Origin of the sequence: Neomegalonema sp. (genome assembly GCF_028688855.1) — a bacterium.
GTDB lineage: Bacteria > Pseudomonadota > Alphaproteobacteria > Rhodobacterales > Rhodobacteraceae > Neomegalonema.
On the sequence record NZ_JAQTXI010000001.1, the window covers coordinates 1 to 219,757 of the forward strand.

Annotated in this window: 216 protein-coding genes, 5 tRNA genes and 1 pseudogene (1 of these 222 cut by a window edge); 103 read left to right on the plus strand and 119 right to left on the minus strand. The window is 69.4% G+C overall.

Features of this window, described 5'->3' with window-relative positions:
- The 3 genes from PHN62_RS00005 to polA all read right to left on the minus strand — a co-directional run.
- Positions 1-910 (minus strand): DUF4175 family protein (locus PHN62_RS00005; protein WP_300144516.1); only part of this gene is annotated, 910 nt, incomplete at its 3' end.
- Between the two features lie 49 nt (positions 911-959).
- On the minus strand, positions 960-2,243 hold the full coding sequence (gene lysA, locus PHN62_RS00010; protein WP_300144518.1) for a diaminopimelate decarboxylase: 1,284 nt from the start codon (positions 2,241-2,243) through the stop codon (positions 960-962).
- A gap of 156 nt (positions 2,244-2,399) precedes the next feature.
- Positions 2,400-5,246, minus strand: a complete 2,847-nt coding sequence (polA, locus tag PHN62_RS00015) for a DNA polymerase I (protein ID WP_300144521.1) — start codon at positions 5,244-5,246, stop codon at positions 2,400-2,402.
- Positions 5,247-5,383: 137 nt separating this feature from the next.
- On the opposite strand from polA, the gene PHN62_RS00020 reads away from it, so the two are divergent.
- Complete coding sequence (locus PHN62_RS00020) at positions 5,384-6,034, plus strand: DUF5671 domain-containing protein (RefSeq protein ID WP_300144523.1); 651 nt, start codon at positions 5,384-5,386, stop codon at positions 6,032-6,034.
- A complete protein-coding gene (locus PHN62_RS00025; protein WP_300144526.1) occupies positions 6,031-6,441 on the plus strand; it encodes a hypothetical protein in 411 nt (136 codons plus the stop codon). Before PHN62_RS00020 ends, PHN62_RS00025 begins: the two co-directional genes overlap by 4 nt.
- Before the next feature lie 3 nt (positions 6,442-6,444).
- On the opposite strand, the gene PHN62_RS00030 is transcribed toward PHN62_RS00025, so the two are convergent.
- The 3 genes from PHN62_RS00030 to PHN62_RS00040 form a co-directional block, all read right to left on the minus strand.
- Positions 6,445-6,948 carry a hypothetical protein gene (locus tag PHN62_RS00030; RefSeq protein WP_300144528.1) on the minus strand — a complete coding sequence of 168 codons (504 nt, stop codon included), beginning with the start codon at positions 6,946-6,948 and terminating at the stop codon, positions 6,445-6,447.
- A gap of 284 nt (positions 6,949-7,232) precedes the next feature.
- Positions 7,233-9,224: a hypothetical protein gene (locus tag PHN62_RS00035; protein WP_300144531.1), complete on the minus strand. Its 1,992-nt coding sequence runs from the start codon at positions 9,222-9,224 to the stop codon at positions 7,233-7,235.
- On the minus strand, positions 9,202-9,384 hold the full coding sequence (locus tag PHN62_RS00040) for a hypothetical protein (RefSeq protein ID WP_018631615.1): 183 nt from the start codon (positions 9,382-9,384) through the stop codon (positions 9,202-9,204). The genes PHN62_RS00035 and PHN62_RS00040 overlap by 23 nt, the downstream gene beginning before the upstream one ends.
- Positions 9,385-9,488: 104 nt before the next feature.
- On the opposite strand from PHN62_RS00040, the gene PHN62_RS00045 reads away from it, so the two are divergent.
- The 7 genes from PHN62_RS00045 (at position 9,489) to PHN62_RS00075 (ending at position 16,848) form a co-directional block, all read left to right on the plus strand.
- Positions 9,489-10,124, plus strand: coding sequence for a shikimate kinase (locus PHN62_RS00045; RefSeq protein ID WP_300144535.1), 636 nt, complete (start codon positions 9,489-9,491; stop codon positions 10,122-10,124).
- Positions 10,121-11,287: a 3-dehydroquinate synthase gene (gene aroB / locus PHN62_RS00050; protein ID WP_300144538.1), complete on the plus strand. Its 1,167-nt coding sequence runs from the start codon at positions 10,121-10,123 to the stop codon at positions 11,285-11,287. The genes PHN62_RS00045 and aroB overlap by 4 nt, the downstream gene beginning before the upstream one ends.
- Positions 11,284-11,637 carry a hypothetical protein gene (locus PHN62_RS00055; protein WP_300144541.1) on the plus strand — a complete coding sequence of 118 codons (354 nt, stop codon included), beginning with the start codon at positions 11,284-11,286 and terminating at the stop codon, positions 11,635-11,637. The genes aroB and PHN62_RS00055 overlap by 4 nt, the downstream gene beginning before the upstream one ends.
- Positions 11,638-11,929: 292 nt before the next feature.
- The gene (locus PHN62_RS00060; protein WP_300144544.1) at positions 11,930-13,225 is read left to right on the plus strand and encodes an NAD(P)/FAD-dependent oxidoreductase; all 1,296 of its coding nucleotides are present in this window, start codon (positions 11,930-11,932) and stop codon (positions 13,223-13,225) included.
- Between the two features lie 454 nt (positions 13,226-13,679).
- Positions 13,680-14,582 (plus strand): hypothetical protein, encoded by a 903-nt coding sequence (locus PHN62_RS00065; RefSeq protein WP_300144547.1) that lies wholly within the window; start codon positions 13,680-13,682, stop codon positions 14,580-14,582.
- Between the two features lie 340 nt (positions 14,583-14,922).
- Positions 14,923-15,462 (plus strand): hypothetical protein, encoded by a 540-nt coding sequence (locus tag PHN62_RS00070; RefSeq protein WP_300144550.1) that lies wholly within the window; start codon positions 14,923-14,925, stop codon positions 15,460-15,462.
- Between the two features lie 282 nt (positions 15,463-15,744).
- Positions 15,745-16,848, plus strand: a complete 1,104-nt coding sequence (locus tag PHN62_RS00075) for a hypothetical protein (RefSeq protein ID WP_300144553.1) — start codon at positions 15,745-15,747, stop codon at positions 16,846-16,848.
- Positions 16,849-16,856: 8 nt separating this feature from the next.
- On the opposite strand, the gene PHN62_RS00080 is transcribed toward PHN62_RS00075, so the two are convergent.
- On the minus strand, positions 16,857-17,822 hold the full coding sequence (locus tag PHN62_RS00080) for a LysR substrate-binding domain-containing protein (RefSeq protein ID WP_300144556.1): 966 nt from the start codon (positions 17,820-17,822) through the stop codon (positions 16,857-16,859).
- A gap of 97 nt (positions 17,823-17,919) precedes the next feature.
- Between PHN62_RS00080 and PHN62_RS00085 the strand changes: the two genes are divergently transcribed.
- The 5 genes from PHN62_RS00085 (at position 17,920) to PHN62_RS00105 (ending at position 21,489) form a co-directional block, all read left to right on the plus strand.
- Entirely contained in the window at positions 17,920-18,708 is a 789-nt protein-coding gene (locus tag PHN62_RS00085) for a phosphoadenylyl-sulfate reductase (protein ID WP_300144559.1), read from the plus strand.
- 142 nt (positions 18,709-18,850) lie between these two features.
- Entirely contained in the window at positions 18,851-19,738 is an 888-nt protein-coding gene (gene dapA / locus PHN62_RS00090) for a 4-hydroxy-tetrahydrodipicolinate synthase (RefSeq protein ID WP_300145309.1), read from the plus strand.
- Positions 19,739-19,749: 11 nt separating this feature from the next.
- On the plus strand, positions 19,750-20,223 hold the full coding sequence (gene smpB / locus PHN62_RS00095; RefSeq protein WP_300144562.1) for an SsrA-binding protein SmpB: 474 nt from the start codon (positions 19,750-19,752) through the stop codon (positions 20,221-20,223).
- A gap of 42 nt (positions 20,224-20,265) precedes the next feature.
- The gene (locus tag PHN62_RS00100; RefSeq protein ID WP_300144565.1) at positions 20,266-21,051 is read left to right on the plus strand and encodes an inositol monophosphatase family protein; all 786 of its coding nucleotides are present in this window, start codon (positions 20,266-20,268) and stop codon (positions 21,049-21,051) included.
- A 120-nt stretch (positions 21,052-21,171) separates the two neighbouring features.
- Complete coding sequence (locus PHN62_RS00105) at positions 21,172-21,489, plus strand: hypothetical protein (RefSeq protein ID WP_300144568.1); 318 nt, start codon at positions 21,172-21,174, stop codon at positions 21,487-21,489.
- Positions 21,490-21,523: 34 nt separating this feature from the next.
- On the opposite strand, the gene PHN62_RS00110 is transcribed toward PHN62_RS00105, so the two are convergent.
- The 45 genes from PHN62_RS00110 to PHN62_RS00330 form a co-directional block, all read right to left on the minus strand.
- Positions 21,524-22,315, minus strand: coding sequence for an N-formylglutamate amidohydrolase (locus PHN62_RS00110; RefSeq protein ID WP_300144571.1), 792 nt, complete (start codon positions 22,313-22,315; stop codon positions 21,524-21,526).
- A gap of 29 nt (positions 22,316-22,344) precedes the next feature.
- Positions 22,345-23,631 carry a peptidoglycan -binding protein gene (locus PHN62_RS00115; protein ID WP_300144574.1) on the minus strand — a complete coding sequence of 429 codons (1,287 nt, stop codon included), beginning with the start codon at positions 23,629-23,631 and terminating at the stop codon, positions 22,345-22,347.
- Between the two features lie 18 nt (positions 23,632-23,649).
- Positions 23,650-24,819 (minus strand): biopolymer transporter ExbB, encoded by a 1,170-nt coding sequence (locus tag PHN62_RS00120; protein ID WP_300144577.1) that lies wholly within the window; start codon positions 24,817-24,819, stop codon positions 23,650-23,652.
- A gap of 146 nt (positions 24,820-24,965) precedes the next feature.
- On the minus strand, positions 24,966-25,520 hold the full coding sequence (locus PHN62_RS00125) for a VUT family protein (RefSeq protein WP_300145312.1): 555 nt from the start codon (positions 25,518-25,520) through the stop codon (positions 24,966-24,968).
- Positions 25,521-25,735: 215 nt separating this feature from the next.
- Entirely contained in the window at positions 25,736-26,155 is a 420-nt protein-coding gene (rplQ, locus tag PHN62_RS00130; RefSeq protein ID WP_300144578.1) for a 50S ribosomal protein L17, read from the minus strand.
- Between the two features lie 222 nt (positions 26,156-26,377).
- Complete coding sequence (locus PHN62_RS00135) at positions 26,378-27,394, minus strand: DNA-directed RNA polymerase subunit alpha (RefSeq protein WP_300144580.1); 1,017 nt, start codon at positions 27,392-27,394, stop codon at positions 26,378-26,380.
- A gap of 139 nt (positions 27,395-27,533) precedes the next feature.
- The gene (gene rpsK, locus PHN62_RS00140) at positions 27,534-27,926 is read right to left on the minus strand and encodes a 30S ribosomal protein S11 (protein WP_300144582.1); all 393 of its coding nucleotides are present in this window, start codon (positions 27,924-27,926) and stop codon (positions 27,534-27,536) included.
- Between the two features lie 6 nt (positions 27,927-27,932).
- Positions 27,933-28,301 carry a 30S ribosomal protein S13 gene (gene rpsM / locus PHN62_RS00145; protein WP_300144584.1) on the minus strand — a complete coding sequence of 123 codons (369 nt, stop codon included), beginning with the start codon at positions 28,299-28,301 and terminating at the stop codon, positions 27,933-27,935.
- A 313-nt stretch (positions 28,302-28,614) separates the two neighbouring features.
- Positions 28,615-29,259: an adenylate kinase gene (locus PHN62_RS00150; protein ID WP_300144586.1), complete on the minus strand. Its 645-nt coding sequence runs from the start codon at positions 29,257-29,259 to the stop codon at positions 28,615-28,617.
- The gene (gene secY / locus PHN62_RS00155; protein WP_300144588.1) at positions 29,256-30,587 is read right to left on the minus strand and encodes a preprotein translocase subunit SecY; all 1,332 of its coding nucleotides are present in this window, start codon (positions 30,585-30,587) and stop codon (positions 29,256-29,258) included. The genes PHN62_RS00150 and secY overlap by 4 nt, the downstream gene beginning before the upstream one ends.
- A 300-nt stretch (positions 30,588-30,887) precedes the next feature.
- On the minus strand, positions 30,888-31,364 hold the full coding sequence (gene rplO, locus PHN62_RS00160) for a 50S ribosomal protein L15 (protein WP_300144590.1): 477 nt from the start codon (positions 31,362-31,364) through the stop codon (positions 30,888-30,890).
- 117 nt (positions 31,365-31,481) lie between these two features.
- Positions 31,482-31,673 carry a 50S ribosomal protein L30 gene (gene rpmD / locus PHN62_RS00165; protein ID WP_300144592.1) on the minus strand — a complete coding sequence of 64 codons (192 nt, stop codon included), beginning with the start codon at positions 31,671-31,673 and terminating at the stop codon, positions 31,482-31,484.
- A 10-nt stretch (positions 31,674-31,683) separates the two neighbouring features.
- Complete coding sequence (rpsE, locus tag PHN62_RS00170; protein ID WP_300144594.1) at positions 31,684-32,256, minus strand: 30S ribosomal protein S5; 573 nt, start codon at positions 32,254-32,256, stop codon at positions 31,684-31,686.
- Between the two features lie 12 nt (positions 32,257-32,268).
- Positions 32,269-32,631, minus strand: coding sequence for a 50S ribosomal protein L18 (gene rplR / locus PHN62_RS00175; RefSeq protein WP_300144596.1), 363 nt, complete (start codon positions 32,629-32,631; stop codon positions 32,269-32,271).
- A 10-nt stretch (positions 32,632-32,641) separates the two neighbouring features.
- On the minus strand, positions 32,642-33,175 hold the full coding sequence (rplF, locus tag PHN62_RS00180; protein ID WP_300144598.1) for a 50S ribosomal protein L6: 534 nt from the start codon (positions 33,173-33,175) through the stop codon (positions 32,642-32,644).
- Between the two features lie 121 nt (positions 33,176-33,296).
- On the minus strand, positions 33,297-33,695 hold the full coding sequence (gene rpsH, locus PHN62_RS00185; RefSeq protein ID WP_300144600.1) for a 30S ribosomal protein S8: 399 nt from the start codon (positions 33,693-33,695) through the stop codon (positions 33,297-33,299).
- A 13-nt stretch (positions 33,696-33,708) separates the two neighbouring features.
- The gene (rpsN, locus tag PHN62_RS00190) at positions 33,709-34,014 is read right to left on the minus strand and encodes a 30S ribosomal protein S14 (protein ID WP_300144602.1); all 306 of its coding nucleotides are present in this window, start codon (positions 34,012-34,014) and stop codon (positions 33,709-33,711) included.
- Positions 34,015-34,034: 20 nt separating this feature from the next.
- Positions 34,035-34,589 carry a 50S ribosomal protein L5 gene (gene rplE / locus PHN62_RS00195; protein ID WP_300144604.1) on the minus strand — a complete coding sequence of 185 codons (555 nt, stop codon included), beginning with the start codon at positions 34,587-34,589 and terminating at the stop codon, positions 34,035-34,037.
- Positions 34,589-34,900, minus strand: coding sequence for a 50S ribosomal protein L24 (gene rplX / locus PHN62_RS00200; protein WP_300144606.1), 312 nt, complete (start codon positions 34,898-34,900; stop codon positions 34,589-34,591). The genes rplE and rplX overlap by 1 nt, the downstream gene beginning before the upstream one ends.
- On the minus strand, positions 34,900-35,268 hold the full coding sequence (gene rplN, locus PHN62_RS00205; protein WP_018631582.1) for a 50S ribosomal protein L14: 369 nt from the start codon (positions 35,266-35,268) through the stop codon (positions 34,900-34,902). Before rplN ends, rplX begins: the two co-directional genes overlap by 1 nt.
- A 77-nt stretch (positions 35,269-35,345) precedes the next feature.
- Positions 35,346-35,576 carry a 30S ribosomal protein S17 gene (gene rpsQ, locus PHN62_RS00210; RefSeq protein WP_300144608.1) on the minus strand — a complete coding sequence of 77 codons (231 nt, stop codon included), beginning with the start codon at positions 35,574-35,576 and terminating at the stop codon, positions 35,346-35,348.
- A gap of 15 nt (positions 35,577-35,591) precedes the next feature.
- The gene (rpmC, locus tag PHN62_RS00215; RefSeq protein WP_018631580.1) at positions 35,592-35,798 is read right to left on the minus strand and encodes a 50S ribosomal protein L29; all 207 of its coding nucleotides are present in this window, start codon (positions 35,796-35,798) and stop codon (positions 35,592-35,594) included.
- A 114-nt stretch (positions 35,799-35,912) separates the two neighbouring features.
- Positions 35,913-36,326: a 50S ribosomal protein L16 gene (gene rplP, locus PHN62_RS00220; protein ID WP_300144612.1), complete on the minus strand. Its 414-nt coding sequence runs from the start codon at positions 36,324-36,326 to the stop codon at positions 35,913-35,915.
- A 31-nt stretch (positions 36,327-36,357) separates the two neighbouring features.
- On the minus strand, positions 36,358-37,074 hold the full coding sequence (gene rpsC / locus PHN62_RS00225) for a 30S ribosomal protein S3 (RefSeq protein ID WP_300144614.1): 717 nt from the start codon (positions 37,072-37,074) through the stop codon (positions 36,358-36,360).
- Position 37,075: 1 nt separating this feature from the next.
- Entirely contained in the window at positions 37,076-37,459 is a 384-nt protein-coding gene (gene rplV, locus PHN62_RS00230; protein ID WP_018631577.1) for a 50S ribosomal protein L22, read from the minus strand.
- A 3-nt stretch (positions 37,460-37,462) separates the two neighbouring features.
- Complete coding sequence (gene rpsS / locus PHN62_RS00235; protein ID WP_300144617.1) at positions 37,463-37,741, minus strand: 30S ribosomal protein S19; 279 nt, start codon at positions 37,739-37,741, stop codon at positions 37,463-37,465.
- A gap of 12 nt (positions 37,742-37,753) precedes the next feature.
- Positions 37,754-38,587 (minus strand): 50S ribosomal protein L2, encoded by an 834-nt coding sequence (rplB, locus tag PHN62_RS00240; RefSeq protein WP_300144619.1) that lies wholly within the window; start codon positions 38,585-38,587, stop codon positions 37,754-37,756.
- 32 nt (positions 38,588-38,619) lie between these two features.
- Positions 38,620-38,916 carry a 50S ribosomal protein L23 gene (locus PHN62_RS00245; protein ID WP_300144621.1) on the minus strand — a complete coding sequence of 99 codons (297 nt, stop codon included), beginning with the start codon at positions 38,914-38,916 and terminating at the stop codon, positions 38,620-38,622.
- Positions 38,913-39,530: a 50S ribosomal protein L4 gene (rplD, locus tag PHN62_RS00250; protein WP_300144625.1), complete on the minus strand. Its 618-nt coding sequence runs from the start codon at positions 39,528-39,530 to the stop codon at positions 38,913-38,915. Before rplD ends, PHN62_RS00245 begins: the two co-directional genes overlap by 4 nt.
- Positions 39,530-40,249 (minus strand): 50S ribosomal protein L3, encoded by a 720-nt coding sequence (gene rplC / locus PHN62_RS00255; protein ID WP_020607767.1) that lies wholly within the window; start codon positions 40,247-40,249, stop codon positions 39,530-39,532. The genes rplD and rplC overlap by 1 nt, the downstream gene beginning before the upstream one ends.
- A gap of 14 nt (positions 40,250-40,263) precedes the next feature.
- Entirely contained in the window at positions 40,264-40,572 is a 309-nt protein-coding gene (gene rpsJ / locus PHN62_RS00260) for a 30S ribosomal protein S10 (protein ID WP_018631571.1), read from the minus strand.
- A gap of 109 nt (positions 40,573-40,681) precedes the next feature.
- Positions 40,682-41,872, minus strand: a complete 1,191-nt coding sequence (tuf, locus tag PHN62_RS00265) for an elongation factor Tu (RefSeq protein WP_300144632.1) — start codon at positions 41,870-41,872, stop codon at positions 40,682-40,684.
- A 71-nt stretch (positions 41,873-41,943) separates the two neighbouring features.
- Positions 41,944-44,031: an elongation factor G gene (fusA, locus tag PHN62_RS00270; protein WP_300144635.1), complete on the minus strand. Its 2,088-nt coding sequence runs from the start codon at positions 44,029-44,031 to the stop codon at positions 41,944-41,946.
- 56 nt (positions 44,032-44,087) lie between these two features.
- On the minus strand, positions 44,088-44,558 hold the full coding sequence (rpsG, locus tag PHN62_RS00275) for a 30S ribosomal protein S7 (protein WP_300144638.1): 471 nt from the start codon (positions 44,556-44,558) through the stop codon (positions 44,088-44,090).
- A 32-nt stretch (positions 44,559-44,590) separates the two neighbouring features.
- Positions 44,591-44,962 (minus strand): 30S ribosomal protein S12, encoded by a 372-nt coding sequence (gene rpsL / locus PHN62_RS00280; protein WP_018631567.1) that lies wholly within the window; start codon positions 44,960-44,962, stop codon positions 44,591-44,593.
- 334 nt (positions 44,963-45,296) lie between these two features.
- On the minus strand, positions 45,297-49,529 hold the full coding sequence (gene rpoC, locus PHN62_RS00285) for a DNA-directed RNA polymerase subunit beta' (protein WP_300144642.1): 4,233 nt from the start codon (positions 49,527-49,529) through the stop codon (positions 45,297-45,299).
- A 115-nt stretch (positions 49,530-49,644) separates the two neighbouring features.
- Positions 49,645-53,742, minus strand: a complete 4,098-nt coding sequence (gene rpoB / locus PHN62_RS00290; protein WP_300144645.1) for a DNA-directed RNA polymerase subunit beta — start codon at positions 53,740-53,742, stop codon at positions 49,645-49,647.
- A gap of 305 nt (positions 53,743-54,047) precedes the next feature.
- Positions 54,048-54,422: a 50S ribosomal protein L7/L12 gene (gene rplL, locus PHN62_RS00295; RefSeq protein ID WP_300144648.1), complete on the minus strand. Its 375-nt coding sequence runs from the start codon at positions 54,420-54,422 to the stop codon at positions 54,048-54,050.
- Positions 54,423-54,508: 86 nt separating this feature from the next.
- Positions 54,509-55,024 carry a 50S ribosomal protein L10 gene (gene rplJ, locus PHN62_RS00300; RefSeq protein WP_300144651.1) on the minus strand — a complete coding sequence of 172 codons (516 nt, stop codon included), beginning with the start codon at positions 55,022-55,024 and terminating at the stop codon, positions 54,509-54,511.
- A 286-nt stretch (positions 55,025-55,310) separates the two neighbouring features.
- Positions 55,311-56,015 carry a 50S ribosomal protein L1 gene (rplA, locus tag PHN62_RS00305; RefSeq protein WP_300144654.1) on the minus strand — a complete coding sequence of 235 codons (705 nt, stop codon included), beginning with the start codon at positions 56,013-56,015 and terminating at the stop codon, positions 55,311-55,313.
- 2 nt (positions 56,016-56,017) lie between these two features.
- Positions 56,018-56,446, minus strand: coding sequence for a 50S ribosomal protein L11 (gene rplK, locus PHN62_RS00310; RefSeq protein WP_300144656.1), 429 nt, complete (start codon positions 56,444-56,446; stop codon positions 56,018-56,020).
- A gap of 283 nt (positions 56,447-56,729) precedes the next feature.
- Positions 56,730-57,263 (minus strand): transcription termination/antitermination protein NusG, encoded by a 534-nt coding sequence (gene nusG / locus PHN62_RS00315; RefSeq protein WP_300144659.1) that lies wholly within the window; start codon positions 57,261-57,263, stop codon positions 56,730-56,732.
- Positions 57,264-57,455: 192 nt separating this feature from the next.
- Positions 57,456-57,653, minus strand: coding sequence for a preprotein translocase subunit SecE (gene secE / locus PHN62_RS00320; RefSeq protein ID WP_300144662.1), 198 nt, complete (start codon positions 57,651-57,653; stop codon positions 57,456-57,458).
- 90 nt (positions 57,654-57,743) lie between these two features.
- Positions 57,744-57,819: transfer RNA gene (locus tag PHN62_RS00325), tRNA-Trp, on the minus strand.
- 72 nt (positions 57,820-57,891) lie between these two features.
- A tRNA-Gly gene (locus PHN62_RS00330) sits at positions 57,892-57,965 on the minus strand.
- A 248-nt stretch (positions 57,966-58,213) separates the two neighbouring features.
- Between PHN62_RS00330 and PHN62_RS00335 the strand changes: the two genes are divergently transcribed.
- The 5 genes from PHN62_RS00335 to PHN62_RS00355 all read left to right on the plus strand — a co-directional run bounded on the left by PHN62_RS00335 (position 58,214) and on the right by PHN62_RS00355 (position 62,247).
- The gene (locus tag PHN62_RS00335; protein ID WP_300144665.1) at positions 58,214-58,864 is read left to right on the plus strand and encodes a MarC family protein; all 651 of its coding nucleotides are present in this window, start codon (positions 58,214-58,216) and stop codon (positions 58,862-58,864) included.
- Positions 58,865-59,013: 149 nt separating this feature from the next.
- Complete coding sequence (locus PHN62_RS00340; protein WP_300144668.1) at positions 59,014-59,994, plus strand: tripartite tricarboxylate transporter substrate-binding protein; 981 nt, start codon at positions 59,014-59,016, stop codon at positions 59,992-59,994.
- Between the two features lie 179 nt (positions 59,995-60,173).
- A complete protein-coding gene (locus PHN62_RS00345) occupies positions 60,174-60,404 on the plus strand; it encodes a tripartite tricarboxylate transporter TctB family protein (protein WP_300144671.1) in 231 nt (76 codons plus the stop codon).
- 6 nt (positions 60,405-60,410) lie between these two features.
- The gene (locus PHN62_RS00350) at positions 60,411-60,737 is read left to right on the plus strand and encodes a hypothetical protein (protein ID WP_300144674.1); all 327 of its coding nucleotides are present in this window, start codon (positions 60,411-60,413) and stop codon (positions 60,735-60,737) included.
- 4 nt (positions 60,738-60,741) lie between these two features.
- Positions 60,742-62,247 (plus strand): tripartite tricarboxylate transporter permease, encoded by a 1,506-nt coding sequence (locus tag PHN62_RS00355; protein WP_300144677.1) that lies wholly within the window; start codon positions 60,742-60,744, stop codon positions 62,245-62,247.
- Between the two features lie 97 nt (positions 62,248-62,344).
- Here PHN62_RS00355 and PHN62_RS00360 read toward each other — a convergent pair.
- Positions 62,345-62,420, minus strand: a tRNA-Glu gene (locus tag PHN62_RS00360).
- 58 nt (positions 62,421-62,478) lie between these two features.
- The gene (locus PHN62_RS00365; RefSeq protein WP_300144679.1) at positions 62,479-62,847 is read right to left on the minus strand and encodes a hypothetical protein; all 369 of its coding nucleotides are present in this window, start codon (positions 62,845-62,847) and stop codon (positions 62,479-62,481) included.
- On the opposite strand from PHN62_RS00365, the gene PHN62_RS00370 reads away from it, so the two are divergent.
- The 13 genes from PHN62_RS00370 to ilvN all read left to right on the plus strand — a co-directional run bounded on the left by PHN62_RS00370 (position 62,846) and on the right by ilvN (position 73,876).
- Positions 62,846-64,015 (plus strand): RluA family pseudouridine synthase, encoded by a 1,170-nt coding sequence (locus PHN62_RS00370; RefSeq protein ID WP_300144682.1) that lies wholly within the window; start codon positions 62,846-62,848, stop codon positions 64,013-64,015. The genes PHN62_RS00365 and PHN62_RS00370 overlap by 2 nt on opposite strands.
- Before the next feature lie 99 nt (positions 64,016-64,114).
- Complete coding sequence (gene rpoH, locus PHN62_RS00375; RefSeq protein WP_300144685.1) at positions 64,115-65,032, plus strand: RNA polymerase sigma factor RpoH; 918 nt, start codon at positions 64,115-64,117, stop codon at positions 65,030-65,032.
- A 176-nt stretch (positions 65,033-65,208) separates the two neighbouring features.
- Complete coding sequence (locus PHN62_RS00380) at positions 65,209-65,484, plus strand: hypothetical protein (RefSeq protein WP_300144688.1); 276 nt, start codon at positions 65,209-65,211, stop codon at positions 65,482-65,484.
- Between the two features lie 81 nt (positions 65,485-65,565).
- The gene (locus PHN62_RS00385; protein ID WP_300144691.1) at positions 65,566-66,066 is read left to right on the plus strand and encodes a GNAT family protein; all 501 of its coding nucleotides are present in this window, start codon (positions 65,566-65,568) and stop codon (positions 66,064-66,066) included.
- Positions 66,067-66,234: 168 nt separating this feature from the next.
- Entirely contained in the window at positions 66,235-67,005 is a 771-nt protein-coding gene (purC, locus tag PHN62_RS00390; protein WP_300144694.1) for a phosphoribosylaminoimidazolesuccinocarboxamide synthase, read from the plus strand.
- A gap of 182 nt (positions 67,006-67,187) precedes the next feature.
- Complete coding sequence (gene purS / locus PHN62_RS00395; RefSeq protein ID WP_300144696.1) at positions 67,188-67,430, plus strand: phosphoribosylformylglycinamidine synthase subunit PurS; 243 nt, start codon at positions 67,188-67,190, stop codon at positions 67,428-67,430.
- A 94-nt stretch (positions 67,431-67,524) separates the two neighbouring features.
- Positions 67,525-68,190: a phosphoribosylformylglycinamidine synthase subunit PurQ gene (gene purQ / locus PHN62_RS00400; RefSeq protein ID WP_300144698.1), complete on the plus strand. Its 666-nt coding sequence runs from the start codon at positions 67,525-67,527 to the stop codon at positions 68,188-68,190.
- A complete protein-coding gene (locus PHN62_RS00405) occupies positions 68,187-68,717 on the plus strand; it encodes a hypothetical protein (protein WP_300144701.1) in 531 nt (176 codons plus the stop codon). Before purQ ends, PHN62_RS00405 begins: the two co-directional genes overlap by 4 nt.
- A 184-nt stretch (positions 68,718-68,901) precedes the next feature.
- Entirely contained in the window at positions 68,902-69,273 is a 372-nt protein-coding gene (locus tag PHN62_RS00410) for a hypothetical protein (RefSeq protein ID WP_300144704.1), read from the plus strand.
- 156 nt (positions 69,274-69,429) lie between these two features.
- Positions 69,430-70,179 carry a hypothetical protein gene (locus tag PHN62_RS00415; RefSeq protein ID WP_300144707.1) on the plus strand — a complete coding sequence of 250 codons (750 nt, stop codon included), beginning with the start codon at positions 69,430-69,432 and terminating at the stop codon, positions 70,177-70,179.
- Positions 70,180-70,336: 157 nt separating this feature from the next.
- Entirely contained in the window at positions 70,337-71,275 is a 939-nt protein-coding gene (gene miaA / locus PHN62_RS00420; protein WP_300144710.1) for a tRNA (adenosine(37)-N6)-dimethylallyltransferase MiaA, read from the plus strand.
- Between the two features lie 310 nt (positions 71,276-71,585).
- Entirely contained in the window at positions 71,586-73,340 is a 1,755-nt protein-coding gene (locus PHN62_RS00425) for an acetolactate synthase 3 large subunit (protein WP_300144712.1), read from the plus strand.
- A 14-nt stretch (positions 73,341-73,354) separates the two neighbouring features.
- The gene (gene ilvN / locus PHN62_RS00430; RefSeq protein ID WP_300144715.1) at positions 73,355-73,876 is read left to right on the plus strand and encodes an acetolactate synthase small subunit; all 522 of its coding nucleotides are present in this window, start codon (positions 73,355-73,357) and stop codon (positions 73,874-73,876) included.
- A 67-nt stretch (positions 73,877-73,943) separates the two neighbouring features.
- Here ilvN and PHN62_RS00435 read toward each other — a convergent pair whose 3' ends face one another.
- From PHN62_RS00435 to PHN62_RS00445, 3 genes are all read right to left on the minus strand, one after another.
- Positions 73,944-74,915 carry a hypothetical protein gene (locus PHN62_RS00435; RefSeq protein WP_300144717.1) on the minus strand — a complete coding sequence of 324 codons (972 nt, stop codon included), beginning with the start codon at positions 74,913-74,915 and terminating at the stop codon, positions 73,944-73,946.
- 128 nt (positions 74,916-75,043) lie between these two features.
- Positions 75,044-75,961, minus strand: coding sequence for a DMT family transporter (locus PHN62_RS00440; RefSeq protein ID WP_300144720.1), 918 nt, complete (start codon positions 75,959-75,961; stop codon positions 75,044-75,046).
- Between the two features lie 85 nt (positions 75,962-76,046).
- A complete protein-coding gene (locus PHN62_RS00445) occupies positions 76,047-76,619 on the minus strand; it encodes a GNAT family N-acetyltransferase (protein WP_300144723.1) in 573 nt (190 codons plus the stop codon).
- 408 nt (positions 76,620-77,027) lie between these two features.
- Between PHN62_RS00445 and PHN62_RS00450 the strand changes: the two genes are divergently transcribed.
- The 3 genes from PHN62_RS00450 (at position 77,028) to kdsA (ending at position 79,830) form a co-directional block, all read left to right on the plus strand.
- Positions 77,028-77,465 (plus strand): isoprenylcysteine carboxylmethyltransferase family protein, encoded by a 438-nt coding sequence (locus PHN62_RS00450; protein ID WP_300144726.1) that lies wholly within the window; start codon positions 77,028-77,030, stop codon positions 77,463-77,465.
- Between the two features lie 102 nt (positions 77,466-77,567).
- On the plus strand, positions 77,568-78,857 hold the full coding sequence (locus tag PHN62_RS00455) for a protelomerase family protein (RefSeq protein ID WP_300144728.1): 1,290 nt from the start codon (positions 77,568-77,570) through the stop codon (positions 78,855-78,857).
- A 118-nt stretch (positions 78,858-78,975) separates the two neighbouring features.
- The gene (gene kdsA, locus PHN62_RS00460; RefSeq protein WP_300144730.1) at positions 78,976-79,830 is read left to right on the plus strand and encodes a 3-deoxy-8-phosphooctulonate synthase; all 855 of its coding nucleotides are present in this window, start codon (positions 78,976-78,978) and stop codon (positions 79,828-79,830) included.
- A 384-nt stretch (positions 79,831-80,214) separates the two neighbouring features.
- Here kdsA and PHN62_RS00465 read toward each other — a convergent pair whose 3' ends face one another.
- Genes PHN62_RS00465 through PHN62_RS00475 form a run of 3 tightly spaced genes read right to left on the minus strand, consistent with a single transcriptional unit; the run spans position 80,215 to position 82,233 of the window.
- Entirely contained in the window at positions 80,215-80,607 is a 393-nt protein-coding gene (locus tag PHN62_RS00465; protein WP_300144733.1) for an iron-sulfur cluster assembly accessory protein, read from the minus strand.
- Positions 80,608-80,623: 16 nt separating this feature from the next.
- Positions 80,624-81,067, minus strand: coding sequence for a DUF59 domain-containing protein (locus PHN62_RS00470; RefSeq protein ID WP_300144736.1), 444 nt, complete (start codon positions 81,065-81,067; stop codon positions 80,624-80,626).
- On the minus strand, positions 81,064-82,233 hold the full coding sequence (locus PHN62_RS00475) for a cysteine hydrolase (RefSeq protein ID WP_300144738.1): 1,170 nt from the start codon (positions 82,231-82,233) through the stop codon (positions 81,064-81,066). The genes PHN62_RS00470 and PHN62_RS00475 overlap by 4 nt, the downstream gene beginning before the upstream one ends.
- Before the next feature lie 202 nt (positions 82,234-82,435).
- Between PHN62_RS00475 and tgt the strand changes: the two genes are divergently transcribed.
- From tgt to PHN62_RS00525, 10 genes are all read left to right on the plus strand, one after another.
- Positions 82,436-83,569, plus strand: a complete 1,134-nt coding sequence (gene tgt / locus PHN62_RS00480) for a tRNA guanosine(34) transglycosylase Tgt (RefSeq protein ID WP_300144740.1) — start codon at positions 82,436-82,438, stop codon at positions 83,567-83,569.
- Between the two features lie 57 nt (positions 83,570-83,626).
- Complete coding sequence (gene purD, locus PHN62_RS00485; protein WP_300144743.1) at positions 83,627-84,892, plus strand: phosphoribosylamine--glycine ligase; 1,266 nt, start codon at positions 83,627-83,629, stop codon at positions 84,890-84,892.
- 224 nt (positions 84,893-85,116) lie between these two features.
- Positions 85,117-85,695 carry a hypothetical protein gene (locus tag PHN62_RS00490; protein WP_300144746.1) on the plus strand — a complete coding sequence of 193 codons (579 nt, stop codon included), beginning with the start codon at positions 85,117-85,119 and terminating at the stop codon, positions 85,693-85,695.
- A gap of 159 nt (positions 85,696-85,854) precedes the next feature.
- On the plus strand, positions 85,855-86,337 hold the full coding sequence (locus tag PHN62_RS00495; protein ID WP_300144748.1) for a ClpXP protease specificity-enhancing factor SspB: 483 nt from the start codon (positions 85,855-85,857) through the stop codon (positions 86,335-86,337).
- 143 nt (positions 86,338-86,480) lie between these two features.
- Positions 86,481-87,431, plus strand: a complete 951-nt coding sequence (lpxC, locus tag PHN62_RS00500; RefSeq protein ID WP_300144751.1) for a UDP-3-O-acyl-N-acetylglucosamine deacetylase — start codon at positions 86,481-86,483, stop codon at positions 87,429-87,431.
- Positions 87,432-87,665: 234 nt separating this feature from the next.
- Entirely contained in the window at positions 87,666-88,556 is an 891-nt protein-coding gene (locus PHN62_RS00505) for an outer membrane protein assembly factor BamD (protein ID WP_300144753.1), read from the plus strand.
- Between the two features lie 139 nt (positions 88,557-88,695).
- Entirely contained in the window at positions 88,696-90,387 is a 1,692-nt protein-coding gene (gene recN, locus PHN62_RS00510; protein WP_300144756.1) for a DNA repair protein RecN, read from the plus strand.
- A 64-nt stretch (positions 90,388-90,451) separates the two neighbouring features.
- The gene (locus tag PHN62_RS00515; RefSeq protein WP_300144759.1) at positions 90,452-91,978 is read left to right on the plus strand and encodes a UbiD family decarboxylase; all 1,527 of its coding nucleotides are present in this window, start codon (positions 90,452-90,454) and stop codon (positions 91,976-91,978) included.
- A 202-nt stretch (positions 91,979-92,180) separates the two neighbouring features.
- Complete coding sequence (locus PHN62_RS00520; RefSeq protein ID WP_300144761.1) at positions 92,181-92,447, plus strand: hypothetical protein; 267 nt, start codon at positions 92,181-92,183, stop codon at positions 92,445-92,447.
- Between the two features lie 73 nt (positions 92,448-92,520).
- Positions 92,521-92,778 carry a hypothetical protein gene (locus tag PHN62_RS00525; protein ID WP_300144762.1) on the plus strand — a complete coding sequence of 86 codons (258 nt, stop codon included), beginning with the start codon at positions 92,521-92,523 and terminating at the stop codon, positions 92,776-92,778.
- Between the two features lie 21 nt (positions 92,779-92,799).
- Here PHN62_RS00525 and PHN62_RS00530 read toward each other — a convergent pair whose 3' ends face one another.
- Positions 92,800-93,405 (minus strand): nicotinate-nucleotide adenylyltransferase, encoded by a 606-nt coding sequence (locus PHN62_RS00530; RefSeq protein WP_300144765.1) that lies wholly within the window; start codon positions 93,403-93,405, stop codon positions 92,800-92,802.
- 32 nt (positions 93,406-93,437) lie between these two features.
- On the minus strand, positions 93,438-93,926 hold the full coding sequence (locus tag PHN62_RS00535; RefSeq protein WP_300144768.1) for a peroxiredoxin: 489 nt from the start codon (positions 93,924-93,926) through the stop codon (positions 93,438-93,440).
- A gap of 100 nt (positions 93,927-94,026) precedes the next feature.
- Between PHN62_RS00535 and PHN62_RS00540 the strand changes: the two genes are divergently transcribed.
- Together PHN62_RS00540 and PHN62_RS00545 are read left to right on the plus strand one after the other, a co-directional pair.
- Positions 94,027-94,443: a hypothetical protein gene (locus PHN62_RS00540; protein WP_300144771.1), complete on the plus strand. Its 417-nt coding sequence runs from the start codon at positions 94,027-94,029 to the stop codon at positions 94,441-94,443.
- Positions 94,444-94,445: 2 nt separating this feature from the next.
- The gene (locus PHN62_RS00545; RefSeq protein ID WP_367186971.1) at positions 94,446-95,684 is read left to right on the plus strand and encodes an NAD(P)/FAD-dependent oxidoreductase; all 1,239 of its coding nucleotides are present in this window, start codon (positions 94,446-94,448) and stop codon (positions 95,682-95,684) included.
- 79 nt (positions 95,685-95,763) lie between these two features.
- On the opposite strand, the gene PHN62_RS00550 is transcribed toward PHN62_RS00545, so the two are convergent.
- Both PHN62_RS00550 and PHN62_RS00555 read right to left on the minus strand, forming a co-directional pair.
- Positions 95,764-96,369, minus strand: a complete 606-nt coding sequence (locus PHN62_RS00550) for a hypothetical protein (RefSeq protein ID WP_300144774.1) — start codon at positions 96,367-96,369, stop codon at positions 95,764-95,766.
- 450 nt (positions 96,370-96,819) lie between these two features.
- Positions 96,820-97,695 carry a hypothetical protein gene (locus tag PHN62_RS00555; RefSeq protein WP_300144776.1) on the minus strand — a complete coding sequence of 292 codons (876 nt, stop codon included), beginning with the start codon at positions 97,693-97,695 and terminating at the stop codon, positions 96,820-96,822.
- Positions 97,696-97,933: 238 nt separating this feature from the next.
- Here PHN62_RS00555 and ettA point away from each other — a divergent pair, with 238 nt between their 5' ends.
- The 9 genes from ettA to PHN62_RS00600 all read left to right on the plus strand — a co-directional run bounded on the left by ettA (position 97,934) and on the right by PHN62_RS00600 (position 109,807).
- A complete protein-coding gene (gene ettA, locus PHN62_RS00560; protein ID WP_300144779.1) occupies positions 97,934-99,598 on the plus strand; it encodes an energy-dependent translational throttle protein EttA in 1,665 nt (554 codons plus the stop codon).
- Positions 99,599-99,754: 156 nt separating this feature from the next.
- Entirely contained in the window at positions 99,755-100,249 is a 495-nt protein-coding gene (locus tag PHN62_RS00565) for a hypothetical protein (protein WP_300144782.1), read from the plus strand.
- 165 nt (positions 100,250-100,414) lie between these two features.
- Complete coding sequence (locus PHN62_RS00570; RefSeq protein ID WP_300144785.1) at positions 100,415-101,719, plus strand: 3-hydroxy-3-methylglutaryl-CoA reductase; 1,305 nt, start codon at positions 100,415-100,417, stop codon at positions 101,717-101,719.
- Complete coding sequence (locus PHN62_RS00575; protein ID WP_300144788.1) at positions 101,716-102,648, plus strand: UbiA family prenyltransferase; 933 nt, start codon at positions 101,716-101,718, stop codon at positions 102,646-102,648. The genes PHN62_RS00570 and PHN62_RS00575 overlap by 4 nt, the downstream gene beginning before the upstream one ends.
- Positions 102,645-105,086 carry a PEP/pyruvate-binding domain-containing protein gene (locus tag PHN62_RS00580; RefSeq protein ID WP_300144791.1) on the plus strand — a complete coding sequence of 814 codons (2,442 nt, stop codon included), beginning with the start codon at positions 102,645-102,647 and terminating at the stop codon, positions 105,084-105,086. Before PHN62_RS00575 ends, PHN62_RS00580 begins: the two co-directional genes overlap by 4 nt.
- The gene (locus PHN62_RS00585) at positions 105,083-106,195 is read left to right on the plus strand and encodes a DUF3419 family protein (protein ID WP_300144793.1); all 1,113 of its coding nucleotides are present in this window, start codon (positions 105,083-105,085) and stop codon (positions 106,193-106,195) included. Before PHN62_RS00580 ends, PHN62_RS00585 begins: the two co-directional genes overlap by 4 nt.
- Positions 106,192-107,526, plus strand: coding sequence for a hypothetical protein (locus PHN62_RS00590; RefSeq protein ID WP_300144796.1), 1,335 nt, complete (start codon positions 106,192-106,194; stop codon positions 107,524-107,526). Before PHN62_RS00585 ends, PHN62_RS00590 begins: the two co-directional genes overlap by 4 nt.
- Positions 107,523-108,383: a hypothetical protein gene (locus PHN62_RS00595; protein WP_300144798.1), complete on the plus strand. Its 861-nt coding sequence runs from the start codon at positions 107,523-107,525 to the stop codon at positions 108,381-108,383. Before PHN62_RS00590 ends, PHN62_RS00595 begins: the two co-directional genes overlap by 4 nt.
- Positions 108,380-109,807 carry an AMP-binding protein gene (locus PHN62_RS00600; protein WP_300144800.1) on the plus strand — a complete coding sequence of 476 codons (1,428 nt, stop codon included), beginning with the start codon at positions 108,380-108,382 and terminating at the stop codon, positions 109,805-109,807. Before PHN62_RS00595 ends, PHN62_RS00600 begins: the two co-directional genes overlap by 4 nt.
- Here PHN62_RS00600 and PHN62_RS00605 read toward each other — a convergent pair.
- Both PHN62_RS00605 and PHN62_RS00610 read right to left on the minus strand, forming a co-directional pair.
- Positions 109,793-111,085 (minus strand): TadE/TadG family type IV pilus assembly protein, encoded by a 1,293-nt coding sequence (locus PHN62_RS00605; protein WP_300144803.1) that lies wholly within the window; start codon positions 111,083-111,085, stop codon positions 109,793-109,795. The genes PHN62_RS00600 and PHN62_RS00605 overlap by 15 nt on opposite strands.
- A 143-nt stretch (positions 111,086-111,228) precedes the next feature.
- The gene (locus tag PHN62_RS00610; protein ID WP_367186972.1) at positions 111,229-112,767 is read right to left on the minus strand and encodes a pilus assembly protein TadG-related protein; all 1,539 of its coding nucleotides are present in this window, start codon (positions 112,765-112,767) and stop codon (positions 111,229-111,231) included.
- Between the two features lie 202 nt (positions 112,768-112,969).
- On the opposite strand from PHN62_RS00610, the gene PHN62_RS00615 reads away from it, so the two are divergent.
- Complete coding sequence (locus PHN62_RS00615) at positions 112,970-113,899, plus strand: class I fructose-bisphosphate aldolase (protein WP_300144809.1); 930 nt, start codon at positions 112,970-112,972, stop codon at positions 113,897-113,899.
- A gap of 132 nt (positions 113,900-114,031) precedes the next feature.
- On the opposite strand, the gene PHN62_RS00620 is transcribed toward PHN62_RS00615, so the two are convergent.
- The 9 genes from PHN62_RS00620 to def all read right to left on the minus strand — a co-directional run bounded on the left by PHN62_RS00620 (position 114,032) and on the right by def (position 125,101).
- Entirely contained in the window at positions 114,032-115,300 is a 1,269-nt protein-coding gene (locus PHN62_RS00620) for a hypothetical protein (protein WP_300144811.1), read from the minus strand.
- A 78-nt stretch (positions 115,301-115,378) separates the two neighbouring features.
- Positions 115,379-116,065, minus strand: a complete 687-nt coding sequence (locus PHN62_RS00625) for a molecular chaperone DjiA (RefSeq protein ID WP_300144813.1) — start codon at positions 116,063-116,065, stop codon at positions 115,379-115,381.
- Between the two features lie 144 nt (positions 116,066-116,209).
- Positions 116,210-117,601, minus strand: a complete 1,392-nt coding sequence (locus PHN62_RS00630) for a cytochrome P450 (RefSeq protein ID WP_300144816.1) — start codon at positions 117,599-117,601, stop codon at positions 116,210-116,212.
- Positions 117,598-118,866 (minus strand): hypothetical protein, encoded by a 1,269-nt coding sequence (locus tag PHN62_RS00635; RefSeq protein ID WP_300144819.1) that lies wholly within the window; start codon positions 118,864-118,866, stop codon positions 117,598-117,600. Before PHN62_RS00635 ends, PHN62_RS00630 begins: the two co-directional genes overlap by 4 nt.
- A complete protein-coding gene (locus tag PHN62_RS00640; RefSeq protein WP_300144822.1) occupies positions 118,863-120,071 on the minus strand; it encodes an FAD-dependent monooxygenase in 1,209 nt (402 codons plus the stop codon). Before PHN62_RS00640 ends, PHN62_RS00635 begins: the two co-directional genes overlap by 4 nt.
- A gap of 143 nt (positions 120,072-120,214) precedes the next feature.
- Positions 120,215-122,410 carry a LysM peptidoglycan-binding domain-containing protein gene (locus PHN62_RS00645; RefSeq protein ID WP_300144826.1) on the minus strand — a complete coding sequence of 732 codons (2,196 nt, stop codon included), beginning with the start codon at positions 122,408-122,410 and terminating at the stop codon, positions 120,215-120,217.
- 36 nt (positions 122,411-122,446) lie between these two features.
- Positions 122,447-123,088 (minus strand): protein-L-isoaspartate(D-aspartate) O-methyltransferase, encoded by a 642-nt coding sequence (locus tag PHN62_RS00650; protein WP_300145317.1) that lies wholly within the window; start codon positions 123,086-123,088, stop codon positions 122,447-122,449.
- Positions 123,089-123,272: 184 nt separating this feature from the next.
- Positions 123,273-124,511 carry an Mrp/NBP35 family ATP-binding protein gene (locus PHN62_RS00655; RefSeq protein ID WP_300144829.1) on the minus strand — a complete coding sequence of 413 codons (1,239 nt, stop codon included), beginning with the start codon at positions 124,509-124,511 and terminating at the stop codon, positions 123,273-123,275.
- 38 nt (positions 124,512-124,549) lie between these two features.
- Positions 124,550-125,101 carry a peptide deformylase gene (def, locus tag PHN62_RS00660; RefSeq protein WP_300144832.1) on the minus strand — a complete coding sequence of 184 codons (552 nt, stop codon included), beginning with the start codon at positions 125,099-125,101 and terminating at the stop codon, positions 124,550-124,552.
- A 125-nt stretch (positions 125,102-125,226) separates the two neighbouring features.
- Between def and PHN62_RS00665 the strand changes: the two genes are divergently transcribed.
- Positions 125,227-125,772: a hypothetical protein gene (locus PHN62_RS00665; protein WP_300144834.1), complete on the plus strand. Its 546-nt coding sequence runs from the start codon at positions 125,227-125,229 to the stop codon at positions 125,770-125,772.
- Positions 125,773-125,937: 165 nt separating this feature from the next.
- Here PHN62_RS00665 and PHN62_RS00670 read toward each other — a convergent pair whose 3' ends face one another.
- From PHN62_RS00670 to PHN62_RS00705, 8 genes are all read right to left on the minus strand, one after another.
- Positions 125,938-126,456 carry a hypothetical protein gene (locus PHN62_RS00670; protein ID WP_300144837.1) on the minus strand — a complete coding sequence of 173 codons (519 nt, stop codon included), beginning with the start codon at positions 126,454-126,456 and terminating at the stop codon, positions 125,938-125,940.
- Between the two features lie 63 nt (positions 126,457-126,519).
- Positions 126,520-126,927: an 8-oxo-dGTP diphosphatase MutT gene (mutT, locus tag PHN62_RS00675; RefSeq protein WP_300144839.1), complete on the minus strand. Its 408-nt coding sequence runs from the start codon at positions 126,925-126,927 to the stop codon at positions 126,520-126,522.
- Complete coding sequence (locus PHN62_RS00680) at positions 126,924-128,135, minus strand: sugar MFS transporter (protein WP_300144842.1); 1,212 nt, start codon at positions 128,133-128,135, stop codon at positions 126,924-126,926. Before PHN62_RS00680 ends, mutT begins: the two co-directional genes overlap by 4 nt.
- 175 nt (positions 128,136-128,310) lie before the next feature.
- Positions 128,311-129,495 (minus strand): phosphoglycerate kinase, encoded by a 1,185-nt coding sequence (gene pgk, locus PHN62_RS00685; RefSeq protein WP_300144844.1) that lies wholly within the window; start codon positions 129,493-129,495, stop codon positions 128,311-128,313.
- Positions 129,496-129,530: 35 nt separating this feature from the next.
- Positions 129,531-130,589 carry a MaoC family dehydratase gene (locus PHN62_RS00690; protein WP_300144847.1) on the minus strand — a complete coding sequence of 353 codons (1,059 nt, stop codon included), beginning with the start codon at positions 130,587-130,589 and terminating at the stop codon, positions 129,531-129,533.
- Positions 130,590-130,710: 121 nt separating this feature from the next.
- Positions 130,711-132,198: a replicative DNA helicase gene (locus tag PHN62_RS00695; RefSeq protein ID WP_367186973.1), complete on the minus strand. Its 1,488-nt coding sequence runs from the start codon at positions 132,196-132,198 to the stop codon at positions 130,711-130,713.
- Between the two features lie 425 nt (positions 132,199-132,623).
- Positions 132,624-132,749: a type B 50S ribosomal protein L36 gene (gene ykgO, locus PHN62_RS00700; RefSeq protein WP_300144851.1), complete on the minus strand. Its 126-nt coding sequence runs from the start codon at positions 132,747-132,749 to the stop codon at positions 132,624-132,626.
- An 87-nt stretch (positions 132,750-132,836) separates the two neighbouring features.
- Positions 132,837-132,911 (minus strand) — tRNA-Val (locus tag PHN62_RS00705).
- A gap of 246 nt (positions 132,912-133,157) precedes the next feature.
- Between PHN62_RS00705 and aroA the strand changes: the two genes are divergently transcribed.
- Positions 133,158-134,507 (plus strand): 3-phosphoshikimate 1-carboxyvinyltransferase, encoded by a 1,350-nt coding sequence (gene aroA / locus PHN62_RS00710; protein WP_300144854.1) that lies wholly within the window; start codon positions 133,158-133,160, stop codon positions 134,505-134,507.
- 91 nt (positions 134,508-134,598) lie between these two features.
- Here aroA and PHN62_RS00715 read toward each other — a convergent pair whose 3' ends face one another.
- Positions 134,599-134,814 (minus strand): hypothetical protein, encoded by a 216-nt coding sequence (locus tag PHN62_RS00715; protein WP_300144857.1) that lies wholly within the window; start codon positions 134,812-134,814, stop codon positions 134,599-134,601.
- A gap of 115 nt (positions 134,815-134,929) precedes the next feature.
- On the opposite strand from PHN62_RS00715, the gene PHN62_RS00720 reads away from it, so the two are divergent.
- The 10 genes from PHN62_RS00720 (at position 134,930) to PHN62_RS00765 (ending at position 149,246) form a co-directional block, all read left to right on the plus strand.
- Positions 134,930-136,369 carry a PLP-dependent aminotransferase family protein gene (locus PHN62_RS00720; RefSeq protein ID WP_300144860.1) on the plus strand — a complete coding sequence of 480 codons (1,440 nt, stop codon included), beginning with the start codon at positions 134,930-134,932 and terminating at the stop codon, positions 136,367-136,369.
- Positions 136,370-136,484: 115 nt separating this feature from the next.
- Positions 136,485-138,356 (plus strand): ABC transporter ATP-binding protein/permease, encoded by a 1,872-nt coding sequence (locus PHN62_RS00725; RefSeq protein ID WP_300144863.1) that lies wholly within the window; start codon positions 136,485-136,487, stop codon positions 138,354-138,356.
- Positions 138,337-140,154, plus strand: a complete 1,818-nt coding sequence (locus tag PHN62_RS00730; protein WP_300144865.1) for an aminopeptidase P family protein — start codon at positions 138,337-138,339, stop codon at positions 140,152-140,154. The genes PHN62_RS00725 and PHN62_RS00730 overlap by 20 nt, the downstream gene beginning before the upstream one ends.
- 249 nt (positions 140,155-140,403) lie before the next feature.
- Positions 140,404-140,892 (plus strand): hypothetical protein, encoded by a 489-nt coding sequence (locus PHN62_RS00735; protein WP_300144868.1) that lies wholly within the window; start codon positions 140,404-140,406, stop codon positions 140,890-140,892.
- 84 nt (positions 140,893-140,976) lie between these two features.
- Positions 140,977-141,501: a hypothetical protein gene (locus tag PHN62_RS00740; RefSeq protein ID WP_300144871.1), complete on the plus strand. Its 525-nt coding sequence runs from the start codon at positions 140,977-140,979 to the stop codon at positions 141,499-141,501.
- 82 nt (positions 141,502-141,583) lie between these two features.
- Positions 141,584-143,179, plus strand: a complete 1,596-nt coding sequence (locus PHN62_RS00745; RefSeq protein WP_300144874.1) for an L-aspartate oxidase — start codon at positions 141,584-141,586, stop codon at positions 143,177-143,179.
- Positions 143,176-144,048: a carboxylating nicotinate-nucleotide diphosphorylase gene (nadC, locus tag PHN62_RS00750; RefSeq protein ID WP_300144877.1), complete on the plus strand. Its 873-nt coding sequence runs from the start codon at positions 143,176-143,178 to the stop codon at positions 144,046-144,048. Before PHN62_RS00745 ends, nadC begins: the two co-directional genes overlap by 4 nt.
- 225 nt (positions 144,049-144,273) lie before the next feature.
- Entirely contained in the window at positions 144,274-144,939 is a 666-nt protein-coding gene (locus PHN62_RS00755) for a protein-L-isoaspartate O-methyltransferase (protein WP_300144882.1), read from the plus strand.
- A gap of 45 nt (positions 144,940-144,984) precedes the next feature.
- Entirely contained in the window at positions 144,985-146,415 is a 1,431-nt protein-coding gene (locus tag PHN62_RS00760; RefSeq protein WP_300144885.1) for a TolC family outer membrane protein, read from the plus strand.
- Positions 146,416-146,717: 302 nt separating this feature from the next.
- Positions 146,718-149,246: a DUF2497 domain-containing protein gene (locus PHN62_RS00765; RefSeq protein ID WP_300144888.1), complete on the plus strand. Its 2,529-nt coding sequence runs from the start codon at positions 146,718-146,720 to the stop codon at positions 149,244-149,246.
- 106 nt (positions 149,247-149,352) lie between these two features.
- On the opposite strand, the gene PHN62_RS00770 is transcribed toward PHN62_RS00765, so the two are convergent.
- From PHN62_RS00770 to PHN62_RS00780, 3 genes are all read right to left on the minus strand, one after another.
- The gene (locus tag PHN62_RS00770; RefSeq protein ID WP_300144890.1) at positions 149,353-149,991 is read right to left on the minus strand and encodes a Smr/MutS family protein; all 639 of its coding nucleotides are present in this window, start codon (positions 149,989-149,991) and stop codon (positions 149,353-149,355) included.
- Positions 149,992-150,129: 138 nt separating this feature from the next.
- Entirely contained in the window at positions 150,130-151,545 is a 1,416-nt protein-coding gene (locus tag PHN62_RS00775) for an MltA domain-containing protein (RefSeq protein ID WP_300144893.1), read from the minus strand.
- Between the two features lie 18 nt (positions 151,546-151,563).
- Positions 151,564-152,226: a Tim44/TimA family putative adaptor protein gene (locus PHN62_RS00780; protein WP_300144896.1), complete on the minus strand. Its 663-nt coding sequence runs from the start codon at positions 152,224-152,226 to the stop codon at positions 151,564-151,566.
- A 312-nt stretch (positions 152,227-152,538) separates the two neighbouring features.
- On the opposite strand from PHN62_RS00780, the gene secB reads away from it, so the two are divergent.
- Positions 152,539-153,024: a protein-export chaperone SecB gene (gene secB / locus PHN62_RS00785; protein WP_300144899.1), complete on the plus strand. Its 486-nt coding sequence runs from the start codon at positions 152,539-152,541 to the stop codon at positions 153,022-153,024.
- 66 nt (positions 153,025-153,090) lie between these two features.
- Here secB and dnaQ read toward each other — a convergent pair whose 3' ends face one another.
- The 5 genes from dnaQ to PHN62_RS00810 are packed head-to-tail and all read right to left on the minus strand — an operon-like array spanning position 153,091 to position 156,797.
- The gene (dnaQ, locus tag PHN62_RS00790) at positions 153,091-153,816 is read right to left on the minus strand and encodes a DNA polymerase III subunit epsilon (RefSeq protein WP_300144902.1); all 726 of its coding nucleotides are present in this window, start codon (positions 153,814-153,816) and stop codon (positions 153,091-153,093) included.
- Positions 153,813-154,427: a dephospho-CoA kinase gene (gene coaE, locus PHN62_RS00795; protein WP_300144906.1), complete on the minus strand. Its 615-nt coding sequence runs from the start codon at positions 154,425-154,427 to the stop codon at positions 153,813-153,815. Before coaE ends, dnaQ begins: the two co-directional genes overlap by 4 nt.
- Positions 154,424-155,263 carry a shikimate dehydrogenase gene (locus tag PHN62_RS00800; RefSeq protein ID WP_300144909.1) on the minus strand — a complete coding sequence of 280 codons (840 nt, stop codon included), beginning with the start codon at positions 155,261-155,263 and terminating at the stop codon, positions 154,424-154,426. The genes coaE and PHN62_RS00800 overlap by 4 nt, the downstream gene beginning before the upstream one ends.
- Positions 155,260-155,853: a nucleoside triphosphate pyrophosphatase gene (locus tag PHN62_RS00805; protein ID WP_300144912.1), complete on the minus strand. Its 594-nt coding sequence runs from the start codon at positions 155,851-155,853 to the stop codon at positions 155,260-155,262. Before PHN62_RS00805 ends, PHN62_RS00800 begins: the two co-directional genes overlap by 4 nt.
- Positions 155,850-156,797: a pyruvate, water dikinase regulatory protein gene (locus tag PHN62_RS00810; RefSeq protein WP_300144915.1), complete on the minus strand. Its 948-nt coding sequence runs from the start codon at positions 156,795-156,797 to the stop codon at positions 155,850-155,852. Before PHN62_RS00810 ends, PHN62_RS00805 begins: the two co-directional genes overlap by 4 nt.
- A gap of 574 nt (positions 156,798-157,371) precedes the next feature.
- Here PHN62_RS00810 and hemE point away from each other — a divergent pair.
- The 8 genes from hemE (at position 157,372) to PHN62_RS00850 (ending at position 166,174) form a co-directional block, all read left to right on the plus strand.
- Complete coding sequence (gene hemE / locus PHN62_RS00815) at positions 157,372-158,397, plus strand: uroporphyrinogen decarboxylase (protein WP_300144918.1); 1,026 nt, start codon at positions 157,372-157,374, stop codon at positions 158,395-158,397.
- A 3-nt stretch (positions 158,398-158,400) separates the two neighbouring features.
- Complete coding sequence (hemJ, locus tag PHN62_RS00820) at positions 158,401-158,850, plus strand: protoporphyrinogen oxidase HemJ (RefSeq protein ID WP_300144920.1); 450 nt, start codon at positions 158,401-158,403, stop codon at positions 158,848-158,850.
- 193 nt (positions 158,851-159,043) lie between these two features.
- Complete coding sequence (gene rho / locus PHN62_RS00825; RefSeq protein ID WP_300144923.1) at positions 159,044-160,315, plus strand: transcription termination factor Rho; 1,272 nt, start codon at positions 159,044-159,046, stop codon at positions 160,313-160,315.
- 145 nt (positions 160,316-160,460) lie between these two features.
- Entirely contained in the window at positions 160,461-161,849 is a 1,389-nt protein-coding gene (gene mnmE / locus PHN62_RS00830; RefSeq protein WP_300144925.1) for a tRNA uridine-5-carboxymethylaminomethyl(34) synthesis GTPase MnmE, read from the plus strand.
- Positions 161,850-161,854: 5 nt separating this feature from the next.
- Positions 161,855-163,750, plus strand: a complete 1,896-nt coding sequence (mnmG, locus tag PHN62_RS00835; RefSeq protein WP_300144928.1) for a tRNA uridine-5-carboxymethylaminomethyl(34) synthesis enzyme MnmG — start codon at positions 161,855-161,857, stop codon at positions 163,748-163,750.
- A gap of 11 nt (positions 163,751-163,761) precedes the next feature.
- On the plus strand, positions 163,762-164,382 hold the full coding sequence (rsmG, locus tag PHN62_RS00840) for a 16S rRNA (guanine(527)-N(7))-methyltransferase RsmG (protein ID WP_300145320.1): 621 nt from the start codon (positions 163,762-163,764) through the stop codon (positions 164,380-164,382).
- Entirely contained in the window at positions 164,382-165,239 is an 858-nt protein-coding gene (locus tag PHN62_RS00845) for a ParA family protein (protein ID WP_300144931.1), read from the plus strand. Before rsmG ends, PHN62_RS00845 begins: the two co-directional genes overlap by 1 nt.
- A gap of 14 nt (positions 165,240-165,253) precedes the next feature.
- Entirely contained in the window at positions 165,254-166,174 is a 921-nt protein-coding gene (locus tag PHN62_RS00850) for a ParB/RepB/Spo0J family partition protein (RefSeq protein WP_300144934.1), read from the plus strand.
- Between the two features lie 48 nt (positions 166,175-166,222).
- On the opposite strand, the gene PHN62_RS00855 is transcribed toward PHN62_RS00850, so the two are convergent.
- Complete coding sequence (locus PHN62_RS00855; protein ID WP_300144937.1) at positions 166,223-167,131, minus strand: glutathione S-transferase C-terminal domain-containing protein; 909 nt, start codon at positions 167,129-167,131, stop codon at positions 166,223-166,225.
- 60 nt (positions 167,132-167,191) lie between these two features.
- Here PHN62_RS00855 and PHN62_RS00860 point away from each other — a divergent pair, with 60 nt between their 5' ends.
- The 4 genes from PHN62_RS00860 to PHN62_RS00875 all read left to right on the plus strand — a co-directional run bounded on the left by PHN62_RS00860 (position 167,192) and on the right by PHN62_RS00875 (position 173,247).
- Entirely contained in the window at positions 167,192-168,655 is a 1,464-nt protein-coding gene (locus PHN62_RS00860; RefSeq protein WP_300144940.1) for a cytochrome P450, read from the plus strand.
- Complete coding sequence (gene hrpB, locus PHN62_RS00865; RefSeq protein ID WP_300144942.1) at positions 168,652-171,144, plus strand: ATP-dependent helicase HrpB; 2,493 nt, start codon at positions 168,652-168,654, stop codon at positions 171,142-171,144. Before PHN62_RS00860 ends, hrpB begins: the two co-directional genes overlap by 4 nt.
- 117 nt (positions 171,145-171,261) lie before the next feature.
- Positions 171,262-172,440, plus strand: coding sequence for a Ppx/GppA phosphatase family protein (locus PHN62_RS00870; protein WP_300144945.1), 1,179 nt, complete (start codon positions 171,262-171,264; stop codon positions 172,438-172,440).
- Positions 172,441-172,461: 21 nt separating this feature from the next.
- Positions 172,462-173,247: an RlmE family RNA methyltransferase gene (locus PHN62_RS00875; RefSeq protein ID WP_300144948.1), complete on the plus strand. Its 786-nt coding sequence runs from the start codon at positions 172,462-172,464 to the stop codon at positions 173,245-173,247.
- Between the two features lie 18 nt (positions 173,248-173,265).
- On the opposite strand, the gene PHN62_RS00880 is transcribed toward PHN62_RS00875, so the two are convergent.
- From PHN62_RS00880 to PHN62_RS00905, 6 genes are all read right to left on the minus strand, one after another.
- Positions 173,266-173,709, minus strand: coding sequence for a DMT family transporter (locus PHN62_RS00880; protein WP_300144951.1), 444 nt, complete (start codon positions 173,707-173,709; stop codon positions 173,266-173,268).
- A 128-nt stretch (positions 173,710-173,837) separates the two neighbouring features.
- Complete coding sequence (gene cutA, locus PHN62_RS00885; protein ID WP_300144954.1) at positions 173,838-174,185, minus strand: divalent-cation tolerance protein CutA; 348 nt, start codon at positions 174,183-174,185, stop codon at positions 173,838-173,840.
- Entirely contained in the window at positions 174,182-174,460 is a 279-nt protein-coding gene (locus PHN62_RS00890) for an HPr family phosphocarrier protein (RefSeq protein ID WP_300144957.1), read from the minus strand. Before PHN62_RS00890 ends, cutA begins: the two co-directional genes overlap by 4 nt.
- A 98-nt stretch (positions 174,461-174,558) precedes the next feature.
- A complete protein-coding gene (gene rapZ, locus PHN62_RS00895; RefSeq protein WP_300144960.1) occupies positions 174,559-175,497 on the minus strand; it encodes an RNase adapter RapZ in 939 nt (312 codons plus the stop codon).
- Between the two features lie 194 nt (positions 175,498-175,691).
- On the minus strand, positions 175,692-177,296 hold the full coding sequence (locus PHN62_RS00900) for a stimulus-sensing domain-containing protein (RefSeq protein WP_300144962.1): 1,605 nt from the start codon (positions 177,294-177,296) through the stop codon (positions 175,692-175,694).
- Positions 177,297-177,360: 64 nt separating this feature from the next.
- On the minus strand, positions 177,361-178,062 hold the full coding sequence (locus PHN62_RS00905) for a response regulator transcription factor (protein ID WP_300144965.1): 702 nt from the start codon (positions 178,060-178,062) through the stop codon (positions 177,361-177,363).
- A gap of 264 nt (positions 178,063-178,326) precedes the next feature.
- On the opposite strand from PHN62_RS00905, the gene PHN62_RS00910 reads away from it, so the two are divergent.
- The 4 genes from PHN62_RS00910 (at position 178,327) to tpiA (ending at position 180,929) form a co-directional block, all read left to right on the plus strand.
- Positions 178,327-179,142, plus strand: a complete 816-nt coding sequence (locus PHN62_RS00910) for a class II glutamine amidotransferase (protein ID WP_300144967.1) — start codon at positions 178,327-178,329, stop codon at positions 179,140-179,142.
- 123 nt (positions 179,143-179,265) lie between these two features.
- A complete protein-coding gene (locus PHN62_RS00915; protein WP_300144969.1) occupies positions 179,266-179,583 on the plus strand; it encodes a YbjQ family protein in 318 nt (105 codons plus the stop codon).
- A gap of 231 nt (positions 179,584-179,814) precedes the next feature.
- Positions 179,815-180,198 carry a TfoX/Sxy family protein gene (locus tag PHN62_RS00920; protein ID WP_300144971.1) on the plus strand — a complete coding sequence of 128 codons (384 nt, stop codon included), beginning with the start codon at positions 179,815-179,817 and terminating at the stop codon, positions 180,196-180,198.
- Positions 180,195-180,929 carry a triose-phosphate isomerase gene (gene tpiA, locus PHN62_RS00925; protein ID WP_300144973.1) on the plus strand — a complete coding sequence of 245 codons (735 nt, stop codon included), beginning with the start codon at positions 180,195-180,197 and terminating at the stop codon, positions 180,927-180,929. The genes PHN62_RS00920 and tpiA overlap by 4 nt, the downstream gene beginning before the upstream one ends.
- Positions 180,930-180,987: 58 nt before the next feature.
- Here the strand turns inward: tpiA and PHN62_RS00930 are convergent, their stop codons facing one another.
- The 9 genes from PHN62_RS00930 to PHN62_RS00970 all read right to left on the minus strand — a co-directional run bounded on the left by PHN62_RS00930 (position 180,988) and on the right by PHN62_RS00970 (position 191,887).
- Positions 180,988-181,644, minus strand: a complete 657-nt coding sequence (locus tag PHN62_RS00930) for a TerC family protein (RefSeq protein ID WP_300144976.1) — start codon at positions 181,642-181,644, stop codon at positions 180,988-180,990.
- Between the two features lie 33 nt (positions 181,645-181,677).
- Positions 181,678-183,183 (minus strand): tripartite tricarboxylate transporter permease, encoded by a 1,506-nt coding sequence (locus PHN62_RS00935; RefSeq protein ID WP_300144979.1) that lies wholly within the window; start codon positions 183,181-183,183, stop codon positions 181,678-181,680.
- 65 nt (positions 183,184-183,248) lie between these two features.
- On the minus strand, positions 183,249-183,758 hold the full coding sequence (locus tag PHN62_RS00940) for a tripartite tricarboxylate transporter TctB family protein (protein WP_300144981.1): 510 nt from the start codon (positions 183,756-183,758) through the stop codon (positions 183,249-183,251).
- 264 nt (positions 183,759-184,022) lie between these two features.
- Complete coding sequence (locus PHN62_RS00945; protein WP_300144984.1) at positions 184,023-184,994, minus strand: tripartite tricarboxylate transporter substrate binding protein; 972 nt, start codon at positions 184,992-184,994, stop codon at positions 184,023-184,025.
- Between the two features lie 183 nt (positions 184,995-185,177).
- Complete coding sequence (locus tag PHN62_RS00950) at positions 185,178-186,092, minus strand: cytochrome c (RefSeq protein ID WP_300144987.1); 915 nt, start codon at positions 186,090-186,092, stop codon at positions 185,178-185,180.
- Entirely contained in the window at positions 186,092-186,589 is a 498-nt protein-coding gene (locus PHN62_RS00955) for a cytochrome c (protein ID WP_300144990.1), read from the minus strand. Before PHN62_RS00955 ends, PHN62_RS00950 begins: the two co-directional genes overlap by 1 nt.
- 167 nt (positions 186,590-186,756) lie before the next feature.
- Entirely contained in the window at positions 186,757-189,897 is a 3,141-nt protein-coding gene (locus PHN62_RS00960) for a hypothetical protein (RefSeq protein ID WP_300144993.1), read from the minus strand.
- Positions 189,898-190,173: 276 nt separating this feature from the next.
- Complete coding sequence (recO, locus tag PHN62_RS00965) at positions 190,174-190,902, minus strand: DNA repair protein RecO (RefSeq protein ID WP_300144995.1); 729 nt, start codon at positions 190,900-190,902, stop codon at positions 190,174-190,176.
- Between the two features lie 4 nt (positions 190,903-190,906).
- On the minus strand, positions 190,907-191,887 hold the full coding sequence (locus PHN62_RS00970; protein ID WP_300144998.1) for a LysR family transcriptional regulator: 981 nt from the start codon (positions 191,885-191,887) through the stop codon (positions 190,907-190,909).
- A gap of 97 nt (positions 191,888-191,984) precedes the next feature.
- On the opposite strand from PHN62_RS00970, the gene PHN62_RS00975 reads away from it, so the two are divergent.
- From PHN62_RS00975 to PHN62_RS00985, 3 genes are read left to right on the plus strand one after another with little or no spacing between them, the layout of a single operon-like run.
- The gene (locus tag PHN62_RS00975; RefSeq protein WP_300145001.1) at positions 191,985-192,842 is read left to right on the plus strand and encodes an SDR family NAD(P)-dependent oxidoreductase; all 858 of its coding nucleotides are present in this window, start codon (positions 191,985-191,987) and stop codon (positions 192,840-192,842) included.
- Positions 192,843-192,859: 17 nt separating this feature from the next.
- Positions 192,860-193,069, plus strand: a complete 210-nt coding sequence (locus PHN62_RS00980; protein ID WP_300145003.1) for an HIG1 domain-containing protein — start codon at positions 192,860-192,862, stop codon at positions 193,067-193,069.
- Positions 193,070-193,072: 3 nt separating this feature from the next.
- Positions 193,073-193,657 (plus strand): cob(I)yrinic acid a,c-diamide adenosyltransferase, encoded by a 585-nt coding sequence (locus PHN62_RS00985; RefSeq protein ID WP_300145006.1) that lies wholly within the window; start codon positions 193,073-193,075, stop codon positions 193,655-193,657.
- Between the two features lie 108 nt (positions 193,658-193,765).
- Here the strand turns inward: PHN62_RS00985 and PHN62_RS00990 are convergent, their stop codons facing one another.
- Both PHN62_RS00990 and PHN62_RS00995 read right to left on the minus strand, forming a co-directional pair.
- Complete coding sequence (locus PHN62_RS00990; RefSeq protein WP_300145008.1) at positions 193,766-194,431, minus strand: invasion associated locus B family protein; 666 nt, start codon at positions 194,429-194,431, stop codon at positions 193,766-193,768.
- 175 nt (positions 194,432-194,606) lie between these two features.
- Entirely contained in the window at positions 194,607-195,179 is a 573-nt protein-coding gene (locus PHN62_RS00995) for a hypothetical protein (RefSeq protein WP_300145011.1), read from the minus strand.
- 323 nt (positions 195,180-195,502) lie between these two features.
- On the opposite strand from PHN62_RS00995, the gene rph reads away from it, so the two are divergent.
- The 4 genes and pseudogenes from rph to PHN62_RS01015 all read left to right on the plus strand — a co-directional run bounded on the left by rph (position 195,503) and on the right by PHN62_RS01015 (position 198,357).
- Positions 195,503-196,225, plus strand: a complete 723-nt coding sequence (gene rph / locus PHN62_RS01000) for a ribonuclease PH (protein WP_300145014.1) — start codon at positions 195,503-195,505, stop codon at positions 196,223-196,225.
- A pseudogene (gene rdgB, locus PHN62_RS01005) lies at positions 196,222-196,824 on the plus strand (RdgB/HAM1 family non-canonical purine NTP pyrophosphatase); the annotation flags it as partial. The gene rph and the pseudogene rdgB, both read left to right, overlap by 4 nt.
- A 12-nt stretch (positions 196,825-196,836) precedes the next feature.
- Positions 196,837-197,217, plus strand: a complete 381-nt coding sequence (locus PHN62_RS01010; protein WP_300145323.1) for a RidA family protein — start codon at positions 196,837-196,839, stop codon at positions 197,215-197,217.
- 33 nt (positions 197,218-197,250) lie between these two features.
- On the plus strand, positions 197,251-198,357 hold the full coding sequence (locus PHN62_RS01015; RefSeq protein WP_300145017.1) for an enoyl-CoA hydratase/isomerase family protein: 1,107 nt from the start codon (positions 197,251-197,253) through the stop codon (positions 198,355-198,357).
- A 46-nt stretch (positions 198,358-198,403) separates the two neighbouring features.
- On the opposite strand, the gene PHN62_RS01020 is transcribed toward PHN62_RS01015, so the two are convergent.
- A complete protein-coding gene (locus PHN62_RS01020) occupies positions 198,404-199,243 on the minus strand; it encodes a S49 family peptidase (protein WP_300145021.1) in 840 nt (279 codons plus the stop codon).
- 234 nt (positions 199,244-199,477) lie between these two features.
- Between PHN62_RS01020 and leuS the strand changes: the two genes are divergently transcribed.
- The 5 genes from leuS (at position 199,478) to leuD (ending at position 205,551) form a co-directional block, all read left to right on the plus strand.
- Positions 199,478-202,069 carry a leucine--tRNA ligase gene (gene leuS, locus PHN62_RS01025; RefSeq protein WP_300145023.1) on the plus strand — a complete coding sequence of 864 codons (2,592 nt, stop codon included), beginning with the start codon at positions 199,478-199,480 and terminating at the stop codon, positions 202,067-202,069.
- A gap of 115 nt (positions 202,070-202,184) precedes the next feature.
- Positions 202,185-202,577 carry an LPS assembly lipoprotein LptE gene (gene lptE / locus PHN62_RS01030; RefSeq protein ID WP_300145025.1) on the plus strand — a complete coding sequence of 131 codons (393 nt, stop codon included), beginning with the start codon at positions 202,185-202,187 and terminating at the stop codon, positions 202,575-202,577.
- Positions 202,574-203,614 carry a DNA polymerase III subunit delta gene (gene holA, locus PHN62_RS01035; protein ID WP_300145027.1) on the plus strand — a complete coding sequence of 347 codons (1,041 nt, stop codon included), beginning with the start codon at positions 202,574-202,576 and terminating at the stop codon, positions 203,612-203,614. Before lptE ends, holA begins: the two co-directional genes overlap by 4 nt.
- Before the next feature lie 84 nt (positions 203,615-203,698).
- On the plus strand, positions 203,699-204,850 hold the full coding sequence (locus PHN62_RS01040) for a hypothetical protein (protein ID WP_300145028.1): 1,152 nt from the start codon (positions 203,699-203,701) through the stop codon (positions 204,848-204,850).
- Positions 204,851-204,930: 80 nt separating this feature from the next.
- Positions 204,931-205,551, plus strand: a complete 621-nt coding sequence (leuD, locus tag PHN62_RS01045; protein ID WP_300145031.1) for a 3-isopropylmalate dehydratase small subunit — start codon at positions 204,931-204,933, stop codon at positions 205,549-205,551.
- A gap of 134 nt (positions 205,552-205,685) precedes the next feature.
- On the opposite strand, the gene PHN62_RS01050 is transcribed toward leuD, so the two are convergent.
- Together PHN62_RS01050 and PHN62_RS01055 are read right to left on the minus strand one after the other, a co-directional pair.
- A tRNA-Met gene (locus PHN62_RS01050) sits at positions 205,686-205,762 on the minus strand.
- A gap of 83 nt (positions 205,763-205,845) precedes the next feature.
- The gene (locus PHN62_RS01055) at positions 205,846-207,186 is read right to left on the minus strand and encodes an ATP-binding protein (protein ID WP_300145033.1); all 1,341 of its coding nucleotides are present in this window, start codon (positions 207,184-207,186) and stop codon (positions 205,846-205,848) included.
- A 105-nt stretch (positions 207,187-207,291) separates the two neighbouring features.
- Here PHN62_RS01055 and sseA point away from each other — a divergent pair, with 105 nt between their 5' ends.
- Both sseA and PHN62_RS01065 read left to right on the plus strand, forming a co-directional pair.
- Complete coding sequence (gene sseA, locus PHN62_RS01060) at positions 207,292-208,164, plus strand: 3-mercaptopyruvate sulfurtransferase (RefSeq protein WP_300145036.1); 873 nt, start codon at positions 207,292-207,294, stop codon at positions 208,162-208,164.
- 27 nt (positions 208,165-208,191) lie between these two features.
- Entirely contained in the window at positions 208,192-208,653 is a 462-nt protein-coding gene (locus PHN62_RS01065) for a DsrE family protein (RefSeq protein ID WP_300145038.1), read from the plus strand.
- A 42-nt stretch (positions 208,654-208,695) separates the two neighbouring features.
- Here PHN62_RS01065 and PHN62_RS01070 read toward each other — a convergent pair whose 3' ends face one another.
- Both PHN62_RS01070 and clpB read right to left on the minus strand, forming a co-directional pair.
- Complete coding sequence (locus PHN62_RS01070; RefSeq protein ID WP_300145041.1) at positions 208,696-209,250, minus strand: hypothetical protein; 555 nt, start codon at positions 209,248-209,250, stop codon at positions 208,696-208,698.
- 233 nt (positions 209,251-209,483) lie between these two features.
- On the minus strand, positions 209,484-212,108 hold the full coding sequence (gene clpB, locus PHN62_RS01075) for an ATP-dependent chaperone ClpB (protein ID WP_300145044.1): 2,625 nt from the start codon (positions 212,106-212,108) through the stop codon (positions 209,484-209,486).
- A gap of 218 nt (positions 212,109-212,326) precedes the next feature.
- On the opposite strand from clpB, the gene PHN62_RS01080 reads away from it, so the two are divergent.
- The 3 genes from PHN62_RS01080 (at position 212,327) to PHN62_RS01090 (ending at position 214,538) form a co-directional block, all read left to right on the plus strand.
- Positions 212,327-212,944, plus strand: coding sequence for a DUF882 domain-containing protein (locus tag PHN62_RS01080; protein WP_300145047.1), 618 nt, complete (start codon positions 212,327-212,329; stop codon positions 212,942-212,944).
- A 174-nt stretch (positions 212,945-213,118) separates the two neighbouring features.
- The gene (locus PHN62_RS01085; RefSeq protein ID WP_300145050.1) at positions 213,119-213,922 is read left to right on the plus strand and encodes a 3-deoxy-manno-octulosonate cytidylyltransferase; all 804 of its coding nucleotides are present in this window, start codon (positions 213,119-213,121) and stop codon (positions 213,920-213,922) included.
- Between the two features lie 385 nt (positions 213,923-214,307).
- Complete coding sequence (locus PHN62_RS01090; RefSeq protein WP_300145053.1) at positions 214,308-214,538, plus strand: hypothetical protein; 231 nt, start codon at positions 214,308-214,310, stop codon at positions 214,536-214,538.
- A gap of 394 nt (positions 214,539-214,932) precedes the next feature.
- Here PHN62_RS01090 and PHN62_RS01095 read toward each other — a convergent pair whose 3' ends face one another.
- The 4 genes from PHN62_RS01095 to PHN62_RS01110 all read right to left on the minus strand — a co-directional run.
- Positions 214,933-215,625 carry an ABC transporter ATP-binding protein gene (locus tag PHN62_RS01095; protein WP_300145056.1) on the minus strand — a complete coding sequence of 231 codons (693 nt, stop codon included), beginning with the start codon at positions 215,623-215,625 and terminating at the stop codon, positions 214,933-214,935.
- The gene (locus PHN62_RS01100) at positions 215,618-217,510 is read right to left on the minus strand and encodes a lipoprotein-releasing ABC transporter permease subunit (protein ID WP_300145058.1); all 1,893 of its coding nucleotides are present in this window, start codon (positions 217,508-217,510) and stop codon (positions 215,618-215,620) included. Before PHN62_RS01100 ends, PHN62_RS01095 begins: the two co-directional genes overlap by 8 nt.
- Before the next feature lie 15 nt (positions 217,511-217,525).
- A complete protein-coding gene (gene proS / locus PHN62_RS01105) occupies positions 217,526-218,863 on the minus strand; it encodes a proline--tRNA ligase (protein ID WP_300145061.1) in 1,338 nt (445 codons plus the stop codon).
- Positions 218,864-219,398: 535 nt separating this feature from the next.
- Positions 219,399-219,757, minus strand: partial view of a Ppx/GppA family phosphatase gene (locus tag PHN62_RS01110; protein ID WP_300145064.1) — the final stretch only. Its footprint extends 1,156 nt past the window's final position; the window shows 359 of its 1,515 coding nt (coding positions 1,157-1,515); the start codon falls outside the window, past its right edge; it ends in the stop codon at positions 219,399-219,401.

The following is a 219,757-nucleotide window of genomic DNA, read 5'->3' on the forward strand; positions in this document are numbered from 1 at the left end:
CGTCGGGAATGACCACGAACTCCCAGGAGCCGAGCGCCTCGCCCTGATGCCGCGCCGAAGCGGGGCCGGAAGCCAGAATCTCCGCCTTGAGCGCGAAGACGCCGGGGCCGTCTTCGGCGAAGACCTCCGCCGAGCCGGGAAGCTCGCCCACAGGCGCCTCGGAGGCGCCCGCCACGCGGAATTGCAGCACCGAGCCCGTCGGCACGTCGATCTTCTGGCCGGGGCGGCTCATGAGGTAGATCGGCGGCGCGCGGGTGTAGGGCGGCGGATTGATCCAGGCGTCCAGACGCGCCGGAGCCGCCGCCAGAACCGCGGCCGTCGGCTCGGGGGCTCCGGCGAAGATCCCCGCGACCTGATCGCGCGCGCCGCTCCAGTAGACGGAGAAGCCGCCGATCAGCGCCAGAAGCGCCCAGTAGCGCAGGCCCCAGGGGTCGGGCGCGGAGAGCCGCAGATCCGGAGCGGGCACCTTCGCCCGAGCCGCCTCCGCCTCCAGCCGCCGCCGGTGCGCCGCCCAGAGCGCGCGGCCCATGGGAGTCTCGGCGCCGAGGGCGGGCGCGTCGTCGGCCAGATGGGTGGCGGCGCGGCGGGCGAGTCCGGCGTCGAGCGCCGCCAGCTCCTCGGCGCGGGTGGGCGAGGCCCAGCCGCGCGCGCCGCGCCAGAACAGGAAGGCCAGAAGCAGCCCGAAACCCGCCAGAAGCCCCGTCCGGAGCATGGGGCTCCAGAGGCTCCAGAAGCCCGCCAGAGTCAGCGCCAGACCGAAGAGCGCCGCCGTCCAGAGCGGCCAGAAGCGCCGCGTCAGGCGCTCCAGACTCAGGACGCGTCCCGTCCGCCGCGCCTTGACGAGAAGCTCGGCGGGCGGGGCGGCGGATTCGGGGCGGGCGGGGGCCGTTCGGGAGGTCTGGGCGCTCATGGTGCTCATCCTGCGGGCGATGCGGCGGACCCGCAAGGGTCCCCAGCCTTTATAACCAGTCGGGGATGCGGTCCCGGCTCAAGATCTCGTCATATGTGGGGCGCGGACGCGTGACCGCAAAGCGCTCCCCATCCACGAGAACCTCCGGGACCAGAGGACGCGTGTTGTATTCCGAAGCCATGGAGGCTCCGTAAGCGCCCGCCGTGCGGAAGGCCACGAGATCCCCCGCGACGAGCGGCGGCAGGGGGCGCTGTTCGGCGAAGCGGTCGCCGGTCTCGCAGACCGGCCCGACCACGTCGTAAGGCCCCGTGGGGGCGTCGAGGGGCGCCTCCTTCACCGGCACGAGGTCGTGCCAGGCGTCGTACATGGCGGGGCGCATGAGGTCGTTCATCGCGGAATCGAGGATCAGGAAGCGGCGACCCTCGCCCTGCTTCACATAGACCACCCGCGAGAGCAGGATTCCGGCGTTGGCCGCGATGAGGCGCCCCGGCTCCAGAGCCAGCTCCGCGCCGGTCTCGCGCACGAAATCGCCGAGGGCGGCCTCCGCGACGCGCCCGTAATCCAGAGGCAGAGGCGGCGGCGCGTTGGTGCGCCGCTCATAGGGCACGCCCAGACCCCCGCCGAGGTCCAGACGCTCCAGAGCGATTCCCTCGGCGCGCAGATCCTCGGCCATGCGGCGCATCCGGGCGAAGGCGGCGGCGAAGGGCTCCAGATCGGTCAGCTGCGAGCCGATGTGCATCGCGAGGCCCGTCAGACGGATTCCCGGCATCTGCAAGGCGCGATGGACCACCTCCGCGATCTGCGCCGCGGGGACGCCGAACTTGTTCTCGGATTTGCCCGTGGAGATCTTGGCGTGGGTTTTCGCGTCCACGTCGGGATTCATGCGCAGGGCCACCGGCGCCCTCACGCCGCGCTGGATCGCCACCGCGTTCAGAGCCTCAAGCTCGGGCTCGGATTCGACGTTGAACTGACGCACGCCCTGTTCGAGGGCGAAGCGCATTTCGTCAGGCGTCTTGCCCACGCCGGAGAAGATCACCTTCTCGCCGGGGACGCCCGCCGCCAGAGCCCGCCGGAACTCGCCTTCGGAGACCACATCGGCGCCGGCCCCGAGCTTCGCCATGGTCGCCAGCACCGCGAGGGAGCCGTTGGCCTTCACCGCGAAGCAGACGATGCGCTTCGGGAAGCTCTCCAGAGCCTCGTCGAAGACGCGGTAATGACGCTCCAGCGTGGCGCGGGAATAGACGTAGACCGGCGTGCCGACCGCCTCGGCGATCTCGGCCAGCGGGACGTCTTCGGCGTGAAGAGCCCCGTTCTTGTAAAGGAAATGATCCATGAAGCGCCGCTCCCAGCCTCCGAGACGGAAAGCCCCTCTGATAGCTCAGGCGGGCGGGCGGCTCAATGCGCCTCGGCCCGATCCTTCAGAGGCTCCGGCTGCTTTGTTGGTCGCGTTTTCACGACGCGAAGCCTTGTCGGCTTCGCTGGAAAACGCTCAATGCGCCTCGGCCCAGTTCGCCCCCGAACCCGCCTCGACCACCAGAGGCGCGGCCAGCTTCACCACCGGCTCGTCGGCGCGCTCCATGATGGGTCTGACCAGCGCGATCAGAGCCTCGACCTCGGCTTCCGGCGCCTCGAAGATGAGTTCGTCATGGACCTGGAGCAGCATCTTCGCCCGGAGCCCCGAAGCCGCCAGAGCCGGAGGAACGCGGATCATCGCCCGACGGATGACGTCGGCGGCGGCGCCCTGGATCGGCGCGTTGATGGCGGCGCGCTCGGCGGCGCCGCGCTGAGCGCCCTTGCCGCCCACGCCCGAAGCCAGAATCCGGCGTCCGAAGATGGTCTCCACGTAGCCCTTGCGCTTCGCCTCGGAGATGGTGCGCTCCATATAGGCCTTGATGCCGGGGAATTCGGCGAAATAGGCGTCGATGAAGATCTGCGCCTCGCTCCGCCCGACGCCCAGTTGCCGCGCCAGACCATGGGCCGTCGAGCCGTAGATGACGCCGAAATTCACCGCCTTGGCCCGACGCCGGAGCTCCGGCGTCACCTCTTCGAGCTTCAGCCCGAAGACCCGCGCCGCCGTGATGGCGTGGATGTCGCGGCCTTCGGCGAAGGCCTCGCGCAGGGCGGGCACATCCGCGACATGGGCGAGGATGCGCAACTCGATCTGGGAGTAGTCCAGCGAAACCAGCTTGCAGCCCTCCGGCGCGACGAAGGCCCGGCGGATCGCCCGGCCCTCCTCGGTGCGGATGGGGATGTTCTGCAGATTGGGGTCGGTCGAGGCGAGGCGCCCCGTGCTGGTCGCCGCCAGCGAAAAAGACGTGTGGACGCGGCCTGTCCGGGGGTCCACATGCTCCACCAGAGCGTCGGCGTAGGTGGATTTCAGCTTGGCCAATTGCCGCCAGTCGAGAATCCGCGCCGCGAGGGCGTGATCCGCCGCAAGCTCGTCCAGAGCCTCGACGTCGGTGCTCCAGGCGCCGGTCTTGGTCTTGCGTCCGCCGGGAAGGCCCATCTCCTCGAAGAGGATCTCGCCGAGTTGCTTGGGCGAGGCGAGATTGAACTCGCGCCCCGCAAGCTGATGGATCTCGGCTTCGTAAGCCGCCATGCGCCGGGCGAAATCCCCTGACATCCGCGCCAGAGCGGCTTTGTCCACGAGGATTCCCTCGCGCTCCATGGCCGCCAGAACCGGAATGATGGGGCGCTCAAGCGTTTCGTAGACCGTCGCCAGACCCTTGCGCCAGAGCCTCGGCTTGAGCAGCAACGCCAGACGCAAGGCGGCGTCGGCGTCTTCGGCGGCGTAGCGGGCGGCCTTCTCGACAGGGACTTGCGCGAAGCCGATCTGCTTCTTGCCCGAGCCGATCAGCTCCTGAATCGGCTGGCCCTCCTGGCCGAGATGCGCCGCCATCAGCGCCTCAAGGCCATGGCGGCCCTCGCCCGAGCCCAGCGCATAGGACATCAGCATGGTGTCGTCGATGGGCGCGAGACCGATCCCGTAATTCGCCAGAACCTTCAGATCATATTTGAGATTCTGCCCGATCTTGAGAACCGAGTCGTCCTCGCAGAGCGGCTTGAGCAACGCCAAGGCCGCCTCCATGGCCATCTGTCCGGAGGCCGGGCGGCGCGAGCCGAAGAGATCATCCTCGCCCTCGACATGGCCGAGCGGGAGATAAGCCGCCTCGCCCGGCGCCAGAGCCAGGGCCACGCCGACGATCTCGGCCTGCATCTCGTCGAGGCTGGTGGTCTCCAGATCCAGCGCGACGAAGCCCTGAGCTTTCGCCCGCTCGATCCACGCCGACAACTCCCCCTCCGTGGAGAGGGTTTTATAGCCTGCGCCGTCGAAGGGCGCGAAAAGCGCCGGATCCTCCGGCGCGGGCGGAGCTTCGTCTTCGAGCATGGGCTCCGGCGCGGGACGAGGCCTCACGAAGAGGCCGCCCTCCCCCGCCTCTCCGAAGCGCGAGACGGCCCGTTTCGCCAGAGTCGCGAACTCCATCTCGCGCAGGAACTCCAGCAGCTTCGCCGGATCAGGCGGGCGAACGCCCAGATCCTCCAGAGCCAGAGGCTGAGGCGCCTTGCGGTCGAGGGTCACCAGCTTGCGGGAGATCTGGATCTGCTCGGCGTTCTCGATCAGGCTTTCGCGGCGCTTGGGCTGTTTGATTTCTCCGGCGCGGGCGAGCAGCTGATCCAGATCGCCATATTCGAGGATCAGCTGAGCCGCCGTCTTGAGTCCGATTCCGGGGGCTCCGGGCACATTGTCGCTGGCGTCTCCGGCGAGGGCCTGCACGTCGATCACGCGCTCGGGGGGCACGCCGAATTTCTCCTCGACCTCCCTGGGGCCTATGGCCTTCTCCTTCATGGGATCGAAGAGCGCCACCTTGCCGCCCACAAGCTGCATCAGGTCCTTGTCCGAGGAGACGATGGTGACCTTCGCCCCGAGCGCCGCCGCGCTCTGCGCATAGGAGGCGATGAGGTCGTCGGCCTCGAAGCCCTCAAGCTCCACGCCCGGGAGGTTGAAGGCCTCCGCCGCGCGACGGATCAGCGGGAATTGCGGAATCAGGGCCTCGGGCGGCGGCGGACGATGCGCCTTGTAATCGGCGTAGATCTCGTTGCGGAAGCTCACGCGGCTGACGTCGAAGGCCACGAGCAGATGAGTCGGCCCGACGCCGTCGCCGTCGAAGGCGTCGTCCACCAGCTTCCAGAGCATGTTGCAGAAGCCCGAGACCGCCCCCGTCGGCAGACCGTCCGATTTGCGCGTCAGGCCAGGCAGGGCGTGAAAGGCCCGGAAGATGAAGCCCGAGCCGTCGATCAGATAGAGATGCGAAGTCGCATCGACGGGCGCCGCCATGAGGGCCTCCTTGCACAAGAACAAAATGAGTTTAAAGCGCAGAGGCCTCCGCGCCAAGCCCTGAAGCTCCGCCGGTTCATTGAACGTCGCTCAATTTCCATTGACGCCGCCCGCAAGGAGCCGTAATCTCTGCGGCCATGAGCGCAAGATCCGACGAACTCGACGATTTCATCCGGGCCGCCTCCGCGAAAGGCGCCGATTTCGCCCGCATCCGCAGCGCCCTGAGCGGCGCAGGCTGGGAGGACGCCCGCATCGAAGCCGCCCTCGGCCGCTACGTCGAGACGGATCTCGGCGCGCCCGCCCCGAGGCCGAGGGCTTTCGTCTCGCCGCGGCTCTTCTTCATGCATTGCTTCTATTTCGTGCTGCTTTACGTCGTCGCCTGGAACTTCGTCTCGCTGCTCTTCACCTTCCTCGACCACCACCTCCCGGATGGTCTCGGCCGGATGGGCGGGTTCTTCCATTCCGGCGACCCCATCCGCGCGATTCAGGACAACGTCGCCGCGCTGATCGTGGCCACGCCGCTCTTCTGGCTGACCGAGAGGAGTCTGGACCGGGCGCAGAGCCGCGCCGGACAGGCGATCCCCCGCATCCGGCTGATCCTGGCCTATTTCACCATCTTCGTGGGGGCCTGCGTCCTGCTCGGGGATGCGATCAGCTTCGTCTATTATCTGCTGCGCGGCGAACTCGGCCTGCGCTTCCTGCTGAAGTCCCTGATCCTGCTTCTCTGCGTCTCCGGGATCTGGCTCTATCACCGGACGGATCTCGGCAAGGATGAGGCTGCGTCGTGAACGAACGTCGGATCCTGCGGCTGGTTTTCGGTCTCGTCCTCGCGGCGACGGCGGGTTGGGGGCTCTGGCTTTCGGGCGGGCCGACCCATAACCGCCTGTTGCGGGAAGATTCCGCGACGCGCGACGTCCTTCAGAGCGCGGCGAGCAGCGTCGAGACCTTCCATCAGCTCCGGGGCGCCCTGCCCGGATCTCTGGCGGAGGCGAAGCGGTTCTGCGACGAACAGCCTTCGGCCTATTGCCCGGATTTCGCATCGGAGGCCCTTGAATATCATACGCTCGGCGAGCCGGGGCGCTTCGAGATCTGCGCGGAGTTCAGGCTCCCTGCGCCGCCCGACGCCGGACGCTTCGCCAACGCCGAAGCGGGGCGGGTCTGCCATCCCTTCACGGCGGCCCCCGCGCAGGACTGAGCCTCACATCGGGCTGAGCCGCAGCAGCGTCCGCCCCGCCGAATCCGAGAACTCCAGCACGGAGCCTCGCCGGATCAGCCGCGCCGCCTGCGTCAGCCGCTCCAGCAGCTGGGCCTCCATCTCGCAGCGGCCTTCAAGGAAGGGCTCGCGCACGCGAAACCAGGGGTCCATGCGCTCATAGGAGCCGAAGAAGCGTCCGCAGCCCGCCCGGCCCTCGAACTGGCGGTCGTAGAAGACGACCTCCCCCCCCAGCGGCGAGCCGGGCAGAGGCAGAACCCGCCAGACTCCCGCGATGCGCGGTCCGCCCGGCGCCGAAAAGGCGGGTCCATGGCCCGGAATCGGCGCAACGGGCATCGGCGCGACGGGCATCGGCGCGACGGGCATCGGCGCGGCAGGAAGCGGCGGCGCGATGGGAGGGGGAGGCTCCGCGCCCCAGACGCCCGCTCCTCCCGCGATCCAGACGCAGGCCGTCCAGATTCCCGCGCGCCGCGCCCAATCTCCGCCCATGCCCCCAACCTTTCGATGTATGGAGCGACGGCTCTGGAGACGAATTATGGCGACAAGGGGGCAGGCGTCGCATTTGCGCCTCAATTCTCCCCAGACGAATTCTTCCCCCGCAGGACGCGCCGATTCGGTCCAGGCCGCGCCGCAGGGGCGCGCGCAGAGGCGGCGCTTCGCCGCTCGGGTTCGAGGGCGGACAGGCGGGATGTTCCTGATTCGTATGGAAAAGCGCCGCCCCGGACCCCTCGTGGAATCCGGAGCGGCGCCCCTTTTCAACGCCTCCCGCAGGCTCAGGGCCAGCGGGTCAGCAAGGCGGCTTCGGCGGCGATGCGCCGGGCGTCCGCCCCGAGCCCCGACAGCGACAGCGCCCGCATGACCTGCGCCAGAGTCTCGGGCCGCAGATCGGCCCCCTCCGCCGCCAGAGCCTTGAGCGCCCCCAGCGAGGCCTCCGCCTGACGCCCGGCGTGGGCCGCCTGCACATAGGGCGCGGCCGGGCCGATGCGTCCGTTCGGATCCAGCCCCTCCAGCGCCATGAGGATCAGCCGCGTGCTGCGGTCGCCTTCGCGGGCGCGGGTCTCCAGAGCGGCGCGGTCCTCGGGCGACAGAGGCGGCTGAGGCGCCGGATCGGTCAGCAGCAGCAGAGCCGCCGCGTCGGCCCGCTCGACGGGCGTGGCGGAGGGCAGGAAGGGCGTCCAGCGACGGGCGGCCTCGGCGTCTCCGGCCATGAGCAGCGAATCGCGGGCCGCGAAGGCCAGTTCGGGCGGCATGCTCCCCGGAGCCGCCGAAGCGAGGAAAGGCGCGAAGCTCCGCGCGAGGCTGGCGAAGCCCTGAGGCCCCGCATCCCGGGAGGCCCGGACCAGAGCCTCGGCCACGGCGCCCGGATCGAGCACCCCCTGAGCCGCCGCCAGCACCGCCCGGGCGCGCGCGAAGGCGCCCCCGCCCGGCTGGACGCCGTAACGCTCGTAGGCCGCCACCAGCTCCGACGTGCTGACGGCGCCCGCCGCCTCCAGCCGTTCGGCGGCGACGATCTTCGCCTCGGGCTCCGCCGAGGGCGAGGCCAGATAGGCGGGCAGCAAGGCCAGAGGCGCGATGCGCGCCCCTTCGGCCGGCGGCGGGATCTCCAGCAGCCGCAGCGCCGCCAGACGCAGCGGGTCGAGCCCGTCGGCGGGCGGCAGCTGCACGAAGGGCTTCATGCCCTTGTCGAGCACCGCCTCGATGAGCTGGGCCGTCAGGGGATCGAGCCGCCCGCGCTCGCGCATGGCCGAAACCGCCACCGCCGCCATGGGATTGCCCTCGCGGGCCAGACAATAGGCCCGCATGCCGATCCAGAATCCGTCGAGGTCCTGGGTGCGGGCGGCGCTCTCCACGGCGTTATGCGCCACCGAGCAATAGACCGCGTCGCGCCCGGCGATCAGCGCCGCCTCGGCGCCTGCGCGTTCGGCGGCGGGATCCTTCGCCGAGCGCGCCAGATCCGCCAGACGCGCCGCCGCGTCGGGCGCTCCGAGGTCGAGCAGGGCCCGCGCCCGCAGCGCCGCCACGCCCTCCGCCCCCGGAGGCGGCGGCGCGGTCGCGACGAGGAAACGTTGCAGGACGCCGTTCGCCGCCTGATAAGGCGTGGGACGCAGCCCCTTCAGCGCCTCTTCGGCGGCGTCGGGATCTGAGCCGCGCCACATGTCCTGAGGCAGGCCGAGTTCGAAGGCGCCCGCCAGACCCGCGCCCTCGGCGGAGGGCGCCGCGAGCCCCTCGCCCGAATCGATGCGCGAGCCGCGCGCCTGCGGCGTGAGGTCCTGCGGCGAGATCACGGAGGAGCCGCTGGTCTCGGGATCGAGGCCGCGCGGAATCACGATGCGGGCGGGCGGCTCGGCGGGCACGTTGAAGGCGAAGGGCGCCGCAGGCCCCGGAGCCAGGATCGGCGCGGGCGCGCTCCCCATCGGCGCGAGCGGCGCCGCGGAGATTCCCGCTCCGCCGCCTCCCGACCGGACCGGAGCGGGCGCAGGCGCCTGAATCGGGCTCGGGACGGGCGCGGCGGTCTCGCGGGGGGCCGAGGTGGCCTCTCCGCCGAGCCAGGGAATCACGCTCTTGGGCTGGAACACGTTCTGGGCCAGAGCCGCAGGAGCCAGCGCCAGCAGCGCGCAGGCCGCGGCGCCCGGGGCTCCGCTCCGCCTCAGGAGGCTCCGGAAGGCGCCGCGCGGGGAAGGCCTCCGGCCCGCGGAGGCCTCTCCGGAAGGCCTCTGACGGAAATTGGGGTCGCCGGTCGGATCAACGGGGGAGCAGAAGGTCATGGGGCGCCTCTCGCACGATCTCACGTTGCGGCGCGGGCAGATCGGCCACGGCCACATAGACCGCGAAAGCCACGACGGCCGCCGCGACCGCCAAAAAGAGCGTCCGAAGAAGACGTCCGGAAAGACTTTTCTCCCGTTTGCCGCTTCTGTAGGTTTTCATCTATCCTCTCGCCGCTCCTCGGTCCGCCCCTCGCCGCCGCGCGACGTTCGTGGCGCAGCCGCAGGCCGCACGCACTATACCCAGAGACTGATGTTCAGGGAATTATGTCGAAAACCCAAGTCCAAAACGAGGAATCGGAAGATGGCCCTCCCTCCGAGAGCTTTTCCGAGGCTTCCCGGTGGCGCCTTCGCCGCAGTCTGGCGCTGGTCGGCCTGATGGGCGCGGGCAAGACGGCCATCGGCAAGCGCCTTTCCCAGGCGACGGAGGCCCCCTTCCTCGACGCGGATTCGGAGATCGAGGCCGCCGCGCGCATGACCATCCCCGAGATCTTCGCGCGCCATGGCGAGCCCGCCTTCCGGGATGGGGAAAGGCGGGTGATCGCGCGGCTGGTCGAGACGCCCGCCCCCTTCGTGCTGGCCACGGGCGGAGGGGCGTTCATGAATCCCGACACACGGAAATTATTGAAGGAACGTTGCATGGTTCTCTGGTTGAAGGCGGATGTGGACGTGCTGGTGCGACGTCTGGCCAAGAAATCCGACCGCCCCTTGCTGGAGACCGGCGACCGCCGCGCCACTCTGGCGGCTCTGGTCGAGAAGCGTCATCCGGTCTACGCCGAGGCCCATCTGACCCTCGACGGCGGCGAGGCCACCCAGGAGGAGGCCCTCGCGCAGACCCTCGCGCTGCTCTCCGACGAGGGCGTCATCGAAAGACGCGAGCCTTCCGGGCGAGGCGCCCGATGAGCGCCCCCTCTCCCGATTCCGCCGCCTCCGGCTCCGCGGATCCGCTGCGCAGGACCCTCCGGACGCGCCTCGAAGGCGGCCGCGACTACGAGATCGTGATCGGCCCCGGCCTCATCAAGGAAGCCGGAGCGCGCATCGCTCCCCTGCTGCAGCGTCCTTATGTCGCCATCGTGGCCGACGGAAGCGTGGCCAGGCTGCATCTGACCGCGCTGAAGCTCGGTCTGGCGGCGGGGGGCGTGGAATCGGTCAAGGAGATCATCCTCCCTCCCGGCGAGAAGACCAAGGCCTGGGGGCCTCTGGCCTTCGTGACCGAAGAGCTTCTGGAGGCCCGCATCGAACGCAAGGACATGGTCCTCGCCTTCGGCGGCGGCGTGACCGGCGACCTCGTGGGATTCGCGGCGGCGATCCTGCGGCGCGGCCTCGACTTCGTGCAGATCCCCACCAGCCTGCTCGCCCAGGTGGACAGCTCCGTCGGCGGCAAGACCGGCATCAACACGCTTCAGGGCAAGAATCTCGTCGGGGCCTTCCATCAGCCGCGGCTGGTGCTGGCCGACACCGCCCTGCTCGACACGCTGCCGCCGCGCGAATTCCTCTCGGGCTACGCCGAGGTGGTGAAATACGGGTTGCTCGGCGACCGCCCCTTCTTCGAATGGCTGGAGCGCAACGGCCCCGCCCTCAAGGCCGGAGATCCCGAGGCCCGCGCCGAAGCCGTGGCGCGCTCCTGCAGCAACAAGGCCGGGATCGTCGAGCGCGACGAAACCGAGCAGGGCGAACGCATGCTGCTCAACCTCGGCCACACCTTCGGCCACGCCCTGGAGGCCGCCACCGAATATTCCGCCCGGCTGCTGCATGGCGAAGGAGTCTCCATCGGCTGCGCCCTGGCCTTCGAGGTCTCGGCGCGGATGGGGCTCTGTCCGCGTCAGGACGCCGAGCGCGCCATGGCGCATCTGCGGGCCATGGGGCTCAAGACCAGCCTCGGCGACATTCCCGGCCGTCTGCCGGGCGTCGAGGGCCTGATGGAGCTGATGGCTCAGGACAAGAAGGTCTCGCAGGGCGCCCTGACCTTCATTCTGGTCCGGGGAATCGGCGAGGCCTTCGCCACGCGCGAGGCGGATCTTTCGGTGGTCCGCGACGTGCTGGCGGACGAACTGGCGGATCGATGACTCCGGCCGCCTTCCTGATCGCGGCGGCCTTCGCGGCGCTTCTCAGGGGAGGCGTCTTTCCTCAGGCCGCGCCGGAGCCGCTTCAGGCTCCGGCTCCCGCCGCCGAGGCGGCTCCGGATCCGGAATACGGCGCCTGGCTCGCCGAGGCCTGCGCCGCCTGCCATGGCGGCGCGACGCCCGGCGTTCCGGCTCTGGAGGGCCGTTCCTTCGCCGAACTCCGCGCGGCTCTGGAGGCCTACGCCTCCGGGGCGCGGACTCACGACCAGATGGGCGTCGTGGCCCGCAGCCTGACTCCCGAAGAACGCGGCCATGTGGCGGCCTGGTTCGCCGGACGGCCTGCGGAGCCCTAGAGCGTTTTCCGACCGAAGCGGGTCGTTCAGAAGCTCCAGGTCTTCAATCTTGTCGCGCTTTCGCGTTGTCGCGCTTTCGCGACGCGAAGCCTGGCGAAGCCTGGTCAGCTTCGCCGGAAAGCGCTCCGGACTCCGGATCCGGGCGGCCGCTTCGGGCGGGCCGCTTATCCGGATTCCGCATGAGCAAATCTCCGTTTCTTGTTTGCGCCCCCGGGGATCGGCGTCAGACTCCGCGCCGACGCCCGCGCCTGCGGGCGCCGCCGCTTCCGGCCAGCCCTCATGGAGACCGCGCATGTCCTCCCCTCTTCGCCCCGCCTCCGCCCTGACCCGCCGAGGCTTCGGCAAGCTGACGCTCGGCGCGGCGGCCTTCGGTCTGGCGACGCCTTCTCTCGCGCAGGGCGCCGCGCCGCGTCTGGTGGTGGTGGGGGCAGGGCCGGGCGGCGCGACTCTGGCGCGCTATGCGGCTCAGGGCGGCGGGCTCTCGGTCACGCTGATCGACGAGAATCCGCATCACATCACCTGCCCCTTCTCGAATTACTATCTGGGCGGACTCTACCCCTTCGAGGATCTGGTCCAGGGCTTCGACAAGCTGAAGGCCGCCGGAATCGAGATCGTCCAGGGGCGCGCCGCGGATCTCGACCGCGAAGGCAAGGCGGTGATCCTCGCCGACGGGACGCGCGTCCCCTATGACGCCCTCGCGCTGGCGCCGGGCATCGACTTCAAATGGGACGCCGTCGAGGGCTACACGCCCGAAATCGCCGAGACCCTGATTCCCCACGCCTACAAGGCCGGGCCCCAGACGCAGCTTCTGCGCGCCCAGCTCGACGCTCTGGAGGATGGCGGCACGGTGGTCGTGGCGGTTCCGGGCAATCCCTATCGCTGCCCTCCGGGCCCCTATGAGCGCGTGTCGCTGATCGCGCATCTGCTGAAGTCCACGGGGCGCACGCGCGCGAAGATCCTGCTGCTGGACGCGAAAAGCTCCTTCTCGAAGCAGGCGCTCTTCGAACAGGGCTGGACGCGCCATTATCCGGGGATGATCGAATGGGTCCCCGCCGAGTTCACCGGCGGCGGCTTCGCCAGCCTCGACGCCGGGGCCAGAACCGTGACTGGCCTCTCCGGCGAGGTCTTCCACGGCGACGTGATCAACTTCATTCCGCCGCAGAAGGCGGGCGCGGCGGCGCGTCTGGCGGGGCTCGCGGGCGAAGGCGACTGGGCGCCGGTCCTGCCCGAAACCCTCCAGAGCGCCCATGATCCGGACATCCTGATTCTCGGCGACGCGGCGGCTCAGGGCGACATGCCCAAATCGGCCTTTTCGGCCAATTCCCAGGCGAAATCGGCGGCGGCGGCCCTGCGGGCGCGGCTTCTGGGCGCGCGGGCCTTCCCGGCGCGCTACCTCAACACCTGCTGGAGCCTCATCGAGGTCGGCGACGCGGTGAAGATCGGCGCGACCTACAAGGCCGGCGCCGAAAAGATCGAGACCGCCGAGCCCTTCATCTCCGAAACGGGCGAATCCGCCGAGACCCGCAAGGCCACCGAAGCCGAAGCCTACGCCTGGTACGAGAGCTTCGTCCGCGACGTCTGGGGCTGATCCGCCTCCCTGCGCCCTCCGCCGTGATTCCCGAAGCGCCGGAGGGCGGGCTCCGCGCGTCGGGACCGCACGCGCTGCGCCTCCTTTCGGGCGATTGCGGCGCGCCTCGCGCCCCTGTCGGGCGAGCGGCCTTCTCCGGCGCGCGCTCCGGAGCGCCGCTTCCGGGGAGATCCGCCGCCGGACTCGCGGCCTCCGGCGGAGAGGCTTGAAACCCTTGATCCTTTGCGCGCCGCGCGCCGCCTTCCGCACGCTGCGCGCAAAGCGGCGAGGGCGGATCTTCGCCTCGTCGGGGCTGCTTTCTCCTCCTCCCGACGGGGATGCGCCTTGCTCCGCCTCATTCGACAGTATAAGGCGGAGCGGCCTTTCATGAGGCTCGAAAAACCATTGTTGCGCCTTGGAATGGCCTTAGATCGGGGTCACCTTGTCCTGGCTTCGGCATTGAGTGGAGTTCAAAATGCGCAAATTCCTCACGGCGGCCCTCTTCCTGACGGTCGCGCCCCTTCCGGCCTACGCCGTCCAGAGCGGCGGCTACAGCCTGAGCGTCTCGGCCGGCGCCGAGGACGGCAACGGCTACGTCCGGCTCCGCGACGGCCAAGTCTACCAGATCTGCCTTCGCTCCGACCGCGCCGAGCGTTCGGACGTCGAGCTGAGCGTGGACGGCCTTTCGGTCGGCACCTTCCGCCTGAACCCCTACACGAACGTCTGCCTCGAGCGCCCCAGCGGCTCGCGCGGCAACTTCACCTTCTACAAGGCCGACAGCTTCGGCGGCATCTCCTCGGGTTCGGGCGTCGTGAGCCATCCGCAGCGCGGCCGCATCAGCGCCCGTTTCATCCCCGAGCAGCAGATGGTCCCGAGCTTCCGCTCCGCTCCGGCGACCACCTTCGGCGCGCCCGGCGGCGCCGGCCCTCAGGGCCTGGCCCGCAGCGCGGCCCCCACGCCGCAGCAGATGGACTCGAACCTCTCCAGCGGCGTGACCGGCCTGACCGGCCAGTCCTCGCAGCAGTTCGCGCAGACCCAGCCCATCCAGCGCGACAACGCCCGCGCCGTGACGCTCGAACTGCGCCTCGTGCATGACCTGCGTCAGGAGCCGGGCCCCATCGCCACCTGGCCGCAGCCCCAGCCCCAGCCTCAGCCGCAACCCTGGCCGCAGCCGCAGCCCCAGCCTCAGCCCTGGGTCCAGCCCCAGCCGCAGCCGTGGGTTCAGCCGCAGCCCTGGGTCCAGCCCCAGCCTCAGCCGTGGGTTCAGCCGCAGCCCTGGGTCCAGCCGCGTCCGCCGCTGTACTACCCGGCCCCGCCGCAGCCCCAGCCGCTGCCCGGCCGCTTCGACGTCCCGGCGCCGGCGCCCCTGTGGCGCTGAGTCCCCGGGTCTGACGACCCTCTCTCGACGCGCCGTCTCCGGATTCCTCGGGATCCGGGGGCGGCCTCCCGGAGCTCCGGCCTTCGGGCCGCAAGCCGAAGCCGTGCGCCCCTTCTCGCCAGAGAGGGGGCGTCGGCGTTTCAGGCTCCGGAATCCGCGAAGGCTCCATGGATCATGGAGCATGATTCGTGATCTTGCCCGATCTCCTCTCCAGGTTGCATGAAGGGCCATCAGCCGCCCGGCGAAATCCGAACGCCTCTCCGACGCGCCCTGAAAAGGGTCCAGGTCCGGAGGCGCTCCCGCCCCCCGCTTCCGGCGCGGCCTTTCGAGGAGACCCGACATGCGCAAATTCCTGACCGCCGCCTTTTTCACGACCGCCGCCGCCTTCGCCGCCCAGTCCCCCGCCGAGGCCGCCTGGAGCGGCGGCTTCAGCCTCACGCTTCCGCAGGGCGCCGAGGATTCCGCCGGGCGCGTCGCGCTGAACGACGCCCCCTCCTACCGGATCTGCCTGCGCTCCGACCGCGGCGAGCGCGTCGATGTGGAGCTGGTCGTGGGCGACCGCTTCTACGGCGCCTATCGCCTGGAGGCCTACGGCTCGACCTGCCTCGACCGCATGATCCCCGACGCGCCGCGCTTCGCCCATGGCGGCTGGAGCCAGCTGCGCCCCGGCCTGAACGAGGGGATCGTGGCGCGCTTCGTCCCGCTGCAGGAATGGACGAGCTACGCCCATGTCGCGGACGGCTCCGGCGGCTTCCGCCATCTTCCCCGCCCCTCCTTCACGAGCCGCGACTACGACCGCGCGGTCACGCTGGATCTGCGGGCGCAGATGCGCCCCGGCCCCTGGTTCTCCAGCCCCTGGATCTCCTATCCGGGCTTCTGAGCCTTCGAGGCGCGGCGAGGCTTCGTCGCTTCCCCATGCCGCCCGCCCGCCCGCCTCCTGGAGTCGCGCCCCCCTCTTGTCCGGAAGAGGGGGGCGTCGGCTTTTGCGGGCCCGGACCTGTTTCCCGGATTCCTCGGCGTCGGGCGATCTTCTCCCGCCCGAGGCGCGCGTCTTGCAACGGCCTCTCGGAAAGGTTCGAGTGGGATCTCGCGGATCCGGAGATCTCCGATCCTCTTCATCCCGCCTGACGCTCCTGCGTCCCGCCTCTTGAGGAGCCCGTCCATGCGCGCCCTGTCTCCCGGCCTCGTTCTGGCCGGCCCCCTTCTGGGTCTGGCCTTCGCTTCGCCCGCCGCCGCTCTGGAGGGCGGCGAATTCTCGCTCACGATCCAGGAGGGCCTTGAAGACGACTCGGGCTACGTGCGGATGCGCGACGGACAGGTCTTCCGGATCTGCCTCGGCTCGCGCTTCCATCTCCGGACCGATGTGGAGCTGAGGCTGGACGGCCTGCCCCTGGGCTCCTTCCGGCTGAATCCGGGTCAGAGCTGGTGTCTGGAGAGGCTGGAAGCCGTCGAAGGCCGCTTCACCTTCTACGGCTCCGGGAGCGCGGGCGGAATCGCTGCGGGCTCGGAGGCGGCCGCGCCGCAGGATCGCGGCGTGGTGCAGGCGCGCTTCACGCCCGAACTCCCGCCCCTCCCCGCCAGAGACGCCCTGCTGGAGGCCACACAGAAGGCTGAGGCCGAGGAAAGACAAAGGCGCCTGGAGGAAGAGGAGGCGCAGCGCAGGACGCAGGAGGCGCAGCAGATGCGTGAGCGCCTCCACCAGACCCGGAAACAGCGCCTGGAGGCGATGAGGGAATGGGAGGCTCTCCTGAGAGGACGGCTGCTCCAGACGGAAGCCGATCTGCGGCGCCTGGAGGCGGAGGTCCAGCTGGAGGAGGTCCGGCGAAACCTGGAGGAGGCGAGCCTGGAGGAGAGAAAGGCGGCGCAGCGCCTCGAAGACCTGAGCCCCGACCCGGGCGCGCAGCGCAGGCGCCGCCCGCCAGCCGTCCTCGCCCAGGACAGCGAACTCATGCTGCGGGAGCTGAGGGAAAGGGCCAGAGCGGAGGAGCGTCGTCGGGATGCGGCGACCGCCGCCCCGCTCGCCCCATCCTCCGTCGTCGTCCCCGTCGTCCCCTCCTCGGCGGCCGGAGCGCCGCGCTCCAGCCTCTCCGGCGGCGTGACCGGCCTGACCGGGCGCTCGGATCAGAGGTTCCGCAAGGTCCCGCCCATCGAGACCGAACCCGCCCGCGCCGTCACGCTGGAGCTGCGGCTGATCCATGATCCGAACCTGAAGCCGCCCCGACGCCTGCCGGGCCGCCTCCATATCGAGGCGCCCCCGCCGCTCTGAGGCCCGCCTCAGATGTCGGCGCCGTAGCCGTCATGCGCCGTCGTCTGGGCGACGGCGGCGGCCATGCGCTCTTCGAGCTTCACGCTCTCCTCGCGCAGGAATTCGAGGAAGCCCCGCTCGAAGCGCCGCAAGGGACGCTCGCGCAGCCAGGCCGCCCGGGTGTGGAACACCGGCAGAGGCTCCTTGACCGGGCGCAGCACGAGGTCCGAATCCGTCATGGGGTCCCAGGTCATCGCGGAGACCACCGCCCGCCCGAATTCGGCGCGGGCGAAGGTCTTGAGCACGTCCGAATCGGCGGCCTCCAGCGCCACGCGCAGAGGATGCCCCGCCGCCTCGAAGGCTTCGTCCAGACCCCGCCGCCCGCTGATCCCCTGCACGTAGGTCAGCACCGGAGAGGCCGCCAGCTCCGCCATGGAGATCGGCCCCGCGCCCGCCTCCGGCCCCGGCGCCGCGAGCGTCACATGGCGCCAGGCGTAGCAGGGCGCGCTTTTCAGCGCCGGATGCTCGCCGAGGCCCTCGGTGAAGACGGCCACGTCCGCTTCTCCGCCGACCACCAGCGCCGCGAGGGTCTCCGGCATGCCCTGCACCAGCCGCAGACGCACGTCCGGCCAGCGCTTGCGGAAGCGCTTGAGCGGCGCGGGCAGGAAATGCCGCGCCTGGGCGTGAGTCGTGGCGATGCGCAATTCGCCCGTCGAGGGGTCGCGCTTGTCCTGAGCCAGCGACTCCAGCGCCCGCTCCGCCTCGACGATGCGCCGCACATGGGCGCGGGCCTCCTCGGCGAGCGGCGTCAGCCCCACGAAGCGCTTGCCCTCGCGCCGCAGGAGCGGCCCGCCCATGGATTGCTCCAGCTCCGCGAGCAGACGGCTCGCCGAAGGCTGCGACAGCCCGAGACTCCGGGCGGCGGCGCTGAGATTGGCCCCGTCGGCGCCGAGGCGCTCCAGCAGGCGCAGATGCACGAGCTTCAAATTCAACATCCGGATTTGATAATCGGGGAATATGCGCTTTGCAAATGATCCGCGCATTCTAAGCTGCGGCGAACCGCAGCCCCCCAGATGAAACGCAGGTCCGGCTATGACGGCTTTGAGCGAAGCCCCGATCTCCCGCCCCGACGCCCGTCTTGAATCCCTGGCGCGCGGCTTCGACTCCATCGGCCTCGGCGCCCGGCTGAGGCGTCTGGCCGAAGCCGCCCGCGAGACGGGAGGCGAAGCCGTCTTCACCACCAGCTTCGGCCTGGAGGATCAGGCGCTGACCCACGCCATCGTCGATTCGGGCGCGGCGATCCGTCTGCGCACGCTCGACACGGGGCGGCTCTTCCCCGAGACCTACGAGGTCTGGGCCGAGACCGAAGCCCGCTACGGGCTGCGCATCGAGGTGTTCCATCCCGCCGCCGACGACCTCGCCCGCCTGACCGCCGAACAGGGGCCCTACGGCTTCCGCGAATCGGTCGCGGCGCGTCAGGCCTGCTGCGGAGCGCGCAAGGTGCTGCCTCTGCGGCGGGCTCTGGCGGGGGCGGGCGTCTGGGTGACGGGCCTGCGCGCCGAACAGTCGCAGGCGCGGCGCGGCGGCCATTTCGTCGAATGGGACGAAGCCCATGGGCTCATCAAGGCCGCTCCCCTGCTGGACTGGCCGCGCCAGAGGCTGGTCGATTACGTCGCGCTGGAGCGGATCCCCTACAACCGCCTGCATGATCAGGGTTTTCCCTCCATCGGCTGCCAGCCCTGCACCCGGGCGCTGCGGCTCGGCGAGGAGGAGCGCGCCGGGCGCTGGTGGTGGGAGGCCGACGCCAGGAAGGAATGCGGACTGCACGTCCACGCCGCGCCCGAGGCCGCTTCCGCGAGTCTGGCGGCGCGGGCCTCCTGAAGCCCCTCCGCCGATTCGGCGGCTTGCGCCGGAGCCCCCGGAATCCTAAGGTGCTGACGCGCCCCCCGAGACGAGAGTCGTGAGTCGGGAGTGGGCGCGTTTTGCATTGAGAAGGCGAAAGGCCATGTCCAGCGACATTCCCATGTTCAGAGGCTCCATCACCGCGCTCGTGACGCCCTTCAAGGGCGGCGAAGTCGATGAGAAAGCCCTGAAACAGCTGGTCGACTGGCAGATCGCCGAGGGCTCCTCAGGCCTCGTGCCCGTGGGCACCACCGGCGAGACCCCCACCCTCAGCCACGCCGAACATGAGCGCGTGGTGGAGATCGTGGTCCGTCAGGCGGCGGGCCGCGTCAAGATCATCGCGGGGGCGGGCTCCAACTCCACCGCCGAGGCCGTGCGCCTGACCCGATTCGCCGCGCAGGTCGGGGCGGATGCGGCGCTCGTCGTCACGCCCTATTACAACAAGCCCACCCAGGAAGGCCTCTATCAGCATTTCAAGGCCGTGCATGACGCCGCCGGGATTCCGATCTTCATCTACAACATCCCCGGCCGCAGCATCGTCGACATGACGCCCGAGACCATGGGCCGTCTGGCGAAGCTGCCGCGGATCGTCGGGGTGAAGGACGCCACCGGCAAGGTCGAGCGCGTTTCGGAGCAGCGTCTGACCTGCGGCGAGGAGTTCATCCAGCTCTCGGGCGAGGACGCTTCGGCGCTGGGCTTCAACGCCCATGGCGGCGTCGGCTGCATCTCGGTGACCTCCAACGTCGCGCCGAGGCTCTGCGCCGAGTTCCAGGCCGCCACGCTGCGCGGAGACTTCGCCGCAGCCCGCGCGATCCAGGACCGGCTCATGCCGCTGCACAAGGCGCTCTTCGTGGAGCCCAATCCGGGCGGCGCGAAATACGCGCTCTCGCTGCTGGGCAAGATCGCCGACGAACAGCGCCTGCCTCTGGTCCCCGTGAGCCCCGCCGCCCGCGAGCAGATCCGCGCGGCGATGGTTCAGGCGGGCCTGACCAACGCCGTCGCGGCCTGAGAGGAAGCTTCATGGCTCGCAAGGCGCAGCGCGGAGACGGCGTGGTCGCGGAGAACCGCAAGGCCCGCTACCACTACGCCATCGAAAACACCATCGAGGCGGGCATGGTGCTGCTCGGCTCGGAGGTGAAGTCGCTGCGCAACGGTCAGGCCAACATCGCCGATTCCTACGCCGAAGCGAAAGACGGGCAGATCAATCTGATCAACGCCTATTTCCCCGCCTACGCCGAGGCCAATCGTTTCGGCCATGAAGAGCGCCGTCCGCGGCGCCTTCTGCTCCATCTGCGCGAGATCGCCAAGCTCGCGCAGGCGGTCAACCGCGAAGGCATGACGCTGATCCCGCTCAAGGTCTATTTCAACGAGCGGGGCATCGCCAAGATGCTGCTCGGAATCGCCAAGGGCAAGAAGGCCGCCGACAAGCGCGAGACCGAAAAGAAACGCGACTGGGACCGCGAGAAATCGCGGCTCCTGCGCGCAAGGGGCTGAGGCGCCTTCTCCTTCCTTCATTCCAGACATTCCAGGGGCTTCATGTACGCGCCATCCGCCAATCTGAAGATCATGGTCGACGCCGCCCGCAAGGCGGGGCGCGGGCTGATGCGCGATTTCGCCGAACTGGAGAATCTTCAGGCCTCGGTGAAAGGCCCCGGAGACTTCGTCTCCATGGCCGACCGCAAGGCGGAAGCCGTCATCAAGACCGACCTCATGACGGCGCGTCCGGCCTATGGCTGGGTCGGCGAGGAGACCGGCGAGGAGAAGGGCGCCGACGCGACCCGTCGCTGGATCGTCGATCCCCTCGACGGCACGACGAACTTCCTCCGCGCGATTCCGCATTGGGCGGTCTCCATCGCTCTGGAGCACAAGGGCGAGATCGTCGCGGGCGTGATCTACGACCCCGCCAAGCAGGACCTCTTCGTCTCGGAGAAGGGCGGCGGCGCATGGCTCAACGACCGGCGCATCCGCGTGGCGCCCACCCGGGACCTCAGCCGCGCGCTGCTCGGCACGGGCGTGCCCTTCGGCGCCAAGAACACCCTCCCCCAGACCCTCCGCGAGCTGACCCGCCTCATGCCCCAGACGGCGGGCGTGCGGCGCATGGGCTCGGCGGCGCTGGACCTGGCCTATGTGGCCGCCGGAAGGCTCGATTTCTTCTGGGAGCGCGAGATCAACGCCTGGGACATGGCCGCAGGCCTGCTCCTCGTGCGTGAGGCGGGCGGAATCGTCGCGGATCTCTCGGGCGGAGACGATCCTCTGGCCAGCGGCTGGGTGGCGGCGGGCGGCCCCGATCTCTTCGACAAGGTCCGCGAACAGCTCATCTGAGCGCGCCTTCCGGAAGGCGGGAGCCGGGCCGGAAAACGCCTTGAGAGCTTGCGGGCGCGGTTCCTCCGGTCCATGTCTCAAGGGATCGCGTCTGCGGACGCCAGCTTCAGGATGACCCCCATGAGATTCGCGCTCGCCTCCCTCGCAGCCGGGCTGCTCCTTGCGGCGAGCCCCGCCCTCGCCGCCCTGCCCCCCTTCCATGACAGCGTCTGGAAGCTCAAGACGATCCTCGACAGCGACGCCCTCGCCGAGGCGGCGGGCCATCGCCCCATCCGGAGCATCGAGGATCTCGGCGAGAACGCGGCCGGAGTCTCCGAATGGCGCGTCCGGGCCGGAGACTGCGTCCTGACGCTCGAACTCAGCCCCCTGCCCATGCCCGAAGGCATGGTCGGCCGGGTGGATTACGAGGTCTCCAGGGTCGGCGCCTGCGCCGAGTGACCCAGCCGCCGCAAGGCCGACGGACGAGGCCTGATCAGGCCTCGCCCAGCCGCGCCGACTCGACCGCCAGCCTCAGGGCGGGCGCGAGCCTTTCGGCCCAGAGCCTTTCGCCCGCCGCGTCGCCGATCAGATCCTGACGGATCTCGAGGACCACATGCGCCAGACCCCGCTGAAGCGCATGACGCCACATCGTGTCGCCCTTGAGGCGGCCCGCATAGGGCTCGTTGTCGCCCACCACGAGGTCGGGCTCCTGCGCGAGGGCGCCCATCAGCGGCAGAGCCATGCGCCCGTCGTCATGATCCCAGAGCACCCCGACATGCCAGGGCCTCGGCGGCCCCAGAGCCATGCGCGGCGTGAAGCTGTGCATCGACAGCAGCTTCGGCCGAACGCCCCGCGCCAGAGCCGCCTCGACGCGCTGCGTGATCGCCGCATGATAGGGCGACATCCAGCGCATCCGGCGACGCTGCGCCTCGGCGGCGTCGGCCTGGCGGTTGCCGGGGATGATCGCCCCGTCCGAGATCTTGCGGACGAGGGTCGGATCGTCGTCGCCGCGATTGGGGTCGATCACCAGACGCGAAAACCGCGACAGGACCGCAGGCGCGTCCAGAAGCTCCGCGAGGGCGAGAGTCGCGCCCCGCGCGCCGATGTCGTAGGCGGTGTGGCGGCGGAACTCCTCCGGCGGCAGACCGAGCGTCCCCATCTCCTCCGGGACCGCGTTGGAGGCGTGGTCGCAGAGCAGCAGGATCTCCGGATCCCCCTCCGGATTGACGATCTCGAAAGCCGGATCCTCCGCATGGAGGCGAGGCGGAAAGGGCTGGTCTCGCATGGATTTCCTCCGAGATTCGCGCAGGCGCGTCAGCGCTCGGTGAGCTTCAGTTCGATGCGGCGGTTGCGGGCCCAGGCCTCCGGCGTGTTCGCCGGATCCAGAGGCTGGAATTCGCCGAAGCCCGTCGCGGCCACGCGGTCGGCCGGAAAGCCCTCCTCGGCGATGAGGAAGCGCGCCACCGACAAGGCGCGGGCCTGCGACAGCTCCCAGTTGTCGGCGTAGCGGGCGCCGGCGGCGATGGGGCGGCTGTCGGTATGGCCGTCCACGCGCAGGACCCAGGGCACTTCGGGCGGCAGGGCGTCCGAAACCTCCTTGAGGATCCCGGCCACGCGCGCGATCTCCTCGCGCCCCGCCGCGCCGAGTTCGGGCGAGCCCACCGGAAACAGCACCTCGGACTGGAAGACGAAGCGGTCGCCGACGATCTGCACGCCGGGGCGGCCCTCGACCGCCGCGCGCACCCGGCCGAAGAACTCCGAGCGGTAGCGCGTGAGCTCGTCCACCTTGTCGGCGAGGGCCACGTTCAGCCGCGCCCCGAGATCGGCGATGCGGGCTTCGGGCGTCTCGCCGTCGGCCTCCACGGCGTCGAGCGCCACCGCCACGGAGGCCATCTGCGCGCGCAGAGCCATCAACTGCTGATTCAGAAGCTCGACCTGGCGGCGGTCTTCGAGATTCAGCGCCTCCTGATCGGCCAGCCGCGATTCCGCCAGAGCCAGCAGAGCGGCGTTGCGTTCGGTCTCGGTCATGGCCTCGGCGCGCTCGCGGGCGGAATCGGTCTCCAGAGCCGTGCGGGCGGCCTCGGCGGCGGCGAGCAGCGTCAGGGTCTCTTCGGCGCGGCGGCGCTGGGCCTCGAGCTCCAGCGAGAGGGCGGCGGCGTCGCGCTCCAGATCGGCGCGCTGCTGCTCGGTGAGGTTCAGTCTGGAGGCCAGCTGATCGCGTTCGTTCTGCGCGCCGAAGAGCGAGGAGGCCAGCTGCGCCTGGGATTCCTGAAGCCTTCCGCTCTGGTCCTGCTCCAGGGCGAGGCTGCGGGCCAGGGCGTCGAGCTGCGCCGAGAGGTCGCTCAGCGCGAGGGTCTGGCGGTCGACCTCGCCGCGGGCGTCCACGAGGGATTCCTCCTGGGCCGCCAGAGCGGCGCGCTGGGCCTCCAGATTCCGTGACTGGTCGGCGATGGTCTGGCTGGAGAAATGCTGCATCAGCATGAAGATCGACAGCACGAACATCAGCACCAGCAGAAGCGAGGTCATGACGTCCACGAAGGCGGGCCAGATGTCCCGCGTCAGGCCGCCGCCGTCGTCCCGCCTTCTGCGCCCGAGCGCCATGGCCTGAGCCTCCGCCCGTCAGGAGCCGCCGCCGAGCGCCTGGACGGCGCGGGTCAGCAGCTTGAGTTCGGCGCGCAATTCGGCCACGGCGTCCTGACGTCCGGCGGCCACCTCCTCGGTGAGGCGGAGAATCTGCGTGTCGAGATTGCGGATATGGGCGCGGGTGGCTTCGTCCATGCCGCCGAGCACGCCCCGATTGCGCGCGGAGGCCTCGCGCAGCACCGTCCCGAGGGCGTTCTGCGAATCGAGCAGCCGCGAAACCGTGGTTTCGGCGGCGGAGAAGCGTTCGGCCAGAAGATCGAGATTGCGCGCGGCGTGGTCCAGCCGCGCCATGCCCTGATTGCGCGCCGCCTCGCCTTCGATCAAGGCGTGGGCGAGGCGCTCCAGGGATTCCGAATTGCGCTCCAGCAGGGGCGCGAGCCGCCCCAGCACGCCTTCGTCGTTGCGGCTGACGTCGGCGATGCCCGAAAGCCCCTCCTCGAACTCCTGATAGAAGCGGTTCTGCGCCCGCCCGGCGAGGATGTCGAGGAAGCCCACGATCAGAGAGCCCGTCAGGCCCAGAAGCGCCGCCGCGAAGGCCGTGCCCATGCCGCCGAGCTGCTCCTCCAGCCCGGCCACCAGGCGTCCGAAGACGGCGGTTCCGTCGTCTCCGGGCTCCGGCGCGAGGCTGCGGATGGTGTCCACCACGGCGGGCACCGTCCGCGAGAGGCCCCAGAAGGTGCCCAGAAGTCCGAGGAAGATCAGCGCGCCCGCGATGTAGCGGCCGAAATCGCGGCTTTCGTCCAGCCGCGTCCCCACCGAATCGAGGATGGTCCGCACCGTGAAGGCGCTCAGACGGCGGCGGTTCTCGCGCTCGCGCAGGAGCGCCGCCATGGAGGCCAGCAGCGGCGGAGGCTCGATGAGGTCGAAGCCGGGGCGCTCGGCGAGGAAGGCCTCCATCCACTCGACGCTCCGGAAGAGCCGCAGCACCTGCCAGAAGACATAGGCCACGCCGATCACGAAGACCGAAAAGATGAAGAGGTTCAGATAGAGATGCGCCGCGAAGATCTGCGCGATCCGCGCATGGACCAGCCAGCCGATCACCCCGATCATGATCAGGAAGGCGATCATCAGGACCAAGGTCAGGGTGGGGCGCGTCATCTCGGGCGCGACCGCCGCCCAGCGGCGGCGTTGAGCCTCCTCAACCATCTTCGACCGACTCCGCCAGACTCCGGGAATTCGCCCCCAGACCCTAGCCTCAGAACGGGACGGGGTTAAGCGAATTCTGCGTCATGAGGCGAAAGCGCTTGGGAAATCCGCGCTTTCGCCGGTCGGTTCGCGCGAGAGGCGAGGCCTCAGACGCGGCGCGCGCCCGTCGGGCCGATCCTGCCCGCCGTGAGCAGGCGGAAGGGAATCAGCGTGGCGAAGGTCACCAGCGTCTTGACGCCCCAATCCGCGAGGCCGTAGCGCGGCCAGCCGGGAAAGGCGTCGTCTCCGGTCGCGCCCGCGAAGGCGAGCGTCCAGAACAGCAGGCTGTCGAGCGCCCCCCCCGCCACGGAAGCCGCCAGAGGCGCCTTCCACCAGCTCCCTTCGCGCAGGCGGTTGAAGACCCCCACGTCGAGCAACTGCGCGCAGAGGAAGGCCGTCCCCGAGGCGAAGGCGATGCGCGGCGTCGCCAGAACCACCGACAGGGCCACCGCGCAGGTGAAGCCCGCCCAGATCACCCGTCGCGCCATGGCGGGCCCGTGCAGACGGTTCATCACGTCGGTGACGAGAAAGGCGAAGGGATAGGTCAGCGCCGCCCAGGTCAGCCATTGGCCGATGGGCTTCGTCACGAGGAGATTCGAGGCCGCCACCACGGCCATCATCGCCAGGACGCCAAGCGCCAGAGACAGCCGCTCGCGCCCCATCCGGGGCTGAAGCGGGAGGTTCGGTCGGTCTTGCATGGGAGATCCCTTGCCGTTGCGGGCGACGGGCGACACAGGCCCGGCCCGATGGAGGCGCGCGCCGGAGGGCTTGCGCGGAAGACGAAGGATCCGGAGCCTTCCGGGGCTCCGGACCCCATATGGAAAAGGGCGGACCCGCAAGCCCGCCCATGTCCGGAAATCTGCGAGACGCGCGAGGATCAGGCCTCGACGGCTTCCTCGGCGGCGGCGCGGGCGCGGGCGTCGGCGCCCTTGGCCTCGGGGTCGCGGTCCACGAACTCGACGATGGCCATCGGGGCCATGTCGCCATAGCGGAAGCCCGCCTTCAGGATGCGGACGTAGCCGCCCGGACGCTGCGCGTAGCGCGGGCCGAGGACGTCGATCAGCTTCTTCGCCGGCTCTTCCTGACGCAGACGCGCGATCAGCAGGCGGCGGGCGTGCAGATCGCCCCGACGGCTCAGCGTGACGAGCTTCTCCACATAGGGACGAAGCTCCTTCGCCTTGGGCAGGGTCGTCTTGATCTGCTCGTGCTCGATCAGCGAGACGGCCATGTTGGCCAGCATGTGCTGACGATGCGAATGGGTGCGGTTGAGCTTGCGGTAGCCATGACCGTGACGCATGGGGATTCTCCTTGAAGTGAAGCTTTATGCTTTGTCAGCCCCACCCTGCGTCGGGTCGGGCGCTTTGGGGCTCCGGCCGGGAAGGCCGGGAGCCCGTAGATCGGGGGGGCTCCGGCCGGGAAGGCCGGAAGCCCGCAGACCGGGGGGGCTCCGGCCGGGAAAGGCCGGGAGCCCGCAGACCGGGGGCTCCGGCGGTTCGCGCCGAAGCCCTTCGGGATCGTCTCAGAAGCTGTCCTCGAACTTCTTGGCCAGCTCCTCGATGTTCTCCGGCGGCCAGTTCGGCACGTCGGTGCCGAGGTGCAGGTTCATCACCGAGAGGACTTCCTTGATCTCGTTCAGCGACTTGCGCCCGAAGTTCGGCGTGCGGAGCATCTCCGCCTCGGTCTTCTGGATGAGATCGCCGATGTAGACGATGTTGTCGTTCTTCAGGCAATTCGCCGAACGCACCGACAGCTCCAGTTCGTCGACCTTCTTGAGGAAGATCGGATTGAATTCGAGCTGGGTCTCGGGGGCCTCGCGCACGTCCTCGCGGGGCTCGTCGAAATTGATGAAGGTCTGGAGCTGGTCCTGGAGGATGCGCGCCGCATAGGCCAGCGCGTCGTCCGGAGTCACCGAGCCGTCGGTCTCGATGGTCAGCGTCAGGCGGTCGTAGTCGAGGATCTGGCCCGAGCGGGTCGGCGCCACCTGATAGGACACGCGCTTGACCGGGCTGTAGAGCGCATCCACCGGGATATAGCCGATGGGGGCGTCTTCGGGGCGGTTCTGGTCGGCCGGGACGTAGCCTTTGCCCTGCGCCACGGTCAACTCCATGTTGATCGAGGCGTTGGTGTCCAGATGGCAGATCAGGTGATTCGGGTTGAGGATCTCGATGCCCGAGCTGGTCTGGATCTGTCCGGCGCGGACCTCGCCCGGCCCGCTGGCCTGGAGCGTCAGACGCTTCGGACCCTCCACGTCCATGCGGATGGCGAGGCCCTTCACGTTCAGCACGATGTCGGTCACGTCCTCGCGGACGCCCTCGACCGACGAGAACTCGTGCAGCACGTTGTTGATCTGGATCGCGGTGACCGCCGCGCCTTGGATCGACGAGAGCAGAACCCGACGCAGAGAATTGCCCAGCGTCAGGCCGAAGCCGCGCTCGAGGGGCTCGACCGTCATGGTCGCCTTGCGCGAGGCGTCGGCGCCATATTCGACGTTGGGCCGCTCGGGGCGGATGAGATGTTTCCAGTTCTTCTGGATCACGGCGTCCTCCAATTCGTGCGCGCCCGAAGGCGCGTGTCCCGAGGATCCGGGAATCTTCTGTCGACGGGCGGTCCCGTCCGAACGGCGAAATCCCCCGCCTTCCTGCGAAGACGGGGGATCGGATCTGCGATGCGGCGCGTCAGACGCGGCGGCGCTTCGGCGGACGGCAGCCGTTATGGGCGATCGGGGTCACGTCGCGGATCGAGGTGACCGCGAGGCCAAGGGCCTGCAGCGCGCGCAGAGCCGATTCGCGGCCCGAACCGGGGCCCTGAACCTCGACTTCGAGCGTGCGCAGGCCATGCTCCATGGCCTTCTTGCCCGCGTCCTCGGCGGCGACCTGCGCGGCGTAGGGCGTGGACTTGCGCGAGCCCTTGAAGCCCATCATCCCCGACGAGGACCACGAGATCGCGTTGCCCTGGGCGTCGGCGATGGTGATCATCGTGTTGTTGAAGCTGGCGTTCACATGCGCGACGCCAGCGGCGATGTTCTTGCGCTCCTTGCGGCGCGGACGGGACTTTTCGTTCGGAGCCATGATCTCTTACTTCTTCTTGCCGGCGATGGGCTTGGCGGGACCCTTGCGGGTGCGGGCGTTGGTGTGGGTGCGCTGGCCGCGCACCGGCAGGCCCTTGCGGTGACGCAGGCCGCGATAGCAGCCCAAGTCCATCAGCCTCTTGATGTTCATCGAGACTTCGCGGCGCAGGTCGCCCTCGACCTTGTAGCCCGCGTCGATGGCTTCGCGGATCTGCAGCACTTCGGCGTCGGTCAGCTCGTTCACGCGGCGGGTGGCGTCCACGCCGACCTTGGCGAGCAGCTCCTTCGCGCTATGATGGCCGATGCCATGAATGTAAGTCAGGGCCACCTGGACCTGCTTGTTCGTGGGAATGTTCACGCCAGCGATGCGCGCCACGTCTCTCTCCGTTCGGTTCCGGCTGATCCAGCCTTTTGGTCGCTTCCAAATCGCCCCCTCCCCCGTGAAAGCGGAAAGGGGAGCCGGACGGCGCCGCGCCCGGATTCTCGCAAGAGCTGCGGCGCGTCGTCCGGAATGGAGTCCTGAGCTTGAAAAGGAGCGTCGCGACTCATCCGGCCGTCAAGATCGGCGCAAGATAGTCCGGAACGCCCGTGAGTCAAGGACTCTGTGCTCTTCCCGGGTGTCGGGGCGCCCCGCCGCAAGGGCGGAGCGCCTCGGGCGCCTCGGGCGCCGAAGGCTCGCTGCGGCCGGATCAGCCCAGGATCGCGGAGATCTGGCGCTCGACCTCGTCGATGTCGGCCAGCCCGTCCACCGACTGCAGGCGGCCCTTGGCGTAGTAATAGCCGATCAGGGGCGAGGTCTCGCGGTAATAGGCCAGAAGGCGGGTCTTGACGGCGTCGGCGTTGTCGTCGGCGCGGCGCTTGAAATCCGTGCTTCCGCATTTGTCGCAGACGCCCGGAGTCTTCGGCTGCTTGCTTTCGTCGTGGTAGCCTTCGCCGCATTTCGCGCAGGTGTAGCGCCCGGCGATGCGGGCCACGACCACCTCGTCGTCCACGCTCATCTCGATGACGCTGTCGAGGGCGATTCCCTTGTCCGCGAGCAGCTTCTCCAGGGCGTCGGCCTGGGCCAGGGTGCGCGGGAAGCCGTCGAAGATGACTCCCTGCTTCACGTCCGGCTGGTCGAGCCGCTCGGAGATCACGCCGATGACGATCTCGTCGCCGACGAGGCCGCCGCTCTTCATCACCGCGTCGGCGGCCTTGCCGACCGGAGTTCCCGCCGCGACCGCCGCGCGGAGCATGTCGCCCGTCGAGAGCTGCACCAGCCCCCGGTTTTCGGTCAGCATGCGGGCCTGGGTGCCCTTGCCCGCCCCAGGCGGCCCCAACAGGATGATGTTCATCTACGCTTCCCCCTCAGTCGCGATTTCTGGATCAACCCTTCATACTGATGGGCGATCAGATGGCTTTGCACTTGCGTGATGGTGTCCATCGTAACGCTCACGACGATCAGAAGGGAAGTGCCTCCGAAATAAAATGGAATGGTCCAGCGCGCTCTCATCAATTCAGGCAAGAGGCAGACCGCCGCCATGTAGACCGCGCCGATGGCGGTCAGGCGCGTCAGGACGTAATCCAGATATTGGGCCGTCCGCTCGCCGGGCCGCACGCCGGGGATGAAGCCGCCCTGCTTCTTGAGGTTGTCGGCCACGTCGGCGGGGTTGAAGACCACGGCCGTGTAGAAGAAGGCGAAGAAGATGATCAGCGCCGCGTAGATGAGCAGATAGAGCGGCTGTCCGGGGCCGAGGGCCGCGGTGAGGGTCGAGAGCCAGCCGCCCGCGTTCTCGCCCGCGAAGCTGGCGACCGTCATCGGCAGCAGCAGCAGCGAGCTGGCGAAGATGGCCGGAATCACGCCCGCCGTGTTCACCTTCAGGGGCAGATGCGAGCTTTCGCCGCCGGTCATCTGCTGGGGGCCCACCTGGCGCTTGGGATATTGCACCAGAATCCGCCTCTGGGCGCGCTCCATGAAGACCACGAAGGCGATCACCAGAAGGCCGAACACGATCAGGCTGATGATCAGCGCCGGAGAGATGATGTTCTGGCTGCCCTGCTGGAGCAGGTTGCCGATGGCGCGCGGCATCTCGGCGACGATGCCCGCGAAGATGATCAGCGAGACGCCGTTGCCCACGCCCCGCGCGGTGATCTGCTCGCCGAGCCACAGCAGCATCATGGTGCCGCCGACCAGGATCGCCACCGTCGCGACGCGGTAGAAGGCGCCGCCGTCGATCAGCGTGCCCTGATTCGCGAGGCCCGCCACGATGCCCCAGCCCTGGAGGATCGCCAGAGCCACCGTGCCGTAGCGGGTGTACTGGTTGATCTTGCGGCGGCCCGATTCGCCCTCTTTCTTGAGCTTCTCCAGCGAGGGGACCATGGAGGTCATCAGCTGGACGATGATCGAGGCCGAGATGTAGGGCATGATCCCCAGCGCGAGGATCGACATGCGCTCCACAGCGCCGCCCGAGAAGGCGTTGAACATCCCGAGGATGCCGTGCTGGGTGCTCTGCATCAGCTGCTGCAGGGCCTGCGGGTTGATGCCCGGCAGGGGCACGTAGGTGCCGAAGCGGTAAACCACCAGCACCAGAAGCGTGTAGAGGATGCGACGCTGGAGATCCTTGGCCTTGCCGAAGGTCTTCCAGCTCAGATTGGCGGCGAGTTGTTCAGCAGCCGAAGCCATGGGGGTCCCCGAATTCAGGCGCGGCGCGCCGGACTTCGCCCGTTGATCGCCCGCCTCGAAGCATCGCGCCCCGCGGAGGAGGGCCCTCCGCGAGATCCCTGGAGCGCGTCCCGACCGGATCGGATCGTTCGAACGCTCCAGTTCCTTGTGTCGTGGCGTCTTCAGGGGGCGAAGCCGTTGGGGCTCCGCCCTGGAGGACGCTCCGGCCCGCGCCCCTCGTCCCTCTCCTCAGGGGCGCAGGCGCGGCCGCAAGGCCCGGGAGAACCGCAGGGCGCTCCCGGACCGCTCCGGTCCGTCGTCTCAGACGGCTTCGGGCGCGGCCTCGGGAAGATGGAGCGTCCCGCCCGCCTTTGCAACCGCCTCGCGGGCCGAAGCCGAGGCTCCGGCGGCGCGGATGGTCAGCTTGAGCTTCAGCTCGCCGCCGCCCAGCACGCGCAGGCCGTCCTTCGCCGCGCGGGAGACGCCCGCCGCCACGAGGACTTCATGGGTGATCTCGGCCGAACCGTCGATGCGGCCCGCCTCGACCAGCGCCTCGAGGTCGCCGATGTTGATGATCGCGTGCTGCTTCGAGAAGATGTTCTTGAAGCCGCGCTTGGGCAGACGGCGGTGAAGGGGCATCTGGCCGCCTTCGAAGCCCTTGATCGCCACGCCGCGGCGCGAGCCCTGGCCCTTGATGCCGACGCCGGAGGTCTTGCCCTTGCCGGAGCCGGGGCCGCGGCCCACGCGGAACTTGCGGGTGACGGCGCCTTCGTTGTCGCGAAGCTCATGCAGTTTCATGACGCTCTCCTGATCGCCGGACCTGATCGACGCGCGTCATCAGCGTCGGAGGCCGCGGCCTGTGAATGTGAATCGGGCGGCCCGATGGGGCCGCCCGGAAAATGCGCTCCGAAGGCTTCAGGCCTCCGGCTCGACCACCTCGACGAGGTGGGAGATCTTGTTGATCATCCCCCGGACCGAGGGCGTGTCCTCGAGGGTCCGGGTCCGGTTGATCTTGCCGAGGCCGAGGCCGCGCAGGGTGGCGGCCTGATCCTCGGTGCGGCGGGCGGCGCTGCGGACCTGACGGACCGTCACCGTGGGTTTGGACATCTTCGCCTCCTTACTCGGTCAGGGCCGAAACGGCCTCGCCGGGACGGCGGGCGAGAATGTCGGCCACCTTCTTGCCGCGACGGGCGGCCACGGCGCGCGGCGAGGTCTCGTTCTTGAGCGCCTCGAAGGTCGCGCGGACCATGTTGTAGGGGTTCGGAGAACCGATGGATTTCGCCACCACGTCCTGAACGCCCAGAGCCTCGAAGACGGCGCGCATCGGGCCGCCGGCGATGATGCCCGTGCCCGCGGCGGCCGAACGCATCATCACGCGGCCGGCGCCCCAGCGGCCCGGCGTGTCGTGATGCAGCGTGCGGCCTTCGCGCAGATGCACGCGGATCAGGCCGGCCTTGGCCTGCTCGGTCGCCTTGCGGATCGCCTCGGGCACTTCGCGGGCCTTGCCGTGGCCGAAGCCGACGCGGCCCTTCTGGTCGCCGACGACGACCAGCGCGGCGAAGCCGAAGCGCTTGCCGCCCTTGACGGTCTTGGAGACGCGGTTGATGTGGACCAGACGATCCACGAATTCGGAATCGCGCTCGTCGTCGCGGTTGCGGTCGCGGTTGCGCTCGCCATCCTGACGGGCCATGGGTCGCCCTCCTTAAAACTGCAACCCGGCCTCGCGGGCCGCGTCGGCGAGCGCCTTCACGCGCCCATGGAACAGATAGGCGCCGCGGTCGAAGTAGACCTGCTCCACGCCCGCGGCCCTGGCCCGCTCGGCGACGAGCTTGCCCACGGCGGCGGCGGCGTCCTTGTTGCGCTTGCCCTTGAAGGAGGCCAGATCGGCCTCCATCGTCGAGGCCGCGGCGAGGGTGTGGCCCGCCACGTCGTCGATCACCTGGGCGTAGATGTTCTGCGAAGACCGGAAGACCGAAAGACGCGCGCGTCCTTCGGAGACCTTCTTGAGACGGCCCCGCACCCGCTGACGGCGGCGCGCGAGGGCTTCCTGATTGGATTTGGCCATGGAGCGCCCCTTACTTCTTCTTGCCTTCCTTGCGGAAGATGAATTCGCCGGCGTATTTCACGCCCTTGCCCTTGTAGGGCTCGGGGGGACGCCAGGCGCGGATCTCGGCGGCCACCTGGCCGACGCGCTGTTCGTCGATCCCGGAGATCTCGATCTCGACCGGCTTGGGGGTCTTGATCTCGATGCCTTCCGGAATCTCGTAGTTCACGTCGTGGGAGTAGCCGAGCGACAGCTTCAGGACCTTGCCCTGAACCGCCGCGCGATAGCCGACGCCCTCGATCTGGAGATTCTTCTTGAAGCCCTGGGTGACGCCGATCTGGAGATTCTCGACGACGCTGCGCGACATGCCCCACATGCTGCGGGCGCGCTTGCTGTCGCCGCGCGGCGCGAAGGCCACCGCGCCGTTCTCAAAGACCACCGACACATCGTCGGGAACGGTGAAGCTGCGCTGACCCTTCGGTCCCTTGACCGAAACCGTCTGGCCTTTCACCTGCACGTCCACGCCCTTGGCGACGGGAACGGGCTTTTTGCCGATACGCGACATGGTTTCCTCTTCTGGCTCGCTGGTTCTTTCCCTCGGAAGGGCGGGGAGATTCTTCCGCCCTTGCGGGCGGGAGGGCTCCCCTCCCCTCTTCAGGGAAAGCCTGGCGAGCCGGCCAGTTTGGTTAGAAGACGGTGCAGAGCACTTCGCCGCCGATGTTCTTCTCCCGCGCGGAGGCGTCGGACATGACGCCCTGCGAGGTCGAGACGATGGAGACGCCGAGGCCGTTGCGGACGCGCGGCATCTTCTCGACGCCGGTGTAGACGCGGCGGCCGGGCTTGGAGATGCGCTTGATCTCGCGGATCACGGGCTCGCCGTCGAAGTACTTCAGCGAGATCTCGAACTCCGGATGCGAACCCGGCTCCTCGAGGCGCTCGTAGGCGCGGATGTAGCCCTCGGAGGCCAGCACGTCCAGCACCCAGCCGCGCAGACGCGAGGCGGGGGTGCGCACCGTCGAGCGGCGGCGCAGCTGGGCGTTGCGGATGCGGGCCAGCATGTCGGCCAGAGGATCGGTCATGGTCATTGGGTAACCCTCCTCACCAGCTGGACTTGGTCATGCCCGGGATCAGGCCTTCGGAGGCGAAATCCCGCAGGGCGATGCGCGACATGCGCAGCTTGCGATAATAGCCGCGCGGACGTCCGGAGACTTCGCAGCGGTTGCGGATGCGGTTCGGCGCGCTGTTGCGCGGCAGTTCCGAAAGCTGGAGACGCGCCTTGAAGCGCTCTTCAGGGGGCAGAGACTCGTCCTTCGCCGCCGCCTTGAGGCGGGCGCGCTTGGCCGCGTATTGAGCGGCCAGACGCATGCGGCGGTTGTTGGTCTCGATGGAGCTTTTCTTCGCCATATCGATGGAGTTCCGATGCGTCAGGTGGTGAAGGGCATGTTGAAGCGCTTGAGCAGGGCCCGCGCTTCATCGTCGGTTCTGGCCGTGGTGCAGATGATCACGTCCATGCCCCAGGCGTTCTCCGCCTTGTCGTAATCGATCTCCGGGAAGATCAGGTGCTCGCGGACGCCCATGGCGTAGTTGCCGTGGCCGTCGAAGCTCTTGGGGTTGACGCCCCGGAAGTCGCGGACGCGCGGCAGCGCGATGGTCACCAGACGGTCGAGGAAGTCGTACATCCGGGCCTGGCGCAGCGTGACCTTCACGCCGATCGGCATGCCCTCGCGCAGCTTGAAGCCGGCGATGGACTTGCGGGCCTTGGTCACGACCGGCTTCTGCGCGGCGATGAGGGTCAGGTCCTCTTCGGCCGACTTGATCTTCTTGGAGTCGCTCGTGGCTTCGCCGACGCCGATGTTCAGCACGATCTTGTCGAGCCGCGGGATCTGCATGTCGTTCTTGTAGGAGAACTCTTCCTTGAGCGCCTTGCGGATCTCGGAGACGTAGAGGGTCTTGAGACGCGGAACGTAGGTCTCGGACATCAGATCGCCTCCCCGGACTTCTTGGCGTAGCGGACCTTCTTGCCGTCCTCGCCGATGCGGAAGCCGACGCGGGTCGGTTCGCCGCTCTTCGGGTCGACGAAGGCGAGGTTGGAGAGATCGAGGGCGGCGGGCTTGCTGATGCGGCCGCCTTCCTGGGTCTGGCTCTGGCGCTGGTGGCGCGTGACCAGGTTGATTCCGGCGACGACCGCGCGGCCGTCCTTGGGGATCACTTCCAGGATCTCGCCCTGACGGCCCTTGTCGCGGCCGGCGAGCACGACGACCTTGTCGCCCTTGCGCAGTTTGGCGGCCATCACAGCACCTCCGGCGCGAGCGAGATGATCTTCATGTAGTTCTTGGCGCGCAGCTCGCGCGGCACCGGCCCGAAGATGCGGGTCCCGATGGGCTCGCCTTCCTTGCCGATCAGCACGGCGGCGTTGCCGTCGAAGCGGATCACGGTGCCGTCTTCGCGACGGATCTCCTTGGCGGTGCGCACGACGACGGCCTTGCGCACGTCGCCCTTCTTCACCTTGCCCTTCGGGGTGGCGTCCTTGATGGACACGACGATCACGTCGCCGACCCCGGCGTAACGGCGCTTGGCTCCGCCAAGCACCTTGATGCACATCACTCGACGCGCGCCGGAATTGTCGGCGACGTCCAGATTGCTCTGCATCTGGATCATGGTTCGATCTCCCGACCTAAGCCCATCGACCTTGCGGCCTCAGGCTCGGTTTCGACGACCGGAAACCGGTGCGGAGGTTACTCCGTGACCAGCTCCCAGCGCTTCAGCTTCGAGATGGGCGCCCGCTCGCGGATCCGCACCACATCGCCCTTTTTCGCCGAGTTGGTCTCGTCGTGGGCGTGGTACTTCTTCGAGAGGCGGACGGTCTTCTTCAGAACGGGGTGGGTCAGACGGCGTTCGACATAGACCACGATGGTCTTGTCGTTGACGTCGCTCACCACCTGGCCTTGCAGCACGCGCTTCGGCATTCTATTTCCCTGGGTTCAGGCTTCGGCGGCGCTGGCGCGCGCCTTGGCGTTGACCACGGTCAAAACCCGGGCCAGATCGCGCCGCACGGCGCGCCGACGCGCGGGATTCTCGAGCTGCCCCGTCGCCTGCTGAAAGCGCAGGTTGAACTGCTCTTTCTTCAGCTGAACCAGCGTCTCCTGAAGCTGGTCCGGGGTCTTGTCTTTCAGTTCGGCGGCCTTCATGGCGGTCCTTCCCGAAATCCCTGGACAAGGCGGCCTTGCGGCCGCCCGGATGACGTTCGCCGCCCGCGGCGGGAAAACTCCCGCCCGAGCGGCTGTTCGGAGATCTTTAAGGGATCACCAGTCCGCGCGCCGAACGAATCGGCACTTGATCGGGAGCTTCATGGCTCCCAGACGGAGCGCTTCCTCTGCCACATCGGGCGGGACGCCGTCAATCTCAAACATGATCCTGCCGGGATGGACTCGGGCCGCCCAGAAATCGACGGAGCCCTTGCCCGAGCCCATGCGGACCTCGGCGGGTTTGCCGGTGACGGGCAGATCCGGGAAGATCCGGATCCACACGCGTCCCTGACGCTTCATGTGGCGCGTGAGCGCGCGGCGGGCCGCCTCGATCTGACGGGCGGTGACGCGCTCCGGCTCCAGGGCCTTCAGACCATATTCGCCGAAGTTCAGCTCGTAGCCGCCCTTGGCCTGGCCGTGAATCCGCCCCTTGTGCGCCTTGCGGTAGGTCGTGCGCTTGGGTTGCAGCATGGTTTCTCTCGCTTCTCAGCTTGGGGCCGGATCAGTCGCGGTCGCGATCGCGACGCGGACGACCGCCCCCGCCGCCTTCCTGAGCCTCGGCGGCGCGGCGATCGCGGGCCGTCGGGTCATGCTCGAGGACTTCGCCCTTGAAGATCCAGACCTTGACGCCGATCACGCCATAGGCGGTATGGGCTTCGGCGGTCGCGTAATCGACGTCGGCGCGCAGGGTGTGCAGGGGCACGCGGCCCTCGCGGTACCACTCGACGCGGGCGATCTCGGCGCCGCCGAGGCGGCCGCCCACGTTGATGCGGATGCCCTGGGCCCCCATGCGCATCGCCGACTGCACGGCGCGCTTCATGGCGCGGCGGAAGGACACGCGCTTCTCGAGCTGCTGGGCCACGCCCTCGGCCGCCAGCTGAGCGTCGATCTCGGGCTTGCGCACCTCGACGATGTTCAGATGGGTCTCGGCGTCGGTGAAGTCCGAGAGCTTCTTGCGCAGCTGCTCGATGTCCGCGCCCTTCTTGCCGATGATCAGGCCGGGACGGGCGGTGTGGATCGTGACGCGGCACTTGCGGTGCGGACGCTCGATCACGACGCGCGAGACGCCGGCCTGCTTGTGGTTCTTGTGGACGTAGTCGCGGATCGCGATGTCCTCGTGCAGCAGCTTGCCGTAGTCCTTGTCGTCGGCGTACCAGCGCGAGTCCCAGGTCCGGTTGATCCCGAGGCGCAGCCCGATCGGATTGACTTTGTGGCCCATGTTACGCGGCCTCCTCTTTGATCTCGCGCAGCTTGATCGTCACCTGGGCGAACGGCTTCTCGATGCGCGCGTAGCGGCCCCGGGCGCGCGGATGGCCGCGCTTGAGGGTGATGCTCTTGCCGACGTAGGCTTCCGCCACCACGAGGCTGTCCACGTCGAGGCCGTGGTTGTTCTCGGCGTTGGCGATGGCCGACTGCAGCGCCTTGCGCACGTCGATCGCGATGCGGCGCTTGGAGAAGGTCAGCTCGGCCAGAGCCTGAGCCGCCGGCTTGTGCCGGATGAGCTGCGCCACGAGGTTGAGCTTCTGAGGGCTGACGCGCAGCATGCGCGCGACGGCCTGGGCCTCGTTGTCCGCGAGGCGGCGCGGATTGGATTTCTGTCCCATCGCTTACTTCCGCTTCGCTTTCTTGTCGGCCGCATGGCCGTAATAGGTGCGGGTCGGCGAGAATTCGCCGAACTTCTGGCCGATCATCTCTTCCGAGACGATGACCGGGATGTGCTTCTGGCCGTTGTAGACGCCGAAGGTGAGTCCGACGAATTGCGGCAGGATCGTCGACCGGCGCGACCAGATCTTGATCACTTCCTTGCGGCCCGAGGTTCGGGCGGCTTCCGCTTTCTTCAGCAGATAGCCGTCGACGAAGGGGCCCTTCCAGACGGAACGCGGCATGGGGGCTGCTCCTTACTTCTTCTTGGCGTGACGGCTGCGCAGAATGTATTTCTGCGTGGTCTTGTTCGTGCGGGTGCGCGCGCCCTTGGTGGGCTTGCCCCAGGGCGTGACCGGGTGACGGCCGCCCGAGGTGCGGCCTTCGCCGCCGCCGTGCGGATGGTCCACCGGGTTCATCGCCACGCCGCGCACGGTCGGACGCCAGCCGAGATGCCGGTTGCGGCCCGCCTTGCCGAGGTTCTGGTTCATGTGGTCGGCGTTGGACACCGCGCCCACGGTCGCCATGCATTCCTCGCGCACGAGGCGCACTTCGCCCGAGTTCAGGCGCAGCTGCGCATAGCCGGCGTCGCGGCCGACGAACTGCGCGTAGGTGCCGGCGGAGCGCGCGATCTGGCCGCCCTTGCCCGCCTTCATCTCGATGTTGTGGACGATCGAGCCGATCGGCATGCCCGAAAGGGGCATCGCGTTGCCGGGCTTCACGTCCACCTTCGCGCCGGCGACGACCTTGTCGCCCACCGCGAGCCGCTGCGGAGCCAGGATGTAGGCGACCTCGCCGTCCTCGTACTTCACCAGCGCGATGAAGGCCGTGCGGTTGGGGTCGTACTCCAGACGCTCCACGACGCCGGGGACGTCCCACTTGCGCCGTTTGAAGTCGATGAAGCGATAGAGCCGCTTGGCTCCGCCGCCCCGATGCCGGACCGTCATGCGGCCGAGGTTGTTGCGTCCGCCCGTCTTGGTCAGACCCTCGACGAGGGTCTTCTCAGGACGACCTTTCCACAGCCCCGAACGGTCGATCAGAACCAGCCCGCGCTGGCCCGGCGTGGTCGGCTTGTAAGTCTTCAACGCCATTCTTCACGTCTCCCGTCGTTCGTCCTTCCGGCTCAGAGGCCGGTCGTCACGTCGATCGCATGGCCCTCGCGGAGGGTCACGATCGCTTTCTTCACATCGCTCCGACGGCCCGGACGGCCGCGGAACAGCTTCTTCTTGCCCTTGGTCACGAGGGTGTTGACCTTCGCGACCTCGACCTTGAAGAGGGCCTCGACGGCCTCCTTGATCTGAGGCTTGTTCGCGTCGATCGCCACCTCGAAGACCACCGCGTTGTGCTCGGAGGCCATGGTGGACTTCTCGGTCACGATGGGCCGACGCAGGATGTCGTAATGCTCGGGCTTCACGCTCATTTCAGCCGCGCCTCCAGCGCCTCCACGGCGGCCTTGGTCAGGACCAGGCTGTCGTGGCGAAGGATGTCGTAGACGTTGGCGCCCATGGTCGGCAGAACATTCACGCCCTCGATGTTGCGCGAGGCGAGGAGGAAGCCCTCGTTCACCTCGGCGCCGTCGATGACGAGCGTCCGGCCCCAGCCCAGCTTGTCGAGCTTCGCCTTGAGCAGGGCGGTCTTGCCCTCGGCCGTGGCGGAGTCGACGATGGTCAGCTTGCCCTCGCCCTGCTTGGCCGAAAGGGCCATGCGGAGCCCGAGCGCGCGGACCTTCTTGGGCAGATCATGCGCGTGGCTGCGGGAGACGAGGCCGATGGCCACGCCGCCCTTGCGGAAGATCGGCGCGCTGCGGGCGCCGTGGCGCGCGCCGCCGGTGCCTTTCTGCTTGTAGATCTTCTTGCGCGTGCCCGCGACTTCGGAGCGCGTCTTGGTCTTGTGGGTGCCCGCCTGGCGCTTGGCCAGCTGCCAGCGCACCACGCGATGCAGGATGTCGGCGCGGGGTTCGACGCCGAAGATCGCCTCGTCGAGGTCGATCTCGCCGGCGGAGCCCGCGTCCAGAGTGACGACTTGCGCCTTCATCATTCGCCTCCCTCGGCGGCGGCTTCGGCCTGGGCCGGAGCGGCGGCGGATTTCACGCCGGCCGGAACCGGCGCGCCCTCGGGAGCCGCCTTCTTCACGGCGTCGCGCACCGTGACCCAGCCGCCCTTGGAGCCGGGGACCGCGCCCTTGACCATGATCAGCCCGCGGTCGGCGTCGGTGCGCACGACCTCGAGATTCTGCACCGTCACGCGCACGTCGCCCATGTGGCCCGGCATGCGCTTGTTCTTGAAGGTCTTGCCCGGATCCTGGCGTCCGCCGGTCGAACCGATCGAACGGTGCGAGACCGACACGCCGTGGGTCGCGCGCAGACCGCCGAAGCCGTGGCGCTTGATGCCGCCGGCGAAGCCCTTGCCGATGGTCGTGCCCGCGACGTCGACGTGCTGGCCGACGAGGAAATGCTCGGCGGAGAGCTCGGCGCCCACCTCGACCAGTTCGGCCTCGGAGACGCGGAACTCGACGAGCTTCTTCTTGGGCTCGACGTTGGCGGCCGCGAAATGGCCGCGCATCGGCTTGGTGACGTTCTTGGCCTTGGCCGCGCTGGCGCCCAGGGTGACGGCGGTGTAGCCGTCCTTCTCGACGGTCCGCTGACCGACGACCTGCAGACGATCCAGCTGCAGCACCGTCACCGGCACCTGACGCCCGTCGTCCATGAACAGCCGGGTCATGCCCAGCTTCTTCGCGATCACGCCTGTACGCATCTGCGTGACCTCCCTCAGAGCTTGATTTCGACGTCGACGCCGGCCGCCAGATCGAGCTTCATCAGCGCGTCCACGGTCTGGGGCGTCGGATCGACGATGTCGAGCAGGCGCTTGTGCGTCCGGATCTCGAACTGCTCGCGCGACTTCTTGTCGATGTGCGGCGAACGGTTCACGGTGAACTTCTCGATGTGGGTCGGCAGGGGGATCGGTCCCCGCACCTGCGCGCCCGTGCGTTTGGCCGTATTCACGATTTCGCGCGTCGAGGCGTCGAGCGCGCGGAAATCGAAGGCTTTAAGCCGAATACGGATGTTCTGTCCTTGCATCGTGGCTCTCGGCTTTCTTCGCGCGACTCGTCAGAAAAACGTCACGCGCCCGAAAATAAAGGAGCGGCGCGGATCCTTGGCGGGTCCGCGCCGCGGGGGTGCTTTCGCCTCAGGCGATGATCTTGGCGACGACGCCGGCGCCGACCGTGCGGCCGCCTTCACGGATGGCGAAGCGGAGCTTCTCCTCCATGGCGATCGGCTGGATCAGCTCGACTTCCATCTTCACGTTGTCGCCGGGCATGACCATCTCCACGCCGTCCGGAAGCTTGACCATGCCGGTCACGTCCGTGGTGCGGAAGTAGAACTGCGGGCGGTAGTTGGTGAAGAACGGCGTGTGACGGCCGCCTTCTTCCTTCGTGAGGATGTAGGCCTCGGCTTCGAACTTCGTGTGCGGCTTCACCGAACCCGGCTTGCAGAGCACCTGGCCGCGCTCGACCTGCTCGCGGGTGATGCCGCGCAGCAGCGCGCCGATGTTGTCGCCGGCCTGGCCCTGGTCGAGCAGCTTGCGGAACATCTCGACGCCGGTGACGGTCGTCTTCTGGTTCGGGCGGATGCCGACGATCTCGATTTCCTCGCCGACCTTCACGATGCCGCGCTCGACGCGGCCGGTCACGACGGTGCCGCGGCCGGAGATCGAGAACACGTCCTCGACCGGCATCAGGAAGGGCTGGTCGATGGGGCGCTCGGGCGTCGGGATGTAGGCGTCGACGGCGTCCATGAGCGCCAGCACGGCGTCATGGCCGATCTCGGGGGTCTTGTCCTCGAGCGCGGCGAGCGCCGAGCCCTTGACCACCGGGATGTCGTCGCCGGGGAACTGGTAGGAGGAGAGGAGCTCGCGCACCTCCATCTCGACCAGCTCGAGCAGCTCCGGATCGTCGACCATGTCGACCTTGTTCATGAACACGACCAGAGCCGGCACGCCGACCTGACGCGCCAGCAGGATGTGCTCGCGGGTCTGGGGCATGGGGCCGTCGGCCGAGGACACGACCAGGATCGCGCCGTCCATCTGCGCGGCGCCGGTGATCATGTTCTTCACATAATCGGCGTGGCCGGGGCAGTCGACGTGGGCGTAGTGGCGGGCCGCGGTCTCGTACTCGACGTGCGAGGTGTTGATCGTGATGCCGCGCGCCTTCTCTTCCGGCGCGTTGTCGATCTGGTCATAGGCCTTGAACGCCGCGCCGCCCTTCTCCGCGAGGACCTTGGTGATCGCCGCGGTCAGCGACGTCTTGCCATGGTCCACGTGGCCGATGGTGCCGATGTTGACATGCGGCTTGTTGCGCTCGAATTTCTCTTTGGCCATCTGGGGCCCCTCCGTCTCGCTGAAAGGCGCGCGCCGCCTCTAGGGGTCGACGCGCCGCGCCATCGATGGGATTACTTGTATTTCGCCTGGATTTCCTGGGCGACGTTCTGCGGCACTTGGTCGTAGTGGTCGAACTGCATGGAGTAGGCCGCGCGACCCTGGCTCATCGAGCGCAGCGTGTTCACGTAGCCGAACATGTTCGCCAGGGGGACCATCGCCGTGATGACCTGCGCGTTGCCGCGCACGTCGGTTCCGGCGATCTGGCCGCGACGGGAGTTCAGGTCGCCGATCACGCCGCCGACGTATTCCTCGGGGCTGACCACCTCGACCTTCATCACCGGCTCCAGCAGGACCGGGCTGGCCTTCTGGAGGCCTTCGCGGAAGGCGGTGCGGGCGGCGATCTCGAAGGCGATGGCCGAGGAGTCGACCTCGTGATAGGCGCCGTCGATCAGGGCCACCCGGACGTCGACCACGGGGAAGCCCGCGATCGGACCCGAGGAGAGGACCGAATTCAGGCCCTTCTCCACGCCGGGGATGAACTCCTTGGGCACCGAGCCGCCGACGACCTTGCTCTCGAAGGCGTAGCCCTTGCCGGTTTCGCTCGGGCCGACCTCGATCTTGACGCGCGCGAACTGGCCCGAACCGCCGGACTGCTTCTTGTGCGTGTAGTCGATGGTGGTGTTGCCGCGGATGGTCTCGCGATAGGCCACCTGCGGGGCGCCCACGTTGACCTCGACCTTGTGGGTCCGGCGCATGATGTCGATCTTGATGTCCAGATGCAGTTCGCCCTGGCCCTTGATGATCGTCTGTCCGGATTCCGGGTCGGTCGTCAGGTAGAAGGAGGGATCCTCGGTCACCAGCTTCTGGAGCGCGACGATCATCTTCTCCTGGTCGGCCTTGGTCTTGGGCTCCACGGCCATCTCGATGACGGGCTCGGGGAAGATCATCTTCTCGAGGATCACCGGCTTGGCCGGATCGCAGAGCGTGTCGCCCGTGCGGGTGTCCTTGAGGCCGATCAGCGCCACGATGTCGCCGGCGTAGGCTTCGGTGATCTCCTGACGCTGGTTCGCGTGCATGAGCACCATGCGGCCGATGCGCTCGTTCTTCTCGCGGGCGGTGTTGATCAGGGTCACGCCCTTTTCGAGCTTGCCCGAGTAGACGCGCGCGAAGGTCAGGACGCCGAAGGGGTCGTCCATGATCTTGAACGCGAGCAGCGAGAGCGGCGCGTCGTCGCTGGAGGGACGGGTGGTCTCCTCGCCGGTCTTGTAGTCCACGCCCTTGATGTCCGGCACGTCGGTCGGCGCGGGCAGGAAGTCGACGACGGCGTCGAGCAGGGGCTGGACGCCCTTGTTCTTGAAGGCCGAGCCGCAGAGAACCGGGAAGAAGGCGCCCGTCAGGACCGCCTTGCGCACCAGACGGCGCAGCGTGGGCGCGTCGGGCTCCTCGCCTTCGAGGTAGGACTCCATCACCGCGTCGTCGAGCTCGACGGCGGCTTCGATGAGCTCGGCGCGCATCTCTTCGGCTTTCGCCTGGAGATCCTCGGGGATCGGGCCGCGCGACATCTTCGCGGTGGCTTCGTCGCCGTCCCAGGTGATCGCGTCCATCTCGATGAGGTCGATCATGCCCTTGAACTCGGATTCAGCGCCGATGGGCAGCTGAAGCGCGACCGGACGGGCGCCGAGGCGCTCCTTGATGTCCTTGAGGCAGTTCTCGAAGCTCGCGCCCGTCTTGTCCATCTTGTTGCAGAAGACGATGCGGGGCACGCGGTACTTGTCGCCCTGGCGCCAGACGGTCTCGGTCTGGGGCTCGACGCCCTGGTTGGAGTCGAGCACGCAGACCGCGCCGTCGAGCACGCGCAGCGAACGCTCGACCTCGATGGTGAAGTCGACGTGGCCGGGGGTGTCGATGACGTTCAGGCGGTAGTTCTCGCCGTCGCGGCCCTTCCAGAAGGTCGTGGTCGCGGCGGAGGTGATGGTGATCCCGCGCTCCTGCTCCTGCTCCATGAAGTCCATGGTGGCGGCGCCCTCGTGGACTTCGCCGAGCTTGTGGGACTTGCCCGTGAAGTAGAGGATGCGCTCCGAGGTCGTCGTCTTTCCGGCGTCGATGTGCGCCATGATGCCGAAGTTGCGGTAGCGCGGAAGCGGATATTCGCGGGCCATCTCAATTCATCCTGATGCGAGGGGGCCGCCACGCCTTCGTGGCGGCTCCGTTGCGCTTACCAGCGGTAATGGCTGAACGCGCGGTTCGCGTCGGCCATCTTGTGGGTGTCTTCGCGCTTCTTCACGGCCGAGCCGCGGTTCGCGACGGCGTCGAGAAGCTCGTTGGAGAGCTTGTCGATCATGGTGGTCTCGCCGCGGCCGCGGGCCGCCGAGATCAGCCAGCGGATCGCGAGAGCCTCGCGGCGCTCCGGACGCACGTCGACCGGCACCTGGTAGGTGGCGCCGCCGACGCGGCGGGAACGCACCTCGAGGGAGGGCTTCACGTTGTCGAGGGCCTCGTGGAACACCTCGACCGGGCTGCGGCGGAGCTTCTGCTCGACGCGCTCGAAAGCGCCGTAGACGATGCCTTCGGCCACGGACTTCTTGCCCGCGTACATGAGCTTGTTCATGAAGCGGCCGACGACGAGATCACCGAACTTGGCGTCCGGCAGGACATCTCGCTTTTCCGCTCTGTGACGACGCGACATGGGTTCTTCCTTCGAATCGGATCAGTTGCGCATCACTTCGGACGCTTGGCGCCGTAGAGCGAGCGACGCTGCTTGCGGTTCTTGACGCCCTGGGTGTCGAGAACGCCGCGCAGGATGTGATAGCGCACGCCAGGAAGATCCTTGACGCGGCCGCCGCGGATCAGGACCACGGAGTGCTCCTGAAGGTTGTGTCCCTCGCCGGGGACGTAGCTGATGACCTCGAAGCCGTTCACGAGGCGCACCTTGGCCACCTTGCGAAGCGCCGAGTTCGGCTTCTTCGGGGTCGTGGTGTAGACGCGGGTGCAGACGCCGCGCTTCTGCGGGCTGCCCTCAAGGTGGATCACCTTGTTGCGGACCGGCTTGGGGGTCCGCGGCTTGCGGATCAACTGCTGGATCGTCGGCATCTCTTCGCCTTAACTCCGTCGTGACCGGCCCCTAGCGCGGCCGCGAATAGAAATAAGGACCGCGTCGGCGCTCCGCCGGAAGCGCGGTCGAAAACCCAGAGGACCACAGGCTTGCGCCCGGGGTCGTGAACCGAGTTTGCTTTGAATACCAGAAGTCCGGGAGATTTGAGTCGCCTCGCTCTCCGGACGCTGGCGGAACCTAATGGCAAGAACCCTGGAGGTCAACAGCTTTTCGGACGCAGGCCGGGCTTGCGGCCCGGCCTCCGGAGGGCGTCGGCCCGCCTCGCCCGGGGCTCCCGCCGGGCCGGAAGACCCGGCGGGAGCAAGCTTCTGATCACTCGCGCGATTCCGGAGCCGGAGCCGCCGCGGGGGCGGCTTCGAGGACCGTCTCCGCCGAGGCTTCGAGCGTGAGGGCGGCGTCCGCGGCGGCCTGGCGCTCCGCCACGATCTTGCGGTCGCGCTCGGCGGCGATTCGCCGGTAGCGCGCGGCCTGGCCGCCCGTGCCCGCCGGAATCAGGCGTCCGACGATCACGTTCTCCTTGAGCCCGTCCAGGCGGTCGCTCTTGCCCTGCACCGAGGCTTCGGTGAGGACCCTCGTGGTCTCCTGGAAGGAGGCCGCCGAGATGAAGCTGCGCGTCTGGAGCGAGGCCTTGGTGATGCCCAGCAGAACCGGCTTGCCCTTCGCCGGGCGCCGTCCGGCCGCTTCGGCCTTGGCGTTCTCGGCGTCGAACTCGTCGCGCTCGACCTGTTCTCCGGCCAGCAGCGTGGTGTCGCCCGACTCCTCGATCTCGATCTTCTGCAGCATCTGCCGCACGATGACTTCGATGTGCTTGTCGTTGATCTTCACGCCCTGGAGCCGGTAGACGTCCTGGATTTCATTGATGAGGTAGTCGGCCAGAGCCTCCACGCCCATGATCGCCAGGATGTCGTGCGGCGCCGGATTGCCTTCCAGCAGATATTCGCCCTTCTGGATGAAGTCGCCTTCCTGAACGGCGAGGTGCTTGCCCTTCGGGATGAGGTGCTCCACCGGATCGACGCCCTCTTCCGCGGGCTCGATGGTCAGACGGCGCTTGTTCTTGTAGTCGCGGCCGAAGCGCACGTAGCCGTCGATCTCGGCGATGATCGCGTGGTCCTTCGGACGACGCGCCTCGAAGAGCTCGGCCACGCGCGGCAGACCGCCCGTGATGTCGCGGGTCTTGGCGCCCTCGCGCGGGATGCGCGCCAGAACCTCGCCGACCTTGATCTCCTGCCCGTCCTCGACCGAGAGGATGGCGTCCACCGACATGAAGTAATGCGCGGGGTTGCCGTTCTCGAGCTTCACCATCTCGCCGGAGGAATCGACGATGGTGATCGCGGGCTTGAGGTCCTGGCCGCGCGGAACCGCGCGCCAGTCGGAGACGATGCGCTGGCTGATGCCGGTGGCTTCGTCCGTCTCCTCGCGCACCGACATGCCGGGGATCAGGTCGACCAGCTTGGCCACGCCCGCGCGCTCCGAGAGGATCGGCAGGGTGTAGGGATCCCATTCCGCGATCTTCTGGCCGCGGCGGATCTCGTCGCCCTCCCTGACGAGGAGCTTCGAGCCGTAGGCCAGCTTGTGCAGCGCGCGCTGACGCCCCTGCGGGTCCAGAATCGCGATCTGCACGTTGCGGCCCGCCGCGATGACGTCGCCCGCCGCGTTGGTGAGCGTGCTGCGCGGATTCACGATCTGCGCGACGCCCTCCTGCGAGGCTTCGGCGAAGCTGCTGGTGGCCAGCTGCGCCGTGCCGCCGATGTGGAAGGTGCGCATGGTCAGCTGGGTGCCGGGCTCGCCGATGGACTGCGCCGCGATGATGCCCACCGCCTCGCCGATGTTCACCGCCGTGCCGCGCGCCAGATCGCGGCCGTAGCACTTGGCGCAGATGCCCTCTTCGAGCGCGCAGGTCAGCGGCGAACGGATCTTCACCCGCTGCACGCCGATCTTCTCGATGTCGAGCGACTGGTTCTCGTCGATCACCTCGCCCGCCGCGAGGAAGACCTCGTTGCTGGCCGGATGGAGCACGTCCTCCAGCAGGGTGCGGCCGAGGATGCGCTCGGAGAGGGGCGAGACGATCTCGCCGCCCTTGACCACCGCCTGGACCGTGATGCCTTCCTCGGTGCCGCAATCGTCGACCTTGACGATGCAGTCCTGGGCGACGTCGACGAGGCGGCGGGTCAGATAGCCCGAGTTCGCGGTCTTCAGCGCGGTGTCCGCGAGGCCCTTGCGGGCGCCGTGGGTCGAGTTGAAGTATTCGAGAACCGTCAGGCCTTCCTTGAAGTTCGAGACGATGGGGGCCTCGATGATCTCGCCCGAGGGCTTGGTCATCAGGCCGCGCATCCCCGCGAGCTGCTTCATCTGGGCGGGCGAGCCGCGCGCGCCGGAATGGGCCATCATGTAGACCGAATTCGGCTCGAGCTGACGGCCCGTCTCCGCGTCGAAGCGCGGGGCGGCGATGCGGTCCATCATGGCGGCGGCGACCTTGTCGGTGCACTTCAGCCAGGCGTCCACGACCTTGTTGTACTTCTCGCCCTGGGTGATCAGGCCTTCCTGATACTGCTCCTCGAAGACCTTCGCCTGATCGCGCGTGGCCTCGACGATGTCCCATTTCTCGGGCGGGATCTCCATGTCGTTCTTGCCGAAGGAGATGCCCGCCTTGAAGGCCTCGCGGAAGCCGAGCTGCATCATCTGATCGCAGAAGACCACCGTGTCCTTCTGGCCGCAATGGCGGTAGACGGCGTCGATGACCTCGCCGACCTCGCGCTTGCGCAGCACGCGGTTGACGATGTCGAAGGTGATGTCCTTCGTCTTCGGCAGCAGCGCCGCGAGCTTCATGCGGCCCGGAGTCGCCTCCACGCGGCGCGAGACGGTTTCGCCCTCGGCGTCGACCTCCTCGATGCGGGCGATGATCTTCGTGTGCATGGTGATCGCGCCCGAAGCCAGGGCGTGGTCGATCTCGTTCATGCTGGAGAAGGCCATGCCCTCGCCGGGCTCGCCCTTCTTCTCGAGCGAGATGTAGTAGAGCCCGAGGATGATGTCCTGAGAGGGCACGATGATCGGACGGCCGCTCGCGGGGCTGAGGATGTTGTTGGTCGACATCATCAGCACGCGCGCCTCAAGCTGGGCCTCGAGGCTCAGCGGGACGTGCACGGCCATCTGGTCGCCGTCGAAGTCGGCGTTGAAGGCCGAGCAGACCAGCGGATGAAGCTGGATCGCCTTGCCCTCGATCAGGGTGGGCTCGAAGGCCTGGATGCCGAGGCGGTGGAGCGTCGGGGCGCGGTTGAGCAGCACCGGATGTTCGCGGATCACCTCGTCGAGGATGTCCCAGACCTCGGGACGCTCCTTCTCGACCAGCTTCTTGGCCTGCTTGACGGTGGAGCTGTGCCCCTGGGCGTCGAGCTTGGCGTAGATGAAGGGCTTGAAGAGCTCGAGCGCCATCTTCTTGGGCAGGCCGCACTGATGGAGCTTCAGCTCCGGGCCGACCACGATCACCGAACGGCCCGAGAAGTCGACGCGCTTGCCGAGCAGGTTCTGACGGAACCGGCCCTGCTTGCCCTTGAGCATGTCGGCGAGCGACTTCAGCGGACGCTTGTTGGCGCCCGTGATGATGCGGCCGCGGCGGCCGTTGTCGAAGAGCGCGTCCACGGCCTCCTGAAGCATGCGCTTCTCGTTGCGGACGATGATGTCCGGCGCGCGCAGCTCGATCAGCCGCTTGAGGCGGTTGTTGCGGTTGATCACGCGGCGATAGAGGTCGTTGAGGTCGGAGGTCGCGAAGCGGCCGCCGTCCAGAGGCACCAGCGGGCGCAGCTCGGGCGGGATCACCGGCACCACGGTCAGGATCATCCATTCGGGCCGGTTGCCCGACTCGATGAAGCTTTCCACCAGCTTGAGCCGCTTGATGATCTTCTTGGGCTTGAGTTCGCCGGTGGCCTCGGAGAGCTCCACGCGCAGGCGCTCGGCCTCGGCGTCGAGGTCGATGGCCGACAGCATCTCGCGGACGGCTTCGGCGCCGATTCCGGCGGTGAAGGTGTCCTCGCCGAATTCGTCCTGAGCGTCGAGCAGCTCCTCGTCGGTGAGCAGCTGGCCCGGCTTCAGCGTCGTCATGCCCGGATCGAGCACGATGTACTGTTCGAAATAGAGCACCCGCTCCAGATCGCGCAGGGTCATGTCGAGCATCAGGCCGATGCGCGAGGGCAGCGACTTCAGGAACCAGATATGGGCGACCGGCGCGGCGAGCTCGATATGGCCCATGCGCTCGCGGCGCACCTTCGAGAGCGTCACCTCGACGCCGCATTTCTCGCAGGTGATGCCCTTGTACTTCATGCGCTTGTACTTGCCGCACAAGCATTCGTAGTCCTTCACCGGGCCGAAGATGCGGGCGCAGAAGAGCCCGTCCCGCTCCGGCTTGAAGGTGCGGTAGTTGATGGTTTCGGGCTTCTTGATCTCGCCGAAGGACCAGGAGAGGATCTTCTCCGGGCTGGCGAGCGAGATGCGGATTTCGTCGAAGCTCTTGGGCGCAGCCAGCGGATTGAAGACGTTGGCGATCTCGTTCATCAGATAGCTCCTGCGCGGCCCCGTGGGGAGAGGGCGGGGCGCGATATGGCGGCGGGCGACCCCGCGCCCCCGGCGGAAAGGGGGGCGCGAGGCGGGCGGACGAAGGTCGGGAAGCTCAGCGCTCCTCGTCGTCCAGCAGTTCGACGTTCAGACCCAGAGACCGGATCTCCTTGACGAGCACGTTGAAGCTCTCGGGAATGCCGGCCTCGAAGTTGTCTTCGCCCTTGACGATGGACTCGTAGACCTTGGTGCGTCCGGCCACGTCGTCGGACTTGACCGTCAGCATCTCCTGCAGCGTGTAGGCGGCGCCGTAGGCTTCGAGCGCCCAGACCTCCATCTCGCCGAAGCGCTGGCCGCCGAACTGGGCCTTGCCGCCCAGCGGCTGCTGGGTCACGAGGCTGTAGGGGCCGGTGCTGCGGGCGTGGATCTTGTCGTCCACCAGATGATGCAGCTTCAGGAGATATTTGTATCCGACCGTCACCTTGCGGGCGAAGGGCTCGCCGGTGCGGCCGTCGTGCAGACGGACCTGACCCGAGGAGTCGAAGCCCGCCAGCGCCAGATGCCGGTCGATGTCGGCCTCCTTGGCGCCGTCGAAGACGGGCGTCGCGAAGGGCACGCCGCGACGGACGTTGCCCGCCGCCTCGACCAGCTCCTCGTCGGACAGCTTCGCGAGGCTCTCGGCGTAGGAGGCGTCGCCATAGGCGCGCAGCATGGCCTCGCGGACCTTCGCGGCGTCGCCGGAGCGCTCGAAGCCGTCGAGCGCCTCGCCGATGCTGCGGCCCAGACCGGCCGCGGCCCAGCCCAGATGCGTCTCGAGGATCTGTCCGACGTTCATGCGCGAAGGCACGCCCAGCGGGTTCAGCACGAGATCGACCGGCGTGCCGTCCTCGAGGAAGGGCATGTCCTCCTCGGGCACCACGCGCGAGACCACGCCCTTGTTGCCGTGACGTCCGGCCATCTTGTCGCCGGGCTGGAGCTTGCGCTTCACCGCCACGAAGACCTTGACCGACTTCATCACGCCCGGAGGCAGGTCGTCGCCCCGGCGCACCTTCTCGACCTTGTCGTCGAAGCGGCGGCGCAGGGTCTTCTTGAGGGCGTCGTACTGCTCGCGCAGGGCCTCGACCTCGCGGGCCTGCTCCTCGGTCGGCGGGACGATCTGCCACCAGAGGTTCTTCTGGAGCGAATCCAGAGCCTCGTCGGTGACGTCCACGCCCGCCTTGAAGCCCTTGGGCCCCTTCACCGCGCGCTGGCCGACCAGAAGCTGGCGCAGACGCGCCGAGATGTTGCGCTCGAGGATGCCGAGCTCGTCGTCATGGTCGCGCTGGAGGCTTTCGATCTCCTCGCGCTCGATCTGACGCGACCGCTCGTCCTTCTCGACGCCGTGGCGGTTGAAGACGCGCACCTCGACCACCGTGCCGTAGCCGCCCGGAGGCATGCGCAGCGAGGTGTCGCGGACGTCCGAAGCCTTCTCGCCGAAGATGGCGCGCAGAAGCTTTTCTTCCGGCGTCATCGGGCTTTCGCCCTTGGGCGTGATCTTGCCGACCAGGATGTCGCCGGGCTGGACCTCGGCGCCGATGTAGACGATGCCCGCCTCGTCCAGATTGCGGAGCGATTCCTCGCCCACGTTCGGGATGTCGCGGGTGATCTCCTCGGGCCCGAGCTTGGTGTCGCGGGCCGAGACTTCATATTCCTCGATGTGGATCGAGGTGAAGACGTCGTCCTTGGCGATGCGCTCGGAGATGAGGATGGAGTCCTCGAAGTTGTAGCCGTTCCAGGGCATGAAGGCGACGAGCACGTTCTTGCCGAGCGCCAGCTCGCCGAGATCCGTGCTGGGGCCGTCGGCGATGACGTCGCCGGAGGCCACGCGGTCGCCCACCTTCACCAGCGGACGCTGGTTGATGCAGGTGTTCTGGTTCGAGCGCTGGAACTTGCGCAGACGATAGATGTCCACGCCCGGCTCGCCCTGGCGCAGGTTGTCCGTGACGCGGATCACGACGCGGGTGGCGTCCACCTGGTCGATCACGCCGCCGCGACGCGCCGCGATGGCCGCGCCGGAATCGCGCGCCACCACCGACTCCATGCCCGTGCCGACGAAAGGCGCCTCGGCCTTCACCAGAGGCACCGCCTGACGCTGCATGTTCGAGCCCATGAGGGCGCGGTTGGCGTCGTCGTTCTCCAGGAAGGGGATCAGCGCCGCGGCGACCGAAACCAGCTGCTTGGGCGAGACGTCCACCAGCGTGACCTGCTCGCGCGGCGCGACCACGAAGTCGCCGCCCTGGCGGGCCGAGACGAGATCCGTGGCGAAGCGGCCTTCCTCGTCGAGGTCGGCGCCGGCCTGGGCGACGGTGTGCTTCATCTCCTCCATGGCGGAGAGATAGACCACCTCGTCGCTCACCTTGCCGTCGATGACCTTGCGGTAGGGCGTCTCGATGAAGCCGTACTTGTTCACGCGGGCGAAGGTCGCCAGCGAGTTGATCAGACCGATGTTCGGACCTTCCGGCGTCTCGATGGGGCAGATGCGGCCGTAATGGGTCGGATGGACGTCGCGGACCTCGAAGCCCGCGCGCTCGCGCGTCAGACCGCCCGGCCCGAGCGCCGAGAGGCGGCGCTTGTGCGTCACCTCGGAGAGCGGGTTGGTCTGGTCCATGAACTGCGAGAGCTGCGAGGAGCCGAAGAATTCGCGCACGGCGGCGGCCGCCGGTTTGGCGTTGATCAGGTCCTGCGGCATGATCGTGTCGATGTCGACCGCGGACATGCGCTCCTTGATGGCGCGCTCCATGCGCAGCAGGCCGAGGCGATACTGGTTCTCCATCAGCTCGCCCACGGAACGCACGCGGCGATTGCCGAGGTTGTCGATGTCGTCGATCTCGCCATGGCCGTCGCGCAGGCCGACCAGCATCTTCAGCACGGCCAGGATGTCGGCCTTGCGCAGGGTGCGGAGGGTGTCCGGAGCGTCGAGGTCCAGACGGATGTTCATCTTCACGCGGCCGACCGCCGAAAGGTCGTAGCGCTCCAGATCGAAGAAGAGGCTGTTGAACAGCGTCTCGGCGCCGTCGAGCGTCGGGGGCTCGCCGGGGCGCATGACGCGGTAGATGTCCATCAGCGCCTGTTCGCGGGTGGCGTTCTTGTCGACCGCCATGGTCGCGCGCATGTAGCCGCCGATCTCGATGTGGTCGATGTCGAGGGTCGGGACGACCTCCATGCCGAGGCCGAGCAGCTTGTCGACCAGCTTCTCGTCGATCTCGTCGCCGGCTTCGGCGTGGATGAGGCCGGTGCGCTCGTCGACGAGGTCCACGGCGACGTAGCGCCCGAGGATGGCCTCGAAGGGCGCGAGGATCTCCTTGACGCCGCCCTCGGCCAGCTTCTTGAGCTTGCGGGGGGTGAGCTTCTGGCCCGCCTCCGCGACGACTTCGCCCGAATCGGCGTCCACCAGGTCGTAGACCGGCTTGGAGCCCTTCAGACGATCCGGATTGAAGGGAGTCGCCCAGCCCTCGCCCCGGCGCGCATAGGGCGCCTGGCCGTAGAAGGTCGACATGATCTCCTCCTGATCCATGCCGAGCGCATAGAGCAGGGTGGTCGCCGGAAGCTTGCGCTTGCGGTCGATGCGGACGTAGACGATGTCCTTGGCGTCGAACTCGAAGTCGAGCCAGGAGCCGCGGTAGGGAATCACGCGCGACGAGAACAGCAGCTTGCCCGAGGAATGGGTCTTGCCGCGGTCATGGTCGAAGAAGACGCCCGGCGAACGGTGCATCTGGCTGACGATCACGCGCTCGGAGCCGTTCACGACGAAGGTGCCGTTCTCGGTCATGAGGGGCATGTCGCCCATGTAGACGTCCTGCTCCTTGATGTCCTTCACCGAGCGGGCGCCGGTGTCCTCGTTGACGTCGAAGACGATCAGGCGCAGAGTCACCTTCAGCGGCGCGGCGTAGGTCAGATCGCGCTGCTGGCATTCCTCGACGTCGAATTTCGGAGTCTCGAGCTCGTAGCGGACGAATTCGAGCAGCGCGGTTTCATTGAAGTCGCGGATGGGGAAGACGCCCTGGAAAGCGCCCTGAATGCCGACGCCGTCGCGGGGCGAGCCGTCGTCGCCGCTGTTCAGGAACTGGTCGTAAGAGCTTTTCTGCACTTCGATCAGATTCGGCATCTTCGCGGCTTCGCGGACTCCGCCGAAAACCTTGCGGATGCGTTTGCGGCCGAACTGGGTCTGCGCCATGCTGGTCCTCGCCTGCTCTTGCGGCCGCGCCCCGGGGCCCGGCGCCGCCGCGTGACGCCGGAGCCGCGCCCATGCGCCGCTCCGGCCTGTCGACATCTTCGCGCCGCGCTTCGCCCAAAAGCGCGGCCGGGATCGGGTGGCCGCGTCCAGCGCGGCGGAAAAGAAACCAACGAATGAGGCCGGTCCGGCGCGGAGGCCGGAGGGCCCCGCCGCCGAGACGGCGGAGGGCCAGCCCCGCCGAGAGGCGGAGCCGGCCCGAATTCAACAGCGTGACCGGATCGCCGCGCGCAGGGCGCGGCTCGGGGTCACTTCAGCTCGACCTTGGCGCCGGCCTCTTCGAGCTGCTTCTTCCACTTCTCGGCGTCGGCCTTGGGCGCGTCGGCCTTGACTTCGGAAGGGGCGCCCTCGACGAGGTCCTTGGCTTCCTTGAGGCCCAGGCCGGTGATGGCGCGGACTTCCTTGATCACGTTGATCTTCTTGTCGCCGGCGTCGACGAGGACCACGGTGAACTCGGTCTTCTCCTCGACGGGCGCGGCGGCGGCGACCGGGCCGGCGGCGGCGACGGCCACCGGCGCGGCGGCGGAGACGCCCCACTTCTCTTCGAGGAGCTTCGAGAGCTCGGCGGCCTCGAGCACGGTCAGGGCCGAGAGGTCTTCCACGATTTTGTCAAGATTGGCCATTTAGGGTATTCCTGTTCTGGTTCAAGATCTGAACGCGGCGCAAGCGCGCAAAAGGCGTGGCCGCGCGGCAGGGTCGCCGGACGCCGTCAGGCGGCGTCCTTCTCCGAATAGGCGGCGAAAACCCGGGCCAGCTGACCGGCCGGCGCCTGGACGACGCGGGCGAGCTTGGAGGCCGGGGCCTGCAGCAGGCCGATGAGGCCGCCGCGCAGCTGGTCGAGCGAGGGCAGCTCGGCGAGAGCCTTCACGCCGTCGGCGTTCAGGACCGTCGCGCCCATCGCGCCGCCGAGCACCACCAGCTTCTCGTGCTTCTTCGAGAACTCGACGACCACCTTGGCGGCGGCGACGGGATCCTCGGAGAAGGCGAGCAGCGTCTGGCCCTTGAGGTACTGGGCCGCGCCTGCGCCCGGCTTGCCCTCGAAGGCGCGACGCGCCAGGGTGTTCTTCGCCACTTTCGCGCGCGCGCCGACGTTTCGCATCTGCGCGCGCAATTCGGACATCTGGGCGACCGTCAAGCCGACGTAATGGGAGATCACCACCACGCCGGACTCAGAAAAGGCGAGGTCGAGTTCTTCGATCTCGGCTTGTTTCTGAGCTCTGTCCATTGTCGGTCTCCTGACCTGAGGCGGAACGCCGGAGCGCCCCGCCGGTTTGGACGAGAAGCGCGGGGAGGATCCGCCGCGCCCGGTTCGGCCTTCTTGCGAAGACCGCTCCTGTCCGCAGGCCCCGAGACCATGACCCGCCCGAAGGCGGCCTTGAATCCGGAACCCCGTCTCAACGGGAGATTAAGCCGCGGCGGAGAACCGCCTGGGCGCCCGTGGTCTTGGACAGGCGGAGGGCTCGCGCCCTCCGAGACCGCGCCGCCCGAGGGAGGCGCGGAATTTCACAATCTCACGAAGCCGCCGCCGCCGAGAAGGCGGAGCCGTCCACCGAGACGCCGGGCCCCATGGTGGAGGAGAGCGACACCTTCTTGACGTAGGTGCCCTTGGCTCCGGCCGGCTTGGCGCGGTTGAGGGCCTCCACGAAGGCGCGGGCGTTCTCGGCGAGCGCCTCGGCGGAGAAGCTGGCCTTGCCGATGCCGGCGTGGATCACGCCCGCCTTCTCGACGCGGAACTGCACCTGGCCGCCCTTGGCGTCGGAGACGGCCGTGGCCACGTCCATGGTCACGGTGCCGACCTTCGGGTTCGGCATCAGGCCGCGGGGGCCCAGCACCTTGCCCAGACGGCCCACGAGGCCCATCATGTCCGGCGTGGCGATCACGCGGTCGAAATCCATCTTGCCGCCCTGGATCTGCTCCAGCAGATCCTCGGCGCCGACGATCTCGGCTCCGGCTCTTGTGGCTTCGTCGGCCTTGGCGCCGCGGGCGAAGACCGCCACGCGGACGCTCTTGCCGGTGCCGTTGGGCAGCTTCACCACGCCGCGGACCATCTGGTCGGCGTGGCGGGGGTCGACGCCCAGGTTCACGGCGATCTCGACGGTCTCGTCGAACTTCGCGGTGGCGTTGGCCTTGACGAGGTTCAGCGCCGCGTCGAGCGCGAGGTTGCGCTTGTCGGCGAAATTGGCGCGCGCGGCGCGGATGCGTTTTCCAGCGGCCATGGTCAGCCCTCCACCCGCAGGCCCATGGAGCGGGCCGAGCCTTCGATGATCTTCATGGCGGCTTCGATGTCCACCGCGTTCAGATCCTTGAGCTTCGCTTCGGCGATCTCGCGGATCTTGGCCTGAGTGACCACGCCGGCCGGTTCGCGGCCGGGCTTCTTGGAGGCCGACTGGATGCCCGCCGCCTTCTTCAGATACCAGGTGGTCGGCGCCGTCTTGATCTCGAAGCTGAACGACTTGTCCTGGTAGTAGGTGATGATCGTCGGCAGGGGAGTGCCGGGCTCCATGCTCTGGGTCCGGGCGTTGAACTCCTTGGTGAAGCCGATGATGTTCAGACCGCGCTGACCCAGCGCCGGGCCGATCGGCGGCGACGGAGTCGCCTTGCCGGCCGCCACGTTCAGCTTGATCTGGCCGATGACTTTTTTCGCCATGTCTCTCTCCGTCCTGAGCCCTCGACCGGCGAAGCCGAAGGCGGGCGCGGTGCGGCCCGACGGCCTCCCGCGAAAGCTCCGGAGCCTTTCCGACCATGCGGAGAGGCTCCATCCCGATCGGGCGCTTCCCGGTCCGGCCGCAGGCGGCCGCTCCGGGGAGGCCCGGACCCGCGCCCCTCTCCGCTCCGTTCCGGAGCGCCCGGGGCTTCGGGCTGAAGTCTTCGAACGCAAGGCGCTCCGCGATCCGGCCTTCGCCGCTCCGGAGCGCTCCCGACGGATCCCGTCAGGAGGCCTTCTGCACCTGCGCGTATTCCAGTTCGACGGGGGTGGCCCGCCCGAAGATCGACACGGCCACCTTGAGCCGCGAGGAGATCTCGTCCACTTCCTCGACCACGCCGGTGAAGGATTCGAAGGGCCCGTCCACCACCCGGACCGTCTCGCCGATCTCGTAGACGATGGTGGTGCGGGGCCGCTCGGCGGGGGTCTCGACCTGGGCGATGAGGCGCTCGATCTCGCTTTCCGAGACCGGGGTCGGCTTGCCCTGGGGGCCGAGGAAGCCCGCGACGCGGGGCGTGTTCTTCACGAGATGGTAAGTCTCGTCGTTCATGTCCATCCTGACGATCACGTAGCCGGGGAAGAACTTCCGCTCGGCGTTGATCTTCTGGCCGCGCCGGATCTCGATGACGTCTTCGGTCGGGACCAGGATCTCTTCGAAAGCCTCTTCGAGCCCCAATTGACGCGCGGTTTCGCGAATCGATTCGGCCACCTTCTTTTCGAAGTTGGAATAGGCGTGGACGATGTACCAGCGTTTCGCCATCGCGGGGGCAGGCCTCGGAAGCTGGGCGCCTCGCGGCGCCGTCTGCGAAATCGGAGAAAAACGACGATCCCGCCGCCGGGTGAAGGGCGACGGAGAATGCGGCCTTTTATCGGCCCTTCCCCGCGAAGGCAAGAGCCCTTGACGCGGAAAATCGACGCGGCGCCAAAGCGCCGGAGCCTCCGGCGGGGGTCTTCAGCCGCCGAGGCTCAGGACGGAGCGGATGAACAGGCTCACGATCTGGTCGACCAGCACGAAGAAGATCGCCGCCAGAACGGCCATGATGATCACGGAGATGGTGGCCGTGATCGTCTCGCGGCGGGTGGGCCAGGTGACTCTGGCGGCCTCGGCGCGGACCTGGTTGATGAACTGGACGGGGGAAGTTCTGGCCATGGGCTGTCCGAATCCTGCTGCGGAGGGGGCCCCTCCTGCGGCCGGGAGACGACCCGGCGCCTCTCGGGCCTCGAGAGCCCATACGCGCGGTGGCAGGGGCAGCAGGGATCGAACCCGCGACCTTCGGTTTTGGAGACCGGCGCTCTACCAGCTGAGCTATACCCCTCCGGCGCGTGGCGTCTAGATAGCGGCCCGGAGGCCGCAAAGCAAGCGCCTCCTCGGGATTCCCGGGGAGAGATGGAGCGGGTGAAGGGAATCGAACCCTCGTATTCAGCTTGGAAGGCTGCTGCTCTACCATTGAGCTACACCCGCGCCGCTCGCGAAGCCGGGTTCTAGCGAATCCCGCCCCGCTCCGCAAGAGGTCCCGCGCGAGAAAGCCGAAGCGCGCCGCGCGCTCGGGAGCCCGGACGCAGGAGGAATTGCATTCTCCCTTCCGGCAAGGGAGAAAGGGGGATCCTCCCGGCTCCGCTCCGACCTCCTGCGGCCTTTCGTCCCGCGGCCGCCGGTCTCCCGCCCCCCGGCCCTTCACCGGGCCCCTCAGACGACCGGAGCCGAGCCTCATGCTGGAAGCCTTCCTCCCCACCCTCGTGACGCTGCTGGTGCTGGTCGACCCCATCGCCATCGTGCCGATCTTCATCGCCCTGACTCCCGGGCTGGATTCCCTCCAGCGGCGGCGCATCGCCGTGCGGGCGGTGATCACCGCGACCGGGATTCTGGTGGTCTTCGCGCTGGCGGGCGCCGAGATCCTCCAGCTCTTCGGCATCGGGCTTCCGGCCTTCCGGGTCTCGGGGGGGCTGATGCTGCTGCTCATCGCCATCGAGATGCTCTTCGAGAAGCGCAGCCAGAGGCGCTCCAACACCGCCATGCACGCCCATGAATCGGATCATCCGCAGGAGAGCGATCCGTCGATCTTTCCTCTGGCGCTGCCGCTTCTGGCGGGCCCCGGCGCCATCGCCACGGTGATCCTGCTCATGAACCGCTCCGGCGAGGACTGGGGCGCGCGGGCCGTGGTGCTGGCCGCCCTGGCGACGGCCATGGCCCTGACGATGATCTTCCTGCTGCTTTCGAGCTCTCTGGCGCGGCACATCAGCCTGACGGCGGTCAACCTGCTGACGCGGATCCTCGGGGTGATTCTCGGGGCTCTGGCGGTGCAGTTCATGCTCGACGGGCTGGCGGAGTTCGGGGTCTTCACGCGGGTCGCCGCCTCCTGAGGATCGGGGAACCTCCTCCGGAATTCATGAAGCGTTCACTGAACCATTGCGCCAGGCCCCCGGATGAGGTTTTCTGGAGGCCAACCGGGGCGAAGGGGCCGGAAAAGCCCGGAGAGCTCCGAAGAAACCATGTTCTGGGAGGAATCCTCGTGCGTTTCACCGTCTTCGCTCAAGGCGGAGCCGCCGCTCTGGCGCTCGCCTTCTCCATGGGCTCCGCCTCGGCCCAGCAGTATCCGACCCGCCAGATCACCATGATCGTGCCCTTCTCGGCGGGCGGCCCCACCGACACCGTCGCGCGGCTCGTGGCCGAATCCATGACCCGCGATCTCGGACAGACCATCATCGTCGAGAACGTCGGCGGCGCGGGAGGCACTCTGGGCGCGGCGCGTCTGGCGGCCTCGGCGCCCGACGGCTACACGCTGCTGCTCCATCACATCGGCATGGCCACCAGCGACACGCTCTACCGCAAGCTGCCCTACAAGACGCTGGAGGCCTTCGGCTACGTCGGCCTCGTGACCGACGTGCCCATGACCATCGTGGCGCGCAAGGACTTTCCGCCCTCGGATCTCGGCGGGCTGATCTCCTACCTCAAGGAGAACGCCGAGGACGTCAACATGGCCAACGCCGGCATCGGCGCGGCCTCGCATCTCTGCGGGATGATGCTGCTCAGCGCGCTGGAGACCCCGATCCAGACCATCCCCTACAAGGGCACCGGCCCGGCCATGACCGACCTCATCGGCGGACAGGTCGACTTCATGTGCGACCAGACCACCAACACCACCACCCAGATCCAGGGCGGCACGATCAAGGCCTACGCCGTGACCTCGCCGGAGCGGCTGGCGCTCTTCCCCGACCTGCCCGCCATGGACGAGCAGCTGCCCGGCTTCCAGGTGGGCATCTGGCACGGGGTCTACACCCCCGCCGGGACTCCCGACGAGATCAACCTCCGGCTTTCGGAATCGCTCCGGAAGGCGCTGGCCGATCCGAACGTGGTCTCGCGCTTCGCGGAGCTGGGGACGGTCCCCTCCACCGCCGAGGAGGCCACGCCCGAGGCGCTCAAGGCCAAGCTGGAGGCCGAGGTGGCGATCTGGAAGCCGATCATCGAGGCGGCGGGCCAGTACGCCGACTGATCCGCGGCGAGGATCCGCGCCCGGCCTCCTTCGGGACGCCGGGCCTTCGCCTGTCCGGATCCTCCGCGCCCTTCCCGGAAGGGCGGGAGGATCCCGGTTCTTGATCTGACGCGTTTCCCGGCCGGAGAAGCGGAGCCGCTTCTCCTGGAGACGCTCTGGGAGGGGGAGCCCCTGCGCGCATGAAATCCTTGAAATTCGACCTGACGGACCTGCTGGCGGGCCTGATGTTCGTCGCCTTCGGGCTGATCTTCGGCCTGACCTCCTGGTTCGACCTCGACCTGGGCACGGCGCGCCGCATGGGGCCGGGCTATTTTCCGCTGCTGCTTTCGGGCGTTCTGCTTCTGCTCGGGCTGATCATCATCCTCGCCTCGACGCGCCGTCAGGGCGAGCCGGTCGGGGCGCTCGCCTAGCGGGGCATGGCGCTGATCCTGACGGCGCCGCTGGTCTTCGGGATGACGGTGCGGGGACTGGGCTTCGCGCCCTCGGTGTTCCTCTGCACGCTGATCGCCAGCTTCGCTTCGGTGAAGATGACGCCGCTCAAGGCGCTGATCCTCGCGCTCTGCGTGACGCTCTTCTCCATGGCGGCCTTCAGCTACGGGCTGGGGCTGCCCTATCCGCGGCTCGGCCCCTGGATTCCGAAGCCCATCGCCGGGCTGGCTCCGGATCTCTCGCCGGCCATGGCCTGGGCGAAGGGGCTTTTCGCCTCGGCTCCTCCCCCTCCCCCGCCCGCGACGGGAGGCTGATCCCATGAACGTCTTCGACAATCTGATCCTCGGGTTCCAGACGGCGGCCACGCCGGAGAATCTGCTCTTCTGTCTGGCGGGAGTGCTTCTGGGCACGCTGGTCGGGGTTCTGCCCGGCCTCGGCGTGACGGCCACCATCGCCATGCTGCTGCCGCTGACCTTCCAGCTCGGCCCGACCTCGGCGCTGATCATGCTGGCGGGCATCTATTACGGCGCGCAATACGGCGGCTCGACCACGGCGATCCTGATCAACCTGCCGGGCGAATCCTCTTCGGCGGTCACGGCCATCGACGGCTACCAGATGGCCCGCAAGGGCCGCGCCGGAACGGCGCTCGCCACGGCGGCGCTGGGCAGCTTCTTCGCGGGCTGCGTCTCGACGCTGCTGGTGGCGATCTTCGCGCCGCCCCTGACCACGGTGGCGCTGAAGTTCGGCCCGGCGGAATATTTCTCGCTGATGCTGCTGGGGCTGGTGGCCTCCATCGCGCTGGCCCACGGCTCGATTCTCAAGGCTCTGGCGATGGTGGTGCTGGGGCTTCTGCTGGGGCTGGTGGGCACCGACGTCTTCACGGGCGGCGAGCGCTTCATCTTCGGAGTCCGCGAATTCGCCGACGGCCTGAGCTTCGTGGCTCTGGCGGTGGGCGTCTTCGGCGTGGCCGAGATCCTGCGCAATCTCGAAGACGAGAAGACGCGCACGGTGCTCCAGACCAAGGTCTCGAACCTCTGGCCGAGCAAGGAGGACTTCCGCCGCATGGCCGGTCCGGTGCTGCGCGGCACGGGCATCGGCTCGCTTCTGGGCATCCTGCCGGGCGGCGGCGCGATTCTCGCCAGCTTCGCGGCCTATACGGTCGAGAAGCGCATCTCGAAGCATCCGGAGGAGTTCGGCAAGGGCGCCATCGAGGGCGTGGCGGGGCCCGAATCGGCCAACAACGCGGGCGCCCAGACCAGCTTCATCCCTCTGCTGACCCTCGGCATTCCGGCCAATCCGGTGATGGCGCTGATGATCGGCGCGATGATCATCCAGGGCATCACGCCCGGACCGGGCGTCGCGGCGGAGAAGCCCGACCTCTTCTGGGGCCTGATCGCCTCGATGTGGATCGGCAACCTTCTGCTTCTGCTGCTCAATCTGCCGCTGATCGGGCTGTGGGTGAAGATGCTGACGGTGCCTTACTACATCCTCTTCCCGATCATCATGACCTTCTGTTCGGTGGGCGTCTACAGCGTCAACGGCAACGCCTTCGACCTCTATTCGATCTGCGCCTTCGGCCTGGTGGGCTATGTCATGCTCAAGCTGAAATGCGAGCCCGCGCCCTTGCTGCTGGGCTTCGTGCTCGGGCCGATGATGGAGGAGAACCTCCGCCGCGCCATGCTGATCTCGCGCGGCGATCCCATGACCTTCGTCAACCGGCCGATCAGCGCCGTCCTGCTGGTCCTGACGGTCCTGGTGCTGGCGGCGGTGCTGCTGCCCTCGATCCGCAAGCGCCGCGAGGAGGTTTTCCAGGAAGAGGATTGATCCTCTCATGCGGGCGGCGGAGCGATCCGCCGCCTTGCGCCGAGGGCCGGAAACGCGAAAAGCCCCTCCTTGCGGAGAGGCTTTTTCGTGACGCGCGTGGCGTCCCCAAGGGGACTCGAACCCCTGTTCCCAACGTGAGAGGCTGGTGTCCTAGGCCACTAGACGATGGGGACGCGGCGCGGACCGCCCTTGCAGGCGTGGGAGGCTTCTTAAAGGTCTTGCGACAGGCGGTCAATCCCGATTCTGCGGCGGCTCGACGAGAATTTCTCCGCCCGGCGGAATCTCCAGCAGCACGAGGCGTCGCGCGCCCTCCGGCCCCTCCACCGCCACGAGGGCCCGCGTCCCCTCGAAGCCCACCGCCTCGATGCGCTCGCCCGGCGCCAGACGCAGCCCCGGCGCCGCCGACGCGGCTCCTCCGCCCCCGCCCGCAGGCGTCGCGCCGAAGTTCATCAGCTTCGAGACCAGCGCCAGCGTGATCGCCATGGTGGCCACGATCAGCGTCAGGAGCAGCAGGCTCACCAGCCGCCGCAGACGACGGAATTGCGGGGCCTCGGGATATTCCTCGACTTCGGAGGGATTTTCGGCTTCCGTCTCGCGCATGAACTCCGACCTTGAAGAGGATCCGGGCGAAGATGAGGGCGCGACGCCCTCCCAGCCGATCCCGAACGCGCCCGCGCCCCTGACCGTGACCCTGCCGCCCGAAGCCGAGGGCCTGCGGGCCGACCGCGCTCTGGCCGAAGCCCTCGCGCAGGCGGCGCCCGATCTGGCGCTCAGCCGCTCGCGGCTTCAGGCCCTGGCGGCGCAAGGCGCCGTCGAGCGCCTGACACCGGCCGGGCCGGGCGGATCGGGCGCGAAGCTAACGGAGCTTTCCCGCAAGGTCAAAGCCGGCGAAATCTGGCGCGTGTCGCCTCCGGCTCCGGCTCCGGCGCGGCCCCAGCCGCAGGAGATCCCGCTCTCCATCCTCTACGAAGACGCCTCGATCGTGGTGGTCGACAAGCCGGTGGGCATGGCGGTGCATCCGGCGCCGGGGACTCCCGACGGCACGCTGGTCAACGCGCTGCTGCATCATTGCGGCGCGAGCCTTTCGGGAATCGGCGGCGAGATCCGCCCCGGAATCGTCCATCGCATCGACAAGGACACCAGCGGCGTGCTGGTGGTCGCCAAGACCGACGCCGCCCATCAGGCCCTCGCGGCCCGATTCGCGGCCCATGACCTCGAAAGGATCTATGACGCGGTCTGCTGGGGAGCGCCCTCCAGCGCCAGCGGACGCATCCGCGGCCTCGACGGCGTGAGCTTCGAGACGGGCGGCGTGCTGCGGCTGGAGACGCTCCTCGGCCGCCACCCCGCCGACCGCAAGCGCATGGCGGTGGTCAAGCCCGAGACAGGCGGCGCGGCGCGGCGGGCCGTCACGCGGATCCGGATCCAGGAGCGCTTTTCTCCGCCCGACGAAGAAGGCGACATGGTCTTCGCCTCCCTCGTCCGCTGCCGTCTGGAGACAGGCCGCACCCATCAGATCCGCGCGCACATGGCGCATCTGGGCAATCCCCTGATCGGAGATCCGGTCTACGGCCGGGCCCGTCCGATTCCGGAAGGCGCGCCCGAATCGCTGCGCGCGGCCATCGCGGGACTGGGAGGCCAGGCGCTGCATGCGGGGCGTCTGGGTTTCCCGCATCCGGAAACTGGGGCTATGCTGACCTTTTGCGCGCCGCCGCCCCCCGCCTTCGGGGCGCTGCTCACGGCCTTGCGCGGATTCATGGAGAAATCTTAAGGCTCCGGTCACAGTCTTGACCAGATTCTTTCCATGATGGATCGGGTGGGGGCGCGGCGATTCCAGGTCGCGCCAAGGGTTATCAACAGGAGCGACTCCATGAGCTATGGCAATCTGCCGGCCCTGTCTTCGGACAGCGGTTTGAGCCGCTATCTGAGCGAGATCCGGAAATTTCCAATGCTCCAGCCCGAGGAGGAATACCTTCTCGCCAAATCATGGGCCGATCGCGGAGACCGCGAGGCGGCCCACAAGATGGTGACTTCGCATCTGCGCCTCGCGGCGAAGATCGCGATGGGCTATCGCGGCTACGGCCTGCCGGTCTCCGAAGTGATCTCGGAAGCCAACGTGGGCCTGATGCAGGCGGTCAAGCGCTTCGATCCGGAGCGCGGCTTCCGTCTGGCCACCTACGCCATGTGGTGGATCCGGGCCGCCATTCAGGAATACATCCTCAGATCCTGGTCGCTGGTGAAGATGGGCACCACCGCCGCCCAGAAGAAGCTGTTCTTCAACCTGCGCCGCGCCAAGTCGCAGATCAACGCGCTCGAGGACGGGGATCTGCATCCCGACGCCGTCGCGCAGATCGCCACCAAGCTCAACGTGCCCGCGGACGAGGTGGTGGCCATGAACCGCCGCCTGCAGGGCGGCGGCGACCAGTCGCTGAACGCGCCGGTGAAGTCCGACGGCGACGCGACCTCCGAATGGCAGGACTGGCTGACCGACGAAAACGCCGATCAGGCCGGAGACTACGCCGAACGCGAGGAGATGGACGCCCGTCGCGAGATCCTCGCGGCGGCCATGAGCGGCCTGACCGAACGCGAGCAGCGCATCCTGACCGAGCGCCGCCTCCAGGACGATCCGGCCACCCTCGAACAGCTCGCCGAAGTCTACGGCGTCTCGCGCGAGCGGATCCGCCAGATAGAGGTGCGGGCCTTCGAGAAGCTCCAGGCGCGGATGAAGGAGCTGGCGGTCGAAAAGGGCCTTCTGCGCCCCGAACCCGAGCTCGAACCTCTCGGCTGACGCGCCTTGCGCGACGCGCTTGCGGGCGCGTCGCCTCCGCGCCCGCCGATAAAGATCAAGAAAGCGCGAACTCCGCGCTTTTTTCGTCCATCCCTCGCCGGATGGAGAGATTTCCTTCGTAAATCCGGTGCATGCTGAAGGCCGAGGATCACCCCCCGACATTCCCGGAGACCGCCATGAATCCCATCAGCAGGGCGCTTGCGGCCGCATCGCTCATGATTTTCCTGATCGCCCAGACGGGCGCCCAGTTCGGTTATGCTCTGTTCCCCTCGTCTCCGGAATTCCTCCAGCGTTTCGACGCGGCCATGGACTGGCTTTTCGTCTCGCGGATCGGGCTCTGGCCGACGCTGATCCTGCTGTCGCTGGCGACTCCGGTTCTGGCGGTTCTGGCCTGGCGCAGCGGTCTGCGCGCCGAGGCCGAGGCGCCCAAGGGGATTCAGGAGGAATTCTGACTCTCCCTCCTCGACTCCGCAGGGAATCCGCGCAGAATCTCCGGCCTCGCCCCCAGGGGAGCGCGAATCCGGAGCTTCTTCATGTTCATCCGTCGCCTGACGCCCGAGGATCTCGAAGCCTATCAAGCCCTGCGGCTGCGCGCCCTGCGCGAGGAGCCTGCGAATTTCGGCGCAAGCTTCGAGGAGGAAAGCGCCCGCCCGCCCGAATTCTGGCGGGCGCGGCTGGAGCCTGCGGGAGATCTGGCGCTCTTCGGCGCCTTCGCGGAGGATCGTCTGGTCGGTCTGAGCGGGATCTGGCGGGAATCCAGCCCCAGACGCAGCCATCTCGCGGTGCTCGTCCATATCTATCTGACGCCTGACCAGCGCGGGCGGGGTCTGGCCTCGGGACTGGTCGAGGCCGCGCTCGATCACGCCCGGAGCCTTCCGGGCCTGCGCGCCGTCCATCTCGACGTCATGACGGAGAACGCCGCCGCCCGCGCGCTTTACGCCCGGCTCGGCTTCGCGCAGATCGGCCTGATCCCGGAGGCCCACGCCGTGGAGGGGCGGTTTTACGACGACGTCCTGATGCGCCTCGCGCTCTGAAGGCGCCCCCGGCCCCCTCTCCGGACTCCCTGCGCCCCTGCGCCGCGCTTGCGGGACGCCGCCGCTCCCCATATACAGCGCGAAAGGCGAGCCGTCGGAATCTCCGGCGGCTCCCTCCCTTCTTTGCGGCTCCCGCACCGCGGTCGAGCCGCCCTCACGGAGGCTTCCATGAGCCGTCGGCGTCTCGTTTACGAAGGCAAGGCCAAGAATCTCTACGAAGGGCCGGAGCCGGGAACGCTGGTCCAGTATTTCAAGGATGACGCGACAGCCTTCAACAAGCAGAAGCACGCCATCATCGACGGCAAGGGCGTTCTGAACAACCGCATCTCCGAATTCCTGATGACGCAGCTCAACGCCATCGGCATCCGGACGCATTTCATCCGCCGCATCAACATGCGCGAGCAGCTCATCCGGGCCGTGGAGATCATCCCGCTCGAGGTGGTGGTCCGCAACGTGGCGGCGGGCAGCCTGGTCAAGAAGCTCGGCCTGACCCAGGGCGAGGCCCTGCCCCGGCCCATCGTCGAATTCTACTACAAGGACGACAAGCTCGGCGACCCGATGGTCAGCGAAGAGCACATCGCCGCCTTCAACTGGGCCGACCAGCAGGACATGGACGACATGATCTCCATGGCGCTGCGGGTCAACGACTTCCTGAGCGGCCTCTTCATGGGCGTCGGGCTGAAGCTGGTCGATTTCAAGATCGAGTTCGGCCACATCTGGGACGGCGACAATCAGGTGGTCCTGCTCGCCGACGAGATCAGCCCCGACTCCATGCGGCTCTGGGACGTCAAGACCGGGCGCAAGCTCGACAAGGACGTCTTCCGCGAGAATCTCGGCGATCTGGTCGAGGCCTATGCGGAGGTCGCGCGGCGGCTCGGCGTGATGCCCGAGAACGTCGCCGCCGGAGAGGACGAAGGCGGGCCCAAGCTCGTTCATTGAAGCGAACTTGCGAACCGGCGCCGCTTGAGAGCGGAAGGGGCGAAGCGCTCCGCCGGTTCGACGCCCGAAAGGGCCAAGCCCGCGGCCTCGCGCCGCAAGGAAGACCCGCCCGCCGTGAATCGCGGCAAGGAAGATCCCCCCGCCGCGCTCCGCGGCAAGGAAGATCCCGAGGAGACCTGAGCATGAAAGCGCGCGTGCATGTGAGCCTGAAGTCGGGCGTTCTCGATCCGCAGGGCGCGGCGGTGGCCCACGCCCTCGGGACTCTCGGCTTCGAGGGCGTGAGGAGCGTGCGTCAGGGCAAGGTGCTGGATCTGGACCTCGACGAGACCGATCCCGAGGCCGCCCGCGCCCAGGTCGACGCCATGTGCCGTCAGCTTCTGGCGAACACGGTCGTCGAGACCTGGCGCGTCGAGATCCTCGGCTGAACGGAGGCCGGACAGGAATCCGGCGCCTCCTCGCCCCTCGCGGCGAGGCGCCGGACGATCAGGGCCCCATCAGGCCCCCAATGGAGGCGAGCGCATGAAAAGCGCGGTTCTGGTCTTCCCCGGCTCCAACTGCGACCGCGACATGGCGGCGGCTCTGGAGCGCGTCACGGGGCGCAAGCCCGAGATGGTCTGGCACAAGGATGCGGATCTGCCTGCGGGTCTGGATCTGGTGGCCGTTCCGGGCGGCTTCTCCTTCGGCGACTATCTGCGCAGCGGCGCCATCGCGGCGCGGTCTCCGGCCATGCGGGCGACGGCGGAGTTCGCGGCGCGCGGCGGGCTGGTGCTGGGCGTCTGCAACGGCTTCCAGGTGCTGACCGAAGCCGGATTGCTCCCCGGCGCCCTGATGCGCAATGCGGGCCTGGATTTCCTCTGCAAGTCGGTGGAGCTGATCGCCGAGGAGACCCAGAGCCCCTTCGGACGCGGCTACGAGGCGGGGGCGCGGATCCGTCTGCCCATCGCCCATCACGACGGCCGCTACGTCGCCGACGCCGAAACCCTCGACCGGCTGGAGGGCGGGAACCGCGTCGCCTTCCGCTACGCCGAGGAGGTCAACGGCTCCGAGCGCCGCATCGCCGGGATCCTCTCGGAGAATCGCCGCGTGCTCGGCATGATGCCCCATCCGGAACGCGCCATCGAGGCGCTGCTCGGCGGCGTCGACGGCCTGCCCATGTTCGAGGCCCTGACGCAGGAGGCCGCATGAGCCGCTTCAAGCCCGTCCTCGTCGCGCTGGCGGCCCTGACGGCGGCGGGATGCGCCTCCACGCGTCCGCCTGCGGGGCTCGCGCCCTCTCCGGCCGTGACGGATTCGCGTCTGCGCCCGCCGCCCGCCGCCGCGCCCATCGTCTCAGCCAAAGCCACGCCGCTCGACCAGCTCGGCGCCGAGGCCAAGCTCGCCGTCTTTCCCAACCTGAGCCTTCAGGAAGTCGGCGAGGCCGTCTCGCGCCATGCGGCGCGCTGCTGGCGCGGCCCCGGAGCGCCCTTCGCCGATCTCCGGATCGCCGACGAGGGGATCTTCGCCCGCGACCTCTCCGGCGCGGAGGTCCTGCGCCTGCGTTACGCCGCCATCAGCCCGACCCTGAACGCCGTGGCCTTCACCGGCTCCGCCTTCAGCGAAAATCTGGAGCTGGAGACCGCCGACGCCGTGCGCGGCCGTTCGCTCTGCGCGGGCGAGACCCCGGGCCCGGCGCCCGTGGCGAGCCTCGCGAGGACGCCCGGCGCGACGGGCTGAGGCGAGGCCGAAAGCGCGCAAGATCCCGAGAGGCGTCCTTCCGCGCGGGAAGGGCGCGCCTCCTCTCCTCATTCGGCGAGATTCCGCCGGAGACTCACGATTTCTTCCATATTGCGTTCATGACTCTTCTGGAGAATCCTTGGATCCGCCTTGCGTGTTGTCCGGATTGAAGAGGAGAAGCCCCATGAACCGCGTCGGAATCCTTGTCGCCCTGTTGACGGCGAGTCTGATCCCGCCCGCCGCCGCCGAGGGCTGGGTGGTGATGGACCTGGGCGAGACCGCCACGCGCGAGGTCTGCATGAGCCGCGCCGAGAGCGTGCTGAACGGCTATATCTCCTCCTTCGGCGGCCACAGCGTCGAGAAGGACAGCTGGACCGTCTACGGCTACGACCTCAAGCCCGGCGACAACGACGTGCTCGTCATGTGCCCGGTGGTCAACGGCGGCAAGTTCAACGCCTTCCTGACCGTCTACGGCGCCTTCGAGGACTCGCAGGAGGATTTCACCGACACCATCGCCGAGCGGCTCAAGGAGCAGTGGGACAACGCCCCCCTCTGAGACTCGGGGCTTCCGGGCGCTCCGCATGAGGAGCCTTCAGGGCTGACCTCAAGAACGGGCGCCCGGACGAGAGCCGGGCTTGCGGCCCGCCCTCGCCATGGGCATGATCCCGCTGAAGAAGCCCGACGCAGCGTCGGGCGGAAGGAGGAGAAGCCCATGAAACGCATCGGGGCCGCCCTGACGACGGTCTGCGCCACGGCGCTTGCAGGTCCGTCCCTCGCGGAGGGCTGGATGGTGATGGATCTGGGCGAGACCGCCACGCGCGAAATCTGCATGGAGCGCGCCGACCGCGTCCTCAACGCCTATCTCGAAGCCAACGGCGGCCATAGCGTCGAACAGGACAGCTGGACCAAATACGGCTACGACCTGCAGCCCGGCGACAACGACGTGCTCATCATGTGCCCGGTGGTCTCCGGCGACGTCTACAACGCCTTCCTCGTGGTCTACGGCGCCTTCACGGACGGCGAGGAGGATCACACCGGCGTCGTCGCCGAGGAGCTCCAGCATCTCTGGGACGCCGAGACGGAGACCCCGGACGGCGCAGGCGGCGGAACGGGCTCCGTGGCCCGGGCCCTCGCGGACCTAGACCGCGCCCTCGGCGCGCTGGACGAGGCTCAGACCGCCGTCGCCGCCGCCCGGGAGGCCCTGCAGGCCGCCGCCTCGGGCGAAGACGAAGGCGAGGGCGTCATCGACCTCGACGCCCCGACCAACGGCGCGGAAGAGGACTGGATCGACCTCGACGAGATCCTCCAGCCGCTGAAGCAGGATCTGCGCGAGGGCGTCGCGCCCGAGGCCCCCGGGGAGGAGCCCGCCGGAGAGGCCGCCCCCGCCCCCGAAGACGAGCCCGCCCTCCCTGCGGAGGAAGCGCCCGACGACGAGGACGTCTCGCCGGTCGATCCGCGCTAGAGCCTTCTCGGGCTCAGCCGCCGCCCCGCAGGAAGCCGGAGCCTTCGACCCATCCCGCCGGATCGGGGGAGGCTCCGGGCTCTGCGCGCCGAATCGCCGGAAGCGCCGCCTCCGCCGGAGCGCGGCGCTTTCGACTCCAGCTCTCCGGAAGTCCCGCATGACCGATTCCCTCTCCGACGCCTTCCGCAAGGCCCCGCCGATCCTGATCGGCGGCCCGACCGCCTCGGGGAAATCGGCTCTGGCCCTGGCCCTGGCCGAGCGGGATGGCGGCGCCTCGATCAACGCCGATTCCATGCAGGTCTACGCCGACTGGCGTCTGCTCTCGGCGCGGCCTTCGGAGGCGGAGGCCGCCCGCGTCCCGCATCTGCTTTACGGGCATCGGGACGCCGCCCTGCCCTACAGCGTCGGCGACTGGCTGCGCGAGGCGCGGGAGGCTCTGGAGCTTTGCGCGGCGAAGGGCTGGCGTCCGGTCTTCGTCGGGGGCACGGGGCTTTACTTCGAGGCCCTGACCAGAGGCCTCGCGGAGATTCCGCCGATTCCCCCCGAGCTGCGCGCCGAGACCGCCGAACGCATCGCCCGCGAGGGAACCGCCGGACTCCTCGCCGAACTGGACGAAGCGACTCTGGAGGTTCTGGACCGCGCCAATCCCCGCCGCGTGCAAAGGGCCTGGGAGGTGCTGAAAGGCACCGGCCAGGGACTCGCGCAATGGGCGCGCGAGACTCCGCCGCCGATTCTCCCCTTGTCGGCCTGCCGGGCGGTCGCGCTGACGCCGGACCGGGACTGGCTCCTGCCGCGCATCGCGGTCAGGTTCGACCAGATGCTGGCGGAAGGCGCCCTCGAAGAAGCCCGCAAGGTTCTCGCGCGCGGCTTGCCGCCGCAGATCCCCGGACTCCAGGCCCATGGCGCGCCGGAGCTGACGGCTTATCTGCAAGGCCGGATGAGCTTCGAGGAGGCGCGCGAGAAGGCCGTGGTCAACACCCGCCGTTACGCGAAGCGCCAGGATACGTGGTTCCGCAATCGCGCCCGCGACTGGCTGAAGCTTTCCGAGCAAGATTATTGCGCGGATGACGCCGTTTCCCGCTATTTTCCTCCATGATCCGCGATTCGCGTCTTGACGCGCCCTCGGAGCCTGATTAATTTGCCCCCCATTCCCGCGCGATGATCCCGGAGGAGCCTCCGGCGCAGCGCAGACGGGGTCAAGGGAGTCCGGCCGATGTGCATCATGCGCGGCGTTCTTGTCGTTACGGGGCGCGTCTGAGCGCGGCGGAATGATCCGTCGGCGCAGGGCGCGCTGTCAGGGGGGGCCTTCGAGGGCCCCTTTTTCATTTCCGGATCGCCGCGCTCCGCCCCCCGGAGCTTCAGGCGGCGAGACGGCGGCGATGTCGAGGAAGTTTGAGGAAGCAATCATGTCGCAGACCATGACCGGCGCGGAGATCGTGCTGAAAGCCCTGAAGGATCAGGGAGTCGAGGTGATCTTCGGCTATCCGGGCGGCGCGGTCCTGCCGATCTACGACGAGATCTTCAAGCAGAACCACATCAAGCATGTCCTCGTCCGCCACGAGCAGGGCGCGGCGCACGCCGCCGAAGGCTACGCGCGCTCCACGGGCAAGCCGGGCGTGCTGCTGGTGACCTCGGGCCCCGGCGCGACCAACGCCGTCACCGGCCTCCAGGACGCCCTGATGGATTCGATCCCGATCATCTGCATCTCGGGCCAGGTGGGGACCTTCCTCATCGGCACCGACGCCTTCCAGGAAGCCGACACGGTGGGCATCACGCGCCCCTGCACCAAGCACAACTGGCTGGTGAAGGACGCCAACGACCTGGCCAAGGCCATGCATCAGGCCTTCCAGGTGGCGACCACGGGGCGTCCCGGCCCGGTGCTGGTGGACATCCCCAAGAACGTGCAGATGTCGCCGGGCGTCTACGTCCCCGCCCGCGAGGCCAAGCGCAAGAGCTACAATCCCCAGACGCGCGGCGACCTCTCGGACATCAGGAAGGCCGTCGAGCTGATCGAGAAGGCCGAGCGGCCGATCTTCTACACCGGCGGCGGGGTGATCAACTCCGGCCCCAACGCCACGCGGCTCCTGCGCGAATTCGCCAGAGCCACGGGCTTTCCCGTGACCTCGACGCTGATGGGCCTCGGGGCCTATCCCGCCTCGGACAAGCAGTGGCTCGGGATGCTCGGGATGCACGGCTCCTACGAGGCGAATCTCGCCATGCACGGCTGCGACGTGATGATCAACATCGGCGCCCGCTTCGACGACCGCATCACCGGGCGCCTCGACGCCTTCTCGCCGGGCTCGAAGAAGATCCACGTCGACATCGACCCCTCCTCGATCAACAAGGCGGTGCGCGCGGACGTCGGGATCATCGGCGATTGCGCCGTGGTGCTGGAGGACATGCTCCGCATCTGGAAGTCGGGCGGCTCGAAGATCCAGAAGGGCGCGGTCAAGGACTGGTGGAAGCAGATCGCCGGCTGGCGCGCCATCGACTGCTTCCGCTACGCGCCTTCCGAAACCACCATCAAGCCGCAATACGCCCTGCAGCGGCTTCAGGCGGCCATCGAGAAGAAGGACTTCTACATCACCACGGAAGTCGGCCAGCACCAGATGTGGGCGGCCCAGTTCCTGAAGTTCGAGGAGCCCAACCGCTGGATGACCTCGGGCGGGCTCGGCACCATGGGCTACGGCGTCCCGGCGGCCATCGGCGTGCAGATGGCGCACCCGAAGTCTCTGGTGATCGACGTCGCGGGCGAAGCCAGCTTCCTCATGACCATGCAGGAGATGAGCACGGCGGTTCAGTATCGTCTGCCGGTGAAGATCTTCATCCTGAACAACGAACGGCTCGGCATGGTGCGCCAGTGGCAGCAGCTGCTGCACGGCGAGCGCTATTCCTCCAGCTATTCGGAGGCCCTGCCCGATTTCGTCAAGCTGGCCGAGGCCTTCGGCTGCAAGGGGATCCGCGCCGAGAAGCCCGAGGAGCTGGACGGCGCCATCGCCGAGATGCTCGCCTACGACGGCCCGGTGATCTTCGACTGCATGGTCGAGAAGCACGAGAACTGCTTCCCCATGATTCCCTCGGGCAAGGGGCATCACGAGATGCTGCTGGGCGAGGCTGAAACCGAAGGCGCCATCGACGCCGCCGGCGCGATGCTGGTTTGAGGGAGCGCGAGACCATGAGCGTGATGCAGAAGCCGGAGACCATCGAGCGCCACACCATGGCGGTTCTGGTCGACAACGAATCGGGCGTTCTGGCCCGGATCATCGGGCTGTTTTCGGGACGCGGCTACAACATCGAGAGCCTGACCGTCGCCGAGGTGGACCATAACGAACATCTCTCGCGGATCACCATCGTCACCACGGGCTCGCCGATGGTGATCGAGCAGATCAAGGCGCTGCTCACGAAGCTGGTGCCGGTGCACAAGGTCGTGGACATCACCGTGGCCGGACCTTCGGTCGAGCGCGAGCTGGCGCTGATCAAGGTGCGCTCGACGGGCGAGAAGCGCGTCGAGGCCCTGCGGCTCAACGAGGCCTTCCGCGGCCGGATCATGGACACCACTCTGGAGAGCTTCGTCTTCGAGCTCACCGGCGATCCCGGCAAGATCGACGCCTTCGTCGAGCTGATGCGGCCCCTCGGGCTGGTGGACGTGGCCCGCACGGGCGTCGCGGCCATCGCCCGCGGCCCCGAAGGCATGTGAGCCTTTCCCGCCGGACTTGCGACAAGGCCCGCCTCTTCCCGGAGGCGGGCCTTGTCGATTCGGGCGATCAGGCGGCCTCCGCCAGGGCGGCCAGATGGGCTTCGCGCTCTTCGGCGGTCAGGAAGGCGGCTTCGAATCCCGTCCGCACGAGCTTGAGGATCTCGGATTTCGAGAGCGCCAGCTCCTCGGCGAGAAGCGCGTAATTGGCGTTGAGGTCGCCGAACCAGGCGGGGTCTCCGCTGGCGAGGGTCACGCTCACGCCCGCCCCGGTCAGGGTCCGCAGAGGATGCGCGCTCGCCGAATCCAGCAGCCCCAGAGCCAGATTCGCCGAAGGACGCAACACCAGAGTCTCCCGCCGCTCGACGATCTCGCGCATGAGCGCCGGAAATTCGGCGGCGGCGTCGCCATGGTCGATGCGGTCCACGTCGAGATCCACCGCAGCCTGACGCACATATTCGGGCGGTCCGTCCTGTCCGGCGTCGCAGGTGAGCTTGAGCCCCATCTCGCGGGCCCGGGCGAAGAGCCGGGCGAAATGCTGCGGCGGATGTCCGAACTCCGGCCCCGTGAGCCCGATCCCGATGAAATCGGCGAGATGGGGCTCCGCGAGGCGCAGGACGTCGAAGGCCTCCTCCTCGGGATCCTCGCGCCGGAAGGCGAGGATCAGGCGGGTCGTCTGGCCGCGGGCGCGGGCCTCGCGGAAGGCCGCCGCGATTCCCTCCAGCATGGCCGCGAAGGCCACCCCCCGACCCAGATGCAGTTGCGGCGTCAGGGCCATCTCCACATGACGCACGCGGCTCTCGAAGGCGCGCGCCAGAGCGGCGGCGGCGGCGGCGTGGAAATCTCCGGCCTCGATCAGCCCGACCAGCCGCGCCTTCATGCGCTGGGCGAAATCCGCGACCCTGCCGACGGGCGCGCCCGTCTCGATCTCCGGAGACAGCCCGTGGCGCCCGGCCAGAGCCACGGCGAGTTCGGGCTCCACCGCGCCTTCGAGGCGCAGGCGGAGGTCCGCCTTGGGCAGGCGGGCGGCGTAGGCGCTCACGCGCGGCCTCCCGGCCTCTGCGTTTCCAGACCCGCCCGCTTCATGACCCCGCCTTTCGCAGCCTCGACCGGGCGGAGGCTAGCATCCGTCCCCGAAGCCCACAAGCCGCGCCCGATCACGGCGCCAGATCATCCGCCCACGTTGAGGAGGATCAGCGCCGTGCCCGCCGCGCCGATTCCCGCCCCGACCCAGGCTCCGGAAGGCGGCGGCCTCCGGAAGAAGATCCAGAGCAAAGGCAGGATCAGGATGGTCGAGAGGGTCGAGAGCACCGAGACCCATCCGGCCTCGCCATGAGCCAGCGCCTCCAGGAAGAAGGTCATGCCGAGGCACATGGCGATCAGCGCCACCAGCAGCACCCGCACGAAGATCTTCGGCGTCAGCGGATTGCGCAGCGCCGTGAACTTCGGCCAGATCAGGAAGGCCGCCAGATGACAGGCCGCCGAAGCCGCCATGCGGATCGTCGAGCCCGCGACGGGATCGGCGCCCGCGTCCATGGCGGGCTTGACGACGGCCGCCCCCACCGCCTGCCCCAGAGCCGAGAGCAGCCCCAGAATCACTCCGAGGCCGACGGCTCCGGCGTTGGCCTCCCAGGCGTGGGCGTTGTCGCGGCTCTTGCCGTAGAAGGTGGCGAGCATCACGCCGCCCGTCACCAGAGCGATTCCCGCCCAGACCGGCGCCGTCAGCCGCTCGCCGAGGAAGATCCCGGCGAGGGCGGCGGTCATGGCGGCGTGGGTCGAGAAGAGCAGCCCCGAGCGCCGCGGCCCGAGAATCGCCATGCTCGCGAAGAGCAGCGTGTCGCCGATGAAGACCCCGATCAGCCCCGACAGGGCCAGATCGCGGATCTGCCAGCCCTGGAGGGCGCTCCAGCCGCCGGTCCAGAGCGACATGAAGGCCAGAATCCCCACGGCGCAATACGTGCGGATTCGCGAGAAGCCGATCCCCCCGAGCCAGGAATTGGCCCCCGCCGCGATCAGCGGAGAGATCGACCAGCAGAAAGCCGCCGCCAGAGCGAAGAAGGCGGCCAGATGGGCGGGATCGGAGAGCATGATCCGGACTCGATGAAAAGGCCCGCGAAGGGCCGTCTGAGGGGGGAGGGATCCGGAAGGAGAAAGGAGAAGGGAGGAGAAGGCTTCAGGCGGGGGCTTCGGGAGTCCATTTGCGGACCATGCCCGAAAGCTCCGCCATGGCGCCGGGCTGCAGCTCTCTGGCCAGCAGCCGCGCAGGGTTCACCGGCGGCGGATAGGAGATCTTCAGCGCCGTCTCGCGGGCGAATCCGAACTTGCGATAGTAGGGTTCGTCGCCCACGAGGATGACGCGGGTCCATCCGGCTTCCCTGGCCATGCGCAGGCTGCGCAGGATCAGCATCGCCCCGAGCCCCTCGCCCTGACGCGTCGGATGGGTGGCCACCGGCCCCAGCAGCAGCGCCGCAGATCCCGCCTCGCCCACCCGCACCGGCCAGTAGCGGATGCAGGAGACGAGGCTCCGCTGTTCGTCGCGGGCCACGAGGCAGAACTCGCGCAGAGGCTCCACCCCGTCGCGCAGGCGATAGGAGGACAGCGCCGTGCGTCCGGGCGCGAAGCAGGTGTCGAGGAGATATTCGACTTCGGCGAGATCCTCGGGGGTCTCGCGGCGGATGTCGAGCAGAGGCGCTTCGGAGGACGCGGAGGAGACCGGAAGCGACGAGGCGGCGGAGGAGGCGTTCATGGGCGGGCTCCCAGAGCGGCGGGACCAGAACCAGAGGTCAGGCGGGACGGCGTGCGGCTCGTCGCGACTCCTTTCGCAAGACCATTCGCATTTCAGGCCCTCCACGCCCGTCGAACGCGCCCGGAGCGGCCTCGGCCCCATATGGGGAGGAACGGCCGCAGCTCCAGAGCTTCGCCCGCCGCGCTTTCGCGTCAGATCCTCCGCGAGGTCTTCTCCGGCCGGGCGGATTGCGCTCTAACATGGGTTCGGGATCCTGTCCATGGGGGCGAAGGGCCCGCCGGGGATTCGCGGGAGGCTGAGGCCCGCAAGACGCGGCGCGGAGGCTTCGTCGCTCTCAGGGACTTGAATCTCCAGACTTTCCATATGCGGATTCCGCATTGGAGGCCTCGGCGCGCAAAGGAGTCCGCCATGCTGCGGCGTTTCGATCTTCCCCCCGTCTGGATGACGCTTTCCGGCCTGCTCATGCTGCTGATCGCCCTCTGGACTCCCTGGCGCCTCGACGCCGACCTCCCGGGCTGGCTGGCCATGATCCTGGGGGCGGGCGCCATCTTTCTGGCGGCGCCGCAATTCCTGCTCGCCGCCACGCCGATCATGCCCCGCAACGATCCCGACAAGCTGCTGACTTCGGGAATCTTCGGCTTCAGCCGCAATCCGATCTATCTGGGGATGGTCCTGATCCTGCTCGGCTGGGGCCTGATCCTCGGGGCGCCGCCCGCGCTCGCAGTCCCCTTCGGCTTCGCGGCGCTGATCGACCGGCGCTTCATCCGCGAGGAGGAGGCCCGGCTTCTGGCGCGCTTCCCCGATCAGGCGCCCGCCTATCTGGCGCGGGTGCGGCGCTGGATCTGAGGCCGGGCGGGCCGGGATTCGACAAGCTTTCCCAGGTTCAATATGCTGCGGCCCCAGGCGGAGCCCGCTCCGCAAGCTCGTGATCCTTCCGCGTGAGGCCGCATGTCCGACCCCGAAGCGCCTCCCCCGCCGAAGCGCCCGCGCCGCAAGTCCGCGACTCCGGAGCCCGAGCGCGCCGAAACCATCGAGAGCGCCGCGCAGAAGGCCTGGCGCGAACGCAAGGCCCGCAAGGCCGCCCGAGCCGTCCCCAGAATCGCCCGACGCCCCGCCGCGCCGCCGCCTCTGCGCCGCTACGCCCTGGCCGAGGCGGTGGAGGCCTTCCAGCGCGACGTGCTGGAGCTGCTGACTCCGAAGCCGGTCAAGGACTGGCGGCGCAAGCTGGTCGTGCGCTGGGGCCGCGAACGCGACCAGTTCCGCAACAAGACCGCCGCCACCCAGAAGCTCTATTCCTCGCGCTTCCGGGCTCCGCTGCGCCGGGCGCTCGAAGAGGCCGGAGTCCCGCAGAAGATCCTGGAGGTCGTCTTCGAGGAGGTCCGCATCGAGCGCGAGATGGTCGCCGCCGTGAACGAGGATTACCGCGTCGCGGTGGACAACTCCAACCGCAGCCTCGCGCGGGTCTCCGGCTGGCGCGAGATCGTCGCCGAACTGACCCGCATGCTCGAGTCGGAGGATCCGCGCTTCCTCGCCCTCGGGCTGATGGGCCTGACGGGGCGACGCTTCGTCGAGGTGCTGAAGTTCGGCGGATTCGCGCCTGTGGACTCCGCCCTGCCCTCGGGCGTGCGGGTCCGTCAGAAATGGCTGGTGGAGTTCTCGGGCCAGGCCAAGACCCGCGGCGCCGAAGGCACCATGTTCGGCAGGAGCTACGTGATTCCGGTCCTGGCGCCCGCCGCGCAGATCCTCGACGCCTTCGCGCGGCTGCGCGCCGACCGCGAAGGCGCCCGCTGGGCCGAGATGACTCCGGCCAAACTGAATTCGGCGGTGAATCCGCCCTTCAACAAGCTCCTGCGGGAATATCCGCCCATCGCCATGCGCTGGCCGCCGCATCCCTCCCTGACGCTCAAGGCGCTGCGGGCCTTCTACGCCGAGGCCTGCATGGAGGCCTTCGCCCCGCCCATGACCAAGGCGCCCTATTTCGCGCGCATCCTCGGCCACGCCGAAACGCAATACGAGACGGCGCTCTCCTACATGACGCTGTCGCTGAACGAACAGGGCGCCTCGACGGGCATGGAGGAGATCCACCGCCTGCTCATGGAACGCGACGAAGCCCGCGAGGAAGGACGCGCCGTCAAGGCCGAGCGCGAAGCCGCCGAGGAGGCCGCCGCCCTCGCCCGAGAAGAGGCCCTCGCCGTCAGGAGAACCCGACGGGCCGCCCGGAGACCAGCGCCGGAGTGAGGGCCGTCCGCCCCCTCGCCTTCGCCTCTGGACGGCTCCCTCATCCGCGTGCTTCATGGCGTCGGTTTACGTTGTCCGGGGGCTTCGTCCCCCTTCTTGCTTGATGATGGGAGCGTTCATGACCCTTCTCTCTTCGCGCGTCGCGGCGGGAGGCGTCGTCTTCGACGCCGCCGCCCCCTTCGCGCTCATCGCCGGACCCTGCCAGCTCGAATCGCGTCAGCACGCCCTCGACATGGCGGGCGCGCTCAAGGAGATCTGCGGCTGGCTCGGAATCGGACTGGTCTACAAGTCGAGCTTCGACAAGGCCAACCGCACTTCGCTGAGCGGCAGGCGCGGCGCGGGGCTGGAGGCGGCCCTCCCGATCTTCGACGAGATCCGCGCGACCCTCGGCCTGCCCGTGCTGACCGACATCCACACCGAAGAGCAATGCGCTCTGGTCGCGCCCCATGTGGACGTGCTCCAGATTCCGGCCTTCCTCTGCCGCCAGACGGATCTTCTGGTCGCCGCCGCCCGCACGGGCAAGGTGGTGAACGTCAAGAAGGGCCAGTTCCTCGCGCCCTGGGACATGCGCAACGTGGTGGCCAAGATCTCGGACTCGGGGAATCCGAACGTGCTGACCACCGAGCGCGGCGTCTCCTTCGGCTACAACGCCCTGGTTTCGGACATGCGCGCCCTGCCGGTTCTGGCCGGGATCGGCGCCCCCGTGATCTTCGACGCCACCCATTCCGTGCAGCAGCCCGGCGGACAGGGCGGCTCCAGCGGCGGCGAGCGCCGCTTCGTCGAGACCCTCGCCCGGGCGGCCCTGGCGACGGGCGTCGTGGCGGGCCTCTTCATCGAGACCCACCAGGATCCCGACAACGCCCCCTCGGACGGGCCCAACATGGTGCGGCTCGACCGCATCGAGGCTCTGCTGGAGCGGCTCAAGGCGCTGGACGCCGTGTCCAAAGCCCATCCCCAGCCGCCCGAAGCCTGACTCAGGGAAGGCCGCCGGGCTCTCGCCCGCGCGGCCCTCCGCCTGCTCTCAGTTGAAGAAGAAGAGATAGAGCAGGATGATGATCGGGATGGGAATCCCCAGAAGCCAGAGCGCCAGACCCTTCATCGGACGGTCCTCCATGATGGTCGTTGCCGGATGCGTCTCGGGCGGCCGGAGCGGCCTTCGACGCCGTCGGATGTAAATCGGAAGGATAGGGAGGAGGTTCAAGGGGCGGAGGGATCCGGAAGATGGAATCCTCAATATTCCCAGTCTCTTGACCGACGAATAAAAAACGCCGCGCTCCTGCGGCGCGGCGTCCTGATGGGATTGTGCGGTCCCGGCGGCGGGGCGTCGGCGCCCTTCATGGAGAAGGGCGGGACTCCTTCAGCGGCCGCAATCCTGGATGTCGTCGGCGGCGGGCTCGGGCTGGCCCGAGAACTTCACCGATTCGCCGCATCCGCAGCTGTCCACCACATTGGGATTGCGGAACCTGAACCCCGATTCCAGAAGGCCCGTCTCGTAATCCACCTCGCAGCCGAGCAGGAACATCGCCGCCATGGGCGAGACCAGCACGCGGGCGCCGTCCTGTTCGATGAGCTCTTCGCCGGGCTTGCGCTCGGCGGCCTCCTCCATGGCGTATTCCATGCCCGCGCATCCGCCCTTCTTCACGCCGAGGCGCAGGGCGTAGACGCCCTTCTCTTCGGCCATGGCGCGGATGCGCTTCGTGGCGCGGGGCGTCAGGGTGAGGAAGGCCTTTCCGGGAATCATGAGGCTCATGGCCTATCTCCTTGCCTTACAGATAGCCCAGTTCGAGCTTCGCCTCGTCGGTGAGGCGGTCCATGGTCCAGGGCGGATCCCAGACGAGATCGACCTCCACCTGGCGGATTCCCGGCAGCGGCTCGACGGCGTCCACCACCCATCCGGGCATCTCCCCCGCCACCGGACAGCCCGGAGCGGTCAGGGTCATCTCGATCTTCACCGCGCCCTCGGCGTCGATGAGGATGGCGTAGACGAGCCCCAGATCATAGATGTTCACCGGGATCTCGGGATCGTAGATGGTGCGCAGGGCCGCCTCGATCTCCGGGAAGACCGGGTGCTCCACGCTGGAGGGCGCGAGCAGCGGCGACCCTTCGGGCGGATCGAAGACGCCAGCCGCCTCCGCGCTCTCCCGGGAGGCTTCCTGAGCCTCCTCCCCGGAGCGGGCGGCGGGTTCGGAGCGGTCTATGGACTCGGTCATGGCTTGGATGGGTCCGGTTCCGATGCGAGGAAGTTCTCCAGAGGAATATAGGCGCGCGCGGCCGCTTCGTCCATGGCGCCGGCCTGAGGCCCGAAGGCCCGGCCCGGCGGCTCCGGCGCGCGGCGCGCCGGACGGGCTTCGGCCGGACGCGGCTCCGGATGGAGCTCCGGCGGGGGGGCGCGCTCCGGAGCCCGGGCGCCGCTGACGCGCCGGAACTCCTCCGACTCCAGGATCTCCGCGAGGATCGCCTCCATGGAGGGCTCTTCGGCGGAGTCCTCCGGCTCCTGCTGCGGCGGCGCCTCTCGCCGCGCTTCCCGCGCCGGGGCGGGCGGAGGAGGCTCGGGCGGCGGAGCCTTCGCCCAGGCGGCGGCGATCCGCGCGCCGACCCTCTCGGAGGCTCCGGGCTCGGGCGACATGGGGTCGGGCGACCGGGGTTCGGGCGTGCCGAGGGCGGGCGCGAAGGGCAGCGCCGAGGCCGAAGCCGCCACCGCCGAGGCCGCCGCCTCGTTGACGTCGTCCACCTCATGGAGGCTCAGGCCGATGTTGCGCCGCAACAGCGTCACGAGGTCATGGGTGGGGCGCACGTCGGCGAAGCTGCGGTGCATCGCCCGCAGGGAAGCGAGATGCGCCTCGGGCGTGCGGTCGAGGCAGCAATCCGCCGCCACGACGCACTGGAATCCGGCGCAGACGGCGTCCCGCAGCGAGGATTCCACCTCCAGATGCGTGAGCCCGCCCGCGAAGATCAGCGTGGAGATCCCCGCGTCGCGCAGCAGATGGGGCGCGAGGCTCGCGCCGGGAAAGAAGAGGCTCGGCGGACGGGCCCGCACGACGAAATCTCCGGGACGTCGGGGGATTCCGGGCGCGAATTCGTCCTGAGCGGCCGTCGCGCGGGCCGCGCCCTGCGCCAGAGCCAGACCGGGAGGCACGGAGGAATCGTCGGGCCGCGCCCAGAGCGCCTTTCCTCCCACCAGCCGCAGCGCCGCCGCCAGAGCCTCGATCCGCGCCAGAGCGCCCTGCGCATGAGGCGCCTCCTGGAGGAGGCCGCGCGTCAGGCCGACCACGACCAGCGCCGTGGCGGGCGCGTCGAGTTCGGGACAGGCCCAGCGCCGACCGCGCCGCGCCTCGGCTTCGTCCCAGACTTCCGCAAGATCCTTGGCGAGGCTCATGTGCCGCTCGCGCCTCCACGCCTGGTTGAGGGTCCCTCCCTCCCCGGAGCCTTCCCCATGTTCCGAAAACGCCCTTCGCCCTTTCGCCGCGGCCTCCCGCATCGTATGGAGGGGGCGACGGAATCGGCGGGCGGGCCATGTTAGCAAGCCCCATCCGGTTCCGGAACCCGGCCTCTTCCGCAACCCTGTCGAAATCAAGAAGATGAACCCTGCGGCCTTTCGCTTCACCCTCCTCGCCCGCGACGGCGCCGCCCGGCGCGGACGCATCGAGACCCCGCGCGGCTCGATCGAAACGCCCGCCTTCATGCCGGTGGGCACGGCGGCCACGGTCAAGGCCATGCGCCCCGAGGAGGTCCGCGCCACGGGCGCCGAGATCCTGCTGGGCAACACCTATCATCTGATGCTCCGGCCCGGCGCCGACCTCATGGAGAAGCTCGGCGGGCTGCACAGGTTCATGAACTGGCCCCGGCCCATCCTGACCGATTCGGGGGGCTATCAGGTGATGTCCCTCGCGGGACTGCGCAGGCTGGACGAATCAGGGGTGCGCTTCCGCAGCCATGTGGACGGCTCCGAGCACATGCTCAGCCCCGAGACCTCCATGGAGATCCAGCGCAAGCTCGGCTCGGACATCGTCATGGCCTTCGACGAATGCGCCCCCTGGCCCATCGACGAGGCGGGGGCGGCCTCCTCCATGCGGCTCTCGATGCGCTGGGCGAAGCGCTCGCGCGAGGCCTTCGGGGATCGTCCCGGCCATGCGCTCTTCGGGATTCAGCAGGGCTCGGTGCATAAGGATCTGCGCGAGGAATCCTCCAAGGCCCTGACGGAGATCGGCTTCGAAGGCTACGCCGTGGGCGGTCTGGCGGTGGGCGAGGGCCAGGAGCTGATGTTCTCCACCCTCGATTTCTGCGCCGGGATGCTCCCCGAGGACAAGCCGCGCTATCTGATGGGCGTCGGCAAGCCGGACGACCTCCTCGGGGCGGTGGAGCGCGGAATCGACATGTTCGACTGCGTCCTGCCGACCCGCTCGGGCCGCAACGGACAGGCCTTCACGCGGCGCGGGCCGCTCAACGTCAAGAACGCCCGCCACAAGGCCGACCCTCGCCCCATCGACGAGGGATGCGCCTGCCCCGCCTGCCGCGACTTCAGCCGCGCCTATCATCATCACCTCTACAAGACGGGCGAAATCCTCTCCTCGATGCTCGTGACCCAGCACAACCTGACCTATTATCAGGACCTCATGCAGGGAATCCGGGCGGCCCTCGAAGCCGGGAGCCTCGCGGAGTTCGCCGCCGAGACCCGCGCCCGATGGGCCGAAGGCGACATCGCGCCTCTTTAACCTCCGCGCCGGAGGCACTACACCCTTGCGCGAATGGCTGACGGAGGGGGCGAGATCATGCGGATTCTGGTGCTGGGCGGCGGAGGCCGCGAAAACGCGCTCTGCTGGAAGCTGGCGCAAAGCCCTCTGCCGACGAAGCTCTGGCGCAGCGCGAACGGCGCCTCGCTGCCGGAGGGCGTCGAAGCCGCCGCGGTGAATCCGCTGGATCCCGAGGCGGTCGAGGCCTTCGCCCGCGCCGAGAAGATCGACCTGGTGGTGATCGGCCCCGAGGCGCCTCTGGAGGCGGGGGTCTCGGATCGTCTGACGGCGGCGGGCTTCCGCGTCTTCGGCCCGAGCCGCGCGGCGGCTCAACTGGAGATCTCCAAGAGCTTCACCAAGGAGATCTGCGACGCCTGCGGCGCCCCGACCGCCCGCTGGCGGCGCTTCGAGGCTCTGGAGCCCGCTCTGGCCTACGTGCAGGCCGAGGGCGCGCCCATCGTCGTCAAGGCCGACGGACTGGCGGCGGGCAAGGGCGTGACCGTGGCGGCCACGCTCGCAGAGGCGGAGGCGGCGCTCCGGCATATCTTCGGCGGCGGCTTCGGCAAGCCCGAGGTGGTGGTCGAGCAGGTGCTGACCGGCGAGGAGGCCAGCCTCTTCGCCCTCGTGGACGGCGAGACGGCCGTTCCCCTCGCAGGCGCCCAGGACCACAAGCGCGCCCATGACGGCGACCAGGGCCCCAACACCGGCGGCATGGGCGCCTATTCGCCCGCCCCCGTGCTGGACGAGGCCGTCACGGCGCGCGCCATGGAGCGCATCATCCGGCCCATCGCCCGCGAGATGGCGAAGCGCGGGACGCCCTATCGCGGCGTGATCTTCGCGGGGCTGATGATCGAGGCCGGAGAGCCCAGCCTCATCGAGATCAACGCCCGTTTCGGCGATCCGGAATGTCAGGCGCTGATGCCGCGGCTCGAGTCGGATCTTCTGCCCGCGCTTCTGGCCGTCGCCGAGGGGCGGCTGAACGAGGTCTCGCTCTCCTGGAGCCCCGAGACCTGTCTCGCGGTGGTCATGGCGGCGAAGGGCTATCCCGGCGACTACGTCCGCAGCAGCGAGATCCGGGGCGTCGAGAAGGCCGAGGCCTCGGGAGCTCTGGTCTTCCTCGCCGGGGCCAGGCGCGAGGGCGAGCGCCTGATCGCCGAGGGCGGGCGCGTGCTGAGCGTCGCGACTCTGGGCGCGACCGCCGCCGAGGCTCAGAAGCGCGCCTACGCCGCCGTCGACCTCATCGACTGGCCCGAGGGCTTCCATCGCCGCGATATCGGCGCCCGGGCCGTGGCCCGGGGCGCGTGAAGAGGGGGGGGCGCCCGCGCCGTGGCGCGAGGCGCATGAAAAGGGGGGCGCCCGGGCCGTGGCGCGGGGCGCATGAGGGGGGCGAGACTTCAGGGTCGACGCACGTCAGGGGAGATATCCGGGCGAGATTTCCCCTGAGGAGAATCTTGTGCTAGCATGAGGCCTGATCCGGCGCCTCGTCCTTCCAGGACGGGGCTTCTTCCCGCTTCAGGAGTCTCCGACCCATGCGCGCCAGACCCGCCCTCCTCCTCGCCGCCGCCCTGTTCGCCGCCCCGCCCGCCGCCTTCGCCGACGACGTGAAGGACGCCATCCAGGCCGCGCTCGAAGCCTATGAGGCGGGCGATCTCGCGGAGACGAAATTCTCCCTCGACACGGCGTCCCAGCTGATCTCCGAGCAGCGCGCCGCCACCCTCTCCGAGGTTCTGCCCGCCGCCTTCGAGGGCTGGACCGCCGAAGACGGAGATTCCGCCGGCATGGGCATGGCCGCCGCCATGTTCGGCGGCGGGACCACCATCTCGCGCAGCTACGTCAAGACCGCGACCTCCGACTCCGTCGGCGTCACGATCATCCTGGATTCGCCCATGGTCATGCAGTTCGCGGCCATCGTCGGCAATCCGCAGATGACCGCCTCCATGGGCAAGAGCGCCCGCTTCGGGCGTCATCGCGGCGTGGAGACCTCCGAAGGCGAATTCCAGATCGTCGTCGCCAACCGCGCCCTCGTCACCATCGACGGCTCGGCCTCCGCCGAGGAGAAGCGCGCCTACGCCGAGAAGATCGACTTCGACGCCATCGCCGGCTTCTGAGCCCCTCCCGACGGCCGCGCCCGGATTCCTCCGACTACGGCCGGGCGCGGCGCAAATGCGACAGAATCCCCCGTGAAGCGCCGGAAGGCGCCTTTTCATTTGCGTCATCCGGTCATCGGTGAAAGATCAGAGCCGCAGGAAGAAACTCCCGGAGGAGTCATGGGTGGGGACACGCTGAACTACAGGGAGATCATGCGCGACGCCTTTCTGGACGTGGCGCGCCGGATCCTCGCGCACGCCGCCGAGCACGGCCTCCAGGGCGAAACGCATTTCTACATCACCTTCCGGACCGATCATCCGGGAGTCGTGATGTCGGCCCGCGTGAAGGCGCAATATCCCGAAGAGATCACCATCGTCCTCCAGAACGAGTTCTGGGATCTGGCCGTGGCCTCCGACCGCTTTTCGGTGGGGCTCAGCTTCGACGACGCGCCCGAAACCATCGTCGTTCCGCTCCAGGCCCTGACGCGCTTCGTCGATCCGACCGCGAAGTTCGGCTTCGAGATCCCCGCCTCGGAATCGCCCGACGACGCCGAAGCCGTCTTCGAGGAGGAGCCCGATCCGCCTTCCTCTCCGCCCGATCCCGCGCCCGCCCCCTCCGGCGAAGGCCAGGTGGTCAGCCTCGACGCCTTCCGCAAACGCTGACTCCCGCCCTATCCCTTCGCTCGGCGCATCGCGGATCCTGTCATATTTCGACATGATCCGTGATTTGTCCCGACGCGCCCGCGCGGTCATGGTGCCGACTGAACAAGACCGGTTTACGGCGTCACGGACGAGGGATCGAGATCATGCGGCGGAGCTTGCAACGGCCTATCCACATGCAGGGCGTGGGCGTCCATGGCGGCGCGCCCGCCCATCTGACCTTGCGCCCCGCCGCGCCGGAGACCGGATATCTCATCCGTCGCCGCGACCTCAAGGGCGAGGCCGCCCTCATCCCCGCCCGCTACGACCTCGTGACCGACACGCGGCTCTGCACCAGGCTGACCAACGCCCAGGGCGGAAGCGTCGGCACGGTGGAGCATCTCATGGCGGCTCTGGCGGGCTGCGGCCTGGACGACGTCCTCATCGAGATCGACGGCCCGGAAGTCCCCATCATGGACGGCGGCTCGCGTCCCTTCGTCGAGGCGATCCTCGCGGCGGGCCTGACCGAGACCGACGCCCCCCTGCAGGCGATCCGCATCCTGGCGCCCATCGAGGTCCGCCATGAGGGCAAGCTCGCCCGCCTGGAGCCCTGCGCCCGCTTCGAGGGCCGCTTCCTGATCGAATTCCCCGATCCGGCCATCGGACGTCAGGAGATCGCGCTCGACCTCACGGGAGACGCCTTCGTCGAGGAGCTGGCCGCGGCCCGCACCTTCGGACGGCTCTTCGAGATCGAGAAGCTGCGCGAGATGGGCCTCACCCGCGGCGGCTCGCTGGAGAACGCCGTCGTCGTGGACGGCGGACGGGTGCTCAATCCGGGCGGCCTGCGCTGGCCGGACGAATTCGTGCGCCACAAGATGCTCGACGCCGTGGGCGATCTGGCCCTTGCGGGCGCGCCGATCCTCGGGCGCTACATCGGCGAGAAGGCCGGCCACGACATGACCAACCGCCTGCTGCGGGCTCTGTTCGCGGCGCCGCATCTCTGGCGCTTCGAGAGCGTCGAGGGCGCGCGCGGGGCCGTGCTGCCCGACGCCCTGCCGCTGACGGCGCCGCTGCTCGACAGCCTTCCGGCCGCCGCCGGGCTGCGCGTCAGCGCCTGAGGCTTCCGGTCCCGGGATTCCCGCGCGCCTGCGCCTGCGGGGATCTCCTGCGGGGCGCTCCTCCGGATGGTCAGCCTGCGAATTTTCGCGGGAGTCGACGCGCGAAGAGGAGATGTTTATGCTCCGGCGCGAGATTGGGGCGCGAGATCGGGGCGCGAGGCTGGAGGCGTCGGCCGCTCCCCAGGCCCTGGGGCGCTCAGCCCGTTCAGTATCGATGATCCGGAGGCGAGACACATGGCGCTAACTTCCAGCGCGCGTTCCGTGGCGAAGCTCGGGGCCGCGGCCCTCCTCATGACGGCGCTGACCGGCTGCCAGACCGCGCGCGACGCCTATGAAGGCGCCACGGGCTGGTTCACGAGCGGAACCGACACCCGCCTCGCCCGTCCCGACGAATCGCCCGAATCGATCTTCGGCCGCGCCGAGGCCCTCATGAACGCGGGGAATCATCGCGCCGCGGCGCCGCTCTTCGACGAGGTGGAGCGCCTGCATCCCTATTCGCCCTACGCCAAGCGGGCCATGATCATGTCGGCCTTCGCCTCCTTCGAGGCGGCGGAATACGACAAGGCCATCCTCGCCGCCGACCGCTTCGTCGATTTCTATCCGAGCGATCCCGAAACGGCCTATGCGCGCTATCTGGTGGCGCAGTCCTATTACGAGCGCATCGTGGACGTGGGCCGCGACCAGTCGGTGACCGAAGAGGCCCAGACCGCCCTCGAAGAAGTGATCCTGCGGCATCCCGGCACGCCCTACGCCCGCGAGGCCCAGGTCCAGCTCGACCTCGTGCGCGACCATCTGGCGGGCAAGGAGATGGAGATCGGCCGCTTCTATCTGGCGCGCGGCGACTACCTCGCCTCGATCAACCGCTTCCGCAACGTGGTCGAGAATCATCAGGGCTCGACCCATGTGCCCGAGGCGCTCCATCGCCTCGTCGAGTCCTATCTGCGGCTCGGCGTGGTGAGCGAGGCGCGGTCGGCGGCGGCGGTGCTCGGCCACAACTACCCCGGCTCCGAGTGGTATCAGGCCTCCTACGCCCTGCTTCAGGGCCAGGGCCTCTCGCCGGAGATGGGATCGGGCTCCTGGCTGCGCAGGATCTACCGTCAGGTGATCGAGGGCGAGATCCTCTGAGCGCGCACGAAAGGCGTCCGGAAGGCGGTTGAAAGGCGAAACCCGCTTTGCGCCGCCGCCGCCTGAGGCTATGAAGATCAGGAGCGCCCGAGTCCTGGCGCTCCCGTCCCGACCTCAATCCTGCGGGGGCCGCCTGGCCATGCTCCGACGGCTCGTCATTCGCGACGTGGTGCTGATCCAGGCGCTGGACCTGAGCTTCCGCGAAGGTCTCGGCGTGCTGACGGGCGAGACGGGCGCGGGCAAATCCATCCTTCTGGACGCGCTCGGGCTGGCTCTGGGCGGGCGGGGCGGCGCCGAGGTCGTGCGGGTCGGAGCGGCCCAGGCCATGGCCATGGCCGAATTCGAGATCCCCGAAACGCATCCCGTCCGGGCCTGGGCCGAGGAGCAGGGCTATCTCTGGGAGCCCGGAGAGCCGCTGATCCTGCGGCGCGTGGTCTCGGCGGAGGGCCGGGGACGCGCCTTCCTCAACGATCAGCCCGCGAGTCTGGCGGCGCTCAAGGCGGCGGGGAGCCTGCTGGTCGAGATCCATGGCCAGTTCGACGAAAGGGGCCTGCTGAATCCGGCGGGACATCGCCGTCTCCTCGACCTCTATGCGGCGAACGGCCCCCGCCTGACGGAGGTCCGGCGGCTCTGGCGCGCCCGCAGCGAGGCCGAAGCCGCCCGCAGCGCCGCCGAAGCCGCCCTGACCGAAGCCCGCAGGGAAGTCGACTTCATCTCCCACGCCCTCGAAGAACTCGACGACCTCGCGCCCCGACCGGGCGAGGAGGAAGCCCTCGACGCCACCCGCCGGGGGCTGCGCCGCGCCGAGCAGATCGCCGGAGACGTGGCCAGAGCCGCCGAGCTTCTGGGGGCTCAGGGCGCCGAAGGGCGCATGGCCGAGGCCCTCCGCTGGCTGGAGGGCGCCGCGCCCCGAGCCGAGGCTCTGCTGGATCCGGCGCTCGCGGCGCTCGACCGCGCGCTGGCCGAGCTGTCCGAAGCCGCCCGCGAGGTGGACCGCGCTCTGGAATCCCTGGCCTTCGATCCGCGCCGTCTGGAGGAGGCCGAGGAGCGGCTCTTCGCGCTGCGGGGGCTGGCGCGCAAGCATCAGACCCAGGTGGAGGATCTGCCGAAGCTCCGCGAGGCTCTGGCGGCGAAGATGGCCTTCATCTCGGCGGGCGAGGAGCGTCTGAAGGCTCTGGACGCGGCCGCCGAAGCCGCCCGCAAGGCCTATTCCCTCGCCGCCGGAGAGCTCGGCGCGGCGCGGCGCAAGGCGGGCGAGGCGCTCGCGGCGGCGGTGGCCGAGGAGCTCGCGCCCCTGCGCATGGAGCGCGCCCAATTCCGCGTGAAGATCGACTCCGACCCCGCCCAGGCCGGGCCGGAGGGTCAGGACCGCGTGAGCTTCGAGGCGGCGACCAATCCGGGTTCGCGTCCGGGGCCTCTGGACAAGATCGCCTCGGGGGGCGAGCTGGCGCGCTTCCTTCTGGCGATCAAGGCGCGGCTCGCGGATTCGGACGATCCCAAGACCCTCATCTTCGACGAGATCGACAGCGGCGTGGGCGGCGCCGCCGCCGACGCCGTGGGGCGTCGGCTCCAGAAGATCGGCGAGGCGGGGCAGGCTCTGGCGGTGACCCATTCGCCTCAGGTGGCCGCCCGGGCCCGCGACCATTGGCGCATCAGCAAGCGTCTGGTCGAGACGCCCGAAGGCCCCGCCGCCCGCACCGAGGTCGAGGCCCTGACGGGCGTCGCGCGGCTGGAGGAGCTGGCCCGCATGCTGGCGGGCGAGACCATCACGCCTCAGGCCCGCGAGGCCGCCGCGAGTCTGCTGGCCCTCGCCCAGGACAAGGCCGCCTGATCCCCCTCCCCTTCCGCCGCCGGGCCCGGTAAGACTCCCTGAGGATTCCAAAGGGAGGCTCTCCATGGCTTACGGCTCGCTGCGCGATTTCCTCGACAGTCTGGAGGCCGAAGGCCAGCTGGTGCGCATCCGCGAGCGGGTGTCCCTGGATCGCGAGATCACCGAGATCCACAAGCGCGTGCTCCATGCGGGCGGCCCGGCGCTGCTCTTCGAGAACACGGTCCACGCCGACGGACGCCCCTCCGAAATGCCGGTGCTCGCGAATCTCTTCGGCACGGTGGAGCGCGTCGCCCGCGCGGTGACGCTCGGCGGCAAGGAGCGGCGCACCGCCCGAGACCTGCGTGAAGTCGGCGAATTGCTCGCCTTCCTGCGCCAGCCCGAGCCGCCCGGCTCCCTGCGCGAGGCCATGGGCATGCTGCCTCTGGCGAAGACCGTCCTCGGCATGAAGCCGAAAACCATCGGCGGCGGCGGATTGCTCGGCGGCTCGGCGCCCGCTCAGGAGGTGGTTCTCCAGGGCGAGGAGGTCGACCTCGACCGCATCCCCATCCAGACCTGCTGGCCCGACGAACCCGCGCCGCTCGTGACCTGGCCCCTCGTGGTGACCAGAGGCCCCGGCGAAGGCAAGGAGGACAACTTCAACCTCGGCGTCTACCGCATGCAGAAGCTGGGCAAGAACAAGCTCATCATGCGCTGGCTCAAGCATCGCGGCGGAGCGCAGCATCATCGGCGCTGGAAGGCCGCGCGGCCCGAGCCTCTGCCTGCGGCGGCGGTGATCGGGGCGGATCCCGGCGTGATCCTCGCCGCCGTGACGCCCGTGCCGGACACCCTCAGCGAATATCACTTCGCGGGCTTGCTGCGCGGCAAGGCGGCGGAGCTGGTCCCCTGCAAGACGGTGCCTCTGAAGGTTCCGGCTCAGGCGGAGATCGTGCTCGAAGGCCATGTGAGCCTCGACGAGACCGCCCCCGAAGGCCCCTATGGCGACCATACGGGCTATTACAATTCGGTCGAGGAATTCCCGGTCTTCACCGTCAGCGCGATCACCATGCGCCGGAAGCCGATCTATCTGACCACCTACACCGGGCGCCCCCCCGACGAGCCCGCCATCCTCGGCGAGGCGCTGAACGAGGTCTTCATTCCGCTCCTCCAGGGGCAGTTCCCCGAGATCCTGGACTTCTGGCTTCCCCCCGAGGGCTGCAGCTACCGCATCGCGGTGATCCAGATGCGCAAGGCCTATCCGGGCCACGCCAAGCGGGTGATGCTCGGGGCCTGGAGCTTCCTGCGGCAGTTCATGTATACGAAATGGGTCATCGTGGTGGACGAGGACATCGACCCTCGCGACTGGAAGGACGTCTGGTGGGCCGTCGTGACCCGCATGGACCCCGCCCGCGACATCACCATGCTGGAGAACACCCCCATCGATTATCTCGATTTCGCCTCTCCGGTTTCGGGTCTGGGCTCCAAGATCGGGCTCGACGCGACCGACAAATGGGAAGGCGAGACGAACCGCGAATGGGGCCGCAAGCTCGACATGGATTCCGGAACCAAGGCGCGCGTGGACGCCATCTGGAAGCGGCTGAACCTGCCGGGCTGAGGCTCGGCCTGCTCCGGTCCTCCGCCCGACGGGAGGCCCGGGGCGCCCTCGAATCCGGGCGCGGCGTCGAGGAAAGGCCCTCTTGCGGCCTGAATCTTCTCCTTTTGCGGTCTTGTTTCCGCCGTAAATTCTCCCCAAGGTTGATCGCAGAGGCGAGCCGGGATCCCTCCCGCCCCTCGCCCCTCACCCGAAGGAGACCGCCATGTTCCGGAGATCCGCTGTTCTCGGCGCCGTCTTCGCCTCGACCTTCGCGCCTTTCGTCGCGGCCCAGCCCTTCCAGGGATCCGTCTTCGCCCAGACCCCGCCCGTCTGGTCGCAGTTGAATCCGCAGCCGCTGCCGCCTGTGGAACTGCGCTGGCTGAACCCGCAGCCGATTCCCCCCGTCGACGCCCGCGCGCTCAATCCTCAGCCGATTCCGCCCGTGGATCTGCGTCGGCTGAATCCGCAGCCGCTGCCGCCGGGGTTCTGAGGGGCCTCCGGACCCGACGTCGGAGATGCGGCCGCGCCCTCCTTCCATCGCACGACAAGAAAGGCGCCTCGCCATGTTCCGGATCTTCACGCTTCCCGGCGCCGCCGCGGTTCTGGCCCTCCCGCTCGCCCTGTCCTCCGCGGCTTCGGCCCGGCCTCCGGGCGGCTCTCCGGGAGATCCCTGCTGGTATGCGCCGCGGCTCATCCAGTGTTCGCCGTCCTTCCTCGGACGCATGCCCGTGGCGCCGGTCTCGCCGGTCGGAGAAATGCGGGTTCCCGGTCAGCCGCCGGTCTTCGGACTTCAGGTGCAGCATCCTCACGCGCGCTGGTGAGCGCGTCGGGACGGGCGAGGCTCAGGGCCAGCTGCCCGCCGCGCGCAGCGCCGTCGAGGAGAGCCTGGAGGTCGGGCCTCGCGCCAGCAGCACCCAGGCGGGCGCCTCGAGGAAAGGCAGCAGCGGCGCCTCCTCCTCGGAGAGCCGCGCCCTGGCGTAGCGGCGCACGGCGGGCGACAGCCCCGCCTTCACCACCGATTGCGGACGCGCCACCACCGCCAGAGGAAAGTTTTCGAGAATCCAGGCCCAGTCCTCCCATTTGTGGAACTGGGCGAGATTGTCGGCGCCCATGATCCACACGAACCGGGTTCGCGGATAGAGCCGCCGCAGATGCGCCAGCGTGTCGGCGCTGTAGCGCGCGCCGAGGCGCTCCTCGACGCCGGTGACCGTCACGCCGGGAATCCCCGCCATCAGGGCGCGGCAGGCCGCGATGCGGCGTTCCAGATCGGCGGGCGGACGCGGCTTCAGGGGATTCCCCGGCGTGACCAGAACCCACAGCCGCTTGAGGCGGGTGCGGCGCATGGCCGTCTCCACCACCAGACGATGCCCCTCGTGCGGCGGATCGAAGGACCCGCCGAAGAGGCCGACGCTCAAGCCGCGCGGCGGCGCGGCCGGATCACGCAGCATGAGCGCGCTTCTCCCTGCGCAAGAGGGCGGGATCAGATCTGGTCGAGCAGAAAGCCGCCCGTGGAGCAGGTCGCTTCGCTGGGGACGTCCTCGACGAGCAGCTTCTTGACCACCCCGTCCTCGACGAGCATGGCGTAGCGCTTCGAGCGCAGGCCCAATCCGCGGGCGGTCAGGTCGAGATCCATCCCGACGGCTTTCGCGAAGGCCGCCGAGCCGTCGGCGAGCAGCGTCACCTTGCCGTCGGCGCCGCTGGCCTTCGACCAGGCGTCGAGGACGAAGACGTCGTTGACGGTGGTGCCCGCCACCGCGTCGATTCCCTTGGCCTTGAACTTCTCGACGTTGGCCACGTAGCTCGGCAGATGGGCCTTGTCGCAGGTCGGCGTGAAGGCGCCGGGCGCCGCGAAGAAAGCCACCTTGCGTCCGCCGAAGAACTCCTTCGTCGTGACGGGCTTCGGGCCTTCGGCGGTCATGACCGTGAAGGTCGCCTCCGGCAGGCGTTCGCCTTCCTGAATCTGCGCCATGATGATGTCTCCTCCCAACCTGCCCCGAAGCGGGGGCCTTGCAACCTGCGGCCCCAAGCGGCAAAAGTCGAGAGCCGATTTCAGGGAGAGGCCGCCCTCCATGACCATCCTTCGTCGCAGTCTCCCGTTCGCCCTTCTCGTCCTTCTGGGAGGCTGCGCGCCGCCGCCGCCGCATCTGGCCCGGACGCGGGCTCTGGAGCCCGGCGAGATCCTCGGGGCGATGAGCCATCGCAAGATCGTCGAGCATCGTCCGGACGGAACCGAGGGAATCCTCCGCTTCTACGAGGACGGCCGCGCCACCTACGCCGGATCCGCCGCGCAATGGGCCGCGCCCTGGCGCGCCGAAGGCTCCGGCGTCTGTTTCGGCGAGCCGCGTCCCCAGTGCTATGATCTGGCGCATGAACAGGGCCGCTGGTTCGTGGCCACGCCCCGCGAGGGCGGAGAGCCGCGCCGCTGGTACGAGATGAAGCGCATCGACGAACCGGCCAACGTGCGGCCTGACGCGGCGGGGTTGTGATCATGATTCCGGATTCGGTCGTGGTGGCGGGGGCGGGACAGGCGGGGCTCCAGCTCTGCGACAGCCTGCGCAAGGGCGGATACAAGGGGCGGCTGACCTTGCTCGGCGAAGAGCCCTGGCCGCCCTATCAGCGTCCGCCGCTCTCCAAGGCCTATCTCCTCGGGGCGATGGAGCGCGACCGGCTGTTCCTCAAGCCGGAAAGCTTCTACGCCGATCACGGAATCGAGCTGCGCCTGAACGCGCGGGCGGTCGGGATCGACCGCAAGGCCGGACGCGTGAATCTGGAGAGCGGCGAATCCCTCGCCTATGGGGCTCTGGTCCTCGCGACGGGCGCGCGGGCGCGGCCTCTGGACCGGCCCGGCGCCGGGCTGGAGGGCGTCCATGTGATCCGGGGCATGGCCGACATCGACCGTCTCGCGCCGGAGATCCGTCCGGGGGGGAGGGCCGTGATCCTCGGCGGCGGCTATGTCGGGCTGGAGGCGGCGGCGGCTCTGCGCGGACGCGGCATGGAGGCCGTGGTGATCCACCGCTCGGAGCGGCTGCTCTCGCGGGTGGCCAGCGTCGAGACGGCGGCGGCGCTCCAGGCGATCCACGAGGCGGAGGGCGTGCATGTCCGGCTTCGCCAGACTCTCCATGCGCTCGAAGGCGAAGGAAGGGTCCGGCGCGTCGCCATAGAGCGGGTGGAGGTGGATCACGTCCGCCGCATCCACGAGGCCGAGCTCGAAGCGGATCTGGTGGTGGCGGGCATCGGCGCCCTGCCCAACCAGGATCTCGCGCGGGGAGCGGATCTGCGCACCGAAAACGGAATCCGCGTCGACGCCGATTGCCGCACCAGCGATCCGGCCATCTACGCCATCGGCGATTGCGCCGAACGCGAGGATCCGCGTTACGGGCCCCTGCGGCTGGAATCGGTGCAGAACGCCATAGATCAGGGCAAGATCGCCGCCGCCGCCCTCCTCGGCCAGCCGCGCCCGACCGAACAGGCGCCCTGGTTCTGGTCGGATCAGTTCGACGTCAAGCTGCAGTCGGCGGGCCTGCCCTACGGCTATGATCAGGCCGTGATCCGCAAGGGCGCGGGGCGGGCTCAGGCGGTCTGGCTCTTCCGCGAGGGCGCGCTGATCGCCGTCGAGGCCCTGAACGACGCCCGCGCCTACATGACCGGCAAGCGCTGGATCGAGCAGGGCCGCAGCCCCGATCCCGAGGCTCTGGCCGATCCGGCGCGGGATCTCAAGACGCTGTGAAGGCGAGAAAAAACCCCTCCTCCGGCGCGGAGAAGGGGCGAGCGCGAAACTTCGGAGACGGCCCGGAGGCCGCCTGAGGTCACATCACGCAGACGTAGTTCTGATTGGTCAGCTGAGCCAGCGAACCGCCGCGCACGATGCAATCCTGAATCGTGGCGTCGAGCGCGTTCTGCGTGCCGCGATAGCCCGTGTCCACGTCCGGCGGCGTGATGTGGGGCGAGGCCTCGGCCGTGACCGGCGTGTAGTTGCAGAAATAGCTGAGGTCGCCCGATTGCTGGGCCATGCCGCCGTTGGCGTAGCAGGCGCGCAGGCTGCCGTCGGCGCCGCTCATGTCGAGCTTCTGCGTCGAGGAAGGACGCGCCGCCACGGAATCGGCGTGCACCACGTTCAGACCCGGAAAGGGCGAGCCGCCCGCCGCCGGAGCCGCCGCGCGCGTCGGCGCCGCGTAGAGCGGAGCCGAAGAGGCCGAAGGCGTGTAGACCGGAGCCGAAACCGGAGCCGGATTGTAGACGGGGCCCGTCGCGACGGCCGAAGAGGCCGGCTGGATGGAGACCCGGAGGTCGGAAAGACCCGAGGCGCCGCCGAACGCGCCGCTCAGGGCTTCATTGGCCACGGTCGGGGCCGCCGCCGCCAGACCGAAGGCCGCCGCCAGAGCCAGAATCGTCGCCGGATTCCTCTTGAACATTCACATACTCCTTGATGAAGCTCGCGCTCTCGTCACCCGCCGTTCCATGTAGGGCGGAAAATGATGAAGAGGCCAACCCCTCCGACTGATCCAGAGGTATGGAGCCTGCGGCAGAAGTTTTGACAAGACGTGAAAATGCGTCGCACGGACCACGGAAAAGCCGCAATCCAAATTGTTTTCATTGGAGAAAAAATTCCGTCCGCAGACGCTTTTTGCGGCGCACAAAAGAACAATCCGCCACCTATCCTTACGGATAGGTTTTGAAAAATCAGTCTCCGGATGCGAATCAGAACGCTCCTATGCGCGAACCCTCCGGAGAGGTTCCCGCATGGCGGGCGGATCCTGGCGAATCACTCCGCCCCACGCCCCTCGCGAGAGAGGGGCGCGCAGACGGAAAGCTTGCGCGGGAGGTTCGCCGGACTCCGCCGCGCGGAGCCCGGCGAGGCCGGATCACTGCGCGGAGTGGATCGAGGCGGGCAGGACCTGCTGCGCCGGAGCCTGGATGTCCCGGTAGATCTGGCCGGTCAGGCAGAGGAAACGCCCGTCGAGCGCATGGGCCGAAATCCCGCCCTGCTGACGGCAGGCCGCCGAAGCCGCCGGATCCTCCTGGAGGTTCAGCGTCACGAAGCCCTCGGAGCCCGCCGAAGCCGTGGGCGCGCTGTAGGTCGGCGAGACGAAGCTCTGCGTGGTGGTGGTCACGGTGGTCGTCGTCGTGGAGGGCAGGGCCGCCGGAAGCGGAGCCGCGACAGGCGCAGGCGCCGCGAACTGCTGGGGCGCGGGCGCGGCGAACTGCTGCGGAGCCGGAGCCGCGAACTGCTGCGGAGCCGGAGCGGGCGCGGCGAACTGGGGCGCGAAGGCGTCCTGGACCGGGGGCTGCGGAATCGCGACGGGGGCGGCGGCCTGCTGCTGGATGATCGGCGCGGTCTGGGTCGAGGTCACCACGACCGAGGGCGGCACCGCCGTGAAGGCGACCGGCTGCTGCGCGACGCCATGGCCCTGGCCGGGGATGGCGGCGGATTCGACGCGGATCGCCTCGACGCCGGGCAGCGAGACCGTGCCGAGCTGCGCGGCGGCGCCGGGAGCGGCCACGCCGCCGATGCAGACCTGGGCGCCGCTGGTGGTGGCCATCATCTGGCCGCCGCGGGAGGCGCAGACGTCGGCGTTCTGCACGAGCTGCGGAGCGGCCGCGGCCGGAAGCCCGGCGCGCACGGCCTGAAGCATCAGGTCGACCGAAGGATCGGAGGTCTGGGCGGAGGCGGGCGCGGCGCCGAAAGCCAGAAGGGCGGCGAAGGCGGTCGGCGCGAAGCGCGGAATCTGACGAATCATGAGGTGCTCCTCCTGCGGGGGGTCGCGAGCTTGCCCGCAAAGATAAAGGTTCGGTTGCCGCCGCTTCAATGGCGCGTGCGGCGAGTCCGCCTCGGGAGGGGTCGTCTGTCTCCTGAAGGCCACATGCGGTCGAGACGCGTTGCGCCTGCGACGCGGGAGGGCTACAAGGCCCCCAAGGGCGCCCGGCCCTCGACGCCGGGCCTTTTCCCATGACCAGAGCTCCAGGGATCCGCGCAAGATGGCCTATCAATACGTCTATCACATGGACGGCGTGTCCAAAGCCTATCCGGGCGGCAAGAAAGTCTTTGAAAACATCCGGCTGTCCTTTCTGCCGGGCGTCAAGATCGGCGTGATCGGCGTCAACGGCGCGGGCAAGTCCTCGCTGCTGCGGATCATGGCCGGGCAGGACAAGGATTTCGCAGGCGAGGCCTGGGCCGCCGAAGGCGCGCGCGTGGGCTATCTGTCTCAGGAGCCGAAGCTCGACGAGAGCAAGTCCGTGCGCGAGAACGTGATGGAGGGCGTGGCGCCGAAAAAGGCCCTGCTCGACCGGTTCAACGAGATCTCGATGAAGCTCGGCGAGGAATATTCCGACGAGCTCATGGAGGAGATGACCCAGCTTCAGGACCAGATCGACGCCCAGAACCTCTGGGATCTGGATTCCCAGGTCGACGTCGCCATGGAGGCCCTGCGCTGCCCTCCCGACGACGCCCCCGTGGCCACGCTCTCGGGCGGCGAGCGGCGCCGGGTGGCGCTCTGCAAGCTGCTGCTCGAAGCGCCCGAGATGCTGCTCCTCGACGAGCCGACCAACCATCTCGACGCCGAGACCATCGCCTGGCTGCAGAAGCATCTGATCGAATACAAGGGCACGATCCTCATCGTGACCCACGACCGCTACTTCCTCGACCAGATCACCAGCTGGATCCTGGAGCTCGACCGCGGCAAGGGCATTCCCTGGGAAGGCAACTACTCCAGCTGGATGGAGCAGAAGGCCAAACGCCTCGCGCAGGAAGAACGCGACGACGCCGCCCGGCAGAAGACCCTCGCCCGCGAACTGGAATGGGTGCGCTCTTCGCCCAAGGCGCGTCAGGCGAAATCCAAGGCCCGCCTCAGCGCCTATGAGGATCTGGCGAACCAGTCCGAGCGCGACCGCATCGGACAGGCCCAGATCATCATTCCCAACGGCCCCCGCCTCGGCGGCAAGGTGATCGAGGCCGAGGGTCTGGTGAAGGGCTACGGCGACCGCCTGCTCATCGACGGATTGACCTTCGCCCTGCCTCCGGGCGGCATCGTGGGCGTGGTCGGGCCGAACGGCGCGGGCAAGTCCACGCTCTTCCGGATGCTCACCGGCCAGGAGCAGGCCGACGGCGGATCGATCACGCTCGGCGAGACGGTGCAGCTCGCCTACGTCGACCAGTCCCGCGACGCGCTCGACCCGAACAAGACCGTCTGGCAGGAGATCTCCGGCGGACTCGACATCCTCAAGCTCGGCGACGCGGAGATGAACAGCCGCGCCTATGTCGGCGCCTTCAACTTCAAGGGCGGCGACCAGCAGAAGAAGGTCGGGATCCTCTCGGGCGGCGAACGCAACCGCGTCCACATGGCCAAGCTGCTGAAGTCGGGCGGCAACGTGCTGCTCCTCGACGAGCCGACCAACGACCTCGACGTGGAGACCCTGCGCGCGCTCGAAGACGCCCTGCTCGACTTCGCCGGATGCGCCGTGGTCATCAGCCATGACCGCTGGTTCCTCGACCGCATCTGCACGCATATCCTCGCCTTCGAGGGCGATTCGCACGTCGAATGGTTCCAGGGCAACTTCGAGGATTACGAGAAGGACAAGATCCGGCGCCTCGGCCCGGATTCGGTCGAGCCCAAGCGGCTGAAATACAAGAAGTTCGCCCGCTGACTCCGTGAAGCCTCCCGAGGCGGCCGCCCTTTCCTGCGCGCCGCCTCCCCCGAGCCCCGACCGAGCCGGAGCTTGACAGGAGGGGGCGGGGCGGTTGGACTCCGCCCCGGTCTTCCGCGAGTCGCGTCCTGTCGTTCAGGCTGAGGGGAAACGCCCATGAAACGTCTCCGGCTTGCGGCGACGCTCGCTCTCTGGGCGGGAGTCTCCGCCGCGCCCCTTTCCGCGCAGACGCCCGCCGTCTCGCCCGCCCCCGCGCCTGCGCCGGCCTCGGCGGCCCTGAGCTTCGCGCCCGCCTGTCCGCGGTTCCAGGTCATCTGGGGAGTGCCCGACAAGCCCCTGATCCCCGCCCGACGCTTCTGCGCCTGCATCTCGGAGAAGGTGCGCGATCTGGCCGAGACCTATCCCGACATGCCGGTCACCGCCGCCGCCCTGAGCTTCACGGCGCTGGATCCGACCGCCGCCCAGGCCGCCGAAGAGGCCTACGGATCGGGCGCGCCCTCGGCGCTGCTGAGCCGCCATGTCTACGGCTTCGCGGCCCTGAGCGCCGCCGCCGAAAGCTGCGCGCCGCTCCCGCCCGCCGAAGCGGAGGAGCCCGTCCCGGACGAGGATCCGCCCGAAGGCTTCGAGCCCCCCGCCGAAGACGCGCCCTGACCGCACGCCCCTGATCGCGCTGCGGCTTTTCATTGGGTCGCGCGATTCACCAGGGCGGCCTTCGGCCCGCCCTGATCGCGCTCCGTCGGGAGAGTTTCCGCCTTCCGAGCCGATGATGTAAGCTTCCGGCGAAATCCGCCCTCCGGCGGAAGCCCAGGGGAAGCCATGGCCATCGTTCCCTATCACGTCGAGGCGATGCTGGAGCGTCTGCGGCGGGTCTTCGACTCCATCGCCGGAGCGCGGGCGCATTTCACGCCCTCGCCGGAGGCCGAGCCGACGCGCCCCCTCCGCCCCGCCCGCGAGGCCTCGGCGGCGAATCTCGCGCGCTTCTGGGAGAGGCTGGAGGCCGAAAGCGGCGCCTCCGCCGAAGATCGCGAGATCCTCGCCGGGCCGGAGGATCTGGAGGCCGCCCCGCTCTACAGCCGCAACATCGAGAATTACGTGGGTCGGGCCAAGCTGCCCATGGGCGTGATCGGGCCTTTGCGGGTGCTGGGGCTCAACGCGCGGGGCGATTACTTCATTCCTCTGGCGACCACCGAAGCGGCTCTGGTGGCCTCCTATGGCCGGGGCGCCGAGGCGGTCGGGCGGGCGGGGGGCGTCGCGACGGCGCTGCTCGGAGAAGGCGTCCTGCGCAGCCCCGGCTTCATCTTCGCCGACATCCTGGAGGCGGGCGTCTTCGTGGACTGGGTCGCGCGGGAGGCCGAGGCTCTGAAGGCCGCCGCCGAGGCCACAACCCGCCATGGCGAGCTTCTGTCTCTGGAGCCCATGCTCGACAGCGATTGCGTCTTCCTGCTCTGCCGCTACGCCACCGGCGACGCGGCGGGCCAGAACATGGCCACCATCGCCACTCAGGCGCTCTGCGACCATATTCTCGAACATACGCCCGTGAAGCCGCTGCACGCCTTCGTGGAGGCGAATTTCTCCGGCGACAAGAAGGCCAGCCATCTGGGGCTTCTCGCCGGACGCGGACGCAAGGTCACCGCCAGCGTCACCCTGCCCGACGAGATCATCCGCCGCCATCTGCGCGCCGAGCCCGAAGCCATGCTGGCTTATGGCCGCATGGCCAATCTGGGGGCGCTGCTCTCGGGACAGATCGGGGCTCAGGCCCATTACGCCAACGGACTCGCGGCCTTCTACATCGCCACCGGACAGGACGCCGCCTGCGTCGCGGAATCCGCCGTGGGCTTCACCCGCATGGAGCCGCGCGAGGGCGGGCTGTTCTTCTCGGCCACCCTGCCCAACATCCTCGTGGGCTCGGTGGGCGGAGGCACCGGCCTGCCGACCCAGGCGGCGGCCCTGCGCATCCTCGGGCTTCAGGGCGAGGGCAAGGCGGCGGCTCTGGCCGAGGTGACGGCGGCGCTCTGTCTCTGCGGCGAGATCTCGATCATCGCGGCCATTTCGGCGGGCGAGTTCACCCGCGCCCATGCGCGGCTCGCGCGGCGGGCGCCGAAAAGCAAGGCCCCGTCATGACCGAGGAAACAGGTTTGAGCCTCGCGCGCAGGCTCTGGATCTATCAGGCCGAGCGCTTTCCCCTGCTGAAGAGCGGAATCCTGCTGGCGGCCTTCTCGGCGGCGAGCCTGAGCGTGTCGGCCCATCTGGGCGGCAGGCCCGCGCCGGGACTCTGGGTCTATCTGGCGGCCTGGCTCTGCATGCTCGCCTTCTTCTTCCAGATGCGGGTCTGCGACGAATTCAAGGATCATGAGGAGGATGCGCGCTTCCGTCCCGAAAGGCCCGTCCCGCGCGGGCTGGTGACGCTCGGGTTTTTGCGCGATCTCGGGCTTGGCGCGGGCGCGGTCATGATCGCCGCGAGCCTCAGCGTGGATTGGCGGCTCCTGGGGCTTTTGGCTCTGGTCTGGGGCTGGCTGGCGCTGATGACGCTCGAATTCGGCGCCCCCGCATGGCTCAAGGCGAGGCCGATCCTCTATCTGCTCTCGCATATGCTCATCATGCCGCTGATCGACCTTTTCGTGACGGCGATGGAGTGGCTCCCGGCGGCGGGGAGGCCTCCGGCGGGTCTGGGCGGCTTTCTGGCGCTCAGCTTCGTCAACGGCTGCGTGCTGGAGATCGGGCGCAAGATCTGGGCGCCGCAGAGCGAACGTCCCGGCGTCGAGAGCTATTCGGGGCTCTGGGGGCTGGAGCGCGCGGCGCGGATCTGGATGGGCGTGGTGGCTCTGGCCTGGGCGCTGCTGCTCTGGGTGGGCTGGGCGATGGGCGCTTTCGGCGTCGTGGCGCTGATCGGGACCGCCGCGGCTCTGGCGGCGCTCATGGCGGGCCTGGGATTCTTGGCCTCCGCGACGCCGGAGCGCGCCAGGCGCCTCGACCTCATGGCCGGGCTCTGGGTCTTGCTCTGCTATGCGGCGGCGGGATTCGCGCCCTTCCTCACGGGAGGCGGCTCATGATCCTGACCGGAGAAGCGGCGCGGGATTCCGCACGGGCGGGCGGCAAGGCGGCGGCTCTGGCGCGGCTTCAGGCGGAAGGCTTCGAGATTCCGCCTTTCTTCGCGCTGGAGGGCGAGGCGGCGGATTTACGCGAGGCTCTGGCGGCTCTGGGTCCGGGGCCTTACGCGGTGCGCAGTTCGGGCCGCGAAGAGGACGGCGCGAGCCATTCCCACGCCGGACAATTCCTCTCCTTGCTGAACATCCCCGCCGAGGGCGTGGCGGAGGCCGCCCGCAAGGTGCGGGACTCCGGCCTCACGGACTCGCTGAGGGCCTATCGCGCGGCGAGAGGGCTGGACCCTGAAGGCGGCGCTCCCGCCGTGCTGGTGCAACGGATGATCGCGCCGCGCGCCGCCGGAGTCGCCTTCACCGCCGATCCGGTGACGGGCGAACGCGGCGTGCTGCTGATCTCGGCGGTGGAGGGGCTGGCCGACAGGCTCGTCGGCGGCGAGGTCGAGGGCGAGGACTGGCGCCTCGACGCCCGGGGCCATGCGACGTCCGCCAGCGAAGGCCCGCGCGTCTTGACCGAGGCCGACCTCAAGGCTCTGGCGGATCTGGGCCGGGCTCTGGAGGCGAAGCTCAAGGGGCCGCAGGATTTCGAATGGGCCTTCGAGGGCGAAAAGCTCTGGCTGCTTCAGGCGCGGCCCATCACCACCCTGCCCGCCTCCCTCCTCGCGCCGCCGGACCCGGCGCTGACGGTCTTCGACAACTCCAACATCGTGGAGAGCTATCCGGGAGTCGTCTCGACGCTGACCTACGGCTTCGCGCAATATGTCTATGCGCGGGTCTATCAGCGGCTTCTGGGGCTGCTCGGCGTGAAGCGGGAGACCATCTCCGATCATCGGGAGGTGCTGGAGAACCTCCTCGCGCGGGCGGATGGGCGCGTTTACTACAACCTCGCCAATTGGCGGAAGGCGCTCGGCCTGCTGCCCGGCGCGCGGCTCAACGCTCAGTTCATGGATTCCATGATGGGCCTCGACGAGCCCTTGCCCGCCGATCTCCTCGCCCGCCTGACGCCCCCGCCCGCCCAGGGACTCGCGCGCTTCGGGGAATACGCCCGACTCGGCGGCGCGGGGCTGAGGCTCTTTCGGGAATGGCTGCGTCTGCCCGGACGCATCCGCCTCTTCGAGCAACGGCTCGAAGCCGCCCTCGCCCGCCCCGCCGGAGAGCTGAAGGGCCTCCCGTTTTCGGCTCTGGCGGAGGAATACCGGCGCATCGAGGCGCAGCTTCTGGAGCGTTGGGACGCACCCCTCGTCAATGATTTCCTCTGCATGATCGCCTTCGGCTCCTCGCGGAAGATGCTGGAGCAGGCGGGCGGCGACCGGGGCCTGACGCTGCATAACGACGTGATGATCGGTCAGGGCGACATCGTCTCCGCCGAACCGGCGAAGCGCATCCGCGAGATGGGCGCCCTCGCCCGCCGCGAACCCGCCCTCATGGAGGCTTTGCGCCGCAATGACTCCGAGGCTCTGGCGGCGGGAGCGCTCGGGCCGCCTCTGGCGGGCTATCTCGCCAGATTCGCCGATCGCTGCGCCGAAGAGCTGAAGCTCGAAAGCGTGACGCTCGATGAAGATCCGCGCCCTTTGCACGCCGCCGTGCTGGCCGCCGCCGGAAAGCCCGAATCCGCAGGCCCGCCGCCGCCGCTCACCGAGGCCGATGTGAAAGCCCGCCTGAAGGAGATCGCGCCGAAACGACCTGTCTGGCGTCTGCTTGCGCGGCGCAGGCTGGCTCAGGCGAAAACCCTTGTGCGGCACCGCGAGAATCTCCGCTTCGAGCGGACCCGCATCTTCGGACGCGCAAGACGGCTCTTTCTGGAGATGGGCGCGCGATTGACCGCCGCCGGGAAGCTGGAGGCTCCGCGCGACGTTCTGCACCTCACGCATCTGGAGCTTCTGGGCGCCGTCGAAGGCTTCGGCGCGGATCTCGATCTGAAAGGGCTCGTCGCGCTGCGCAAACCCGCCGACGCCCGGTCTCTGGCGCGGCCTGCGCCGCCCGCACGCCTGAGGATCGAAGGCGCGGCGCTCACCGGGCTGGATCAGGCCCTCGCGGCGCCCCGCGCCTCCGGCCCGCGCTCCGCAGACGAAGAGCGCAAGGGAACCGGATGTTCGGCGGGTCTGGCGCGCGGCGCGGCGAAGATCATCCTCGACCCCCGCACGGAGAGCCTCGCGCCGGGCGAGATCCTCGTGGCGCCCCATACGGACCCCGGCTGGATCGCGCTCTTCGCCAACGCCTCCGCCCTCGTGGTGGAGCGCGGGAGTCTGCTCTCGCATTCGGCCATCGTGGCGCGCGAACTCGGGATTCCCTGCGTGGTCGGGCTGAAAGGGGCGACGGCCTGGCTGGTCTCCGGCGAAGAGATCGAAGTGGACGGCGCGGGCGGATTCGTGCGAAGACTCAAATCATGAACAACGTTCAATCACCTATCGAGGCCCATGCCGCCTTCGACCAGATCCGCTACGCCCAGCTTTGGGAGGACGCCGATCCCCTCTTGCTCGGGCTCGGCGAACAAAAAGGCGGGACGCTGGTCTCCATCTGCTCGGCGGGCGACAACGCCCTCGCCCTGCTGCTGCTGGATCCGGCGCGGGTGGTGGTGGCCGATCTCTCTCCGGCGCAACTGGCCTGCCTGAGGATTCGCCTGAGCGCCTGGGGCGCCCTGACCCATGGCGAGCTTCTGGAGCTGTTCGGCTCGCGGCCCTCGGCCCGACGCGGCGAGCTTCTGGACAAGGCCGCCCGCGACCTCTCCGCCGAGGATCAGGCCTTCTGGGCGCCGTTGAAATCCGAGGTCGAGGCTCATGGCCTCGGCGGGATCGGCAAGTTCGAGCGCTATTTCCGGCTTTTCCGGCGGCGGGTCTTGCCCCTGGCCCATTCACGCCGCACGGTCGAAGCCATCTTCGAGCCGCGCGACCGCGCCGGGCGCGCGGAATTCCTCGACCAGCGTTGGAGCAACTGGCGCTGGCGGCTTCTGCTGAAGCTGTTTTTCTCTAATTTCGTCATGGGGCGGCTCGGGCGGGATCCGGCCTTCTTCGCCCATGTCGAGGGGAGTCTGTCGGATCATGTGGCGCGGCGGCTGCGTCATGCGGCGGTGGATCTCGATCCTTGCGCGAATCCCTTCCTGCGCTGGATCTTCTTCGGGACTCACGGCGAGGCCCTGCCGCTCCCCTGGCGCCCCGAGTCCTTCGAGCCCATCCGCGAACGCCTCGACCGCATCGAGATCCGGCCCGGCCCCGTCGAGACCGCCCTCGAGCCCGGCGAAAGGGCGGACGGCTATAATCTCTCCGACATCTTCGAATACATGCCGCCCGAGGCCTTCGCGCGGATCTACGCCAGCCTTCTGGACAAGGCGTCTCCGGGGGCGCGTCTGGTCTATTGGAACATGATGGCGCCGCGCCGGGGCGCCGATCTTGCGGGATCAGCCGGGCGCGCGATCCGGCGCGCGGATCTGGAGCAGGCGGGGGCGGCCATGGACAAGGCTTTCTTCTATTCCGACTTCATCGTCGAGGAGGCGCCGTCGTGACTCCGGAAACCGCTCTGGCGCTGCGCCATGTCGGGCTCGTGCTGAGCTTCATCCTCGCGCTTCTGGGGGTGCTGGGCTTCGCGCGCTGGCTGGCCGAAAGGGAGGGGCTCGGGCCGGAGGGACAGCGCAAGCTCGCCCATATGGCGGCTGGGCTTTCGGCCCTCGCCCTGCCGATGCTCTTCAGGGAGCCCTGGCCGGTGATGCTCCTCATGGGGCTGTCCTTGCTGGTGCTGGGAGTCCTGCGCCTGCCCGCCCTGCGCCGCAGAGGCCTCGGCGCGGCGCTGCATGGCGTCGAGCGTCAGTCCTTCGGCGAGATCTGGCTGATTCTGGCCGTGGGCTTCCTCTTCCTGCGCTCGGGGGGAGAACCGATCCTCTATGCGTTGCCGCTTCTGCTGCTGGCTCTGGCCGATGCGGCGGCGGCTCTGGTGGGCTCGGCCTACGGACGCAGCCGCTTCGCCGTCGCCAGCGGAGAAAAGAGCCTCGAAGGCGTGACGGCCTTCTTCATCGTGGCCTTTCTGGTCAGCATGATCGCGCTCCTGCTGCTGACCGACATCCCGCGTCCCGCCGTGATCCTGCTGGGGCTGATGACCGCCGCCTTCGCCGCCCTCGTCGAGGCCGACAGCTGGCGGGGTCTGGACAACCTCTTCGTGCCGGTGGGCGCGCATTTCCTGCTCGCGAGCTATCTGGACGCGCCTCTGGCCGAGCTGGCGGCCATGGCGGGAATCTTCCTCATCGCGCTCTGGGCGGCCTTGCGTCTGGCGCCGAGGCTCGGGCTTTCCGACCACGCCGCCCGCGCCGCCACGGTGCTGATCTTCCTCGTCTGCGCCGTGACCAAGGCCCAGAACGCCCTTCTGCCCGCCCTGGCGATTCTGGCCCATCTGGCGGCGCGGCGGACGCGGCCCGATTCCAGCCCCTTCCCCGATCTGGATTTCCTCGCGGCGACGGCTCTGGTCAGCCTGCTCTGGCTGGGGGTGGGCGAGGGCTTCGGCCCCACCGCGATCAATCTCTACGGCCTGACCTTCGCGGGGATCGCGGCGGCCCATCTGGCCCTCGCGCTGCCGCGGCGGCGGCGCTGGATCTGGATTCCCGCGGCGGCGGCTCTGGGCGGAGCGGTCTGGCTCGTCGCGCGGGGCAACGTCCATTCGCCCGACTGGGGCGGCGGATTCGCCCCCTGGATCGCCCTCAGCCTGCTTCTGGCGGGCGCAGGTCCGCTCTGGCGGCCTGAATCCTATGAAACCTGGCGTCGGGCGAAGATCTTCGCGGCGGCGCTGATCGTTCCGGCGGGACTTTACGCCGCCTGGCATCTCATGCGGGGAGGACTCGCGGCGTGACCGAAATCAAGGACGAGATCTTCAGGAACGACGGCGCTTCGGCGGTCCTCCATCGCGACGCGCCGCCGTTCGAGGAGCGGCGCGCCGCCGCGGTGGGGCGCTGGCGCTGCCTTGATCCCGTTTCGGGCGCGGATCTGCTCAACCAGATGGCCCGACAGGCCGCAGGAGAGGGATTCCGCGCCCTCGTCGGCCCCATGAACGGCGACACCTGGGGCGCCTATCGGCTGGTGACCGAAACCGACGGCTCACCGCCCTTTCCGCTCGAACCGGTCAACGGGCTGGAGGATCTCACGGCCTTCCGGGTGGCGGGCTTCTCCTCCATCGCGGATTACGTCTCGACGCGGCTGGCGCTGGACCGGCTCTCGGCCTTCGCGCCGGAGGAAGGCGAGATCCGGGACCCCGCCCTGCGCCTGCGCTTCTGGGACGGCAAGGAGCCCGAAGCCCTGCTCGGACGCCTGCATGCGCTCTCGCTGAAGGCCTTCGCGCGCAATCCCTTCTTCCGGCCCATCGACCGCGCCTCCTTCTCCGCCCATTACGCGCCGATCATGCCTCTGGTGGATCCGCGTTTCGTGATCCTCGCCGAGAAGGGCCCGGATCTCGTCGGCTTCCTCTTCGGCTATCCGAACTTCAACGAGGGGCCGCAGCCGGAATCCGCCGTGATCAAGACCTACGCCAGCCTTCAGATCGGGCTCGGGCGGCGCATGGCCGATCTCTTCCACCGCCGCGCCCGCGACATGGGATTCAACCATGTGATCCACGCCCTCATGCGCGAGGACAATCGTTCGCGCGATTCCAGCCGACTCTACGGCGCCGAGGTCTTCCGTCGTTACGCGCTGATGGCGCGGCGGCTGCCGTGAATCTGCTGGAGCCCTTCCTCTCGGCCGTCGAGCGGCGGGGCGAACGCCTCGCGCTGATCGAGGGGAGCGGCGCGGAAGCCAGCTACGCCGCCCTCGCCGCCCGCTCCGAGCGTCTGGCGGGGGCCTGGGCGGCGGCGGGGCTCGGGCCGGGAGACCGCGCCATGATCGCCCTGCCGGTCGGGATCGGGCTTTACGCCGCCATCGCCGCGCTCTGGCGTCTGGGGGCGGTCGCGGTGTTTCCCGAGCCCGCCCTCGGGCTGAGGGGCCTCAATCGCGCCGTGGAGATCGCCGCGCCCAAGGCTCTGATCACGACGGGCTGGCTCCATCTGCTGCGGCTGCTGCCCGCCTTCTGGTCCACGCCGCTGAAGCTGGGCCTGAACGAGGGCGAGCCCCGGCGCGGGGTTTACGAAGCGGCGCCCGATCATCCGGGCCTGATCAGCTTCACCTCCGGCTCGACGGGGAGGCCCAAGGCCATCGCGCGCAGCCACGCCTTCCTCGCGGCGCAGAACGCCTGCGTGGCGGATCTCCTGCGCAGCGCGGAGCCGAGCCGCGATCTGGTGGGATTCCCGGTCTTCGTCATCGCCAATCTGATGCTCGGGAACGCCTCGATCCTGCCCGACTGGAGCCCCCGCCGCCCCGAGCTTCTGGCGCCCGAGCGCCTCGCCGCCCGCCTCCGCGCGACCCGGGCGGAGCGCGCCCTCCTGCCGCCGGTCCTCTGCGCGAAGCTGGCCGAGGGCGGGCCGCATCCCGGCTTGCGGGCGGTCTTCACCGGCGGCGGCCCCGTCTGGCCGGACATCCTCCAGGCCATGGCCGAGCGTCTGCCGGGCGTCGGGACGACGGCGGTCTACGGCTCCACCGAGGCGGAGCCCATCGCCCATCTGCGCGGCGCCGAGATCGGCGCGCAGGATCGGGAGGCGATGCGTTCGGGCGGCGGCCTGCTGGCCGGAAGGCCCGTGCCGCAGATCCGGCTGAGGCTGGAGGAAGGCGAAATCCTCGTGACGGGGGAGCACGTCAACAAGGGCTATCTCGGGGGCGCGGAAGACGCCGGGACCAAGCTCCGGCGCGCGGGCGAGATCTGGCATCGCACCGGAGATTCCGGACGCCTCGACGATCAGGGGCGGCTCTGGCTGCTCGGGCGTCAGGGCGCAGAGGCGGCGGGGCTCAAGCCCTTCGCCGTCGAGGCCGCCGCGCGCTTCTGGCCCGGCGTGAAGGCCGCGGCCCTGCTCGATCTGGAGGGACGGGCGGTTCTGGCCCTCGAAGGGGAGGCGGGCCAGGCCCCGCTCTGGCGGCGCGAGGCGGCGAAGCTCGGGGCTCTGGAGGTCCGGCCCGTGGCGCGGATTCCCGTGGACCGGCGCCATGGCTCCAAGACGGATCTGCAGGCGCTGCGCCGCCTGCTCGGCGCGACGCCCTCAGCTCGCGCCTGAGCCGATCGGGCGACGCGGCGGCGTGACCTTCAGCTCTACGCCCGAGTCGAGCACCGACTGGACGACGGCGTCGATGAACTCGTCCACGGAGCCCGCGAGGAAACCCAGACTCGTCACGCCGTCCCAATTGGCCATCTCGCGCCAGGGATAGGCGTTGCGCGGCGCGAAGATCGCCAGATAGCGGCTGGAGAGCGGAATCGTCCCGCGCGAATGCCACTCCGTGCGCAGATCGGCCATGCTCCTGCAGCAGCCGTATTCGCCGGAGCCGTAATGACGATCCTCCGAGCGGCCGACCAGGGTCGCCTGAACCGCGGAGATCTCTCCGGATCTGCGCAGCGCGTTGTAGAGCCTCACCGTGAGGTCGTCCACATGAGGCGTCAGAGGCGGGCCTCCTCCGGCCTGATAGGCCGCGAGGTCCTCGGGCCCCAGAGGCACGCTGTGGGTGTCGGTCCAGAGCGCGACGACCTGAAGCACATGCCGCGAGAGCGCAGGACCGTCGGGCGGATTCTCGAGGGGCGCGGTCAGCGCATGCGCGACCGCCGCCGCCGCGGATTCCGGGAAATCCATGCCGCCGATGGGCAGGCGGCTCAGGATCAGCGACCGGAGCTGATCGCGCCGGGCGGGGTCGGACATGTCGTAGACCGGAGATTCCTCCCAGGCGGGCGCGACCACCGGATCATGACGCAGATCGCGGAAGAACCCGACCTTCACGAAGAGCCGCCCCATCTCGACGCCCTTCTGCTCCAGACGCGTGCGCATCTGGGCCTCGAAATCCGCCATGGCCATGCCCGCCACCTGGATCAGGCCCATCATGGAGACGGTCACGTCGAGGAGGAAGTAGATGTAGATGTCCTTCACGCCGCCCTTGCTGGCGTGAGCCTCCACTTCGGCGGTCAGGCTGCGGACCCCGGCCAGACGCAGGAAGCTGGTCTCGCCGATGGCGCGGACCCTCACGGCGGCGTGGCTGACGTTGTAATCCGGATCATGGTCGAAATCGATGGCGGGAGGCTGCTGGGTCACGTATCCCGCCGTCTCGCCCACGAAGAGGATGCGCTCCGCCACGTCGCGCGCGGCGGCCTCGTCGCCGGTTTCGTGGAAATGCCGCGCCGCCGAAAGCGCCGCCGAGTCGGCGGTCTTCTGGAGCGTGTCGCGGGCGCGGTGGAAATTGCTGTATTCGACCGCCCCGCCGCTGATCAGCACCAGCAGGAACAGACAGACGCCCATCAGCGGAGCGACCGCCCCGCGTCGGGATCTGAAGAAGGAAGAGCGAATCCGCATCTGGGCGCATCCCTGGCAGGGCGGGCTTCCCGAAGGTTTCGCGAAGCCTGGAGGTCGCCGGACCGACCGGCGCGCCGCCCCGGAAGGCGGTGCGGAGCCCCGCTGCGCGCAGGGCCCTCGCGGTCGGGAGCCGGAGGCGCGCCTCAGCGGCCGCCGCTCCCGCCCCAATGGCCGGAAGAGGAGGAGCCGCCGCTGCTCCAGCCTCCGGAGCTCCAGGTCCAGCTGCCGGAAGAGGTGGAGCTCCAGCCGCTCGAGGAGGAGCCCGAAGACGATCCCGAAGACGCGCCGCCCGAGGAGGAGGCGCCGCCCGGAGGAGAAGCGGCCTCCGCCGGTCCGGGGTCGATGGAGCCGGTGCTCATGTCCGAAGAGCCGCGGCTGGAATCCGCCCAGGGCGAGGCTCCGGAAGGCGGCGGCTCGATCTGCAGCGAGACGCCCGATTCGATCACCGCCCGAACCACGCCGTCGATGAAGGCGTCGGCGGAGCTGTCGACGTAATCCATGCCGATGACGTTCTCCCAGCGGGTCATTTCGCGCCAGGGATACTGATTCTGGTAGACGAAGAGCGCCAGATAACGGTTGGACAACCCGACCGCTCCGCGCGACAGCCATTCGGTGCGCAGCTGCTCCATGCTCTTGCAGCAGCCGTAATAGGAGGAGTTGTAATGCGCGTCCTCGACGCGGACTCCGGGGGTGGCGGACATGGACCTCTGGAGGGCGGCCAGCTCGCCGTTCTGCCGCAGCGTCTGATAGAGCGGCACGGTCAGGTCGTCCACCTGAGGCCGCATCGCGCTGCCGTTGGCGGCCCGATAGGCGGAGAGATCCTCGGGGCCGAGGGGCAGGCCCTCCACATGGGTCCAGACGCCGATCACCTGGATCATGTGCCGCGAGAGCGGCGCGCCGCCCACCGGCAGCTCCAGCGGCGAGGTCAGGGCGTAGGCGATGGCCGCCGTCGAGGATTCGGGCGTGTCGCCGCCGCCGGTGGCCCTGCGGGCGCGGATGTGGTCGCGCATCAGCAGGCGCTGCGCCGGATCGGACATGTCGTAGACCGGAGACTCCTCCCAGGCCGGCGGATCCATGTCGCTGCGCAGGTCGCGGAAATAGCCGGTCTTCACGAAGAGCCGCCCCATCTCGACGCCCTGCTGCTCCAGACGGGTGCGCAGCTGCGCCTCGAAATCGACCATGGCCGTGCTGGCCACGTTGATCAGGCCCTGCATCGAGCCGGTCACGTCGAGCAGGAGATAGACGTAGATGTCCTTCACGCCGCCCTTGGTGGCGAAGGACTCGACCTCCGCCGTCAGGCTCTCGATCCCCGCCAGACGCATGAAGCTGGTGGCCGCCTTCGCGCGCACCCGCATGGCGGCGTGGCTGCTGTGATGCTCCTCGTTGTATTCGACCTTGAAGTCGAAGGGGAGCTGGGTGGCGTATCCGGAGGTCTCGCCGGCGGCCAGGATCCGCTCGACCAGCGTGCGGGCGGCGGCCTCGTCGCGATTCTCGTGGAAGTGCCGCGCCGCCGAAAGCGCCGCCGCGTCGGCGGTCTTCTGGAGCGTGTCGCGGGCGCGGTGGAAGTTGCTGTATTCGACCGCCCCGCCGCTGACCAGAACCAGCAGGAACAGGCAGACGCCCATCATCGGGGCGACCGCTCCACGGCGGGATCGGGAGAAGAGGGAGACGAGCCGCATCATTCGAATCCTTGAGACCGGGAACCTCCGCAGTCTTTGACGAAAGCTTGAAGGAAGCCTGAAGCCTCATGGTGAACCGGAGCCGCAAGCGCCGATCCGGCGCATGCGCCGCAGCTCTGCGCCTTGACCGGCCCGCAACCCCTTCGTTATGAGGAGGCCGCGCGCTCGCGCGCAAGATTCTGAGGCTTCAAGTCAGGTGCGGCGAATGAAAACGACTCGGACGGTTGAGAAGATTCTGGAGAGCTACGGCGCCGATTCGCCGGGCGTGAAGGCCAATCTGCGCCGCATGCTGATGGCCGGAAGGCTCGGCGGAACCGGCAAGATGATCATCCTGCCGGTCGACCAGGGCTTCGAGCACGGACCGGCGCGCAGCTTCGCGCCCAATCCCGAAGCCTATGATCCGCTGTATCATCCGCAGCTCGCCCTCGAGGCCGGCCTGAACGCCTACGCCGCCCCGCTCGGCATGCTGGAGGCCGCCGCCGACCGCTACGCCGGACAGCTGCCGCTGATCCTCAAGCTGAATTCGGCCAACAGCCTCCTGCCGAAATCCGCGCCCAAGGACCAGGCGGTCACCGCCTCGCCTCAGGACGCCCTGCGGCTCGGCTGCTCGGCGGTGGGCCTGACCATCTATCCGGGCTCGGGCAGCTCGCTCGACATGTTCGAGGAAGCCGCCCAGATCATCGCCGAAGCCAAGGCCTATGGCCTGGCGGCGGTGGTCTGGTCCTATCCGCGCGGCGAGGACCTCGGCAAGGACGGCGAGACCGCCTTCGACGTCACCGCCTACGCCGCCCACATGGCCGCCCTGCTCGGCGCCCATGTGATCAAGGTCAAGCTGCCCACCGACCATCTCGAGCAGCCCGACGCCAAGAAGGTCTATCAGGCCCAGAAGGTGCCCGCCGGATCCCAGGCCGAGCGCGTGGGCCATGTGGTGCAGTCCTGCTTCGCGGGTCGGCGTCTGGTGATCTTCTCGGGCGGCGCGGCCAAGGGCTCGGATTCGGTCTACGCCGACGCCCGCGCCATCCGCGACGGCGGCGGCAACGGCTCGATCATCGGCCGCAACGTCTTCCAGCGCCCCCGCGCCGAGGCTCTGGAGATGCTCAACGAGCTGGTCGCCATCTATCGCGGCAAGGCCTGAGCGAAACGGAAAGGGAGCGCCTCCGCCTTGCGGAGACGCTCCAGGGGTCCCTCGGACAGCGGCCTTTCCGGAGATCCCGGAGGGGCCGCTTCTTCTTGATCTCGCCATCTCCGTCTTGCGGAGGCTCCGGGGTCAGGCGGCGTCGGAATCGCCGCCGTTCTCGGCGTTCATCAGCGCGTCGAGATACCAGTCCAGAGCCGTGATCACCACGTCTTCGGGCTCGCAGCCCATGTTCTGGGCCAGATGCCGGATCATCTCGGCGCGCTGGGCGTCGATGGGCATGAGCATCTCGCCTTCGTCGAAACCGGCGCGGGCCTCGGCGTAGCCCTCCTCCTCGCCATAGACCGCTTCCGGATTCTCCGCATAGGCGGGCTGCTCCTGCTCGCCGGACTCGACGGAGTCGCCATGGCTCGCGGCGGGCTCCGCGTCGAAGACCGAAAGCTGGGCCTCGTATTCGCGCTTGTGCGCCTCCTCGACGGCGCGGGACCTCTCCTCGGCGGGCGTCTCCCAGAAGGCGGGGTCGTCGAGGGGCTCCAGCGCGGAGACGGGCGGGAGCTCCACGGGCGCAGGCCGGGAGACCTCGGCGCGCGGCGCGCGCGAAGGCTCGGGATGGGCGTAGGCGGGGTCGTCGAAGGAGACCTGGTCGAGGAAATCCCCGGCGTCTCCGGCGGCCGTCTCGCGGGGCTCCTCAGCGACGGGATCCCGGCGCATGGACTCGACCGGAGGCTCGGGCTTCCTGGCCTCGAAGACGGGCTCGGGCGGACGCGGCGGCTCGGAGGCCGAAGGCATGGCGATCACGGCTTCGGCCTTCGCGCTCCGGGAGAAGAACGGATCGAAGGACGCCTCGGCGACGGGCTCGGGCTCGGGAGCGGGCGCCGCAGGCTCGGGCGCGGCCGCGAGCGGCGCAAGGGGCTCGGGCCGGGAGGGCGCGACGGGCTCCGGACGCGACGCCCGGACCGGATCCGCCGCAGGCGTCGGGAGAGGCGGCTCGGGCGGCGCGGCCGCCGCAGGGGGCGGAGGCGGCGCGACCGGCGGAGGCGGGGCCGGAGCGGCGGGCGGAGGCGCAGGACGCGCCGCGACGGGCGCGGGCCCCGCGGGCCTCTCGCCCTGAATGGCCAGCAGATCCTCGATGGAGGCGGAGGCTCCGGCGTCCGAACCCGAGAAGGGATCCTCCAGCCCGAGCGCCTTGAAATAGAGGGAGAGGCTGTCGCCCCCGGTCGCGCCGCCCGCCGGGCCCGCGGCGGGCTCGACGACGGGAGCCCTGGGCGGCGGGACGGGCGCGGGAGCCGCCTCGACCTTCGGCGTCGTCCCGACCGCGACGGCGGCGGCTCCGCCCCGGCGCTTGCTCAGCAGCGCGGCGAGACGTTCCGTCTGGGCGGAGAGGGATTCACGTTCGGCCATTGGAGACTCTCCCGCAGCAAGGCTTGCGGCCCCGCAGGGGGGAGACGGAGCCGTGCCGTCAGGAATACGTCGGGAAGCTTAACGCGTGGTTTCGAGACGCGCGGGCTTGAGCGCCTCATAAGCTGCGTTGACGGCGCTCAGCCTTTCGGTCGCGATTCGCAGGGCCTCGGGCGGCAGGCCCCGACCCATGAGCCGATCCGGGTGATTCTCGCGCACGAGGCGAGCCCAGGCCTCGCGCACGACCTCCGGAGAGGCCCCGCGCGGCAGGCCGAGAGCCGCATAGGCGCAGGCGAGTCCCGTCTCGTCGCGGCGCAGGACCCGCCGACGCGCCCCCGCCTCCAGCCCGAAGACGTCGGCCACGGTCTCCAGGAACACGGCCTCCCGACCGTCCAGCTCGCCGTCGCTGCGGGCGATGTGGACCAGACCCGCGAGCACGTCCTCCAGGAATTCGGGACGGTCCACGAACATCTCGGCGATGCGCCGCGCGTAGATCTCGTAGCCCGCCGGATCGCTCTGGGCCTGGGCGAAGAAGCGCTCCACGCCGGGCAGATCCTCGGGCGCGACCTGGAAGGCCTCGATGAAGGCGGCGCGTTCGGGATCGGTGGCGCGGCCGTCCACGCCCGCCATCTTCGCCCCCAGAGCCACAACCGCGATGGTGAAGGCCACGCTGGCCTCCGGAGGCTTCGATTCGCAGCGGAAGACGTCCAGAAGATCGAGGACGCCGGAGTGCTCGAAGAAGGCCCTGACGCGGGACCAGAGAGGCATGACCGGGGGTCTCCGCATCGGAAATTCAGACGTATGCGCCGCCTGCGCGCCATTCCGGAGCATCCTACGCCCCGAGGCCCGCCGCCTTCAAGCCGAAGTTGCGCCGCAGGGGACGCCGGGACCCTCCGGCCCGCTCCCGACGGCTCACGCCTGCGCGACGGGCCGCAGACGCAGCCAGACGCCGCCCTTGGGCCGCAAGGTCACCTGCATGGTGGGCTCGGGGTCGCGGCCCTCCACGGCCTCCAGGGTCACGCGGCGGAGAATCCCGGCGAGAATCAGCATCGCCTCCTGAAGCGCGAAGGCCGCTCCGGGACAGACCCGCGCTCCTGCGCCGAAAGGCAGCCAGGCCTTGCGTCCGGCGTCCTTCTCCTCGGGCCCCTCCCAGCGGGCGGGGTCGAAGAGGTCGGGATCCTTCCAGAGCTTCCTGTGGCGATGCAGGAACCAGGGCCCCACGATCACCGTCGCGCCTGCGGGGACTTCGGCCTTGCGGAACCGGTCCTCCTCAAGAGCCGTCCGCAGGAAGAAGGGCACCGGCGGATACAGCCGCAGAGCCTCCTTGAACACGTCGCGCAGCTTCTCCAGCCTGCGCAGGTCGGAGAACTCCAGCTCGCGCCCCTCCGGCGCCGCGGCCTCGATCTCGGCCCGCAAGGCCGCCTGAGTCCCCGGATCGCGGGCGATCAGGTAGAGCGCCCAGGACAGGGCGCTCGCCGAAGTCTCGTGGCCCGCGAGGAAGAAGATCATCACCTGATCCAGCATCTCCCCGTCGCCGAAGACGGCGCCGGTCTCGGGATCCTGCGTGGTCATGATCGCCGTGGCGAGGTCGTCCGGCGCGGTTCCGGCGCGGATCTCCGCCGAGCGGCGGCGCACGAACTCCAGCAGCAGGGCCCGGATCTCGCGCCCCGAGGCCTCCAGACGCCGGGTGCGGGGACTCTTCGGAAAGATCCGCCAGAAGCCGAAGAGGCTGCGCATGCTCACGAAGGGCGCCTCGGCCTGATAGGCCTGAAAGGCCTTGTAGACGCGCTGGGCGTCCTCGGCGGCGATGGGCGTCGAGAAGAGCGTCCGGAAGATCACGTCGGCGGTGACGTAGGTCATTTCGGGATCCACCGCCCTGGGCGTCCCGTCGGCCAGGGCCGCGAGGCGCTCGGCGCTGTCGCGGGCGGCGGCGCGCATGTCCTCGAAGCTCTTGCGGACCTTGCCCCCCGCGAAGGCCGGGTCGATCATCCGCCGCTGACGCGCCCAGGTCTCGCCGTTGGTGATGAAGACGCTCTCGCCCAGCAGGGGCCGCAAGGCGCGGTCCATCACGGCGCTTTTCGGATAGGCAGAAGCCTTCTCCACCAGCACCCGCCGCACCAGAGCCGGGTCGTTCACGCAGAAGCTCGAATGGCCCCAGACCCGCGAGCGCCCCACCCAGCCGTTGAACAGCTTCTCGTTCAGGGCCGACAGGATGTTGCCCCGCCCGAGCAGATATTTCAGCGCCCCAGAAGCCTGGCTGCGCTGCGCCGGAGGCTTGGGCGGATGGAAGGGGCAGCCGCTCACGCCGGAGCCGCCGCAAGATCAGGCGCGGAGGCGGCCCCCTCGGCTTCGGCGGCGAGCGGCGGCGCATGGCGCGAACTGCGGAGGCCCGCGAAGCGCGTCGCCAGAGAGAGCGGCCCGGCGCAGATGGCGAAATATTCGAAGACTCCGGGGCGCTCGAAGGCGTGGAGATACTGGAAATGCAGCCGGTTCCACTTGCGGCGCAGCCGGGCGTATTCGGCCTCGCCCATGGTCTCGCGGAAACGCCCCGACACCAGCTTCGGACCCGCCCGGCGCTCGGCGGAAGGCGGCGCCTCGTCGCCCGCCAGAGGATCCACCAGAGCGAAACAGGCGCCGTCGGCTTGGGAGGTCACGTCCACCCAGACCGCGTCGGGCCGCGCCGCCAGACTCCGCGACGCCCGCCGCACCTCGGCGCCGCGTCCGCCGCCCACCGCCGAAAAGGCGCTCAGGATCTGGCCCAGGGTCAGGACGCCGATCCGCGCCCCGCGCGCCGCCAGATCCGGATCCCGCGCGAAGGCCCGTCCGCAGATCTCCGCCGCGAAGGCCGCCCCGAGACTGTGGCCGATCACCAGGATCTCGTCGTAGACACCGCTTTTCGAGGCCGCGGCCAGATCCTCGACGAAGCCGTCGAGCCGCGCCTCCAGCTCCGGCGCGGCGCCCGAGGCGTGGTCCTGCATCAGGGCGTAGGCGTCGAAGAGGTAGAAGGCGAAGATCCGGCCGTCGCGCCTGCGCAGCAGACGGAAGACCGCCCGCGCCGCCAGAGCGCCCGACGCCAGCCCCAGGATCCAGCCGACCGAACCCAGAGCCTGGACCATCAGCGCCAGAACCGCCGCCCCCGCCCCGAGAGACAGCAGGAAGTAGAAGGTCACCGCCGCCAGAGGGTAGAGCATGGGAATCATCGGCGTCCAGGCCAGCCGCCCGAGCCGGAAGACATCGCCCGAGAAGATCAGCCGCCCATAGGCGCCATAGCCCCGCAGCGCCCGCCGCCAGAGCGGCTGCTTCATCCGCGCCGAAACCAGATCGCGCCAGGACCAGACCCGCAGGTCCGTTTCGACCTTCGCGCCGGAGTCGTCGGCGTAGACGGCGCTCCAGTCGGCGCGATGGTCGCCCTGGACGGCGCGTCCGACCTCCAGCCGATAGCCCGAGATCCTCGCCTGACGCGCCCCCTCCTCCCGGAAGAGCCGATGATAGCGGCGATCCGGATGCGGATCGAAGCCCGGCATGTAGAAGACCCGCCGACGCCGGACCTCTTGCGCGGAATCCTTCATCCGCCTTCTCCCAGCCCGAGGCGCACCGCCGTGCGGCGCAGAGGAGTCAGGTCGCGGATCGCCGCCAGACCGAAGGCCCGCAGGTCGCGGATCGCCCGCGACTCCGACTTCGCCGCGCGGTTCAGGAGGCCCACCCCGAGTCCGCGCAACCGCAGATCCGGCAGACGGCGGCGCTCGTAGGCCTCCAGAACGGAGGGGGCGCCGGGATCCGGAGCCTTCTCCAGCTCTTCGGCCAGCACCTCGACGTCGCGCAGGGACATGTTCATCCCCTGAGCCCCGATGGGCGGCACCACATGCGCCGCCTCGGCGATCAGCGCCAGACGCGGCGCCTGAAGCCGCTCGGCGAGCTGGCCGACGATGGGCCAGGCCGCCCGCCGCGTCAGCAGCCGGATGCGCCCCAGGGCGAGATCCGCCGCTTCGGCCTCGGCCTGAAGCTCGGCCTCGAAGGCCTCGGGCGACAGGGCCATGAGCCGCGCCGCCTTGAGGTTGGGCGTCATCCAGACCAGCCCCGAACGCAGGGGATCGCGCAGAGGCGTGAAGGTCAGCGGCCCGCCGGAGCTGTGGATCTCGCTGGAGGCGTAGCCATGCGGCCCCTCATGGGCGAGCGCCGCCACAAGGGCCTTCTGTTCGTAATCCACGCGCCGCACGCCGATCCCCGCCGCGCGGCGGATCTCCGACTCCCGGCCGTCGGCCGCGACGAGCAGACGCGCCCGCAAGGTCCGGCCGTCCGAAAGCCGCGCCCGCACGCCGTCGAAGCGGGCGATCCAGTGCTCCAGAGTCATGGGGGCCAGAAGCCGCGCGCCGGGGCGCTCGGCCAGAACCCGCGTCAGGGCCAGACGCAAGGCCGCGTTCGGGATGTTGGAGCCGAAAGGCCCGCCCGCCTCCTCTTCAGGGGGCGTGAAATCCGCCGAAACCCTCGGCGGCTTGCCCGCGTCGGGCGCGCGCTGCACGATGCGCATGATCCGCAAGGGCGCCGCCAGAGGCGCCAGAGCCTCCCAGACTCCGGCGCGGCGGAGAGTCTCCACGGAGGGCCGCAGGAAGGCCGTGGTGCGCAGATCGGCGGCGGGGTCTTCGGGATCGGCCGGAGGCGGCGCCCGCTCGACGCAGATCACGCTGCGGCCCATGGCCGTCAGACGGGCCGTCAGGATCAGGCCCGCCGGACCGCCTCCGACCACCAGAATCTCCGTCTCAAGATCGCCCGCCATGACCGAAACCCACGCTGAAGCTACAGGATCCGATTATGGTCGCGGCCCCTCTTTGGCGCAAGGCGCTCCGCCGCCACGAAAAGACGCGCCCCTCGCCGTGAAGCGGGGAGCGCGCCGGATTCCTCGGGAGATCCTGCGAAGGATCAGCCGCGCATGCGGTCGGTGGGGTCCACCGGCAGATTGTTGCGGCGCAGCTCGAAGACCAGCCCCGCCTCGGGACGCGCCGCCAGAACGCCGAGCAGATCGCCCGGATTCACGCGCTGCCCGACCTTCAGCCCGACCTCGGCGAGCCCGACATGGATCGAGGTCCAGCCGCCGCCGTGATCCAGAACGACCATCACGCCCTGAGGCCCGTTCTCGACATGGATCGCCTCGCCCGCGGCCGCGGCCCGGACAGGCGCGCCCGGAGCGCCCTTCACCTCGACCGAAGTGACGCCATAGGCGTCGCGCCGGGCGGTCAGGGGGCCGCGCAGAGGCCAGACGAAATCCGGAGAAGCCGCGCGCGGCCCGAGCCCGGAGGCCACGGAAGCCGGAACCGCTCTGGTCGAACCGGTCTCGATCCGCCCCTGGGCGGGCAGAACCTGCGGACCCTGCGCGAAGGTCTCGTAGACCGGCACCATGGGGCCGATGCCGCCGCGCGGAATGTAGAGCGGCTGACCCGGATGGATCACCGCGTTCAGCGTCAGGCCGTTGGCCGCCGCGAGGGACTCGACGGAGACTCCGTGCGTCCGGGCGATGCGGTAGAGCGTGTCGCCCGAGGAGACCAGATAGGCCGGGCCGGAAGAAGCCGGAACCAGAGCCCCCGCCCGCAGCGAAGCGGCGTCGGTCCAGAGGCCGGGCTGGCTCTGCGGCAAGCGGACGATCTCGCGGATGTAACGCTGATTGCGCTGATCGGCGTAGATCGGCGTGCCTGGCTCGAAGACCCAGGCGGGCTGAGGCGCCGGGCCGTAATCGAGCACGCGGGCCGAGGCCACGCCGGTCGGCATGGGCGTCGAGGGATAGATCCCCGCGCCGCTCACCGGATAGGGCCGCGGGTAGGGCCGCGACAGATTCGACGGCGGCGCATAGGGCTGCACGTAATTCGTCGGCGGCTGATAATTCGGCTGCTCGTAGGTGGTGGGCGCGGGCGCGGCGTCGAGGCCCAGACCCCAGCTTCCCTGGAAGCTGCCGAGGCTCTGGCCGATGGGCGCCGGATTCGCCGGGACGTTGGCGAACTGGACCGGCGCGCCGCCGAAGCCGAGCGTGGTCGGCGGGGCGGGCGTGTAGGTCGGATAGGAGGGCGCAGGCGCCTGGGCCTGATGGGAGGGCGCCTGGACCGCGATCTGCCGACCCCCGCCGCGCAGGTCGGCTTCGGTCACGCGGAAGAGCACGTCGCCGCGCGAATAGGTCGAGACATAGGCGTTCGGCGCCACGCCAAGGTTGGAGTAGCTCGGGGCGGAGATCGGCGCGTAATTGGGCGCGTAGCTCGGATAGCTCGTCTGGGGCGCGGGGGCGTAGGCGTAGGAATAGGGCGTCGCGTTGAAGACCGGGGCGCTCTGGCCGTAGCTCTGGCCCTGAACCGGCCAGGGATCGTGGATCGGCGGCGCCGAAGCGACGTAGGTCGGCGCGGGGGTCGGCGCGGCGTAGACCGGAGCGGGCGCGGCGGCGTAGCTCTGGCCCGTGAAGACGTGATCCTGCGGATCGTAGATCGGGGCCATGCTCGCCGAAGCCACATAGCTGGAGCCCGGCCCGTAGACCGGAGCCGCCGGAAGGCGGCCGTCATAGAGCGTCACGCCGCCGAGGCCCGCCGTCGCGCCGTAAGCGTAGTTGTAGCTCGGCGCCGGGGCCGGAAGCGGATCATGGATCGGCGCGGGCGCGGCGGCGTAGGTCGCCGGAGGCGCGGCGTAGGTCAGGGTCGGATCGGCGTAGACGGTGGAGGTCGGAACCGAGGGCTGCACGTAGCCGCCCACCCCCGAATAGCCCAGGCCCGCATAGGTGGGGCCCGCATAGGCGGGGGCCTGGACGCCGTAAGCCACGTCGGAGAGATAGCTCGTGGCCGGGCCGTAGACCGGCGCCGAAGCCAGCCGCTGGTCGTAGAAGGGCGCGACGCCCGTCCCGACGACGCCCGCCGGAGCCGCGCCGGCCGTCTGCCCGAGCCAGGTGCTCGTGATCGCCGGAGTCGCCGGAGCGGGGGTCGGCCAGCCCATGGCGTAGGCCTGGCCCGGCGCGGCGTACTGGATCGGCGCCTGGGCTCCGGTCTGGACGCAGGCCGACAGAACCATCGCCATGGCGGTGGCGCCCGCCAAAGAGGCCAGGCGAGGCGCGCCGCGTCCGGGGCGCTGCGGAACGATGGGCGTCATGGGCATCCTCATGTGGGTCACGCGCGGGGGGGCGCTTCAGAGCCTGTCCGCTTCTCCGGCCCTCACCACTCCGCCGAGCAGAGGGACGAACCGGACAAGTTTCAACTCCGTATAATGGTAGCCGAATTCTGACTTCTCAACCTTAATCAATTCTTGCATTCCGCTGGTTTGTCCTACGGGCAACACCATCACGCCGCCGATCCGCAACTGGCTCAGGAGGGCGGGAGGCGGGTCTTCGGCGGCGGCGGCCACCAGGATGCGGTCGAAGGGCGCCTGCTCCGGCCAGCCCAGAGCCCCGTCGGCGTGGCGCAGCGCGACGTTGCCCAGGCCCAGAGCCGCGAATCGATCCTCCGCGAGCCGCGCCAGATCCGCCCGCCGCTCCACCGCGTAGACCCGCCGCGCCAGACGCGCCAGAACGGCGGTCTGATAGCCCGAGCCCGCCCCCACCTCCAGCACCTTGCACCGGCGCGTGGGCGCGAGCGCCATGGTCATCAGGGCCGCCACCGAGGGCGCGCTGATGGTCTGGCCGCCGGGAATGGGCAGAGGCGAATCCTCCCAGACGCGGGCCGCGAAGAGCGGATCCACGAAGATCTCGCGCGGCACGGCCTCCATGGCGGCGCGGGTGGGCGCGTCCAGCACGCCCTCGCGGAGGAGGTCGTCCAGCAGGGCGTCGCGCATCCGCGTCGGGGAGGAGGTCGGGGGGGCCGTCATGAGGGGCGGATCTCCGGACTGCGTCGAGGGGGCCCCGACAGGTTAAGGCCCCCGAGGCTCCGGCGCCTCAGCTTTCGCAGCGTCAGGCGCGCTTCTCCGCAAGGGGAAGCGCGCAGGACACAAAAACGTGATGCGGAAAGAGGCCCGCCTCCTATCTCTGATCCGCCTCGACGTGCAGGCGGCTCATGAGATCGCGGGCGATGGCGCGGAACCGCCTGAACTGCGCGCCCTCGGGATCGGTGACGGCCAGAGGCGTCCCGGCGTCCGAGGCCATGCGCAGGTCGAGGTCCAGCGGAATCGCGCCGAGGAAGGGCAGCCCCAGCCGCTCCGCCTCGCGCTTCGCGCCGCCGAGGCCGAAGATGGCCGTCTCGGTCCCGCAATTGGGACAGCAGAAGCTCGCCATGTTCTCGACGACCCCGAGCACCGGCGTATGCAGCTTGCGGAACATGTCCAGCGCCTTGCGGGCGTCGAGCAGGGCGAGGTCCTGCGGCGTGGAGACGATCACCGCGCCCGTCACGTCCGCCTTCTGCGAGAGCGAGAGCTGGACGTCGCCGGTGCCGGGCGGCAGATCGACGATCAGGGCGTCCAGCTCGCCCCAGGAGACCTGACGCAGCATCTGCTGCAGGGCGCTCATGAGCATGGGCCCGCGCCAGACCACCGACTGGTCGGCCTCCAGCAGGAAGCCCATGGACATGACCTTCAGCCCATGCGCCTCCAGAGGCCGGATGTTGCGGCCGTCGGTTTCGGGGCGGCCGCGCATGCCCAGCAGATGCGGCTGCGAGGGGCCGTAGACGTCGGCGTCGAGCATCCCCACCCGCCAGCCCTCCCGCGACAGCGCGAGCGCCAGATTGACCGCGACCGTGGACTTGCCCACGCCGCCCTTGCCCGAGCCCACCGCGATGATCCGCGCCACGCCGGGAATCGGCCCCTCGGAGACCGGAGCGGGAACCAGGGGCCTGGCGCCGGGTCCGGCGCGTCCGTCGGGCGTCTGGGCGGGGCCGCGCAGATTGGGCGGGCCTCCGGGCGGAGGCCCGGAGACGCGCATGGGCTCGCCATGCGGATGGGCGTGGCCCGCATGATCATGCGCATGGCCGTGGCCTTCATGGCCGCGGCTCTGGCTCTGGGCGGGCGGGCGGCGGGCGGGCGCGGAAGGCGCGGCGGCGTGGGCGGTCAGCACGGCGCGGGCGCTGACCACGCCGGGAACGGCCTTCAGGGCCTCTTCGGCGCGACGCCGCCAGGGTTCGTATTCGGCGGCGCGGGCGGGGTCGATCTCGATGGTGAGGATGGCCGCTCCGGCGGGAGTCAGGCTGATCCTGCCGCGCGGAGCCTCCTCCTGGCCCTCCAGAGCGGCGACGGCCGCCTCGAGGCGGCGCTTCAGGTCTTCTGTCATGGGGAGGCGGCTCCGGTTCGGGGCGTCTGGCGCAAAGGTCAGGCGACGCCGGCTTCGCGCTCTTCCTGTTCGCGGGCGCGGGCGCGCTTGAGCTTCTTCATGCGCTCGGTGATGAGCTTGCGCTTGAGCGGCCCCACGTAGTCGATGAAGAGCCGTCCGTCGAGGTGGTCGATCTCGTGCTGGACGCAGGTGGCCCAGAGTCCTTCGAAATCGGCCTCCTGCGGAGCCCCCGCCGCGTCCAGCCAGCGCACGCGCACGCGGGCGGGCCGGGTCACCTCGACATATTCCTCGGGGACCGAGAGGCAGCCTTCCTCATGGACGTTCAGCTCTTCGGAGACCCGGAGGATTTCCGGATTGACCATCGCCACCGGCGCGGGAAGCGCGTCCTTGTCGACGCAATCCATCACGATCACGCGTTTCAGCACCCCCACCTGAGGCGCCGCCAGCCCGACGCCGGGCGCATCGTACATGGTGGCGAGCATGTCCTCGATCAGGGCGCGGATGGAATCGTCCACCTCCGCGACGGGCTCGCATTCGGCGCGCAGGCGGCGGTCGGGATGGATCAGGATGGGGCGGATCTGAGCGGTCATGCCTGTCAATCTGCGCGGGCGCGGCGGGAAAATCAAGAGTCGCCGCCTCGCCCCAGGGCCGCCCCTTTTCAACCTTAAGATCAGGGGTCGGGCGCCTCGTCGCGCCTTTGCCGCGGAGATCCCTCATGCGCCTTCCGTCCCGCTCCGTCTTCGCCCTGGTCCTGTCCGCCCTCGCCCTTCCCGCCGCCCCGCCCGCCCGGGCCCAGGAGGCCGGGCCGCGCGCCTTCGGCGACTGGACGGGGCTCTGTCTTGCGGGCCATTGCAGCCTCAGCGCCTTCGCCGACGCGCAAGGCCCCGTCGCCTTCCGGCCCGAGGGCCCGCAGCCCGCCTATCGCCTGAGCCTGCTGCGGCGGGCCGGCTCCTCCTGGGACGACCTGATCTTCACGCCGGTCGGAGGCTCGGTCCTGCCGGGCTCGCTGATCGGGCTCCGGATCGACGCGACGCCCGTCGCGCGGCTCGACGCGGCGGACGGCTGGAATCCCGTCGAGGACGGCGCGCCCAACGAGGCCATCTTCGCCCCGAGCATCTCCCAGGCGGATCTCCTGCCCCGGATGCGCCAGGGCCGCGCGCTGATCGTGGACTTCACCGGAGACGACGGAAGGGCGCGTCAGGCGCGCTTCTCGCTGAGCGGGCTCGGGGCGGGCGAAGGCTGGCTCGCGAACCCGCGTTAGAGCGCCTTCCGGCCAACCGGGGTCGCTCAAAGGCTCCAGGTTCTTGTCTGGTCGCGTTCTCACGACGCGCAGCCGAAGCGGCTTCGCTGGAAAACGCTCCAGGGAGCCGCCGATTTGGTCGCGTTTTCACGACGCGAAGCCGAAGCGGCTCCGCTGGAAAACGCTCTAGGGAGCCGCCGAAGCCAGAAGCTTCAGGATGCGGTCGCGCCAGAACTCCGCCTCGGCTTTGTCCTGAAAGCCTTCGATCTCGACCGGGCGCCCTTCCGCCAGGTTCAGGCGCAGAAAGAAGCCCGGCCCGTCGTCGTGATGGCGCAGGGCGAGCTCCGGCGCGCCGATCCCGGAGAGCGGGAAACGCTCGCGCCCGCGGATCACGGGGCCGCGCCGGATCCTTTCGGCCGCGCCGGAGGCCGGATCGAGCCGCAGCTCCGTGACGCTCGCCAGCCCGATGGCCACGAAGATCCCTCCGACGACCAGCGGAAGCAGCGTGAAGATCGTCAGCATCAGGAAGGCGAAGGGCGTCAGGGCGGCGATGGAAGGCCAGATCTCGTCCCGCTCGACCTGCATCCAGACCGGACCCGGAATCATGATCGCGAGCGTCAGCCCCATGAGGACGAAGACGCTCCTCGACCACCAGGAAGGCGCGGCCTCGCGATAGAGGATCGCCTCGCCGTCATAACCGATCATGCGGGCCTCGACGCGCCGGAGCTCCTGAGGGCTCCAGCCTGCCGCCTCCGGATCAACGGAGCCTTAAAGAAGGTCGATCAGCGGCGCGATGAGCGGCAGATCCGCCGGAGGCATGGGATAATCGCGCATCCGGTTGGGGCGCACCCAGGCCAGAGCCTGCCCCTCCCTGGACTGGACCTCGCCGTTCCAGCGGCGGCAGACGTAGAGCGGCATCAGGAGATGCCTCTCCTCATAGGCGTGGGAGGCGAAGGTCAGAGGCGCGAGGCAGGCGCTCCTGACGTCGATTCCCAGCTCCTCGGCCAGTTCGCGGATCAGGGCTTCCTCCGGGCGCTCGCCGGGCTCCATCTTGCCGCCCGGGAACTCCCAGAGCCCCGCCAGAGTCTTGCCCTCGGGACGCCGGGCCAGCAGCACCCGGCCGTCCGCGTCCACGAGGGCGCAGGCGACCACCAGAAGAAGTTTCGCTCCGCTCACGCCGTCCTTCCTTCCTGCAAGGCGGAGGCCCCGAGCCGCCGCAGCTTCAGGGCGACCAGAAACCACAACACCGCCCCGACCGCCACCAGCCAGTAGGCCGATTTCAGGCCCCAGGCGTCGCCCAGAGCCCCGAGCGTCAGACTCGCGGCCTGATAGCCCGCCGAAGAGGCCAGGATCATGGCCCCCACCGAGGCGTCCACCAGATCGGGCCGCCGCGCCGAGGCCATGAGCATCGTCAGCGGAAAGGCGGCGCCCGCCGCCAGGCCGAGTCCGAAATTCGCGAAGGTCGCCAGGCTCTGGCCCTGAGCCGCCATCAGCAGCAGCGCCGAGGCCGAAGCCAGAGCCCCCGCCGCCGTCAGCAGGGTCTCGGGCCGGAGGCGTCCGCCCGTGGTCGAGATCGCCAGCCGCGCAATGAACATGCCCACCGTGAAGGCCGTATAGACCACCCGCCCCGCCGTGTCGCTCAGGCCGACCGCCTTGACCGCATGGAGCGTCGAGAAGGCGGCGTGGGTCAGTTCGAGGATGCCGCCGCCCAGGATCGCCGCCAGCAGCATCCAGCGCAGACCGGAATCGCGCAGCACGTCGCCATAGGCCGCGAAGCCGCCCCGCGACTCCAGCCGGACCCCCGCCTGCGAGAGGCTCGCCAGACGCGTCCAGGCCCAGGCCAGCAGCCCGACCAGCGCCAGCCCGCACAGCGCGTAGATCAGACGCCAGGCCTCGGGATCGCGCCAGAGCAGCCCCGCCGCGATCAGCGGACCGACCGCCGCGCCGAAGGTGTAGACCGCCTGAGCCCGTCCGAAGACCGCCGTCCGGCGCTCCGGCGCGGCGATCTTGGTCAGCAGCCCGTTGCAGAGCGTGATGCTGACCGTGAAGAGCATCATCATCAGGAAAGCGCCCGCCAGATAGGCGGGCCAGGCCGGCGCCAGAGCCATCAGCGCCACCGCGCCCAGACCCAGCGTCAGGAATCCGAGGATCACCCGCCTCAGCCGCAGGGCGCCGCCGAGCGCGCCGCCCCAGAGCGCCCCCACCGCGCCCCCCGCCGCCAGACAGGCCGGAGCATAGGACAACCGCGCGTCGTCCAGCGCGAATTCGCGCAGCAGATTGGGCGAGATGGCGCCGAAGACCGTCGCCATGACGCCCCAGATCAGGAAGAGGACCGAAATGAAGGTCAGATAGCGGCGCGCTTCCGCCTCGGAGAGATGGGCCATGATGCGAGGCCTGCTGCGAGAAAGGCCCCGAAGGGCGAAGAGCCGCATGTCTCGCAGGAATCCGGCGCGCGTCAACAGGCCCGAGGCCGCAGCCCCGCGCGCCCGGCGGAGCGTCGCCGCAAGGACGCGCAAGCCGCGCCTCCGGAGCCCGGAAGCCTCCGGAGGCGCAGGATTCTTAGCCCAGCGCCGCCACGCCCGGCAGAGTCTTGCCCTCCAGCCATTCGAGGAAGGCGCCGCCCGCCGTCGAGACGTAGGTGAAGCGCTCCGCGGCGCCGCTGGCGTTGAGCGCGGCCACGGTGTCGCCCCCGCCCGCCACCGCCAGAGCCCGCCCTGATTCGGCCAGATCCGCCGCCTTGAGCGCCGCCGCGTTGGTGGCGGCGTCGAAGGGAGTCAGCTCGAAGGCCCCGAGCGGGCCGTTCCAGACGATGGTCTTCGCCTTGTCGAAGGCCTCGGCGATCCGCGCCACGCTCTGCGGCCCGGCGTCGAGGATCATGCGGTCGGCGGGAACCTGATCCGCCGGAACCGTCACGTGATCGGCGTTCGGCTTGAATCCGGTCGCGGCGACCACGTCCACCGGCAGGAGGATGATCTTTCCGGCCGCCTCGGCCTTGGCCATGATCTCGCGGGCGGTGTCGCGCATGTCGGCTTCCTGCAGCGACTTGCCGACCTCATGGCCCTGGGCCGAGAGGAAGGTGTTGGCCATGCCGCCGCCGATCACCACCACGTCCACCTTGTCGAGGAGATTCCCGATCAGGTCGAGCTTGGTCGAGACCTTGGCCCCGCCCACCACCGCGACCACCGGGCGCTCCGGCTCGGAGAGCGCCTTGCCGAGAGCTTCAAGCTCGGCCTGCATGGCGCGTCCGGCGGCCGAGGGCAGCAGCCGCGCGATCCCCTCCGTCGAGGCGTGGGCGCGATGGGCGGCGGAGAAGGCGTCGTTGACGTAGAGATCGCCGAGGGCCGCGAGGCGGCGGGCGAACTCCGGATCGTTCTTCTCCTCCTCCTTGTGGAAGCGGGTGTTCTCGAGCAGAACCACGTCGCCGGGCCTGGCGGCGCGGAGGGCCGCTTCGGCGTCCGGCCCGACGCAATCGGCGCCGAAGACCACTTCGCGGCGCAGCGCCCGCGTCAGGGCCGGGGCCACGATCTTCAGCGACTGGCTGTCGTCGCGGCCTTTGGGGCGTCCGAAATGCGCGAGCAGGATCGGCAGGCCGCCCTTGTCGAGAATCTCCTCGATGGTCGGGAGGATCCGCTCGACGCGGGTCGCGTCGGTGACGCGGCCCTCTTCGACCGGGAGATTCAGATCCACCCGGACCAGAACCCTTTTCCCCTTCAGATGCAGATCGTCCAGCGTCCGGAAGCCCATGCTCTTCTCCCTGAGTTTGTCTTGAGGCCTGATGCTCAGCGCGGCGTCAGCGCCCAGTAATCGAAATCGAGGATCACGCCCTCTTCGTATTTCCCTTCGGCGGTCCTGAGCGGGAAGCCTTCGGCGCTGCGGTTCTTCACCGCCACCAGCCGCAGGCGCAGCGCCCCGATCCCCGGATCGGAGGTCTCGGCCTTGTCCAGCACTTCGGACCAGGCGTAGACCGTGTCGCCCGCGAAGAGCGGCGCGACGTGAGTCCCGCCGTTGATCGCGGCGATCTGGAAGGCGTTGGCGAGTCCGTTGAAGCTCAGGGCGCGGGCGAGGCTCAGCACATGGCCGCCGTAGATCAGACGCTTGCCGAAGCGGCCCTTCGACTCGGTGTGCTGGTTGAAATGGACCTTGGCGGTGTTCTGCCAGAGGCGGGTGGCGAGCATGTGCTCGGCCTCCTCGACGGTGGCGCCGTCCACATGGTCGATCTTCTCGCCGATCTCGTAGTCTCCCCAGCGATGGGGCGCGCCCGCGAGGGCGAAATCGTAGCCCGAGGCCTTGAAGCCTGCGGGAATCGCGAGATCCGCCGCCGAAATGGCCCTGGCGAGGGTCGGAACCACGGCTTCCGGGGCCGGATTCGCCTTGTCGCGCTTGCGGACCATCACCCAGCGGACATATTCCAGAACCGTCGCGCCGTTCTGGTCGAAGCCCCGGGTGCGGACGTAGACCACGCCCGTCTCGCCGTTGGCGTTCTCCTTGAGGCCGATCACCTCGGATTCGGCCCTCAGCGTGGCTCCGGGCCGCACAGGCGCCAGGAAGCGCCCCTCGGCGTAGCCCAGATTCGCCACCGCGTTCAGCGAGACGTCCGGCACGGTCTTGCCGAAGACCGTATGAAACACGATCAGATCGTCCAGCGGAGAGGAAGGCAGCCCGCAGCCTTGGGCGAAGGCGTCCGAAGACTGAAGCGCGAAGCGCGCCGGATAGAGCGCCGTATAGAGCGCCCGGTCGCCCTCCGTGAGGGTGCGCGGCGTGGCGTGGACCAGCTTGCGCCCGAGCGTGAAGTCTTCGAAGAAATTCCCGGCGTCGGTCTTGGAGGCGGCGGACGGCATGAATGGAGGCTCCCCGGCAGGCTCGCGCCGCCGGAGCGACGGCGCAGGCCCCTGTTAAGACCTGCGCGCGCGCCGGGGAAGTCGGCTCTTGGACGCAGGACGAGCGGCGGAGGGACAGCCCTCAGGCCTCCGGGCGATAGCTCTTGTCGGAGTCCTTCGCGAGATCGCCGAACTTCGTGTAGCGGCTGTCGAAGAACAGCTGCGCCGCGCCGATGGGGCCATGACGCTGCTTGCCGATGATGACCTCCGCGAGATTATGCACCTTCTCCATCTCGGCCTGCCATCCGGCGTATTCGGGGGAGTGCTCGCGGGGCTCCTTGCGGCCGACGTAATATTCCTCGCGATAGACGAACATCACGACGTCGGCGTCCTGCTCGATGGAGCCCGATTCGCGCAGATCCGACAGCTGAGGGCGCTTGTCGTCGCGGTTCTCGACCTGGCGCGAGAGCTGCGACAGCGCGACGACCGGCGCGTTCAGCTCCTTGGCCAGAGCCTTCAGGCCCTGGGTGACCTCGCTGACCTCCTGGACGCGGTTTTCTCCGCCCCGCGTCCCGGCGGGCCGCACCAGCTGGAGATAATCCACCACCACCAGATCCAGCCCGTGCTGACGCTTGAGCCGCCGCGCCCGCGCCGACAGCGTCGCGATGGAGATCGCAGGCGTGTCGTCGATGTGCAGCGGCAGGCGCTGAAGCTCGCCGGAGGCGATCAGGAAGCGTTCGAACTCCTCTTCGGTCAGCTCGCCCTTGCGGATCTTCTCGGAGGCGATCTGCGCCTGCTCCGAGAGGATGCGCGTCGCGAGCTGCTCGGCGGACATCTCCAGCGAGAAGAAGCCGACCACGCCGCCGTCCACCGCGCCCTGGGTGCCGTCGGGCCGGGCGCCGTGCCGGTAGGCCCTGGCCACGTTGAAGGCGACGTTCGTCGCGAGCGCCGTCTTGCCCATGGAGGGGCGGCCCGCGAGAATCAGCAGATCGGACTTGTGCAGCCCCCCGAGCTTCAGATCGAGATCCTTCAGGCCGGTCGAGATTCCCGCGAGGCCTCCTTCGCGCTGATAGGCGGCGTTGGCGACGTCCACCGCCTCCCGGAGCGCGGCGGCGAAGCTGCGGAAGCCTCCCTCCAGACGCCCGCGCTCGGCGAGGGCGTAGAGCTGGCGTTCGGCCTCGACGATCTGCTCGGCGCCGGAGGATTCGTTGCGGAAGTCGCCCGCCTGATCGGCGAGGTTCTCGCCGAGCCGCATCAGCTCGCGCCGGATGGCCAGATCATAGACGATCCGCCCGTAATCCTCGACGTTGAACACCGCCACGGCGCCCTCGGCGAGCTTGTAGAGATAGCCGACGCCCCCCAGCTCCTGCATGGCGGGCTCCTGCTCGAAGCGGCCGCGCAGCGTGATCGGCGAGGCGATCTGACCCCGCTGGATGCGGGTGCGGGCCGCGCGGTAGATCTCGGCGTGGAGGGGGTCGTAGAAATGCTCCGCCTCGAGGAAGGCGGTCACGCGGTCCATCGATTCGTTGTTCACGAGAATCGCGCCGAGGACGGCCTGCTCCGCCTCGACGTTATGCGGCAGGGCCCGCGCCGGCGGCGCGTCTTGCGGAATCTCTGCGGATTCGTTCACGGCTTGCATCCCCTCGGTCGGCCTGCGGTCTTCGATCTGCGGATCTTGCGGCTCGGTCGGGGCGGATCCGCCCCATCCCTCTGGTTTCGCGCGCCCTGGCCTTCGGGGCCGGCGCCGCGGCGCGCCTGAAGGGCGCGTCCGGGCCGCCCATCATAGGCCCGGCGGCGGAGGCGGAAAACCGCCGGAATCCGGCCGGATCAGGGGCGTATGAAGAACGATTCCCCTTAGCTCTTGAGAGATCGGGGAAACGCGCTCCGGAAATATATTTCTTGACGCTCCGCCTTCGCGCGGGTCCGGCGGCGGGCCTGATTCCCCCTCGGAAGCCCTCCGGATCCGCCTCCCCGCGAACAGACGAAAGCCCCGCCGCGAAGCCGCGACGGGGCTTGAATCCAACCTGCGAGAAGCTCGAGACGTCGGGCGAAGGATCAGCCCTGACGCGCCTTGAACTTCTTCTGCGTCTTGTTGATGATCACGATCCGGCCCTTGCGACGGACGAGCTGACAGTCGCGGTGCCGGGCCTTGAGCGATCTCAGCGAATTCCGAACTTTCATTTTTTATCGCCTAGCTTCTTGATCCGGCCGACGCGACGTCGCCTGAGCGCCCTTGTGGCGCGCCGACGGCGTCGGGCGTTGAAAATATGGTGGGCGCGACAGGGATCGAACCTGTGACCACTGCGATGTCAACACAGTGCTCTACCGCTGAGCTACGCGCCCGAACACATCCGTCTCCGAAGCTCCTTGCGAAGCTCCTGCGTCGGATGGAGGGAGGCTATAGCAGCGCCTCTCCCCGCTTGGCAAGAGGTTTTCGGCGTTTTTCGCGAGACGCGCCCTCCCCGACCCGCTCCGGCCCCGCCCCGGACGGGCGGCGTTTGGCGGAAAGCCCCGGATGGTCTATTCAGGCGCGGCGAGGGAGGAGTTCCGCCGCCTTCGCGCAGAATCCCGAATCTCAGGAGCGATTCCATGTCCGGCCACGGCCCCGCCCAACCCGCCGTCTCGCGCGCCTCCGGCCCCCTGAGGGGCGAGGCCCTCGCCCCCGGCGACAAGTCCGTTTCGCATCGGGCGCTGATTCTCGGCGCCCTGGCGGTGGGGCGCACGGAGGTCTCCGGGCTGCTGGAGGGCGAGGACGTGCTCGGCACCGCCCGCGCCATGCAGGCCTTCGGCGCGAAGGTCGAGCGGCTCGGCCAGGGAGACTGGCGCGTCGAGGGCGTCGGCGTCGGCGGATTCATGGAGCCCGAGGACGTCATCGACTGCGGCAACGCCGGAACCGGCGTGCGGCTGATCATGGGCGCGGCCGCCACCACCGACCTCTCCGCCACCTTCACCGGAGACGCCAGCCTGCGCCGTCGGCCCATGGGCCGCGTGCTGACGCCTCTGGCGCAGTTCGGCGCGACTCACGCCGGGCGCTCCGGCGGAAGGCTGCCGCTCACGCTGACCGGCGCGAAATCGCCGCTCCCGATCTCCTATCTTCTGCCCATGGCTTCGGCTCAGGTGAAGTCGGCGGTGCTGCTGGCGGGGCTCAACGCCCCCGGCGAGACCTCCGTGATCGAGCCCGAGGCCACCCGCGACCACACCGAGCGCATGCTGAAGGGCTTCGGCGCCGAGGTCTCCGTGGAGGCGCGTCCGGAGGGCGGCAAGATCATCAGGCTCCAGGGCCGTCCCGAATTGCGGCCCCAGAAGGTGGCGGTTCCGCGGGATCCCTCTTCGGCGGCCTTTCCGCTCTGCGCGGCGCTGATCGTGCCGGGCTCGGAGGTGGTCTGTCCGCGGGTCGGGATCAATCCGACGCGGGCGGGGCTCTTCACGACCCTTCAGGAGATGGGCGCGGATCTCGTCTTCGAGAACGCGACCGAAGAGGGCGGAGAGCCCGCCGCCGATCTGCGGGCGCGCTTCAGCGCAGAGCTGAAGGGAATCGAGGTCCCCCCCGAGCGCGCCCCCTCGATGATCGACGAATATCCGGTTCTGGCGGTGGTGGCGGCCTTCGCGACGGGCAGGACCGTCATGCGCGGGGTGAAGGAGCTGCGCGCCAAGGAATCCGACCGCATCGCCGCCATGGAGGCCGGATTGCGCGCCTGCGGCGTCGAGACCGAATCGGACGAGGACACGCTGATCGTCCATGGCCGGGGCGCCGGGGGCGTGGAGGGCGGCGGCTTCGTGCTCTGCCACCTGGATCACCGCATCGCCATGAGCCATCTGGTGCTCGGGCTGGCCTCGCGCCGCCCCGTGACCGTGGACGACTTCGGCGCCGTGGGCACCAGCTTCCCCGGCTTCGCGCCGATCATGGCGGCGCTCGGGGCGCAGATCGCGGTCGGCTGAGATGAAAAAGGCGCGACGTCCGGGGACGTCGCGCCAGTTCGTCAGGAAAACTTCGCGGGAGGCGGCCGGAACCCCGGAGCGCCTCGCGGACTCAGCGCAGGCGGCCCCCGAGCTCACGGCGGGCGGCCTCGGCGTCGAGGCCGATGTCCTTGAGGAGATGCGGATCGTTCAGCATGTTCTCGAGGGCGAGCAGCGTCGGGTCGCGCGGTTTGAACAGGCCGCCGACCCTGCCGAGGATCCGGCTCAGCGCGCTTTCGGCGCGCATCGCGGCGGAAGGAGAAAGCGTTTGCTGAAGTGCGGCGGACATTGTATTCGATCCTTACCTGAATGTAACCTTTCGCCGCAAATCGTAACCGAATGTTTCATGTTGCGGCGCAATTCGGAAGATACAATTCCGAGGATACAAGAACAATAGGGAAGTTGTGACAGATACAATCTGGGATATCAGACTTCTGGAGGGGCCCGCCCCGAAGTTCCGCGCCCTGGCCGACGCCATAGGGCGCGCCATTTCGGCCGGCGAACTGACGCCCGGCGACCAGCTGCCGCCCGTGCGCGATCTGGCCTGGCGGCTGAAGATCTCGCCGGGCGCGGTGGCGCGCGGCTACAAGCTGGCCATCGAGCGCGGCCATCTCTCGGCGGGCGTCGGGCGGGGCACCTTCGTGCGCGCGCCGGATTCGCGGGTGCATCCGCTCACCCATCGCGAGCCGGGGCCCGAACCCGCCCTGCCCGCTCCGCCCCATGCGCCCTGGCTGGAGATGGCCAACAACTGCGTGCCCGACGTCGGGCAGGAGGCCGAGATCCGCCAGGCCATGGCCGATCTCGCCTCCGATCCGAATTCCTCCGTGCGGTTCAGGGTTTACGGCGGGAGGGAATGGGATCTCGCCGACCGCGAGGCCTATGCGCGCTGGGTGGCCTCGGTGGTGGGGCTGGAGGCTCCGGCGGAGCGGCTGCTCATCACCGCCGGAGGTCAGCAGGGCGTGCACATCGCCATGCGCGTGGCCGCGCCCGCCCATGACGGCGTGATTCTGGCGGGGGCGCTCAGCCATCCGGGATTCGTCGAGCTGGCCGCCGTCAACGGCCAGAGGCTGGAGCCCGTGGCCATGGACGATCAGGGCCTGTTGCCCGCCGCCTTCGACGAGGCCTGTCGGCGGCATAGCCCCGACGCGCTGCTGGTCACGCCCACCTATCACAACCCCACCACGGCGGTGATGCCGGTGCAGCGGCGGGTCGAGATCGCCGCCATAGCCCAGGCGCGGGGCGTGGCCGTCATCGAGGATGACGTCTACGGATGGATTGATTCCTCGCGTCCGCCGCATTTCGCCCAATTGTATCCGGAAGGCTCCTATTACGTCTCCGGAGCCTCGAAATGCCTGGCGGCGGGTCTGCGGGTCGGGGCGCTGATCGCGCCCAAGCACAAGATCTCGGCCGCGGCGCGTTATCTGCGGGTGCTGAACTACCACACCTCCACCCTGACGACCGGCCTCCTGACCGAGATGATCCGCTCGGGCGCCGCCGACCGCGTGCTGCGGGCGGTGCGCGTCGAGGTCGCCGCGCGGGCGGCCATGGCGCGCCGGGCGCTCGGCGAATGGGACCTGCGGGCGCCGGAAGCCGCGAGCTTCGCCTGGCTGCCTCTGGGAGGCGACTGGCGGACCAGCGATTTCGCCATGCGGGCGCTCAACGCGGGGGTGCGGGTGGCGACGGACGAATCCTGCTATCTGCTGCGCCACGCCACGCCCGGCGCGCCCCGAGGGGTGCGTCTGGCGCTCGGCCCGGCGCCCGACCGCGAGGCGCTGTCCGAGGGGCTCGGGCGGCTGCGGGCGATCCTTCAGGAGGGGCCCGGCGCGGCGCCCATGATCTCCTGAGGCGGCTTCCCCTGCGGAATCGACCTTCAAAACGCCTTGGGTCGGGGCCTCGGGCGGTCTAGAACCCCGAAGCAGAAGCATGTTCATGCGACGCACAAGGCGGAACGGAGATCCCATGCGACAAGCGGAAGGCGGAAGCCGTCTGCGGGCGGACGGCGAAGGCGACTGGCGCGTTCTGGCGGCGGTCGCGCCCTACATCTGGCCGAAGGGAGAGCCCGAAGCGCGTCTGCGCGTGGCGGTGGCGATGGTCTTCCTGATTCTGGCGAAGGTCGCCACAATCTGGACGCCCTTCCTCTTCAAGGGCGTCGTGGACGCCCTGACGCCCGCAGGCGTCTCGGACGGCGCGCGGGCGCTGATGGTCGCGCCCACGGCGCTGATCCTCTTCTACGCGGTCATGAGGTTCATGCAGACCGGGCTCGCGCAGGTGCGCGACGGCGTCTTCGCCAAGGTCGGCCAGAGGGCCTTGCGGCGCCTCGCCCTCCAGAGCTTCGCCCATCTGCACGACCTTTCGCTGCGCTTCCACCTCCAGCGCAAGACGGGGGCGCTCTCGCGGATCATCGACCGCGGCGTGAAGGGCGTGGACTTCCTGCTGCGCTTTCTGGTGTTCAACCTGGCGCCGCTGGTGGTCGAGCTGATCGTGGTGGCGGCGATCTTCTGGCTGAAGTTCGATTTCTGGTATTTCCTCGTCGTGGCGGCCACGCTGATCTCCTATGTGTGGTACACCTACAAGGCGACGGAATGGCGGCTCGGCATCCGCAAGCGGATGAACGACAAGGACCAGGAAGCCATGCAGAAGGCCGTCGACAGCCTTCTGAACTATGAGACGGTGAAGTATTTCGCCGCCGAACGCCGCGAGGTCGAGCGCTACGACCAGTCCATGCAGGGCTACGAGCAGGCGGGCGTCGAGACGCAAACCTCCCTGGCCTGGCTGAACGCGGGTCAGGCCTTCATCATCTCGGCGGGGCTCGGGGCGGCGATGATCCTGGCGGGCTACGGCGTGGCGCAGGGGAGCCTGACCGTCGGCGACTTCGTGCTGGTCAACGCCTTCATGCTCCAGATCACCATGCCCCTGGGCTTTCTGGGGACGGTCTATCGCGAGATCCGTCAGGCCATGATCGACATGACCGAACTCTTCGTGCTCATGGACCAGAACGTCGAGATCCGGGACGCCCCCGACGCGGGGCCCCTGAAGCTCACCGAAGGCCGGGTGACTTTCGATTCCGTCCGCTTCCGCTACGATCCCGACCGCGAGATCCTCAAGGGCGTGAGCTTCGAGATCCCCGGCGGCCGGACTCTGGCGGTGGTGGGGCCGACGGGCTCGGGGAAATCCACCCTCGCGCGGCTGCTCTACCGCTTCTACGACGTGGAGGCGGGCGGCGTCCGCATCGACGGCCAGGACCTGCGCGACGTGACCCAGGAGAGCCTGCGCCAGTCGGTGGGCGTGGTGCCTCAGGATACGGTGCTCTTCAACGACACCATCCATTACAACATCGCCTATGGCCGCCCCGGAGCCTCCCGCGAGGAGGTGGTCGGGGCCGCGAAGGCGGCGCGGCTCGACGAATTCATCCGGACCCTGCCCAGGGGCTACGAGACCGAAGTCGGCGAGCGCGGCCTCAAGCTCTCGGGCGGCGAGAAGCAGCGCGTCTCCATCGCGCGGGCGATCCTGAAGAACCCCCCCATCCTCATCCTCGACGAAGCGACCTCCGCCCTCGACACCCGCACCGAGAAGGCCATTCAGGAGAGCTTGCGGAGCCTTTCGGAGAATCGCACAGTGCTGGTGGTCGCCCATCGGCTCTCCACGGTGGTGGATGCGGACGAGATCATCGTGCTCGACGCGGGCGAGATCGTCGAGCGCGGCCCTCATGCGCGGCTGCTGGCCGAAAACGGCCGCTACGCCGCCATGTGGACCAGCCAGAAGGCCGCGGCCGCCCCTCCGGCGGGGTCCGGCTCCAGCGAGGAGATCGAGCGTGCCCCTTCAATCCTTTGAGACCCCGAGCCATGACCAGGGCGCGGCGCGGCTCGCGCTGCTGCGGGCGGAGCTGAAGCTCCGGGGGCTCGACGGCTTCCTGATCCCCCACGCCGACCGCTTCCAGAGCGAATACATCCCCGCCGCCGACGAGCGTCTGCTCTGGCTGACCGGCTTCAGCGGCTCGGCGGGCTTCGCGGTCGCGCTGACGGAGCGGGCGGCGGTCTTCGTGGACGGGCGCTATACGGTCCAGGCCGCCGAACAGCTCGACCCGGCGGCCTGGGAGATCCGGCGCATCGAGGAGGTCAAGCCCTGGGACTGGACCGCCGAAGCCGCTCCCTCCGGAGCCCGCATCGGCTACGACCCCTGGCTCCTGACGCCCGCCGAACTCGCCGACTGGACCCGGGCCCTCGGCGAGGCCGGGCGCGAGCTGGTCGCGCTGGAGTCCAATCCTCTGGACGCGGTCTGGCCCGACCGCCCCGCCGCTCCGGCGAAGCCGCTGCGCGTCCAGACGACCGCGCTCGCCGGAGCCTCCGGGGCGCAGAAGCGCGCCGCCGCCGCCGGGGAGCTCAAGCGCCGCAAGCTCGACGCCATGCTGCTCTCGGCTTCGGATTCGGTGAACTGGCTGTTCAACATCCGCGGCTCGGACGTGACGCATAATCCGGTGGCGCTGGGCTTCGCGCTGCTGGAGTCCGACGGGCGGGCGCGTCTGTTCGTCGATCCCTCCCGCGCCGACGCCCGGACGCGCCGTCATCTGGGGAACGCGGTGGCTCTGGCGCCGGAATCCGCCCTGCCCGAGGCCCTCGCCGAACTCAAGGGCAAGCGGGTGGGCGCCGCCCGCCAGACCGCGCCGGCGGCTCTGGCCGAACGGCTCAAGGCGGCGGGCGCCGAGGTCGTCTGGACGGAGGATCCCTGCGTCAAGCCCAAGGCCCGCAAGACTCCCGCCGAAATCGCGGGCGCCCGGGCGGCCCAGCTCCGCGACGGCGCCGCCCTGACGCGCTTCCTCGCCTGGTTCGACGCCGAGGCCCCGAAGGGCGGCCTCACCGAGATCTCCGCCGCCGAAAGGCTGGAGGAGATCCGCCTCGCGACCGGCGCGCTCAGGGATCTGAGCTTCCCGAGCATCTCGGCCTATGGCCCTCATGCGGCCTTGCCGCATTACCGCGTCAGCCGCGAGAGCGATCTGAAGATCCTGCCGGGGAATCTCTACCTCATCGATTCGGGCGGGCAATATGAGGACGGCACCACGGACGTCACGCGCACCCTGGCGGTGGGCGAAGTCCCGGAGCCCATGGCCCGCGCCTTCACTCTGGCGCTCAAGGGGATGGTCGCGCTGTCGCGGGCGCGCTTTCCGGTCGGGACCACCGGCGCGCAGCTCGACGCCCTGGCGCGTCTGGCGCTCTGGAAGGCGGGGCTCGACTACGACCACGGGACGGGCCATGGCGTCGGGGCCTATCTCAACGTGCATGAAGGCCCCGTGCGCATCGCCCGGACGGGAACCGTCGCGCTGGAGCCGGGGATGATCCTCTCCAACGAGCCGGGCTATTACAAGGCGGGCGAATTCGGACTGCGCATCGAGAATCTGCTGCTCGTCACGCCGCCCGAGATCCCCGAAGAGGGCGAGCGGCCCATGATGGGCTTCGAGACCCTGACCCTGGCGCCCATCGACCGGCGGCTGATCCTGACGAAGCTTCTGCGCAAGGGGGAGCGGGCCTGGATCGACGCCTATCACGCCCGCGTGCGGGAGGCTCTGGAGCCTCTGCTCGAGCCGGGGCTCCATCGCTGGCTCGGGAAGGCGACGGCGCCGCTCAAGGGCGGCTGAGGGCGCGGAAGGGGCGGCGCGGGCCCGGGCCTGCGCCGTCCGCGAAGGCCGTCCGGGAAGGCTGTCCGACGTATGGTCTTAGGCTTTTCTTTTCCTCTTTTTGCGCACATCCTTCCTTCCCCGGGACAAGCCGGAATCCCCGCCGGGAAAGGATCAGACCATGCGTCTCCAGACATCTCGCCGAACCCTCGCGCGGGAGGGCGGCCTCCGCCTTCCCTCCGGACCCCTCACGGGCGCGGAGGGCTGATCATGGGCCTGCGGCTTCAAGCCTCCTTCTGGATCGCGCTGGCGGCGGCGATCTGCGCCCTGACGCTCCGGCTGTTCGTGGAGTCGGCGCCGGTCGACCTCGACGAGCCCATGCGCAACACCCAGTTGTTCAGCCTGCTGCTTCTGGCGCTGGTCAGCGGCTTCTTCGCGGGCTGGCTGCTGGGGCCGATTCTCGGCCAGGCGGGCGTGAGCGGCGTCCTTCTGGGGCTGATCGGCGCCTTTCTGGCCACCATCCTGACCGCCATGATCGCCGGAGGCGTCGTCGGGGCGGTGCGGATCTTCCTGCGCGACGGGGTGGATCCGGTGGGCATGTTCGGCGAGGCCCTCGCGGAGGGGGGCATGACCGGCTTCGTGGTGACGCGGGTTCTGCTGGGCTCGCTGCCGATGCTCTGCCTGTGGTTCGCGCTGTTCCTGGGGGTCCATCTGCTGATGTACCGGGCCCGGCGGTCTCTGATCCTCTACGGCCGCTGACGGGCGGCCCGCCGGACCTCTGATCTTGCAGGAGACGCGAGGGCGGCCCATCTCGGCTTCAGGCGAAGTTTTCGGGAGGCCATGATGAGCCTGCGCGGATGGAGCGCCCTGCTGGTGGGCGCGATGGGCGCGCTCTGGTGGCTGGGCGTGGTCGCGATCATGGAGCGCGACAGGATTCAGGGTTTCCTCGACTTCTGGCCCGTCGCGCTTCTCGGCGGACTCGGCGCGGCTCCGGCGGGGGCGCTGCTCGCGCGCGGCCTCGGCGGAGAGGGGCCGCGCGGGTGGCTGATCTCGGGGTTCTCGCTGCTCCTCGCGACCTTCCTCGGCGCGGCTTTCGGCGGCCTGCTGATGTTCCTGACCATTCAGGGCATGGAGTTTTTCGGGCTCTTCCCGGAAGCCGCCTCGGGAAACCGGCTGATGAGGAGCATGCGCGGAGAATACGCCGTCCTGCCGCTCTTCGCGCCCCTGCTGATCGCGGGCGTCCTGCTGGAGGGTCCGCCCTCCCTCCTGCTCTGGCTGGGATTCGCGGCGGGTGTCCATCTGCTCATGCGCGAGCGCCGCCGCCGGAGCGCCGCTCTCCTCCCCGGACCAAAGCCCGACCCCGGCTGAACGCGTTTTTTTTGGCTCGGGCCGCGAATCCGCCGTAGTCTCCCGCCTCGGGGGATTTCATCCGAGAGCTTGGAGGGCGGGCATGAGCCGCTTCGACACGGCGTTCGAGACCGGGGGAGTGCTGATCATCGGCGCCGGTCTGGCGGGGCTTTTCGCGGCGCTGAAGCTGGCGCCGCGTCCGGTGACGGTGCTGTCGCCGGATCCGCTCGGGCAGGGCGCGAGTTCGGCCTGGGCGCAAGGGGGCGTGGCCGCCGCCGTGGGCGCGGGCGACAGTCCCGAGGATCACGCCGACGACACGCTCAAGGCCGGAGCGGGCATCGTCGACGAAGCCACCGCCCGCAGCGTGGCCCGGGAGGCCGCCGCCCGCATCGAGGATCTGGCGCGGCTCGGCGCCCCCTTCGACCGCGACGAGGAAGGCCATTACATGCTCTCGCGCGAGGCGGCCCATGGCCGGGCGCGGGTGGTGCGCGTCGCGGGAGACCGCGCCGGACGCGCCATCATGGACGCCCTGATCGAAGACGTGCGGGCCACGCCCTCGATCTCGGTGGTGGAGGGCGTCATCGCGGTGGACTTCGCCGTGGCGGAGGGCCGCGTGATCGGCGTCTTCGCCCGCGCCGCCGGAGACCGCTACGCCACGCCGCTCTTCTTCCGCGCCGACGCCACGATTCTCGCCGCCGGGGGCCTCGGAGGGCTCTACGCCGTGACCACCAATCCCTCGCGGGTGCGGGGCCAGGCCATGGGCATGGCGGCCCGGGCGGGCGCCGTGATCGCCGATCCGGAGTTCGTGCAGTTCCATCCGACCGCCATCGACCTCGGCAAGGATCCCGCGCCGCTGGCCACCGAGGCCCTGCGCGGCGAAGGCGCCCTGCTGGTCGACGAGGGCGGGCGGCGCTTCATGCCCGAGGTCCATCCCGACGCCGAGCTCGCCCCGCGCGACGTGGTGGCCCGGGCGATCTTCGCGCAGATCCAGGCGGGGCATCGTCCGGCGCTCGACGCCCGCGCGGCGCTCGGAACGGAGTTCGGCGAGAAGTTCCCCACCGTCATGGGCTATCTCCAGGAGGCGGGGATAGATCCCTCGATCCAGACCATCCCGGTGGCTCCGGCGGCGCATTACCACATGGGCGGCGTGCGGGTGGACGCTCATGGACGCAGCTCCCTGGGGAGTCTCTGGGTCTGCGGCGAAGCCTCCTCGACGGGGCTGCACGGCGCCAACCGCCTCGCCTCCAACGGATTGCTGGAGGCGGTGGTCTTCGCCGCCCGCGTGGCCGAGGATGTGGAGAAGCAGGTCTCCGAGAGCCTGCCCGCCGCCCTGCCCGAGCTTCTCCCTCGCGCCGACTTCAGCGCCGAAGGCGAATTGCGCAATCTCTGGGCGGTGCACGAGCTGCGCCAGACCATGAGCGACGACGTGGGGGTCGTCCGCGACGCCGAGGGGCTCAAGCGGGCGCTGCGCAAGATCGCGCGTCTGGAGCGCGAGGCGGCGGGAGCTTCGCGCAGCTACCTCAACATGACCACCGCCGCGACCATGGTCGCGGCCGCCGCCCTGCGCCGGACGGAAAGCCGCGGCGGGCATTTCCGCAGCGACTTCCCCGAGACCGATCCGGCCTGGGCGCATCGCACCGAGATCACGCTCGACGAGGCTCTGGCCATCCGCGCCGCAGCCGTGGAGGAAGCCCGATGACCGCCAGCCTTCCCGTTCCGCCCCTGCCCGAGGCCCTGATCCGACCCGCCGTCGAGGCGGCGCTGATCGAGGACTGGGGCCGGGCGGGCGACGTCACCACCGACGCCACGATTCCCATGGGAACTCAGGCCCGCGCGGCGATCAACGCCCGCGAGCCGGGCGTGGCGGCGGGCGTCCAGGTGGCGGAGCTGGCCTTCCGGCTGGTGGATCCGGGCCTGAAGATCGCGGTCCATCTCGCCGACGGCGCACGCATGGCCAGGGGCGACGCCATCCTGACCGTGACCGGCGAAGCGCGCTCGATCCTGATGGGCGAGCGGGTGGCCTTGAACTTCATGGGGCGGATGTGCGGAATCGCGAGCCTCACGCGGCGCATCGCCGAGTCCATCGCCCATACCAAAGCCAGGATCGCCGACACCCGCAAGACCACGCCGGGCCTGCGGATCTTCGAGAAACGCGCCGTGCGGCTCGGAGGCGGGGCGAATCACCGCTTCGGCCTGGATGACGCGGTTCTCATCAAGGACAATCATCTTGTCGCGGCGGGCGGCGTCCGTCCGGCTCTGGAGCGCGCCCGCGCCTACGCCGGGCACATGATGAAGATCGAGCTTGAAGTGGATTCCCTCGACCAGCTCGACGAGGCGCTGAGGATCGGGATCGCCGACAACATCCTGCTCGACAACATGTCGCCCGAGACCCTGCGCGAGGCCGTGCGCCGGGCCGAAGCCGCCGCCCGCCGCCCGCTTCTGGAGGCCAGCGGCGGAATCACGCCCGAGACCGCGCCCTCCATCGCGGAGACGGGGGTGGATCTGCTCTCGGCGGGCTTCCTGACCCATTCGGTCCGGACCCTGGACGTGGGTCTGGATTTCTCCTGACGTCGAAGGGAGCCCGGATTTCTCCGGACGCCGAATCGACGCCCCGAACGTCTCGGCGAACGTGACTTCGGGGCGCCTTGGCTCCATAACTGGACGCTCGCGAAGGGCTGGTGCGGATAGGGCGGAAATCCGCCTCCGGACCCGCTCCGCGCCGCCGCCTCGCCTTGCGCCCCGGTTCGTTCCGTGGCACAGACCAACCCATTCGTTCCTCCGGAGGAGCTTCCCATGTCGAGCAGCAGCAGCCCCCTCGCCGCCGCGCGCCAAGCCATGGTCGACCGTCAGGTGCGTCCCGCGGACGTGACCCGCCGAGGCGTGATCGCCGCCATGCTGGAGATTCCGCGCGAGGATTTCGCGCCGGAGTCCTTCCGGGCCGCCGCCTATTCCGACTCGCCGATTCCTCTGGGCGGAGGCCGCCAGATCCTCGAACCGCGCGTCCAGGCCAAGCTTCTGGACCTCGCCGAGCTGGAGCCCGAGGAGAAGATCCTCCTCGTGGGCGCCGGAACCGGCTATGGGGCGGCTCTGGCGGGGAAGCTCTCGCGCCACGTGACCGCCCTGGAGAGCGATCCGGAGCTGGCCGACAAGGCCCGCGCCAATCTGGAGCGCCTGGCGCCTCACGTCCGCGTGATCCTCGGCGACCTGGCCGACGGCGCGCCGGAGTCCGGCCCATATGACGTGATACTGCTCGAAGGCGGCGTCGAAACCGCCCTCGACTCGCTGGAGACGCTCGATTCCCAGCTGGCCCCCGGCGGCCGCCTGATCTTCGTCAGCCTCGAAGGCCCCATGGGCCGGGCCAGGCTGGCGGCCAAGGGCGACCTGCGGGGCCGCGTGGTCTTCGACGCCGCCGCGACGGTCCTGCCGGGCTTCGCGCGCAAGCCCGGCTTCGTGTTCTGACATCGGCGGAGGCCCTCGAGGCTCCGTCGGCCCAAGGAGGCCCCCATGCGCCGCTGGACGCGTTGGACGACCGCTCTCGCTCTGACGGCGGGGGTCTTCGCCGGACTCTTCGCGACCCCTTCGGCTCAGGCCGAAACGCTCTATGACGCGTTGAGCGACGCCTATCGCAACAATCCTTCCCTCGCGGCGGGGCGCTTCGGGCTCCAGAGCGCCGCCGAAAGCCTGACCCAGGCCCGGCTGGGCTATTCGCCCTCGCTGAACGCCAGCGGCAGCTACGGCGTCCGGGGCGACCGCCTGCTCAACAGCGGCGCCGGCTGGGGAGACAGCCTTTCGGCGTCGCTCAGCGCCTCTCTGCCGGTCTACGACGGCGGCCGCACCGCCATCGCGATCCGTCAGGCGGCCGAATCCCTCGACGCCAGCCAGCTGGGCTATCTGCAGTCCGAGCAATCGGCGCTGCTGGACACCGTGGTGGCCTACGTCACGCTGGTCCGCGACCGCGAGCTGCTCGGCATGACCCTGTCGAGCTTCGAGATCTTCCGCCAGCAATCCGAGGCGGCGCGGCTGCGCTTCGAGGTCGGCGAGGCCACCCTCACCGACGTGGCCCAGGCCGAGGCCCAGCTCTCCAGCACGCGGGCTTCGGTGGTCCAGGCGCGCGGGGCCCTGACCATCAGCGAGCAGACCTTCCGGCGCCTCGTGGGGCGCGTCCCGGACAATCCCCAGCCGCCGAGCCGCCTGCCCACCCTGCCCTCGACGCTGGATCTGGCGCTCTCGGAGGCCATGGCCCATCCCTCGATTCTGGCGGCCCGCGCCCAGGAGCGCGCCGCCATCGCCGCCGCCGAATCGACGATGACCGGCTACATGCCCACCGTGGGCGTGAGCGCGGGGGTCTCGACCTCCAAGAGCGACATGTTCCCGGTGCTCGACGACTTCAACAACAGCGCCAACATCGGGGTGTCGATCAACCACCCGATCTATGACGGCGGCGTGGTCGACAGCCGCGTGCGGGCCGCCCGCGCGACGGCCTCCCAGCGGCGCATGCAGATCATGGACGCCGAAGCCGCCGTGCGCCAGAGCGTAGGCTCGGCCTTCACCAGCTACGTCACCGCGCAACAGAGCCTGGCGGCCAATCTGGCGCGGGTGCAGGCGGCCCAGCTCGCCTACACCGGCGTGAGCGAGGAGATGACCGTCGGCGCCCGTTCGGTTCTGGACCAGCTCAACGCGCAGCAGAGTCTTCTGGACGCGCGCACGGCCCTCGTGCGGGCGGCGGCTGATTCGCACATCAGCGCCTACCGGATCCTGGGGTCGATGGGCCGCCTCAGCCCGACCTCCATCGGACTCAGCCGCATCTCCGAGCCGATTCCGCCCACGCCGACCTCCCAGGAGATCCGCCGCATGGGCATGGACGCCGCCGTGGCCATGGTCAACCGGTGGAACTTTCCCTGGAACCCCTTCGGATATGTCCGCAACAGGCTCTGAGGGCCCGCCTCGGCGATCCGATCGGATTTATTTCAAAAACAAGGCATTGATCCTTGGCCGAGGGGCGCATTTCCGCCTCTCGGCGGAATTTTGAAACGCGGAATCAACTCCTTCGCGTCTTCCCGGACTCCCCCCCAATAACCAGCCTTTAAGATTGTGCGCCTCATGATGCCCGCGCAGGCCGGGCGGAACCGGCCGAGGCTTCGGGGTTCCGGCCTCGGTCTGTCTTGTTTTGGCACGACAAAGATCTTAAGTTTCTTGCATTGGGGCGCATTGCGCGCAGGGATATCGTGAAGGCCGCCATGTCGAATCACACCGCTTCGCCTCTCGAACCCAGCATGGAGGACATCCTCGCCTCCATCCGTCGAATCATCGCCGAGGAGGACGAACAGGAGGCCCGCAACGCCCGGCGCGCCCGCGCCGAGGCCGAAGAGGCCCCGCCCCGCGTCGAGGCCCAGCAGCCGCGCGTCGAGCAGCCGCCCCGCGCCGAGGCCCCCCGTCCAGAGCCTTCGCGTCCGGAAGCCCCCCGCGCCGAGGTCTTCCGCGAGGCTCTGCGCGAGGCCCCCCGCGAGGCCGCGCGTCCGGAGCTTCCGCGTCCGGAGGCCCTGCGCGCCCCCGAGCCGCCCCGCCCCGAGCCCCGCCGCTTCCGCTTCGAGGAGCCCGCCCCCGTCGAGCCTCCGGCTCCGGCCGCGCCTCCTCCTCCCCCGGCTCCGGCCAAGGTCGACTGGAGCGGACTCGGCGCCGCCGCGCGCGAACCCGAGCCGCCTGCGCCCTCCCGCCCCGCTCCGCGCGGCGGCGAACGCCTCGAAGAGGATTTCGGCTGGGCCGACCGCGCCCTGGGGCGCCCCGCTCCCGAGACCGAAGCGCGCTTCGAATTCGAGATCCCCTTCCGCGAGAGCGGCGACGCCGATCTGGACGCCGATTTCGGCGCGATCCTGAAATCCGCCTCGGCCTCCCGGCCCGAGCCGGTCGCGCCGCCGCCGCCCCGCGTGGTGGAGAGCGCCTATGGCGGCCGCTTCGTCGAGGAGCCGCCGCGCGTTCCGGAGCCGCCTGCGCCCTCGCGGCCTGCGGCCCCTCCTCCGGCCCAGATCCAGGCCCCTCCTCCGGCTGCGGCCCCGACGGCTCCGGCGGCCCCGGCGGTCGAGGATCCCTTCGCCCGCTTCCTGAATCCGCCGCCGAGCGCCTTCGACGACGGCTATACGCTGGATCCCGAAGCCGAGCCCCTGAAGCCCCTGTCCTCCTTCCGGTCCGAGGCCCTTGACTTCGACCGCAAGGTCGAGGAGGCCGCCTCCTCCGCGCGCCGGACCGTCGTCGATTCCGCCGACGACGCCGAAGCCTTCCTGCGCCGGACCGCCTCCGAGAGCTTCGCCGATCTCGCCGACCTCTCCGGGGGCGCCGTCGAGACCGCCCGAGGGGTCGGACGCTCCGCCTTCGGCGCCGCCGCCGATCTCGCCGGACAGGCGGACCGCTCGGCCGACTTCCTCCTCGACCGCGCCGGAGAGGCCGCTTCGGGCGCCGTCGAGACCGCCCGGGAGGCCGGACGCTCCGTCTTCGACGCCGCCGACGGACTCCTGGACAAGGCCGCCGATTCCACGGTCGAATTCACCGTCGAGACCGCCAGAGGCGCCGCCGATCTCGCCGGAGAGGCCGTCAGGGAGGCCGGACGCGCCGGACGCTCGGTCTTCGAGACCGCCGAAGATCTCGCCGCGGACGCCGGACGCGCCGCCGCCTCCGCCGCCGACTTCACTGTGGAGACCGCCAGGAGCGCCGCCGATCTCGCCGCAGAAGCCGCCTCCAGCGCCGCCGATCCCCTGCGGGAGGCCGGACGCTTCGTCTTCGAGACCGTCGCCGATCCGGTCGCCGAGGCCGCCGACCTCGCCGAGGAGGCCGCCGGAAACGCCGCCGATCTCGCCGCCGAGGCCGCGAAGGCGACCGGCGAGGCGAGCCGCGCCCTCGTCGAGACGGCCGCGCCCTCCATCCCCGAGCTTCCGGTCTTCGAGCCGCCGAAATTCGACCTGCCCGACTTCGCCGCCCTGCGCGAGGAGACGTCGCGCAGGCTGGAGACCACGCGTCGCGAAGTGGACGACATCTTCGGCTCCCTCTCCGACCTGCCTGCGGAGCCGACGCGGGCCTCTTCGACCCTGGATCCGGGCGAGGCTCTGGACGTCTTCGGCGTCGACCGCTTCAGCCGCGAGGATCTGGACGAGGGGGTTCTGAACCTCTCTTCGGAGCGCCGCATTCCCGAGGCGCCGCCCGCCGATCCGGTCGCGGAGCCGCCGCCCTTCGACGCCAGCTCCTTCTGGGGCCCCGATTCCGATTTCGAGCCTGGCCGCGATCCGGTTTCGCCGCTCGACATCCCGCCTGCGCCGACCGAGGCCGAATCCGGCTTCGTGCGCGAAGAGCTCCTGCTGACCGAGCGTCTGGGCGAGGCCGAGGATCCGGCCGCCGTCTGGGAGGCCGCAGGCCGGAGCGTCGCGACGACGGCCGCCGCCTCCACCGCCCTGACCGCCCGTCCTTCGGCGCCGCCCGCCGCGATCTCGGCGCGCCGGGCTCTGGTCGAAGAAGAGGATCTGCTCTCGGAAGCCGCCGAACGCGCCTCCGCGCGGGCGATGGCGGCTCTGTCGGGATCGGGCGCGCCCCGGCTGCACGGCGGCCTTGCGCTGCCGGGCTCCGAAGGCGAGGCGGAATCGCTGAACGCCGTGGTGCGCCAGATGCTCAAGCCCATGCTGCGCGAATGGCTGGACGAGAATCTGCCGGGCATGGTCGAGCGCCTGGTGCGGGCCGAAGTGGAGCGCGTCAGCGCCCGCGCGGCCTGGTCGGATCAGACCTGATCCCGAGGGCGGGCTCCCCGCTCCGGTTTCCCTGAAGACCGTGCGACCCGGAAAGTCCGAAGGGCTTTCCGGGTCGCGTCCTGTTTCGAGAGGCCCGGAGCCCTCGTCAGCTCTTGCGCAGATAGACGTAGAGCGCGCCCGCGCCGCCATGGCGGTCATGGGCCGGATAGACTCCGCCGACATGGGGCTTGAGCTGCGGGGAATCGAGCCAGCGCGGCGCCGCCTCCCGCAGGGTTCCGGGCTGGGCCTCCCGGCCCAGGGCGCGCGCCTGATAGTCTCCGCCCTTGCCCGTGACCACCAGGACCATGCGTTTGCCCGCCCGCCGCGCGGCCAGAATGAACAGCGTGAGCTCCAGATGGGCGTGATCCAGGGTCAGGCCGTGCAGATCGAGCCGCCCTTCGGGACGTTTTTCGCCTTTCATGAGGCGTTGGGCGGTGCGGCGGTCGAGTCCGGGCGTTCTGGGCCCGAGGGGCTCCACGAAGGGTCTGGCGACGACCGTCCGCCGGGGGAAGGGCGGCTCCGCGGAGGCGGGAGGCGCCTTGGGCCCGGCGCCGAAGAGGGCGGAGAAATCCGGCAGAGGCAGCAGGTCGGGGCGCGAGACAGGAGGCTCGGGCCTGCGCGGTTCGGGAGGCGGCTCCTCGGGCGCGGCGGACCTCCTGCGACGCGCCAGAGGCTCCGCGTCGCGCATGGCGGCCCGCCAGAGCTGCAGCTCTTCTTCGGTGGTGATCCTGCCCTTGCGCCGCACCTGCGCGCCCTCCCCTGTGTCTCCCTTCGTGGAAGCGCCGAACCCCACCCGACCCCTTGAGAGTCGGATGGGGCGGGAAGCGCCTTATATGGGGGCGCGCGGCCTCCGGGAAGGGTTTCCCGTCCCGCGCGCCTGTCTTCAGATGCGCGGAACGGCGCCCTGCCAGATGCGCTGGATCGAGAGTTTGGGGATCAGGGCGGTCATGCGCCCGTAATCCTTGGTGGATCCGGCGAGGCGTCCGGGTTCGTCGCCGGAGCCGAAGAAGATGTCGGCGCGCTGGGCGCCCTTGATGGCGCCGCCCGTGTCGAGCGCGATCATCAGCCGGCGCAGGGCTCCGGCGGGCGAATCCGTCTCGATCCAGATCGGCAGGCCGAGGGCGTAGTATTTCGGATCCACCGCCGCCGAGCGCAGCGCAGGCAGAGGCGTGCCGAAGGAGCCCACGGGGCCTTCGGTCGGCGAGAGGCTGTCCTTGGGCGTGAAGAAGACGTAGGAGGGGTTTTCGGCGAAGAGCCCCCACATCTTCTGCGGATTGTTGCGCGCCCAGGCCTTGATTCCGTCGGCGGAGGTCTCGCCGAGGGTCATCTCGCCGCGGTCGGCCAGCACCCGCCCGATGGACTTGTAGCTGTGGCCGTTCTTGCCCGCATAGCCGACGCGCATCACGTTGCCGTCCGGCAGGCGCACCCGCCCCGAGCCCTGGATGTGCAGGAAGAACAGATCCACCGGATCGTCGACGAAGACCAGCTCCAGCCCCCTGCCCTTGAGCGCGCCCGCGTCGATCTGGGCGCGGTTGTGATAGGCGACGCCGTCGATGAGGTCGTCCGGCTTGCGGTAGAGCGGGAACTGATAGGGCCCGACCGGAGTCAGCGAACCGCGCAGTTCGGGTTCGTAATAGCCGGTGAACAGCGCCTCGTCGCCCGGCGCGGCCTCGACGCGCACCGGCTGGAACCAGTGCTCGAAGAAGGCGCGGGCCTCGGCGCGGTTGCGCGGATCGCGGGGCCAGGCGCCGCAGATCTGGGCCCAGTCTCCGGCGTAGCCCCCGACGGGCGCGCCGTCCGCGGCCTTGGGCCCCCCGATGGAGGCGGAGACCTCGCGCCCCGCGAGCTTCTGGCAGACCCCCGCCAGAGCGCTCAGGGCGGCGGCGTGGTCGTCCTCGGCCCAGCCCTGAAGCCCGGCGAACTGCACCGGCTGGACGCGGGCGGCGGCGCCCTGGAGGATGAATTCGGGCCCGGCGGCGGGCTGGGGAGGAAACTGCATGGCCTGCGGAACATAGGCGCCGGGCGGCAGGCCGGGCGCGACGACGGGAGCCTGAGGAGCGCCAGGCCCCGGAGCCGGAACGGGCCTCGGGGCATGAGCCACCATCGGCGGCAGCAGCGCGCCGCCGCCGGGAACGGGCGTCGGCGCCGGGATGACGGCGACGGGCGCCGCCGAGGGCGGCAGGGCCGCAGGCGCCAGAGGCGTGGGCGTGACGGCGAGAGGGGTCTTGGGTCCGCTGGCGCAGGCGCTCAAGGCGGAAAGGGCCGTCGCGCAGGCGACGGCTCGGGCGAAACGGATCATGCTCGCTCCTCGACGGGCTCAGTCGCCCGTCGCGACGAGCAACCAGTTGGGATCGGCGTCGCCGAGCCTGCGCGAGAAGGTCCAGAGATCGGAGATGACGCGCGGCTGCGTCGGATCGCCCTGCACCACCGCGCCGGCCGCATCGCGCGCCGCGGAAATCAGGTCGGCTTCGAAGCGGACGTCCATCTGCATTTCTCTGGTCGCCGGATTGAACCGGGCGTCCTTGAGTTCGGTCGAGACGATGCGGACGAGACGGGCTTCGACGACGACGCCTTTCTGCGTACGATCATCGATCACATGGGAAAAGCTTTGGTAAACGTTCGGAGCCAGAAGCGGCCTGAGATCGTCTTTCTCGCCATGTTCGAAGGCCAGAAGGATATACTCGTAGGCGTCCCCCGAGCGGCGCATGAAATCGGCGGGGTCGAAGTCGGGGTCGGCCTCCAGCCCGAGGACGAGGGCGCGTCCTGCGGGGCTCGCGGGATCGACGCCGAGTTCGGGCGGCAGGCCGGGGGCGCCTTCGGCGCGTCCGGCGGCGGGATCTGGCCTGCCCGACGGCGCGCCGAAGCCCCATTCCTCCGGGTTTTCGCGCCCGACGCGGGTGCCCAGCACGCCCTTGAGGCGCATGAACACGAATCCGGCCACGGCGGCGAGGATGAGGATCTCCAGAAAGGCGTCGGTCATCAGGGCGCGTCTCCTGAGGCGGCGAAGGGGAGCCGGGCGGTCCCGGAAGCGGGCGCGCGGGGCTTGCAGCCTTATGTATGGCGTCGCAGGCTTAAAATCCACTGTCGCGGGGAGCGCAAGCGTCGCAGAAGGATGCGAATCGCCGGATGGGCGCCTCTGCGCCTTCACGATTCCTCAATCGGGGCCTGCAAGGAAGGGCGCGCGCGAATCTCGCGGCCTCTCCGTGCGCGAGGCTTGGCGCCGGGGCCGCCCCATGATAGCCCCTTGGTCCGACGTCCCATTTTGAACCTATCCTTCAGGAGCGCCTCCTCGATGACCGACGCCGCCCCCCCTCCGGCCGACATTCAGCTGTCGATCCTCGCGCAGTTCGTGCGCGACCTGTCGTTCGAGAATCCGGGCGCCGGGACGCGTATCGACACGCGCCCCGACCTGCCCGTGCGCATCGACGCCAACGCCCGTCAGATCCCCTCCGAGGACGGCGAGCAGGGCCTCTACGAGGTTTCGCTGAAGATCGAGGCCAAGGCCATCGTCGAGAACCGGAACATCTACGTGACCTCGCTGGATTACGTCGGGATCTTCCGCCTGACCGGCGCGCCGCAGAACATGATCGAGCCGATCCTTCTGGCGGAATGCCCGCGGATCCTCTTCCCCTTCGCGCGGCGCGTGGTGGCCGACGCCACCCGCGACGGCGGATATCCGCCGCTGCTGCTCGATCCGGTGGATTTCATGGCGCTCTATCGCCAGCGGCTCGACGCCGTGGCGGCCCAGCGCGCCCAGCAGCCGACCGGACAGGCCTGAGCCTCTCCCTTCCGTCGGGATTCTGCGGAAGGCCGCGCCCTGCGCGGCCTTTTCCGTCTCCGGCGCTCAGGAGGGCCGACGCCAGCGCGCGCCCTCGCCGAGGCTCCGGACGAAGGCTTCATGCGCGGCGGCCTCTCCGGAGGTCAGCAGGGCGGGGCGCGGCCCCGGCCGACGCAGGGCGGCCGCCTCGCCGTTCGCCGGGAGGGCGCCCGCCGCCGGATTCCCTGCTCCGGCGGCCTTGCGGCCCTTCGGTCCGGCGTCGAGGCCGAATCCGATCTGGCGTCCTCCGGTCAGCTCCAGATAGACGCCCGCCAGCAGCTCGCAGTCGATGAGCGCGCCATGGAGCTTGCGGCCGGAGTTGTCCACGCCGAACCGCCGACAGAGCGCGTCGAGAGTGGCCGGAGCGCCGGGAAACCGCGTCCGGGCCATGGCGAGGGTGTCCACGGCGCGGGCGTAAGGCAGGGTGGGCTTGTTCGCCAGCGCCAGTTCATGGCTCAGGAACTTCATGTCGAAGGCGGCGTTGTGGATGATCAGCGGATCCTCGCCGATGAAGTCGAGGAAATCCTGGGCGATCTCGCGGAATTTCGGCTGGCCGCGCAGCTTCTCGTCGGTCAGGCCATGGACGGCGGCGGCCTCGGCGGGCACGGAGCGTTCGGGATCGATGTAGCGGTGGAAATACGCCCCCGTCGGCAGACGGTTCACCAGCTCCAGACAGGCGACCTCCACCATGCGGTCTCCGCGGGCGGGATCGAAGCCGGTGGTCTCGGTGTCGAGGACGATCTCGCGGGTCATGGCTTCTCCTGACTGATGCGCCCTGTCGCGCGGAACTGGTCGAGGATCGCCTCGACTTCGGCCTCGGCGGCGGGGAATCCGCGGCTGGTGTCGAGGACCCGATCCGCGCGGGCGCGCTTTTCGGCGTCGGGAGTCTGGCGGGCGAGGATGGCCTCGAAACGCTCGGGAGTCATGCCGGGCCGCGCCAGAACCCGCGCGCGCTGGACCTCCGCCGGGGCGGAGACCACGAGCACCGCCTCCATCTCCTGCTCCGAACCGGTCTCGTAGAGCAGGGGAATGTCGAGCAGCACGAGCGGCGCCGCACGGTTCGCCGCGAGGAACTCCGCGCGTTTGGCGAGGACCAGCGGATGAATCGCCGCTTCGAGCCTTTTCAGCATCTCGGGATTCCCGAGGACGGCCTTGCGCAGAACCTCGCGGTCCGCCGAGCCGTCGGGCGCGGCGGCGCCGGGGATCAGCGCCTCCAGAACCGGCGCGGCGCCGCCTCCGGGCGCGTAGAGCTCCGCCACGGCGGCGTCGGCGTCGTAGACGGGAATCCCGCGCTTGCGGAACATTTCGGCGGTGGCGCTCTTGCCCATGCCGATGGAGCCGGTCAGGCCCAGACGAAAGCTCATGCGGCCTCCAGAACGGCGCGGCGAAGGTCTTCATCCACGTCAGGCTCGCGCCCGAACCAGGCGGCGAATCCGGGCCGCGCCTGATGCAGCAGCATCCCGAGCCCGTCCACGATCCGGGCGCCCTGCTTCTCGGCGGCTTCGAGGAAAGGCGTCTTCAGGGGCGCGTAGATCAGATCCGTGGCGAGGGTTTCCGGCGCCAGGGCGCTCAGATCGAGATCGAAGGGCGGGCCTCCCGCCATGCCGAGCGCCGTGGCGTTCACCGCCAGAGCCGCGCCCTCCAGAGCCTCGGAGAGCTTCTCCATGGGCAGGAGCCTCAGAGGAAGATCCAGATCCCGCTGAAGCTCCTCGGAATTGGCGAGGGTGCGGTTGAGGAGCCGGATCTCGGGCGCCCCGGCCTCGGCGAGGGCGGCGATCACGGCGCGGCTGGCGCCTCCGGCGCCGATCACCGCCACGGGGCCCGCCGCCGGACTCCAGCCGGGCGAATTCTGGCGCAGATTCTCGATGAAGCCGAATCCGTCGGTGTTGTCGGCGAAGAGGCGGCCCTCGCGGAAGGTGAGCGTGTTGGCCGCCCTGAGCCGCCGCGCCAGAGGCGTGGCCTCATCGGCCCTGCGGAAGGCCTCGGCCTTGTGCGGCATGGTGACGTTGGCCCCCACGAAGCCCATGCGCGGCAGGGCCCCGAGGACTTCGGCGAAATCCTCCGGCCGCACGGGGAGAGGCAGATACCACCCCCTGATCCCGTAACGCTTCAGCCAGTGGCCGTGCAGCGCCGGAGATTTCGAATGGGAGGCCGGCCAGCCGAAGACTCCCGCCAGAGGCGCGTCCCGCTCTTCGCTCATTCGGTCAGAATCCCCCTCGCCCGCAGATAGCCCAGGATCTCCAGCAGCGGCAGACCCTGGATGGTGAAATGATCGCCCGTCACGCGCGAGAACAACTGCGCCCCCGGCCCCTCGATGCGATAGGCGCCCGCGCATCCGAGGATCGCTTCGCCTTCGGCCTCGAGATAGGCGTCGAGGAACTTCTCCGAAAAGGGCCTCATGCGCAATTGCGCCACGCCCACATGACGCCAGACCGGCGCGCCGTTCTCGACGATCACCGCCGCCGAAAACAGCGTATGGGACTCGCCGCGCAGCTCCAGAAGCTGCGCCCGCGCCGCCTTGAGGCTCTCGGGCTTGCCATGGACCCGCTCCCCGAAGGCGAGCGTCTGATCCGCGCCGAGCGTCAGCAGGCCCGGCGGCGCCGAACCCCCGACCCGCATCGCCTTCATCTCGGCGAGGGCGTCGGCGAGGTCGCGCGGCCCGACGCCCTCCGCCCGCAGCGAGGCCGTGACGGCCTCCTCGTCCACGGCGGCGCGGCGCGCATGGACCTCCACGCCTGCGGCGCGCAGCATCCGCGCGCGCGCCTCGCTGCCCGAAGCCAGCAGGATCATGAGCCTTCTCCCCTTTCCGTCAGTCCGCCCGTGAAGGGGACTCCCGCCCGACGCGCCCTTCCGCGCGCCTCCAGCAGACTCATCACGGCCGCGGCCGTCTCCTCGATGGAGCGGCGCGTGACGTCGATCACCGGACAGCGCAGCCGCTCGAAGAGCTTCAGCGCCTCGACGACCTCGCGCTGGATCGCCGAGACCTCGGCGTAATCTCCGCCGCGTCCGTCCTCCTGGCGCAGGCTCTGGAGCCGGTGGGCCCGGATCTGCGCCAGACGCGCGGGCTTGGCCGTCAGCCCGACCAGAAGCGGCCCCTCGTCGGGCCCGAACTCGAAGAGGGCGGGCGGCGGCGGGCGGGCCGAAGTCAGGGGCAGATTGGCCGCCTTCACGCCCTTGCCCGCCAGATAGACGCAGGTCGGGGTTTTCGAGGTGCGGCTGACTCCGATGAGCAGCACTTCGGCGGCGCGGAGCCTTTCGCTCCATTCTCCGTCGTCATGCTCCATGGCGAAGTCGATGGCGGCCATGCGGGCGTAATAGGCGACGTCCACTTCATGCTGTCCGCCGGGCCGCCAGTTGGGCGGCGAATCCAGATGGGCCGCCATGGCCGCGATGGCCGGATCGAGCAGGGCCACGTTGGGCAGGCCGAGCCTGCGGCAATGTTCTTCGAGCCGGGCGCGCAGCTGCGGAGTCACGACGCTGTGCATGACCAGACCCGGCGCGGCGGCGATCTCCTGAAAGGCGCGGTCGAGGGCGGGCAGGCTGCGGATGAGCGTATGGGCGCGGGTCTCGAAGGCCACGTGGCGGAACTGCCCCGAGACCGCCCGGAGCGCGGCGCGCAGGGTGTCGCCGGTGGAATCGGAGAGGATATGCACCTGAGGCAGGCCTCCCGCGGGCCTTCCGGCGGAGTCGGGGGCGGGTTCGGGCGAGGCCTCCGGGGCGGCTTGCGCGCTCATGGGGACAACTCCTGTGGATAACGGGGATAACGGGGAAGAATCAGGGGAAAAAGGGGGTTATCCCGAGTCAAGCGGATTCGATTCACAGCTCGTCCCCAGAGTTATCCACAGGTGGATGGAATCCCGGCAGCGACCGACTCATAACGGGCGCCAATTGTGGAGGATTCCGACGACTCATGTTCGAATCACGAACGAATCGAAGACTCGCGAGTCGGGGGCGAATCAGATGAATCCTGTTTTGAATCAAGGCTTGAATCCCGTCTCTTCCAGCGTCGTGCGAGCTTTGCGTTTCGTCCGCGAAAATCGATTCGTTTGTGGATAACTCTGGGTATAACTTGTGAATTCAAAAGAATTCACGCTTTTCCACCCTCCTACTATCCTCTTCAACCTTTTTTAAGATTCTTTCTGTGGGTTTTTTCCTGTGGAAAACTCCGGCCGGAGGACTCCGGCCTCTCCGGAAGGGGGCCTCCGGCAGGCTCCGGAAGGGGCCTGCGGCGAAAGGCTGGGGCGCGAAGGCCGCAAGCGGCCCGGAGCCGCATCGACTCCGCTCCGGGATCTGGCTACAAGCGCGGCCATGACCGACAAGCTTCTCCTTCGCGCCCTTTCGGGCGAGGCCCTTCCCCGCCCTCCTGTCTGGCTGATGCGTCAGGCGGGGCGCTATCTGCCGGAATACCGGGAATTGCGGGCCAGGGCGGGCGGCTTTCTGGAGCTCTGCTACAATCCCGACTTCGCCGTCGAGGCCACCCTGCAGCCGATCCGGCGCTACGGCTTCGACGCGGCGATCCTGTTTTCGGACATCCTCGTCGTTCCGCATGCGCTGGGCTGGCGGCTCTGGTTCGAGCAGGGAGAGGGGCCGAGGCTCGACGTCCAGAGCCCCGAAGCGCCCTTGCCCCGACTTGTCCCCGAAGATCTCCACAGGAAGCTCGCGCCGGTCTACGAAACCCTGGGCCGTCTGCGCGAGGAGCTGCCCCGCGAGACGACGCTGATCGGCTTCGCGGGCGCGCCCTGGACCCTGGCGACCTATCTGGCGGCGGGGCGCGGCAAGGACGAGCAGGCGGCGGCGCGGCGCTGGATGTTTTCGCATCCCGAGAGCTTCCAGGCTCTGATCGACCTGCTGACGGAGGCCACCGTCGAATATCTCTCGCGCCAGATCGAGGCGGGCGCCGAGGCCGTGCAGATCTTCGACAGCTGGGCGGGAGCTCTGGCGCCGCGCGCCTTCGCGCGCTGGTCCGTCGAGCCTGCGCGCCGCATCGTCGAGGCCCTACGGCGGCGTCATCCGGGGGTCCCGGTCATCGGCTTTCCGCGCGGCGCGGGGGGCGGCTACGCGCTCTACGCCCGCGAGACGGGGGTCTCGGCCCTCGGTCTGGACACCGGCGTCTCGCCCGCCTGGGCCAGGAGCGCGATTCCGGCCTCTGTGACGCTCCAGGGCAATCTGGACCCCCTGACCCTGCTGCCGGGCTCCAGGGCCCTCCAGGGCGAGGCGGAGGCGGTTCTGGAGGGCTTCGCGGGCCGGGCCCATGTCTTCAACCTCGGCCACGGGATCACCCCCGAAGCCGACCCCGCTCAGGTCGAGCGGCTGCTGCGCATCATCCGGGGCTGAACCATGCCGGTCGTCGACGCTCTCGCTCCCGCCTATCTCTGGCTGAAATGGCTGCATGTCGCGGCGGCGATCTCGTGGATGGCGGGGATGTTCTATCTGCCGCGGCTCTTCGTCTACCATACGCGGGCGACGCCGGGCTCGGAGATGGATCTCACCTTCCGGACCATGGAGCTCAAGCTCCTGCGGGTGATCATGAATCCGGCGATGATCGCGACCTGGGCCGCCGGGCTTCTGCTGAGCCTGACGCCTCAGGCGGGCGCGGGCGGCTGGCTGCATGCGAAGATCGCCCTGGTGCTGATCCTGTCGGGCGTGCACGGGATGCTGTCGCGCTATCGCAAGGATTTCGCCGCTGGCGCGAACCGGCGCTCCGAGAAATTCTACCGGATGATCAACGAGGCCCCGACGATCCTGATGCTGCTCATCGTGGCGCTGGTGATCTTCAAACCCTTCTAGAATCCGCAGGTTATCCCCGGACTTATCCCCAGTTTGCGGGCGGTTGCGCCGCGATTCAGGGGGGCGGCCCGACGGATTTCCGTCAGGCCCTTGCGGAAAGGCGCGAAAGAGGCTACATTTCGCGCCGCCTTTCAAGCGCGGTCGCCATTCCAGCTGCGGCCCCATGCGCTTTTCTCCCAAGAGACGACATCTGATGGATCAGCAAGACCTCAAGCTCCAGGAGCTGAAGGCGAAGACGCCGCAAGCCCTTCTGGATTTCGCCGAGAGCCTGGAGGTGGAGAACGCCAGCTCCATGCGCAAGCAGGACATGATGTTCGCCATCCTCAAGGAGCTGGCCGAGCGCGAGGTCCGGATCACGGGGGTCGGCGTTCTGGAGGTGCTTCAGGATGGTTTCGGCTTCCTGCGCTCTCCCGAGGCCAATTATCTCCCCGGCCCCGACGACATCTACGTCAGTCCGAACCAGATCCGCCGCTTCGGCCTGCGCACCGGCGACACGGTCGAGGGTCAGATCCGTTCTCCCAAGGAAGGCGAGCGCTATTTCGCTCTCCTGAAGGTCAACACGATCAATTTCGAAGACCCCGAGGCCATCCGCCACAAGGTCCATTTCGACAACCTCACGCCGCTTTACCCGAACGAGCGCCTGCGCATGGAGGTGGACGACCCCACCCTGCGCGACCGCTCCTCGCGGGTGATCGACATCGTGGCGCCCATGGGCAAGGGTCAGCGCGCGCTGATCGTGGCGCCGCCGCGCACCGGCAAGACGGTCCTGCTCCAGAACATCGCCAATTCGATCACGGCGAACCATCCGGAATGCTACCTCATCGTGCTGCTCATCGACGAGCGCCCCGAGGAGGTCACCGACATGCAGCGCACCGTCAAGGGCGAGGTCATCTCCTCGACCTTCGACGAACCGGCGGTGCGGCATGTGCAAGTCGCTGAAATGGTTATTGAAAAGGCGAAACGCCTGGTCGAGCACAAGCGCGACGTGGTGATTCTCCTCGACAGCGTGACGCGCCTTGGCCGCGCCTACAACACCGTGGTGCCTTCTTCGGGCAAGGTGCTGACCGGCGGCGTGGACGCCAACGCCCTCCAGCGCCCGAAACGCTTCTTCGGCGCGGCGCGCAACATCGAGGAAGGCGGCTCGCTGACGATCATCGCCACGGCGCTGATCGAAACCGGCTCGCGCATGGACGAAGTGATCTTCGAAGAGTTCAAGGGCACCGGCAACGCCGAGGTGATCCTCGACCGCAAGATCGCCGACAAGCGCGTCTTCCCGGCCATCGACATCCTGAAGTCCGGCACCCGCAAGGAGGAGCTGCTGACCGAGAAGGGCGCTCTGGCGAAAACCTTCCTGTTGCGGCGCATCCTCAACCCCATGGGCCCGACCGACGCCATCGAATTCCTGCTCGGAAAGCTCAAGCAGACCAAGACCAACGCCGAATTCTTCGATTCCATGAACGCTTAATTCGCAAAGGGGGCTTCATCCGGAGCCTTTGAGATCAGACCTTGAGGGGGCTTTCGGGCCCCCTTCCCTTTTGCGCCCTGCTCCGCTTGCGCGCCTGCGTCTCGCGGAGCGTTTCACGTGAAACATTCCTGAAGAGCGCCCTGAAATGATCCTCTCCGATCAGAGCCGAGACACGATCTTCGCGCCCGCCACGGCCCCGGGTCGGGCGGGCGTCGCCGTTCTGAGGATCTCCGGACCCCGCGCGGGCGGGGCTCTGGAGGCTCTGGCGGGCCGACTCCCCTCCCCTCGCCGCGCGACTCTGGCGGATCTGCGTCATCCGGCGAGCGGCGAAAGGCTGGATCAGGCCTTGGCGCTCTGGTTCCCCGCCCCCGCCAGCTTCACCGGCGAAGACGTCGCGGAGCTTCAGATTCACGGCGGTCCGGCCATTCTCGCGGCGCTGTTGGAGGCGCTCGGCGGCCTGGAGGGCCTGCGTCTCGCCACGCCGGGGGAATTCACCCGCCGCGCTTTCGACAAGGGCAAGCTTGACCTGACCCAGGTCGAGGGCCTCGCCGATCTCCTCGCCGCCGAAACCGAGGCTCAGCGCCGGGCCGCCCTGCGCCAGCTCGACGGCGCTCTGGGCGAGGCCTGCCGCGGCTGGTCGAAGCGCGTTTCGGAGGCCCTCGCCTTTCTCGAAGCCAGCATAGATTTCATCGACGACGAGCTTCCCCCCGACGTCATCGCCCGGATGCGCGTCAAGGCGGCGGGCGTGGGCGCCGAGATCGCGGCGGCTCTGGCTCAGGCGGAGCATGGCGAGCGTCTGCGTCTGGGCTGGCGGGTGGCGATCCTCGGCGCGCCCAACGCCGGGAAGTCGACTTTGCTCAATGCTCTGACCCAACGCCGGGCGGCCATCGTCTCGGATCGCCCCGGCACCACCCGCGACGCCATCGAGGCCGCTGTGGAGATCGACGGCCTGCCCGTCACGCTGATCGACACGGCGGGCCTGCGCGAAACCGAGGACGAGATCGAGCGTGAGGGTGTGACACGTGCGCGAGAGCTTGCGGCGGGCGCCGATCTGCGGATATTCCTCCTTGCGCCGGATGCGCCGCCTCCGGAGAATGTTTTCAATTTGTTCTTGAACGGGGATCTGGTCCTCGCCAACAAGGCGGACCTCGGTCCCCTGCCCCCCTTAGGCGATGTTTCACGTGAAACGATCCCCCCTCCCCTGCCCGTCAGCCTCAGAGATCCCGCAGGCGCGGTTCAGGTGGCGGCTCTGCTCAAGGCGCGGATCCTGGCGGGCGGCGCCGATCCCTCTGCGGCTCTGCTGACCCGCGCGCGTCACAAGGCGGCGCTCTCGCTCGCCGCCGAGGCTCTGGCGCGCTTCGACGATCTCGCAGCCCAAAGCGAAGCGGATGACGCGGCGGGCCTGATCGCTTATCCTGAGCTGGCCGCCGAGGAGCTGCGCGCCGCTCTGGCCGCGCTGGGCGAAGTGACGGGACGGGTCGGCGTCGAGGCGCTGCTCGACATCGTGTTTTCGGAATTCTGTCTGGGGAAGTGACCGCGATGGCGCAGGAAACCGCGCGCAAGTTCGACGTGATCGTGGTGGGCGGCGGCCATGCGGGGTGCGAGGCGGCTTTCGCCTCGGCGCGCATGGGGGCGCGCACGGCGCTCATCACCCATAGATTCGACCGCCTCGGCGAGATGTCCTGCAATCCGGCCATAGGCGGCCTGGGCAAAGGCCATCTCGTGCGCGAGATCGACGCGCTGGACGGCGTGATGGGCCGCGCCGCCGATAAGGCGGGGATTCAGTTCCGCTTGCTGAACCGCTCCAAGGGCGCGGCGGTGCAGGGGCCGCGGGCTCAGGCCGACCGCAAGCTCTATCGCGAGGCCATTCAGGCGGAGATCCGCGCTCAGGCGAATCTCGATGTGATCGAGGCGGAGGTCTCCGACCTGATCCTCGACGCTTCGGGCCATGCGGCGGGCGTGACCGCAGGCGGCGAGGTCTATCCGGCGGGCGCGGTGATCCTGACCACCGGGACTTTTCTCCACGGAATTATCCACATCGGCGACGTCCGGTCTCCGGGCGGACGGGTCGGCGACGCGCCTTCGGTGGCTCTGGCCGAGCGGCTCAAGGGGCTGGATCTGGCCATGGGGCGGCTCAAGACCGGCACGCCCGCGCGGCTCGACGGGCGGAGCATCGACAAGGCGTCGCTGGAGGTTCAGCCCGGCGATGATCCGCCGACGCCCTTCTCCTTCCTGACCGAGCGCATCGAGACGCCGCAGACGGTCTGCTGGATCACCCACACCAACGCCGAGACTCACCGGATCATCGCGGAGAATCTCGGGCGTTCGGCGCTCTTCGGCGGCCATATCAGCGGGCGGGGTCCGCGTTATTGCCCCTCCATAGAGGACAAGATCACGCGCTTCGCCGAGAAGGAAAGCCATCAGATCTTCCTTGAGCCCGAAGGTCTGGACGATCACACGATCTATCCGAACGGGGTGTCCACCTCTCTGCCCGCCGATGCGCAGGAGGCTTTCCTCCGCACGATTCCGGGGCTGGAGAAGGTGGAGATCCTCCGTCCCGGCTACGCCATCGAATATGACTATGTGGATCCCCGCGAGCTGACCCCCGAGCTTGAGGTCCGGCGTCTGCCGGGGCTCTATCTGGCGGGGCAGATCAACGGCACCACCGGTTATGAGGAGGCGGCGGCTCAGGGGCTCATGGCGGGGCTGAACGCGGCGCGTCGGGCGGGCGGGGGCGAGGGCCTCGTGCTGGATCGGGCCGAGGCCTATATCGGCGTGCTGATCGACGACCTCGTGACGCGGGGCGTCACGGAGCCTTACCGCATGTTCACCTCGCGGGCGGAATATCGCCTGACCCTGCGGGCCGACAACGCCGACCAGCGTCTGACGGACAAGGGGATCGGCTGGGGCTGCGTCGACGGGCGCCGCGCGGAGGCCTGGGCGGGGAAGAGCAGGGGGCTCGCCGAGGCGCGGGCCATGGCCGAGAGCCTCAGCCTGACGCCCAACGAAGCCGAGCGCCACGGGATCACGCTGAACAAGGACGGGCGTCGGCGCAGCGCGCTGGAGCTTCTGGCTCTGCCGGGGATCGATAGGGCGCGTCTGGCGGAGATCTGGCCGCAGATGGGCGAGTTGGCGCCCGCTCTGGCGACCCAGCTTGAGATCGACGCGCTTTATGCGGGCTATCTCCTGCGTCAGAACGCCGAGATCGCCGCCTTCCGCCGCGACGAGGCTTTGCGCATTCCGCCCGATCTCGATTACACCCGCATCGGCGGGCTTTCGGCGGAGGTGCGTCAGAAGCTGGCCGCCGCGCGTCCGGCGACGCTGGGACAAGCGGCGCGGCTCGACGGGGTGACGCCTGCGGCTCTGACGGCGCTGCTCGGCCATGTGCGGCGGGCTCCGGGGAACGGGGCGGGGCAGGGGAGCGACGCGGCGTGAGCGGGGAAGTCATGTCGGCGGAGGAGTTCCGCGAAGAGACCGGCGTTTCACGTGAAACGTTGGAGCGTCTGGTGTCCTACGCCGCCCTGCTGCGGCGCTGGAACAAGGCGGTGAATCTGGTCGGGCCTTCGACCATCCGCGATCTCTGGGCGCGGCACATGCTGGATTCGGCGCAGCTGCTGCCTCTGGCGCCGGAGGACGCGAAGGACTGGTTCGACCTCGGTTCGGGGGCGGGCTTTCCCGGCCTCGTGGTGGCGATCCTCGCCATGGAGGCCGCGCCGGATCTGCGCGTGACCCTCGTCGAGAGCGACCGGCGCAAGGCGGCCTTCCTGCTGGAGGCGGCGCGGACGGCGGGCGTTTCGGTGCAGGTCCGGGCGGAGCGTCTGGAGGATCTGCCCGACGCCTGCGCCGACGTGGTCTCCGCGCGGGCTCTGGCGCCGCTGAAGGATCTGCTGCCCTGGAGCGGGCGTCTGATCCGTCCGGGGGGCGTCGCGCTCTTTCCGAAGGGCCGCCAGGGACGCGAAGAGCTTGACGCGGCCGCCGGAGTCTGGCCCTTTGCCCCCGAGATTCTTCCCAGCCGCGTCGATCCGGACAGCATGATCCTGCGGTTTCGCACAGGAGGCTCGACCTGATGGAATCCGCTCCCCTCCGCGCCGCGCTTCGTTCGAAGAAGACCAGGCCCCTGCGCGTCTTCGCCGTCTCGAACCAGAAGGGCGGCGTCGGCAAGACCACCACCACGATCAATCTCGGCGCGGCTCTGGCGGCTGTGGGGCGGCGGGTGCTGCTGGTGGATCTCGATCCCCAGGGCAACGCCAGCACGGGCCTCGGCGTGGAGCGCCGTCAGCGCGAGACGAACGCCTATCATCTGCTCAGCGGCCGCGCCTCTCTGGAGGAGGCGGCTCAGGCGACCGCCGCCGAAAACCTCTGGGTGGTTCCGGCCAACAGCGACCTCGCGGGGCTGGATCTGGAGATCTCGGATTCGCCGCGTCGGGCGCATCTCCTGCGCGAGGCCCTGCGCGGCCCGGAGGGGACTCCGGCGGGCGAGGGGCCTGCGGATCAGCGCTTCGATTACGTGCTGATCGATTCGCCGCCTTCGCTGAACCTGCTGACCATCAACGCCATGACCGCCGCCGACGGCGTGATCGTGCCGCTGCAATGCGAGTTCTTCGCCCTCGAAGGCCTGAGCCAGCTGCTCGACACCATCGACCGGGTGAAGAAGACGCTCAACCGCGCCCTTGCGGTTCAGGGCGTGGCGCTGACCATGTATGACCGGCGCAACAGCCTTTCGGCTCAGGTGGCGGCGGACGTGCGGGAATATCTCGGCGGAGTGGTCTACGAGACGAGCATTCCGCGCAACGTCCGGCTGTCGGAGGCGCCTTCCCATGGCAAGCCTGCGCTGCTCTATGACCGGGCCTGCGCGGGGAGTCAGGCTTACTTGCGTCTGGCGGAGGAAGTCCTGCGCCGCGAGCGCGATCCGGTGACAGCGTGAGCGGGGGGAGCGTCATGAGCGAGACCAGACAACGCAAGAAGGCTCTTGGGCGCGGCCTTTCGGCCCTCTTCGGCGAGGCGGAGACCCGCGAGGTTCCGACCGCGCCGCCGGGCGCCGTCCTGGCGGTTTCGGAGGCTCTGCGCGACGAGACCCTGAAGAGCCTGCGTCTGGCGGATCTGGAGCCCAATCCGGCTCAGCCCCGGCGCCTCTTCCGCGAGGAGGAGCTGGAGGAGCTGGCGGCTTCGATCCGCGAGCGGGGCGTGCTTCAGCCGATCCTCGTGCGGCCCAATCCGCGCCGCGACGGCGCCCCTTACGAGATCATCGCAGGGGAGCGCCGCTGGCGGGCCGCCCAGCGCGCCGGACTGAAGGACGCTCCGGTTCTGGTCCGCCGCTTCGACGACGCCGCCGCCTTCGAGATCGCTCTGGTGGAGAACGTCCAGCGCGCCGACCTCAACCCCCTTGAGGAGGCCATGGGCTACGCCCGGCTGATCGAGGATTTCGGCTACACCCAGGAGCGCCTCGCGCAGGGGCTCGGCAAGAGCCGCAGCCATATCGCCAATCTCCTGCGCCTGCTGAAGCTGCCCGACGAAGCCCGCCGCATGCTGGAGGAAGGCGCGATCACCGCCGGACACGCCCGCGCCCTGCTGGCTTCGGCGGATCCTCTGGCTCTGGCGCGGCGCATCCTCGCCGAGGGCCTGAGCGTGCGTCAGGCCGAGAAGCTGGCGCAGGAGTCGCATCAGCCGTCCGCCGTCCCGGAGGCGAAGACCCCCGCGAAACCCTCCGCCGAGCTGGCCGCCCGGCTCAAGGCGCTGACGAAGCTCCTGAGGGCGCCGGTCGAGGTCGAGGCGAAAGGGAAGGGGGGTCGGCTGGTCATCCGCTACGCCTCGCCCGAAGAGCTGGAGGCGCTCTGCGCGCGGCTCGGCGCCGGGACATGAAAAAAGGGGAGGCTCGCGCCTCCCCTTCGTCTGTTCGGTCCGGCAGACTCAGCGATGCCCGACCAGCAGCCGCATCGCCTGAGGCCAGGCCTTCGGATCGGCGACGAACTTGTCGCGGCATCCCGAATTGCAGAAGCCGATGACCACGCCGTCCGCGATCGCCAGAGAATCCGCCTTCACCGGCTTGCCCGAGAAGGGGCAGGCGAGATTCACCCGCGCCCTGACGTCGCCTTTCCAGGCCTCGACGTTGCGCGGCGGGCGCGGATCGGCCCAATCGGCGAAATTCTCCTCGGGGAAGGGCTCGTAGCGGGCGTGGAACCAGGTCTCCTCCATGGCGCCCTTGATCCATTTCACCATGGCCGGATGCGCCAGAACCGCGTCCATGTAGACGCGGGCCTCGGGGATGGTCGGCACGCCATAGGTCTCGAAGCGCGTGACGATGGGGGCGTAGAAGACGTCCGCCACGCTGAAGCGCGCCCCGAAGAGCCAGGGGCCCTCCGCCCCGAAGCGCGACCGCGCCCAGGCCCAGAGCATCTGCACGCGTCCGGCGTCGGCCAGGGATTGTTCGGTGTGCCCCACCCCCGGATAACGGCGGCGGATGTTCATGGTCATGGCGTTGCGCAGGGCCGCGAAGCTGGAATGAGCCTCGGCGGCCAGGCTGCGGGCGGCGGCGCGGGCGGCCTTGTCCTCGGGCCAGAGCCCCGCCTCGGGATGCTCTTCGGCGAGGGTCTCGGCGATGGCGAGGCTGTCCCAGACGAAGCGCGAGGCCCCGTTCTCGACGATCTCCAGAGTCGGCACCTTCAGGGCTGGGGCGGCCTGTCGCTTGAACGCTTCGAACTCGGGCGTATACATGGGGTGGAAAGCCTCCTCATGGGGGAGGCCGAAGGCTTCGAGCAGCAGCCAGCCGCGCAAAGACCAGCTCGAATAGGATTTGTCGCCGATGTGGAGCCGATACATGGATGATCTCCGGAAAAAGGGCTCTCCGGCTCTAAAGCCTCGGCGCGGAGGGCTCAAGCGATGAACGCGGCCCCGCCCGGGAATTCATCCGGGACGAGACTCTTCATCCCTGCGGCGGCGCGTCCTCCGGCGCGTCCTCTGGCTCTGCCGGGGATGCTCAAGGCGGCCCGGCGCAACATGCTGGAGATCGTGCCCGAGGCCGCCTATCGCGAGCCCCTCGTCACGCTGAGGGTGATCACCCGACGCTGGCGCGTGGTGACGGGGCCCGATCTGCTCAAGCGGGTCTTCCTCGACAATGTGGGCAACTACCCCAAGGCGCCCTTCATGCACCGCCTGCTGAGGCCCTATCTCGGCGAGAGCCTCTTCCTCGCCGACGGCGAGGACTGGCGCTGGCAGAGGCGCTCCATGGCGGGGATGTTCCAGCGCAAGAAGCTCGACGCCATGGCCGAGGCCATGCGGGCGGCGGCTCTGCGTTCGGCGGATCGTCTGGGGACGGCGCAGGGCGCGCCGCAGAACGTCGGCGTCGAGATGAGACGGCTGGCGATGGAGATCGTGCGCGACACGATGTTCACGGACATCGACCGCCTCCTGCTGGAGCATGTCGCGGGCGCCGAGGCCGCCGCTGCGGCCAAGGGCGACTGGCATGACTACAAGTCCCGGATGGACGAGTCCCTCATGACCCATCTGCGGGGCTTCGGCTCTCCGAATCTGCTGGATCTGCTGAATCTGCCGACCTGGCTTCCGCGTCCCTCGGCGCTCTTCAAGACCCATCCTCTGGAGGGCGTCCGCGCGGTGATGGAGAAGGGGATCGCCGCCCGCCGCGCCGCCGCCGAGCAGACCGGAGATTTCGGCGTCGACCTCATGGCGCTGATGCTCAAGGCGGAGGATCCCGAGGACGGCCGCCGCATGACCGACCGCGAGATCCGCGACAATCTGCTGACCTTCATCATCGCGGGCTTCGAGACCACGGCTCTGGCGCTGACCTGGTCGCTCTATCTCATCGCCAACGACCGGCCCACGCAGGAGCGTCTGAGATCGGAGGCCCGGGCGGCTCTGGCGACGGGAAGCGCGGCGGAGGCTCTGGAGAATCTGCCCTTCGCCCATCAGGTGCTTCATGAGGCCATGCGGCTTTATCCTCCGGCGCCGCATCTGGTGCGCGTGGCCCGCGAAGACGACGAACTCGGCGGGGTGAGGATCCGCAAGGGCGACGTGATCCTCGCGCCGATCTACACGCTGCATCGCCATGAAGCCGTCTGGGAGAACCCCAACGCCTTCGATCCGGAGCGCTTCACCCCCGAGAAGATCAAGGCGCGGCACAGATTCGCCTATCTGCCCTTCGGCGCCGGGCCGAGGGTCTGCATCGGGCCGAGCTTCGCCATGATGGAGGCCTCGCTGGCTCTGGCCACGATCCTCGACCGCTGGGAGGTCTCGCCGACCAATATCCGCAAGATCGACCCCATGATGAAGCTCACCCTGAGGCCGCGCGGCGGAATGCCCCTCAGCCTGACGCCCGCGCCCGCATGACGGATCTGCCGATTGAAGAGGCGATCCCGGCTCTGCGGGCGGCCTTGCGCGCCGAGGGCCTCGCAGTGCTGGAGGCGCCGCCGGGCGCGGGCAAGACCACGCGGGTTCCTCTGGCGCTGATGGACGAAGATTGGGCTTCCGGCGGCCGCATCCTCATGCTGGAGCCTCGGCGGGTGGCGGCGCGCGCCGCCGCCGAACGTATGGCCGAAACCCTCGGCGAGGCGGCGGGCGAGCGCATCGGTTATCGCATCCGGGGGGAAAGCCGGGTTTCGGGCCGCACGCGGGTCGAGGTGCTGACGGAGGGCATCCTCACAAGGCGGATGCAAGGCGATCCGGGGCTTGAGGGCGTCGCCTGCGTGATCTTCGACGAATTCCACGAGCGGTCCATTCATGCGGATCTCGGGATCGCGCTCTGCCTTCAGGCCCGGAGCCTGCTGCGGCCCGATCTGCGGATTCTCATCATGTCGGCGACCCTCGACGGCGAGTCCGTGGCGCAGCTGATGGGGGGCGCTCCGGTGATCCGCTCCGAGGGCCGCGCTTTTCCGGTGGCGCTCCGCTGGCGGGCCTCGCCTCCGCCGCCCGCCGCGCGGATCGAACCCCTCATGGCGGAGGCCATCCTCGAAGCTCTGGCGGCGGAGCCTGCGGGCGATTTGCTGGCCTTTCTGCCCGGCGCTCCGGAGATCGGGCGGGTTCAGGCGGCGCTTTCGGGGCGGCTCCCGAGCCATGTGGAGGCGATTCCGCTGCATGGGGCCTTGCCCTTCGCCGAGCAGCGCCGGGCGCTTCTGCCCGCGCCGGAGGGGCGTCGGCGGGTGGTGCTGGCGACCTCCATCGCCGAGACCTCGCTGACCTTGCCCGGCGTGCGCATCGTGGTGGACGGCGGCAAGGCGCGGCGGGCGCGCTTCGATGCGGGGGCGGGCATGTCGCGGCTGGTGACGGAACGCGTCTCCAAGGCCGAAGCGGCTCAGAGGGCGGGCCGCGCGGGCCGCGTCGCGCCGGGGACGGCCTGGCGGCTCTGGACCGAAGCGGAGGAGGGGGCCTTGTCGCCTCAGCCCCCGCCCGAGATCCGCGAGGCGGATCTGTCGGCCCTCGCGCTGGATCTGGCGATCTGGGGCGCCGCGCCGGAGGATCTGCTCTGGCTCGATCCGCCGCCCGCCGCCGCCTACGCCCAGGGCGTCGAGCTTCTGAAGGCGCTCGGGGCTCTGGACGCGGAGGGCCGCCCGACTCCCCATGGCCGCGCCATGGCTTCGGCGCCTCTGGGGCCGAGGCTCGGGCATATGCTCCTGTCGGCGTCGCCTGAAAGGAAGGCTCTGGCGGCGCGTCTGGCGGCCTTGCTGGAGGATCGCGGCGTCTTGCGCGGCGAGGCCCGGCGCGAAACCGACCTGCGCCGCCATCTGGAGGCTCTGGCCGATCCGGGGCGTTACGAAGCGGAGCGGGGCGGGGCGGTGGATCGTCCGGCGCGGGCGCGGATCCTGGAGGAGGCGAAGCGTCTGGCGAAAGGCGCGCCGCCCGAAGACGCCGAGGGCCTGGGGGCTCTGGCGGCTCTGGCCTTCCCCGACCGCGTGGCTCAGCGGCGCAAGGGCGATGCGCCGCGTTATCTGCTTTCGGGCGGCAAGGGCGGATTCCTCGATCCGGGCGATCCGCTCGGGGATGAGCCCTGGCTCGTGGCGGCGGATCTCGACGGCGATCTGCGCGAGACCCGCATCCGCCGCGCCGCGCCGATCTCGCGCGCCGAGATTCTCGACGTCTTCGCGGATCGCCTGCAATCCGAAGAGGTCTGCCAATGGTCGCGGCCTCAGGGCGCGAGCCTCGCGCGCAGACGAAGGCGTTTCGGGGCCCTGATCCTCGAGGAGGAGGCCTTCGACCCCGGCCCCGAAGGCTGGGGCCTCGCCGCCGTGGAGGGCCTGCGGGATCTCGGGCTTTCGGCGCTGGACTGGAGCGCGGCGGCGCAGCGTCTGCGCGGGCGGGTGGAGTGGCTGACCTCCCGCGAGGGCGCCGGGTCGGATCTTCCGGACTGGTCGGACGCCGGGCTTCTGGCCTCCGCCGAGGAATGGTTGGCGCCTTTCGCGGGGGCTCTGCGCCGCACGGCGGATTTCGCCCGCTTCGATCCGACCGAAGCCTTGCGGGCCGCTCTGGGTCCCGAGCGCCTCCGCCGCCTCGACCGCCGCGCGCCGGGGAGCTTCGAGACTCCCGCCGGAACCCGCGCCCCCATCGACTACGCCGTGGATCCGCCCGCTCTGGAGGCCCGGCTCCAGCATCTCTTCGGTCTGGCGCGCCATCCCTCCATCGACGAAGGCCGCGCGCCTCTGGCGGTGCGGCTTCTGTCTCCGGCGGACCGGCCCATGCAGACCACCGGCGATCTGCCCGCCTTCTGGCGCGGCGCCTACGCCGAGTTGCGCAAGGAGATGCGTGGACGCTATCCGCGTCACGAATGGCCCGAAGATCCCGCCGCCGCCGCGCCCACCACCCGCGCCAGGCCTCGAAAGACCTGATCTGGGGAATCATGGAGCCCGCGCGAAGGGGCAAGCCTCTTTTCCTCCCTTTCCGCTCTTGTTAGGCTTGAGCCGAGCATGAGGGAATCGCGCAACAGGGATGAAGGAGACCCCACCGTGTCCGCGCTGGAGATGGAGCCGACTCCGACGGCCGCCGGGGCCGAAGGTTGGCCGCCTCGGGCGGAAGGCGCGGACGCGGCTCAGGGAGCCCTGTCCGGACCGCTGTACGCGGCGCTGGATCTCGGGACCAACAATTGCCGTCTGCTGATCGCGGCCTCGGGGTCGCGAGGCTTCCGCGTCGTGGACGCCTTCTCGCGGATCGTGCGCCTCGGCGAGGGGATGGAGGCCTCGAATCGCCTCTCCGACGCCGGGATGGACCGCGCCATCGAGGCCTTGCGCGTCTGCGCCGGGAAGATCGAGCGCCGTCAGCCCCTGCGCCTGCGGGCCATCGCCACCGAGGCCTGTCGTCGGGCCCGCAACGGCGCGGAGTTCATCCAGCGCGTGCGCCGCGAAACCGGACTCGGCCTCGACGTGATCTCGACCGCCGAGGAGGCGCGTCTCGCGGTGGCGGGCTGCGCCCCGCTGATCGACCTGAGGCGCGATCAGCTGCTGATCTTCGACATCGGCGGAGGCAGCACCGAACTCGTCTGGGCCAATCTCTCCGGAGCGCCGCCGGAGCGGCGTCGGGATTTCCTCATGGGCCGCGCGCCGGAGATCCGGCTCGGGCCGGAGGCGAGCAGCTGGGTTTCGCTGCCGGTGGGCGTCGCCACCCTCGCCGAGCGCTTCGCCTTCATCCGCAACGAACGCGCCCGCTTCGCCGAGATGGTCGGCCATGTGGACCGGCTGCTGAAGCCCTTCGCGGCCTCCATCGGCGCGGTGGGGCGGCGCGAGGCCATCCGCCGGATGCAGATCCTCGGGGCTTCGGGCACGATCACCACGCTGGCGGGGGTCCACATGGGCCTCCCGCGCTACAATCGCGAAGAGGTGGACGGCGCCCTGCTGGAGGTCGAGGCTCTGGAGCGGGTGGTCAGCCGCCTGCTCGACCTCTCGCCCGGCGCCCGCTCGGAGATCCCCTGCATCGGCGAGGAGCGGGCCCATCAGGTGATCTCCGGGGCGGCGATCTTCACGGCCATCGTCCGGCGCTGGCCCACGCCCCGCATGCGCGTCGCGGATCGGGGCTTGCGCGAGGGGCTGCTCTACGGATTGATCAACCGCGACCGTCCGCGCCTCGCCGCGCCCGCTCCGGAGGCCGCCCTCGGGGCCGCCTCCGGCGGCGCGGGACAGAGCGCCGCATAGAATGGAAACGAGCCCGCAAGCATGACTCAAGGCCCCCGCAAGCCCGCCTCTCCCTCCGGATCCTCCAGGGGCGCGGGCGAGAAATCCGCCGGTCCCGCGAAGAAGAAGCCCCTCAGGGATCTGAAGGAGCGTCTGCGCACCGCGCAGGGGCGCACGCTTTCCTCGCAGAAATGGCTGGAGCGCCAGATCAACGATCCCTTCGTGCGCAAGGCTCAGGCCGAGGGCTGGCGTTCGCGCTCGGCCTTCAAGATCATGGAGCTGGACGACAAGTTCAAGCTCTTCAAGCCGGGCGTGCGCGTGCTGGATCTGGGGGCTGCGCCGGGCGGCTGGCTTCAGGTGGCGATCAAGCGCGTCAACGCCGAGGGGCTCAAGCCTGGTCCGCGCGGCAGGGTGCTGGGCGTGGATCTCCAGGAGATCGAGGCCCTCGCCGGCGCCGAGACCATGCAGCTCGATTTCCTCGACGAGGAGGCCGAGGAGGCCATCGAGGCGCGGCTCGACGGGCGCCCGGATCTGGTGCTCTCCGACATGGCGGCCAGCTCCACGGGCCATCGCCAGACGGACCACCTCAAGATCATGGCGCTCTGCGAGGCGGCGGCCTTCTTCGCCTGCCGCATCCTGCCGCCCGGAGGCGCCTTCGTGGCCAAGATCCTGCAGGGCGGCGCCGAAAACGAGCTTCTGGCGCAGCTCAAGCGGCGCTTCGCCGTGGTGCGGCACATGAAGCCCGCCTCCAGCCGTCAGGACAGCGCCGAGATGTATGTGGTGGCCACCGGCTTCCGCCCCGAAACTCCGGAGGAGGAGGCCCCTTGAGCCTCAGGGGCGGCCTCTTCAGAAGCGCGAGAGCGCCAGCCCTCCGGCCACCATCGCCGCCGCGAGAAGCCGCGGCGTGGTGATCTCGCGCACCGGCATCCCGAAGGCCCCGAGCCGGTCGAGCAGCAGAGCGGCCAGCATCTGGCCCAGGGCCAGCGCGCAGATGGCCGTCAGGGCGCCCATGCGCGGCAGGGTCCAGACGATGGTCCAGACGTAGAAGGCGCCGAGGACTCCGCCCAGCCAGAGCCGCCAGTCCTGACGCAGCGCCGTCGAGAAGCCGCGCCCGTCGCCCGAAGCCACGGCCGCCAGACCCAGCAGCGCGAAGCCCACCCCGAAGGAGATCGCCGCCGCCACCAGCGGACTCTGGACGGCGCGCCCCAGGGCGGCGTTGATCGGAGCCTGAATCGAGATGCAGGCGCCCGCCAGAACGACGAAGAACATCGCCGTGAATGAAAACTGCATGGCTTCTCCTGGGGAGGGGCCCGATGGGGTCGGGCCGATCTCGCCCGCGAGGGGCGGCTCCGGTCTTCTACGAGCTTCCCGCCGGAGAGGGGAGGGGGATCTCGCGCCGGAGAAGCCCGAATGGGGCCTCAGGCGGCCGGATCGCGCGTGGCGGCCCTCAGCCAGGCGAGATAGGGCGCCGAGCCCGCCGAAACCGGCAGCGCGAGGATCTCGGGCGTCTCGTAGCCATGGGATTCGCGGAGAAGGGCCTCCAGCGCCGGAAACAGCGCGGCGCGGGTCTTCACGATCATGAGGATCTCCTCATCCTCCTGGATCGCGTCCTTCCAGAGGTAGAGGCTGTCGATGGGCGCAAGCTGGACGCAGGCGGCGAGTCCCCGCTCCAGCAGAAGCCGCGCGAGGCGGCGCGCCTCCTCGCGGGAGGAGGCGGAGACCAGAACCGCCGCAGCGGCCCCTTCGTCCTGCGGAGCAGCCGTCACTCTTCCTCGCCGAATTTGGCGCGGATCAGCGCCACCAGGGCTTCGGCCAGCTCTCTGGCCTGCGCGCCCCAGACGCGCAGTCGGACCCGGGCGCCCTGAGCGGCGCCCAGCGTCAGGAGATCGAGAATCGAGCGGAGGTCCGCCTCCTCGTTCTCGAAGAAGAGGACGCCCTTCGCGTCGTAGCCCTCGGCGAGGACCGCCACGCGCGCCGCCGCCCGGGCGTGCAGCCCCTTGGCGTTGGCGATGACGATCTCGCGTTCCAGAAACCCGTCCATCGTTCGACCTCCCTGGTTCGGACGAACTCAATAATCTGTTTTATCATAGTTTTTTTGACGGGACCATGAAAAGGCGCCCATGTTCCGTCGGCGTTCGGTCAGGAGGCCCTCATATCCCTGTGGCGAAGCTTGGGCGACCATCCCGCCTCGCGCAGGCTGCGGGCGATGGCCTCCGCCGCATAGACGGAGCGATGCTGGCCGCCTGTGCAGCCTATGGCTATGTTCAGATAGCTTTTTCCCTCCCTTTCGTAAAGCGGCAAAAGGAAGGTCAGCATTTCCGAAAGGCGTTTGAGGAACGCCCCGGAATTGGGGTCGGCGGCGACGAACTCCGCCACCGGCGCGTCGCGCCCCGAGAGCGGACGCAGCTCCGGACGCCAGTAGGGATTGGAGAGGAAGCGCGCGTCGAACATCAGGTCCGCGTCGCGAGGAGCGCCGTTCTTGAAGCCGAAGGAGATCACCGAGACCGTCATGCGGGCCCGGTCGGGAGAATCGAAGCGTTCGGCGATCTCGGCGCGCAGCTCGTGGGGCGTCAGATCGGAGGTGTCGAGGGTCAGATCCGCCTGGGTGCGCAGAGGCCGCAGCGCCGCGCGCTCCTGAGCCACCGCCTCGGCCAGAGCCTCGCCGCCGCGCGGATGACGGCGGCGCGTCTCCTTGTAGCGGCGCAGCAGGACCGAATCCTCGGCGTCGAGATAGATCAGCGTCACGGTGAACTCGGGGCGACGGCGCAGCCGGGCCACCGCCTCCGCCACGGGATGCGAGCCTCCGGAGGCCACGAAGGCCGAAGCCGAAGGCGGCGCGAGGCTCAGCGCGAGGCCTCGGCTCTCCGTGGCGCGGGCCTCGACGCGCAGGGCTTCGGCCACCTCCTCCAGCAGGCTGAGGGGCGGATTGTCCACCACCGCGAAGCCGAGATCCTCCAGGGCGGCGGCGGCGGTGCTGCGTCCCGAGCCCGAAGGCCCGACGAGCACGAGAATCGGATAGGGCTTGTCGGCGGGCGAACGGGAGGAAACGGCGTCCTGAGCGTCGCGGGTCGTCGGCATGGCTGGTCTCCGGCGGGAACGGGCGGGAATCGGCGGATTGCGCCGTCCGCACCATAATGATTTCCGGTTCGTCCTGTTACGGTCGAGGGGCGGGGAATCCGTCGCAGTCGAAGACTGCGGCCTTTTCGCTTCATGCGGGAACAGCCGGAGCGCGCAGGATCCGGCTCCCGTGATCCGGCTTCCCTGATCCGGGCTCAGCCCGGGAGAGCCGCCTGGAAACGCGCGCCCTGAGGCGGAGAATCGGGCGGCGCATCGGGAGGGCGGACGTTCTCGGCCCAGATGCGCCCGCCATGGGCCTCGACGATCTGACGCGAGATCGCCAGCCCGAGCCCCGAATGCTGGCCGAAATCCTCGGTGGCGGGGCGTTCGCTGTAGAAGCGCTGGAAGACCGACTCCAGATTCTCCTCCGGGACGCCGGGCCCCTGGTCCTCGACGCTGATGCGCACCTCTCCGCCGGGCTCGCGCCAGCCGCGCAGGATCAGCGCGCCGCCCTCGGGGCTGAAGGAGACGGCGTTGTCCACCAGATTGCGCAGCACCTGTCCGAGCCGCCCCTCCACGCCCCGCAGGATCAGCGGGCCGTTCTCCGGCAGGCGCCGGACGACCCTCAGGCCGCGCGCCTCCCAGTTGGGGCGGGTGACGTCGATCACCGCGTCGAAGAGCGCGCCGACGTCGAAGGGGGCCTGCTCCTCGCGCTGGAGCTCGGCGTCGAGGCGCGAGGCGTTGGAGATGTCGGTCACGAGGCGGTCCAGCCGCCCCACGTCGCTGCGGATCACCTCCAGCAGGCGTTCGCGCTGGGCCTCGGTGCGGGCGGAGGGCATGGTCTCCACCGCCGAGCGCAGGGAGGTCAGGGGATTCTTGATCTCGTGGGCCACGTCGGCGGCGAAGCTCTCGACGGCGTTCATGCGCCGCCCGAGCGCGCCGGTCATGGCCCGCAGCGCCACCGAAAGATGGCCGATCTCGTCGCCGCGCCGCGAGTAGTCGGGGATGCGCACCGCCGTCAGGGGGCTGCTTCCGGCTTCGGCGCCGGCTTCGGCGGCCTCGGCGAGCTTCTCGATGGGCTTGGCGATGGTCGCCGCCAGCAGCGCCGAGAGCGCCGCCGAAACCGCCGCCGCCACCAGGAACATCCGCCAGAGCGAGCCCCGGCCCTCGGCGAGGATGTCGTCGATGTCGCCGCCGTCGGTCGAGACCACCACCGTGCCGATCACCGAATAGGCCAGCCGGATGGGCGCCGCCACCGAGACGATCAGCTCGCCCCGGCTGTTGACGCGCCGCGCCTCGGTCTCCTGGACGAGGCTCATGGCGTCCCAGATCTCCTGATCGCTGGTGATGGCGGCGGGGCGGGTCTCGCGGTAGAGGTCGAGGCCGCCATGGCCGCTGCGTCCGGTGACGAAGGCCGAGATCCCGCGCCAGAGCCCCCGAGCGGTCTGGACCGGCTGGGAGGCGGGCGCCTCCAGGGGCGCGCCGAGGATCACCGCCGCCTCGACGTCTCCGGCGTCGCGGGTGTCGGCGCCGAGCCGGCCCTGACGGTCGTAGAGCTGCACGCGCATCTCGACCGGCGGCGCCAGGGCCGTGACGATGGGGAAGGCCTGCTCGACATCAAGACGCCCGTCGCGGGTTTCGGCGTGCTGGGCCACGGCGGCGGCCAGAAGCCGCGCGGCGGTCTTCATGCCCTCGACGCGCATGTCCACCAGTTCGTCGCGCGACTGGTTGACCATCATCACGCCGAACATCAGCGCGATCAGGCCGAGCAGGTTGACGAAGAGGATCCGCCGCCCCAGCGTGCCCCAGAGCCGGCGCACCAGACTCCAGAGCCTGCCCCCGCCGCGCGGGAGGGCGGCGGAGGGAGGAGGCGCGGCGGCCTCTTCAGACCTCGCGATATCTGTAGCCGACGCCATAGAGGGTCTCGATGGAGGCGAAGTCCTTGTCCGCGACGCGGAACTTCTTGCGGATGCGCTTGATGTGGCTGTCGATGGTGCGGTCGTCGACGTAGACCTGATCGTCGTAGGCGGCGTCCATGAGCTGGTCGCGGCTCTTGACGAAGCCGGGCCGCAGCGCCAGAGCCTGAAGGATCAGGAATTCGGTCACGGTGAGCGTCACCTGATCGCCGCTCCAGGCGCAGGAATGGCGCATCGGGTCGAGCGAGAGCTTGCCGCGCTGGATGATCTTGTCCTTTTCGGCGCGCTCGGCGGGATCGAGGGCCTGGGCCTCGCGCCGACGCAGCACCGCCCGGATGCGCTCGATCAGCAGGCGCTGCGAGAAGGGCTTGCGGATGTAGTCGTCGGCGCCCATGCGCAGGCCCAGCACCTCGTCGATCTCCTCGTCCTTGGAGGTGAGGAAGAGCACCGGCAGATCCGACTTCAGACGCAGCCGCCGCAGCAGCTCCATGCCGTCCATGCGGGGCATCTTGATGTCGAAGACCGCGAGGTCCGGCGGCGAGGCGGACAGGGCGGTGAGGGCGGCGGCTCCGTCCGAATAGGTCTTCACCTCGAAGCCTTCGGCCTCGAGAGCGATGCTGACGGAGGTCAGAATGTTGCGGTCGTCGTCCACCAAGGCGATGCTGGTCATTCGGGGTCTCCTCGCTCGGGCGAAAGGCTATGATTTTACGGGGGGAAACGCAATCGCCGTCGCGGGCGGGCCGAGGCGGGGGAAGAGGCTCCGCGGGCCTCTCGCTCCCGCGCGGCGCCGAAGCCTCGCCGGGGCGGTTTCGCGGGGGAGCGGCGCCTCGGCCTCTTGTATGGGGGCGCATTTCTTGACACCCTCATGACAGGCCCGCGCGTATCTGCGGGTTCGTCTTTGCGCGGAGGCCTCGCCGCGCCGGAGTTTCCGGTCATGTGCCGTTGGGCGGCTTACAAAGGCCCCTCGATCTTTCTCGAAGAGGTGATCGCCTCGCCTCGTCAGTCCCTGATCGCCCAGAGCCTGCTGGCGCTGCGCGGACGGACTCCCACCAACGGCGACGGATTCGGCGTCGCCTGGTATGGCGAGAAGCCCGAGCCGGGCGTCTTCCGCGACGCGGGGCCCGCCTGGTCGGACGAGAACCTGCGCAATCTGGCCGGTCAGGTGCGCTCGCCGCTGTTTCTGGCCCATGTGCGGGCCGCCACCTGCGGAGGCTCCAGCCGCGCCAATTGCCATCCCTTCGTCTCGGGCCGCTGGAGCTTCATGCATAACGGCCAGATCGAGGATTTCGCCTGGCTCCGCCGCGCGCTGGAGGTCGCCCTTCCCGATTCCCACTACGCCCAGAGGCGCGGCTCGACCGATTCGGAGCTGATGTTCCTGCTCGCGCTGGGATTCGGGCTGGAGAACGATCCGCAGGGCGCTCTGGAGCGCATGGTGGGCTTCATCGAGGAGACGGCGCGGGGAATCGGGGCGCGGCCCTGCGTGAAGATGACCCTGGCGCTCTCCGACGGGCGCACGCTCCACATCGCCCGCTACGCCACCGACGGAGAGGCGCCCACCTTGTTCCATCGGCTCTCGCGGCGGCTGGGCGGAAGGGCCGTGGCCTCGGAGCCGCTCGATTCCGAGGAGACCGACTGGGAGGAGGTGCCGCAAGGCGTCTTCGGCCGGGCCGACGTCGAGGGCGTGACCCTCAGCCCCTTCCGGCCGCGATGGGCTCCGGCCTCCGCCGCGCCTCTCCGGGCCGCCCGCTGATTCGCCGCGGAAGCCGCAGAGGGAGGGCTTGCGTTCTCCGCTCCGGCGCATGAGATGAAGCCCGGCCGGAGGCGCAGCGCTTCCGGCGGCTCTTCACCGACCTTCAGCGACGAGGCTGCGCAGATGACGCTCATCATGACCATCCCCGAGGTTCCGGGCCATCAGATCGACCGCGTTCTGGGAGTCGTCACGGCGGAATCCGTGCAGGGCGTCAACATCGTGAAGGACGTCTTCGCCGCCGTGCGCGACGTGGTGGGCGGGCGCTCGGCCACTCTGGAGAACATGCTCCGCCAATGCCGCGACGACTGCATGCGCGAGCTGGACGAAAACGCCCGCCGCATGGGCGCCGACGCCGTGGTGGGTCTGCGCAGCGACTACTTCAGCGCCAACAACATGATGATCCTGACGCTCATGGGCACGGCGGTGACCCTGAGGCGCTAGAGCGTCTTTCAGCGAGGCCGCAGGCCTCGCGTCGTGAAGACGCGACCAGAGAAGAATCCGAAGCGTCTTTCGGCGAGGCCGCAGGCCTTGCGTCGTGAAGATGCGGTCAAGGAAGCGGAAGTCTCCTCCGGGAAGGCCGCTGCGGCTTTTGGTCGATTCCCCGGATCGCGCGGAAGGCTTTAGGGTCCGGGCTCCGGCGGAGGCGCCCGCCGATCCTCAGGAGCCCCGATCATGAGCCTTGATTCCGAAATCGCCCGCGCCCTGGAGCTCTTCGCCGATCTCGACGGAGTCTCCGCGCGCCGGATGTTCGGCGGCGCGGGGCTCTACAAGGAAGGCGTGATGTTCGCCCTGCTCGCCCATGAAGCGGTCTGGCTGCGCGCCGATCCCGAATTCGCCATGGATCTGGAGGCCGAAGGCTCCGCCGGGCGCTTCGAGACGGAGAAGGGCGGCGGCGCCTCGCATCTGCCCTATTGGCGCCTGCCCGAGGCCGCTCTGGACGATCCGGAGGCCGCCGCCGCTCTGGCGCGGCGCGCCTGGAGCGTCGCGGTTCGACTGAAGACCGCCGCGCCCTCGCGCGCGAAGAAATTCCCTCAAGCGAAAGGAGATCCCGCATGAGCCGCCGCAAGCTCGTCGCCGGAAACTGGAAGATGAACGGACTCGCCGCGAACGCCGCCGAATTCGACCGGATCCGCGCAGGCGCCGCCGCCGTCAGGGAGGCCGACGCCCTGATCTGCCCTCCGGCGACGCTGATCGCGGCTCTGGCCGGGCGAGGTCTGGCGCTGGGCGGGCAGGATTGTCATGCGAAGCCCTCGGGGGCCCATACGGGCGACCTCTCGGCGGAGATGCTCCGCGACGCGGGCGCCTCGGCGGCGATCCTCGGGCATTCCGAGCGCCGCGCCGATCACGGCGAGACCGACGCCCTCGTGCGGGCCAAGGCCGAGGCCGCGAAAAGGGCCGGGCTGCTGGCGATCATCTGCGTGGGCGAGACCCTGGAGCAGCGCGAGGCCGGACAGGCCGTCGCGGTGGTCGAGGGCCAGCTTGCGGGCTCCATCCCCGAGGGCGCGACGGCGGCGGAGGTCGTGGTGGCCTATGAGCCCGTCTGGGCCATCGGCACGGGCCGCGCCGCCACGCCGCAGGACGTCCGCGAGATCCATGCGGCCATCCGGGCGGCTCTGGTCGGGCGCTTCGGCGCCGAGGGCCAGGCCATGCGGATTCTCTATGGCGGCTCGGTCAAGCCCTCGAACGCCGCCGAGCTCTTCGCGGTTCCGGATGTGGACGGCGCCCTCGTCGGCGGCGCCAGCCTGACGGCCGCGGAGTTCCTGCCGATCCTTCAGGCCGCCGCCTGAACATGAAGACGCCCTCTCCGCCAGGCGGAGAGGGCCTTGTCCGCAGCTTCGACCGGCTTCAGCCGAGGGCGCCCTTCAGAACTCCGAGGAGGCCGCCTTCCCAATAGGCGCGGCAAACCTCGTCGGCCTTCGCGCAGGCCACGTCGGCCCAGCCGTGGAAGAGCATGTTCAGCGCCACATAGAGGATCACCACAAGGCCGATCCAGGCGATCCAGCGGTGCTTCGCCAGAAGATCGGCGATGAAGCTGGCGGCCACGCCCATCAGCGCCACCGAGAAGACCAGACCCACCACCAGAACCCAGGTGTGGTCCTGAGCGGCGCCCGCCACGGCCAGCACGTTGTCCAGCGACATGGAGACGTCGGCGACCACCACCTGAAGCAGCGCCTGCACGAAGCTCTTGTGCTTCTGCGCCGATCCCTCCGCGGTCTCCGTCTGGTCGGAATGGGCGACGATCTCGCGCCACATCTTCCAGCAGACCCAGAGCAGCAGCAGCGCGCCTGCGATCTTCAGGTAGGACACCTGAAGCAGCTGCACCGTCAGCAGCGCGAAGACGATCCGGATCACGACCGCCGCCGCGATCCCCCAGAACACCACCTGTCTGCGGCGCGCGGGCTCCACCCCCGCCGCCGCCATGCCCACGACGACCGCGTTGTCCGCGGCCAGCACGAGGTCGATCAGAATGACCTGACCCAGCGCCGTCAGCTCACCGAGCATTCAAGCTTCTCCCCGGCGCTCCTTGGGGAGCGCTCACGCCGGCGCCGTCTGCGCGCTTTTCCGCCGCCAGCGCCGGATCAGCGGCGGCGCGATCGCCAGAACCGCCGCAAGGGCCAGGAGAGGTCCGGCGGGCGTGCTGGTGAAGAAGACCGTCCAGTCGTCCTGCGAGATCTGCATGGCGCGGCGGAAATGCTGCTCGGCCATGGGGCCGAGCACGAGGCCCACCACCATCGGCGCGATGGGGAAATCCAGACGCCGCATGGCGAAGCCCATCAGACCGACGATCAGCATGAAGATCACGTCGTTGAGCGAGCGCGAAGCGCCATAGACGCCCAGCGTCGCGAAGACGAGGATGCCCGCGTAAAGGAAAGGCCGTGGAATGTAAAGCAGACGCGCCCAGAGACCCGCCATCGGCAGATTCAACAGCAGCAGCATGAGGTTGCCGAGCAACAGGCTCGCAATGAGGCTCCAGACGAGGGTCGAGCTCCCGCTGAAGAGCGTCGGGCCGGGCTGAAGGCCGTATTGCTGGAAGGCCGCCAGCAGGATCGCCGCCGTGGCCGAAGTCGGCAGGCCCAGCGCCAGAAGCGGCGCCATGACCCCCGCCACCGCCGCGTTGTTGGCGGCCTCGGGGCCCGCCACGCCCTCGATGGCGCCCTCGCCGAACTCCTCGGGATGGTCCGAGAGCTTGCGTTCGAGCGAATAGGACAGGAAGGTCGGGATCTCGGCGCCGCCCGCAGGCAGGGCGCCGAAGGGGAAGCCGATGGCCGCGCCGCGCAGCCAGGGCTTCCAGGAGCGCCGCAGATCCTCGCGCGTCATGAGCACCCGGCCCTTGAGCGGCGTGATCTCCTCCGAGCGCGCCTTCGGATCGGCGGCCAGAGACAGGGCCTCGGCCACCGCGAAGAGCGCGACGATCACCACCACAACGCCGATTCCGTTCATCAGCGAGGGCTCGCCGAAGGCGTAGCGGGCCTGTCCGGACTGGCCGTCGATGCCCACCAGCGCGATGGCCACGCCCATCAGCAGCGAGAGCAGACCCGCCAGAACCGAGCGTCCCAGGAGGCAGGCCACCGAGACGAAAGCCAGAATCGCCAGAGCGAAATAATCCGCCGGACTGATCTTCACCGCCCATTCGACCATCGTCGGTGCGAAGGCGGCCAGCAGCAGCGTGCCGATGCAGCCCGCGACGAAGCTGCCGATCGCCGCCGTGGCCAGAGCCGCCGGAGCGCGCCCCTTGCGGGCCATCTTGTTGCCGTCGATGGCGGTGACCAGCGAGCCGGATTCGCCCGGCGTGTTGATCAGGATGGCGGTGGTCGATCCGCCGTACATGGCGCCGTAATAGACGCCGCCGAAGATGATGAAGGCCGCCGCCGGGTCCATCTTGGTGGTGACGGGCAGCAGAAGCGCGATGGTCAGGGCCGGGCCGATCCCCGGCAGGACGCCGATCAGCGTGCCGAGCGTCACGCCCACCAGAGACCACATCAGGTTGATCGGCTGGAAGACGACCGCGAAGCCATGCGCCAGATTGGTCAGAAGATCCATGGGAGACTCCCGGGACGCCGTTCAGGGCGCCTCATGTCTGGAGGAGTTCGCGAAGAGGCGGCGTCTCAGGGACGCCAGCCGAAGGTTTCGAGCAGCCCGCGCAAGGGCTCGTTGCGGAAGACGTCGCCCACCGGCAGGCGCAGGCCCAGCCATTGCGTGAAGACGTAATAGACCACCAGAGCCACGATCAGCCCCACCCCGAAGGCTCGCAAGGGACGCGTCGCGCCGAAGGCCCAGGCCACGATTCCGAACATGATCGTCTCGGAGAGGATGAAGCCCGCGCGCGGCAACAGCAGGATGAACAGCGCCAGAGACCCGAGCGTCAGGCCGAAGGCCTTGTAGTCGAAGGGGCCGGGGCGCTCCTCCTCGGGGATCCGCGTGGGATTGAGCGTCTCGCTGGCCGCGAAGAGCAGACCCAGCGTCGCCAGCGCCAGACCCACCATCTGCGGGAAGATCCGGGGGCCGGAGAGCGCCGAAAGATTCGGCGGCTGGCGGATGTCGAAGGAATAGGCGTAGAGGAAGACGCCGACGGCGGCGGCGAAAAGGCCGGCTCCGGCGCGGGCGGTCAGGCGCATGGGAGAACCCTCGATTCTGCGGGAGGCTCGGCGGAGAGGCGGAGAAGCCCGCGAAGGCTCCTCCGCCCCGGAGCGCGATCCGGAGGGCCGAAGGGCCTTCCGGAGGGACGGCGCGACCGGAGGGAGGCCTGAAGCGCGATCCGGACAGCGTGGAGGACTCTCCGGATCAGGGGCGCGCTCGGGCGGAGGCCCGAAGGAGCCTCCCCGGGCCTCGCGCGACCGGACGGGCGATCCGGGCGATCCGGCCGCGCGGGGCTCGGGACGTCACTCGACGAGGCCGATGTCCTTCAGGGTCTGGACGACGCGGGCGTCGTCCTCCTTGAGGAATTCGGCGAAGGCGTCGCCGGAAAGATAGGCGTCGGTCCAGCCGCGAGCCGAGAGGATCTTCTTCCAGGCTTCGGTCGCGGCCATGGCGTCGAGCGTGACGAGCAGCGCGGCGCGCTCCTCGTCGTCGATGTCCGGCGCGCCGACGACGCCGCGCCAGTTGCCCAGCACCACGTCGACGCCGCTTTCCGCCAGGGTCGGGGCCTCGACGCCGTCGATGCGCGCGTCCGAAGAGACCGCGAGGAAGCGCAGCTTGCCGGTCTTCGCCTGCTCGACGAATTCGCCGACGCCTGAAACGCCGACCGTCACATGGCCGCCGAGAATCGAGGCGAGGGCCTCGCCGCCGCCGGAATGGGCGACGTAGTTCAGCTTGGAGGTGTCTGCGCCCACGGCCTTCATCACGAGGCCCGCGAGGATGTGGTCGGTGCCGCCCGCCGAGCCGCCGCCCCAGGAGACCGAAGCCGGATCGGCCTTCAGCTTCTCGACCAGCTCGCCCACGGTCTTGAGCGGCGAATCGGCGGGCACGACCAGACCTTCATATTCCGAGGTCAGGCGGGCGAGGGGCGTGGTGCTCTCCAGGGTCACCGGAGAGTTGTTGGTCAGGATGGCGCCGGTCATCACGAGGCCCATGACCAGAAGGGCGTCGGGTTCGCCGGGGCGCGAGGCGAATTGCGCCAGGCCGATGGTGCCGCCGGCTCCGGCGACGTTGTCCACCTCGACCGAGCGGGCGAGCTTCTCGCCTTGCAGCACTTCGGCCATGGCGCGTCCGGTCTGGTCCCAGCCGCCGCCCGGATTGGCCGGAACGGTGATGGTCAGATCCTCGGCGGCGAAGGCGGGCGCCGCGCCCGTCGCGAGCGCGAGGCCAAGAGCCGCAGCAGCGACGGCGCTGCGCAGGGAACGGAAATTCGACATCAGGCGTCATCCTCCCAAGGATGCGTTTTTTGAATCTTGAGCGAAGAGGCCGCAGCCTCCCGCCGGTTTCCCAGCCTGAGACGATTTGACCGATCAGGTCAAGGCCAATCCTTTATTGACGCAAGGAGAAGCGCGACGCCTCCCCTCCAGGAAGCGCCGCGCGGGACCGCGTCGCGGACAGGCTCAGGAGCCGCGCAGACTCATGAGATAGGCGGCTATGGCTTCACGATCCTCCGGCGTGAGCTTGCCGGTGTTCTCGCGCACGACGAGATCCATCCCGCGGGCGAGTTCGTCGCCGTCGGGGGTCATGCCATATTCCAGCGCGAAGACGAGATCCTCGGGCGCCCAGCCGCCCAGATCCGCGCCCCGGATTCCCGGCACGCGCCGACCATCCGGGCCATTGGGGGTTCCGGCCATCCAGGTTTCGGGGCGGATGGCGCCCGCGAAATTGCGGTCGCTGTGGCATTCGGCGCAATGGCCGGGGCCTTCCGCCAGATAGGCGCCGCGCCGGGCCGCCGCCGAGGCCGCGGCGGGCAGACGGCTTTCGGGCGTCGGGTCGAAGAAGGCCAGCTTCCAGAGCGCCAGTCCCGGTCGCACCGAGAAGGGGAATCCCAGTTGATGCGGCTGGTTGGGCCGCGCGACCGGCTCCAGGGAATCGAGATGCGCCTTGAGGTCGAGGAGATCCTCGTTGGTCATCCGGGCGTAGGAGGCGTAGGGGAAGGCCGGATAGAGATGCCGTCCCTCCGGATCAATCCCGAGAGTCATGGCCCGGATGAAATCCTCGCCGCTCCAGCCGCCGATTCCCGTCGCGCGGTCCGGGGTGATGTTGGGCACGAGGAAGCTTCCGAAAGGCGAGGCCAGTTCATGGCCGCCCGCCGGAGCCCCGTCCGCGCGGCCCGGCGTGGCGTGGCAGGAGGCGCAGCCTCCCGCCGCATAGAGATAGGCGCCGCGTTCGGCGCTGGGCGCGAAGCCTGGGGGCGTCGTGGCGGGGCGCGACCAGACCAGTCCCGGCGCGAAGGCCGGGACGGCCAGAGCCGCCCCGACCGCCGCCGCAAGGATCAACCCGCCCTTCAGAGCGCGTCGGAGGAGGCCCGCCATCAGTTCTTCGGCTGGCGATAGGTCTGATGACAGGCGCCGCAGGTCGGGCGCAGCTCGGCGAAGGCGGCGTTGATCGCGGCCTGATCTCCGCCCCCGGCGGCCTCTTCGAGTCCGTGGGCGGCCTTCCGGAACTTCTCCAGAGCGGCGGAGAAGCCTTCCGGATCCGACCAGATCGTCGGCAGGGCGTAGCTCTCCGGCAGATCCGCGATGGAGGAGCCCGCCGGGAAGAGCGCGGCCAGCTTGTCGCCTTCCTCGCTCATGGTCTTCGCGGCCGTCTGGAGCGCCGCCGCCGGAACCGTCTGGCCCGCAGCCAGAGGCGCAAGCGCGCGATTGGCGCCGCCGAGGGCCTTCATCGCCTCGGCGCGGGTCTTGAGCGCCTCGGCGGGCGAGAGCGCCGCAGCCCCGGAGGCCGCTTCCTGGGCGGCGAGCGGCGAAAGGACGAAGAAGGCGGAAAGCGCGGCGGCGGTCCCGAGGGGGATCAAGCGGCTGAGCATCATGGGGCAAGCTCCTGTGAGGCCTGGCGAAGGACGCCAAGCTAGCACAGGGCCCCGCCGGGCCGGGCTTCACGATCCCGCAAGCGCGAAGATCGGCCCATAAGACGAAGACGCCGCCCCCGGCGAAGGGAGCGGCGTCCTCGGAATCCGGAAGGCGCGACGTCGGGAGATCAGTCTCCGGCGGCGAGGATCTGCGCCTGAGCGATCCAGCGATAGCGGATCACGCGGCCGCGCAGACCCAGACGTCCGTCGAGCCAGGCGGCTTCATGCGGCGACATCTCGGCGATCTGGCTGAAGTAGTAGATCCCCAGCCCGTGGAGCTGCTCCTCCAGCTTGTAGGCCACGCCCCGGATGAGCTTGAGATCGTCCGGCTCGCCGCGATTCGCCGAGGGCAGCGCGCCCGCGAAGCCCGCAAGGGCGTCGAAGTTCTCGCCGCTGTCGATGAGGCGCAGGGCCTCGGCCTCGACGTGGGTCAGCTCGGCCGAGACAGTCTTCGGCGCGGGCTTCGGCGCAGGAGGCGCCTCGGAGACCTCCGCGAAGACGGTCTTCTTCGGGGCCTGGCTGGCCGCCGCGCCCTTGAGCCGGGCGAATTCGCGGGCCTGAGGCACCCAGCGGTCGCGCAGGATGCGGCCGGGGAATTCTTCGAGCTGGCCGTCGATCCACGCGATGTCGCGGGGGGTGAAGGCGCCGAGCTGCTCGAAGTAATAGATCCCGTTCTCGTGGAGCAGGCCTTCGAGCTTGGGCCCGATTCCGCGGATGAGCTTCAGATCGTCCGGAGCCTCGCCCGCGCGCGGCGCGGAGAGCAGGAGCGTCGGGCGCGAGAAGTCGCGGGCGCCGGAGCGGATCAGCTCCTGAGCTTCGCGCTCTTCGTCGGTGAAGGGATGGGCTTCCTCTTCGGGCTCGGCGGCGGGGCGCTCGACGTAGCGGATGACCTCGCGGATCTCGGCGTCGCGTCCGCCCTCCGCCTTGAGTTCGGCGATGCGGTCATGCGCCTTGCGCAGATCGAGGCGCAGGGCGTCGAGTTCGGCGGAGGTCCCGGCGTTCGCCGAGGCGAAGCCGAGCGCGCCGCCCTGAGGCGCGGACTCCAGTTCGGAGACGCGGCCGCGCGCCGAACGCAGCTGGGATTGCAGCAGTTCGATCTCGGAGGAAGAGGAGGAGGCCCCGGCCTCCAGACGCGCGATGCGGATGCGCAGGGCGTCGGATTCGTCTTCCGCGGCGGGAGCGGAGGCCGAGACCTGAGCCTCGGCGAGGCTGAGGCGCAGCTTGCCGAGTTCTTCATCGGCGGCGCGCCTGGCCTCGGTCAGGGCGGCCAGCTCGCCATGCAGACGGCGGAATTCGGCCTCGGATTCGGTCGTCGCTTCGGAGGAGCCGCTCTGGAGATCGGCGAATTTCACCTTCCAGCTTTCGGCCTCGCGGGCCTCGCGGGCTTCGACGTCATCCACGCGGCCCAGAGCCGCCGCCAGTTCGTCGCGCAGGCGGGTCAGTTCACGGCCGGATTCGGCGGAGCCGCCTTCGGCCTCGGCGAGGCTGAGGCGCAGCTTGCCGAGCTCTTCATCGGCGGCGCGCCTGGCCTCGGTCAGGGCGGCCAGCTCGCCATGCAGACGGCGGAATTCGGCTTCGGATTCGCCCGCGGCCTCGGAGGAGCCGCTCTGGAGATCGGCGAACTTGAGCTCCCAGGCGGCCTTGTCCTCGGCGCCCCGGGCGTCGAGATCGCGCAGCCGCAGCCGGGCGGCTTCGAGCTCGCTCCGCAGGCCCGAGACCTCGGCCCCGACCTCGACGGAGCCGCCTTCGGCCTCGGCGAGGCTGAGGCGCAGCTTGCCGAGTTCTTCATCGGCGGCGCGTTTGGCGCTGGTCAGGGCGGCCAGCTCGCCATGAAGGCGGCGGAATTCGGCTTCGGATTCGGTCGTCGCTGCGGAGGATCCGCTCTGGAGATCGGCGAACTTCACCTTCCAGCTTTCGGCCTCCTCGACGCCTCTGGCCTCCAGTTCGCCCAGACGGCCCGTCGCGACCTCCAGTTCGCCGCGCAGCCGCGCGAGCTCCGCCTCGGCCTCGGTGGAGCCGCCCTGCGCCTCCTCCAGCCGCAGACGCAGCCTTGCGGCCTCCTCCTCGTCGGCGCGGCCCGTCTCGACCAGAGACGCCAGCTCGGCGCGCAGAGCCCCGGCCTTCTCGACCGCCGCCTGAGCTTCGACCTCCAGATCCAGGATGCGGGCGCGGGCGGCGGTCAGCTCGCCTTCGAGGGGGAGGCCGTCGGCCCGGGCCGCGTTGAGGGCGGCCTCGGCGTCGGCGAGGCGGTTGCGGGTCGCGAAAAGCTCGGCGCGCAGGTCTTCGAGGCCGGAGTCCAGGGCGCCGGAGGCCGCGAAGCCGGACAGGCTCGCGGAATCCTCGCCGCCCTCCGCGATGCGGGCCAGACGGGCGCGGGCTTCTTCAAGCTCGCCGCGCAGCGAGGCGAAGGCGGCGGGCGCGACGCCCTCCGCAGAGGCGCCGTCCTCGCGGGCCTCCTCGTCGCCCTCGCGCCAGACGTAGCGCACGACCTCGCGGGGCGCGGCCTCTGCGGCGGCTTCGAGCCGCCCCTCCAGATCCACGATGCGGGCGCGGGCCGTCGCCAGATCGGCGAGCAGGCTTTCCTCGCCTCGCGCGAGGCTGGCGCTGGCTTCGGGGCTCAGGAGGCGCGCGGCCTCCTCGACCTCGGAGGAATCTTCAAGCTGGGCGATGCGGGCGCGGGCCTCCTCCAGATCCTGACGCAGGCCCCAGGCCTCGGAATCGGCGGTCGAGCGCAGGTCTTCGGCCCCGTCCTTCGCGGCCTCCTCGGCGGCGGAGAGCTCGGCGCGGAGCTTCTCGAGCTCGGCGTAGGCGGCTTCGGAATTGACCTTCCCCTCTTCGGCGCGAGTCCGCCAGAGGACCAGATCCATCGCCTCGCCTTCCAGTTCGGCGATGCGGGCGCGGGCGGCCAGAAGCTCGCCGGAGGGCGCGCCCTCCGCGTCGAAGCTCTCGCCGCCGAGGAAGCGGGCGCGCAGGGCCTCGCCTTCTTCGGCCTGCAGCCTCAGGGCGTCGCGCTCGCGGGTCAGGGCGTCGCGCTCGGCCAGGAGGACGCCGTAACGGGCGTCGTCGCCGAGGCGGACCGGATTCCCGTGGGCGTCGATCGCGGGCTCCTGCGCGTAGGAGAGCGGGCCGGGCCTGTCGCCGCCGTTATGGGCGCCGGCGCCGCAGGAGAAGCCGTCGCGGCTCCAGAAGCGGCTCAGAAGCCAGCCCAGGATGCCTGCGCCGAGGATCACGAGCAGAATCCAGAAGAGAGTGGTGACCAATTGGGACATTGCGCGGCTCCAGCCCTTAACCAAACCTCTGCGGCGCGCTCCGGCCGCCGCCCCCTGAACCCCGCCGCGCGCCCGGGTTCGGCGCGCCGGATCCCTTGCGCCCCGAATGGCGGGGGGCGATCCTCAGACCGCCGCCGTTCATCCTGACGCGTTTCGAAACATAACAGAAGCCGGAATTGGGGAAAAGCCGGAGCCTCCGGCGCTTTTCTCGCCCCACAGGCGAGCGGAGGCCCGGATCCGGACGGGGATCAGAATCCGGAAAATGCGCCGGAAGGCTCAGGCGGCGGCTCTTTCGGCCCGCGCCGCCAGCCTCAGACGGGCCGGAGGCAGGGGATCGCCCGTCCCCTCGCGCCCCGCCCAGAGCGCGAGGAAATGGCCCGTCAGGCGCAGGGCGTCGCGGAAATCGGCCGGAGAGGCCTCCGGCAGATCGTCCCGCAAGAAGACGGGCAAGGGCAGGAGCTTGCCCGCCCAAGGCGCGCCCAGAGCGCGGTCGGCGGCGCGTCCGCTGCGCGGCGAGACCCAGCCGAGATCGGTCGTCGGGCCGCCGAGGGCGCAGCGCGTGAAATCCGGCCCGAAGCCGATCCCCGCCAGAAGCCGCAGCTCCCAGAGCGCATAGGCGGCGCGGCGGCGCGGCGGATCGGGCAGGGCGGAGAGAAGCTCCAGCGCTCCGGCGTGGATCTCCGGAACGGGCTCGCGCTCGGGCAGATGCCGCAGACAGAGCGCGCAAAGGGCGCTCAGCATGCCCAGAGCCTCGCCGTCGTCGAGGGCGCGGGCGGCGGGGCTCGCGAGGGATTCGGCGCGGAAGCTCCCGAGCTGGTCCTCCAGCCGCGCCCGCCACACGAGGTCCAGCAGATCGCCCGGCTGGAGCGAAGCCCGCCTGCGGCTTCCGCCGCCGTGGAGATAGCCCCGCCAGCGGCCATGTCCGGCGGTGAGGACGTCGAGCAGGGCGTGGCCCTCGCCATGGCGCGAAAGCCCGAGGGCGATCCCCTCGTCGCGCCATTCCACGGCTTCAGCCCGCCTTGACCTGAAGAGGCGCCGCGACCGGAGGCGTCTGGGCCTCCGGCGCGACCGGCGAGGGGCAGAAGGGCCGCGCGATCCAGTCCGGCGATTCCTTCAGCCGCTCGTTGAGCAGGTCGATGAAGCGCCGGACCTTGGGCGCCAGATGCCGCGCATGGGGATAGATCGTGTAGACGGCGGAATCATAGGCGTGGTTCTCGGCGAAGAGCTCGACGAGGCTCCCCGCCGCCAGATCCGCCGCCACGATGAAATCCGGGATCAGCGCGATTCCCAGGCCCTCCAGAGCCATGCCCCGCGCCGCCGCCGCGCTGTTGACCGCCGCCCTGCCGTTGACGTTGACCGTCAGGGGCTCGCCGTTGGCGCGGTAACGCCAGGTGCGGGGGGTGCGTCCGTTGAGGTCGATGACGCAATCATGGTCGCGCAGGTCGCGGGGCTGGTGCGGCGTCCCGCGTCGGCCCAGATAGGCCGGAGAGGCGCAGGTCACATGCCGCACCGGACGGATCTTCCGGGCGATCAGGCTGGAGTCGGGGGGCTCGGCGATGCGCACCGCGAGGTCGAAGCCCTCCTCGACCAGCGAGACGAAGCGGTCCGCGAGGATCAGCTCCACGGTGGTCTCGGGGTAAAGCTCCAGATAGCGCCGCACCACCGGCGCCACGAACATGTCGCCGAAGACCTGGGGCGCGGTCAGACGCAGGCGTCCGCGCGGTTCGGTCTGGCGCTCCTGGGCGGCGGATTCCAGATCCTCGATGTCGGTGAGGATGCGCGCCACGCGTTCATAATAGGCCTGCCCGAACTCGGTGAGGCTCACCGAGCGGGTGGTGCGGTTGAGCAACCGCACGCCGAGTCTGCCCTCAAGCTGGCTGACCTGCTTGCTGACGACGCCTTTGGTCAGGCGCAACTGCTCCGCCGCTGCGGTGAAGGACCCGGCCTCCACGACGGCGGCGAAGGCGCGCATGGTCTGGAGATTGTCCATCCGCCTCTTTTCCCTGATGGAGGAACAGTCTACGATCTCGCCGCGCGGGGGGAAAGCCCCTCGGGAGCGCCCGAAGGCCGCAGATCCGCGAGAAACCATGCCGCAAGACGCCCGGAAGACCATCCTGATCACCGGCTGTTCGTCGGGGATCGGCGCCGCGAGCGCCGACCTGCTCCGCGCGAAGGGCTGGCGCGTGGTCGCCGCCTGCCGCAAGCCCGAGGACGTCGCGCGCAAGATCTCGGAGGGCCATGATTCGGTCCTCGTCGATCATGAGGACGCCGCCGGCGTCGAGGCGGGCTATCGCGTGGCTCTGGAGATCCTCGGGGGGCGGCTGGACGCGCTCTTCAACAACGGCGCCTACGCCGTGCCGGGCATGGTCGAGGATCTGCCCCGCGAGGCCCTGGAGGCGATCTTCGCCGCCAATCTCTTCGGGCCCCATCAGCTGACCCGACTCGCCCTGAAGACCATGCGCGCTCAGGACGAGGGCCGGGGCTCGGGGCGGATCGTGCAATGCTCTTCGGTGCTGGGCTTCGCGGCGGCGCGGGCGCGGGGGGCCTACAACTCCACGAAATTCGCCCTCGAAGGCCTCACGGACACGCTGCGGCTCGAATTGCGCGGCGGCCCCATCAAGGCGATCCTGATCGAGCCGGGCCCCATCGCCACGCCCTTCCGGCGCAACGCCGCCCTGCAATACGCCCGCTGGATCAAGCCCTTGACTCCGGACTCCTTCTGGCGCGAGCTTTACGCCGGGCAGGTCGAGCCCCGGCTCCGGGGCGAGGGCAAGAAGGACCGCTGGGAGCTCGGCCCCGAGGCCGTGGCTCAAACCCTCCTGCGGGCTCTGGAGGCGCGCGAGCCGAAGGCGCGCTATCGCGTCACCTTCCCGACGAAGACGGCGGCCCTCATGAAGAGGATCCTGCCGCAAAGAGCCTTCGACGCCATTTCGGCGAAGGCCTGACCCATGAGGAGACCTCCATGCAGGCTGTGATGATCGTCGTGGCCCCGGCTCTGGCGCTGGCCACGCTCTTCGTGCTGATCAAGGGAATCCTCGGCGTGGGGACGGGAAGAGGCGACGTCGAGCGCGCCCGGGCCTCGAACCGGCTGATGCGCTGGCGGGTGGGTCTCCAGTTCGGCGCGGTGATCGCCTTCCTGATTCTCTACGCCCTGCTCAAGGGAGGAAGCTGAGCCATGGTCGTTCTGAACCGCATCTACACCCGCACCGGAGACAAGGGCGAAACCGCGCTTAGCGACGGATCGCGACGCCCCAAGCACGACCTCCGCGTCGAGGCCTACGGCTGCGTCGACGAGGCCAATGCGGCGCTCGGGCTGGCGCGTCTCCATGCGGCCGGGATTCCGGGGGGCGAGATGGACGCCGCGCTCGGGCGCATCCAGAACGAGCTCTTCGACCTCGGGGCGGATCTCTCGCGGCCGGACATGGAGAAGGACTCCGAGGAGAAATACACGCCCCTGCGCATGATCCCCTCCCAGACGGAGCGTCTGGAGCAGGAGATCGACGCCATGAACAAGGATCTTGCGGCCCTGCGCAGCTTCGTGCTGCCGGGCGGCTCTCCTCTGGCGGCCTGGCTGCATCTCGGCCGGACCATGGCCCGCCGCGCCGAGCGCCGCGCCACGGAGCTCGCCGCGCGCGAGGATGTGAATCCCGCCGCGATCACCTATCTCAACCGGCTTTCGGACTGGCTCTTCGTGGCGTCGCGGGCGGCCAATCAGGGCGGCGCGGGCGACGTGCTCTGGGTTCCGGGCGGCACGCGCTGAACTCCGGAGCCTGCGGCCAAGCGAAAGCCCCGGCGCCTTGCGGCGCCGGGGCTTCTTCAGGTCGGGCTCGCGCCCCCGGGTCTCGGGGTCGGGCTTGCGCCCTCCGGCTCAGATGGCGCCGATGGCGGCGGTGAAGCCGCGCAGCGAGAGCGGAATCTCGATGGTGTTGCGCGGATTGATCGCCACGATCACGGTGGCGGTGCTGCCGCGCTTGAGGCTGTCGATGATCTGGTCGCTCAGCGGCGCCCGCACCGAACAGCCCAGCGGAACGCAGGAGTAGAAGGGCGCCACGATGGGTTCGTTCTGGTCGATGCGCAGCCCGAGCCCTTCCGGCAGGAAGACGCCCAGCGGGACGAAGATCTCGGCGAGCGCCGGAAGCGGCTGACCGGTGGTGGGGCTGGTCGCGCGGGGCTTGGAGACCTTGAAGATGACGTCCGGCGAGCCTTCTTCATTGCGGTGGATCTGGGTCATCAGGCAGGCGTTGCCCGTATCGCAGAGCACTTCCCAGTCGCCGTGATTCGCGCGCAGGCTCAGTTCTCCGCCTCCGGAGGCGGCGCTGGCGGCGGCGGCCGCGCCGACCTGTCCCGGCGAGGCCATGGGCGCCGGAGGCGCGATCGCGATGGGCGCGGTCGGGGTCGCGGAGGGAGTCGTCGCGAAGGGCGCGGCTCCTCCGCCGGGCGGGTCATAGATCACGCCGGGCGTCTGCGCTCCGGCCGACGCGCTCCAGAGGGCCGCCGCGGCGGCGGCCGTCAGAATCCGTAGAGATGCGTTCACCTTAAACAACTCCGTCATGCCATCCCCCCGAATTCCCGGTCCCCGCAGGAATTTCACGGGGGATTGGATAGCGCGACGGCGTAAGCAACGCAACAGAAGGGCGTGAACCCCCCGGCGTTCTTATGGAGGAAGCTCCCGCAGGCCCGAGCCCGGCGAGCCGGGAAGCCGGAGGCGCTCAGCCCCAGGCCTCGGCGGCCAGGGCCTCCGAAAGCCAGATCAGGCGGCCCCGGGCGTCGGGACTGGCGGCGGCCTCGTCTCCGGCTGCGGTCCGGATCTGATGGACCCGCGAGCCCGGACCGGAGGCGCGCCTCGGCGGCGAGACCCGCGCCGGACGGGCGGCCATGGGCTCGGGCGCCCGGATCGCGGAGGCCTCTTCGCGGCCGCTGAGCAGCCCGTCCAGCCGCGCCGCCCGCTCGTAGAGCCGCGCGGCCCTGCCGCTCACGGCCCGCAGGCGCTGGAGCGCGGGATCCTCGACCGTCTCCGCGGCGCGGGGCGGCGGCAGGATGGGCGAGAGGCCGGGCCGCGCGCCCGAAACCGGTTCGTTCCGCATGGAGGCCAGCCAGACCCCCACCGCCGCGAGGAATCCCGTGGCGCGCAGCCCTTCGCGGGCGGCCTCGGGATGCTCGGCGGCGAGGAACCATTCGGCCTGCGCCTCTTCGAGAAGGTCGTCGGCTTCGCGGAGCATGCAGTCGAACACCCGCGCGCCTGCGTCTTGCGCCTCCGGCGAGGCGTCGGGACCATGGCCCATGTCGTGTCTTCCCCCAATGCGGCGGCGCGGGGGCCGAAGCCGACAGCGCCGCAGTCCTCCGGAACATAAGCCCGGTCGGCTTTATAAAAGCTTGGCGCGGCGCGCAGGCCAAGCCGTGTAATCTCTAAAATTCTCAGGAAAACACGGCGTTAGCCATATGGGAGACGAAAGGGCGCGAGTCTGCGCGAGTCTGTCGGCTGCGTCGCCGGGCTTCGTCGTCGGGCTTCGTCTCCCCGGCCCGGCGCCTTCCGCCTTCATGGCGGGTCTGGACGGCGCCCGGAGAAAACGGCTAGGGGATGGAAAAACCAGATCAAGGATCTCCCATGCGCCCTTCCGGCCGCGCCTCAGACCAGCTTCGCGACGTGACCCTCAAGCCCGACGTGAGCCTTCACGCCGAGGGCTCCTGCCTTGTGACCTTCGGGCGCACCCAGGTCCTCTGCACCGCGACCTTCGAAGAGCGCGCGCCGCCCTGGCTCAAGGGCACGGGCAAGGGCTGGATCACGGCCGAATACGGCATGCTCCCCCGCGCGACCAACACCCGCACCCGCCGCGAAGCCAGACAGGGCGGCCAGACCGGCCGCTCCCAGGAGATTCAACGCCTGATCGGCCGCGCGCTGCGGGCGGGCGTGGATCTGCATGCGCTGGGCGAGAAGCAGATCGTCATCGACTGCGACGTGCTCCAGGCCGACGGCGGCACCCGCACCGCGGCGATCACCGGCGGATTCGTGGCGCTCTGGCGGGCCTGCGCCAAGCTGAAGAAGGCGGGGAATCTGGCGCTCTGGCCGATCCGGACCCATGTGGCGGCGGTCTCCTGCGGCGTCTACGCCGGACGCCCGGTGCTCGATCTCGATTACGACGAGGATTCGGTCGCCGGCGCCGACGGCAATTTCGTCCTGACCGGCGAAGGCGCCCTCGTGGAGGCTCAGGCCAGCGCCGAGGGCGAACCCTTCTCCGAAGAGCAGTTCCAGGAGATGCTCAGGCTGGCGCGCAAGGGAATCGGCGAGCTGGTCGCCTTGCAGAAGCAGGCCCTCGGAGCCGCCGCATGACCCGGCGCTGGAGCGGCGGCAAGCTGGTCGTGGCGACCCATAACGCGGGCAAGCTGCGCGAGATCGCCGAACTCCTCGCGCCCTGGGGCGTCGAGGCGGTTTCGGCGGGCGAACTCGGCCTGCCCGAGCCCGAGGAGACCGAGACCAGCTTCATCGGCAACGCCCGGCTCAAGGCGAAGGCGGCGGCTCAGGCTTCGGGACTTCCGGCTCTGGCCGATGATTCGGGGCTTTCGGTCGCGGCGCTCGACGGGGCGCCGGGGATCTACTCCGCCCGCTGGGCGGGGCCCGACAAGGATTTCGGCTTCGCCATGCGGCGGGTCTGGTCCGAGCTTGAGGCTGGGCGGGCCCCCGAACCCCGGCGCGGCGCCTTTCATTGCGCCCTCGCGCTGGTCTGGCCGGACGGCGGGGAGGCGGTCTTCGAGGGGATCGTCGAGGGCGATCTCGTCTGGCCGCCGCGCGGATCGCGGGGCTTCGGCTATGATCCGATGTTCCTCCCCGACGGGGAGTCCGAGACCTATGGCGAGATGGAGCCGGCGCGCAAGCACGCCTCCAGCCATCGCGCCCGCGCCTTTCGTCACCTTGTCGCAGCCTGTTTCGAGGATAAGCCCGTCATGGCCTCCACGCGTCGTCTGATCTCCTCCGGTTCGCCCTTCGAGTCCCAGCTCGGCTATTCCCGCGCCGTGGTCCAGGGCGACTGGGCCTTCGTCTCGGGCACCACCGGCTACGCGAACGGCGTCATGCCCGAGAGCGCCGCCGAACAGGCCCGCAACGCCCTCGCGGTGATCGGCAAGGCGCTGGCCGAGGCCGGATTCGGCTTCGAGCATGTCGTGCGCGCGACCTACATCGTCACGGATGCGGCCCATGTCGCCGAGATCACGCCGGAGCTGGGCGCGGTCTTCAGCGAGATCCGCCCCGCCGCGACTCTGGTCGTCGCCGGGCTGATCCGGCCCGAAATGAAGGTCGAGATCGAGGTGACGGCCTATAAAGGCTGACGTCCGGAGCAAAAACAAAGGGGGAGGAAGACCATGAGCGCCGAAGTCCGTGTGGAGCGCCGCGGCCCGCTGGGCCTGCTGATCCTCGACGCGCCGCAGAGGCTCAACGCCCTGAGTCCCGGCATGTGCGAGATCGTCGGCGACGCGCTCGGCCGCTGGAGCCGCGACGAGGAGGTCAAGACCGTCGTGATCAGAAGCGCGGGCGGCCGGGCCTTCTGCGCGGGCGGCGACGTGCGTTCGGTGGCCGAATTGCGCAAGGCCGGGCGGGTCGAGGAGGCCATGCGCTTCTTCGCCACCGAATACCGCATGAACTGGCGGATCTTCCGCTTCTCCAAGCCCTATGTCGCCCTTCTCGACGGCGTGACCATGGGCGGCGGCTTCGGCATCTCCGCCCATGGGCGTTATCGCGTGGCGACGGAGAAGGTCCTCTTCGCCATGCCCGAGACGGGGATCGGCTTCTATCCGGACGTCGGGGCGACCTACGTCCTGCCGCGCCTGCCGGGCGAGGCGGGGACCTGGCTCGGCCTGACCGGCGCGCGCATCGGCTGGGAGGACATGCTCGGGCTCGGGCTGGCCACCCACACCGTGCGTTCGGACCGGCTGGAGGCTCTGGAGACGGCGCTGGCTCAGGCCGATTACTCCGAGGGCGAGGAGGAGGAGGCGGTCGAGCGGGTGCTCGAGTCCTTCCACCAGCCGCCCGAGACGCCTGCTCCGGCGGTCGAGCGCCGCCACGAGATCGACGAGATCTTCGCGGGGGATTCCGTCGAGGAGATCCTGAAGCGCCTGAGCGCCGCGCCGCAGGACTGGGCGAGGGAGGCTCTGGCGGCCATGGAGCGCGCCGCGCCGCTGAGTCTGCGCGTGACGCTCCAGCAGATGCGCGAGGGGGCGTCGCTCGATTTCGACGCCGCCATGCGCCGCGAATTCCGCCTGACCTGGCGCATGCTGGAGGGTCAGACCTTCCTCGAAGGGGTGCGGGCCCTGCTGATCGACAAGGACAAGTCGCCGAAATGGGAGCCTCCGACTCTGGCGGGGGCGACTCCGCAGATGGCGGCGGCTCTGGCGGCGCCTCTGGGGCCGGGCAAGGAGCTGCCCCTCGACTGGGCGGACCCGACCGCCTCATGGCCCGAGGTTCTGGGCTGACGAGAAGAGGGCGCGGCGGCCGGGAGCCTCCGCGCCCGTTTCGTCTTCAGCGCCCGAAGCGCCCGAACTCCACGCGGGTCTCCAGAGCGCCCAGCGCCCCTTCCGCCATCTCCATTCCGAAGCGTCGCCCGAGGAAGCCGCGCCGCGCCGGATTCGCCAGCCGGAATCGCGGCTCCGCCCCGAGCTTCTCGCGCAGCACCGGCGCCATATGGCCGATTCCGTCGATCAGCCCGATGCGCAGGGCGTCCGGAGAAGTCCAGACCTCGCCCTCGAAGAGATTGGGCGTCTGTTCGTCGAGACGGCCCGCCCGCCGCGCCTTCACCCAGTCGATGAAGCCCGCATGGATGTCGCGGAGCAGGCGCTCGGCCCTTTCGCGGTCTTCGGGACGGGCGGGGCGGAAGGGGTCCATGAGGTCTTTATTTTCGCCCGCCCGATAGACGCGGCGCTCCACGCCGAGCTTCTCCAGAGCCTCGGGAAAGCCGAAGCCCGCCATGATCGCTCCGATGGAGCCGAGCAGCGAATAGCGATCCGCCCAGATCTCGTCCGCCGAGACCGCCAGCATGTAGCCGCCGGAAGCCGCCACATCCTCGCAGAAGGCGTAGACCTTGATCCCCTTCTCGTCGGCGCGGCGGCGGATGTCCTCGGCGATGAGGGCGCTTTGCGTCGGCGAGCCCCCCGGCGAATTGATCGCCAGAGCCACCGCGGCGGGCTTGCCGGAGAAGGCCCGCTCGATGGCCGGGGCGAGGCGCGCGTGGTTCAGCGTCGGGCCGGAGCCGATCCCGCCGGAATTCGCCGCGATGACGCCTTGCAGCCGGATCACCGGCACGACCGGGCCGGGCGAGGTCAGCCTTTTCCGGAGACGTTGAAATCTTTCCGCGAGGGACATGGAGGGCTCCTGATCCTGAGGCTTCGCAGATAGGCGCCGCAGGCGCGCCCCGCAATCGGAGGCCCCCGCCTCTGACGCGGTTTTGAGCCTTCCCGCCGCGCAAGAGCTTTTGATCCGGCCGCATTTTCACGACGCAAAGCCTTTCGGCTTCGCTGGAAAATGCTCAGGGGAGGCTCTACAAGCTTTGCTGACGGAAATTTCCGACATGTCGTCCTGAACCGAGAGTCCTTCGTCATGACCGCCGAAAACGCCGCCGAGCCCCATCGTTACGATCCCCGTCAGGCGGAGCCCAAATGGCGCAGGCTCTGGGAGGAGTCGGAGGTCTTCAAGGCGCCGCGTCTTCCGGGCGCGAAGAAGCGCTACGTCCTGGAGATGTTCCCTTATCCCTCGGGCCGCATCCACATCGGCCATGTGCGCAACTACTCGATGGGCGACCTCGTGGCGCGGGTGGCGCGGGCTCAGGGCCATGACGTGCTGCATCCCATGGGCTGGGATTCCTTCGGCCTGCCCGCCGAAAACGCCGCCATCGAGCGCGGGATCCATCCGGCGGTCTGGACGCGCCAGAACATCGCCGACATGCGCGAGCAGATGAAGCCTCTGGGCTTCGCGCTGGACTGGACGCGGGAGTTCGCGACCTCCGATCCGGAATATTACGGCGCGCAGCAGGCGCTTTTCATCGACATGCTCAAGGCGGGGCTGCTGGAGCGCAAGGGCTCGGTGGTGAACTGGGATCCCGTGGACAACACCGTGCTCGCCAACGAGCAGGTGGTGGACGGACGCGGCTGGCGCTCGGGCGCCGAGGTCGAGAAGAAAGAGCTCATTCAGTGGTTCTTCAAGATCTCGGACATGGCCGAGGATCTGCTCGCCGGGCTGGATGAACTCCCGAACTGGCCGGAGAAGGTCCGGCTGATGCAGAAGAACTGGATCGGGCGCTCCGAGGGTCTTCAGGCCCGTTTCGCGCTCAAGCCCGACCCACGCACCTCAGCCCGCGAGTTGGAGATCTACACCACCCGCCCGGACACGCTCTTCGGCGCGAGCTTCTGCGCGATCAGCGCGGATCATCCTCTGGCGGCGGAATTGGCGAAGGATTCCCCGGAGCTGCAAGCCTTCATCGCGGAATGTCGCAAGGGCGGCGCCGCCGAGGAAGAGATCGAGACCGCCGAGAAGCTCGGCTACGACACCGGACTGAAGGCGGTCCATCCGCTGGATCCCGATTGGCTCCTGCCGGTCTATGTGGCGAATTTCGTGCTGATGAACTACGGCACCGGCGCGATCTTCGCTTGCCCGGCCCATGATCAGCGCGACCTTGATTTCGCGCGCAAATACGGCCTCCCGGTCACGCGGGTGGTGGCGCCCGAGGGAACTCCGCCCGAAGCCCCCATCGGCGACGAAGCCTATGTCGGCCCCGGCCGCATGGTGAATTCGCGCTTCCTCGACGGCATGGAGATCGAGCAGGCGAAAGCCGTCGTCAACGACCGCATGGAGGCTGAAGGCCGCGGCGAGCGCAAGGTGCGCTATCGCTTGCGGAATTGGGGCGTGTCGCGTCAGCGCTATTGGGGCTGCCCGATTCCGGTGATCCATTGCGAGGATTGCGGCGTGGTTCCGGCCTCCAAGGCGGAACTGCCGATCCGGCTGCCTGAAGACGCCGATTTCAGCAAGCCGGGGAATCCTCTCGACCGTCATCCGACGTGGAAATACGTGAATTGTCCGAAATGCGGCGGCTCCGCCCGGCGCGAGACGGACACCATGGACACCTTCGTGGATTCCAGCTGGTATTTCGCCCGTTTCTGCTCGCCCCACGCCAAAGAGCCGCTCGACCGCGAGGCCGTGGCCGCCTGGATGCCGGTGGATCAATATATCGGCGGCGTGGAGCATGCGATCCTGCATCTGCTCTATTCGCGCTTCTTCGCCCGGGCGATGATCAAGGTGGGCTGGCTGCCGCCCGAAGCGCGCGAGCCCTTCAAGGCGCTCTTCACGCAAGGCATGGTGACTCACGCCACCTATCAGGACGAGGCGGGCCGCTATCTCTTCCCCGAAGAGGTGGAGATCTCCGCAGAGGGCGTGAAGGTCATCGCCACGGGCGCTCCGGCGAAGGTGGGACCGGTGATCAAGATGTCCAAGTCCAAGAAGAACGTGGTCGATCCCATGGAGATCGTCGCGCGCTTCGGAGCGGATGTCGCGCGCTGGTTCGTGCTGTCGGATTCGCCCCCGGAGCGCGACGTCGAATGGACCGACGCGGGCGCCGAAGGCGCTTCGCGGCATTTGCAGCGCGTCTGGCGTCTGGCTCAGGAGGCGATCCCCGATCTGCCGCCCGCCGGATCGCCCATCCCCGCCGATCTCGACGAAGCGAGCATGGAGCTGCGCCGCACGGCCCATAAGGTCGCGGCGGGCGCCACCGAGGACATCGCCGAATTCCGCTTCAACCGGGCTCTGGCGCGGTTCTACGAATTGGTCAACGCCATCGCCGCCGGCCGCAGCGCCCATGGCGCCGCCCGCCGCGAGGCTCTGGAGGTTCTGGCCAAGCTGATGAACCCCGTGACGCCTCATTTCGCCGAAGAGCTCTGGGAATCCCTCGGCCATCGCGAGATGCTCGCCCGGACTCCCTGGCCCGAGGTCGATCCGGCCTTGCTGACGGATTCGGCGGTGGTGATCGGGGTTCAGGTCAACGGCAAGCGGCGCGGAGAGATCCGCCTCGCGCCCGACGCTCCGCAAGCCGAGGCCGAAGCCGCCGCCCTCGCGGATGAGGGCGTGGCGCGCGCCATCGAAGGAAAGCCCTTCCGAAAGGTGATCTATGTGCCCGGCAAGATCCTCAATCTCGTGGTCTAACCTCACACGCCGCGCCGCGCTCGGGCTTCTGGGCGCGGCTCTGCTCGCGGGCTGCGGCGGGCCGGAGGGGTTTCGGCCCCTCTACGGCTCCGGTGCGGGAGGGGGGGGCTCGCTGATGAATCAGGTGCGGCTCGCGCCCGCCGCGCGGGGCGATCTGCCGGATCGTCTGAACCGGGCTCTGGCGCGGAGTTTCGGCGCGCCTCTGCCCGAGGCTCCGCTCCTGCTGGAGACCACGCCTTCCGCCGTGCGGCGCGGACTGGCCGTCGGGCAGGACGACGCCGTGACGCGCTATAACCTCGACCTCTCCGTGAGCTATCGCCTCAGGCGCGGCGACGTCCTGCTCGCTTCGGGCGAAGTGGAGACCATCGCCGCCGTGAACGCGGTGGCCTCGCAATACGCCACTCTCGTCTCCGAGCGCGAGAGTCTGGGCCGCGCCGCCGAGGACGCCGCCGACAAGATCTTCAAGCGCCTCGCCGTCGAGGCTCGGCCGGAGTGGTGGGGGCCGTGAAGCTTTCGGCCTCCGAATGGGGCAGACGCCGAGCCGATCCGCGCAAGGCGGGCCTGCGGGCGGTGCTCTTCCATGGCCCCGACGGCGGCCTGACGGCTCAGGCGCGCAGCGAGGCGCTCAAGGCGATCCTCGGGGCGGCGACCGACGACCCCTTTCGCCGCTCGGACGTCGCGGCGGAGGCTCTGCGCAAGACTCCGGCGCTTCTGGCCGACGAATGCGCGGCCCTCGCCTTCGGGGGCGGCTCGCGGGTGGTGACGCTCGACAACGCCACGGACGGGCTCTCCGGAACCATCTCCGAGGCTCTGGGGCTGATCGCCGAAGAGACTTTTCTCATCGTCACGGCGGGGAGCCTCACGGGCGCTTCGAAGCTGAAGAAGCTCTTCGAGGGAGCCAAGGAGGCGGGGGCTCTGGCGCTTTATCCCGCCGAGGGCGCGGCTCTGGGGGATCTGGCGGCGGAGGAGATCCGGCGTCTGGGCGGGCCTGAGGCTTCACGCGAAACGCGGGCGGCTCTGGCTCAGGCTCTGGGCGGGGCGAGCCATGGCGAGGCGATGCGCTTCGCCGAGATTCTCGCGCTCTACAAGCAGGGCGACGCCTCGCCTCTGACTCCCGAAGACGTGGCGGCTCTGGCGCCTGGCGCGGCGGAATCGGGCGCCGACGACCTCGCCATGGCTCTGGCCGAGGGCAAGGCGGGCGAGGTTCCGCGTCTGCTGGACGGATTCGCGGCTCAGGGCGGGACTCCGGCTCAGGCCTTGCGGGCGGCGATCCGGCATTTCACGCGCCTGCGTTCGGCGCAGGCTGTGGCCGAGCGCGAGGGAATCCCGGTGGATTCGGCTCTGGAGCGGCTGCGGCCTCCGGTCTTCTTCAAGATCAAGCCCGCCATGGCCGCTCAGGCGCGGGGCTGGCCGCCTCAGGCTCTGGAGGCCGCGCTGATGGGCCTTGCCGAAGCCGAAGCCGCCTCGCGGCGCGGCGGACGCAAGCCCGAAGAGACCTTGATCGCGCGGGCCTTGCTGCGGGCGGCGGCTCTGCGGCGGCGGTGAAGCCCGGTCTTTGTGCATGAAACATGGCGGCCTATGATGAGAGCGCCTTGAACTCTTTCCGACGCCGAAGGGAGCTTCGCGCCCATGCTCAAAGGCTCATGTTTCGCCGCTCTTCTGGCTTTCGCGCCCTCGGCTGCTCTGGCCGACTCCGCCTTTCGGGCGGGCCTCGCGCAAATTCCCGCCGAGGCCTACGAGGAGGCGTCGTCTTTTCCCTTGCCGATCTATCTGGCCGATCCTCGGGCTCTGGCGGAGCTCTCCGGCGGAGACCTTGCGGCGCAGGGGATCCGGATGCGGGCGTTTTTCCCCATCGGCGCGGGCTTCTGGGAGGTCTGGCGTCAGACCGGCGCCGAGGCCTGGCGCGCAACCACGGGGACCGATCTGAAGGATCTGACTTTCGTGGCGGTCATGGGTCAGCCGCCCGCCGTGGTTTCGGTTCTCGGCATGGAATCCCCGGAGGCCGTTCAGGGCGTTCTCGCCAGATTGGCGGAGAGGACGGAATTCGAACCCGTCGAAGGCCTGGAGGGCGCGCTGATCAACGGCGAGCCGATGAAACAGGATTTCGCGCGCCGCGACCCCGCCGACCCATGGCGCGGGAGCCTCGGGCAGGCTGTGGCCGTCGGGGGGAAGGGCGCGGCTCTGATCCACGCGTCGGCGCCCGAGGCCATCCGCTTCCTGCGCGGCGTGGAGCGGAGCGCTCTGGAGACTCCGATTCTCGCGACGGCTCTGGCGGGCCTGGAATCCGTCGCGGGCGAGGGCGAGGCGCTTCAGGCCTCGCCCTTCACGCCGGTTCTGGGGCTGGAGTCGGGCTTCGACCCTGCCGAGATTCTCTTGCGGGCGCGGCCCGGCCAGGACATGGCGGCTCTGCGCGCCGAGATCGAAGCCCGCATGGCGGAGACGACTCGGGGCGTCCCGCCCTATTTCGGCGGGCTCCTCGCCGACGCCCAGATTCAAGGGCGTCCGGCTCTGGTCGTCGCGCTGGCCTATCCCGATTGCGGGACCGCTCAGGCCGCCGCCGAAGCCTCCGCCGGGCTTTGGCGGGCCGAGCTTCCCGAACCCGCCGCCGAGGTCTCCGCCTCTCACGTCGAGGGCGTCGAGGGCGTCGAGGGGCTTTGCGCGGCGGTGATTCTGGGTCTGGGCGAGGCTCGGGAGGACCTGGCCAATCCTCTTGCTTCTGCGGCGCTTCAGCGGATCATGCGCGGGCAGGGCCTCCCGATGCTCCGCATCGGCGCCCCCTGAGTTGAAAGCGGCGGGCGCAGGGTCTAAGTTCGGAGCCAAGCGCCCCCGCCTTCGATCCGCGGGGCGGAGGAGATTCAGCCATGCAGAAATTCACCAGCCTCTCGGGAGTGGCCGCGCCCCTGCCCCTGATCAACATCGACACCGACATGATCATCCCCAAGCAATATCTGAAGACGATCAAGCGCACGGGGCTCGGGACGGGGCTGTTCTCGGAGCTGCGCTATGACGAGCAGGGCGGCGAGAATCCGGACTTCGTGCTGAACCGGCCCGCCTATCGTCAGGCGGAGATCCTCGTGACGGGGGACAACTTCGGCTGCGGCTCCAGCCGCGAGCATGCGCCCTGGGCCCTGCTGGATTTCGGGATCCGCTGCGTGATCGCGCCGAGCTTCGCCGACATCTTCTACAACAACTGCTTCAAGAACGGGATCCTGCCCATCGCCCTGCCTCAGGAGCAGATCGACCTGCTCATGGAGGACGCCGAGAAGGGCGCCAACGCCCGCATCACGGTGGATCTGGAGACTCAGACCATCGAGCGCCCCAACGGCGAGAAGATCGCCTTCGACGTGGACGCCTTCCGCCGTCATTGCCTGTTGAACGGGCTCGACGACATCGGCCTGACGCTCCAGCATGGCGCGGAGATCGACGCCTTCGAGGCGAAGATGCGCGGCGATCAGCCCTGGGTGTTGCAGAAGCGCGCCTGAGCATTCGGAGCGCGAGGAGAAATCCGCAAGGCCGGGGGAGGCTCCTCCGGCCTTTTCGCGCGTCCGGCGCCGAGGACGAGCGCTTCCGACCGCAGGGCGCAGGATCTGAGGAGCGTCGACGTCTGGGGAAAATCTGGTAGTGAGGGGGGGACTCGAACCCCCGACCTTCGGATTATGAGTCCGACGCTCTAACCAGCTGAGCTACCTCACCAGATATCGGGCCTGATAACTTGGCGGACGGGGGCTTGTCAATTCGTCATCGACGCCCCGTCGCGCCGAAATTCGCAGAAGCTTTCAATCTCCGTGCAGCTCCGCCCGCAGCCGCGGAAGACGCAGGGTCGCCCGAAGTCCGCCCAGCGGGCTTTCCCCAAGCTCCACCTCTCCGCCATGAGCCCGCGCCGCGTCCCGCGCGATGGCCAGACCCAGACCCACGCCGCCCCTCGCCCCGCCCGAAAGCGCGCTCCGCGCCGCGTCCAGACGCACGAAGGGACGGAACACCTCCTCGCGCTTCTCCGCAGGCACTCCGGGCCCGTCGTCGTCCACATGGATCTCCACGGCGGCGCGCCCGTCCTCCACCGAGATCTCGACATGACGGCCATAGGCTGCCGCGTTGTCCGCGAGATTCTGCAACGCCCGCGCCACCGCCCCCCGCCGCATCCAGAGCGGCGCCGCAGGAGAAGCCTCCCGCATCTCCTTCAGACGCGCCCTGGCTCCGGCGCGGGTCAGCTTCTCCACCGCCTCGCGGGCCAGCGCCGAGGGATCCGCCTGCTCCAGAGCCTCGCCTCCCTCGCCCCTGGCGAAGTCGAGATAGGCCCCGATCATGCGGTTCATCTCGGCCACGTCGGCCTCCAGATCGCGGATCTCGGGGCCCGGCGGCAGAAGCGCCAGAGCCAGATTCATCCGCGTCAGGGGCGTGCGCAGGTCGTGGCTCACCGCCGAGAGCATCATCGTGCGCTGGGCGAGCTGCTTCTCGATCCGGGCGCGCATCTGGAGGAAGGCGGCGCTCGCCTGTCGCACCTCCAGAGCGCCCGCAGGACGCAATTCGGCCGGCTGACCCTTGCCGAAGGCGTCGGCGGCGCGGGCCAGCTCGCGGATGGGCCGGATCTGGTTGCGCAGGAAGATCGCCGAGATGGTCAGCAGCACCAGCCCCGCGCCCCCCGTCCAGACGAGAAGCTGCCAGGCCCGCGAGGCGAAGAGCCGTCGCGCCGGAGGACGCGCCGCCAGAGCCCCCCCCCGCGCCGTCACCCGCAGGATGAAGGCGTCTTCGGCGTTCTGCCCGATCTCCACCGGCCCGACGGCGTCCTCGAAGGCCTCGGCCAGCGCCCGCCGCGAGACGTCGTAGAAGGGGATGGGCTCGGGCGTCACGCGGCGGCCCGGCTCGAAGGCCACCTCGTAGCCCAGCAGGCTGGAGGCCTGCTCCAGAGCCTTGCGGGCCTCCGCCTCCGACTGCGCCCCCTGGACCACGCCCGTCAGGAGCTTCATCTCCTGAGCCACCCCCGCCGCCAGCTGGCGCGTGGCGCCCGCCCAATGGCGCTCGACGAGCAGGGCGCTCACCAGAAGCTGGAGCAGCAGCATGGGCGCCGCCAGAATCAGCAGCGCGCGCGAGAAGAGGCGTTTCGGAAGCAGGTTGGCCATGAGAGAGTCATAAGCCGAAAGCCGTCGAAATTAAATTGCGGTCGCGCGACGCGCCGAATGCTTCTAGACTGCGCGCCCGAAGGGGTTTGAGGAGAGAGAACCGCCATGACGCGCGCCGCAGCGCCTAGCCTCGTGAGCACCGGATGGCTCGCCGAACAGATCGAATCCTCGCCCACGCTGCGCGTGGCCGACGCCAGCTGGCACATGCCCGCCTCCGGCCGGAACGCCAGAGCCGAATACGCCGCCCGGCGGATTCCGGGCGCGCTCTTCTTCGACATCGACGCCTTGTCCGACGACAAGACGTCCCTGCCGCACATGATCCCGCCGCACGAGAAGTTCGCTCTGGCGATGCGTCGGCTGGGCATGGGCGACGGACGCCATGTGGTGGTCTATGACGCGCAGGGAATCTTCAGCGCCGCGCGGGCCTGGTGGATGTTCCGGTTCTTCGGCCATTCCGAGGTCTCGGTGCTGGACGGCGGCTTTCCGAAATGGCTCGCCGAGGGCCGCCCCGTCGAGGAGGGCGAGCCCCTCCTCGCCCGCGAGCGCCATTATACGGGCCGCACGAATCTCAACCTCGTGCGCGACGTCACCCAGGTGGCCAGGGCCGCCAAGCTCGGGACGGAGCAGATCGTGGACGCGCGCTCGGCGGGCCGCTTCGAGGGCGCCGAGCCGGAGCCGCGTCCGGGTCTGCGGGCGGGCCATATTCCGGGATCGCGCAACGTGCCCTTCTCGACGCTGCTCGATTCCGACGGCGCCATGAAGTCGCCCGCCGAGCTGAAGGCGGTCTTCGAGGCGGCGGGGGTGGATCTCTCGCGGCCGATCATCACGAGCTGCGGCTCGGGCGTGACGGCGGCGGTGGTGAGTCTGGCGCTCTCGCGGCTCGGACATACGGAGAACGCGCTCTATGACGGCTCATGGGCCGAATGGGGCTCCTATGCGGATCTCCCGGTCGAGACCGGGCCCGCGAAACCGCTCTGAGCCGAAGTTCAAGGAGGCCGCCTTCCCATGCCGAGCTTTCTGCGGGCCGCGCTGCTGGCCCTCGCTCTGGTTTTCGCGACGCTCGCCGGGGCGGTCTCCGACGCCCGGGCCGCCGAGCGCAAGCTGGTGATCCACGTCGCCGAGGGCCAGACGACGACCATGTCCCAGGCCATCGTGATCGCGCGCAACGTCACGGAGCATTACGCCAGATACGGCGACACCGTGGACGTCAAGATCCTCGCCACCGGCGGCGGGCTCGACATCTTCCGCGTCGACCGCACCAGCTTCGCCGACGGGCTGCTGCGGCTGAAGAGCGAGCTGCCCAAGGTGGACTTCATCGCCTGCGGCAGCACCTTGCGGGGCGCGGCGGCGGCGATGAACGTCCCGGTTTCGGAGATCGACCTCCTGCCGGGGGTGCGGGTGGCGCCGGTGGGCGTGGCCGAACTGATGGATCTTCAGGACCGCGGCTATCGCTACGTGCGGCCCTGAGCGTCTGCGCGACGCGACCGGATGAAGGGGAGGCGCGGGGCTTCAGCGATAGGAGTCGCGGGCGGCCTCCGCCTTCGTGGCTCTGGGGAAGGCTCCGCCTCTCGGGCCGAAGAAGCTCCGCTCCATCTCGCCGATGACCTCGAGCGCCTTGTCGCGATCCCTGAACAGAAGCGTGTCGTGCTTGCGGCCGTCGGCGGTGGCCAGGGTGAGCCGCCAGGAGACGTCCGGGCCCCAGTCATGGCGGCCCTTGAAGCCGCGCAGATGCATCCAGAGGACGTCCTGCGGGCCATAGACCCCTTCGAACGCGTTGAAGACGCTCGCGCTCTCCACCTCGATCCGGTTGCGGCTCACGCGGATGAAGGTCGACCGCCAGATCAGCCCGCCGAGGATGAGCGTCGGACCGATCAGCAGGATGATCAGGCTGATCAGGAGAGAAAATCCGTCCCTCTCGCTCAGGACGGGGCCTTTCTGGGGAAAGAAGGCCGCCATGAAGGCCATGAGGAAGATTCCGAAGCCGAGGCCGCACAGGAGGAGCCTTTGCGTCAGCGTGACCTCCGAGCCATGGAGGAAGGCTTCGCCGTCCCATCCATGCGTCATTCGTCCGAGCGTTCCGATCATCCTCGCCTCCTCTCCTGAGGCCTGAAGGATGACGCGCGGAGATTGCGGAGGAATTGCCGTTCCCCGCAGGGAAATCCCGGCCTGCGCGGGGCGGGCCGGGAATGCGAAGGGATCATCGGGCGGCCCGCGCGGGGCCGCCTTCAGGTTTCAGCGCGCCGTCGGAGCCTGCGCTCCTCCGTTCAGCGGATGGTCGGAGCCTGCGGCTCCGCCGTTCAGTGGACGGTCGGCGCCTGCGGCTCCTCCGGGGCGGCGGGCGGGCTCCCGGCCTCGTGGTCGCCGAAGATCAGCCCGTTCGGGCCGAGCGTCACGGGCAGGACCTCGCCGTCCTTGAGTTCGCCGCGCAGCAGAAGCTCCGCCAGCGGATCCTCGACCGCCTTCTGGATCGTCCGCTTCAGCGGACGCGCGCCATAGGCGGGGTCGTAGCCGCGATCCGCGAGCCAGTTCTCGGCCTCCGGCGCGAACTCCAGACGGATCTTCCGATCCACGAGCCGCCGGTTGAGCCGACCCAGCTGGATCGTGACGATGCCGGTCATGTGCTCGCGGTCGAGGCGCTCGAAGAGCACGATCTCGTCGAGGCGGTTCAGGAACTCCGGCCGGAAATGCGACCGCACGGCGAACATCACCGCATCGCGGGCCTCGTCGGTGTCGGCGCCGTCGGGCAGCTCCACCAGAGCCTGAGCCCCGAGATTCGAGGTCAGCACGATCAGCGTGTTGCGGAAGTCCACGGTCCGGCCCTGGCTGTCGGTCAGGCGGCCGTCGTCGAGAACCTGCAGCAGCACGTTGAAGATGTCCGGATGGGCCTTCTCCACCTCGTCGAAGAGGATCACCTGATAGGGCCGACGCCGCACGGCTTCCGTGAGGACTCCGCCCTCGTCATAGCCCACATAGCCCGGAGGCGCGCCGATCAGACGGGCCACCGCGTGCTTCTCCATGAATTCGCTCATGTCGATGCGGGTCATGGCGCTGTCGTCGTCGAAGAGGAAGGCGGCCAGAGCCTTCACGAGCTCCGTCTTGCCGACGCCCGTCGGGCCGAGGAACAGGAAGCTGCCCAAAGGCCGATTCGGGTCCGAGATGCCCGCCCGCGCGCGGCGCACCGCGTTGGAGACGGCTTCCACGGCCTCCTGCTGGCCGATGACGCGCTTCGAGAGCTCCTCCTCCATGCGCAGCAGCTTGTCGCGCTCGCCTTCGAGCATCTTGTCGACCGGAATGCCCGTCCAGCGGCTGACCACCGAAGCGATGTGGTCGGGGAGGACGGCCTCCTCGACGAGGGCGCCGTCGCCGTTCTTCTCGGCGTCCGCGAGGGCCTTCTCCAGCTCCGGGATGGCGCCATAGGCCAGCTCGCCCGCCTTCGCGAGGTCGCCCTTGCGCTTGGCGTTCTCCAGGTCGATGCGGGCCTGATCCAGGCGCTCCTTGAGCTTCTGCTCGTCGCCCCGGCGGGATTTCTCCGTCTCCCAGGCGGCGGTGAGGCTGGCGGAACGCTCCTGGAGCCCGGCCAGATCCTTTTCGAGCTTGGCGAGCCGGTCCCTGGAGGCGGAATCCGTCTCCTTCTTGAGCGCCTCGGCCTCGATCTGCATCTGCATGATGTCGCGGTCCAGGGCGTCGAGCTCTTCGGGCTTGCTGTCGGCCTCCATGCGCAGACGCGCCGCCGCCTCGTCCATGAGGTCGATGGCCTTGTCCGGCAGGAAGCGGTCGGCGATGTAGCGATGCGAGAGCGTCGCCGCCGAGACCAGCGCCGAATCCGAGATCCGCACGCCATGGTGCAGCTCGTATTTCTCCTTGATGCCGCGCAGGATCGAGATGGTGTCCTGGACGCTGGGCTCCTCGATCATCACCGGCTGGAAGCGGCGGGCGAGGGCGGCGTCCTTCTCGACGTATTTGCGGTATTCGTCCAGCGTGGTGGCGCCGATGCAATGCAGCTCCCCGCGCGCGAGGGCCGGCTTGATCAGGTTCGAGGCGTCCATGGCGCCGTCGGCCTTGCCCGCGCCCACGAGGGTGTGCATCTCGTCGATGAAGAGGATCACCTGGCCGTCGGCGGCGGTGACCTCCTGGAGCACGCCCTTCAGACGCTCCTCGAACTCGCCGCGATATTTCGCGCCCGCGATGAGCGACCCCATGTCGAGGGCCATGATGGTCTTGTCCTTGAGGCTCTCGGGCACGTCGCCGTTGACGATGCGCCGCGCGAGGCCCTCGACCACGGCGGTCTTGCCCACGCCGGGCTCGCCGATGAGGACGGGGTTGTTCTTCGTGCGCCGCGAGAGCACCTGCATGCTGCGGCGGATCTCCTCGTCGCGGCCGATGACGGGGTCGATCTTGCCTTCCCGGGCGGCGGCGGTGAGGTCGCGGGCGTATTTCTTCAGCGCGTCATAGCTGGATTCGGCGGTGGCGCTGTCGGCGTTGCGGCCCTTGCGGATCTCCTCGATGGCGCTGTTGAGCGCCTGAGGCGTCGCGCCGCCGTCCTTGAGGATCTTCACGGTCCCGCCGACCATGCCCAGAGCCTGAAGCAGGCGCTCGACGGTGACGAAGCTGTCCTTCGCCTTCTTCGCGATCTCCTCGGCCTGCGCGAAGAGGCGCGCCGTCTGGGGATCGAGATAGACGCCTTCCGAGCCCGAGCCGCTCACCTTGGGCTGACGGGCCACGGCCAGATCCACGTCCCGCCTGATCTGCTCGGGATTTCCTCCGGCGCGGCGGATCAGGTTCGAGGCCATGCCCTGTTCGTCGTCCATCAGGGTCTTGAGCAGATGTTCGGGCGTGAGGCGCTGGTGGCCTTCGCGCAGGGCGATGGTCTGCGCGGCCTGAAGGAAGCCGCGCGCGCGCTCGCTGTATTTTTCGAGATCCATGATCGTCCTTCTCGGCATGTCCGCAAGCCGCCCGTGAAGTTCAGTGGCGCGGGTCTTGCTGTGTTTCCGCATGCGGGCGCCGAAGCCCGGCCGCCCGTCACGACATGTTGGCGCGCCCTCTCCGGCGCGCAAGGGGCCCGCCGTTAAGGGAGCCGCAAATTCCGCGTGGCAGGGTCCCGGGGCAGGGTTCCTGCGACGAACCGGGGGAGAACATCAAGATGACGCAGAGCGGAAAGCCCGAGGCGCAAAAGCCGACGCGCCGGGGATTCCTGCTGACCGCCATGGGCCTGGCGGCCGCGGGCGCGGCGGCGGGAGCGGGACTCGGGATGGGCGGAACGGCCCGAGCGGCCATGGCGCCCTTCGATCCCATGGCCCGCGCGGCGGCGCTCGCGCCGCGCACGCTGGATCTGGTGGCGGTCAACACCGGCGAACGCTTCTCCGGCGTCTATTATCAGGGCGGCTTCTACGATCCCGGCGCGGTGGAGAGCCTCGACCTCCTGCTGCGCGACCACCGCGAGAACGCCGCGCTGATGATGGACGTGCGGCTCTTCGACTTCCTCGCCGAGATTCAGGGCCGCATCGGCGGGAAACAGATCCAGATCACCTCCGGCTACCGCACGCCCCGCACCAACGCCCGCCTCAGCCAGGGCAGCGAGCGCGTCGCCAAGAACAGCCTCCACATGCAGGGCATGGCCGTCGACCTCAAGACGCCGGGGGTGAAGATCTCCGACGTGCAGAAGATCGCGCATGGGCTCAGGCGCGGCGGCGTCGGCTCCTATGCGGGCGCGAGCTTCCTGCATGTGGACGTCGGCGCGACCCGCGACTGGCGCTACTGAAGCCCCAGGACGGCCCCGAGGAGGCGCCGTTCCGGGACGCTCCGTCCCGATCCGGGGCGCCGAAGCCGCGCGACGGAGCGGCGAAGCGCCGCTGCGAAGCGGCGCTATCCTGTTCTGGCGCGAAGGATTATAGCTCCTGACGATCTGCTTGTCCGTATTCGTCCGGAGTTCCCCATGTCCGTCCTGATCGTCATTCCCGCCCGTTACAAGTCCTCGCGTTATCCCGGCAAGCCCCTTGCGGAGCTGCGCGGGGCCTCGGGGAGCGCGAAATCGCTGATCCGCCGGACCTGGGAGGCCGCGCAGACGGTCTCCGGCGCCGACCGCGTGGTGGTCGCCACCGACGACGACCGCATCCGCGAGGCCGCCGAGGCCTTCGGCGCCGAGGTCGTCATGACCGCCGAGGCCTGCGCCAACGGCACCGAGCGTTGCGCCGACGTGCTGGCGCGCCGTCCGGACCTCAGGCCGGAGATCGTCGTGAACCTCCAGGGCGATTCGCCCCTGACGCCGCCCTGGTTCGTCGAGGCGCTGATCGACGCCATGCGGGCGGAGTCCGGGCTTCAGGTCGCGACGCCGGTCCTGCGCTGCGACCGCGAGACCCTCGAAGCCTTCCTCGAAGACCGCCGCGCCGGGCGGGTGGGCGGCACGACCGCCGTCTTCGGCGCCCGCAGGGACGCGCTCTATTTCTCCAAGGAGGTGCTGCCCTACACGGGCCGCAGCTTCGCCGAGGGCGAGACCATTCCCGTCTTCCATCATGTGGGGCTCTACGCCTATCGGCCTGCGGCGCTGGCGGCCTACGGACGGGCGGCGGCGGGGCCGCTGGAGGGCCTCGAAGGCCTGGAGCAATTGCGCTTCCTCGAACAGGGCCTGCCCATCCGCTGCGTCGAGGTCGAGGGGCGGGGGCGCGTCTTCTGGGAGCTGAACAACCCCGTGGACGCGCCGCGTATCGAAGCGGCTCTGGCGCGCATGGGATTGGACTGATCGCGCAATCTTCTCCCCGGGTTTGTGCTATATGAGGATTGAGGGCGCGGATGCGTTGATCTCTGATCATCCGCCCCCGTCTCGTTTCTGGCTCCAGCTGACGCATACGGATTTTTACGTCGGGGATGATGACGTCAGGGCAGGCTTGATCTTTGGGATATGATCCGTAGGGATCATGTCTAACGCACTGATATTGAAATTTCAGTGCAACTCATATCCAGAGGTATATTTCTGTCCTGCGTGTGTCGGGTTCATTATCCTCTCCTTTCAGGATCCTATCCCTGCGAGCCCCCCAAGTAATTCTTAAGAGCAGATTGAAACAGAAAGGGGAGAGCGTTAGGTCAGGATCTGTAAAACTCGCAACCAGACATAACGGCGCAAGAATATGGCAAACCTCCACCTCAAACGCTTCGCCAGGCGGTCCGCTCTGGCCCTGATCTGCATGACGGCGACCTTCGGCGCGGGCTCCGCGACGGCCTACACCTCCGAGGGCGGCAGCTCCCAGAACCTCCGGACCCATCCGGGCGCGATGCCTCTGCCCTTCCCGGTGCCGGCCCAGATGCAGCCGCTGCCCCAGCCCTTCCCGCGCCCCGCCTACGAGCGGCCGCGCTACTGATCCGACCTCTCCGGGTCCGCTTCACAGGGTGAGGAGCGGAAGCGGTCAGGGAAGCAGGAGCCTCCGGCGAAGCCGGCAGACAAGAAGGCCCGCCTCCCGATCCGCGTCCCGAGAGATTCCGGCGCGCTGCGGATCTGTCGTTCAGGGATTTCGGAGCGCGTCGCAGCGAGGGGCCGACCGGCTTGGGCCGGAGGCCAGGGTCGGCCGCCTCCCCGTCGGGAGCGCGCAGCCGCCCGATTCGCCGCCGGCTCCGGCCGTCAGGCGCGCCGCCGCCGCCGGATGGTCCCGGCCCCGCGCGGCCGAAGGCTCGAAGCCTTTCCGAATTCCTGAAGATCGCGGACGAGTCCCCCGGCGAGGCCCGATTCCGGCCCCGCCTCCGGCGCGCCCTGCGGCGTCAGTCCTCGACGAGCTTGCCGCCGGACATGCGCAGCACGCGGTCCATGCGCGAGGCGAGATCCATGTTGTGCGTGGCGATCAGCGCCGCCAGACCCTGGCGTCGGGCGAGGCTGGTCAGCTCCTGAAACACCTTCTCCGAGGTCTCCGGGTCGAGATTGCCCGTGGGCTCGTCGGCCAGCAGCACGAGCGGCCGGTTGGCCACCGCGCGCGAGATGGCCACGCGCTGCTGTTCGCCGCCCGAGAGCTCGGCGGGGCGGTGATGCGCCCGCGCGGCCAGTCCCATGCGGTCGAGCAGATCCCGCGCCGTGGCCTCGGCCTCGGCCTTCGAGGCCCCCGCCAGACGCCGCGGAATGGCGACGTTCTCCAGGGCCGAGAACTCCGGGAGCAGGTGGTGGAACTGGTAGACGAAGCCGATGGCCACCCGCCGCAGCAGGGTCCGCCCCGCCTCGTCGAGCCTGCCGCAGCGTTTGCCCGCGATCCAGACCTCGCCGCGGTCGGGCGAGTCCAGCAGTCCGGCGATGTGCAGCAGGGTCGATTTCCCCGAGCCCGAAGGCCCCACCAGAGCGGTGAGCTCTCCGGGGGCCAGCCTCAGGCTGACGTCGCGCAGCACCGTCAGATGGCCCTGTCCGCCGCCCTCGCGATAACGCTTGCCGACGCCCTCCAGCCGCAGGGCCGATTTGCCGCTACTCATAGCGCAGGGCCTCCACCGGATCGAGCCGCGCCGCCCGCCGCGCCGGAAAGATCGTGGCGAGGAAGGAGACGCCCAGAGAGATGGCCGCCGTCGTCGCCACGTCGCTCCATTGCAGCCGCGAGGGCATGCGGCTGAGGAAGTAGATCTCGCCGGGGAAGAGCTTCGCCCCGAAGATCCCTTCGAGGAAGGTCTGGATGTTGGGGATGTTCGGCGCGATCAGCACCCCCAGAGACACGCCCAGCAGCGTGCCCATCACGCCGATGCTCGCGCCGCAGATGAAGAAGATGCGCAGGATCGCCCCCCGGCTCGCGCCGATGGTCCGCAGGATGGCCACGTCGCGCCCCTTCTCCTTGACCAGCATGATCAGCCCCGAGACGATGTTGAAGGCCGCGATCAGGATGATCAGCGAGAGGATCAGCCGCATCACCCGCCGCTCGGTGTCGAGCGCCGAGATGTAGCCGCCGCTCTGGCTCTTCCAGCTCATGATGGTCATGGGCTCGCCGGCGGCGGCCTGGAGGGTGGGCTCCAGCCGCTCGATGTTCTGGGGATCCGAGCTGATGACCTCGATTCCGTCGACGACGCCTTCCTTGTTGAAATAGATCTGCGCCTCCTCCAGCGGCATGTAGAGCAGCGCGGAGTCGAGTTCGGACATCCCGAGCTTGAACACATAGGCGATGGGATAGGACTTGATCCGCGGCCTGACCCCCATGGGCGTCAGGTCTCCGTCCGGAGAGATCAGGGTGATGCGCTCGCCCACCCGCAGATTCAGCATCAGCGCCAGGCCCGAGCCGATGGCCACGCCCTGATCCTCGCGGAAGGCGGTCAGCGCGCCTTCGGCGGTTTCGGGATCGGCCACGGCCTTCATGCGCCGGAAATCCTCCAGCCGCACGCCCCGCACCAGAGCGATGGAGTTGGCCGTGGATTGCGGATTGGAGGCCATGACCTGGCCATGGATCACCGGCGCGGCCTGGATCACCCCCGGCGTCGAGGAGAGGCGCGCCGCGACGGCGTCGTAATTGGTGAAGGGCCGCCTCTGGATGGCGGTCTGTTGCGGCGCGAGGCTCACATGGGCGTTCACGCCGAGGATCTGGTTGACCATCTCGTGACGGAAGCCCGTCATCACCGCCATGACGACGATCAGCGCCGCCACGCCCAGCGCGATGCCCACCAGAGACAGCCAGCTGATCGCCGAGATGAAGCCGTCCTTGCGCCGCGCCCGCAGATAGCGCAGGGCCACGTTCCATTCGAAGCCCGAAAAGGGGCGGGTGCGCGCGGTCCGGGTCTGGGGGGCGCGCTCGGTGAGGTCCAGGGCCTCTTCCTCCTCCTCCTCGTCCTCGGGGAAGACGGGCGGAGTTTCGGCTTTGGGCACGCGCAAGCGACGACGCTCCAGGGCGAAGGGTTCGGGTGGGGCGCCTTCTCCCTCGGCGGACGGAGCCGCAGGATCCGGAGACGCGGAGCGGCCCGTCTCGCCCCGGATGTCGCTCCGGGCCTCGACGCCGTCGAAATCCGCGAAGGGATCAGGCCCGGCGGGGGCCTCGAAGCGGGTCCGGCGGGGAGTCTCCGGCGCGGAGGCCTCCGGCGCAGGCGGATCGAAGGCGGCGGGAGCAGAGGCCTCGGGCTGGGCCGGGGCGCTCTTGAAGGGCGTGCGGGTGCGCGGCGGATTGCCCGGCGGACCCAGCGGAGGCCCCGCCCGGCGCGGTTCGGGCGCCGGAGCCCCGCCCGGCGGACGCGGCCTGCCGTCGCGCTGGACCGGCGCAGGGGGAGCGGGCGGCTCGGCCGAGGACTCGGCGCGACGCCGGGCCTCCAGCTCGATCCGCTGGCGGGCGAGGCGATCCACAAGGGCCTCTCCGCGCTCGACGTCCTCGTTCTTGCGACCCTCCGCCACCCTGCGCCCTCCGGCTCAGAGGCCGCGCGTCGCGGCGACGAGCTTCGCCACGGCCGCTTCGGGGGTCAGTTCTTCGGTCGCGCCGTCCTTGCGGCGGCGCAGCTCGACCTGTCCCGAGGCGAGGCCGCGCGGCCCCACCGTCAGACGCCAGGGCAGGCCGATGAGGTCCATGGCGGCGAACTTGCCGCCCGCCCGCTCGTCGCGGTCGTCGTAGAGGACTTCGACTCCGGCGGCGGTCAGCTCCGCGTAGAGCTTTCCGGCGGCGGCGTCGACGGCGGCGTCCCCCTGCTTGAGGTTCACGAGCGCCACATGGAAGGGCGCGGCGGCCTCGGGCCAGATGATCCCGTTCTCGTCGTGGCTCGCCTCGATGATCGCGCCGAGCAGCCGCGAGACGCCCACGCCGTAGGATCCCATCTCCAGCGTGACGGGCTGGCCGTCGGGGCCGATGGCCGTCGCCTTGAGGGGCTCGGAATATTTGGTCCCGAAGTAGAAGATGTGCCCGACCTCGACGCCGCGCGCCGAGACCTGACGTCCGGCGGGGGTTTCGGCCCAGATCGCGGGATCATGGGTTTCGTCGGTGCGGGCGTAGGCGCTGGTGAAGCTCTCAAAGATGGCCTCGACGGAGGCGGGGTCCTCGTAATCCACCTCGACGGAGGACCAGTCCTTCGCCAGAAGCTGGCTGTCCACGAAGACCTGAGATTCGCCCGTCTCGGCGAGGATGAGGAATTCGTGGCTGAGGTCGCCGCCGATGGGGCCGGTGTCGGCCTTCATGGGCACGGCGGTCAGGCCGAGCCGGGCGAAGGTCTTCAGGTAGCTCACGAACATCTTCTGATAGGAGAGCCGCGCGCCTTCGGCCGTGAGGTCGAAGGAATAGGCGTCCTTCATGAGGAATTCGCGCCCGCGCATCACGCCGAAGCGGGGGCGCGTCTCGTCGCGGAACTTCCACTGGATGTGATAGAGGTTGCGCGGCAGGTCGCGCCAGCTCTTGACCGCGTCGCGGACGAGCAGCGTGATCATCTCCTCGTTGGTCGGGCCGTAGAGCATTTCGCGCTCATGGCGGTCCTTGATGCGCAGCATCTCGGGGCCATAGGCGTCGTAGCGTCCGGATTCGCGCCAGATCTCCGCCGGCTGGATCGTCGGCATGAGCAGCGGGATGGCGCCGGCGCGCTGCTGCTCCTCATGGACGATGCGCTCCACCTTCTGCAGGGCCCGGTAGCCGAAGGGCAGCCAAGAATAGATTCCGGCGCTTGACTGCCGGATCATCCCCGCGCGCAGCATCAGCCGATGCGAGACGATCTGCGCCTCGGCGGGGGTCTCCTTGAGCAGGGGCAGGACATATCGCGTCAAACGCATGATGGGGAGCCAATCTGAGTCTCGATTTGCGAACAAAGCCCTGATGCGGCCGGGCTTTCCTCCGCGAGGGGCGCTTCGTTCTAAAGCCGTTTGGCGTCCGCTGGAAGCTCTTTTCCGACCAGCTTTCCTTCCGCGCGCCGGAGAGAGGCCCGGAGGGCCCGGAAGGGGGGCGCTCATTATTTTGCGCTGCAGCATTGATTTTGCAAGAAATATTGCGCACCCCGCAGAAATTCGCGTGACAGGCCGGGCGCAGGGCTATAAGGTCCCCCCTACAGAAGGCCACAGGCCCGGTCTGGGGAGGACCAGTCTTCAAAAATATCAAAAAGATGAAACCACAAAAACGAACGCCCTCTCCGGAGGGCGTTTTTTTATGCGTTTTTCGCCGAAGCGTGACGAAAAAACGCCCCCTGTCTTGCGAAGGGGGCGCCAAGGGAATGCACGCAAACGAACGTCCGGCCGGAGGGATGAAAGGGTAGAGAAATTCGGGACCAGGACGCTTAACCTTCCAGCAAGTTTCGCGCCAGATTCGCCGCGCTCAGGATTCGAAGATTTCGAGGAAGGCCTTGCGCCGGAAGGCCGAGGCGAGCGTGGACAGCCTTTTCTCCACCGCCTCGCCCCGCAGCCCCGCGCAGGACGGATGAAGGCGCAGCCTCAGCCGCTCGCCGTCCGGATGCAGGTCCACCGGGCAGAGGGGCAGCACGCCCGGCGTCGAGGCCGCCAGAACCGCTCCGAGCCGCATCCCCTTGCCGAGCGTCTCGGCCTCGGCGGCGGCCTCCGGCGAGAGCAGGCCCCGCAGCATGGCCAGACGCCCGTTGCCTCCCTTGTGACGATGCAGCAGCGTCAGGGTGAGGAAGGCGCGCTCCTGATGCGAGGCGCCGTTGACGTCGGGACGGG

What these genes read in the sequence shown, in the direction of transcription:
- PHN62_RS00585 (WP_300144793.1), top strand. Translation starts at nt 105,083, where the DNA reads ATGAACAACGTTCAATCACCTATCGAGGCCCATGCCGCCTTCGACCAG.
- PHN62_RS00975 (WP_300145001.1), top strand. Translation starts at nt 191,985, where the DNA reads ATGCCGCAAGACGCCCGGAAGACCATCCTGATCACCGGCTGTTCGTCG.
- PHN62_RS00525 (WP_300144762.1), top strand. Translation starts at nt 92,521, where the DNA reads ATGTTCCGGATCTTCACGCTTCCCGGCGCCGCCGCGGTTCTGGCCCTC.
- PHN62_RS00470 (WP_300144736.1), bottom strand. Translation starts at nt 81,067, where the DNA reads ATGACCGAGTCCATAGACCGCTCCGAACCCGCCGCCCGCTCCGGGGAG.
- PHN62_RS00615 (WP_300144809.1), top strand. Translation starts at nt 112,970, where the DNA reads ATGAAAACGACTCGGACGGTTGAGAAGATTCTGGAGAGCTACGGCGCC.
- PHN62_RS00065 (WP_300144547.1), top strand. Translation starts at nt 13,680, where the DNA reads ATGCGCAAATTCCTCACGGCGGCCCTCTTCCTGACGGTCGCGCCCCTT.
- PHN62_RS01055 (WP_300145033.1), bottom strand. Translation starts at nt 207,186, where the DNA reads ATGGCCAACCTGCTTCCGAAACGCCTCTTCTCGCGCGCGCTGCTGATT.
- PHN62_RS00875 (WP_300144948.1), top strand. Translation starts at nt 172,462, where the DNA reads ATGACTCAAGGCCCCCGCAAGCCCGCCTCTCCCTCCGGATCCTCCAGG.
- rplD (WP_300144625.1), bottom strand. Translation starts at nt 39,530, where the DNA reads ATGAAGGCGCAAGTCGTCACTCTGGACGCGGGCTCCGCCGGCGAGATC.
- PHN62_RS00380 (WP_300144688.1), top strand. Translation starts at nt 65,209, where the DNA reads ATGAATCCCATCAGCAGGGCGCTTGCGGCCGCATCGCTCATGATTTTC.
- PHN62_RS00345 (WP_300144671.1), top strand. Translation starts at nt 60,174, where the DNA reads ATGAAATCCTTGAAATTCGACCTGACGGACCTGCTGGCGGGCCTGATG.
- PHN62_RS00670 (WP_300144837.1), bottom strand. Translation starts at nt 126,456, where the DNA reads ATGATCGGTTATGACGGCGAGGCGATCCTCTATCGCGAGGCCGCGCCT.
- rplE (WP_300144604.1), bottom strand. Translation starts at nt 34,589, where the DNA reads ATGTCCGAGACCTACGTTCCGCGTCTCAAGACCCTCTACGTCTCCGAG.
- PHN62_RS00475 (WP_300144738.1), bottom strand. Translation starts at nt 82,233, where the DNA reads ATGAGCCTCGCCAAGGATCTTGCGGAAGTCTGGGACGAAGCCGAGGCG.
- PHN62_RS00635 (WP_300144819.1), bottom strand. Translation starts at nt 118,866, where the DNA reads ATGAAGGATTCCGCGCAAGAGGTCCGGCGTCGGCGGGTCTTCTACATG.
- PHN62_RS00930 (WP_300144976.1), bottom strand. Translation starts at nt 181,644, where the DNA reads ATGCTCGGTGAGCTGACGGCGCTGGGTCAGGTCATTCTGATCGACCTC.
- PHN62_RS00545 (WP_367186971.1), top strand. Translation starts at nt 94,446, where the DNA reads ATGATTCCGGATTCGGTCGTGGTGGCGGGGGCGGGACAGGCGGGGCTC.
- rpsN (WP_300144602.1), bottom strand. Translation starts at nt 34,014, where the DNA reads ATGGCGAAGAAAAGCTCCATCGAGACCAACAACCGCCGCATGCGTCTG.
- PHN62_RS00125 (WP_300145312.1), bottom strand. Translation starts at nt 25,520, where the DNA reads ATGGGGCGCGAGCGGCTGTCTCTGGCGCTTGGCGTCCTGGCGATGATG.
- PHN62_RS00085 (WP_300144559.1), top strand. Translation starts at nt 17,920, where the DNA reads ATGACGGCTTTGAGCGAAGCCCCGATCTCCCGCCCCGACGCCCGTCTT.
- rpoC (WP_300144642.1), bottom strand. Translation starts at nt 49,529, where the DNA reads ATGAACGAGATCGCCAACGTCTTCAATCCGCTGGCTGCGCCCAAGAGC.
- rplK (WP_300144656.1), bottom strand. Translation starts at nt 56,446, where the DNA reads ATGGCGAAAAAAGTCATCGGCCAGATCAAGCTGAACGTGGCGGCCGGC.
- PHN62_RS00855 (WP_300144937.1), bottom strand. Translation starts at nt 167,131, where the DNA reads ATGTATCGGCTCCACATCGGCGACAAATCCTATTCGAGCTGGTCTTTG.
- PHN62_RS00775 (WP_300144893.1), bottom strand. Translation starts at nt 151,545, where the DNA reads ATGATCCGTTTCGCCCGAGCCGTCGCCTGCGCGACGGCCCTTTCCGCC.
- aroA (WP_300144854.1), top strand. Translation starts at nt 133,158, where the DNA reads ATGTCCGGCCACGGCCCCGCCCAACCCGCCGTCTCGCGCGCCTCCGGC.
- PHN62_RS00245 (WP_300144621.1), bottom strand. Translation starts at nt 38,916, where the DNA reads ATGAGCGTGAAGCCCGAGCATTACGACATCCTGCGTCGGCCCATCGTG.
- rpmD (WP_300144592.1), bottom strand. Translation starts at nt 31,673, where the DNA reads ATGTCCAAACCCACGGTGACGGTCCGTCAGGTCCGCAGCGCCGCCCGC.
- PHN62_RS00040 (WP_018631615.1), bottom strand. Translation starts at nt 9,384, where the DNA reads ATGAAAACCTACAGAAGCGGCAAACGGGAGAAAAGTCTTTCCGGACGT.
- fusA (WP_300144635.1), bottom strand. Translation starts at nt 44,031, where the DNA reads ATGGCCCGCGAATATCCGCTTCCGCGCTACCGCAACTTCGGCATCATG.
- PHN62_RS00605 (WP_300144803.1), bottom strand. Translation starts at nt 111,085, where the DNA reads ATGCGGATTCGCTCTTCCTTCTTCAGATCCCGACGCGGGGCGGTCGCT.
- PHN62_RS01015 (WP_300145017.1), top strand. Translation starts at nt 197,251, where the DNA reads ATGAGCGCCGAAGTCCGTGTGGAGCGCCGCGGCCCGCTGGGCCTGCTG.
- PHN62_RS00640 (WP_300144822.1), bottom strand. Translation starts at nt 120,071, where the DNA reads ATGGCGGGCGATCTTGAGACGGAGATTCTGGTGGTCGGAGGCGGTCCG.
- PHN62_RS00880 (WP_300144951.1), bottom strand. Translation starts at nt 173,709, where the DNA reads ATGCAGTTTTCATTCACGGCGATGTTCTTCGTCGTTCTGGCGGGCGCC.
- proS (WP_300145061.1), bottom strand. Translation starts at nt 218,863, where the DNA reads ATGCGTTTGACGCGATATGTCCTGCCCCTGCTCAAGGAGACCCCCGCC.
- PHN62_RS00520 (WP_300144761.1), top strand. Translation starts at nt 92,181, where the DNA reads ATGTTCCGGAGATCCGCTGTTCTCGGCGCCGTCTTCGCCTCGACCTTC.
- PHN62_RS01070 (WP_300145041.1), bottom strand. Translation starts at nt 209,250, where the DNA reads ATGACGCATGGATGGGACGGCGAAGCCTTCCTCCATGGCTCGGAGGTC.
- PHN62_RS00945 (WP_300144984.1), bottom strand. Translation starts at nt 184,994, where the DNA reads ATGTCGAATTTCCGTTCCCTGCGCAGCGCCGTCGCTGCTGCGGCTCTT.
- rplV (WP_018631577.1), bottom strand. Translation starts at nt 37,459, where the DNA reads ATGGGACAGAAATCCAATCCGCGCCGCCTCGCGGACAACGAGGCCCAG.
- PHN62_RS00960 (WP_300144993.1), bottom strand. Translation starts at nt 189,897, where the DNA reads ATGTCCCAATTGGTCACCACTCTCTTCTGGATTCTGCTCGTGATCCTC.
- rpoB (WP_300144645.1), bottom strand. Translation starts at nt 53,742, where the DNA reads ATGGCGCAGACCCAGTTCGGCCGCAAACGCATCCGCAAGGTTTTCGGC.
- secY (WP_300144588.1), bottom strand. Translation starts at nt 30,587, where the DNA reads ATGGCTTCGGCTGCTGAACAACTCGCCGCCAATCTGAGCTGGAAGACC.
- PHN62_RS00515 (WP_300144759.1), top strand. Translation starts at nt 90,452, where the DNA reads ATGGCTTACGGCTCGCTGCGCGATTTCCTCGACAGTCTGGAGGCCGAA.
- rplO (WP_300144590.1), bottom strand. Translation starts at nt 31,364, where the DNA reads ATGAAACTGCATGAGCTTCGCGACAACGAAGGCGCCGTCACCCGCAAG.
- PHN62_RS00650 (WP_300145317.1), bottom strand. Translation starts at nt 123,088, where the DNA reads ATGCGCGACGCCCTGCTGGACGACCTCCTCCGCGAGGGCGTGCTGGAC.
- PHN62_RS00755 (WP_300144882.1), top strand. Translation starts at nt 144,274, where the DNA reads ATGTCGAGCAGCAGCAGCCCCCTCGCCGCCGCGCGCCAAGCCATGGTC.
- PHN62_RS00080 (WP_300144556.1), bottom strand. Translation starts at nt 17,822, where the DNA reads ATGTTGAATTTGAAGCTCGTGCATCTGCGCCTGCTGGAGCGCCTCGGC.
- PHN62_RS00780 (WP_300144896.1), bottom strand. Translation starts at nt 152,226, where the DNA reads ATGACCGACGCCTTTCTGGAGATCCTCATCCTCGCCGCCGTGGCCGGA.
- PHN62_RS00045 (WP_300144535.1), top strand. Translation starts at nt 9,489, where the DNA reads ATGTCGAAAACCCAAGTCCAAAACGAGGAATCGGAAGATGGCCCTCCC.
- PHN62_RS01010 (WP_300145323.1), top strand. Translation starts at nt 196,837, where the DNA reads ATGGCCTCCACGCGTCGTCTGATCTCCTCCGGTTCGCCCTTCGAGTCC.
- PHN62_RS01090 (WP_300145053.1), top strand. Translation starts at nt 214,308, where the DNA reads ATGGCAAACCTCCACCTCAAACGCTTCGCCAGGCGGTCCGCTCTGGCC.
- PHN62_RS00620 (WP_300144811.1), bottom strand. Translation starts at nt 115,300, where the DNA reads ATGGCCGAACGTGAATCCCTCTCCGCCCAGACGGAACGTCTCGCCGCG.
- smpB (WP_300144562.1), top strand. Translation starts at nt 19,750, where the DNA reads ATGGCTCGCAAGGCGCAGCGCGGAGACGGCGTGGTCGCGGAGAACCGC.
- PHN62_RS00030 (WP_300144528.1), bottom strand. Translation starts at nt 6,948, where the DNA reads ATGGGCGGAGATTGGGCGCGGCGCGCGGGAATCTGGACGGCCTGCGTC.
- PHN62_RS00860 (WP_300144940.1), top strand. Translation starts at nt 167,192, where the DNA reads ATGAACGCGGCCCCGCCCGGGAATTCATCCGGGACGAGACTCTTCATC.
- PHN62_RS00570 (WP_300144785.1), top strand. Translation starts at nt 100,415, where the DNA reads ATGGCCATCGTTCCCTATCACGTCGAGGCGATGCTGGAGCGTCTGCGG.
- PHN62_RS00760 (WP_300144885.1), top strand. Translation starts at nt 144,985, where the DNA reads ATGCGCCGCTGGACGCGTTGGACGACCGCTCTCGCTCTGACGGCGGGG.
- rplQ (WP_300144578.1), bottom strand. Translation starts at nt 26,155, where the DNA reads ATGCGTCACGGTCATGGCTACCGCAAGCTCAACCGCACCCATTCGCAT.
- ykgO (WP_300144851.1), bottom strand. Translation starts at nt 132,749, where the DNA reads ATGAAAGTTCGGAATTCGCTGAGATCGCTCAAGGCCCGGCACCGCGAC.
- PHN62_RS00410 (WP_300144704.1), top strand. Translation starts at nt 68,902, where the DNA reads ATGAACCGCGTCGGAATCCTTGTCGCCCTGTTGACGGCGAGTCTGATC.
- PHN62_RS00715 (WP_300144857.1), bottom strand. Translation starts at nt 134,814, where the DNA reads ATGTCCGCCGCACTTCAGCAAACGCTTTCTCCTTCCGCCGCGATGCGC.
- rpsG (WP_300144638.1), bottom strand. Translation starts at nt 44,558, where the DNA reads ATGTCGCGTCGTCACAGAGCGGAAAAGCGAGATGTCCTGCCGGACGCC.
- rplA (WP_300144654.1), bottom strand. Translation starts at nt 56,015, where the DNA reads ATGGCCGCTGGAAAACGCATCCGCGCCGCGCGCGCCAATTTCGCCGAC.
- PHN62_RS00105 (WP_300144568.1), top strand. Translation starts at nt 21,172, where the DNA reads ATGAGATTCGCGCTCGCCTCCCTCGCAGCCGGGCTGCTCCTTGCGGCG.
- rsmG (WP_300145320.1), top strand. Translation starts at nt 163,762, where the DNA reads ATGTCGGCGGAGGAGTTCCGCGAAGAGACCGGCGTTTCACGTGAAACG.
- coaE (WP_300144906.1), bottom strand. Translation starts at nt 154,427, where the DNA reads ATGAGCTTTCGTCTGGGCCTGACCGGCTCCATCGGCATGGGCAAGAGC.
- PHN62_RS00740 (WP_300144871.1), top strand. Translation starts at nt 140,977, where the DNA reads ATGAGCCTGCGCGGATGGAGCGCCCTGCTGGTGGGCGCGATGGGCGCG.
- PHN62_RS00530 (WP_300144765.1), bottom strand. Translation starts at nt 93,405, where the DNA reads ATGCTGCGTGATCCGGCCGCGCCGCCGCGCGGCTTGAGCGTCGGCCTC.
- PHN62_RS01040 (WP_300145028.1), top strand. Translation starts at nt 203,699, where the DNA reads ATGCTCAAAGGCTCATGTTTCGCCGCTCTTCTGGCTTTCGCGCCCTCG.
- tgt (WP_300144740.1), top strand. Translation starts at nt 82,436, where the DNA reads ATGAACCCTGCGGCCTTTCGCTTCACCCTCCTCGCCCGCGACGGCGCC.
- rplF (WP_300144598.1), bottom strand. Translation starts at nt 33,175, where the DNA reads ATGTCGCGTATCGGCAAAAAGCCCGTTCCCGTCGCCAAGGGCGTGGAC.
- PHN62_RS00365 (WP_300144679.1), bottom strand. Translation starts at nt 62,847, where the DNA reads ATGCGCGAGACGGAAGCCGAAAATCCCTCCGAAGTCGAGGAATATCCC.
- rplX (WP_300144606.1), bottom strand. Translation starts at nt 34,900, where the DNA reads ATGGCCGCCAAACTGCGCAAGGGCGACAAGGTCGTCGTGCTCGCCGGC.
- secE (WP_300144662.1), bottom strand. Translation starts at nt 57,653, where the DNA reads ATGGCCAGAACTTCCCCCGTCCAGTTCATCAACCAGGTCCGCGCCGAG.
- PHN62_RS00955 (WP_300144990.1), bottom strand. Translation starts at nt 186,589, where the DNA reads ATGATGCTCAGCCGCTTGATCCCCCTCGGGACCGCCGCCGCGCTTTCC.
- PHN62_RS00765 (WP_300144888.1), top strand. Translation starts at nt 146,718, where the DNA reads ATGTCGAATCACACCGCTTCGCCTCTCGAACCCAGCATGGAGGACATC.
- PHN62_RS00845 (WP_300144931.1), top strand. Translation starts at nt 164,382, where the DNA reads ATGGAATCCGCTCCCCTCCGCGCCGCGCTTCGTTCGAAGAAGACCAGG.
- rplR (WP_300144596.1), bottom strand. Translation starts at nt 32,631, where the DNA reads ATGGCCAAATCCAATCAGGAAGCCCTCGCGCGCCGCCGTCAGCGGGTG.
- rplL (WP_300144648.1), bottom strand. Translation starts at nt 54,422, where the DNA reads ATGGCCAATCTTGACAAAATCGTGGAAGACCTCTCGGCCCTGACCGTG.
- hemJ (WP_300144920.1), top strand. Translation starts at nt 158,401, where the DNA reads ATGCCGGTCGTCGACGCTCTCGCTCCCGCCTATCTCTGGCTGAAATGG.
- mnmG (WP_300144928.1), top strand. Translation starts at nt 161,855, where the DNA reads ATGGCGCAGGAAACCGCGCGCAAGTTCGACGTGATCGTGGTGGGCGGC.
- PHN62_RS00950 (WP_300144987.1), bottom strand. Translation starts at nt 186,092, where the DNA reads ATGGCGGGCCTCCTCCGACGCGCTCTGAAGGGCGGGTTGATCCTTGCG.
- PHN62_RS00495 (WP_300144748.1), top strand. Translation starts at nt 85,855, where the DNA reads ATGGGTGGGGACACGCTGAACTACAGGGAGATCATGCGCGACGCCTTT.
- rplC (WP_020607767.1), bottom strand. Translation starts at nt 40,249, where the DNA reads ATGCGTACAGGCGTGATCGCGAAGAAGCTGGGCATGACCCGGCTGTTC.
- PHN62_RS00745 (WP_300144874.1), top strand. Translation starts at nt 141,584, where the DNA reads ATGAGCCGCTTCGACACGGCGTTCGAGACCGGGGGAGTGCTGATCATC.
- rpmC (WP_018631580.1), bottom strand. Translation starts at nt 35,798, where the DNA reads ATGAAGGCCGCCGAACTGAAAGACAAGACCCCGGACCAGCTTCAGGAG.
- PHN62_RS00335 (WP_300144665.1), top strand. Translation starts at nt 58,214, where the DNA reads ATGCTGGAAGCCTTCCTCCCCACCCTCGTGACGCTGCTGGTGCTGGTC.
- PHN62_RS00645 (WP_300144826.1), bottom strand. Translation starts at nt 122,410, where the DNA reads ATGACGCCCATCGTTCCGCAGCGCCCCGGACGCGGCGCGCCTCGCCTG.
- PHN62_RS00035 (WP_300144531.1), bottom strand. Translation starts at nt 9,224, where the DNA reads ATGACCTTCTGCTCCCCCGTTGATCCGACCGGCGACCCCAATTTCCGT.
- PHN62_RS01065 (WP_300145038.1), top strand. Translation starts at nt 208,192, where the DNA reads ATGCCGAGCTTTCTGCGGGCCGCGCTGCTGGCCCTCGCTCTGGTTTTC.
- purC (WP_300144694.1), top strand. Translation starts at nt 66,235, where the DNA reads ATGAGCCGTCGGCGTCTCGTTTACGAAGGCAAGGCCAAGAATCTCTAC.
- PHN62_RS00725 (WP_300144863.1), top strand. Translation starts at nt 136,485, where the DNA reads ATGCGACAAGCGGAAGGCGGAAGCCGTCTGCGGGCGGACGGCGAAGGC.
- PHN62_RS00055 (WP_300144541.1), top strand. Translation starts at nt 11,284, where the DNA reads ATGACTCCGGCCGCCTTCCTGATCGCGGCGGCCTTCGCGGCGCTTCTC.
- PHN62_RS00115 (WP_300144574.1), bottom strand. Translation starts at nt 23,631, where the DNA reads ATGGCGCTCGGGCGCAGAAGGCGGGACGACGGCGGCGGCCTGACGCGG.
- PHN62_RS00910 (WP_300144967.1), top strand. Translation starts at nt 178,327, where the DNA reads ATGTGCCGTTGGGCGGCTTACAAAGGCCCCTCGATCTTTCTCGAAGAG.
- nusG (WP_300144659.1), bottom strand. Translation starts at nt 57,263, where the DNA reads ATGGCGAAACGCTGGTACATCGTCCACGCCTATTCCAACTTCGAAAAG.
- rplJ (WP_300144651.1), bottom strand. Translation starts at nt 55,024, where the DNA reads ATGGACAGAGCTCAGAAACAAGCCGAGATCGAAGAACTCGACCTCGCC.
- PHN62_RS00355 (WP_300144677.1), top strand. Translation starts at nt 60,742, where the DNA reads ATGAACGTCTTCGACAATCTGATCCTCGGGTTCCAGACGGCGGCCACG.
- PHN62_RS00425 (WP_300144712.1), top strand. Translation starts at nt 71,586, where the DNA reads ATGTCGCAGACCATGACCGGCGCGGAGATCGTGCTGAAAGCCCTGAAG.
- PHN62_RS00995 (WP_300145011.1), bottom strand. Translation starts at nt 195,179, where the DNA reads ATGGGCCATGGTCCCGACGCCTCGCCGGAGGCGCAAGACGCAGGCGCG.
- rpsQ (WP_300144608.1), bottom strand. Translation starts at nt 35,576, where the DNA reads ATGCCGAAGCGCGTGCTGCAAGGCCAGGTGGTGAGCGACGTCAACGAC.
- PHN62_RS00625 (WP_300144813.1), bottom strand. Translation starts at nt 116,065, where the DNA reads ATGCCTCTCTGGTCCCGCGTCAGGGCCTTCTTCGAGCACTCCGGCGTC.
- PHN62_RS00415 (WP_300144707.1), top strand. Translation starts at nt 69,430, where the DNA reads ATGAAACGCATCGGGGCCGCCCTGACGACGGTCTGCGCCACGGCGCTT.
- tuf (WP_300144632.1), bottom strand. Translation starts at nt 41,872, where the DNA reads ATGGCCAAAGAGAAATTCGAGCGCAACAAGCCGCATGTCAACATCGGC.
- rpsK (WP_300144582.1), bottom strand. Translation starts at nt 27,926, where the DNA reads ATGGCTCCGAACGAAAAGTCCCGTCCGCGCCGCAAGGAGCGCAAGAAC.
- hrpB (WP_300144942.1), top strand. Translation starts at nt 168,652, where the DNA reads ATGACGGATCTGCCGATTGAAGAGGCGATCCCGGCTCTGCGGGCGGCC.
- PHN62_RS00980 (WP_300145003.1), top strand. Translation starts at nt 192,860, where the DNA reads ATGCAGGCTGTGATGATCGTCGTGGCCCCGGCTCTGGCGCTGGCCACG.
- rho (WP_300144923.1), top strand. Translation starts at nt 159,044, where the DNA reads ATGGATCAGCAAGACCTCAAGCTCCAGGAGCTGAAGGCGAAGACGCCG.
- PHN62_RS00565 (WP_300144782.1), top strand. Translation starts at nt 99,755, where the DNA reads ATGAAACGTCTCCGGCTTGCGGCGACGCTCGCTCTCTGGGCGGGAGTC.
- kdsA (WP_300144730.1), top strand. Translation starts at nt 78,976, where the DNA reads ATGACCCTTCTCTCTTCGCGCGTCGCGGCGGGAGGCGTCGTCTTCGAC.
- mnmE (WP_300144925.1), top strand. Translation starts at nt 160,461, where the DNA reads ATGATCCTCTCCGATCAGAGCCGAGACACGATCTTCGCGCCCGCCACG.
- rpsE (WP_300144594.1), bottom strand. Translation starts at nt 32,256, where the DNA reads ATGGCCCGTCAGGATGGCGAGCGCAACCGCGACCGCAACCGCGACGAC.
- PHN62_RS00100 (WP_300144565.1), top strand. Translation starts at nt 20,266, where the DNA reads ATGTACGCGCCATCCGCCAATCTGAAGATCATGGTCGACGCCGCCCGC.
- PHN62_RS00690 (WP_300144847.1), bottom strand. Translation starts at nt 130,589, where the DNA reads ATGCCGTCCGCCGCCTCCAAGACCGACGCCGGGAATTTCTTCGAAGAC.
- PHN62_RS00465 (WP_300144733.1), bottom strand. Translation starts at nt 80,607, where the DNA reads ATGAGCCTCATGATTCCCGGAAAGGCCTTCCTCACCCTGACGCCCCGC.
- PHN62_RS00075 (WP_300144553.1), top strand. Translation starts at nt 15,745, where the DNA reads ATGCGCGCCCTGTCTCCCGGCCTCGTTCTGGCCGGCCCCCTTCTGGGT.
- PHN62_RS01085 (WP_300145050.1), top strand. Translation starts at nt 213,119, where the DNA reads ATGTCCGTCCTGATCGTCATTCCCGCCCGTTACAAGTCCTCGCGTTAT.
- PHN62_RS00150 (WP_300144586.1), bottom strand. Translation starts at nt 29,259, where the DNA reads ATGAACATCATCCTGTTGGGGCCGCCTGGGGCGGGCAAGGGCACCCAG.
- recN (WP_300144756.1), top strand. Translation starts at nt 88,696, where the DNA reads ATGCTCCGACGGCTCGTCATTCGCGACGTGGTGCTGATCCAGGCGCTG.
- PHN62_RS00985 (WP_300145006.1), top strand. Translation starts at nt 193,073, where the DNA reads ATGGTCGTTCTGAACCGCATCTACACCCGCACCGGAGACAAGGGCGAA.
- rph (WP_300145014.1), top strand. Translation starts at nt 195,503, where the DNA reads ATGCGCCCTTCCGGCCGCGCCTCAGACCAGCTTCGCGACGTGACCCTC.
- rpsH (WP_300144600.1), bottom strand. Translation starts at nt 33,695, where the DNA reads ATGACCATGACCGATCCTCTGGCCGACATGCTGGCCCGCATCCGCAAC.
- dapA (WP_300145309.1), top strand. Translation starts at nt 18,851, where the DNA reads ATGTTCAGAGGCTCCATCACCGCGCTCGTGACGCCCTTCAAGGGCGGC.
- PHN62_RS00800 (WP_300144909.1), bottom strand. Translation starts at nt 155,263, where the DNA reads ATGAGCGAAGAGCGGGACGCGCCTCTGGCGGGAGTCTTCGGCTGGCCG.
- PHN62_RS00490 (WP_300144746.1), top strand. Translation starts at nt 85,117, where the DNA reads ATGCGCGCCAGACCCGCCCTCCTCCTCGCCGCCGCCCTGTTCGCCGCC.
- miaA (WP_300144710.1), top strand. Translation starts at nt 70,337, where the DNA reads ATGACCGATTCCCTCTCCGACGCCTTCCGCAAGGCCCCGCCGATCCTG.
- rpoH (WP_300144685.1), top strand. Translation starts at nt 64,115, where the DNA reads ATGAGCTATGGCAATCTGCCGGCCCTGTCTTCGGACAGCGGTTTGAGC.
- purQ (WP_300144698.1), top strand. Translation starts at nt 67,525, where the DNA reads ATGAAAAGCGCGGTTCTGGTCTTCCCCGGCTCCAACTGCGACCGCGAC.
- PHN62_RS01020 (WP_300145021.1), bottom strand. Translation starts at nt 199,243, where the DNA reads ATGTCCCTCGCGGAAAGATTTCAACGTCTCCGGAAAAGGCTGACCTCG.
- PHN62_RS00120 (WP_300144577.1), bottom strand. Translation starts at nt 24,819, where the DNA reads ATGGTTGAGGAGGCTCAACGCCGCCGCTGGGCGGCGGTCGCGCCCGAG.
- PHN62_RS00540 (WP_300144771.1), top strand. Translation starts at nt 94,027, where the DNA reads ATGACCATCCTTCGTCGCAGTCTCCCGTTCGCCCTTCTCGTCCTTCTG.
- PHN62_RS00535 (WP_300144768.1), bottom strand. Translation starts at nt 93,926, where the DNA reads ATGGCGCAGATTCAGGAAGGCGAACGCCTGCCGGAGGCGACCTTCACG.
- PHN62_RS00805 (WP_300144912.1), bottom strand. Translation starts at nt 155,853, where the DNA reads ATGATCCTGCTGGCTTCGGGCAGCGAGGCGCGCGCGCGGATGCTGCGC.
- aroB (WP_300144538.1), top strand. Translation starts at nt 10,121, where the DNA reads ATGAGCGCCCCCTCTCCCGATTCCGCCGCCTCCGGCTCCGCGGATCCG.
- PHN62_RS00550 (WP_300144774.1), bottom strand. Translation starts at nt 96,369, where the DNA reads ATGTTCAAGAGGAATCCGGCGACGATTCTGGCTCTGGCGGCGGCCTTC.
- PHN62_RS00735 (WP_300144868.1), top strand. Translation starts at nt 140,404, where the DNA reads ATGGGCCTGCGGCTTCAAGCCTCCTTCTGGATCGCGCTGGCGGCGGCG.
- PHN62_RS00405 (WP_300144701.1), top strand. Translation starts at nt 68,187, where the DNA reads ATGAGCCGCTTCAAGCCCGTCCTCGTCGCGCTGGCGGCCCTGACGGCG.
- PHN62_RS00580 (WP_300144791.1), top strand. Translation starts at nt 102,645, where the DNA reads ATGATCCTGACCGGAGAAGCGGCGCGGGATTCCGCACGGGCGGGCGGC.
- PHN62_RS00350 (WP_300144674.1), top strand. Translation starts at nt 60,411, where the DNA reads ATGGCGCTGATCCTGACGGCGCCGCTGGTCTTCGGGATGACGGTGCGG.
- leuD (WP_300145031.1), top strand. Translation starts at nt 204,931, where the DNA reads ATGCAGAAATTCACCAGCCTCTCGGGAGTGGCCGCGCCCCTGCCCCTG.
- PHN62_RS00455 (WP_300144728.1), top strand. Translation starts at nt 77,568, where the DNA reads ATGTCCGACCCCGAAGCGCCTCCCCCGCCGAAGCGCCCGCGCCGCAAG.
- ilvN (WP_300144715.1), top strand. Translation starts at nt 73,355, where the DNA reads ATGAGCGTGATGCAGAAGCCGGAGACCATCGAGCGCCACACCATGGCG.
- PHN62_RS00555 (WP_300144776.1), bottom strand. Translation starts at nt 97,695, where the DNA reads ATGATTCGTCAGATTCCGCGCTTCGCGCCGACCGCCTTCGCCGCCCTT.
- PHN62_RS00850 (WP_300144934.1), top strand. Translation starts at nt 165,254, where the DNA reads ATGAGCGAGACCAGACAACGCAAGAAGGCTCTTGGGCGCGGCCTTTCG.
- tpiA (WP_300144973.1), top strand. Translation starts at nt 180,195, where the DNA reads ATGAGCCGCCGCAAGCTCGTCGCCGGAAACTGGAAGATGAACGGACTC.
- PHN62_RS01080 (WP_300145047.1), top strand. Translation starts at nt 212,327, where the DNA reads ATGACGCAGAGCGGAAAGCCCGAGGCGCAAAAGCCGACGCGCCGGGGA.
- PHN62_RS00970 (WP_300144998.1), bottom strand. Translation starts at nt 191,887, where the DNA reads ATGGACAATCTCCAGACCATGCGCGCCTTCGCCGCCGTCGTGGAGGCC.
- PHN62_RS00915 (WP_300144969.1), top strand. Translation starts at nt 179,266, where the DNA reads ATGACGCTCATCATGACCATCCCCGAGGTTCCGGGCCATCAGATCGAC.
- rplB (WP_300144619.1), bottom strand. Translation starts at nt 38,587, where the DNA reads ATGGCGTTGAAGACTTACAAGCCGACCACGCCGGGCCAGCGCGGGCTG.
- PHN62_RS00070 (WP_300144550.1), top strand. Translation starts at nt 14,923, where the DNA reads ATGCGCAAATTCCTGACCGCCGCCTTTTTCACGACCGCCGCCGCCTTC.
- PHN62_RS00060 (WP_300144544.1), top strand. Translation starts at nt 11,930, where the DNA reads ATGTCCTCCCCTCTTCGCCCCGCCTCCGCCCTGACCCGCCGAGGCTTC.
- PHN62_RS00935 (WP_300144979.1), bottom strand. Translation starts at nt 183,183, where the DNA reads ATGGATCTTCTGACCAATCTGGCGCATGGCTTCGCGGTCGTCTTCCAG.
- PHN62_RS00655 (WP_300144829.1), bottom strand. Translation starts at nt 124,511, where the DNA reads ATGACAGAAGACCTGAAGCGCCGCCTCGAGGCGGCCGTCGCCGCTCTG.
- PHN62_RS00665 (WP_300144834.1), top strand. Translation starts at nt 125,227, where the DNA reads ATGCGCCTTCCGTCCCGCTCCGTCTTCGCCCTGGTCCTGTCCGCCCTC.
- PHN62_RS00610 (WP_367186972.1), bottom strand. Translation starts at nt 112,767, where the DNA reads ATGATGCGGCTCGTCTCCCTCTTCTCCCGATCCCGCCGTGGAGCGGTC.
- PHN62_RS00505 (WP_300144753.1), top strand. Translation starts at nt 87,666, where the DNA reads ATGGCGCTAACTTCCAGCGCGCGTTCCGTGGCGAAGCTCGGGGCCGCG.
- PHN62_RS00905 (WP_300144965.1), bottom strand. Translation starts at nt 178,062, where the DNA reads ATGACCAGCATCGCCTTGGTGGACGACGACCGCAACATTCTGACCTCC.
- PHN62_RS00385 (WP_300144691.1), top strand. Translation starts at nt 65,566, where the DNA reads ATGTTCATCCGTCGCCTGACGCCCGAGGATCTCGAAGCCTATCAAGCC.
- PHN62_RS00920 (WP_300144971.1), top strand. Translation starts at nt 179,815, where the DNA reads ATGAGCCTTGATTCCGAAATCGCCCGCGCCCTGGAGCTCTTCGCCGAT.
- polA (WP_300144521.1), bottom strand. Translation starts at nt 5,246, where the DNA reads ATGGCGGCGCCCGTCGATGCGACTTCGCATCTCTATCTGATCGACGGC.
- purS (WP_300144696.1), top strand. Translation starts at nt 67,188, where the DNA reads ATGAAAGCGCGCGTGCATGTGAGCCTGAAGTCGGGCGTTCTCGATCCG.
- PHN62_RS00680 (WP_300144842.1), bottom strand. Translation starts at nt 128,135, where the DNA reads ATGGCCCATCTCTCCGAGGCGGAAGCGCGCCGCTATCTGACCTTCATT.
- ettA (WP_300144779.1), top strand. Translation starts at nt 97,934, where the DNA reads ATGGCCTATCAATACGTCTATCACATGGACGGCGTGTCCAAAGCCTAT.
- PHN62_RS00575 (WP_300144788.1), top strand. Translation starts at nt 101,716, where the DNA reads ATGACCGAGGAAACAGGTTTGAGCCTCGCGCGCAGGCTCTGGATCTAT.
- rapZ (WP_300144960.1), bottom strand. Translation starts at nt 175,497, where the DNA reads ATGCCGACGACCCGCGACGCTCAGGACGCCGTTTCCTCCCGTTCGCCC.
- rpsS (WP_300144617.1), bottom strand. Translation starts at nt 37,741, where the DNA reads ATGCCGCGTTCCGTCTGGAAGGGCCCCTTCGTCGACGGCTATCTGCTG.
- PHN62_RS00445 (WP_300144723.1), bottom strand. Translation starts at nt 76,619, where the DNA reads ATGAACGCCTCCTCCGCCGCCTCGTCGCTTCCGGTCTCCTCCGCGTCC.
- PHN62_RS00110 (WP_300144571.1), bottom strand. Translation starts at nt 22,315, where the DNA reads ATGCGAGACCAGCCCTTTCCGCCTCGCCTCCATGCGGAGGATCCGGCT.
- rpsJ (WP_018631571.1), bottom strand. Translation starts at nt 40,572, where the DNA reads ATGCAAGGACAGAACATCCGTATTCGGCTTAAAGCCTTCGATTTCCGC.
- PHN62_RS01095 (WP_300145056.1), bottom strand. Translation starts at nt 215,625, where the DNA reads ATGAGTAGCGGCAAATCGGCCCTGCGGCTGGAGGGCGTCGGCAAGCGT.
- PHN62_RS00890 (WP_300144957.1), bottom strand. Translation starts at nt 174,460, where the DNA reads ATGGACGGGTTTCTGGAACGCGAGATCGTCATCGCCAACGCCAAGGGG.
- rplN (WP_018631582.1), bottom strand. Translation starts at nt 35,268, where the DNA reads ATGATCCAGATGCAGAGCAATCTGGACGTCGCCGACAATTCCGGCGCG.
- PHN62_RS00810 (WP_300144915.1), bottom strand. Translation starts at nt 156,797, where the DNA reads ATGAGCGCGCAAGCCGCCCCGGAGGCCTCGCCCGAACCCGCCCCCGAC.
- pgk (WP_300144844.1), bottom strand. Translation starts at nt 129,495, where the DNA reads ATGGGCTTCCGGACGCTGGACGATCTGCATCTGAAGGGGAAAAGGGTT.
- lysA (WP_300144518.1), bottom strand. Translation starts at nt 2,243, where the DNA reads ATGGATCATTTCCTTTACAAGAACGGGGCTCTTCACGCCGAAGACGTC.
- PHN62_RS00440 (WP_300144720.1), bottom strand. Translation starts at nt 75,961, where the DNA reads ATGCTCTCCGATCCCGCCCATCTGGCCGCCTTCTTCGCTCTGGCGGCG.
- hemE (WP_300144918.1), top strand. Translation starts at nt 157,372, where the DNA reads ATGACCGACAAGCTTCTCCTTCGCGCCCTTTCGGGCGAGGCCCTTCCC.
- PHN62_RS00940 (WP_300144981.1), bottom strand. Translation starts at nt 183,758, where the DNA reads ATGCGCCTGACCGCCCGCGCCGGAGCCGGCCTTTTCGCCGCCGCCGTC.
- rpsC (WP_300144614.1), bottom strand. Translation starts at nt 37,074, where the DNA reads ATGGGCCACAAAGTCAATCCGATCGGGCTGCGCCTCGGGATCAACCGG.
- rplP (WP_300144612.1), bottom strand. Translation starts at nt 36,326, where the DNA reads ATGCTGCAACCCAAGCGCACGACCTACCGCAAGGCGCACAAGGGGCGG.
- sseA (WP_300145036.1), top strand. Translation starts at nt 207,292, where the DNA reads ATGACGCGCGCCGCAGCGCCTAGCCTCGTGAGCACCGGATGGCTCGCC.
- dnaQ (WP_300144902.1), bottom strand. Translation starts at nt 153,816, where the DNA reads ATGACCCGCGAGATCGTCCTCGACACCGAGACCACCGGCTTCGATCCC.
- rpsL (WP_018631567.1), bottom strand. Translation starts at nt 44,962, where the DNA reads ATGCCGACGATCCAGCAGTTGATCCGCAAGCCGCGGACCCCCAAGCCG.
- secB (WP_300144899.1), top strand. Translation starts at nt 152,539, where the DNA reads ATGACCGACGCCGCCCCCCCTCCGGCCGACATTCAGCTGTCGATCCTC.
- leuS (WP_300145023.1), top strand. Translation starts at nt 199,478, where the DNA reads ATGACCGCCGAAAACGCCGCCGAGCCCCATCGTTACGATCCCCGTCAG.
- purD (WP_300144743.1), top strand. Translation starts at nt 83,627, where the DNA reads ATGCGGATTCTGGTGCTGGGCGGCGGAGGCCGCGAAAACGCGCTCTGC.
- clpB (WP_300145044.1), bottom strand. Translation starts at nt 212,108, where the DNA reads ATGGATCTCGAAAAATACAGCGAGCGCGCGCGCGGCTTCCTTCAGGCC.
- lptE (WP_300145025.1), top strand. Translation starts at nt 202,185, where the DNA reads ATGAATCAGGTGCGGCTCGCGCCCGCCGCGCGGGGCGATCTGCCGGAT.
- lpxC (WP_300144751.1), top strand. Translation starts at nt 86,481, where the DNA reads ATGCGGCGGAGCTTGCAACGGCCTATCCACATGCAGGGCGTGGGCGTC.
- nadC (WP_300144877.1), top strand. Translation starts at nt 143,176, where the DNA reads ATGACCGCCAGCCTTCCCGTTCCGCCCCTGCCCGAGGCCCTGATCCGA.
- def (WP_300144832.1), bottom strand. Translation starts at nt 125,101, where the DNA reads ATGACCGCTCAGATCCGCCCCATCCTGATCCATCCCGACCGCCGCCTG.
- PHN62_RS00020 (WP_300144523.1), top strand. Translation starts at nt 5,384, where the DNA reads ATGAGCGCAAGATCCGACGAACTCGACGATTTCATCCGGGCCGCCTCC.
- PHN62_RS00450 (WP_300144726.1), top strand. Translation starts at nt 77,028, where the DNA reads ATGCTGCGGCGTTTCGATCTTCCCCCCGTCTGGATGACGCTTTCCGGC.
- PHN62_RS00370 (WP_300144682.1), top strand. Translation starts at nt 62,846, where the DNA reads ATGAACTCCGACCTTGAAGAGGATCCGGGCGAAGATGAGGGCGCGACG.